This is a genomic window from Bacillus sp. FSL K6-3176, assembly GCF_038003325.1.
GTDB lineage: Bacteria > Bacillota > Bacilli > Bacillales > Bacillaceae > Bacillus > Bacillus altitudinis.
Genome location: NZ_JBBOOX010000001.1, coordinates 2,585,622 through 2,816,307 on the forward strand (window position 1 = coordinate 2,585,622; position 230,686 = coordinate 2,816,307).

Annotated in this window: 231 protein-coding genes, 22 tRNA genes, 3 rRNA genes, 1 pseudogene, 2 riboswitches and 4 other annotated features (1 of these 263 running past the window's edge); of the genes and pseudogenes, 71 read left to right on the forward strand and 186 right to left on the reverse strand. The window is 41.6% G+C overall.

The annotated features are described in order from the left end of the window. Positions 1–5, reverse strand: partial view of a phenylalanine--tRNA ligase subunit alpha gene (gene pheS / locus MHB38_RS13450; protein ID WP_008346004.1) — the 5' end (the start) only. It extends 1,030 nt beyond the left edge of the window; only the first 5 of its 1,035 coding nucleotides appear in the window; its start codon is at positions 3–5; its stop codon lies beyond the left edge, outside the window. Between the two features lie 376 nt (positions 6–381). Continuing rightward, entirely contained in the window at positions 382–1,125 is a 744-nt protein-coding gene (locus MHB38_RS13455; protein WP_025207761.1) for a TrmH family RNA methyltransferase, read from the reverse strand. Positions 1,126–1,238: 113 nt separating this feature from the next. On the opposite strand from MHB38_RS13455, the gene sspI reads away from it, so the two are divergent. Next, complete coding sequence (sspI, locus tag MHB38_RS13460; RefSeq protein WP_008346010.1) at positions 1,239–1,460, forward strand: small acid-soluble spore protein SspI; 222 nt, start codon at positions 1,239–1,241, stop codon at positions 1,458–1,460. Between the two features lie 45 nt (positions 1,461–1,505). On the opposite strand, the gene cstA is transcribed toward sspI, so the two are convergent. Together cstA and MHB38_RS13470 are read right to left on the reverse strand one after the other, a co-directional pair. Continuing rightward, positions 1,506–3,302, reverse strand: a complete 1,797-nt coding sequence (gene cstA, locus MHB38_RS13465) for a carbon starvation protein CstA (RefSeq protein WP_039168858.1) — start codon at positions 3,300–3,302, stop codon at positions 1,506–1,508. 349 nt (positions 3,303–3,651) lie between these two features. After that, positions 3,652–4,740, reverse strand: a complete 1,089-nt coding sequence (locus tag MHB38_RS13470) for a M42 family metallopeptidase (RefSeq protein WP_017358255.1) — start codon at positions 4,738–4,740, stop codon at positions 3,652–3,654. Positions 4,741–4,919: 179 nt separating this feature from the next. Here MHB38_RS13470 and MHB38_RS13475 point away from each other — a divergent pair, with 179 nt between their 5' ends. After that, positions 4,920–5,324, forward strand: coding sequence for a hypothetical protein (locus MHB38_RS13475; protein WP_046527305.1), 405 nt, complete (start codon positions 4,920–4,922; stop codon positions 5,322–5,324). A gap of 17 nt (positions 5,325–5,341) precedes the next feature. Here the strand turns inward: MHB38_RS13475 and MHB38_RS13480 are convergent, their stop codons facing one another. The 4 genes from MHB38_RS13480 to infC all read right to left on the reverse strand — a co-directional run bounded on the left by MHB38_RS13480 (position 5,342) and on the right by infC (position 6,804). Further along, positions 5,342–5,608 carry a DUF1294 domain-containing protein gene (locus tag MHB38_RS13480; RefSeq protein WP_008346019.1) on the reverse strand — a complete coding sequence of 89 codons (267 nt, stop codon included), beginning with the start codon at positions 5,606–5,608 and terminating at the stop codon, positions 5,342–5,344. Between the two features lie 63 nt (positions 5,609–5,671). Then, a complete protein-coding gene (gene rplT, locus MHB38_RS13485; protein ID WP_007501659.1) occupies positions 5,672–6,031 on the reverse strand; it encodes a 50S ribosomal protein L20 in 360 nt (119 codons plus the stop codon). A 31-nt stretch (positions 6,032–6,062) separates the two neighbouring features. After that, positions 6,063–6,263: a 50S ribosomal protein L35 gene (gene rpmI, locus MHB38_RS13490; RefSeq protein WP_003216324.1), complete on the reverse strand. Its 201-nt coding sequence runs from the start codon at positions 6,261–6,263 to the stop codon at positions 6,063–6,065. Positions 6,264–6,288: 25 nt separating this feature from the next. Next, positions 6,289–6,804, reverse strand: a complete 516-nt coding sequence (gene infC, locus MHB38_RS13495; protein WP_024718649.1) for a translation initiation factor IF-3 — start codon at positions 6,802–6,804, stop codon at positions 6,289–6,291. A 71-nt stretch (positions 6,805–6,875) separates the two neighbouring features. Next, positions 6,876–7,007 (reverse strand) — a sequence feature (ribosomal protein L20 leader region). A gap of 336 nt (positions 7,008–7,343) precedes the next feature. Here infC and MHB38_RS13500 point away from each other — a divergent pair. Next, positions 7,344–7,919, forward strand: a complete 576-nt coding sequence (locus tag MHB38_RS13500; protein WP_035701957.1) for a DUF4352 domain-containing protein — start codon at positions 7,344–7,346, stop codon at positions 7,917–7,919. Between the two features lie 136 nt (positions 7,920–8,055). Beyond that, positions 8,056–8,835 carry an HAD family hydrolase gene (locus MHB38_RS13505; protein ID WP_035701960.1) on the forward strand — a complete coding sequence of 260 codons (780 nt, stop codon included), beginning with the start codon at positions 8,056–8,058 and terminating at the stop codon, positions 8,833–8,835. Positions 8,836–8,890: 55 nt separating this feature from the next. Here MHB38_RS13505 and MHB38_RS13510 read toward each other — a convergent pair whose 3' ends face one another. The 20 genes from MHB38_RS13510 to MHB38_RS13605 form a co-directional block, all read right to left on the reverse strand. Next, positions 8,891–9,811: a methyl-accepting chemotaxis protein gene (locus MHB38_RS13510; protein WP_019743725.1), complete on the reverse strand. Its 921-nt coding sequence runs from the start codon at positions 9,809–9,811 to the stop codon at positions 8,891–8,893. 171 nt (positions 9,812–9,982) lie between these two features. After that, the gene (gene thrS / locus MHB38_RS13515; protein WP_046527303.1) at positions 9,983–11,923 is read right to left on the reverse strand and encodes a threonine--tRNA ligase; all 1,941 of its coding nucleotides are present in this window, start codon (positions 11,921–11,923) and stop codon (positions 9,983–9,985) included. 45 nt (positions 11,924–11,968) lie between these two features. Then, positions 11,969–12,216: a binding site (T-box leader), on the reverse strand. Between the two features lie 43 nt (positions 12,217–12,259). Next, positions 12,260–13,129, reverse strand: coding sequence for a putative sporulation protein YtxC (gene ytxC, locus MHB38_RS13520; RefSeq protein ID WP_008346029.1), 870 nt, complete (start codon positions 13,127–13,129; stop codon positions 12,260–12,262). Positions 13,130–13,189: 60 nt separating this feature from the next. Then, positions 13,190–13,828, reverse strand: a complete 639-nt coding sequence (locus MHB38_RS13525) for a TVP38/TMEM64 family protein (RefSeq protein ID WP_007501676.1) — start codon at positions 13,826–13,828, stop codon at positions 13,190–13,192. Between the two features lie 32 nt (positions 13,829–13,860). Then, a complete protein-coding gene (gene dnaI, locus MHB38_RS13530; protein ID WP_008346034.1) occupies positions 13,861–14,790 on the reverse strand; it encodes a primosomal protein DnaI in 930 nt (309 codons plus the stop codon). 17 nt (positions 14,791–14,807) lie between these two features. Further along, entirely contained in the window at positions 14,808–16,229 is a 1,422-nt protein-coding gene (locus MHB38_RS13535) for a replication initiation and membrane attachment family protein (RefSeq protein ID WP_017367826.1), read from the reverse strand. 99 nt (positions 16,230–16,328) lie between these two features. Then, on the reverse strand, positions 16,329–16,787 hold the full coding sequence (gene nrdR, locus MHB38_RS13540; protein ID WP_003216720.1) for a transcriptional regulator NrdR: 459 nt from the start codon (positions 16,785–16,787) through the stop codon (positions 16,329–16,331). Between the two features lie 4 nt (positions 16,788–16,791). Further along, complete coding sequence (locus MHB38_RS13545; RefSeq protein ID WP_017358264.1) at positions 16,792–17,178, reverse strand: hypothetical protein; 387 nt, start codon at positions 17,176–17,178, stop codon at positions 16,792–16,794. Positions 17,179–17,363: 185 nt separating this feature from the next. Then, positions 17,364–17,744 carry an adenosylmethionine decarboxylase gene (gene speD / locus MHB38_RS13550; protein ID WP_003216492.1) on the reverse strand — a complete coding sequence of 127 codons (381 nt, stop codon included), beginning with the start codon at positions 17,742–17,744 and terminating at the stop codon, positions 17,364–17,366. Between the two features lie 235 nt (positions 17,745–17,979). After that, entirely contained in the window at positions 17,980–19,002 is a 1,023-nt protein-coding gene (locus tag MHB38_RS13555; RefSeq protein ID WP_008346043.1) for a glyceraldehyde-3-phosphate dehydrogenase, read from the reverse strand. 172 nt (positions 19,003–19,174) lie between these two features. Further along, entirely contained in the window at positions 19,175–19,780 is a 606-nt protein-coding gene (gene coaE / locus MHB38_RS13560) for a dephospho-CoA kinase (RefSeq protein WP_024718656.1), read from the reverse strand. A gap of 13 nt (positions 19,781–19,793) precedes the next feature. Beyond that, positions 19,794–20,426: a sporulation membrane protein YtaF gene (gene ytaF, locus MHB38_RS13565; RefSeq protein WP_007501684.1), complete on the reverse strand. Its 633-nt coding sequence runs from the start codon at positions 20,424–20,426 to the stop codon at positions 19,794–19,796. Between the two features lie 174 nt (positions 20,427–20,600). Next, complete coding sequence (gene mutM, locus MHB38_RS13570) at positions 20,601–21,434, reverse strand: DNA-formamidopyrimidine glycosylase (protein ID WP_007501686.1); 834 nt, start codon at positions 21,432–21,434, stop codon at positions 20,601–20,603. 25 nt (positions 21,435–21,459) lie between these two features. Next, positions 21,460–24,099, reverse strand: a complete 2,640-nt coding sequence (polA, locus tag MHB38_RS13575) for a DNA polymerase I (RefSeq protein ID WP_341003678.1) — start codon at positions 24,097–24,099, stop codon at positions 21,460–21,462. A gap of 254 nt (positions 24,100–24,353) precedes the next feature. Continuing rightward, on the reverse strand, positions 24,354–26,096 hold the full coding sequence (pnpS, locus tag MHB38_RS13580) for a two-component system histidine kinase PnpS (protein ID WP_017358268.1): 1,743 nt from the start codon (positions 26,094–26,096) through the stop codon (positions 24,354–24,356). After that, the gene (locus MHB38_RS13585) at positions 26,089–26,817 is read right to left on the reverse strand and encodes a response regulator transcription factor (RefSeq protein WP_035391157.1); all 729 of its coding nucleotides are present in this window, start codon (positions 26,815–26,817) and stop codon (positions 26,089–26,091) included. The genes pnpS and MHB38_RS13585 overlap by 8 nt, the downstream gene beginning before the upstream one ends. A gap of 187 nt (positions 26,818–27,004) precedes the next feature. Then, positions 27,005–27,943 carry a malate dehydrogenase gene (mdh, locus tag MHB38_RS13590; RefSeq protein ID WP_007501693.1) on the reverse strand — a complete coding sequence of 313 codons (939 nt, stop codon included), beginning with the start codon at positions 27,941–27,943 and terminating at the stop codon, positions 27,005–27,007. A 34-nt stretch (positions 27,944–27,977) separates the two neighbouring features. Next, on the reverse strand, positions 27,978–29,249 hold the full coding sequence (gene icd, locus MHB38_RS13595) for an NADP-dependent isocitrate dehydrogenase (protein WP_008346060.1): 1,272 nt from the start codon (positions 29,247–29,249) through the stop codon (positions 27,978–27,980). Positions 29,250–29,395: 146 nt separating this feature from the next. After that, positions 29,396–30,514, reverse strand: a complete 1,119-nt coding sequence (citZ, locus tag MHB38_RS13600; protein ID WP_008346063.1) for a citrate synthase — start codon at positions 30,512–30,514, stop codon at positions 29,396–29,398. Between the two features lie 375 nt (positions 30,515–30,889). Then, positions 30,890–31,354, reverse strand: a complete 465-nt coding sequence (locus MHB38_RS13605) for a DUF441 domain-containing protein (RefSeq protein WP_017367832.1) — start codon at positions 31,352–31,354, stop codon at positions 30,890–30,892. Between the two features lie 100 nt (positions 31,355–31,454). Here MHB38_RS13605 and ytvI point away from each other — a divergent pair, with 100 nt between their 5' ends. Further along, positions 31,455–32,573 (forward strand): sporulation integral membrane protein YtvI, encoded by a 1,119-nt coding sequence (gene ytvI / locus MHB38_RS13610; protein ID WP_008346068.1) that lies wholly within the window; start codon positions 31,455–31,457, stop codon positions 32,571–32,573. Positions 32,574–32,597: 24 nt separating this feature from the next. Here the strand turns inward: ytvI and MHB38_RS13615 are convergent, their stop codons facing one another. From MHB38_RS13615 to dnaE, 7 genes are all read right to left on the reverse strand, one after another. Continuing rightward, entirely contained in the window at positions 32,598–32,987 is a 390-nt protein-coding gene (locus tag MHB38_RS13615; protein ID WP_007501703.1) for an FxsA family protein, read from the reverse strand. A 100-nt stretch (positions 32,988–33,087) separates the two neighbouring features. Next, entirely contained in the window at positions 33,088–34,848 is a 1,761-nt protein-coding gene (pyk, locus tag MHB38_RS13620) for a pyruvate kinase (protein WP_008346071.1), read from the reverse strand. A gap of 27 nt (positions 34,849–34,875) precedes the next feature. Next, positions 34,876–35,835 carry a 6-phosphofructokinase gene (gene pfkA / locus MHB38_RS13625; protein ID WP_017358271.1) on the reverse strand — a complete coding sequence of 320 codons (960 nt, stop codon included), beginning with the start codon at positions 35,833–35,835 and terminating at the stop codon, positions 34,876–34,878. A 339-nt stretch (positions 35,836–36,174) separates the two neighbouring features. Beyond that, positions 36,175–37,152 carry an acetyl-CoA carboxylase carboxyl transferase subunit alpha gene (gene accA, locus MHB38_RS13630; RefSeq protein ID WP_017358272.1) on the reverse strand — a complete coding sequence of 326 codons (978 nt, stop codon included), beginning with the start codon at positions 37,150–37,152 and terminating at the stop codon, positions 36,175–36,177. Then, positions 37,137–38,012 (reverse strand): acetyl-CoA carboxylase, carboxyltransferase subunit beta, encoded by an 876-nt coding sequence (gene accD / locus MHB38_RS13635; protein ID WP_008346077.1) that lies wholly within the window; start codon positions 38,010–38,012, stop codon positions 37,137–37,139. Before accD ends, accA begins: the two co-directional genes overlap by 16 nt. A gap of 305 nt (positions 38,013–38,317) precedes the next feature. Then, positions 38,318–39,550: an NAD(P)-dependent malic enzyme gene (locus MHB38_RS13640; RefSeq protein WP_007501712.1), complete on the reverse strand. Its 1,233-nt coding sequence runs from the start codon at positions 39,548–39,550 to the stop codon at positions 38,318–38,320. A 141-nt stretch (positions 39,551–39,691) separates the two neighbouring features. After that, positions 39,692–43,027: a DNA polymerase III subunit alpha gene (dnaE, locus tag MHB38_RS13645; RefSeq protein ID WP_341003684.1), complete on the reverse strand. Its 3,336-nt coding sequence runs from the start codon at positions 43,025–43,027 to the stop codon at positions 39,692–39,694. Positions 43,028–43,164: 137 nt separating this feature from the next. Between dnaE and MHB38_RS13650 the strand changes: the two genes are divergently transcribed. The 3 genes from MHB38_RS13650 (at position 43,165) to MHB38_RS13660 (ending at position 44,301) form a co-directional block, all read left to right on the forward strand. Then, entirely contained in the window at positions 43,165–43,506 is a 342-nt protein-coding gene (locus MHB38_RS13650; RefSeq protein ID WP_007501717.1) for a YtrH family sporulation protein, read from the forward strand. After that, a complete protein-coding gene (gene ytrI / locus MHB38_RS13655) occupies positions 43,503–44,006 on the forward strand; it encodes a sporulation membrane protein YtrI (protein WP_007501718.1) in 504 nt (167 codons plus the stop codon). Before MHB38_RS13650 ends, ytrI begins: the two co-directional genes overlap by 4 nt. Before the next feature lie 109 nt (positions 44,007–44,115). Continuing rightward, positions 44,116–44,301, forward strand: a complete 186-nt coding sequence (locus MHB38_RS13660; protein ID WP_008346082.1) for a hypothetical protein — start codon at positions 44,116–44,118, stop codon at positions 44,299–44,301. Between the two features lie 49 nt (positions 44,302–44,350). Here the strand turns inward: MHB38_RS13660 and MHB38_RS13665 are convergent, their stop codons facing one another. Continuing rightward, the gene (locus MHB38_RS13665; RefSeq protein ID WP_007501719.1) at positions 44,351–45,292 is read right to left on the reverse strand and encodes a DHH family phosphoesterase; all 942 of its coding nucleotides are present in this window, start codon (positions 45,290–45,292) and stop codon (positions 44,351–44,353) included. Between the two features lie 147 nt (positions 45,293–45,439). Between MHB38_RS13665 and MHB38_RS13670 the strand changes: the two genes are divergently transcribed. Then, positions 45,440–45,742, forward strand: coding sequence for a YtpI family protein (locus tag MHB38_RS13670; RefSeq protein WP_008343164.1), 303 nt, complete (start codon positions 45,440–45,442; stop codon positions 45,740–45,742). 202 nt (positions 45,743–45,944) lie between these two features. Here the strand turns inward: MHB38_RS13670 and MHB38_RS13675 are convergent, their stop codons facing one another. The 14 genes from MHB38_RS13675 to sppA form a co-directional block, all read right to left on the reverse strand. Further along, the gene (locus tag MHB38_RS13675; RefSeq protein WP_017358275.1) at positions 45,945–47,267 is read right to left on the reverse strand and encodes a CBS domain-containing protein; all 1,323 of its coding nucleotides are present in this window, start codon (positions 47,265–47,267) and stop codon (positions 45,945–45,947) included. Between the two features lie 144 nt (positions 47,268–47,411). After that, the gene (locus tag MHB38_RS13680; RefSeq protein WP_035391153.1) at positions 47,412–48,095 is read right to left on the reverse strand and encodes a metal-dependent hydrolase; all 684 of its coding nucleotides are present in this window, start codon (positions 48,093–48,095) and stop codon (positions 47,412–47,414) included. 66 nt (positions 48,096–48,161) lie between these two features. Beyond that, positions 48,162–48,917 carry an SDR family oxidoreductase gene (locus MHB38_RS13685; protein ID WP_341003689.1) on the reverse strand — a complete coding sequence of 252 codons (756 nt, stop codon included), beginning with the start codon at positions 48,915–48,917 and terminating at the stop codon, positions 48,162–48,164. A gap of 95 nt (positions 48,918–49,012) precedes the next feature. Further along, the gene (locus MHB38_RS13690; protein ID WP_236810008.1) at positions 49,013–49,918 is read right to left on the reverse strand and encodes a phosphotransferase; all 906 of its coding nucleotides are present in this window, start codon (positions 49,916–49,918) and stop codon (positions 49,013–49,015) included. Between the two features lie 119 nt (positions 49,919–50,037). After that, a complete protein-coding gene (gene argH, locus MHB38_RS13695) occupies positions 50,038–51,411 on the reverse strand; it encodes an argininosuccinate lyase (protein WP_025207780.1) in 1,374 nt (457 codons plus the stop codon). Further along, on the reverse strand, positions 51,408–52,619 hold the full coding sequence (locus tag MHB38_RS13700; protein ID WP_008343148.1) for an argininosuccinate synthase: 1,212 nt from the start codon (positions 52,617–52,619) through the stop codon (positions 51,408–51,410). Before MHB38_RS13700 ends, argH begins: the two co-directional genes overlap by 4 nt. Positions 52,620–52,792: 173 nt before the next feature. Beyond that, positions 52,793–53,308, reverse strand: coding sequence for a MogA/MoaB family molybdenum cofactor biosynthesis protein (locus MHB38_RS13705; RefSeq protein ID WP_144625048.1), 516 nt, complete (start codon positions 53,306–53,308; stop codon positions 52,793–52,795). 99 nt (positions 53,309–53,407) lie between these two features. Then, complete coding sequence (locus tag MHB38_RS13710; protein WP_144625045.1) at positions 53,408–54,592, reverse strand: acetate kinase; 1,185 nt, start codon at positions 54,590–54,592, stop codon at positions 53,408–53,410. Between the two features lie 229 nt (positions 54,593–54,821). Further along, positions 54,822–55,796, reverse strand: a complete 975-nt coding sequence (locus MHB38_RS13715; RefSeq protein ID WP_008343142.1) for a class I SAM-dependent methyltransferase — start codon at positions 55,794–55,796, stop codon at positions 54,822–54,824. A gap of 88 nt (positions 55,797–55,884) precedes the next feature. Then, positions 55,885–56,385: a thiol peroxidase gene (tpx, locus tag MHB38_RS13720; protein ID WP_007501731.1), complete on the reverse strand. Its 501-nt coding sequence runs from the start codon at positions 56,383–56,385 to the stop codon at positions 55,885–55,887. Between the two features lie 112 nt (positions 56,386–56,497). Then, the gene (gene ytfJ / locus MHB38_RS13725) at positions 56,498–56,950 is read right to left on the reverse strand and encodes a GerW family sporulation protein (protein ID WP_007501733.1); all 453 of its coding nucleotides are present in this window, start codon (positions 56,948–56,950) and stop codon (positions 56,498–56,500) included. Between the two features lie 14 nt (positions 56,951–56,964). Next, positions 56,965–57,672, reverse strand: coding sequence for a DUF2953 domain-containing protein (locus MHB38_RS13730; RefSeq protein WP_341003695.1), 708 nt, complete (start codon positions 57,670–57,672; stop codon positions 56,965–56,967). A 100-nt stretch (positions 57,673–57,772) separates the two neighbouring features. Continuing rightward, complete coding sequence (locus MHB38_RS13735; RefSeq protein WP_008343136.1) at positions 57,773–58,297, reverse strand: RDD family protein; 525 nt, start codon at positions 58,295–58,297, stop codon at positions 57,773–57,775. 14 nt (positions 58,298–58,311) lie between these two features. Next, the gene (sppA, locus tag MHB38_RS13740; RefSeq protein WP_341003696.1) at positions 58,312–59,313 is read right to left on the reverse strand and encodes a signal peptide peptidase SppA; all 1,002 of its coding nucleotides are present in this window, start codon (positions 59,311–59,313) and stop codon (positions 58,312–58,314) included. Between the two features lie 447 nt (positions 59,314–59,760). Between sppA and MHB38_RS13745 the strand changes: the two genes are divergently transcribed. The 10 genes from MHB38_RS13745 to MHB38_RS13790 all read left to right on the forward strand — a co-directional run bounded on the left by MHB38_RS13745 (position 59,761) and on the right by MHB38_RS13790 (position 70,920). Then, positions 59,761–60,564: an NAD kinase gene (locus MHB38_RS13745; RefSeq protein WP_008343132.1), complete on the forward strand. Its 804-nt coding sequence runs from the start codon at positions 59,761–59,763 to the stop codon at positions 60,562–60,564. Positions 60,565–60,680: 116 nt separating this feature from the next. Beyond that, positions 60,681–62,123, forward strand: a complete 1,443-nt coding sequence (locus tag MHB38_RS13750; RefSeq protein WP_017367842.1) for a DEAD/DEAH box helicase — start codon at positions 60,681–60,683, stop codon at positions 62,121–62,123. 189 nt (positions 62,124–62,312) lie between these two features. Then, positions 62,313–63,362, forward strand: coding sequence for a fatty acid desaturase (locus tag MHB38_RS13755; protein WP_008343127.1), 1,050 nt, complete (start codon positions 62,313–62,315; stop codon positions 63,360–63,362). Positions 63,363–63,479: 117 nt separating this feature from the next. Further along, a complete protein-coding gene (locus MHB38_RS13760) occupies positions 63,480–64,616 on the forward strand; it encodes a sensor histidine kinase (RefSeq protein WP_048002751.1) in 1,137 nt (378 codons plus the stop codon). Continuing rightward, positions 64,613–65,212 (forward strand): response regulator transcription factor, encoded by a 600-nt coding sequence (locus MHB38_RS13765; protein ID WP_035391139.1) that lies wholly within the window; start codon positions 64,613–64,615, stop codon positions 65,210–65,212. The genes MHB38_RS13760 and MHB38_RS13765 overlap by 4 nt, the downstream gene beginning before the upstream one ends. Before the next feature lie 190 nt (positions 65,213–65,402). Next, a complete protein-coding gene (locus tag MHB38_RS13770; protein ID WP_202734291.1) occupies positions 65,403–66,323 on the forward strand; it encodes an iron-hydroxamate ABC transporter substrate-binding protein in 921 nt (306 codons plus the stop codon). 109 nt (positions 66,324–66,432) lie between these two features. Further along, complete coding sequence (locus MHB38_RS13775) at positions 66,433–67,122, forward strand: response regulator transcription factor (RefSeq protein ID WP_025207787.1); 690 nt, start codon at positions 66,433–66,435, stop codon at positions 67,120–67,122. Next, on the forward strand, positions 67,122–68,126 hold the full coding sequence (locus MHB38_RS13780) for a sensor histidine kinase (RefSeq protein ID WP_341003703.1): 1,005 nt from the start codon (positions 67,122–67,124) through the stop codon (positions 68,124–68,126). The genes MHB38_RS13775 and MHB38_RS13780 overlap by 1 nt, the downstream gene beginning before the upstream one ends. Positions 68,127–68,231: 105 nt before the next feature. Next, a complete protein-coding gene (locus MHB38_RS13785) occupies positions 68,232–68,993 on the forward strand; it encodes an ABC transporter ATP-binding protein (RefSeq protein WP_272511781.1) in 762 nt (253 codons plus the stop codon). Next, the gene (locus tag MHB38_RS13790) at positions 68,983–70,920 is read left to right on the forward strand and encodes an ABC transporter permease (protein WP_341003707.1); all 1,938 of its coding nucleotides are present in this window, start codon (positions 68,983–68,985) and stop codon (positions 70,918–70,920) included. The genes MHB38_RS13785 and MHB38_RS13790 overlap by 11 nt, the downstream gene beginning before the upstream one ends. Before the next feature lie 39 nt (positions 70,921–70,959). Here the strand turns inward: MHB38_RS13790 and MHB38_RS13795 are convergent, their stop codons facing one another. Both MHB38_RS13795 and MHB38_RS13800 read right to left on the reverse strand, forming a co-directional pair. Then, positions 70,960–72,312: an amidohydrolase family protein gene (locus MHB38_RS13795; protein WP_341003709.1), complete on the reverse strand. Its 1,353-nt coding sequence runs from the start codon at positions 72,310–72,312 to the stop codon at positions 70,960–70,962. Between the two features lie 105 nt (positions 72,313–72,417). Continuing rightward, the gene (locus tag MHB38_RS13800; RefSeq protein ID WP_008343104.1) at positions 72,418–73,005 is read right to left on the reverse strand and encodes an NAD(P)H-dependent oxidoreductase; all 588 of its coding nucleotides are present in this window, start codon (positions 73,003–73,005) and stop codon (positions 72,418–72,420) included. A 119-nt stretch (positions 73,006–73,124) separates the two neighbouring features. Between MHB38_RS13800 and MHB38_RS13805 the strand changes: the two genes are divergently transcribed. Next, complete coding sequence (locus MHB38_RS13805) at positions 73,125–73,556, forward strand: MarR family winged helix-turn-helix transcriptional regulator (protein ID WP_008343103.1); 432 nt, start codon at positions 73,125–73,127, stop codon at positions 73,554–73,556. Between the two features lie 42 nt (positions 73,557–73,598). On the opposite strand, the gene MHB38_RS13810 is transcribed toward MHB38_RS13805, so the two are convergent. From MHB38_RS13810 to MHB38_RS13835, 6 genes are all read right to left on the reverse strand, one after another. Further along, entirely contained in the window at positions 73,599–73,775 is a 177-nt protein-coding gene (locus tag MHB38_RS13810; RefSeq protein WP_202734288.1) for a hypothetical protein, read from the reverse strand. A gap of 244 nt (positions 73,776–74,019) precedes the next feature. Continuing rightward, on the reverse strand, positions 74,020–74,634 hold the full coding sequence (locus MHB38_RS13815; RefSeq protein ID WP_341003714.1) for a LysE/ArgO family amino acid transporter: 615 nt from the start codon (positions 74,632–74,634) through the stop codon (positions 74,020–74,022). A gap of 136 nt (positions 74,635–74,770) precedes the next feature. Beyond that, a complete protein-coding gene (gene mbcS, locus MHB38_RS13820; protein ID WP_341003716.1) occupies positions 74,771–76,351 on the reverse strand; it encodes an acyl-CoA synthetase MbcS in 1,581 nt (526 codons plus the stop codon). 220 nt (positions 76,352–76,571) lie between these two features. Continuing rightward, positions 76,572–76,784, reverse strand: coding sequence for an alpha/beta-type small acid-soluble spore protein (locus MHB38_RS13825; protein WP_003216385.1), 213 nt, complete (start codon positions 76,782–76,784; stop codon positions 76,572–76,574). 89 nt (positions 76,785–76,873) lie between these two features. Continuing rightward, positions 76,874–78,079, reverse strand: coding sequence for a tRNA uracil 4-sulfurtransferase ThiI (gene thiI / locus MHB38_RS13830; protein ID WP_341003718.1), 1,206 nt, complete (start codon positions 78,077–78,079; stop codon positions 76,874–76,876). 4 nt (positions 78,080–78,083) lie between these two features. Then, positions 78,084–79,226: a cysteine desulfurase family protein gene (locus tag MHB38_RS13835; protein ID WP_116307267.1), complete on the reverse strand. Its 1,143-nt coding sequence runs from the start codon at positions 79,224–79,226 to the stop codon at positions 78,084–78,086. A gap of 202 nt (positions 79,227–79,428) precedes the next feature. On the opposite strand from MHB38_RS13835, the gene brnQ (MHB38_RS13840) reads away from it, so the two are divergent. Both brnQ (MHB38_RS13840) and brnQ (MHB38_RS13845) read left to right on the forward strand, forming a co-directional pair. Continuing rightward, on the forward strand, positions 79,429–80,772 hold the full coding sequence (gene brnQ, locus MHB38_RS13840; protein WP_050827560.1) for a branched-chain amino acid transport system II carrier protein: 1,344 nt from the start codon (positions 79,429–79,431) through the stop codon (positions 80,770–80,772). Between the two features lie 214 nt (positions 80,773–80,986). Further along, on the forward strand, positions 80,987–82,330 hold the full coding sequence (gene brnQ / locus MHB38_RS13845) for a branched-chain amino acid transport system II carrier protein (protein ID WP_341003721.1): 1,344 nt from the start codon (positions 80,987–80,989) through the stop codon (positions 82,328–82,330). Between the two features lie 40 nt (positions 82,331–82,370). On the opposite strand, the gene ezrA is transcribed toward brnQ (MHB38_RS13845), so the two are convergent. After that, positions 82,371–84,074 carry a septation ring formation regulator EzrA gene (gene ezrA, locus MHB38_RS13850; protein ID WP_341003722.1) on the reverse strand — a complete coding sequence of 568 codons (1,704 nt, stop codon included), beginning with the start codon at positions 84,072–84,074 and terminating at the stop codon, positions 82,371–82,373. Positions 84,075–84,410: 336 nt separating this feature from the next. Between ezrA and hisJ the strand changes: the two genes are divergently transcribed. Then, positions 84,411–85,226, forward strand: a complete 816-nt coding sequence (gene hisJ / locus MHB38_RS13855; protein WP_017367861.1) for a histidinol-phosphatase HisJ — start codon at positions 84,411–84,413, stop codon at positions 85,224–85,226. Here hisJ and refZ read toward each other — a convergent pair. Continuing rightward, complete coding sequence (gene refZ, locus MHB38_RS13860; RefSeq protein WP_008343081.1) at positions 85,196–85,861, reverse strand: forespore capture DNA-binding protein RefZ; 666 nt, start codon at positions 85,859–85,861, stop codon at positions 85,196–85,198. The two genes, hisJ and refZ, sit on opposite strands and share 31 nt — an antisense overlap. A 126-nt stretch (positions 85,862–85,987) precedes the next feature. Between refZ and MHB38_RS13865 the strand changes: the two genes are divergently transcribed. From MHB38_RS13865 to MHB38_RS13875, 3 genes are all read left to right on the forward strand, one after another. After that, complete coding sequence (locus MHB38_RS13865) at positions 85,988–86,488, forward strand: GAF domain-containing protein (protein ID WP_008343079.1); 501 nt, start codon at positions 85,988–85,990, stop codon at positions 86,486–86,488. A gap of 310 nt (positions 86,489–86,798) precedes the next feature. Continuing rightward, positions 86,799–87,401 carry a 30S ribosomal protein S4 gene (gene rpsD / locus MHB38_RS13870; RefSeq protein WP_007501777.1) on the forward strand — a complete coding sequence of 201 codons (603 nt, stop codon included), beginning with the start codon at positions 86,799–86,801 and terminating at the stop codon, positions 87,399–87,401. Positions 87,402–87,637: 236 nt separating this feature from the next. Beyond that, positions 87,638–88,198: a hypothetical protein gene (locus MHB38_RS13875; protein ID WP_008343075.1), complete on the forward strand. Its 561-nt coding sequence runs from the start codon at positions 87,638–87,640 to the stop codon at positions 88,196–88,198. A gap of 8 nt (positions 88,199–88,206) precedes the next feature. Here MHB38_RS13875 and MHB38_RS13880 read toward each other — a convergent pair. The 3 genes and pseudogenes from MHB38_RS13880 to MHB38_RS13890 form a co-directional block, all read right to left on the reverse strand. Further along, a pseudogene (locus MHB38_RS13880) lies at positions 88,207–88,805 on the reverse strand (cysteine hydrolase family protein). A 49-nt stretch (positions 88,806–88,854) separates the two neighbouring features. Next, a complete protein-coding gene (locus MHB38_RS13885) occupies positions 88,855–89,067 on the reverse strand; it encodes a hypothetical protein (protein WP_035702043.1) in 213 nt (70 codons plus the stop codon). Positions 89,068–89,162: 95 nt separating this feature from the next. Next, a complete protein-coding gene (locus MHB38_RS13890; protein ID WP_410551929.1) occupies positions 89,163–89,741 on the reverse strand; it encodes an esterase/lipase family protein in 579 nt (192 codons plus the stop codon). Between the two features lie 272 nt (positions 89,742–90,013). Here MHB38_RS13890 and MHB38_RS13895 point away from each other — a divergent pair, with 272 nt between their 5' ends. After that, positions 90,014–90,355 (forward strand): antibiotic biosynthesis monooxygenase family protein, encoded by a 342-nt coding sequence (locus MHB38_RS13895; protein ID WP_165379044.1) that lies wholly within the window; start codon positions 90,014–90,016, stop codon positions 90,353–90,355. Positions 90,356–90,483: 128 nt separating this feature from the next. Here the strand turns inward: MHB38_RS13895 and tyrS are convergent, their stop codons facing one another. Both tyrS and acsA read right to left on the reverse strand, forming a co-directional pair. Beyond that, on the reverse strand, positions 90,484–91,752 hold the full coding sequence (tyrS, locus tag MHB38_RS13900; protein WP_165379045.1) for a tyrosine--tRNA ligase: 1,269 nt from the start codon (positions 91,750–91,752) through the stop codon (positions 90,484–90,486). Between the two features lie 53 nt (positions 91,753–91,805). After that, positions 91,806–92,041: a binding site (T-box leader), on the reverse strand. Positions 92,042–92,100: 59 nt separating this feature from the next. Next, the gene (acsA, locus tag MHB38_RS13905; RefSeq protein WP_272511798.1) at positions 92,101–93,825 is read right to left on the reverse strand and encodes an acetate--CoA ligase; all 1,725 of its coding nucleotides are present in this window, start codon (positions 93,823–93,825) and stop codon (positions 92,101–92,103) included. Positions 93,826–93,980: 155 nt separating this feature from the next. Between acsA and MHB38_RS13910 the strand changes: the two genes are divergently transcribed. From MHB38_RS13910 to MHB38_RS13920, 3 genes are read left to right on the forward strand one after another with little or no spacing between them, the layout of a single operon-like run. Next, positions 93,981–94,613 (forward strand): GNAT family N-acetyltransferase, encoded by a 633-nt coding sequence (locus MHB38_RS13910; protein WP_050827570.1) that lies wholly within the window; start codon positions 93,981–93,983, stop codon positions 94,611–94,613. 38 nt (positions 94,614–94,651) lie between these two features. Next, complete coding sequence (locus MHB38_RS13915) at positions 94,652–95,293, forward strand: CBS and ACT domain-containing protein (RefSeq protein ID WP_041092583.1); 642 nt, start codon at positions 94,652–94,654, stop codon at positions 95,291–95,293. Then, on the forward strand, positions 95,290–96,450 hold the full coding sequence (locus MHB38_RS13920) for an acetoin utilization protein AcuC (protein ID WP_341003729.1): 1,161 nt from the start codon (positions 95,290–95,292) through the stop codon (positions 96,448–96,450). The genes MHB38_RS13915 and MHB38_RS13920 overlap by 4 nt, the downstream gene beginning before the upstream one ends. Before the next feature lie 43 nt (positions 96,451–96,493). Here the strand turns inward: MHB38_RS13920 and ccpA are convergent, their stop codons facing one another. From ccpA to MHB38_RS13975, 11 genes are all read right to left on the reverse strand, one after another. Continuing rightward, positions 96,494–97,495, reverse strand: coding sequence for a catabolite control protein A (gene ccpA / locus MHB38_RS13925; RefSeq protein ID WP_035702055.1), 1,002 nt, complete (start codon positions 97,493–97,495; stop codon positions 96,494–96,496). 449 nt (positions 97,496–97,944) lie between these two features. Beyond that, positions 97,945–99,021 (reverse strand): bifunctional 3-deoxy-7-phosphoheptulonate synthase/chorismate mutase, encoded by a 1,077-nt coding sequence (locus MHB38_RS13930; RefSeq protein ID WP_017358315.1) that lies wholly within the window; start codon positions 99,019–99,021, stop codon positions 97,945–97,947. A 413-nt stretch (positions 99,022–99,434) separates the two neighbouring features. Next, positions 99,435–99,758 (reverse strand): bacillithiol system redox-active protein YtxJ, encoded by a 324-nt coding sequence (gene ytxJ / locus MHB38_RS13935; protein WP_007501805.1) that lies wholly within the window; start codon positions 99,756–99,758, stop codon positions 99,435–99,437. 30 nt (positions 99,759–99,788) lie between these two features. Then, positions 99,789–100,259, reverse strand: a complete 471-nt coding sequence (locus tag MHB38_RS13940) for a YtxH domain-containing protein (RefSeq protein WP_007501807.1) — start codon at positions 100,257–100,259, stop codon at positions 99,789–99,791. A gap of 29 nt (positions 100,260–100,288) precedes the next feature. Further along, positions 100,289–100,705: a DUF948 domain-containing protein gene (locus tag MHB38_RS13945; protein WP_017367864.1), complete on the reverse strand. Its 417-nt coding sequence runs from the start codon at positions 100,703–100,705 to the stop codon at positions 100,289–100,291. A gap of 223 nt (positions 100,706–100,928) precedes the next feature. Next, positions 100,929–102,227 (reverse strand): UDP-N-acetylmuramate--L-alanine ligase, encoded by a 1,299-nt coding sequence (murC, locus tag MHB38_RS13950; RefSeq protein WP_008343047.1) that lies wholly within the window; start codon positions 102,225–102,227, stop codon positions 100,929–100,931. 302 nt (positions 102,228–102,529) lie between these two features. Continuing rightward, positions 102,530–105,283 (reverse strand): DNA translocase FtsK, encoded by a 2,754-nt coding sequence (locus MHB38_RS13955; protein WP_051632378.1) that lies wholly within the window; start codon positions 105,281–105,283, stop codon positions 102,530–102,532. 196 nt (positions 105,284–105,479) lie between these two features. Continuing rightward, complete coding sequence (gene ytpR, locus MHB38_RS13960) at positions 105,480–106,085, reverse strand: YtpR family tRNA-binding protein (protein ID WP_035391100.1); 606 nt, start codon at positions 106,083–106,085, stop codon at positions 105,480–105,482. 19 nt (positions 106,086–106,104) lie between these two features. Next, positions 106,105–106,914 (reverse strand): DUF1444 domain-containing protein, encoded by an 810-nt coding sequence (locus tag MHB38_RS13965; protein ID WP_035391098.1) that lies wholly within the window; start codon positions 106,912–106,914, stop codon positions 106,105–106,107. An 18-nt stretch (positions 106,915–106,932) separates the two neighbouring features. Then, positions 106,933–107,253 (reverse strand): thioredoxin family protein, encoded by a 321-nt coding sequence (locus tag MHB38_RS13970; RefSeq protein ID WP_003217665.1) that lies wholly within the window; start codon positions 107,251–107,253, stop codon positions 106,933–106,935. Beyond that, entirely contained in the window at positions 107,240–108,268 is a 1,029-nt protein-coding gene (locus MHB38_RS13975) for a PTS transporter subunit IIC (RefSeq protein ID WP_017367866.1), read from the reverse strand. The genes MHB38_RS13970 and MHB38_RS13975 overlap by 14 nt, the downstream gene beginning before the upstream one ends. Positions 108,269–108,468: 200 nt before the next feature. Here MHB38_RS13975 and MHB38_RS13980 point away from each other — a divergent pair, with 200 nt between their 5' ends. Next, positions 108,469–108,915: a YtoQ family protein gene (locus tag MHB38_RS13980; RefSeq protein ID WP_182489248.1), complete on the forward strand. Its 447-nt coding sequence runs from the start codon at positions 108,469–108,471 to the stop codon at positions 108,913–108,915. Positions 108,916–108,958: 43 nt separating this feature from the next. On the opposite strand, the gene MHB38_RS13985 is transcribed toward MHB38_RS13980, so the two are convergent. Beyond that, positions 108,959–110,032 carry a M42 family metallopeptidase gene (locus MHB38_RS13985; RefSeq protein WP_035391095.1) on the reverse strand — a complete coding sequence of 358 codons (1,074 nt, stop codon included), beginning with the start codon at positions 110,030–110,032 and terminating at the stop codon, positions 108,959–108,961. A gap of 199 nt (positions 110,033–110,231) precedes the next feature. Here MHB38_RS13985 and MHB38_RS13990 point away from each other — a divergent pair, with 199 nt between their 5' ends. Next, positions 110,232–110,546 (forward strand): PepSY domain-containing protein, encoded by a 315-nt coding sequence (locus MHB38_RS13990; protein ID WP_003217759.1) that lies wholly within the window; start codon positions 110,232–110,234, stop codon positions 110,544–110,546. Positions 110,547–110,586: 40 nt separating this feature from the next. Here the strand turns inward: MHB38_RS13990 and MHB38_RS13995 are convergent, their stop codons facing one another. The 3 genes from MHB38_RS13995 to trmB form a co-directional block, all read right to left on the reverse strand. Then, a complete protein-coding gene (locus MHB38_RS13995) occupies positions 110,587–112,284 on the reverse strand; it encodes an NAD-dependent malic enzyme (protein ID WP_035391093.1) in 1,698 nt (565 codons plus the stop codon). Between the two features lie 73 nt (positions 112,285–112,357). Continuing rightward, complete coding sequence (locus MHB38_RS14000; RefSeq protein WP_035391091.1) at positions 112,358–113,206, reverse strand: YtnP family quorum-quenching lactonase; 849 nt, start codon at positions 113,204–113,206, stop codon at positions 112,358–112,360. 115 nt (positions 113,207–113,321) lie between these two features. Continuing rightward, positions 113,322–113,963: a tRNA (guanosine(46)-N7)-methyltransferase TrmB gene (gene trmB, locus MHB38_RS14005; RefSeq protein WP_025207815.1), complete on the reverse strand. Its 642-nt coding sequence runs from the start codon at positions 113,961–113,963 to the stop codon at positions 113,322–113,324. Between the two features lie 188 nt (positions 113,964–114,151). Here trmB and MHB38_RS14010 point away from each other — a divergent pair, with 188 nt between their 5' ends. Continuing rightward, on the forward strand, positions 114,152–114,427 hold the full coding sequence (locus MHB38_RS14010) for a YtzH-like family protein (protein ID WP_024719286.1): 276 nt from the start codon (positions 114,152–114,154) through the stop codon (positions 114,425–114,427). Here MHB38_RS14010 and MHB38_RS14015 read toward each other — a convergent pair. From MHB38_RS14015 to thpR, 4 genes are all read right to left on the reverse strand, one after another. Continuing rightward, positions 114,424–115,224 (reverse strand): phosphotransferase family protein, encoded by an 801-nt coding sequence (locus tag MHB38_RS14015; RefSeq protein ID WP_205627782.1) that lies wholly within the window; start codon positions 115,222–115,224, stop codon positions 114,424–114,426. The two genes, MHB38_RS14010 and MHB38_RS14015, sit on opposite strands and share 4 nt — an antisense overlap. Positions 115,225–115,508: 284 nt before the next feature. Continuing rightward, complete coding sequence (locus MHB38_RS14020; protein WP_046344241.1) at positions 115,509–116,438, reverse strand: YegS/Rv2252/BmrU family lipid kinase; 930 nt, start codon at positions 116,436–116,438, stop codon at positions 115,509–115,511. Positions 116,439–116,485: 47 nt separating this feature from the next. Continuing rightward, entirely contained in the window at positions 116,486–117,421 is a 936-nt protein-coding gene (locus MHB38_RS14025; protein ID WP_017367870.1) for a hypothetical protein, read from the reverse strand. Positions 117,422–117,446: 25 nt separating this feature from the next. Continuing rightward, complete coding sequence (gene thpR, locus MHB38_RS14030) at positions 117,447–117,998, reverse strand: RNA 2',3'-cyclic phosphodiesterase (protein WP_025207818.1); 552 nt, start codon at positions 117,996–117,998, stop codon at positions 117,447–117,449. 93 nt (positions 117,999–118,091) lie between these two features. On the opposite strand from thpR, the gene cysK reads away from it, so the two are divergent. Further along, a complete protein-coding gene (cysK, locus tag MHB38_RS14035; protein ID WP_076822452.1) occupies positions 118,092–119,021 on the forward strand; it encodes a cysteine synthase A in 930 nt (309 codons plus the stop codon). A 56-nt stretch (positions 119,022–119,077) separates the two neighbouring features. Here the strand turns inward: cysK and MHB38_RS14040 are convergent, their stop codons facing one another. Both MHB38_RS14040 and pepV read right to left on the reverse strand, forming a co-directional pair. Then, positions 119,078–119,698 carry a Type 1 glutamine amidotransferase-like domain-containing protein gene (locus MHB38_RS14040; RefSeq protein ID WP_341003742.1) on the reverse strand — a complete coding sequence of 207 codons (621 nt, stop codon included), beginning with the start codon at positions 119,696–119,698 and terminating at the stop codon, positions 119,078–119,080. A 27-nt stretch (positions 119,699–119,725) separates the two neighbouring features. Beyond that, the gene (gene pepV, locus MHB38_RS14045; RefSeq protein WP_017358328.1) at positions 119,726–121,126 is read right to left on the reverse strand and encodes a dipeptidase PepV; all 1,401 of its coding nucleotides are present in this window, start codon (positions 121,124–121,126) and stop codon (positions 119,726–119,728) included. A 94-nt stretch (positions 121,127–121,220) separates the two neighbouring features. Between pepV and MHB38_RS14050 the strand changes: the two genes are divergently transcribed. Then, a complete protein-coding gene (locus tag MHB38_RS14050) occupies positions 121,221–122,519 on the forward strand; it encodes an NCS2 family permease (protein ID WP_025207822.1) in 1,299 nt (432 codons plus the stop codon). A 369-nt stretch (positions 122,520–122,888) separates the two neighbouring features. Beyond that, positions 122,889–123,110, forward strand: coding sequence for a DeoR family transcriptional regulator (locus tag MHB38_RS14055; protein ID WP_008356419.1), 222 nt, complete (start codon positions 122,889–122,891; stop codon positions 123,108–123,110). Positions 123,111–123,176: 66 nt separating this feature from the next. Here the strand turns inward: MHB38_RS14055 and MHB38_RS14060 are convergent, their stop codons facing one another. Together MHB38_RS14060 and MHB38_RS14065 are read right to left on the reverse strand one after the other, a co-directional pair. Then, the gene (locus tag MHB38_RS14060; protein WP_025207823.1) at positions 123,177–123,893 is read right to left on the reverse strand and encodes a pseudouridine synthase; all 717 of its coding nucleotides are present in this window, start codon (positions 123,891–123,893) and stop codon (positions 123,177–123,179) included. Positions 123,894–123,909: 16 nt separating this feature from the next. Then, a complete protein-coding gene (locus MHB38_RS14065; RefSeq protein ID WP_017358331.1) occupies positions 123,910–125,532 on the reverse strand; it encodes a putative polysaccharide biosynthesis protein in 1,623 nt (540 codons plus the stop codon). Between the two features lie 175 nt (positions 125,533–125,707). On the opposite strand from MHB38_RS14065, the gene MHB38_RS14070 reads away from it, so the two are divergent. From MHB38_RS14070 to MHB38_RS14085, 4 genes are all read left to right on the forward strand, one after another. Beyond that, positions 125,708–126,979, forward strand: a complete 1,272-nt coding sequence (locus MHB38_RS14070) for a BaiN/RdsA family NAD(P)/FAD-dependent oxidoreductase (protein ID WP_019743706.1) — start codon at positions 125,708–125,710, stop codon at positions 126,977–126,979. Beyond that, on the forward strand, positions 126,976–127,173 hold the full coding sequence (locus tag MHB38_RS14075; protein WP_019743705.1) for a hypothetical protein: 198 nt from the start codon (positions 126,976–126,978) through the stop codon (positions 127,171–127,173). The genes MHB38_RS14070 and MHB38_RS14075 overlap by 4 nt, the downstream gene beginning before the upstream one ends. A gap of 140 nt (positions 127,174–127,313) precedes the next feature. After that, positions 127,314–128,846 carry a glycine betaine transporter OpuD gene (opuD, locus tag MHB38_RS14080; protein WP_341003746.1) on the forward strand — a complete coding sequence of 511 codons (1,533 nt, stop codon included), beginning with the start codon at positions 127,314–127,316 and terminating at the stop codon, positions 128,844–128,846. Positions 128,847–128,980: 134 nt separating this feature from the next. Then, positions 128,981–129,505, forward strand: coding sequence for a CbrC family protein (locus tag MHB38_RS14085; RefSeq protein ID WP_224558588.1), 525 nt, complete (start codon positions 128,981–128,983; stop codon positions 129,503–129,505). A 31-nt stretch (positions 129,506–129,536) separates the two neighbouring features. Here MHB38_RS14085 and MHB38_RS14090 read toward each other — a convergent pair whose 3' ends face one another. The 7 genes from MHB38_RS14090 to MHB38_RS14120 form a co-directional block, all read right to left on the reverse strand. After that, positions 129,537–129,719 (reverse strand): sporulation protein Cse60, encoded by a 183-nt coding sequence (locus tag MHB38_RS14090; protein ID WP_003217582.1) that lies wholly within the window; start codon positions 129,717–129,719, stop codon positions 129,537–129,539. A gap of 101 nt (positions 129,720–129,820) precedes the next feature. Next, positions 129,821–130,132, reverse strand: coding sequence for a rhodanese-like domain-containing protein (locus tag MHB38_RS14095; RefSeq protein ID WP_017358336.1), 312 nt, complete (start codon positions 130,130–130,132; stop codon positions 129,821–129,823). A gap of 54 nt (positions 130,133–130,186) precedes the next feature. Next, positions 130,187–130,870: a YesL family protein gene (locus MHB38_RS14100; protein WP_138826285.1), complete on the reverse strand. Its 684-nt coding sequence runs from the start codon at positions 130,868–130,870 to the stop codon at positions 130,187–130,189. 24 nt (positions 130,871–130,894) lie between these two features. Continuing rightward, positions 130,895–132,184, reverse strand: a complete 1,290-nt coding sequence (locus MHB38_RS14105) for a Gfo/Idh/MocA family protein (RefSeq protein ID WP_138826287.1) — start codon at positions 132,182–132,184, stop codon at positions 130,895–130,897. Positions 132,185–132,201: 17 nt separating this feature from the next. Beyond that, positions 132,202–132,726, reverse strand: coding sequence for a lipoprotein YteS (locus MHB38_RS14110; protein ID WP_341003750.1), 525 nt, complete (start codon positions 132,724–132,726; stop codon positions 132,202–132,204). Beyond that, positions 132,723–133,835: a glycoside hydrolase family 88/105 protein gene (locus tag MHB38_RS14115; RefSeq protein ID WP_341003753.1), complete on the reverse strand. Its 1,113-nt coding sequence runs from the start codon at positions 133,833–133,835 to the stop codon at positions 132,723–132,725. The genes MHB38_RS14110 and MHB38_RS14115 overlap by 4 nt, the downstream gene beginning before the upstream one ends. An 18-nt stretch (positions 133,836–133,853) precedes the next feature. Beyond that, positions 133,854–134,819, reverse strand: coding sequence for an ABC transporter permease (locus tag MHB38_RS14120; protein ID WP_008343019.1), 966 nt, complete (start codon positions 134,817–134,819; stop codon positions 133,854–133,856). Between the two features lie 231 nt (positions 134,820–135,050). Here MHB38_RS14120 and MHB38_RS14125 point away from each other — a divergent pair, with 231 nt between their 5' ends. After that, positions 135,051–137,351 carry a helix-turn-helix domain-containing protein gene (locus MHB38_RS14125; protein ID WP_019743703.1) on the forward strand — a complete coding sequence of 767 codons (2,301 nt, stop codon included), beginning with the start codon at positions 135,051–135,053 and terminating at the stop codon, positions 137,349–137,351. Positions 137,352–137,386: 35 nt separating this feature from the next. On the opposite strand, the gene MHB38_RS14130 is transcribed toward MHB38_RS14125, so the two are convergent. Then, positions 137,387–137,758 (reverse strand): winged helix-turn-helix transcriptional regulator, encoded by a 372-nt coding sequence (locus tag MHB38_RS14130; RefSeq protein WP_008343017.1) that lies wholly within the window; start codon positions 137,756–137,758, stop codon positions 137,387–137,389. 154 nt (positions 137,759–137,912) lie between these two features. Here MHB38_RS14130 and MHB38_RS14135 point away from each other — a divergent pair, with 154 nt between their 5' ends. Both MHB38_RS14135 and MHB38_RS14140 read left to right on the forward strand, forming a co-directional pair. After that, positions 137,913–139,100, forward strand: coding sequence for an MFS transporter (locus MHB38_RS14135; RefSeq protein WP_341003755.1), 1,188 nt, complete (start codon positions 137,913–137,915; stop codon positions 139,098–139,100). A 13-nt stretch (positions 139,101–139,113) separates the two neighbouring features. Beyond that, on the forward strand, positions 139,114–139,953 hold the full coding sequence (locus MHB38_RS14140) for an aldo/keto reductase (protein WP_007501869.1): 840 nt from the start codon (positions 139,114–139,116) through the stop codon (positions 139,951–139,953). A 44-nt stretch (positions 139,954–139,997) separates the two neighbouring features. On the opposite strand, the gene MHB38_RS14145 is transcribed toward MHB38_RS14140, so the two are convergent. From MHB38_RS14145 to MHB38_RS14170, 6 genes are all read right to left on the reverse strand, one after another. Next, entirely contained in the window at positions 139,998–141,497 is a 1,500-nt protein-coding gene (locus MHB38_RS14145) for an extracellular solute-binding protein (RefSeq protein WP_052320997.1), read from the reverse strand. 25 nt (positions 141,498–141,522) lie between these two features. Beyond that, a complete protein-coding gene (locus MHB38_RS14150; protein WP_113767071.1) occupies positions 141,523–142,383 on the reverse strand; it encodes a carbohydrate ABC transporter permease in 861 nt (286 codons plus the stop codon). A 218-nt stretch (positions 142,384–142,601) separates the two neighbouring features. Further along, positions 142,602–143,354, reverse strand: a complete 753-nt coding sequence (locus MHB38_RS14155; protein ID WP_341003759.1) for an NAD-dependent epimerase/dehydratase family protein — start codon at positions 143,352–143,354, stop codon at positions 142,602–142,604. A 52-nt stretch (positions 143,355–143,406) separates the two neighbouring features. After that, on the reverse strand, positions 143,407–144,309 hold the full coding sequence (locus tag MHB38_RS14160; RefSeq protein WP_052320995.1) for a dienelactone hydrolase family protein: 903 nt from the start codon (positions 144,307–144,309) through the stop codon (positions 143,407–143,409). 130 nt (positions 144,310–144,439) lie between these two features. Further along, the gene (leuS, locus tag MHB38_RS14165; RefSeq protein ID WP_048001444.1) at positions 144,440–146,854 is read right to left on the reverse strand and encodes a leucine--tRNA ligase; all 2,415 of its coding nucleotides are present in this window, start codon (positions 146,852–146,854) and stop codon (positions 144,440–144,442) included. 97 nt (positions 146,855–146,951) lie between these two features. Continuing rightward, positions 146,952–147,173 (reverse strand) — a binding site (T-box leader). Positions 147,174–147,275: 102 nt separating this feature from the next. After that, the gene (locus tag MHB38_RS14170; RefSeq protein ID WP_008343006.1) at positions 147,276–147,605 is read right to left on the reverse strand and encodes a DUF4257 domain-containing protein; all 330 of its coding nucleotides are present in this window, start codon (positions 147,603–147,605) and stop codon (positions 147,276–147,278) included. A 425-nt stretch (positions 147,606–148,030) separates the two neighbouring features. Between MHB38_RS14170 and MHB38_RS14175 the strand changes: the two genes are divergently transcribed. Both MHB38_RS14175 and MHB38_RS14180 read left to right on the forward strand, forming a co-directional pair. Next, positions 148,031–148,834: a PAS domain-containing protein gene (locus tag MHB38_RS14175; RefSeq protein WP_050827596.1), complete on the forward strand. Its 804-nt coding sequence runs from the start codon at positions 148,031–148,033 to the stop codon at positions 148,832–148,834. 282 nt (positions 148,835–149,116) lie between these two features. Beyond that, complete coding sequence (locus MHB38_RS14180) at positions 149,117–149,815, forward strand: sunset domain-containing protein (RefSeq protein ID WP_025207835.1); 699 nt, start codon at positions 149,117–149,119, stop codon at positions 149,813–149,815. 60 nt (positions 149,816–149,875) lie between these two features. Here MHB38_RS14180 and MHB38_RS14185 read toward each other — a convergent pair whose 3' ends face one another. The 8 genes from MHB38_RS14185 to MHB38_RS14220 all read right to left on the reverse strand — a co-directional run bounded on the left by MHB38_RS14185 (position 149,876) and on the right by MHB38_RS14220 (position 155,358). Next, positions 149,876–151,186: an ABC transporter permease gene (locus MHB38_RS14185; RefSeq protein ID WP_331832451.1), complete on the reverse strand. Its 1,311-nt coding sequence runs from the start codon at positions 151,184–151,186 to the stop codon at positions 149,876–149,878. Then, positions 151,176–151,874: an ABC transporter ATP-binding protein gene (locus tag MHB38_RS14190; RefSeq protein WP_007501890.1), complete on the reverse strand. Its 699-nt coding sequence runs from the start codon at positions 151,872–151,874 to the stop codon at positions 151,176–151,178. Before MHB38_RS14190 ends, MHB38_RS14185 begins: the two co-directional genes overlap by 11 nt. Positions 151,875–151,895: 21 nt before the next feature. Continuing rightward, on the reverse strand, positions 151,896–152,879 hold the full coding sequence (locus MHB38_RS14195) for an ABC transporter ATP-binding protein (protein ID WP_341003768.1): 984 nt from the start codon (positions 152,877–152,879) through the stop codon (positions 151,896–151,898). After that, the gene (locus MHB38_RS14200) at positions 152,873–153,751 is read right to left on the reverse strand and encodes an ATP-binding cassette domain-containing protein (protein WP_007501894.1); all 879 of its coding nucleotides are present in this window, start codon (positions 153,749–153,751) and stop codon (positions 152,873–152,875) included. Before MHB38_RS14200 ends, MHB38_RS14195 begins: the two co-directional genes overlap by 7 nt. Beyond that, on the reverse strand, positions 153,744–154,136 hold the full coding sequence (locus tag MHB38_RS14205) for a GntR family transcriptional regulator (protein ID WP_017358353.1): 393 nt from the start codon (positions 154,134–154,136) through the stop codon (positions 153,744–153,746). Before MHB38_RS14205 ends, MHB38_RS14200 begins: the two co-directional genes overlap by 8 nt. Before the next feature lie 17 nt (positions 154,137–154,153). Continuing rightward, positions 154,154–154,333, reverse strand: coding sequence for a hypothetical protein (locus MHB38_RS14210; protein ID WP_008342991.1), 180 nt, complete (start codon positions 154,331–154,333; stop codon positions 154,154–154,156). Positions 154,334–154,600: 267 nt separating this feature from the next. Continuing rightward, positions 154,601–154,933 carry a hypothetical protein gene (locus MHB38_RS14215; protein ID WP_046344268.1) on the reverse strand — a complete coding sequence of 111 codons (333 nt, stop codon included), beginning with the start codon at positions 154,931–154,933 and terminating at the stop codon, positions 154,601–154,603. 149 nt (positions 154,934–155,082) lie between these two features. After that, entirely contained in the window at positions 155,083–155,358 is a 276-nt protein-coding gene (locus MHB38_RS14220; protein ID WP_008361717.1) for a YtzC family protein, read from the reverse strand. A gap of 152 nt (positions 155,359–155,510) precedes the next feature. Here MHB38_RS14220 and MHB38_RS14225 point away from each other — a divergent pair, with 152 nt between their 5' ends. Both MHB38_RS14225 and MHB38_RS14230 read left to right on the forward strand, forming a co-directional pair. Next, on the forward strand, positions 155,511–156,476 hold the full coding sequence (locus MHB38_RS14225; protein ID WP_017358356.1) for a TIGR01212 family radical SAM protein: 966 nt from the start codon (positions 155,511–155,513) through the stop codon (positions 156,474–156,476). Continuing rightward, positions 156,473–157,051 carry a tRNA (mnm(5)s(2)U34)-methyltransferase gene (locus MHB38_RS14230; RefSeq protein ID WP_035391055.1) on the forward strand — a complete coding sequence of 193 codons (579 nt, stop codon included), beginning with the start codon at positions 156,473–156,475 and terminating at the stop codon, positions 157,049–157,051. The genes MHB38_RS14225 and MHB38_RS14230 overlap by 4 nt, the downstream gene beginning before the upstream one ends. Before the next feature lie 20 nt (positions 157,052–157,071). Here the strand turns inward: MHB38_RS14230 and MHB38_RS14235 are convergent, their stop codons facing one another. The 3 genes from MHB38_RS14235 to MHB38_RS14245 form a co-directional block, all read right to left on the reverse strand. Continuing rightward, positions 157,072–157,848, reverse strand: coding sequence for a sporulation protein (locus tag MHB38_RS14235; RefSeq protein ID WP_341003770.1), 777 nt, complete (start codon positions 157,846–157,848; stop codon positions 157,072–157,074). Positions 157,849–158,112: 264 nt separating this feature from the next. Continuing rightward, the gene (locus MHB38_RS14240) at positions 158,113–159,192 is read right to left on the reverse strand and encodes a tetraprenyl-beta-curcumene synthase family protein (protein WP_341003771.1); all 1,080 of its coding nucleotides are present in this window, start codon (positions 159,190–159,192) and stop codon (positions 158,113–158,115) included. Positions 159,193–159,221: 29 nt separating this feature from the next. Beyond that, a complete protein-coding gene (locus tag MHB38_RS14245; protein ID WP_019743683.1) occupies positions 159,222–160,001 on the reverse strand; it encodes an alpha/beta hydrolase in 780 nt (259 codons plus the stop codon). A 45-nt stretch (positions 160,002–160,046) separates the two neighbouring features. Between MHB38_RS14245 and MHB38_RS14250 the strand changes: the two genes are divergently transcribed. Further along, complete coding sequence (locus tag MHB38_RS14250; protein WP_008342977.1) at positions 160,047–160,562, forward strand: gamma carbonic anhydrase; 516 nt, start codon at positions 160,047–160,049, stop codon at positions 160,560–160,562. A 141-nt stretch (positions 160,563–160,703) separates the two neighbouring features. On the opposite strand, the gene asnB is transcribed toward MHB38_RS14250, so the two are convergent. Together asnB and metK are read right to left on the reverse strand one after the other, a co-directional pair. Beyond that, positions 160,704–162,602 (reverse strand): asparagine synthase (glutamine-hydrolyzing), encoded by a 1,899-nt coding sequence (asnB, locus tag MHB38_RS14255; protein ID WP_282833721.1) that lies wholly within the window; start codon positions 162,600–162,602, stop codon positions 160,704–160,706. 148 nt (positions 162,603–162,750) lie between these two features. Further along, on the reverse strand, positions 162,751–163,953 hold the full coding sequence (gene metK, locus MHB38_RS14260) for a methionine adenosyltransferase (protein ID WP_007501907.1): 1,203 nt from the start codon (positions 163,951–163,953) through the stop codon (positions 162,751–162,753). Positions 163,954–164,148: 195 nt separating this feature from the next. Beyond that, positions 164,149–164,283, reverse strand: a riboswitch (SAM riboswitch). A gap of 226 nt (positions 164,284–164,509) precedes the next feature. On the opposite strand from metK, the gene pckA reads away from it, so the two are divergent. Then, the gene (pckA, locus tag MHB38_RS14265; RefSeq protein ID WP_007501908.1) at positions 164,510–166,096 is read left to right on the forward strand and encodes a phosphoenolpyruvate carboxykinase (ATP); all 1,587 of its coding nucleotides are present in this window, start codon (positions 164,510–164,512) and stop codon (positions 166,094–166,096) included. Between the two features lie 40 nt (positions 166,097–166,136). On the opposite strand, the gene MHB38_RS14270 is transcribed toward pckA, so the two are convergent. The 6 genes from MHB38_RS14270 to MHB38_RS14295 are packed head-to-tail and all read right to left on the reverse strand — an operon-like array spanning position 166,137 to position 171,273. Beyond that, positions 166,137–166,379, reverse strand: coding sequence for a DUF2584 domain-containing protein (locus MHB38_RS14270; protein WP_017358362.1), 243 nt, complete (start codon positions 166,377–166,379; stop codon positions 166,137–166,139). Positions 166,380–166,418: 39 nt separating this feature from the next. Next, positions 166,419–167,213: an alpha/beta hydrolase family protein gene (locus MHB38_RS14275; RefSeq protein ID WP_341003774.1), complete on the reverse strand. Its 795-nt coding sequence runs from the start codon at positions 167,211–167,213 to the stop codon at positions 166,419–166,421. 26 nt (positions 167,214–167,239) lie between these two features. Then, positions 167,240–168,721, reverse strand: a complete 1,482-nt coding sequence (locus MHB38_RS14280) for a phytoene desaturase family protein (RefSeq protein WP_341003775.1) — start codon at positions 168,719–168,721, stop codon at positions 167,240–167,242. After that, positions 168,718–169,845 carry a glycosyltransferase gene (locus MHB38_RS14285; protein WP_341003776.1) on the reverse strand — a complete coding sequence of 376 codons (1,128 nt, stop codon included), beginning with the start codon at positions 169,843–169,845 and terminating at the stop codon, positions 168,718–168,720. Before MHB38_RS14285 ends, MHB38_RS14280 begins: the two co-directional genes overlap by 4 nt. Beyond that, positions 169,830–170,576, reverse strand: a complete 747-nt coding sequence (locus tag MHB38_RS14290; protein ID WP_017367904.1) for a lysophospholipid acyltransferase family protein — start codon at positions 170,574–170,576, stop codon at positions 169,830–169,832. Before MHB38_RS14290 ends, MHB38_RS14285 begins: the two co-directional genes overlap by 16 nt. Then, positions 170,545–171,273 carry a carotenoid biosynthesis protein gene (locus tag MHB38_RS14295; RefSeq protein ID WP_341003778.1) on the reverse strand — a complete coding sequence of 243 codons (729 nt, stop codon included), beginning with the start codon at positions 171,271–171,273 and terminating at the stop codon, positions 170,545–170,547. The genes MHB38_RS14290 and MHB38_RS14295 overlap by 32 nt, the downstream gene beginning before the upstream one ends. A 173-nt stretch (positions 171,274–171,446) precedes the next feature. Here MHB38_RS14295 and MHB38_RS14300 point away from each other — a divergent pair, with 173 nt between their 5' ends. Genes MHB38_RS14300 through MHB38_RS14310 form a run of 3 tightly spaced genes read left to right on the forward strand, consistent with a single transcriptional unit; the run spans position 171,447 to position 174,015 of the window. Continuing rightward, positions 171,447–172,448, forward strand: a complete 1,002-nt coding sequence (locus MHB38_RS14300; RefSeq protein ID WP_144610514.1) for an ABC transporter substrate-binding protein — start codon at positions 171,447–171,449, stop codon at positions 172,446–172,448. 15 nt (positions 172,449–172,463) lie between these two features. Continuing rightward, positions 172,464–173,234 (forward strand): ABC transporter ATP-binding protein, encoded by a 771-nt coding sequence (locus MHB38_RS14305; RefSeq protein WP_008342956.1) that lies wholly within the window; start codon positions 172,464–172,466, stop codon positions 173,232–173,234. A 34-nt stretch (positions 173,235–173,268) separates the two neighbouring features. Continuing rightward, the gene (locus MHB38_RS14310; RefSeq protein WP_370529235.1) at positions 173,269–174,015 is read left to right on the forward strand and encodes an ABC transporter permease; all 747 of its coding nucleotides are present in this window, start codon (positions 173,269–173,271) and stop codon (positions 174,013–174,015) included. Between the two features lie 30 nt (positions 174,016–174,045). Here MHB38_RS14310 and ytkD read toward each other — a convergent pair whose 3' ends face one another. Then, positions 174,046–174,522 (reverse strand): RNA deprotection pyrophosphohydrolase, encoded by a 477-nt coding sequence (ytkD, locus tag MHB38_RS14315; protein ID WP_025207842.1) that lies wholly within the window; start codon positions 174,520–174,522, stop codon positions 174,046–174,048. 246 nt (positions 174,523–174,768) lie between these two features. Between ytkD and MHB38_RS14320 the strand changes: the two genes are divergently transcribed. Both MHB38_RS14320 and MHB38_RS14325 read left to right on the forward strand, forming a co-directional pair. After that, positions 174,769–175,422: a TerD family protein gene (locus MHB38_RS14320; RefSeq protein WP_025207843.1), complete on the forward strand. Its 654-nt coding sequence runs from the start codon at positions 174,769–174,771 to the stop codon at positions 175,420–175,422. Positions 175,423–175,444: 22 nt separating this feature from the next. Continuing rightward, positions 175,445–176,227, forward strand: coding sequence for an AIM24 family protein (locus MHB38_RS14325; RefSeq protein WP_008342947.1), 783 nt, complete (start codon positions 175,445–175,447; stop codon positions 176,225–176,227). 205 nt (positions 176,228–176,432) lie between these two features. Here MHB38_RS14325 and MHB38_RS14330 read toward each other — a convergent pair whose 3' ends face one another. The 4 genes from MHB38_RS14330 to MHB38_RS14345 form a co-directional block, all read right to left on the reverse strand. Continuing rightward, positions 176,433–176,741: a hypothetical protein gene (locus MHB38_RS14330; protein ID WP_008342945.1), complete on the reverse strand. Its 309-nt coding sequence runs from the start codon at positions 176,739–176,741 to the stop codon at positions 176,433–176,435. Between the two features lie 43 nt (positions 176,742–176,784). Next, entirely contained in the window at positions 176,785–177,189 is a 405-nt protein-coding gene (locus tag MHB38_RS14335; RefSeq protein WP_008342944.1) for a phage holin family protein, read from the reverse strand. Positions 177,190–177,346: 157 nt separating this feature from the next. Then, positions 177,347–177,538, reverse strand: coding sequence for a hypothetical protein (locus MHB38_RS14340; protein WP_008342942.1), 192 nt, complete (start codon positions 177,536–177,538; stop codon positions 177,347–177,349). A gap of 124 nt (positions 177,539–177,662) precedes the next feature. After that, a complete protein-coding gene (locus MHB38_RS14345; protein ID WP_025207844.1) occupies positions 177,663–178,100 on the reverse strand; it encodes a Dps family protein in 438 nt (145 codons plus the stop codon). A 131-nt stretch (positions 178,101–178,231) separates the two neighbouring features. Here MHB38_RS14345 and ytzI point away from each other — a divergent pair, with 131 nt between their 5' ends. After that, the gene (ytzI, locus tag MHB38_RS14350; RefSeq protein ID WP_017358370.1) at positions 178,232–178,378 is read left to right on the forward strand and encodes a YtzI protein; all 147 of its coding nucleotides are present in this window, start codon (positions 178,232–178,234) and stop codon (positions 178,376–178,378) included. 8 nt (positions 178,379–178,386) lie between these two features. Here the strand turns inward: ytzI and MHB38_RS14355 are convergent, their stop codons facing one another. Together MHB38_RS14355 and MHB38_RS14360 are read right to left on the reverse strand one after the other, a co-directional pair. Next, positions 178,387–178,824, reverse strand: coding sequence for a FixH family protein (locus MHB38_RS14355; protein ID WP_008342936.1), 438 nt, complete (start codon positions 178,822–178,824; stop codon positions 178,387–178,389). 125 nt (positions 178,825–178,949) lie between these two features. Further along, positions 178,950–179,423: an S-ribosylhomocysteine lyase gene (locus tag MHB38_RS14360; RefSeq protein ID WP_008342935.1), complete on the reverse strand. Its 474-nt coding sequence runs from the start codon at positions 179,421–179,423 to the stop codon at positions 178,950–178,952. 128 nt (positions 179,424–179,551) lie between these two features. On the opposite strand from MHB38_RS14360, the gene yidD reads away from it, so the two are divergent. Next, on the forward strand, positions 179,552–179,776 hold the full coding sequence (gene yidD, locus MHB38_RS14365) for a membrane protein insertion efficiency factor YidD (protein WP_008342933.1): 225 nt from the start codon (positions 179,552–179,554) through the stop codon (positions 179,774–179,776). Position 179,777: 1 nt separating this feature from the next. Here the strand turns inward: yidD and MHB38_RS14370 are convergent, their stop codons facing one another. After that, complete coding sequence (locus MHB38_RS14370; RefSeq protein WP_019743673.1) at positions 179,778–180,344, reverse strand: beta-class carbonic anhydrase; 567 nt, start codon at positions 180,342–180,344, stop codon at positions 179,778–179,780. Between the two features lie 213 nt (positions 180,345–180,557). Here MHB38_RS14370 and MHB38_RS14375 point away from each other — a divergent pair, with 213 nt between their 5' ends. Then, positions 180,558–181,550, forward strand: coding sequence for a metal ABC transporter solute-binding protein, Zn/Mn family (locus MHB38_RS14375; protein ID WP_025207846.1), 993 nt, complete (start codon positions 180,558–180,560; stop codon positions 181,548–181,550). 77 nt (positions 181,551–181,627) lie between these two features. Here the strand turns inward: MHB38_RS14375 and MHB38_RS14380 are convergent, their stop codons facing one another. Next, positions 181,628–181,870, reverse strand: a complete 243-nt coding sequence (locus MHB38_RS14380; protein ID WP_212339517.1) for a type B 50S ribosomal protein L31 — start codon at positions 181,868–181,870, stop codon at positions 181,628–181,630. A 175-nt stretch (positions 181,871–182,045) separates the two neighbouring features. Here MHB38_RS14380 and MHB38_RS14385 point away from each other — a divergent pair, with 175 nt between their 5' ends. From MHB38_RS14385 to MHB38_RS14400, 4 genes are all read left to right on the forward strand, one after another. Beyond that, positions 182,046–183,377, forward strand: a complete 1,332-nt coding sequence (locus MHB38_RS14385) for a cytochrome ubiquinol oxidase subunit I (protein ID WP_341003784.1) — start codon at positions 182,046–182,048, stop codon at positions 183,375–183,377. Positions 183,378–183,399: 22 nt separating this feature from the next. After that, a complete protein-coding gene (locus MHB38_RS14390; RefSeq protein WP_169476099.1) occupies positions 183,400–184,446 on the forward strand; it encodes a cytochrome d ubiquinol oxidase subunit II in 1,047 nt (348 codons plus the stop codon). A 68-nt stretch (positions 184,447–184,514) separates the two neighbouring features. Next, on the forward strand, positions 184,515–184,673 hold the full coding sequence (locus MHB38_RS14395) for a DUF1540 domain-containing protein (protein WP_008342921.1): 159 nt from the start codon (positions 184,515–184,517) through the stop codon (positions 184,671–184,673). A gap of 25 nt (positions 184,674–184,698) precedes the next feature. Continuing rightward, a complete protein-coding gene (locus MHB38_RS14400) occupies positions 184,699–184,890 on the forward strand; it encodes a hypothetical protein (protein ID WP_008342920.1) in 192 nt (63 codons plus the stop codon). 105 nt (positions 184,891–184,995) lie between these two features. Here MHB38_RS14400 and menC read toward each other — a convergent pair whose 3' ends face one another. The 6 genes from menC to MHB38_RS14430 form a co-directional block, all read right to left on the reverse strand. Beyond that, positions 184,996–186,120 (reverse strand): o-succinylbenzoate synthase, encoded by a 1,125-nt coding sequence (gene menC, locus MHB38_RS14405; protein WP_341003786.1) that lies wholly within the window; start codon positions 186,118–186,120, stop codon positions 184,996–184,998. Next, a complete protein-coding gene (locus MHB38_RS14410; protein WP_341003788.1) occupies positions 186,107–187,567 on the reverse strand; it encodes an o-succinylbenzoate--CoA ligase in 1,461 nt (486 codons plus the stop codon). Before MHB38_RS14410 ends, menC begins: the two co-directional genes overlap by 14 nt. Before the next feature lie 70 nt (positions 187,568–187,637). After that, positions 187,638–188,456 (reverse strand): 1,4-dihydroxy-2-naphthoyl-CoA synthase, encoded by an 819-nt coding sequence (gene menB, locus MHB38_RS14415; RefSeq protein ID WP_039168312.1) that lies wholly within the window; start codon positions 188,454–188,456, stop codon positions 187,638–187,640. 14 nt (positions 188,457–188,470) lie between these two features. Then, a complete protein-coding gene (gene menH / locus MHB38_RS14420) occupies positions 188,471–189,301 on the reverse strand; it encodes a 2-succinyl-6-hydroxy-2,4-cyclohexadiene-1-carboxylate synthase (RefSeq protein ID WP_212047014.1) in 831 nt (276 codons plus the stop codon). After that, a complete protein-coding gene (gene menD, locus MHB38_RS14425; RefSeq protein WP_203085309.1) occupies positions 189,286–191,028 on the reverse strand; it encodes a 2-succinyl-5-enolpyruvyl-6-hydroxy-3-cyclohexene-1-carboxylic-acid synthase in 1,743 nt (580 codons plus the stop codon). Before menD ends, menH begins: the two co-directional genes overlap by 16 nt. Then, positions 191,021–192,439 carry an isochorismate synthase gene (locus MHB38_RS14430; RefSeq protein ID WP_039168306.1) on the reverse strand — a complete coding sequence of 473 codons (1,419 nt, stop codon included), beginning with the start codon at positions 192,437–192,439 and terminating at the stop codon, positions 191,021–191,023. The genes menD and MHB38_RS14430 overlap by 8 nt, the downstream gene beginning before the upstream one ends. Positions 192,440–192,822: 383 nt before the next feature. Between MHB38_RS14430 and MHB38_RS14435 the strand changes: the two genes are divergently transcribed. From MHB38_RS14435 to MHB38_RS14445, 3 genes are all read left to right on the forward strand, one after another. Further along, entirely contained in the window at positions 192,823–193,761 is a 939-nt protein-coding gene (locus MHB38_RS14435) for a 1,4-dihydroxy-2-naphthoate polyprenyltransferase (protein ID WP_202734267.1), read from the forward strand. Between the two features lie 117 nt (positions 193,762–193,878). Further along, complete coding sequence (locus MHB38_RS14440) at positions 193,879–194,613, forward strand: TraR/DksA C4-type zinc finger protein (RefSeq protein ID WP_060832581.1); 735 nt, start codon at positions 193,879–193,881, stop codon at positions 194,611–194,613. 87 nt (positions 194,614–194,700) lie between these two features. Beyond that, entirely contained in the window at positions 194,701–195,177 is a 477-nt protein-coding gene (locus MHB38_RS14445) for a TspO/MBR family protein (RefSeq protein WP_041506519.1), read from the forward strand. 72 nt (positions 195,178–195,249) lie between these two features. Here MHB38_RS14445 and MHB38_RS14450 read toward each other — a convergent pair. From MHB38_RS14450 to MHB38_RS14565, 24 genes are all read right to left on the reverse strand, one after another. Continuing rightward, positions 195,250–195,321, reverse strand: a tRNA-Glu gene (locus MHB38_RS14450). Positions 195,322–195,328: 7 nt separating this feature from the next. Beyond that, positions 195,329–195,419, reverse strand: a tRNA-Ser gene (locus MHB38_RS14455). Between the two features lie 3 nt (positions 195,420–195,422). Beyond that, positions 195,423–195,497 (reverse strand) — tRNA-Asn (locus MHB38_RS14460). A 6-nt stretch (positions 195,498–195,503) separates the two neighbouring features. Continuing rightward, positions 195,504–195,580: transfer RNA gene (locus MHB38_RS14465), tRNA-Ile, on the reverse strand. 16 nt (positions 195,581–195,596) lie between these two features. Further along, positions 195,597–195,670, reverse strand: a tRNA-Gly gene (locus MHB38_RS14470). Positions 195,671–195,681: 11 nt separating this feature from the next. Then, positions 195,682–195,757: transfer RNA gene (locus tag MHB38_RS14475), tRNA-His, on the reverse strand. A 24-nt stretch (positions 195,758–195,781) separates the two neighbouring features. Continuing rightward, positions 195,782–195,854 (reverse strand) — tRNA-Phe (locus tag MHB38_RS14480). A 17-nt stretch (positions 195,855–195,871) separates the two neighbouring features. After that, positions 195,872–195,948 (reverse strand) — tRNA-Asp (locus tag MHB38_RS14485). 15 nt (positions 195,949–195,963) lie between these two features. Next, positions 195,964–196,040 (reverse strand) — tRNA-Met (locus MHB38_RS14490). Positions 196,041–196,062: 22 nt separating this feature from the next. Beyond that, a tRNA-Ser gene (locus MHB38_RS14495) sits at positions 196,063–196,155 on the reverse strand. 7 nt (positions 196,156–196,162) lie between these two features. After that, a tRNA-Ile gene (locus MHB38_RS14500) sits at positions 196,163–196,239 on the reverse strand. 4 nt (positions 196,240–196,243) lie between these two features. Then, positions 196,244–196,317 (reverse strand) — tRNA-Met (locus MHB38_RS14505). Positions 196,318–196,343: 26 nt separating this feature from the next. Further along, a tRNA-Ala gene (locus MHB38_RS14510) sits at positions 196,344–196,416 on the reverse strand. A gap of 8 nt (positions 196,417–196,424) precedes the next feature. After that, positions 196,425–196,501 (reverse strand) — tRNA-Pro (locus MHB38_RS14515). A gap of 7 nt (positions 196,502–196,508) precedes the next feature. Next, positions 196,509–196,585 (reverse strand) — tRNA-Arg (locus MHB38_RS14520). An 11-nt stretch (positions 196,586–196,596) separates the two neighbouring features. Next, positions 196,597–196,682 (reverse strand) — tRNA-Leu (locus tag MHB38_RS14525). A 12-nt stretch (positions 196,683–196,694) separates the two neighbouring features. Further along, positions 196,695–196,766 (reverse strand) — tRNA-Gly (locus tag MHB38_RS14530). Positions 196,767–196,796: 30 nt separating this feature from the next. Then, positions 196,797–196,879: transfer RNA gene (locus MHB38_RS14535), tRNA-Leu, on the reverse strand. Positions 196,880–196,886: 7 nt separating this feature from the next. Then, positions 196,887–196,962: transfer RNA gene (locus MHB38_RS14540), tRNA-Lys, on the reverse strand. Between the two features lie 37 nt (positions 196,963–196,999). Then, positions 197,000–197,075, reverse strand: a tRNA-Thr gene (locus tag MHB38_RS14545). A gap of 33 nt (positions 197,076–197,108) precedes the next feature. Further along, positions 197,109–197,184, reverse strand: a tRNA-Val gene (locus tag MHB38_RS14550). 558 nt (positions 197,185–197,742) lie between these two features. Then, positions 197,743–197,858, reverse strand: a 5S ribosomal RNA gene (rrf, locus tag MHB38_RS14555). A gap of 61 nt (positions 197,859–197,919) precedes the next feature. Beyond that, positions 197,920–200,850 (reverse strand): 23S ribosomal RNA (locus MHB38_RS14560). A 182-nt stretch (positions 200,851–201,032) separates the two neighbouring features. After that, positions 201,033–202,581: ribosomal RNA gene (locus MHB38_RS14565) — 16S ribosomal RNA — on the reverse strand. The 16S, 23S and 5S rRNA genes sit together here, the layout of an rRNA operon. A gap of 438 nt (positions 202,582–203,019) precedes the next feature. After that, positions 203,020–203,122, forward strand: a riboswitch (TPP riboswitch). Positions 203,123–203,219: 97 nt separating this feature from the next. On the opposite strand from MHB38_RS14565, the gene thiT reads away from it, so the two are divergent. After that, positions 203,220–203,795: an energy-coupled thiamine transporter ThiT gene (gene thiT / locus MHB38_RS14570; RefSeq protein WP_060781330.1), complete on the forward strand. Its 576-nt coding sequence runs from the start codon at positions 203,220–203,222 to the stop codon at positions 203,793–203,795. Between the two features lie 240 nt (positions 203,796–204,035). On the opposite strand, the gene MHB38_RS14575 is transcribed toward thiT, so the two are convergent. Then, positions 204,036–204,590, reverse strand: a complete 555-nt coding sequence (locus tag MHB38_RS14575; RefSeq protein ID WP_060781331.1) for a GNAT family N-acetyltransferase — start codon at positions 204,588–204,590, stop codon at positions 204,036–204,038. A 149-nt stretch (positions 204,591–204,739) separates the two neighbouring features. On the opposite strand from MHB38_RS14575, the gene MHB38_RS14580 reads away from it, so the two are divergent. From MHB38_RS14580 to ftsW, 3 genes are read left to right on the forward strand one after another with little or no spacing between them, the layout of a single operon-like run. Further along, positions 204,740–205,399 carry a DUF1232 domain-containing protein gene (locus MHB38_RS14580; protein WP_065460943.1) on the forward strand — a complete coding sequence of 220 codons (660 nt, stop codon included), beginning with the start codon at positions 204,740–204,742 and terminating at the stop codon, positions 205,397–205,399. A 14-nt stretch (positions 205,400–205,413) separates the two neighbouring features. Beyond that, positions 205,414–206,568, forward strand: a complete 1,155-nt coding sequence (gene rodA / locus MHB38_RS14585) for a rod shape-determining protein RodA (protein WP_341003791.1) — start codon at positions 205,414–205,416, stop codon at positions 206,566–206,568. Between the two features lie 5 nt (positions 206,569–206,573). Then, on the forward strand, positions 206,574–207,707 hold the full coding sequence (gene ftsW / locus MHB38_RS14590) for a putative lipid II flippase FtsW (RefSeq protein ID WP_445661577.1): 1,134 nt from the start codon (positions 206,574–206,576) through the stop codon (positions 207,705–207,707). Positions 207,708–207,738: 31 nt separating this feature from the next. Here the strand turns inward: ftsW and MHB38_RS14595 are convergent, their stop codons facing one another. Next, positions 207,739–209,286 carry a flotillin family protein gene (locus MHB38_RS14595; protein ID WP_008344044.1) on the reverse strand — a complete coding sequence of 516 codons (1,548 nt, stop codon included), beginning with the start codon at positions 209,284–209,286 and terminating at the stop codon, positions 207,739–207,741. Between the two features lie 11 nt (positions 209,287–209,297). Then, entirely contained in the window at positions 209,298–209,828 is a 531-nt protein-coding gene (locus MHB38_RS14600; protein ID WP_056702380.1) for a hypothetical protein, read from the reverse strand. 205 nt (positions 209,829–210,033) lie between these two features. On the opposite strand from MHB38_RS14600, the gene MHB38_RS14605 reads away from it, so the two are divergent. Continuing rightward, the gene (locus MHB38_RS14605) at positions 210,034–210,513 is read left to right on the forward strand and encodes a DinB family protein (RefSeq protein WP_048002154.1); all 480 of its coding nucleotides are present in this window, start codon (positions 210,034–210,036) and stop codon (positions 210,511–210,513) included. Between the two features lie 40 nt (positions 210,514–210,553). On the opposite strand, the gene MHB38_RS14610 is transcribed toward MHB38_RS14605, so the two are convergent. Together MHB38_RS14610 and betB are read right to left on the reverse strand one after the other, a co-directional pair. Then, entirely contained in the window at positions 210,554–211,762 is a 1,209-nt protein-coding gene (locus MHB38_RS14610) for an iron-containing alcohol dehydrogenase (protein WP_008344050.1), read from the reverse strand. Positions 211,763–211,789: 27 nt separating this feature from the next. Continuing rightward, positions 211,790–213,259: a betaine-aldehyde dehydrogenase gene (gene betB / locus MHB38_RS14615; protein ID WP_008344052.1), complete on the reverse strand. Its 1,470-nt coding sequence runs from the start codon at positions 213,257–213,259 to the stop codon at positions 211,790–211,792. A 206-nt stretch (positions 213,260–213,465) separates the two neighbouring features. On the opposite strand from betB, the gene cudC reads away from it, so the two are divergent. Next, positions 213,466–214,023, forward strand: a complete 558-nt coding sequence (gene cudC / locus MHB38_RS14620) for a choline uptake/conversion transcriptional regulator CudC (RefSeq protein ID WP_060832585.1) — start codon at positions 213,466–213,468, stop codon at positions 214,021–214,023. 72 nt (positions 214,024–214,095) lie between these two features. Continuing rightward, positions 214,096–214,168, forward strand: a tRNA-Ala gene (locus MHB38_RS14625). A gap of 59 nt (positions 214,169–214,227) precedes the next feature. Here MHB38_RS14625 and MHB38_RS14630 read toward each other — a convergent pair. The 21 genes from MHB38_RS14630 to MHB38_RS14730 form a co-directional block, all read right to left on the reverse strand. Further along, on the reverse strand, positions 214,228–214,674 hold the full coding sequence (locus MHB38_RS14630; RefSeq protein ID WP_017359003.1) for a hypothetical protein: 447 nt from the start codon (positions 214,672–214,674) through the stop codon (positions 214,228–214,230). A 102-nt stretch (positions 214,675–214,776) separates the two neighbouring features. Then, positions 214,777–215,595, reverse strand: a complete 819-nt coding sequence (locus MHB38_RS14635; RefSeq protein ID WP_341003798.1) for a peptidoglycan recognition protein family protein — start codon at positions 215,593–215,595, stop codon at positions 214,777–214,779. Between the two features lie 19 nt (positions 215,596–215,614). Further along, on the reverse strand, positions 215,615–215,878 hold the full coding sequence (locus MHB38_RS14640) for a phage holin (RefSeq protein ID WP_019743388.1): 264 nt from the start codon (positions 215,876–215,878) through the stop codon (positions 215,615–215,617). Positions 215,879–215,890: 12 nt separating this feature from the next. Beyond that, the gene (locus MHB38_RS14645) at positions 215,891–216,103 is read right to left on the reverse strand and encodes a BhlA/UviB family holin-like peptide (RefSeq protein WP_017367922.1); all 213 of its coding nucleotides are present in this window, start codon (positions 216,101–216,103) and stop codon (positions 215,891–215,893) included. 36 nt (positions 216,104–216,139) lie between these two features. Next, a complete protein-coding gene (locus tag MHB38_RS14650; protein WP_079920608.1) occupies positions 216,140–216,280 on the reverse strand; it encodes an XkdX family protein in 141 nt (46 codons plus the stop codon). Next, positions 216,280–216,600, reverse strand: coding sequence for a hypothetical protein (locus MHB38_RS14655; protein WP_041507667.1), 321 nt, complete (start codon positions 216,598–216,600; stop codon positions 216,280–216,282). Before MHB38_RS14655 ends, MHB38_RS14650 begins: the two co-directional genes overlap by 1 nt. A gap of 13 nt (positions 216,601–216,613) precedes the next feature. Continuing rightward, positions 216,614–217,930, reverse strand: coding sequence for a hypothetical protein (locus MHB38_RS14660; protein WP_341003803.1), 1,317 nt, complete (start codon positions 217,928–217,930; stop codon positions 216,614–216,616). Positions 217,931–218,418: 488 nt separating this feature from the next. After that, positions 218,419–219,624 carry a hypothetical protein gene (locus tag MHB38_RS14665; RefSeq protein ID WP_057079160.1) on the reverse strand — a complete coding sequence of 402 codons (1,206 nt, stop codon included), beginning with the start codon at positions 219,622–219,624 and terminating at the stop codon, positions 218,419–218,421. Between the two features lie 209 nt (positions 219,625–219,833). Continuing rightward, a complete protein-coding gene (locus MHB38_RS14670) occupies positions 219,834–220,010 on the reverse strand; it encodes an XkdX family protein (RefSeq protein ID WP_135226203.1) in 177 nt (58 codons plus the stop codon). Beyond that, the gene (locus tag MHB38_RS14675) at positions 220,007–220,336 is read right to left on the reverse strand and encodes an XkdW family protein (RefSeq protein ID WP_047946741.1); all 330 of its coding nucleotides are present in this window, start codon (positions 220,334–220,336) and stop codon (positions 220,007–220,009) included. The genes MHB38_RS14670 and MHB38_RS14675 overlap by 4 nt, the downstream gene beginning before the upstream one ends. A 10-nt stretch (positions 220,337–220,346) precedes the next feature. Next, positions 220,347–221,219 (reverse strand): hypothetical protein, encoded by an 873-nt coding sequence (locus MHB38_RS14680; protein WP_135226204.1) that lies wholly within the window; start codon positions 221,217–221,219, stop codon positions 220,347–220,349. A 15-nt stretch (positions 221,220–221,234) separates the two neighbouring features. Next, positions 221,235–221,618: a phage tail-collar fiber domain-containing protein gene (locus tag MHB38_RS14685; protein WP_017359000.1), complete on the reverse strand. Its 384-nt coding sequence runs from the start codon at positions 221,616–221,618 to the stop codon at positions 221,235–221,237. Between the two features lie 11 nt (positions 221,619–221,629). After that, positions 221,630–222,553, reverse strand: coding sequence for a YmfQ family protein (locus MHB38_RS14690; protein ID WP_202734265.1), 924 nt, complete (start codon positions 222,551–222,553; stop codon positions 221,630–221,632). Continuing rightward, positions 222,540–223,586 (reverse strand): baseplate J/gp47 family protein, encoded by a 1,047-nt coding sequence (locus tag MHB38_RS14695; protein ID WP_057079155.1) that lies wholly within the window; start codon positions 223,584–223,586, stop codon positions 222,540–222,542. The genes MHB38_RS14690 and MHB38_RS14695 overlap by 14 nt, the downstream gene beginning before the upstream one ends. After that, positions 223,579–224,001 carry a DUF2634 domain-containing protein gene (locus MHB38_RS14700; RefSeq protein WP_008344087.1) on the reverse strand — a complete coding sequence of 141 codons (423 nt, stop codon included), beginning with the start codon at positions 223,999–224,001 and terminating at the stop codon, positions 223,579–223,581. The genes MHB38_RS14695 and MHB38_RS14700 overlap by 8 nt, the downstream gene beginning before the upstream one ends. Positions 224,002–224,015: 14 nt before the next feature. Then, positions 224,016–224,282 (reverse strand): DUF2577 family protein, encoded by a 267-nt coding sequence (locus MHB38_RS14705; RefSeq protein ID WP_017358996.1) that lies wholly within the window; start codon positions 224,280–224,282, stop codon positions 224,016–224,018. After that, positions 224,279–225,289 (reverse strand): XkdQ/YqbQ family protein, encoded by a 1,011-nt coding sequence (locus tag MHB38_RS14710; protein WP_135226206.1) that lies wholly within the window; start codon positions 225,287–225,289, stop codon positions 224,279–224,281. The genes MHB38_RS14705 and MHB38_RS14710 overlap by 4 nt, the downstream gene beginning before the upstream one ends. Positions 225,290–225,300: 11 nt before the next feature. Continuing rightward, positions 225,301–225,969, reverse strand: a complete 669-nt coding sequence (locus tag MHB38_RS14715; protein ID WP_008344093.1) for a LysM peptidoglycan-binding domain-containing protein — start codon at positions 225,967–225,969, stop codon at positions 225,301–225,303. Next, a complete protein-coding gene (locus tag MHB38_RS14720; RefSeq protein ID WP_445661581.1) occupies positions 225,962–230,008 on the reverse strand; it encodes a transglycosylase SLT domain-containing protein in 4,047 nt (1,348 codons plus the stop codon). Before MHB38_RS14720 ends, MHB38_RS14715 begins: the two co-directional genes overlap by 8 nt. 1 nt (position 230,009) lies before the next feature. After that, on the reverse strand, positions 230,010–230,147 hold the full coding sequence (locus tag MHB38_RS14725; RefSeq protein ID WP_008344097.1) for a hypothetical protein: 138 nt from the start codon (positions 230,145–230,147) through the stop codon (positions 230,010–230,012). A gap of 41 nt (positions 230,148–230,188) precedes the next feature. Continuing rightward, on the reverse strand, positions 230,189–230,629 hold the full coding sequence (locus MHB38_RS14730) for a phage tail assembly chaperone (protein WP_008344099.1): 441 nt from the start codon (positions 230,627–230,629) through the stop codon (positions 230,189–230,191). Positions 230,630–230,686 lie beyond the last annotated feature (57 nt).

Below are 230,686 nucleotides of genomic sequence, written 5' to 3' on the forward strand. Positions count from 1 at the left end.
TGCATGAGTGTGATCCTCCTTTTGATATACAAAACCGCTCGGATAAACGGCTGTTTGATCGTTTGAAGACAATAAAAAAACTCGTTCCTCCATAAAAGAAGGGACGAGTTGTGGTCGCGGTACCACCCTTGTTAAGCACAAATATATGTGCGAATAAGCTTCATTGACATAACGGAATCAAACGAATCCGGTTCACCTTTACGCAAAACCTGCGGTCCCGGTGACAACTCCAGAGGTGAATTCCTGTTTCAGCATTCCTTAAATGCACTTTCAGTCTACGATGCATTCTCCCTATTAGGACGCTCCGTGAAACAATCTTCCTCTATCATGGTTTTTAAAATATTAGTTTCATTATAGTGAAAAATAGGACGTGTTGCAACACTATCCGCGCAAATGATAGACAAGAACCGCTGCTGCCACAGCCACATTTAATGATTCCGCTTGTCCGTACATTGGAACATATAAATTTTGATCTGTCATTTGAAGAATCTCTGGATCAATACCTGCTCCCTCGTTGCCTACAATTAACGCAAATGGACCTTCTGATGCTATGTGTCTATACTCTTTCGCATTTTTTAAAGCAGTGCCATATACAGGTATACCTTGCGCCTTTAATGCTGGAATTATCTGTTGAAGTGTTTGTTTTAAGATAGGCATGTGAAAATGAGACCCTTGTGCTGAACGGAGCGTTTTTCCGTTAAACGCATCAACGGTTCCGTCTCCTAGGATCACAGCATCAAGACCCGCTGCATCTGCTGTCCGAATAAGTGTGCCTAAATTCCCCGGATCCTGCACTGCATCTAACAGAAGCATTCGTTCATATTTTTTCTCCTCAAATACAGGAATTGTACAAACCGCTGCGATTTGCTGAGGTGTTTCCGTTTCCGTCATCGCAGTAAAAGCCTCTTCACTTAATTCATACAACTCAATGTCAGGCTCGATGTCAGCAGGGAGCATGTCAGGTGTTGTGATCATTAACTCTTTCACAACCCCGCTTTTTAATGCTTCTTCTACTAAGTGTTTTCCTTCAACAAGGAATAGCCCTGTTTTCGTTCGTTCTTTTTTTGTATGGAGCTTTTTCCATTGTTTAATGTGTGCGTTTTTAGCTGATTCTATATATTTCAAGCGACTTTAACTCCTTTAAATATCATGAATTTATTATATCTCAAGCACACTACATAATAAACCTGTCTTTGAGACAGAATAGGGCTATCACCATCAAAAAAGGAGTGTGGGCAATGGATTTTAATTTAAGAGGCGCAGTGATTCAAAACATTACTGGCCATAATCAAGAGCAGCTTGAGCATACGATTTTAGATGCGATTCAAAGTGGCGAGGAAAAAATGCTGCCAGGTCTTGGCGTTTTGTTTGAGGTGTTATGGCAAGAGGCATCAGAAGATGAAAAAAATGAAATTCTTGAAACATTAGAGCAGGGCTTAAAGCCTGAACATCAGCAATAACAGGAAGCCGGTTTGCTTATTTATGAGCAAGCCGGCTTTGTTCATTTAGCCAGTGATTGGCGTCTCCATTCGAAGAGCTGGATCGCGCCAAATCTCGATCCATTTTTTAATAGCGAACACGATAATGACAAAACCTAAAATCAGCATAATCATCGAAAGCACGGCGTTCAGTACACTGTAGCCAGATGCTTCAGGATTGAGATAGACATTCGCAACCATCCAATAACCCGCATAATTCACCGTCACATATAAGTAAGCAAGTGGAATTAAACAAGTCAACATATACCGTCTTTTATCCGCAATTTTTAACACAACCGTCGCCCCAATGATTAATCCGACCGAGGCCATTAGCTGGTTTGACACGCCAAAGAGTGCCCAAATGGACCCAATGTCTCCAGAGTAAAGCAAGTATCCCCACATAAAACAAGCAAGTGCACTTGCAAAGACTGACCCTGGTACCCAGTCATTTCGTTTCAGCGGTTTATATGCTTCTCCAAAGAAGTCTTGGATCAAATATCGCGCGACACGGGTTCCTGCGTCAATCGCCGTTAAAATAAAGACGGCTTCAAACATAATCACGAATTGGAAGAAATAAGAGGCCAAATGACTAAAGAACGGAATACCCGTAAAGATGTACGCCATCCCTACAGCTAATGTAACAGCTCCACCTGTTCTTCCTTCTAAGTCAAGACCGATTTCTTTGCTTAGTTGAGGAAGATTCTCGACACTCATACCAAGCGTACGGAACACTTCAGGTGTACTATTAATTGCAAAATAATCTCCCGGATGAAGCGCAGTAGCGGCAATTAACGCCATGATTCCCACTAAACATTCTACGAGCATCGCGCCAAACGCCACCGGCTTCATATCACTCCAACGATCTAGCATTTTTGGCGTTGTGCCAGAGCCAACAAATGCATGAAAACCAGAAATCGCACCACAAGCAATGGTAATCGAAATAAAAGGCCATACAGGTCCAGCTAAGACAGGCCCTCCTCCATTTACAAACTCCGTAAACGCCGGAAATTGGATGGTTGGATTAACCACAAAGATTCCCGCAATCAGCGCGATGAAAACACCAATTTTCATAAAACTGCTTAAATAGTCTCTTGGTGCCAAAAGCAACCAAACCGGCAGGGCCGCAGCAAAGAACGCATAGATTGGCAGGGCAAGAGCAAGCGTTTTTGTATCAAGTGTTAACAAATCTCCAAGTGCTGTTCCTTGAATATTCGGTCCAAGGAATACCCCCAACATCAGTAATATGAATCCCGCAGATGTCGCCAGCTTTAAATTGCCTGTCTTTTTATAATAAAGGCCGACTCCCATCGCTATTGGAATGGTAATACCAACTGCAAAGGTTCCCCAAGGATTTCGTTCTAAAGCATGAAGCACAACCATGGACAGTCCTGCCATTGTAATTGTAATAATAAATAACATGGCGAGCCCTGTGCAAAATCCTGCAACAGGACCAAGCTCCTCTTTCGCTACCTCGGATAGTGATTTCCCCTTTTTTCGCATCGAAGCAAACAAGACCACAAGATCATGAACAGCTCCGCCAATCACCGCTCCAATTAAGAGCCAAAGGAGACCAGGTAAATACCCAAATTGTGCGGCTAAAATCGGACCAACTAATGGACCAGCAGCGGCAATTGCAGCAAAGTGATGCCCAAATGTGACCCATTTGTTTGTTGGCACATAATCTTTCCCATCCTCGAGTGCATGAGCCGGTGTAGGATGATCATCTGTGACCTTTAGTACCTTCACCATCATAAACGTGCCATAGAGGCGATAGGCAATCGCTAAAATACACATCGATCCTATCACAATTGAAACCGCATTCATTTAACCATCCCCTTTGTATAAACAATTTGTTACAAATATAACATAAATTGAGTGATTTTTCTTTCTTTTAAAACCTAGTTGACAAATAGGAATAATTGATTTAATCTAAAATAAGCTTCACCTACTTCCATAAACTCTCTTTTGACAGAGCCTCAATTGGCTCTGTCCTTTTTATTGATTTCATCTTACATAAATACAAGATAGATCACATGTGCCTTCCTCACTAGAAAAATATCACTTCATTTACTGAAAACAGTTCTTTTGACACAACTTACATTCCAAAGTTCATTTCCTGGGAAATTCAACGCAATTAAAAAACCTTTCCCCATACTGAGGAAAGGTTTTATCATTAAGAACCGTACGTAATTTGTTCGACCGTTTTTTGATCAAGTCTTTTGATGACTTCTGTTAAAAGCTTCACCGCATTTTCATAATCATCTCGATGAATCATGGCTGCATGGGTATGAATATATCTGCTTGGAATCCCGATGGATAGTGATGGAACGCCATGACCTGTTAAGTGAATACCTCCAGCATCTGTTCCTCCACCTGGCATGGAATCATATTGATAAGGAATGTTTAATTCATCTGCAGTTTGGACAACAAAATCGCGAAGCCCTTTATGAGAAACCATGGAAGCGTCGAACACAACAATCGTTGGTCCTTTGCCAAGTTTGCTTGTTGCTTCTTTTTCAGTAATACCTGGTGTATCACCTGCTACTCCAACATCAATAGCAAATCCAATATCAGGCTGGATGGTAGCTGCAGCTGTTTTAGCTCCACGTAAGCCAACTTCCTCTTGGACAGTTGCTACACTGTATGCAATATTTTCATGCTGAGTATCCTTTAAATTCTTCATGACATCAATCGCTACTGCACAGCCGATACGGTTGTCCCAGGCTTTTGCAAGAAGCATTTTTTCGTCATTCATTACCGTAAACTCAAAGTAAGGTACGATTTGATCTCCAGGGAGGACGCCCCATTCCATTGCCTGTTCTTTGCTCGAAGCCCCAATATCAATGAACATATCTGTGATTTCGATTGATTTCTTTCGTGCTTCTGGTGATAAAACATGTGGCGGTTTAGAACCAATCACACCTGTAATGTCTCCTTTTTTCGTCACAATGGTGACACGCTGCGCCAGCATCACTTGAGACCACCAGCCACCGACCGTTTGAAAACGAATATAGCCTTTGTCATCGATTTTTGTCACCATGAATCCTACTTCATCTAAGTGACCAGCAAGCATCACTTTAGGCCCATTTGCATTTCCTTCCTTCTTAGCAATTAAGCTGCCAAGGCGGTCTGTAGAGACTTCATCCGCATATGTTTCTATGTATGACTGCATGACTTTTTTTACATCACGTTCATTTCCTGGAATCCCTTTTGCATCCGTTAGGTCTTTCAGCATAGTTAATGTTTGATCTAGTTTTGTCATTCTGTGTATCCTCCTTTTTCTTCATGGTGCATTCTTATTATACAAAACCTCTTTCGTTCAATACGATCTTTTTATGAATATTTTTTCGTTAATCGAAATATTTTTTTTAAAAAAGTTGAAACCTTTTGTCTTTCTCATTCGTAGTACATCAGATAACGGTATTGGAGGTGCATCCTGTCATGTTTGTCATCCTCATTAGACTTGCTCTTGTTGCATTGCTTGTCTATATATTCTACATGGCGGTAAAATTCTTCTCAAACCCGAGAAGAAAGCTGAAACAAGCACAATTAAAAGAAGGCTTTTATTTTATGGACGAACAGCAAAATGCCCGTAAAAATTTTAATTTCGTCTATAAAGGTGTCTTGTTTGAAGGGGAGAAGCATGTTCCTTCTAAGGATCATCCTCTGTTTGTCCACTCCATTTACGTTTGGACGGAGTCACCTGAGAAGCTAAATGAATTCACATTAGAAGACTTTGAAAAACTTGAGGACAACATCATTGAACGGTATCCTCAAACAAAAATTGATTGGGATCAGCCCATCAAAAAAATCAAACAAAAAAAGGGAGCAGATACGCCGACTTAACGGCGTCTGCTCCCTTTTCAGATGAGATTGAGATAGACCAATATCACCAATTGGACAACAATTAAAGCAGGCATACCCATTTGAAAGGCAGGATGCTTCGTTTTATGACGGAAATACTGCATGCCAAGAAATGACCCAGCAGCACCAAAAAGTACTGCGGCACTCCATAAGTGCGCTTCTGATATTCTCCATTTGTGTGCTTTCGCTCGGCGTTTATCCTCTCCCATGAGACAAAACCCATAGACATTGACCAAGATGAGCAGCACGATCAGAGCGATATTCATTGATTTCACCTCACATGATGAGAAAAAAAGATCACTCCTTGGCGGAATGATCTTTTATATGACTTACTTGTCTAGTTGTGCTTTTGCAGCATCAGCAAGCTGGTTGAATGCGTTTAGGTCATTCACAGCAAGATCAGCAAGCATTTTGCGGTTTACTTCGATACCAGAAAGCTTTAAGCCATGCATTAAACGGCTGTAAGAAAGACCGTTCATACGAGCTGCAGCATTGATACGAGTGATCCATAGTTTACGGAAGTCACGTTTTTTCTGACGACGGTCACGGAAAGCGTAGTTTCCAGATTTCATCACCTGTTGGTTTGCTACTTTATATAATCTATGTTTTGAACCGAAATAACCTTTTGCTAATTTAAGAACCTTTTTACGACGCTGACGCGACACAGTTCCGCCTTTTACTCTTGGCATTGTAATTCCCTCCTATGTTTCCTATTCCAGATTACTTGATGTTTGCAAGTTGTTGTTTGATACGTTTGAAATCTCCAGCACTTACGATTGCGCTCTTACGCAATTTACGTTTTTGCTTTGTAGATTTGTTAGCGAACAAGTGACTTGTGTACGCATGAGAACGTTTAAGTTTACCAGAACCTGTTTTTTTGAAACGTTTAGCAGATCCGCGGTGAGTTTTCATTTTTGGCATTGGATGTTTCCTCCCTCTGTTACTTTTACTTTTCGACTTTTGGTGCAAGCATGAGGAACATGCTGCGTCCGTCCATCTTAGGTTTTGTTTCTACTGTTGCTACTTCAGCGCAAGCTTCAGAGAAACGGTCTAACACGCGCTGTCCGATTTCTTTATGCGTAATCGCACGGCCTTTAAAGCGGATAGAAGCTTTCACTTTATCTCCCTTTTCAAGGAATTTGATTGCATTACGGAGCTTCGTGTTAAAATCATGTTCATCGATTGTCGGGCTCAACCGAACTTCTTTTAAGCTAATGATTTTTTGATTCTTACGTGCCTCTTTTTCCTTCTTCTGTTGTTCGAATCGGAACTTACCATAGTCCATGATTCGGCAAACAGGTGGTTTTGCATTTGCAGCAACTAACACAAGGTCAAGATTGGCTTTCGTAGCAATTTCCAGAGCTTCCTGGCGGGTTTTAATCCCAAGCTGATCGCCATTTTGTCCGATCAAACGAACTTCACGCGCACGAATACCTTCATTAACTAATTGATCTTTGCTAATAGTGAGCCACCTCCATGAGATTTTGAATTGAGTTCACAATTCATTTTGACCATTTCGTTGTATGTTTTACAGGCAAACAAAAAGTGTGGGCATATAAAACACCCACACTGCGAACATTTGCATGAAAAAATAAATGTACGGTCAACCTGTCAACTACAAACATGTGTCAATCAGGTGAGAAGCGGGTGCTTCTGCTTGTGATATCTATTCAATTCGTTAACTATTCTACACAATTTTCATTTGTCCGTCAAGTAACCGAACTCTTGAAACAACTTTTTCATTTTAGCATGACGAAACGATTTGGGCAAGCCTTATTTAAAAAGAAATAAAGTCTCTTCAAATCCTTCAATTTTTCATTATCACACCGATATAAATCAAGTTGTATACATAAATAAACCAAAATATAAATCATATTCCATATAAAAAAGGGTATTATATCTATTTTTTCAAAAAAATGATTGATTTTATAATTCTTTAGTCTTATCATTGGTGAGGTATTCAAATTCATTTAATAAAATAAGGAAAAGTAGGGGATTTATTTGAAAAAGTTTTTTAAGATTGGGTGTCTTAGTATCATTATTCTCATTTTGATTATTATCTTTGTATCTTGTATGGCTGGGGGCGGCAGCAAAAAAGATAATACATCAAATACTGGTTCTAAAAATGCAGTAACGAGTAGCGAAAAGAAAAATGATAAAGAAAAAACGCATAAAATTGGAGATAAAGTAGCAGTCGAAGACTTTACTTATCAAGTAAACAGCGTAACAGAAGCGAAATCTTTACAAAAACAGTATATGAGCGATGTAACGACAGACGGCAAATTCGTGATTGTTGAAGTAACGGTCATAAATACAGGTAAAAAAGATAGAACGGTAGATACTGAGATGTTTAGGTTAATTGGCAAAGACGGTACAGAATACAAATCACTCGCAACAAATAACATGTATGTCAACGATATCGATTCAAGTTTCTTCTTAAAACAAATAAATCCTAAATTATCTAAAAAAGGTAAAATTGCTTTTGAAGTTCCAAACGAAAAGAAATTCTCGCTTCAAGTCTCATCAGGACTAGGATGGACTGGCGGTAAGTATAAGACCATTGATTTATCAAAATAATGTAAGAGTGCACATTTTTGTGCACTTTTTTTATTACTAAATAATCTATTTAAACTCTAAAACTTCTATTGTAAAATGAACATGAGCCTGTCACATGCAATTGAGGGTAACTACATACATAACAAGGGAGAAGATCATGAAAGCCGTATTTTTCGATTTAGATGATACTTTGCTTTGGGATGAAAAAAGCATTCATACCACTTTTCAGGAAACATGCAGGGAAGCGGAAAAGAAATATGGACTTGATCCAGAATCGTTTGAACAGATTGTGCGTGAAGAAGCAAGAAAGCTGTACTCTTCTTATGAAACATATGATTATACTGTCATGATTGGCATTAATCCTTTTGAAGGACTGTGGTCCAATTTTAGTGAGCCGATTAGCGAAGGCTTTCAAAAGCTGAACGCCCTTGCACCAGAGTATCGCAAAAACGCTTGGACGAACGGCTTAAAAGAGGCAGGAATTGACGATGAAGTATTTGGTCAATACTTAGCAGATTTCTTTGCAGCAGAGCGCAGAAAACGCCCGTATGTCTATGAAGAAACTTATCCTGTTTTAGAGCGCCTGAAGGGCAGCTATGAATTACTCCTTTTAACAAATGGAGATCCTAGTCTGCAAAAAGAAAAACTTGCAGGTGTCCCGGAACTTGCCCCTTACTTTAATGAAATTGTGATTTCAGGAGATTATGGGAAAGGAAAGCCTGATCCTGGCATCTTTGAGCACTGCCTTCAGCTGTTAAATCTCACAAAAGATGACGTCATCATGGTAGGAGATAATCCAAAAACAGATATTCTCGGCGCTTCTCGCGTAGGCATTCAAACCGTTTGGATCAATCGTCATGGCAAGAAAAATGAAACAGATGTGACACCAGATTATGAAATTAAAGACTTACACGAATTGTTTGATATTTTAAAATAAACCATAGGAAAAACACCCTTCTCCTGATCGAGATTGGGTGTTTTTTCGTTTTCGGCTATACAATTGCTGCTAAACTTTGTGCTTGTCGATCTAAGCCGCGTGCTGCTTTTCCTACATTCATGAATTCCTCGCTTGCCTGCTTGACAAGATCCCGGTTTGTAAACACGCTTGTCTTTGCACGGCTTGTTCCGTTGCTGACCTTTTCAACTTCTAAATGGATCGCCTTCACATAACGATCCACCTTTACGATCGCTTCCTTTGAATCTGTCGCAAGCTTACGGATTTCTGCCGCTACGACACTAAAGCCATTTCCATAGGAACCCGCATGCGCAGCTTCTATGGCCGCGTTCAATGCGAGCAGCTGCGTTTGGGAAGCGATACTGTTAATCGTTGTAGCAATTGAGCTGATCGACTCCACCTGCTCTGTTAGCCCTTCTAGCAAACTCATGTTTTGATCCGTTTCACTCGCAATATGTTCAAAAGAAGCATTTACACTTTGACTATGCTGGATGCCGATTTCCGCTCGCTCCATTAATTTTGCAGACATATCCTTTAGGTCTTCTACTACCTGCTTCATTGTGTTTTCTCTCTCCGTAATATCTGTTGCCACTTTCACGACGGCCACTACGTTCCCCTCTTCATTGAGCACTGGTGTATACGTCGCTTCAAGCCATAAGGTGTCACCGTACTTCGTGATCCGCTGCACCTTTTCCTGAAACACTTGACCATTCTTCAAACGCTTCCAAAACATTTGATAACTTGCGTCTTCTGCAATATGCGGAGGACAAAACTGTCTATGCTTTAAACCAATCATTTCTTCCTTTGTATATCTCATGGCTTTTGCAAAAATATCATTGACCCATAGTACCTTACCTGTGACATCAAATTCAATCATCGCCAGTGAGTGCTCTAGCGCACGAAGCACAGCTGATTGCTCCAATACTTGTGTTGATGAAGTGTTTGTTGTTTGAATCATCGCTTTCATTCCCCCAATTTGCCTCTATCTAATAGTACATACTTACCCATACTTTCGTACTATCTAAACGTATCATTTGCGCACTTGGATCACCAGTGGAGAATTTTTTTCCATAAGAAAAAAGCCAGCAACCTCAAGAGATGAGATCACTGACTGTTTCGTTTGCCTTCATTATTTTTTTGCTTCTGCGACTGCATGTTTCACAAAAGCTTCGAGGTCCATTGTTTCTGAATCTTGTTCCCCATATTTTCTTACATTGACCGCGCCATTTTCTGCTTCTTGATCACCGACAACCAGCATGTACGGAATCTTTTGCATTTGCGCTTCTCTAATTTTGTACCCTATTTTTTCATCACGACTGTCTAGTTCTACACGCAGTCCTTCAAGCTGCAAACGTTCTTGCACTTTTTTCGCGTAATCTAGATGGACAGATGGTGAAACCGGGATGACTTGGAATTGTACAGGTGCCAGCCATGTTGGAAGAGCTCCTTTGTATTCTTCAATTAAGAAGGCAACGAAGCGTTCCATTGTGGACACAACTCCTCTATGAATGACAACCGGACGATGATGTTTTCCATCTTCTCCGATATATGTGAGATCGAAACGCTCTGGAAGTAAGAAGTCTAGCTGTACAGTAGACAAAGTCTCTTCTTTTCCAAGGGCTGTCTTTACTTGGACGTCAAGCTTCGGACCATAAAATGCCGCTTCGCCTTCTGCTTCATAGTAGTCATGTCCAAGCTCGTCCATTGCATCTTTCAGCATAGACTGTGCTTTATTCCACATCGCATCATCGTCAAAATACTTCTCTGTATCCTCTGGATCACGGTAAGATAAGCGGAACGTATAATCATTTAAGCCGAAGTCTTGATACACTTCTTCAATTAAACGAACTGTACGGATGAACTCATCTTTGATTTGATCTGGACGAACAAAGATATGGGCATCGTTTAATGTCATCCCGCGAACACGTTGAAGGCCGGATAAAGCGCCTGACATTTCATAGCGGTGCATTGTTCCAAGCTCTGCAATCCGAATTGGCAGTTCACGATAGCTATGAGGTTCATTTTTATAAATCATCATATGGTGCGGGCAGTTCATTGGACGAAGGACAAGATCTTCGTTGTCCATTTCCATGACCGGGAACATATCTTCTTGATAATGCGCCCAGTGGCCTGATGTTTTATACAATTCCACACTCGCAAGAACGGGTGTATACACATGCTCATAACCAAGGCGTACTTCTTTATCAACAATATAACGCTCAATGACGCGGCGGATTGTTGCCCCTTTTGGCAGCCAGAGCGGAAGACCTTGGCCCACCTTTTGAGAGTTCGCAAACAGTTTCAATTCTTTTCCTAGTTTACGGTGATCGCGCTCTTTTGCTTCTTCAAGCAGACGTAAATGCTCGTTTAATTCTTCTTTGCTGAAGAAAGCTGTTCCGTAAATACGCTGAAGCATTTGGTTGTTACTGTCGCCTCTCCAGTAAGCACCTGCAAGGCTTAACAGCTTGAATTCTTTGATTTTCCCTGTAGACGGCAAGTGAATGCCGCGGCATAGATCGAAGAATTCACCCTGCTCATAAATTGTGACAGCTTCGCCTTCCGGGATTGCCTCTAACAACTCGAGCTTCAATTCATCGCCAATTGCTTCAAAGCGTGCTTTCGCTTCTTCTCTTGAAACTTCAACGCGCTCAATCGGCAAATTGCTGTTAATGATTTTTTTCATTTCTTTTTCAATCTTTGGTAAATCTTCAGGTGTAATCGCTACATCGATGTCGACATCATAGTAAAAGCCATTTTCGATGACAGGGCCTACGCCAAACTGGACGTGATGCTCTTTTCCATAAATGCGTTTGATTGCCTGTGCTAGTAAATGCGCTGTGCTGTGGCGCATAATATCGAGCGCTTCTTCACTCTTATCTGTGATGATCTCAATTGTTCCACTTTCTAACAGCGGCGTACGCAGATCTATTTCTTTGCCGTTCAATTTACCGGCAAGCGCTTTTTTCTTTAGGCCTGGGCTGATTGATGCCGCGATGTCTTCTGTTGTAGCTGTTTTGTCAAACTCCTTGACTGCTCCATCGGGAAATGTAAGTTGAATTTGTTCTGACATCTCTAGTCACTCCTTTTTTTGGCAATATAAAAACCCCGCCCCCTGGAAAGGGACGAGGTTGAATAAACGGAATCGTGGTTCCACCCTTTTTCCCGTATTTGCAGCTTGCTTTGTCAAAAGCAAATACGGCTTGTGGTTCAATAACGGGAATTCCCGTCAGCTATTACTAAACAGTTCACAGCTGATGTTCAAAGGTGGTAAAGCAAATGGTCCTCTGCTAGGAAGCTTTCAGCCGCGGCTTCCCTCTCTTTAAGCGGGTGTTCATTTGTTCATGTCCTTATCAATACGGTCTCTGTATGAAGTTACACCGTATTATAAAACGTTTTTTCGTGAAAATCAAGAAAGCTTTTCACTTTTCTTTTCCAAATGGCTAGGAACAAATTGTACATGCTGTTCTTGAAACGAATGAGGCGGGAATACCTCGACTCTTTCTTGAAAAATATTTTGAATGGTTTGCACCATCGAGTGACCTGTATCATCTGTAAATAGGTCAATTTTTTGTGGCGCAATGGATACAAGCGGTGCAATCAACTGCGAATCAATATACATTGGATGCTCTCTTACAAACTGTCTGTCTATGTATTGTTTTTGATCACGCTCAGAAGCGTACCGAAATTCCCAAATCATCAGGCGGTCCTGATGCACAACATGTACTTTTTCAAGCTTAGGTTCTCTTGACATCACATAGTCTCGAAGGGATTGAATAAAGTTTTGATATTCTTGTTCCATTTTATATTCTTCGATGGATACTTCAACATAGTTCTTCAGCCTTCTGTCATACGCTGAGAGCCTAAATGTCATAAATGAACCAATGGAAAAAACACCTTTCTGTAAAGAAATCGTCTCAAGCTCTTTTTTTAACAGATCCTCCCTCGGTGGGTCTTGATGAATTCCAGGGATATCATCTAGATCCCCTTTCATGATGCTATGTGCGATTGAAAGAATTTGGTGCTGCTCTTCTGGATCTTTAAATAAGTATGTGTTTTCAAGGATGCTGCGCATGCGTTCATTTTCTTTGCATTCCAAAAAAAAGTGAATCAGCAATGTCCGCACAATGTGCTCTATGGCTTCTCCTGATTTCTTCGCTTCTATGAGAAGCCGGTCTTTCCCTTGTTGAATCGAAATGTGATGCCGACTGTCCAAGTGTTCAGCAAGATGTAAAAAAGCGGCGGTATCATATTCATCTTCAAAGATTATTTCAAGCATGTTTGTCCCCCCTAACGACATCTGTTACATATATATGGGGGGAACATAAAAAATAGACGCCTAAAATAAATCAGGCATCTTTCTTTTTAAAATCAGTGGCACTGAGATAAAGATCAAATAAATCAAACAAACAATCGCTAAGGCGGCATAATTTCCGCTCACAAAGCTTGATCCAAGGACATTTAACGCCACAGTACCAGGTATTAATCCTAAAAAAGTAGCTGCCGCAAATGCACGATAATTCGCACGTGAAGCTGCTGCGGCATAACTGACAAAATCAAAGTGAATGGGCGCAATGCGTAATAAGAGGATATAAAGAAATCCATGCTCTTGAATACGGGACGTCACCGCTTTTAGCTTCCGATTGCTTGATTCAGTTTCTTGCTTGTTTGAACGGAAGGTTGAGGCAAGCAGGAAAGATCCTGTTGCACCTGCTGTCGCACCAGCTAAGGCATAAATGGTCCCAAGGACACTGCCGAATGCCAAACCTGCTGCTAATGAAAAGACGGTGAGAGGGACAAGCACAAATGGACGAAAAAGTGATAAGAAAAGAAAGACAAAGGGAGCTAGCATCCCAAATTGAAGAATCCAATTCTTCACATCTTTCGGCGACAGTTGAAGATGCTGTTTGTTGAGCCACCATAACACAGCAGCTAGAACGCCAATCACGAGGAAAAGCAGCCATTTTCTTTTATTCATTTCATCCGCTCCCCTTCACGTGACCTATCTTTTTATAAATGACGGCGATTTTCCCCTTCAAGCAGAACTGGTTCAGCTAGGTAGAGAATACGTTCCATTAATCGAGCTGCCTTCACCTCTTCTTTTTCCCCGCGCTGCGAGTACGTAAAGTGATGCTTTAACTCATTCGGTGAGAAATTAGAAGAGAAAAAAGTCGGCAGCTGCTCTGCCATGCGGTATTGCAAGATTGTTCCTAAAAGTTCATCTCGTACCCAGCTTGTCATCGACTCTGCTCCAATATCATCAAGCATTAAAATCGGTGTAGACTTGACCATATTCAGCTTCTCTTCGAGTGTATGATCGGCTAACGAATTTTTTAACTCTCTCACAAATTCAGGCACGTATACAAGGAGAGATGGATACTCTTTTACCGCTAGCTGCTGCGCAATCGCTGCCAGAATAAATGTTTTTCCGACCCCAAACTTTCCATGTAAATAGAGGCCTTTCCCCTTACCTGTTTCATCATAACTTTGCAGGAATTGACCTACTTTTTGAATGACTTCTTGTCTTCCAACCACATTTAAATCAGCAAACGTCGCTTGAAGAACATTCTGCGGAATGTACATGCTTTTCATGAGTTCTTGCTGTTTTTTCTGTCTATCAAGCCGCAGTTTGACAGGACAAGGGGAATATTCAATATCAATGCTTTGACCTTTGATCACAAGCTTCGGGTGATACCCGTCTAAAATGACATTTACATTCTCTTCCTCTAAGCAGTAAGAACAACCCTTTGATTGTTGTACATATTCAAAGAGCCTGTTCAAGCTGCGATTGATCATGTCTTCTTGGATGTCCTCTTGATGCTCCTTTAAAAAAGCTTTTACATCTTCATCAGCTAGGACACTTTCTTTAATCTGATTGTATCTCACGCGAAAATCTACCCGCCCTTTTAGCTGATCAAATGAACGACCGATCGGTTTCATCTCCATCTCACCTCACATTAATGTGCATTGTACTTTTTCATATTATTAAACTGATCTAACAATTTTTCTTTTTCTCGTTCGAGGTCCTCTGTAGACAAGTTATCTGTCTGTTCTTTTGGCTGTTCTTTCGTTTCAGCTTCTTTCATCCAGTCAGGCAGCTTCTCCTCGCGGATCACTTTTCCTGACCCATATGATTGACGCTTATTTTTTTGCTGCGCCCATTCTGTCATTTGCCTATTCTCTTCTTTGGCAATTTTCATAGCAGCTGCCACGGTTTTGATTTTCTTTCGCACCCAGTGGGCGGCGATTTTCTGCATATATGTTTTAGACAGTTTCATATCGGTTTTTAGCAGTGTATAGTAGATCAGGACATTCATGACCCCAGGCTCTAGCTGCTGCTCAAGCATAATATCTTCAACAATTCTTAAGTCTGCATACGTCGGCTCAATGCCATCTGCCATATCTTTTAGAAGCTCTCTAGGCGAAATATGATCAAGCTTTTCAATCAATTTCGCATCAGGTGCATCTGCACCTGAATTCTGCGTGACATTGTGACGTAAATGTCTTGGCTGTTTTTGATCAATCAGCTTCGGCTGTTCGCCTCTGTATTCAATTTGATACCAGTCTCTCGCTGCTTTTCGCAGATCCTCAGTTGATATCATCTGATCTGAGCCACAGGCACCTGCGACAATATTTTGCATTTGCAGCGGGGTGATGCCATAGACGACCGCTAACTTCTTAATTGTCTCTTTCACTTGCTTTGTCAAAGCCTTTCTCGGAATCATCATATCCGACATGCCTGCTAACAATAGATCAAAATCAAAAGATTCATCTGAAAGCGGTGCAGGCTGACTTGAGCCAACTGTCACATATTCGTAGCCCTCGTCAAGCGATGACGCCTGATTGATTTCCTCTGTCATCTTGCGCTCTCCTGGCTGCAAGACGTGAAACACTTCTTCAAACGATCGGGAGATGTTCTTTGCATCAGCAGGAACTCCTGGATAAGAAAAATAATCACGAAGCTGCATATATTTTGCTTTCTCTACCCGATGATACAAAAGGACATTCAGCATACCGTCTTGGAAAAATTCATCCGGTCTCAGCGGCGGCACGAGCTCATATGTAAACAGTCTGCCTTCTTCCGTTTCCTGTTCATATGTGCGGAGTAATCCGATCGCTTCAAGCTTTAAGCGCTCCTCAAAAATATCATTTAAGTTCGTTTGCAGCATCACCATCAGCTGACGGTGAGGTGCGGGTTTCCCCCACATTCGATTTTGTTCCAGCTCTCCCCACAGCGTCATGTATAAACTGAAAGCGGACATGCCAATAAGCGGCTGATATAAAAGAGTAATAAGCTGTCTATCGATGTCACCGAGCAATGAAGCGCTTTTGACGACATACGGATCGACGGCTAGCACTTCCTTCCAATGCTCTGTCATATGCTGATCCTCCCTTAATACGGTTGTCTTCATTGTACACTCTTTTTGCGTTTTACGCTTTACGCAGGAAAAAGAGCATGAAGAATCTTCAGCTCTTTTTTAGCGTTCTTTCTTTAATAAATCTTTTAATTCATCAATAAATACATTGATATCTTTAAATTGACGGTAAACCGAGGCAAACCTGACGTAAGACACTTCATCAATTTTCGCCAGCTCGTCCATCACCATTTCCCCTACAAGCTCGCTTTTCACCTCTGACATGCCTTGGTTACGCAATTCCTTCTCGATGTTAAAGCAGACATCCTCGAGCTGTTTTAAAGCGACAGGACGTTTTTCACACGCTTTGATGAGGCCTCTCAGCATCTTTTCCCGGCTGAATTCTTCTCGAATTCCTTCTTTTTTCACCACAATCAATGGCAATTCTTCTAATTTTTCAAACGTCGTGAAGCGATATTGACAGCTTTCACACTCTCTTCTGCGACGGATGGACTTCCCTTCATCTACTGGTCTTGAATCAAGCACCCTTGTGCCAAGGTGCTGACATGTGGGACATTTCATTTCATCAGCTCCGATCTCTTCTTGGAAGTTGTTTGTCTAGTTCTTTATAGAGGGACAAAACAGCCTTTTGACTGTAGCCAAAGTCTGTGGGCAGCGCTGTTTCTGTTGTCACATTAAAATCGACAGCTGTTTCAAAAGGACGAATTGAAATGACAGTCGCCACGAGAAAAGCTTTTTTCGGCGTTCGTATGTTTGCGCTGATTTCACCTCGTTCTGCTGAAACAGATGTCACTTGATAGGAATCGTTTCTTGAAAGAACGGCTTCTACCGCTTGGAAAACTTGAGTTTGTGTCGATTTGTAGTAATGGCTTTTCAGCTCTGACACTGGATGATGGTCAGATGTTTCTGTATGATTTGAAATGAATCGTTTGAGCTTTTGTCCTAAAGTCATACACGTATCCCCTTTGTCATAAACCCTCTTCTTTATTTTATAAAAAAAACCTTTGTTTTCCTAGAACAAAAGTATAGACAGGTTGGATCATGCTGGATGCCCGTGTATGGAACAAATATAAAAAGGAGCATAACACAAAGGCATTTAATGCTTTTGGCCAGCTCCCATTGCAATCTTTTTTATGTTTACAGTGCTTTGGCTTGCGCCTGTTTCACTTGTACAGGTCCCATGCCTCGAGGAATTTCGATGTTTTCTCTTGTTTCAGCACCTAGTTCATCTCCGATATGATCTGCTGCAATATTCGGATCTAGATCGCCGCAAGTATAAACATCTATGCTCGCATAACCATGTTCAGGAAAGCTGTGAATTGTCAGATGAGATTCAGAAATAATGACAACTCCACTTACTCCTTGAGGTGCAAATTTGTGAAAAGCAACCTCTCTTACTTCAGCTCCTGATTTCAAAGCTGCATTTACAAACGTTTTTTCAATAAAATCCATGTCGTTCAGTTTATCACAGTCGCATCCCCATAACTCGGAGATAACGTGACGTCCGATTGTTTCCATCATGGACCCCCCTTAAACAAGAATGAAAGAGTGAAGTTCTAAGCAGCCGGACCGGACATATACCACGGGGGAAAGTTAGTCCAAAGAGGTCCTAACCCTTTAAGTATACCCGAATGAGTCTGCGAACAAGAAGTTCACGAAAAATAGTATACTTTGTTTAGACCCATTTTGCAAGCTGTGTTTTTAGTGGGATTTTCTCTCATTTCTTGAAAAGGGACGTTCAGTCTTCTTCATTTCAAACAGCTGAAAGCTCTTTCATCTGGGAACCAACAAACTTTACAAGATCAACCACTCTGCAAGAATAGCCCCATTCATTGTCATACCATGCAAGAACTTTTACTTTTCTGCCTTCCATCACCATCGTTGTAAGTCCATCAACGACAGCAGAATAAGGGTTTGTGTTAAAGTCTGTGGAGACAAGTGGTTCATCTGTGTAATCTAATATGCCAGCAAGAGATGTTTTTGAAGCCGTTGCAAAGGCAGCATTTACCTCTTCTGCTGTGACATCTTTTTTCAAGTCGACCACAAGATCAACCATCGACACATTTGAAACCGGTACGCGAAGTGCAAGTCCATGTAATTTCCCTTTCATGTGCGGCAGCACTAAAGAAAGCGCTTTAGCGGCACCCGTCGTCGTTGGAATGATGGACTGGGCACATGCTCTTGCCCGGCGCAAATCCTTGTGGGGGTTGTCGATATTTTTTTGATCATTTGTATAAGCATGAACCGTTGTCATTAAGCCGTTGTCGATGCCAAATTCATCATCTAACAGCTTGACAACTGGTGCTAAGCAGTTTGTTGTACAAGATGCGTTTGAAATAACTACGTGCTTTTCAGGATCAAGATCATCCTCATTGACACCCATCACAATTGTAACGTCTTCATTTTTACCTGGAGCTGTAAGTACGACCTTTTTCGCTCCAGCATCTATATGGCCCATCGCTTGATCTTTTGAATTAAATTTCCCTGTTGCTTCGATCACGATATCAATCCCAAGCTCTCCCCATGGAAGCTGCTTTGGGTCTCTATTATTGAGCAAAAGCACTCTTTTGCCATTGACAATCAACGCGTCATCTTCTGCTGTCACATCGCATTCGTAACGTCCATGATTTGTGTCATATTTAATTAAATGTGCTAGCGTTTCGGCAGGATAGCTTGCGTTCACCGCTACAATTTGAATTTGATCATCAAGCATTGCTTTTCTGAAGACCATGCGTCCAATTCTGCCAAACCCATTGATCGCTGCTTTTACCTTCATGAACAGGTCACTCCTCTATTATGTGTTATACTCAATAAATTTATTTATGAAATTAGTATATCACATTAGAATGTAATTGCCAGTATATAAACGTATATTTTCAAAAAAGGGCTGTTCTTTGCAATGAAATTGACGAAAAAAGCATAAAAAAAGAAGAGTACTGTATGTACTCTTACTTATCTGTATGTTCCCATTCGTTTAATATGTTCTCTAATTGCTTTCTAATAAAAGCAAGATCTTTTGTGTTTTCTATCACACGGTCTGCTTTTTGGCATTTTTCCTCAAGAGGCTGCTGGGAGTGAATGCGATTCAGTGCTTCTTCCTCGCTCAGGTCGTTTCGATTCATGAGCCGCGACAGCTGCAATTCAGGCGTCGTGTACACAACGATGATGCGGTCGACTAGCCCTTCTAGCTTGCTCTCGAATAGGAGCGGGATATCAAGCACAACAAATGTTTCATTGTTGCTCACCCCTTCATCACGCTGCTCGAGCATTTCCTTTCTGACTTCAGGATGAACGATGGCATTGAGCTTTTTTCTTTTCTCTTCATCAGAAAAAATGATCGCTCCAAGCTGCTGCCGGTTCAGTTCACCATTTGGCAAAAGAACCTCTTCACCAAAAGTTTGAACGATTTGATGAAGGGCAGCCGATCCTTTAGAAACCGCTTCTTTTGCAATGATATCAGCATCCACCACCCGAATGCCTTTCTCTTTTATCATCTGCGAGACTGTGCTTTTTCCGCTAGCAATCCCGCCTGTTAATCCAATGACGAGCGTCAATTCGTTTCCTCCTTTACAGCTTCCACACCCCAATTAAAATGAGCAACAGCCCTGGTAAGCATGCGAGTTTATCGATCCAGCGCCAATTGGCCAAATAATGACCTGCACGCAGTCCGATGCATACAAAAAGAGAACTCATCACAGCGACCGTGATGCTCATGACAATTGGAGAAAAACCAAGAATCGCTGCACCAATCCCTGCACCAAATGCATCGATGGATAAAGCAATTCCAAGAAGCACCGCTTCCATTCCATTAATGGTGCCAGAGCGGTCAATATCTGCACTTGTAGGCTTTCGCAAAATGTGAATGACAAGCCCAAGAGACTGCACTTCTACATTGAGAAGTGTTTTTTCATGAAGGAGCAAATCACGCTCTTTCGCTGGTTTATAAAATTGATACAGAACCCAAAGTCCGATGGCAATTAAGATGCCTCCACCCAGTTTATCTGTCACTGAGACAGGGAGGAATGTCGTGAGCAGGCTGCCAATCAGCATGGAAATGAGCAACACAATTCCTGAACAGCAAGCAATAATAACGATGGCTTTAAATGGAATCCTCATCTTGCGAAGACCATACGTAAAACCTACAGAAAAGCTGTCAATGCTGACGGCAATAGCTAAAAACAGAAGCGAAAACGAAATCATACCTGTACTCTTCCTTTCTGTTCATGCAACGATGATCAAGAGTCTCTAGGCGTCCTTAGACTCTTCTTCACTATATGAAGAGCAGGTGGGCTGTGTGTCAGTCTACACCTTGCTGAAAAAAGAATGTTTTTTATCGTATGCATGGCAAAAAGGAAGCATGCTGACGGCTTACTTTTATGAAGGGCGTTTTTGGCAGGTCACACAAAAATGAGTGCCGCGCCCTCCAACCACTGTTTTTTCTATGATACTTCCGCACGTCTGGCAAGGTTCTCCCCGCCGGTCATATACAAGAAGCTGTAACTGAAAAGTCCCAATATCACCTTGTGAATTGATGTAGGAACGAATGGTGCTACCTCCTGCATCAACAGCCACTTGAAGTGTGTCAATAATATGTTTGTGGAGCACCTTGCAAGATGCAAGACTTAGCTGATTCGCTTTTGTTTCTGGATGAATGCCTGATTTAAACAGCACTTCATCTACATAAATATTACCGAGGCCTACCACGATTTTTTGATCAAGTAAAGCCGTTTTGACCACGCGGGAGGTTTTCTTTAATTGCTCCCATAAATAGTCTGGTGTAAATGAGTCTGAAAAAGGTTCATACCCCAGCTGTGATAGCGGAAGTTCTTTTTCTTCTTCGCCTGGCTGAAATAGATGCATCGTCCCAAATTTACGGACATCATGATACCGAAGTTCGGTACCATCTGTGAACGTAAAGACGACGTGTACATGTTTATCATAAGGCTCACCCGTTTCATGTACACGGTATTTCCCTTCCATTCTTAAATGGGAGACCATCACATAGTGGTCTAAATGAAAGAGTAGAAACTTCCCTCTTCTTTCAATGGTTTGAATGGTTTCTCCTACCATCCTTCTAGCGAACTCTTCCGGTTCCCCAGGACGTTTGATGATATTTGGCCATTTGATATCGACCGTTTCAATCGTTTTTCCTTTTACTAACCGCTGAAGAGTGCGCCGGACGGTCTCAACCTCTGGTAATTCCGGCATGCTCCTCGCTCCTTTTTCTCTCTCTTTATTTTGCGTCGTACCAAGATGGGCCTGAAGCGAAATCGACTTTTAGCGGCACATCGAGCTGAAGTGCGCTTTCCATGACTTCTGGGACGATTTTTTCTAATATGGCGATTTCTTCTTTTGGCGCTTCAAAGATCAGTTCATCGTGCACTTGCAATAACAGATTTGCCTGCAGATTCTCTTCTTTTAACTTTCGTGCCATATCAATCATCGCTTTTTTGATGATATCGGCGGCACTGCCTTGGATCGGTGTGTTCATTGCCGTTCTTTCCGCAAAGCTTTTCACATTAAAATTACGGCTTGTGATATCTGGGATATATCGTCTACGTTTAAGAAGCGTGGTCACATACCCTTTTTGTTTTGCTTCCTGCACGATGTCTTCCATATAAGTTTTCACGCCTTTAAAGCTTGTTAAATAACGTTCAATGAAGGCCGCTGCTTCTTTTCTTGTAATCCCAAGGTTTTGAGACAGTCCATAATCACTAATTCCATACACGATTCCGAAGTTGACAGCTTTGGCCTGTCTTCTCATAGAGGAAGTCACTTCTTCTTCTGAGACATGGAACACATCCATTGCTGTTTTCGTGTGAATATCCATATCTTGCGTAAAGGCTTCAATCAAGTTCTCATCTTGAGAAATGTGCGCGAGTACACGCAGCTCAATTTGAGAATAGTCAGCTGCAAACATGAGCCAGCCTTCTTTTGACGGAACGAACGCTTGACGAATTTTTCGGCCTTCTTCTAAACGAATCGGGATGTTTTGAAGGTTTGGGTCTGTTGAGCTTAGTCTTCCTGTTTGTGTAAGTGCCTGATTAAATCTTGTGTGCACTTTATGCGTATCTTTGCGCGTCACTTTCATTAAGCCTTCCACATAAGTGGATTGCAGCTTTCCTATTTGACGGTAATGCAGAATGGACCGGATAATTTCGTGCTTGTCTTCAAGCTTTTCAAGGACATCCGCAGACGTAGAGTAGCCTGTTTTGGTCTTTTTGATAATTGGTAGTCCTAATTTTTCAAATAAAATCACACCAAGTTGCTTCGGTGAATTGATGTTAAATGTTTCTCCTGCTAACCGATGAATGGTTTCTTCATATTCCTTCAGCTTCTTCGTGAGTTCTTCACCCATTTTCTGAAGGCGTTCAACATCTACTTTTACCCCAAGAGATTCCATTTCACCTAAGATGAGGGCAAGTGGCAACTCTAAATCTTCATACAGCTCATGCTGATCATTCTTTTCTAACGCTTCAAGGGTCAAATCATGCAGCGCAGAGATCGCTGCTGCTTTTCTTCCAAGATGGTCTTTTAGCTCTTCTTCAGGTGGAATCGCCTGTTTCGCTCCTTTTCCGTAAACTTTTTCATCGGAAAGGGCAATATTTAGGCCATATTCCTTCGCCACACTTGCAACGTCCTCATAGGATTTCTGCGGATTGACCACATAAGAAGCGAGCAGGACATCGTTATCGACACCTTTAAGATCAACATCATGCCATCTGAGTGCAACAACCGCTCTTTTGGAATCAAAGACCCATTTCTTCTTCGTTTCATCCTGTACCCATTGTTTAAACGCTTCAGATTGCAGAGCATCTTCTTTTGTCATAAAAAATGCACCGTTCTCATTATGGATCGCAAACCCTATCAAATCGGCTTCGTGATAATTGTCCCCTAGCTGTTCTACCACAAGTGCAGCGTGATCTGTCAGCATGTCCTCCGTGACATCTGTCATTTTCTTCACATCTATTTCGTCTATTTCAACTGGTTCATCTGATTCTGGCGCTTCTCCTAAACGCTCTAGCAGTGTTTGAAAGCCCAGTTCTTTATAAAGCGAGATGACCTGCTCCATGTGAGGACCTTCATAGGCGAGCTCTTTGCTTGATACATCTATTGGTGCTTCTACGAGAATCGTCGCCAGCTTTTTACTCATCACCGCTTGTTCTTTATATTCTTCAAGCTTTTCTTTTAGCTTTTTCCCGCTGACTTCGTCAATATGATCAAGCAGATTTTCAACCGTTTCAAACTGCTTTAGTAATTTGATCGCTGTTTTTTCACCGACACCAGGCACGCCAGGGATATTGTCTGATGAGTCTCCCATCAGCCCTTTCATGTCGATGATTTGATCTGGCCTGAGTCCGTATTTCTCTTCAATATGTGCCGGTGTGTAATATTCTACTTCTGTGATCCCTTTTTTCGTAATGGCTACTGTTGTATGGTCTGTTGAAAGCTGCGTTAAGTCTTTATCTCCTGAGAAGATCTTGACCTCAAAGCCGTCCTTTTCTGCCTCTACAGCCAGTGTGCCGATAATGTCATCTGCCTCGTATTGCGGAAGCTCGTACCTTTTCACTTGATAAGCATCTAATAGCTCACGGATGAACGGCATTTGTTCTGATAGTTCTGGCGGAGTTTTTTGTCTTCCGCCTTTATATTCCTTAAAGGTCTCGTGACGGAAGGTGGTTTTACCCGCATCAAATGCTACGAGCATATGAGTCGGCTTCTCGTCTTCCAGCATCTTCATTAAGATCATCGCAAAGCCATAAATGGCATTTGTATGTACGCCTTTATCATTTGATAATAGCGGTAAAGCAAAAAAAGCTCGATAAGCGAGACTGTTTCCATCCACAAGTACTAATTTCTTTTGATCTGTCATCTTTTAATCCTCCATCGACTGAGCCGGCTCAGCCGTCTCTTTCGCACATTGTATGTTCATTTTATCAAAGTTTATTTTGAAAAGAAAATAGACGAGCCTGCATAAAAAAGGGACGAAAACAACAAGTGTTTTCGTCCTTCCAAAATTGGCTCCTTGGATGAAGGGGTTCCTATTCATCCTACCAATGATTGATTAACAAAACATGAATTCATTGTAAAGATCATGTAAATTTTAACGCCACTTTCCATTCTTCTCTATTTTGACTTTAAACTCACGGTAAACGTCGTCCCTTTGCCTTGTTTGCTATGAACAGAAATCGTTCCTTCATGTGCTTCGACAAGGTGTTTGACAATGGCAAGACCAAGCCCTGTACCGCCTGAGTTTCTACTTCGATCTTTATCAATTCGATAAAATCTCTCGAATATTCTTGGAATCTCACTCTTTTTCATACCGATCCCTGTATCTGCTACATCAAATTCATAGCTATCTTTCCTCTGTCTTGCTGTGATCGTGACACTTCCTCCCTCTGGTGTATAGGTGAGAGCATTATTGATCAGATTGAGGAAAATTTGTTTTAATCTCAGCGGATCTGCCATGACATAGACCGGCTCTTTCGGGACACGCACTTGTAGGTCAATGCCTTTTTCAGCAGCCTTTTGTTTTAGCAGCACTTCAATCTCTTGAATGATTTCTGTCGCATTGGCTTCTTGAATATTCAGCTTAAAATGCTGTTGTTCAATTTTCGAGAGATCAAGTAAGTCTTGGATGAGTGTTTCTAAACGAATACTCTCTTTTAGGATGATGGACAAAAATTGTGTGAGCGCTTCTTTATCGTCAATAGCACCATCCAGAAGTGTTTCAGAAAAGCCTTTGATGGACGTGATCGGTGTCTTTAATTCATGTGACACGTTAGCGACAAAGTCTTTTCGCATCTGTTCTAGCTGCTTTGTTTCTGTCACATCATGAAAGACAAGAACAATTCCTTTCCATTCATCGTCCGTACTTAAGATCGGAACACCATCGACTTGGAAATAACGCCGCTCGATGTCAACAGCGAGACGTAAGAACTTTCGGACCTTGGTTTCTGTCATGAAAATTTCGTCTATTAATTCAATAATCTCTTCATGGGTAAAGGCTTCATGATACAGCTTGTGCATGTAAATGTGTTTTTGCACTTTGAATTGCTTGCGGAATGTTCGATTGACTAAGTGGATATAGCCCATTTTATCAATCAAAATAATCCCCGCTCCAATGTTTTCAATGACTGTTTGCAGACGATCTCGCTGCATTTCGCCAGCGCTTGTCATGTCTTGAAGACTTTCTGCCAGACGCTTCATTGATGTATTGAGTTCACTTGTTTCAATGATCAGCTCTTCATAGTTATTTGTATCATAGTTCCCTCGTTCAAGCTGTTTGGCCACCTTTGTGGCATAATCAATCGGCTTTACATACTTCATCGACATGCGATAGCCAAAAAAGACGATGATAATGATGGCTGAACCAAGACAAAAGGCTAATGCAAGCCAGAGCTGACCATCAATCTCATTCAAAGGCTGGAATGAAGCATGAAGAAATAAATATCCCGCCGGTTCGTTTTGTTTCATCATTGGAACTGCATAATGAAACAGCGCATCCTTCTCATCCTCAATGAACGTTCCTTTTGTTTGGAGCTGCTCACTTTTCAGTGTGTTTAAAATGACAGCCCTTTGTTCTGCTTGACCCGTTGTATGTATGATATTCCCCTTCACGTCCACAATCGACGCATTCATATCGAGATGCTGCTTTGCTTGATTGAGAATCTTCTTGTTTTGCTCCGCATTCAAATCTTCCACATTCATTGAAGAAAGGAGAAAACTCGATTCCTTTTCCATTCGTTCGGTTAATTTTGTTTCATAGAAAATATGAAACATATGATCCAAGAAAAGACCAAGCGCAACAAACACAATAAACAAGAGAAAAATGAGCCCAGAAAAAAGGCGGGTTCTCACTTTACTCATTTGGCTTTGGCTCCTCCAATTTGTAGCCTAAGCCTCGAATGGTTTTAATATATGTTGGTTTTTTCGTGTTCTTTTCAATTTTGTCCCGCAAGTGGCTGATATGCACATCCACAATACGAGTATCACCTGCAAAGTCATAATTCCAAACCGCACTTAACAATAGATCACGCGTAAGGACACGGCCTTTATGCTTAGCCAAATAAAGAAGCAGTTCAAATTCCTTTGGCGTAAGCTCTAGACGTTCTTCTTGGAAATAGACTTCGTAATGTTCAGGTAAAATGCGCAGGTCTCCAATTTTGATTTGGTCTGCAATGATCTCTTCCTTCTCTTCTTGCACTGGAGTCGGCTGAGATTGCTGTGCTCTTCTCAAAATGGCTTTTACCCGAGCACCCACTTCTCTAGGACTGAAAGGTTTTGTCATGTAATCATCGGCCCCAAGTTCAAGACCGAGCACCTTATCAAATTCATCGTCCTTTGCTGTCAGCATTAAAATAGGGAACATCATTTTTTGAATTCTCAGTTGTTTGCACACTTCAATGCCGTCCATTTTCGGAAGCATTAAATCAAGCACAATCAGATCAGGCTGTTCACTTGCTGCTTTTTCAAGCGCTTCTTCTCCGTCTCTTGCTGTGACGACATCGTAGCCCGCCCTTTCAAGGTTATAGCTTAGAAGTGTTACAATTGATTCTTCATCATCCACAACTAATATTTTTTTATTCATGTTGTGCCTCCAATTAGTGATTTCCCCTGCATCCGGTTTTTTGTATCTTATGTGAAAAGCGAGAAGTCATGCTTTCTCTTTCATTTTAACGAAAGCTTAACAAGAGAACAATTTAAAATTTCGACAAGATTGGCTTTGTAAACAAAAAGAAGACTCCTCATACGAGAAGCCTTCTTTTTTATTCATATTAAGACAATACTTTCATGACGTTCTTTACAGATTCAACAGAACGGTCAAGCTGACTTCTTTCTTCTTCTGTCAGCTCAAGCTCGATGATCTGCTCAAGGCCGTTTCCACCTACGATTGTTGGAACGCCAAGGTAAATGCCTTCGTAGCCATATTCACCTTCAAGGTATGCAATCGTCGGCATGACGCGGCGTTGATCTTTTAAGATCGCCTCAACCATTTCAACGAGTGAAGCAGCAGGTGCATAATACGCACTACCGTTACCTAATAGGTTGACGATTTCACCGCCGCCTTTTCTTGTTCTTTCAACAATTGCATCAATTCGCTCTTTAGGAATTAATGTTTCCAGCGGGATACCGCCTGCATAAGAGTAACGTACAAGAGGAACCATGTCGTCCCCATGTCCGCCAAGAACAAAGCCCGTCACATCTTTCACAGATAGGTTTAATTCTTGAGCAACGAACGTACGGAAACGTGCTGTATCAAGAATTCCTGATTGTCCGATGACTTTTTCTTTTGGTAATCCTGATTCTTTATAAACTGCATATGTCATTGCATCAACAGGGTTTGTTAACACAACAATGATCGCTTCTGGAGAATATTTAACGATTTCACGTGTCACACTGCGCATGATTTTTTCATTTGTTGACACGAGGTCGTCACGGCTCATTCCCGGCTTTCTTGCAATTCCTGCCGTAATGACCACGACATCAGAACCGGCTGTATCTTCGTAGTTAGAAGTTCCTGTAATATTCGCATCGAAGCCTTGAACAGGGCTTGCTTCCAGCATGTCAAGTGCTTTCCCTTTTGTCGGGTTCTCAAGCTGAGGGATATCCACTAATACGACATCCGCTAATTCTTTTTGAGCTGTTAGAAATGCTGTAGTTGCTCCAGTAAAGCCTGCTCCGATGACAGATACTTTTTTACGCTTGTTTGCCATTTCCTTTTTCCCCTTTAACTTTAAAGTTTAAGAATCAAGACAAGTTTTTGATGAGCTCGTCAGCAAACTCAGAACATTTCACTTCTGTTGCACCATCCATTAATCTAGCAAAATCGTACGTGACGACTTTAGATGCAATTGTTTTTTCAACAGATTGAATCACTAGATCAGCAGCTTCTTGCCATCCAAGGTGCTCAAGTAAAAGCACGCCTGATAGAAGAACAGAAGATGGATTCACTTTATCAAGACCAGCATATTTCGGTGCTGTTCCGTGAGTCGCTTCAAAAATAGCGTGTCCTGTTTCGTAGTTGATGTTTGCACCAGGTGCGATACCAATTCCACCAACTTGTGCTGCAAGTGCATCAGAGATGTAGTCTCCGTTTAAGTTCATTGTTGCGACAACATCGAACTCAGCTGGACGAGTTAAAATTTGTTGAAGGAAAATATCTGCAATGCTGTCTTTGACAATGATTTTGCCAGCAGCTTCTGCTTCACTTTGCGCTTTGTTTGCCGCATCTTTTCCATCTTGTTCTACAATACGATCATATTGTGCCCATGTAAAGACTTTGTCGCCAAACTCTTTTTCAGCCACTTCGTAGCCCCAGTTTTTGAAGGCTCCTTCTGTAAATTTCATGATGTTTCCTTTGTGAACAAGTGTCACAGATTTACGGCCTTGGTCAATCGCATATTGGATCGCTGCTCTGACAAGACGAGATGTTCCTTCTTCAGAAACTGGTTTGATTCCGATACCTGATGTTTCTGGGAAACGGATTTTATTCACACCTAATTCGTTTTTCAAGAAGTCGATTAACTTCTTCACTTCGTCTGATCCTTTTGCATACTCGATTCCTGCATAGATATCTTCAGTGTTTTCACGGAAGATGACCATGTCTGTGTCTTCTGGACGTTTCACAGGAGATGGTACGCCTTGGAACCAGCGAACTGGACGTAAGCATGTGAATAAATCAAGCTCTTGTCTTAGTGCCACGTTCAATGAACGAATTCCTCCGCCAATTGGTGTTGTCAGTGGTCCTTTGATCGCGATTAAATATTCACGAATGTCTTCAAGTGTTTGCTCTGGAAGCCACTCGCCCGTTTTATTATAAGCTTTTTCACCTGCATATACTTCTTTCCAAGTGATTTGCTTTTCACCTTTATATGCTTTTTCTACAGCTGCTTCAAGAACTCTTGATGCTGCTTTCCAAATGTCAGGACCGATTCCGTCCCCTTCGATAAACGGGATAATTGGATTATTTGGTACATTCAATACGCCGCCAGTAACTGTAATTTTTTCGCCTTGTGACAATGATATTACCTCCCAGGTTATGTAGTGAATATTTGAAACTTCCAAGCTTGATGTCTGCAAGCCAAGAAGTTTTTCACGTGATTCGTTTTTTGTTGATATGGAGGCTGATTGGTTTAGATGGATCAGCCTCCGCTATTCTATAAACATTAGTCTCTTTCACTGATCGGAACAAACGTTTGAAGATCAGGTCCAATATAGTCAGCTCTTGGACGGATCAGACGGTTGTTGTCATATTGCTCTAAAATGTGAGCAATCCATCCAGAGAATCGGCTGATCACGAAAATTGGTGTAAACAAGTCATGATCAATCCCAAGACTGTGATAGACAGAAGCAGAATAAAAATCAACATTTGGTGGAAGATTTTTCTCTGATGTCACGATTTCCTCTGCGCGTACAGACATTTCATACCATTTTGGCTCGCCTGTGAGATTTGTTAAGCGCTGGCTCATTTCTTTTAAATGTTTTGCACGCGGGTCACCCTGGCGGTAAACGCGGTGGCCAAAGCCCATAATTTTCTCTTTCTTCTCTAGCTTACCATGAATATAGGAATCTACGTTTTCAACTTCGCCAATTTCTGAGAGCATCTTCATTACGCCTTCATTCGCGCCGCCATGAAGTGGTCCTTTCAATGCGCCGATAGCTGCTGTTACACCAGAGTAGATATCTGATAGTGTAGCAACACATACACGTGCTGTAAATGTCGATGCGTTTAATTCGTGATCCGCATGTAGAATGAGCGCTTTATCAATCGCTTCAATTTCTACTGGTGAAGGCTCTTCGCCGTTTAGCATATATAAGAAGTTTGCAGCATAGCTGTATTCTTCTTTTGGCTGTACAGGCTCAAGTCCCTTTCGAATACGTGAGAATGCAGCTACAAGTCCAGAAATTTTCGCTTGTAAGCGAATGGCTTTTCTGTAATTTGCTTCTTTGTCCATAATCTCTGATTCGTCATCAAGTAAACCTAATAAGGATACCGCTGTACGAATCGCAGACATTGGATGAACCCCATCCAGCGAATAAGATTTAAAGTGCTCAATGATCTCTTGCGGAATATGAGCATTTTCATTGAGCTGCTGCTTTAACTCGCTTAGCTCCTGCTCATTCGGCAGCTTTAAGTGCCATAACAGGTAGACAATTTCTTCGAAAGTCGCTTTTTCAGTTAAATCATCGATATTGTACCCTACATAAGTAAGAGTATCATCAATAATTGAGCTTACGGATGAAGTTGTTGCCACGATACCTTCAAGACCTCTTGTTGCTGTCATGTTCAATCTCCCCTTTTTAAAAAGATTCCCCTTCGTTGCAAAATTCTCGCTTTTTGAAAGCGCTATCCAACCAAAATAGGCTGGCAGGTTTAGAAAAGAAAATGCTTACATTTACCTATACGGTTAGAGCGCTTTTAGCCTCATATCTCGTGTTTGATCAATGAGTTCAAAATTAAGCCTATTCCCATTATAAACAATAATCAGACATTTGTTAAATGTTTAACTATAATTTTTTTTGATATTTTTTTTTCCAGCCTTCCGGTTCGGGCATGGAATAAAGGGATTTTGCTTCTTTTAATATATTTAATTATGTTTTTTTGCAAAAGCTCACGTCAGAAAAAATATCAAAAGAAAGTGGCATGAGCCACTCTCTTTTTAACCGCTGAAAAATTTCACTGCTTGCATCGCTAAATAGGCAATTCCAGCACCAATCAGCGGGCCAACAGCCACACCTTTGAATAAGCTGACTGCCAAAATCGTACCGAATACAAGTGCTGCGGTGATATGCGGATCGTTTTCGAGTAGCACAATGCCGTTTTTTGCAATTAATGCTACTAATATACCCGCTCCGAGTGCAATCCAAGCATAAGAGGATTTCATTGCTTCTCCAAGCTGTTTAAATCCAATGTCCCCTGTTGCGATCGGTACAAGCACTGCGATCGTGATGACCGTCACACCCCAATTGATACCTTTTGATTGCAGAACCGGGAAAATTTTTTGATCTAATCCAATGAGTTTAATCGCAATCAGCACAGAAACCGCTAAAATTAACGAATTGTTCTTCGCTATGAGTGCAATGACGAGTAAAAGAATTAAAAATAAATTGGCTTGAGTGAACATATGCCGCCCCTTCCTTTCTTTTTATTGCGACCTTTTCATATTACTAATCTTTTTGAATAAAATGAAGTATCGGACATGCTTGTTTTTTGGAGGGGATTGTGTGAATCACACGTATGTGGCCATTTTTTTGCGAAGTTTGATGATTTTCAGCATCGCCGTTTGTGCGGTTGTTTTTTTATATCAGTCTTTTCCGTTTTTATATCCATTTTGGATTGCATTTGCCGTGTCGTGTTTGATTCATCCAGCCGTATGTAAAATCGAAAACATGACCGGGATGCCAAGAGGTTTTGTTGTCATCATTGTGCTATTACTCTTTTTAGTGGTAGCAGCCGGATTCATGACACTTTTAGTAGCGGAAATCATTTCAGGAAGTGCTTATTTAGCAAAGGTACTTCCAGGTCATCTTGACCAAATGATTGGGATCGTGGAACGTTTTTTCACAGATCAGATTTTGCCTTTATATCATGATTTGACTGCTCAATTTAATACTCTTCAAGCAGGTCAAAAGGAATCGATTTTAGGACAAATCCAAGCACTTGGTGACGAAGCAGCGGCAAAAATCGGGACTTTCCTTTCAAAAACTCTTGAATTCATTCCAGCTTTTTTAGGTCTTTTGCCTGATGCAGCAGCGACGCTTTTATTTTCCGCACTAGCGACTTTTTTTATCACAAAAGATTGGTTTACGTTAAAAAAATATGGTTCTCGTATCTTTCCCGCCAAATGGATGCTTCATACACGTGCCATTTTATCTGAAATCAAAAAAGCCATTTCTGGCTTTATGAAAGCCCAGCTTCTCCTTGTTGCCATGACCATTGGTATCGTGCTGATTGGACTTTTCATCTTAAAGGTCGAGCATGCGATTGTGATCGCTCTATGTATTGGTCTAGTTGATTTACTTCCTTACATCGGCAGTGGCACGGTTTTTCTTCCGTGGATCATTTACTCCGCCATGACAGGAAATCTTTCACTCGCCATTGGACTGGGCATTTTGTATATTGTGGTGCTCATTCAAAGACAAATATCAGAGCCAAAAGTCTTAAGTAAATCAATCGGTCTTAATCCTTTAGCAACACTCGTGGCACTGTTTGTCGGATTAAAATGCTTTGGTTTTCTTGGACTTGCACTCGGTCCCGCTTCTCTTGTCGTTTGGCAGGCGTTTCGTAATGCAGGGGTTTTCAGAGACCTTTATCAGTACATTCGGTATGGTGCGCAAAAGTAAAAGAGACCTGATGCGAAGGTCTCTTTAGCGTATAATCGTATAGCGTTTGCGATTGGACATGTTTCTAAGCCAGCGCTCAAAGAGCGGTTTGATCCGTTTTCTTGTCATGGGAATGAGCAGAACAGCCCCAATCAGATCAGAAAGGAATCCAGGTATGAGCAGCAGCAAACCACCGATCAGAATGCAGAAGCCATCGACAATGGTGGCCCCTGGCATTTTGCCATATTGTAAATCTCGCTGCACTTTCTGAAATGCTTCTATTCCTTGTTTTCTTGCAAAGTAAGCACCTAGTGCACTTGTCAGCACAATGACTAGCATCGTTGGTAAAATACCAATGATGTTACTTGAGATTAAAAATAAACTAATTTCAACTGCTGGGAACAGAATCAATAATAGTAGAAAATATTTTTTCAAGCCATATCACCTCATGGGGTCTCTTTCATCGAAAGCTGTTTACTTTTTTTAGTGTAACATAAAAAAAGAGAGGAGTCAGACAACTCCCCTCGTGTGTGATTTAAAGGACGCTTGCACGGCCTTTGTAGATCGCTCCGCGTGCTGGATCTACTGTAATCTCTTCGCCTTCTTTTAGAAGTGTTGTGGCACTGTCGAGACCAACAATGACTGGAATGCCAAGACTAAGCCCAACGACTGCTGCATGGCTTGTTAAACCGCCTTCTTCCGTGATAAGGGCAGACGCTTTTTCTAAAGCACCCATCATGTCACGATCTGTGCAGTTTGCGACAAGAATCGCACCATCGTACATTTTTTCCTCTGCTTCTTTTCCGCTTTGTGCAATAACAACCGGTCCAAATGCAGATTTGCGGCCAATTCCTTGACCCTTCGCAATGATGTCACCGACAACATACACTTTCATTAAGTTGGTTGTACCTGTTTCACCAACTGGCACACCAGCTGTAATCACGATTAAATCACCATGTCTTACATAGCCTGTTTCAATTGACTTTTCTACTGCATTCTCAAGCATTTCATCAGTAGATGTCGTTTTTGAACCGCTCTTTGCAAATACACCGAATACGAGTGAAAGTTTTCTTGCCACTGATTCGTTTGCTGTGACTGCTACGATTGGTGCTTTTGGTCTATATTTTGAAATCATTCTCGCTGTATGACCGCTCTCAGTAGGTGTCACAATTGCCGCCACATCAAGCTTCATAGCTGTGTGCGCAACAGATTGACCGATCGCATCTGTAATGCTGACTTCTACTTCTTCGCTTCTGCGAGAAAGGATCGCTTTATAGTTAAGTGCTTCCTCTGAACGTGAGGCAATGTTGTGCATCGTTTGCACAGCTTCAACTGGATATGTTCCTGCTGCTGTTTCACCAGATAGCATGATCGCATCTGTACCATCAAAAATAGCATTTGCCACATCACTTGCTTCTGCACGAGTTGGACGCGGGTTACGCTGCATGCTATCCAGCATTTGAGTTGCTGTGATGACAGGCTTGCCTAAACGGTTGCATTTTTTGATTAGCATTTTTTGAACAAGCGGTACTTCTTCTGCCGGAATCTCTACACCAAGATCTCCACGCGCGACCATCAGTCCATCTGATACCTCAAGGATTTCATCGATGTTATCAACGCCCTCTTGGTTTTCAATCTTCGGAATGATTTGAATGTCAGCTGCGTTGTTCTTTTCAAGTAGCTCCCGAATTTCAAGAACATCAGAAGCTCGTCTTACAAAAGAAGCTGCGATGAAATCGACACCTTGTTCAATTCCAAACAGAATATCATTGGCATCCTTTTCTGTAATACCCGGCAAGTTCACACTCACACCCGGTACGTTGACACCTTTTTTATTTTTCAGTGTGCCTGTATTCATTACTTTTGTGACGATTTCTTTTCGGTCCTTATTTAATTCTTTTACTTCTAGACCAATCAGACCATCATCTAATAAGATGGTTGAGCCCACTTCTACATCATGAATTAAATCTTCGTACGTCACACTGATTTTTTCAGTGTTTCCCACAATGTCTTCCATACTCACGATAAGATCAGCACCAGCAACTAACTCAATTGAGCCGTTTTCAACTGTGCGTGTACGGATCTCTGGACCTTTTGTATCAAGAAGGATCGCAATGTCCTTGCCTAAAGTTTTACCTGCTTTGCGAATGTTTTCAATACGTGCACCATGCTCTTCAAAATCTCCATGAGAGAAGTTTAGTCTGGCTACATTCATTCCTGCTTCAATCAATTCAGTCAGCTTTTCAATGCTTTCACTTGCTGGACCGATTGTACAAACGATTTTTGTCTTTCTCATTACTGTTCCTCCTAAGGTCTTCTCGTTTTATATAGAGAGCTCTTGTGAAAGTCGGTACATATTTTGATCGACTGTATGCTTTTTATCTAAGATGTCTAAAATATCGTGATGAACGAGTTCGTTGCTTTGAATGCCTACACAGCGTCCGCCTCTTCCTTCAAGAAGAAGTTCTACTGCATACGCTCCTAAGCGACTTGCGAGCACTCGGTCAAACGCACTTGGAGAACCTCCACGCTGAATATGTCCTAAGACAGATACACGCGTTTCAAGGCTTGTCTCCTCTTCAATTCTCTTACCAAATTCGACACCGCTGCCTACGCCTTCTGCGACGATGATGATACTGTGCTTCTTGCCGCGCTCATGTCCTCTTCTCAATCTGGCAATAATTTCGTCCATGTCATAGTCTGCTTCAGGAATCAAAATCGATTCAGCTCCGCCTGCAAGACCTGACCAAAGGGCAATATCCCCTGCATGTCTTCCCATTACTTCCACTACGTATGTACGTTCATGAGATGTGGCTGTATCACGAATTTTATCAATGGCATCAATGACTGTATTTAGTGCTGTATCAAAGCCAATAGTGAAATCAGTACCAGGAATGTCATTGTCAATCGTGCCAGGGACACCTACACATGGAAAACCGAGCTCTGTTAATTTCTTCGCTCCCATGAATGAGCCATCTCCACCGATGACAACAAGTCCTTCAATACCGAATTTTTTTAAGTTCTCAATCCCTTTTTCACGACCTTCAACTGTCTTGAATTCAGGACATCTTGCCGTGTAAAGTTTTGTTCCTCCACGATGAATGATATCGCCTACTGAACCTATTTCGAGTTTCTCAATTTTACCGTTAATTAGACCTGAATATCCATTATAAATACCGTAAACTTCTACATTATGGTAAATTGCTTTCCTTACAACTGCGCGCACAGCTGCATTCATTCCTGGGGAATCCCCACCGCTCGTTAAAACTCCTATACGCTTCATCTTTTTCACCTCAGAGACCATATATGAATTAAACATACCATTTCCACTGCTTGAAAACAATCATGAGCAAAACCGGATGTTTTCAATACGAATTTCTAAAACCGTACTTATTATACAATTAAATAAAATGTTTTTAAACAAAAGTTAAGAAAGTCTTGAAAGCACTTTGTTCAAAAAACAGTTGTTTCAAGTCCTCTAAACCTTGTCAAATCAACGTTTTCAGACGTTTCAAATTTTATGAAAACAAAAGAAAATTATTTTCAAATAGCGCTTACATCAGATCGTTTTGATGAAAAAAGACGAAAAAAATAAACGCCAGCCAAAAGGCTGTACGTTTATTTAGTTTACCCCAATATATTGATTTTCAATCGATACTTTGCCGATTGCTTTGTATTTTTGATATCTTTGTTCGACTAATTCTTCAGGCGATTGTTTGAGCAAAGATGTAAGTGACTGTTTTAATGTTTTTTCAATGTAGGCTGCTTGTTGTTTCACGTCTCGGTGTGCTCCACCTTGCACTTCTTTAATAACATCATCTATAATATCTAATTCTTTTAGGTCTGGAGCGGTAATTTTCATTGATTCTGCAGCTTTTTTTGCAAGTGATGAGTCCTTCCAGAGCAGTGCTGCTGCACCTTCAGGTGAAATCACTGAATATGTTGAGTTCTCTAGCATAAATAGGTGGTTTCCTACGCCTAAGCCTAGTGCTCCGCCACTTCCGCCTTCTCCAATGACAATACAGACAACCGGTACACGAAGTCCTGCCATTTCGAAAAGGTTTTTCGCAATTGCTTCACTTTGCCCGCGTTCTTCAGCTGCTTTACCAGGATAAGCTCCTTTTGTATCAATAAAGCAAATGATTGGACGATTAAATTTATCTGCTTGTTTCATCAAGCGCAATGCTTTACGGTAACCTTCTGGATGCGGCATCCCGAAATTACGGCGCAAGTTTTCTTTTGTGTCTTTTCCGCGCTGATGACCAATGACTGTGACAGGAAGTCCTTTAAACGTGGCAATTCCTCCAACGATGGCTTCATCGTCGCCATAAAAACGATCACCGTGACATTCGAAAAAGTGATCAAACAGCTCTTGAATGTAATCGAGAGTTGTTGGGCGCATCGCATGACGAGCAATTTGCACTCTGTCCCACGGCTTTAAATTTGTATAAATGTCTGTTTCAAGCTTACTCAGACGCGTTTCAAGGCGCTCAATTTCCGCACTTAAATCCATCTCTGAGTTTTGTGTGAACTTTTTCAATTCATCAATTTTCGCTCGAAGTTCAATGACAGGTTTTTCAAATTCTAGTTCTCCAGCCACTCTCGTTCACCTCCTGTGCTGTGTAATGCTAAGATTTGGCCTAATGTTTCTTTCATTTCTGCACGGTGAATCACAGCATCTAGCTGACCATGCTTCATTAAAAATTCAGCCGTTTGGAAGTCCTCTGGTAGGTCTTCACGAATGGTTTGTTCAATGATTCTGCGACCAGCAAAACCAATTAATGCACCAGGCTCTGCAAAGTTGTAATCACCGAGAGACGCAAAACTAGCTGATACACCGCCAGTTGTCGGATTGGTCATCACAGAGATAATCAGACCTTGATCCTCGCTGAACAGCTTTAATGCTGAACTTGTTTTTGCCATCTGCATTAGACTAAGAATCCCCTCTTGCATTCTTGCTCCTCCAGATGCAGTGAAGATGATAAATGGCACCTTGTCCGCTTTTGCTTTCTCAATAGCTAATGTAATCTTTTCACCAACAACTGAGCCCATGCTGCCCATACGGAACGTGGCATCCATGACAGCAATGACAGCACTTTGACCTTTAATTTCACCTTTTCCTGTTACGATGGCTTCATTCAAAGATGTTTTTTCTCTGTCTTTCTGAAGCTTTTCTTCGTAGCCTGGGAAACCGAGCGGGTTCTCAGAAATGAGGTGACCATTAAATTCTTCAAATGTGCCTTCGTCTACAAGGCTTTCAATACGTTGTTTTGCATTCATTTGCAAATGTCTGCCGCAATTCATGCAAACACGTAAATTTTTATCTAGTTCTTTGGTGAGCATTATTTTTTTACATTGCGGACATTTGGTCATGATGCCTTCAGGCACATCTTGACTTGCCTGTTCAGAGGGTACAGATGCATATTTTTTCTTTTTACTGAAAATATTCTTGATTGACAAATGACTACCTCCCTTTTTGAAGGGTTTTTTCTTTACACGCACATCCACTATTATAGGACATGTCATAACTGTACCGAAACTATTGTACTTTTTTTGTCAAACGCTGTCATCCTTCATTCAATTTTTTCAGTGGGGAATTGATGAGAAATGAGTATAGGTTTGGGGCGCTGAGTAGTTGGTATATGTGAATTGTGAACGTCTACAAAAAAATCTCATTTAGGATGAAAAAAATTTCGTATAAGAGAGGAAATGGTGCACGTTTTTCCTCCAATTTCAGAAAAAACGTGCACACTTTCCCATTTCGATTACTCGCCGATAATCGTTAATTTTCTTGTTTTTTCTGCAACAGCTTCTGGGTCTACTTTGATTCTTGAAACGCCCGTTTCCATTGCTGCTTTTGCCACTGCTTTGGCTACCGCTGGCGCTACTCGTGCATCAAATGGTGCAGGGATAACGTATTCCGCTGACAATTCTTCATCTGATACAAGGGAAGCAATCGCTTCAACAGCTGCAATTTTCATTTCTTCGTTAATGTGTGTCGCACGTACATCAAGCGCCCCGCGGAAAATACCAGGGAATGCAAGGACGTTGTTCACTTGGTTCGGGAAGTCAGAACGGCCAGTTCCTACAACACTTGCACCTGCTGCATGTGCATCTTCTGGCATGATCTCTGGGTTTGGATTAGCCATTGCGAAGATGACAGGATCTTTTGCCATTTTCCCAACCATTTCTTTAGTTAAAGCACCTGCTACTGAAACGCCGATAAAGACATCTGCGCCTTCAATCACTTCTTCTAAAGAACCTTCTTTACGATCTTGGTTCGTGAATTTAGCTACTTCATTTTTCACTGCATTCATACCATTCGGACGGCCTTCATAAATAGCGCCTTTTGTATCACACATGATGATATCACGTACACCGAAATGATAAAGAAGTTTGATAATCGCAATTCCTGCTGCTCCAGCGCCGTTAGCAACCACTTTAATTGAAGACATTGATTTTCCAGACAGCTTCAGTGCATTCACAAGTCCTGCCACTGTTACAATCGCTGTCCCGTGCTGATCATCGTGGAAAACAGGAATGTTTGTCTCTTTTTTCAAACGCTCTTCAATGATAAAGCAGTTTGGTGCTGCAATATCTTCAAGGTTCACGCCGCCAAACGTTGGCTCAAGAAGCTTCACTGTTTCAACGATTTTGTCTACATCGTTTGTTGCAAGTGCGATTGGGAATGCATCAACACCTGCAAAGCTTTTGAATAAGACAGCTTTTCCTTCCATTACTGGAAGAGATGCTTCAGCCCCAATGTTTCCAAGCCCTAACACAGCACTTCCATCTGTGACAACAGCGACCATATTGCCTTTCATTGTATAATCATACACTTTGCTTGTGTCGTCATAAATATCTTTACATGGCTCTGCCACACCTGGTGAGTAAGCCAAGCTCAAGTCTTTCGCATTTTTCACTTGTACCTTTGATTTTGATTCGAGTTTGCCTTGATTCTCTTTGTGCATATGTAATGCTTCTTCTCTTAATGACATGTGATGAACACTCCTTCAAGTGGAAAATGATTTAATGAATTGCTAAGTTGATAAGCACATACTTGGCAGTTTAAATACACAGAATCTTTAAAATGATAACACAATAGGTGAAATTGTAAAACATATTCAGACGATTTGTCATCATTTAATCACAACGTTTTGTTCACCTAGCAGCTCTTTTAACTGGAAAATGACCGCATGATCTGCATGAACTTTGTATGCATCTGGAAGTCTCATCGTCTTTTTTTGCTTTTCATAATACAAATAGACATCTGCTTCTCCGCTGTGCATGGAGATCACTCGCTTCACTTGTTCTAGCAGCTCCTGCGTATGGTTCTCTTCTTTGACTCGAATGTAGACAGATTCTTTTCTTTTAGAGCCCATCTCTTCCAGTAGAACAGCTTCTTGCACGATGATTTGACTGCTCTCATTTCTGACGTCTATTCTACCTTCAACATAAAGCATTGCGCCCTCCTCAAGTAAGGGGGACAGCTTTCTAAATTGCTCTGGAAAGACGACACCTTCCATTTCTCCCGTTTCATCCCCGAATGTGACAAATGCCATCGATTGTCCATTTTTTGTCCGAATCGATTTCACCTTTGTCAAAAGACCACCCATTGAGATCTTTCGCTTTATATAGGAAGAAAGTCTGATGATTTCCACTGCACCATTCTCTCTCAAACGATCTCGATACGCTTGTACTGGGTGATTTGATAAATATAACCCAAGTGCTTCTTTTTCAAATTGCAGGAGATCAACAAGCGGCAGTTCGTCTATCTCCGCATATTTTGGCTTAATGGAGAACGTTGTATCCCCAAGAAAGTCTAGTTGATCCTCAGGTGTTAAAAATGACACATGGTCTAACGCAATATCTATCGATGCTAATAACGAAGCACGATTTGGATGAAGCTCATCCATTGCCCCTGAGAAAATGAGGGCTTCAATCGTTTTTCGGTTGACACTCTTTGTTGATACCCTTGCGCAAAAATCAAATAAATCTTCAAATGGCTTTTCCTGTCTTGCTCTGTATATATCCTTTACAGCTGACACTCCGACATTTTTGATCGCTCTTAAGCTGTAGCGGATCTCCCCTTTTTCAACCGTGAATGGAAATTCGCTCTTATTAATAGAAGGCTTCAACACAGATATCCCTTTTTCCTTTGCCTCATAGAAATATTGAGCCACTTTGTCTTCATTTCCAATCACACTCGTTAAAAGACCGCACATAAAATATAACGGATAATGCGCTTTTAAATAAGCAAGCTGAAAGCCGATCATGCTATATGCAACAGCATGGCTTCTATTAAAACCATAGTTTGCAAATTTGACGATTAGGTCATAAACGTCATTTGCAATGTTAACAGGATACTCCTTTTTTAGGCATCCTTCAACAAAATGGCTTCGCTCTTCATCAAGCACCTTTTTATCTTTCTTTGAAACGGCTCTTCTTAGTAGATCGGCCTCGCCCAGCTGAAAGCCTGCCATCTTTGCTGCAATCAACATGATTTGCTCCTGATAGACGATGACCCCATATGTATCCTTTAAGATGTCATACAAATCTGGATGCGGGTAGGAGACTTTCACTCTGCCATGCTTTCGGTCGATAAAGAGCGGGATATTCTCCATCGGCCCCGGGCGGTATAAGGCATTGACAGCCACGATATCTTCTAGACTAGAAGGTTTCAGTCGTCTCAGCACCTGACGCATACCTTGTGATTCGAGCTGGAAAATCCCCGTTGTATCTCCCGCTGATAACAAATCAAACGTTTTCTGATCTTCATATGAAATGTCACTAAAGTTAATGTGGACGTTTTCCTGTCTTTCAATCTGGTTTTTAATGGATTCAATTAATGTTAAGTTTCTCAAACCTAAAAAATCCATTTTCAAAAGACCGAGATCTTCTAAATAATTCATCGCATATTGCGTCAAATACACTCCATCATGGCCTTCTTGAATAGGCACGACTTGTGTGAGCGGCTCCTCACTTAGGACAACGCCGGCTGCATGTGTTGACGTATGTCTTGGTAATCCTTCTACTTTTAAAGCGGTTTGAAACACTCTTTGCAGCTCTTCAGATTGCTGGAGCAGTGTTTTTAATTCTGAGGAGACTGTCACCGCTTCTTTCAGTGTCGTCCCTGGCTTTGATGGGATGAGCTTTGCAAGGCGGTCTGCTGCTTTTGAATCAATTCCCATCACACGTCCGACATCTCTTAAAGCTGCCTTTGCGGCAAGTGTTCCAAACGTGACAATTTGCGCCACATGCATATCCCCATATTTGTCTTTTACATATGAAATGATTTCATCTCTTCTCGTGTCAGGAAAATCGATATCTATATCTGGCATGCTGATGCGTTCAGGATTTAAAAAACGCTCAAATAAAAGCCCGTGACGGATCGGATCGACATCTGTAATAAACAGAACATACGCAACTAAAGAGCCTGCTGCTGATCCCCGGCCAGGACCTGTTACAATGCCATGATCATGAGCATACTTCATAAAATCCCACACAATGAGGAAATAATCACTGAAATTCATTTTTTGAATGATGCTCAGCTCATACTCAAGCCTTTTGATATATGTGTCATTTGAAGCAATCTGTCTTCGTTTCATGCCTTCTTGGCACACTCTTCGTAAAAATTGATCAGCTGTTGATTGATCAGGCGTCGGATAGGTTGGCAGTTTCGTCTGGCCAAGATTTAAATCGACCTCGCAGCGGTTTGCAATCTCAACCGTTCTTGCCAGCAATTCTGGTTCATCACCATACCACTTCATCATTTCTTCGATCGATCTGAAATGCTTGTCTCCTTGGTCTTCCTCAATTTCTGATAGCTGCTGGCCTGCTTTAATGGCTTTTAAACATGTATATGCGGTTTTGTCCTCTTGATGGATATAGTGGACATCACCTGTTGCCACAAGCGGGATGTTCGCTCTTTTTGAGAGTTCCCTTAGCTTACGAGACAGCTCTTCGCCCTGCTGAAACGGCTGAACGGCTAAATACACATGTTCCTCACCAAAAAGATCTTTTAAATGGCTGGCTGCATCCCTTGCTTCATCTAGCTGATCATGTTGCAGCAGCGTTTCAATATAGCCGGATACGCCTGGTGTGATGGCAATAAGGCCATGATGATAGGCTTTCAGCCATTTCTCTTTCAGGCCGGTTTTTGACTTTGATTTCAAGACACTGCTAATTTTGATCAAGTTTTGATAGCCTTCATTGTTTTTGGCAAGGAGGATCAAAGGATAAGCCTCTGTCTCTTGTTCATCTATGAAGACAGAAGCTGTTAAACCGATAATCGGTTTGATGCCATGTGTTTTACATTCCTTATAAAATTCAACCGTTCCATACATCACATGGTCATCGGTAAGAGCGAGCGCTTGATAGCCAAGTTCTTTCGCCTTTAATACGAGCTCCTTGACCTTCGCTGCACTGCTCAACAAGCTGTATCCACTGTGGACCTGAAGATGAACATAGGACATGCTTAATCCACTCCTTTCGTCTAAATTCATTCTTTCATTATAAAACGCGATGCGGTGAGAAACAAATGTTCTTTCTTTTCCGCTCGTTCATACTTGTCCAGCATTCGCCATATATTGAATAGAGTGAGGTGGGAAAAATGGATGTGAAGGAAGCCTTTATTCCAAACTTTATTAGCTGTTATTTTATCGCACTAGGGGTTATTTTGGGCGGTGCCATTATAGGCGGGGTAGGTGCATATTTATCTGGTCAGCCGCCGCTATCAATTATTTCAAGTCTTGCCAACCGCTTAAAAATTTGGGCACTTGTTGCGGCAATCGGTGGAACTTTTGATGCGGTCTATAGTTTTGAAAGAGGGATTTTCGAAGGGAACACACGTGATATTTTCAAGCAGATCTTGCTCATTATCTCTGCTATGGGCGGTGCGCAAACGGGGTATCTCCTGATTACGTGGCTCACTCAGGAGCATGTATCATCATGAGGGTGCCTGAGCTGTATAAACGTCCAGGCTGGCAGCGTTTTTTTGCTGGGATGATGTTCGGCGCAATTATCAGCTGGCTGATTTTTCTCTTTACGTATGGCACCTTTCAGGAGAAGCAAGTGACACTGCTCAGAAGCCAGCAACACCATATGGACAGTCTGAAAGAACAAATCACACTCTATCGGGAAGATTTGCATAAATTAAATGAAGACAATAAGCAGCGTCTGCTTATTCAGAGCGTAGACGTTCACCTCGTCAACCGTGAGCAGTACAAAATCCCGGAGCCAGATACCTTGAAATTTGAAGATCAGGTGAAAGAAGATATCTCTGAGGTGATCACAAAGGATATTGAAAGTGTCTATAAAACAAAAGAGCTCTTAAAACGGACCGTGGAAAATAAAGAATATACGATTAGAGAAAAGGCATACCGCGCCAAAGTCACCGAACTGACCATCTATACTAAGCTTTCGCTTGAAGTGCGTATTTCCTTTGCTGAATAATAGATGATGTGGAATTTTTATGAATTTCTGCACTCAATGATCGCTTTTCACTTGTTATTTTTATACACTAAAAGAAGAACGAGATGATCATAAGAAAGAGGTGAGAACAATGGAGGTTTACAGCTATCGTCAAATGGCACGAGACAAAGCAAGCCGGATTAAAGACGGCATGTGTGCTTATGCCGAGACAGAAATGATGGCCCATTTAATTAAAAAAGAATTAAAGCATCAAAATCTCCAAGCCTATGAAGATTCAACTGACATCGGCTGCTGGTTTATCCCTGTATCCAAGTAACCCTTTTCTCAAGCACAAAAAAAGAGAGGGGGGACTTGAAGCCCCTCTCTCACGATGATGATTTACATACTTCTTCTAAATCACGCAAAATCTCATCTGCAACTGCCCAATCATATATGGACGCACCGGCTGCAAGCGGGTGACCTCCGCCATGATATTTTTTAGCAATGGTGTTAATGACGACGCCTTTTGAGCGGAATCTCACACGAATCTGATCGTTCTCTTCCACAAAAAAGACCCATGCCTTAATCCCTGCAATATTTCCAAGTGTTCCAACAAGCTGTGAGGCTTGCTGCGCTGTTGTTTGGAACGACTCCAAAATGTCACGTTTAATAAAAACAGAAGCTACGCCATTCTCTGATAAGGAGATATGTTGAAAAATATAGCCATTTAATTTCACGACATTCAAATCTGTCTCATACAATTGATTGAAAAGGTCTGATGATGAAAACGGATATTCGATGAGTTCACCTGCATATTTGAGTGTCTTTTTCGTTGTGTTTGGGAAAAGGAAACGGCCTGTGTCTCCTACAATGCCGGCATAAATGAGTTCTGCCGCCTTTGTATTCAGCTGATATCCTTCTTCTTTCCCCTCTAAATACAGCTCATAAATCATTTCACTAACAGAGCTTGCTTCTGTATCAACCCAAAGCAAATCACCATACGGATCTTCATTCGGATGATGATCAATTTTCATCAGCTTATCGCCCATTGAATAACGCTGATCATCAATTCTTGCTTGATTCGCAGTGTCACAGACAATGACAAGGGCACCTTTGTACACTTCATCTGGCACCTCATCTAATTCATATAAAAATGAAAGGGATGGCTCAGGGGTTCCTGTCGCATAAATATTTTTTTCTGGATAGGTGGCACGCAAGATTTCCGTAAGGCCGCACTGCGATCCATATGCGTCTGGATCAGGTCTTACATGTCTATGAATGATGATGGTGTCATATAATGATATGGTTCTAATCAGTTCTTTTTTCATAAATACTCCTTCTTATGCGATACTCTTTTTATTATTAAATCATAATCTACCCAGACAGAAAAGTGAGGAATAGACAATTTATTCTAGTAAGCAAGCCTATTTACGTTTAAAATAGGGTTGTAACCACTTACAATGGAGGCTTGGCACATGCTTGTTTTGATTGTGTTTATTATTTGTTCTGCCATGTTTTATTTATATTACAAAGCAAAGAATGTCCGTACGAACCGGCCGGTCGAAAAGAAATTCTGGTCTGCCAAATCAAGTATGGCACTTGGCTGCTTTGTCCTGCTCTTCGGTGTGAATCAATTATTTTTAAACCGCTCGTCACTCGCATTTGTCATTGGGTTTGTTTTTGTTGCAGTTGGTATCGGCAGTACATGGGCCGGATATAAAGCCTATAAGCACTATCTTCCGCTCTTTTTAAAGGAAGGCGAAAAAGACCACGCATAATAGAGAAAGGGCTAAAATGAACTTTATTTTAGCCCTTTCTCTTCTTTTCAGCGTGATAGAAAACCTTTGCAGCCCTAGGAAGGAGGAGTACTGGCGCGGAGCGAATGTCACATTCGTGAGCACCAGCACGCAGGACTGATAAAGAATACGAGGGTTTGTTTACACGCTGAAAGGGCGCATTCATGCCGCCCTTTTTTGCCTATTATCCTCTCTCCATCAGCTGCACCATCAACATCGCTTTGCCTACAATATTTGACTGATGGTAAACTTCCACTTCCAGCTTTCCAAACTTGCGCCCAACTTCTAAAATATTCGGTTTGATCTGTATCGTGGATTCCATTTGAACCGGTTTTAAGAAATAGACAGAAAGACTCTCTACAATTAGCTCGCCTTTTTTATGAGACTTTAAGAAGCGGTTGGCTGATTCGATTAAAATTTGTGTAAACACACCATACGAAATATTGCCGAGCTGATTTGTCATTTGTGGTGAGACTTCATATTGGTACACCGCATCTGTTTTTGGTTTTTCTGTCTCAGTCTCCTTAAATCCTCGTGACACGACATCATCCAGCTTTTCACCGACCTGCGGCTGCTTTTGAATCATTTGCAGCGCCTTCAGCACGTCCTGACGGCTAATCATCCCAATCAGCTTCGCATGATCATTTACAACTGGCAGCACCTCAATACCTTCCCACACCATCATTTGTGCAGCTGAAGCGACAGATGTTTTGCCAATAACGGTCAGCGGATTTTTTGTCATCACCTTTTCAATCGGTGTAGAACGGTCATGGCCTGCAATATCTTTTGAGGTCAAAATGCCGTGTATTTTCATTTGATCGTCTGCTACCGGGAACCGGCCGTGCCCGGTTTCATAATTCTTTTCATACCATTTCTCAAGTTTGTCTTCTGGCGATAAATAGACGGTCCGTTCTATCGGCGTTAAAATATCCTCCACAAGCACAATTTCTTTTTTAATCAACTGGTCATAAATGGCCCGGTTAATGAGAGCCGCTACGGTAAATGTATCGTAGCTTGTTGATAAAATGGGTAGCTCAAGCTCATCTGCGAGCTGAATAATTTCATCATCTGTTGAGAATCCCCCCGTGACCAGCACAGCCGCTCCCGCCTCTAATGCTTGCCGGTGAGCATTGATTCGGTTTCCTACGATCAACAGGTTGCCTGCTGCTGTGTAACGCATCATTGCATCCAGTTCCATTGCACCGATGACAAATTTATTTAACGTTTTATGTAAGCCAGCTCGTCCACCAAGCACCTGGCCATCAATGACATTGACCACTTCCGCATATGTCAGCTTTTCAATATTTTCTTTTTTCTTCTGTTCAATTCGAATGGTACCGACTCGTTCAATGGTGCTCACGAACCCTTTATTTTCAGCATCCTTAATAGCCCGGTAAGCCGTGCCTTCACTGACTTTCATTTCTTTCGCTATACGCCGGACAGAAATTTTCTCTCCGACATCTAATGAATCAATATACGATAAAATTTGCTCATGCTTTGTCGCCAATCCCGTTCACCCTTTTTGTTTTCAGCGTTTTCATCTATATTTCATTATAAAGGCAGGAGGCTTTTAATAGCAATTTGTCTTTTACACGAGCACGATACAGGCAAATAAAAAAAGCCGGTTGGATGCCGGCTTTTCTTCCTATTATTAAATATCGATGGATTCTCCGCTGTTTAATACGTGACCCACGCCGCCATGCAAGCTGTCTGCAAAGGCATGAGGATCTTGCTCAATCGGCGGGAATGTACTGTAATGAATCGGTACGACTTGTTTCGCACGAAGCCACTCTGCTGCGATTCTCGCATCGTCTGGTCCCATCGTGAAGTTATCACCTATTGGCAGGAAGGCGAGCTCAATATGATTCAGCTCCCCAATGAGTTTCATATCCGAGAAGAGAGCCGTGTCTCCAGCATGATAAATTGTTTTGCCTTCAGCAGTAAATAAAATACCGGATGGCATACCTGTATACGTAATCGTTTTGGATTCTTCATCAATGACCGCTGAGCCATGGAACGCTTGCGTCAGTTTGACTTTACCAAATTCAAATTCACGTCCGCCGCCTATAGAAAGCGGGTGCGTTTTCACCCCTTGCCAGCCTAAATAAGTGGCAAGTTCGAATGGCGCAATCACGAGTGCGTCATTGTTTTTAGCGATTTCAATCGTGTCTCCGACGTGATCTCCATGCCCGTGCGTGAGCAAAATCACATCTGCTTTCACATCTTGCGGTTTGATATCCGTGTGCTTATTTCCATTTAAAAATGGATCAATCCAAATATGGTATCCGTTTGTTTCAATGTGTACGACTGAATGTCCATGATATGTAGCTTTCATGTAAATATATCCACCTTTCGAATTTGATCTCATTTTGTCTATTCCCTCTATAAAAAGCTGAAAAACTTAGTGCCTGTGAATCACATTAAGACCACCTGTTGCTTCAATGACGGTTCCTGTAATGAGGTCTGAACGGTCATCACATAGAAATGAAATGATACGACCGATATCCTCACCTGTCCCAGACCGACCAATCGGTGTTTCATCGTCTTTTATCTGACGTGCTTCCTCTATCGTTGATTCTTTCATGTCTCCAACGATTTTGCCTGGACACACCATATTAGCGGTGATGCCGTTTTCGGCTTCTTCAATCGCAATGGTTTTCGTTAATGACGCAAGGCCCACTTTTGCCGCTCCAAAGGCTGATCTGTGCATCCAGCCTGGCGCATGGTCTGCTCCTTGGAAGCCATATGTGATAATCCGGCCAAAGCCTTGTTTTCTCATCATAGGGATCACCATTCGGAACAAATGGAACACTGCGGATAGGTTGCCTTCCATCATTTGATACCATTCGTCTTCAGAGTAATCCGCAAGTTTTTTTCGTTCAAAAATATAAGGTCCAGCATTATTGATCAAGGCATCAATCCGCCCAAATCGCTCTGCTGCCAGCTCGACCATGTTTTTTAAATCTTCTTTGTTTGTCACATCGCCTTGGACAAATTGAATCTTTTCTTCGTATTCTTGCAGTTCTTCTTTCATCTGCCGGACAGCTTCATCATCACTTCGATAATTGACTGTCACAGAATACCCCATATTCAGTAAAGACTCGGTGACTTTCCTGCCAAGTCCTTTAGAACCCGCTGTTATTAATGCGTGTCGCACACAATCTCCTCCTAAAGCAAAGGTTGCAAGTTCATGTGTTTCTTTTGTTATCTTTACTTTACTATAAACCGGCTCCCTTCGCACTTTTGAACCCTTTAACAGTGAGGGGAAAAACGTATAGGGTGATTCATCCACTTTTTCATATCCCATGAACCATGGATATCGAGAAGCAGTGAAACAAACCGATAGCATTCTCTTACCTCATGAAGCTGACGAGGAAGCGGGCAAATCTCTTCATACCCTAATTGAACCGCTTGTGCAGCTTCTTTCGTCAAAAGGTATTCGAGTGCAATCAAATCAAACGCAGCTGGTCCAAATACGACATATTCCGTATCAACTAGACTCGTCACTTGATCATCTTCTTCAATATATTGTGATGGGTCTAAATCAATTAAAATGAGACTGGCTGCATCAGGAGGACTTAGCTTTTCAAGCTTTTGCTGCACCTTTTCTGCATAATCCTGATATTCAGGCTGATCAGCGTAATAGCGGCTGATAAGTTTGGAAACTGCCTTTTTTAACAGCGCATGGAATTCTCTCAAATGTCTCTTTTCTCCCCCGTATACTGCACCGAAAAAGTTAGTTTGATATGAATGAAGATGCGCTAGTTTCCTCCCGTAATCCCTATAGAATTGTGCTGAACGGCCCTCAAAAGATGTTAAAGGGATTCCTTCTACTTTTTCCATGACATAAAAGTGTTTCCCCGCCTTCTTCACTTTACGAACAACTTTCGGAATATGAAAGGAATTCGTATGAGCCAGCTTTTCATTGATTTCATCAAGATGCTCCTGTACATTACGGGCATCTACTCCATAAATCAAGTTGATCCCATACACAAATTCACTTTCTTCTCTTGCAGTTTTTGGAGATTTCACTACATATTCCGTTTGGTCTTGTAAGGAAATCAGCCACACATCATTAGCCCGGCCATCGTATGGTTCTCCTAACGTTTTCACTGATACGATAGGCTGATCAAACAAAGCCTGAAGCGTTTTCTTCATGAACTGTTGTCACTCCTTATTCAGCTTGACACTGGTATGCTTTCCTTTTCTCCAGTGAAGATCAATCTCCTTTTTCCCATGACAAAAAACCATCCGTATAAACGAATGGTTTTGGCGAATTATGCTAGGCAGGCTTTTGCTTTTTCTAAAGCGAGCTGAATTTGTTTGAATCCAGTTCCACCTGCACTTGTTCTTTTTTCAACAGCAACATACGGATCAAGAACAGTGTAAATGTCTTGTTCAAAGAGGCCGCTTGCTTCTGTAAATGTTTCAAATGGAAGGTCACTTAAATAGATGCCTTTTTGAATGCATGTATACACAAGCTTTCCAACGATTTCGTGTGCTTCACGGAATGGCATGCCTTTTTTCGCAAGGTAGTCTGCCACTTCGGTCGCATTTGAGAAATCTTCTTTTGTTGCTTTTTTCATGACATCTTCGTTCACTGTCATTGTTTGAATCATGCCTGTGAAGATTTGCAGGCTGCCAGCGATCGTTTTCACCGTATCAAACATGCCTTCTTTATCTTCTTGCAAATCTTTGTTATACGTAAGCGGCAAGCCTTTCATAATGGTGAGCAGCCCCATCAGGTTGCCATATACCCGCCCTGTTTTTCCGCGGATCAATTCAGCCATATCCGGGTTTTTCTTTTGCGGCATCATGCTGCTGCCTGTTGCGTACGTGTCATCGAGCTCAATGAATTTGAATTCTTGAGAACACCATAAAATGATTTCCTCACAAAGACGTGAGAGATGCATCATCACAAGGCTGCTATTGGACAAGAACTCTAAAATGAAATCACGATCACTCACGCCATCAAGGCTGTTCTCGTAAATATGGTCAAAGCCAAGAAGCTCTGCTGTATATTCACGATCAATTGGGAATGTCGTTCCTGCTAACGCCCCGCATCCAAGTGGTGACACATTAATCCGCTTCAATGAATCTTGAAAACGCGCTTTGTCCCGCTCAAGCATCCAAAAGTAGGCAAGCATATGATGGGCAAAGGAAATAGGCTGTGCACGCTGTAAGTGCGTATATCCTGGAAAAATTGTTTCAACGTGCTGTTCAGCTTTTTCTACAAGCACTGTTTGAAAAGAAGAGATCAGCTCAATGATATGCTCTACTTGGTTATTCAAATATAAATGCATATCGGTTGCGACCTGATCATTCCGGCTTCTCGCTGTGTGCAATTTGCCGCCAAGCGGACCAATCTCATCAATGAGCATTTTTTCAAGGTTTAAATGAATGTCCTCATAATCCACTGAGAATTCAAGTTCATCCGCCTCTGCCTTTTTCATGAGCGTATTCAGTCCGTCTTTGATTGCAGCGGCCTCCTCATCGCCGATGATACCGCATTTATTCAGCATACTTGCATGGGCAAGGGAGCCGGTCAGATCTTCTTTGACTAATTGTTTGTCGAAATGAATGGATGCACCAAACTCATCGACCCATTTTTCTGGTGTTTTTTGAAATCGGCCTCCCCAAAGCTTTTTCATGCTTTAACCTGCTCCTTTTTATTCACGATGCTGTTTACTTTTGTTGGTAAACCCCAAAGGTTAATAAATCCTACAGCTGCATCATGATCGAATTCATCTGCTTTTGTGTAAGTTGCTAGATTTTCATCATAAAGTGAATATGGTGATTTACGTCCTTCTACAATGGCATGGCCTTTAAATAGTTTCACACGTACAACACCTGTTACGTTCTTTTGCGTTTCTTGTAAGAATGCATCTAGCGCTGATTTAAGTGGTGAGAACCATAAGCCGTTGTATATTAATTCAGCCATTTTTTGTTCAACGATTGGCTTAAAGTGTGCTACTTCTTTAACAAGCGTTAAGTCTTCAAGTTCTTTGTGTGCTTTTAATAGGGTAACTGCACCTGGGCACTCATACACTTCACGAGATTTGATTCCAACAAGACGGTTTTCAACATGATCGATTCTGCCTACACCATGCTGGCCAGCAACTTCATTTAAATGAAGGATCAGATCAGATAATGAATACTGGATTCCGTCAATCGCTGTTGGTTTTCCTTTTTCAAACGTGATTTCAATGATTTCAGGTGTGTCAGGTGTTTTTTCAAGTGGATTTGTCAGATCATAAGCACCTTCTGGCGGCGCTGCCCAAGGATCTTCTAAAATACCACATTCGTTACTTCTGCCCCAAAGGTTTTGGTCGATTGAATATGGGCTATCTAAGTTAATCGGAATTGGAATACCGTGCTTTTGTGCATAGTCGATTTCTTCATCACGAGACCATTTCCATTCACGCACTGGTGCAAGAACTTCTAGGTCTGGATTCAATGCTTTGATTGATACTTCAAAACGAACTTGGTCGTTTCCTTTCCCTGTACATCCGTGTGCAACGGCTACGGCATTTTCTTTCTCTGCGACTTCCACTAATTTTTTGGCAATGAGCGGACGAGATAGTGCAGATACTAACGGGTATTTCCCTTCATACATCGTGTGTGCTTGCAGTGCAGCAAGTGCAAATTCTTCAGCAAACTCTTCTTTTGCGTCGATCATGTAAGATTGAACAGCTCCGACTTGAAGTGCTTTTTGTTGAACGAATGCTAAATCTTTTCCTTCACCTACGTCCAGGCAGCAAGCAACAACTTCGTAACCTTGCTCCTGTAACCATTTAACTGCAACAGAGGTATCAAGACCTCCGGAATATGCTAATACGACTTTTTTATTTTGTGACATGTTTGAAAAGCTCCTCTCGCTTGTTTTGATTCTGTGAATGTTTTTTGCATAAAAATAAGTTTTAATTTATAAACATGCATTTAGTATGTATACACTGTAACAAGGAAAAATTGTTTTTTCAACCCCTTTATGAAAAAAACTCTGCCAAATTTTCTTGGCAGAGTCATTTTGGGCTATTTTTGATCTTTTTCAAGCTCTCGCAAGACATGAGGAAGCTCTGGAATAATGAGTTTGGTCATGGCTAACCGAACTGCTCCGGTAGAGCCTGGTGTGGCAAAAACGGCTTTTTGGTTAATCACCCCTGCCGTCGCTCTAGATAAGATAGCGGCTGATCCAATATCTTCTGAATAGCTCAGCATGCGAAAAATTTCTCCAAAGCCCGGCAGCTCTTTTGAGAAAAGAGGTGTAATGGATTCAATCGTGACGTCCCTTGCTGCAATACCAGTTCCCCCGTTTAACAAGACGGCATCAATCTTCGCTTCGCTTGTTCCTTCTAAAACGGCGTCTTGAATCGCCCCAATATGATCTTTCACAATATCGTATGCAAGAATAAGATGCCCTTGTTCCTTGAGCAAATCAATCATCAGACGGCCGCTTTTATCTGTTTCTTTTGTCCTTGTATCACTGACGGTAATGACTTTTACATGAAGCCTCGTTTTCGCTTCACGTTTATGTTCTTGGGCGCTCATCTCTTCACACCGCTCCTTTCATATTGCCTCACATTATAGCATGCTGATTTCAATAGAAAAAAGCCCTTTTCCGCTGAGGAAAAGAGCTTCAAAAGGATGTTACGCTAAACGCATAACGTCTCTTGCAATCATAACTTCTTCGTTCGTTGGAATCACGATGACTTTTACAGGAGAGTGAGGGTAGCTGATGAATGCTTCTTCGCCTCTCATGTTGTTAAGAGATGGATCCCAATATACGCCCATGAATTCTAGACCACGAAGTACACGTGCTCTCACTTCTGAGCTGTTTTCACCGATTCCAGCTGTGAAGATGATGGCATCTACACCATTCATTCTCGCTGCATAAGAACCGATGTATTTGTGAATACGGCTTGCAAAAATATCTAGTGCTACTTCAGCACGGTCGTTTCCTTCTTCTGTCGCTTCTTCGATATCACGAAGATCACTTGAAAGACCAGACACACCTAAAAGACCACTCTTCTTATTCAAAGTAGAAAGTACTTCTTCAGCTGTATGTCCTGTTTTCTCCATAATAAATGGAATAAGGGCAGGGTCAATGTTACCTGAACGTGTTCCCATTGCAACACCCGCAAGTGGTGTGAAGCCCATTGACGTATCGATTGATTTTCCGCCTTCAACTGCTGCGATACTTGCACCATTTCCAAGGTGGCAAGAAATCAAACGAAGCTCTTCAAGAGGACGGCCTAATAGCTCTGCTGCACGCTCTGTTACGAACTTATGGCTTGTCCCGTGGAATCCGTATTTACGAATACCAAAGTTTTTATAGTAGTCGTACGGAAGGCTGTATAGGTAAGACTGCTCTGGCATTGTTTGGTGGAACGCTGTATCGAACACAGCAATCGCTGGTACGTCAGGCAGAATTTGTTTGAATGCTTTGATTCCTACAACGTTTGCAGGGTTGTGAAGTGGTGCAAGCTCTGAAAGCTGATCAATGTCATTGATGACTTCATCTGTTAAAACAACAGAATCGCTGAATTTTTCTCCGCCGTGAACGACGCGGTGTCCTACGCCATCAATTTCATTAAAGTCTTTGATGATGTTAAATTCAATTAGTTTTTCAAGCAGCATTTTAACCGCTACTGCATGATCTGGAATATCTTTGACTTCTGTTTTCTTTTCTCCATCTACAGAAATCGTGAAGATACTGTTGTCCATTCCGATTCTTTCAACAAGACCTTTTGTTAAAACGGTTTCTTCTGGCATGTCAAACAATTGGAATTTAAGAGATGAGCTTCCTGCGTTGATTGCAATAATTTTGGACATTACTGTCGCTCCTTTTACTCAGTTGTTATATAAGGTTTCACGTTTTTTCGGTGCTATATTCAACCTGTTTGAACGGGTCTTTTATAGTTTAACGATAAGTCCGAAAAATATCTGACTTTTTCATTTAAACATTGAAAACTTTGCATTTCAAGTACACCTTCGAACTGTTACCGCTTACATCAATAAGTCGTTATTTTCTGAATAATAAAATAGCCAGACATCACTCTGGCTATTCTTTCGTTTCTTTTTCTTCTATAAACCATTGGTCTAATTTTCTCATGACGCCAACCATTGCTTCCTTCTGTGAGAAAGATGGCAGATTGGCAAATAGCATACGTTTCGGTGCTTCGAGCCCCTCTTTTTTCTTTTGCATCACAAATAAGCTTTTTGCATGCTTTTTGTCTTTGAACATAGAGACTGGCAGCTGAATTAACGCATTCATATATGCATGTTCTTTGATGAAATCCTTTAATTGTACGCTTTCTTTTCCTTCAAACAAATCGTTTGGAATAATGAAGAATAAGAAGCCGCCTTCTTTCGTGTAACGAAGACTTTGCTCAATGAATAAATAATGCGCAAAGGAATGACCTTCTTTTGCCTTTAATTCATAGTCTTTAGCGCGCTCATCATTTGGATAATACCCGACAGGAAGACTGCATACAGCAACATCTGCTGGTGAGATAAGAAGCGGCTCAAGGCTGTCCTGGTGGAAAAGCTCTACTTCTTTTTCTTCTAAGTTCGCTTGTGCCCACGCAATTTTAATGAGCACGTCATCAATTTCAGAGGCAAAACCACGTTTTGTTTCTGCTGTTACATTGTTGAGGACCGCAAGCAGTAAATTCCCTGTTCCTGCTGCTGGATCAAAGACAACCAGCTCTTTTTGTCCTTCTAAAAATTTATTGACCAAATAGCTGACAAACAGACCAATTGTATCAGGTGTCATCTGCCGGTTTGGATGTGAAATATCTTTTTGTCCTTTCAGTACGGCGAGCTGAAACGCTTTACGAATCTGCTCATGATCATAAGAGGCGAAATCTGCTTTCTCTATTAAATCTTTTAGTAAACCGTTTCGATCATTTGACTGGAAAAAGGCTTCTCCTGCTTCTGCCAATGCTTCAATATAGGAAATGTTCTGTTCCTTTTTTAAACGAATTGAAGCTGTATCGAGCAGCTCAAAAATCGTACTCACTTGATCTTTCTGCAATGCTTTTCTCTCCTCGCTTTGTTAAAAGCTATATGTTCTCATTGAAAAGAGCCCCAGTATGAAGCCGGAGCTCTTGTCGATGCTGCTTTTATAACAGTGATTTCGCAGCCTCAATGGCTTTTTCATAATTTGGATGATTGGTTGCTTCGCTTACATACTCAGTGTAAACGACTTTTCCGCTTGGGTCTAATACGAAGACCGCACGCGCCAATAAACGCAATTCTTTCATATATAAACCAAACGCTTCACCAAATGACATATCTCTATGATCAGATAATGTTTCGACATTTTCAATTCCGTTTGCTCCGCACCAGCGTGCTTGTGCAAATGGTAGGTCTGCACTAATGGTATAAATATTGACCGGACCTAAGCCGGCTGCCTCTTCATTGAAACGTCTTGTTTGTGCGTCACACACACCTGTATCAATAGAAGGAATCACTGAGATAATCGTCACTTTTCCTGTTAAATCAGAAAGTGAAACTTCCCCTAGTGAGTTCGTTAATACCGTGAAATCTGGAGCCTGCTCGCCTACTTTCACTTCATTTCCTACAAGCGTTACTGGGCTCCCTTTAAATGTGATCGATGCCAAAACAATTCCTCCCTTATCAAATGTATGGTTCTATCATAGTAGAGAAAGCAAAAAACTGCAAAGCCTAATCGTCCATTTTGAAAAAAAAGTTAACTGCAGGGCAGCTAACTTTTTAAAGGTCTATGTCATCTAGTTTTCGTTCTTTGTGACGATGCTCCCGTTCATCCTTCTTAAACATGTGCTGAAGACGTTCAATTGCTTGAGGAGCAGAATCCAATATTTTATCGAGCAGATGTGTGTGTTCATCCAAATGAAGCATTCGTACGCCATTTGTTCCCACAATTAAAAAGGCGATTGGTGTAATCGATACTCCCCCACCGCTTCCGCCTCCAAATGGGAGTCTCGGTTCTTTTCGTTCTTGTTCATCAGACCGTTTTTCTTTCTTTTGGTTACCGTTGAATTCACTGCCGCCGGCTGCAAATCCAAAACCAACCTTTGACACAGTGAGAATGACACTGCCGTCAGGGGTTTCGACTGGATCGCCGATGATCGTGTTCACATCAATCATTTCTTTTAAGTTTTCCATCGCTGTCTTCATCAGACCTTGGATTGGATGATCTGCCATTTTCGGGTTCCTCCTTAAACAGATGATTCATTCTTCGTTGCTTGAAGAGAGGCATTCTTTCTCGCCTTTCTCCCTTTTAACCAATGGACAAGTAATCGAATGGCTGCAAGCATAGCATGTCCAATCCGAAAATAAGCTATACATGCAAAGTGTGTCTGTGATACTTTGTGCTGAAAAGCGGGAATCACTTCATAGACGGGTTTGTGCTTAAAGGTGAGGTGCTCCTGCATAAAGGCAAGAAGTGCTCCTTTGACTGACCACACACCACCGGCTGCTACACCTGTTAAAGCTGCGTCATGAAAACCAATCCATGTGGACCAGTGAAATGAGACGATTTTTATATGAATGAAGAACTTTCGCATGATCCGATTTAGATCGACAATCTCTTTTGTAATACGCTCCATTTGATGAAGGATTTCCTTCACATCACGTTTTCCCACTTTTTTATGCATGGTTTCTTTTTCGTGACTCGGCGTTTTGGTGCTGGCCATTTTCTTTTCACGAATATCAATCGTTTGATCTTCCGTATTCACTTTCACCATCGGAATGTCTTTCTTCAGTCTGACGATTCCATATAACGTGATGATCTTCACCGCAATATGGTCATTGTCATTTGCATGTGAATAGTCCAGTGAAATGGTCACTTTCATAAAGATCAATAAGATCACAAGGAACAAAAAAGCTGCGATCCAAACGTACAGCACTGTGCTCACTTCCTCCATAACAAATGATGCTTCCTCTACGATTATGGCTCTCCTTCTGGATTTTATACCCAATCACCAAAAAAAGAGTTTGACCGGTACCCGGCCAAACTCTCTTTGATTATGCGTTTGATTCTGTTTTTTCATATAAATGTTCATGAACAACCACCGTATCTGCAAAGTAGTCATGAACCCCTTGCTTTTTCGGCGTGAACCCAACCACAGCATAGAGAACAAAAAGCGTATTAATATATCGCCCCACAATTTCTCTAAAGAAAATGACATCCCATGGCAGCTTCTTCTCCGGCTGAAGTGAGACGACTTTGATTCCAAACACCATCTTTCCAAGTGTTTGTTGGAAAATCTTCGTCATGATCGCAAAATAAAGCAGAAAGACAATTGTCGTTGTGACGGAAAATGGGGAAAACCAACCTCCACCTTTTGACCAGCCAAAGAGACTAAAGATTGGAGAAACCGTCAAATGGTTAACACCCCATACGACGAGCCAATCTAGGATAAATGCCCAAAATCTAATCCAGAAACCTGCAAAAGCCTGCGCTTCAATTGAAGTGCGCTTCGCAAGAGTCGGCCTTGATTCTCCCTCTTGGCTGCGACTTTCCGTTACTTCATCGAATGTAGAATCCATCTATGATCCCTCCTTTATTTTGAATAGAGATACATCGGTTTAGACCCATTTGAGCCAGCCAGTGTTTCTTTTAAGTTCAGAAAATCAATTTCGCTTTTAAAGAGCTTGCTTGCACTCATATTGAAGAGAGAGTTCCAGCCGAAGCTTTGTGAATAGCTGATAACCTTTGCTCCTTTTAGGCCTTTTTCATTTTTCTTCATTGCTTTTAGTGCATCTTCATAGTAACCAAGCTCATCCACTAATCCGTTCGATTTCGCCTGTGTTCCGTCATATACCCGGCCGTCAGCAATTTTCTTGACGTCCTGCTTAGACATGCCGCGTCCTTCTGAGATGACTTTCACAAAACCTTCATAAGAGTTGTCAACCATGCTTTGCATGATGTCGCGCTCATCTTTTGTCATATCACGATTTGGTGACATGATGTCTTTGAATTTTCCACTTTTAATGGTTTCATATTTAATGCCTAAATTATCTGCCAGCTTTGCATAATTCAAACTTTGCATGATGACCCCGAGAGAGCCTGTTAACGTTTCAGGTGAAGCAAAGATTTTTTTCGCTGGAGTGGATACATAATAGCCACCAGAAGCCGCCATTGAACCCATAGAAACATAAATTAGCTTCTTCGCTTTCTTTACTTCTTCTAATTTTTTATGTATTTCAGCACTTTCATAGACACCGCCGCCAGGAGAGTTAACGCGCAGCAAGACACCTTTCACAGACGCATCGTCTTTTGCTTTATCTAATTCTTTTAAGAACGCACGATGATCATATGCTTCCCCGCCTAAAAGGCTGGATGCACCACCGTTATCTTGAATCGTACCATTAATCTCAAGTACAGCAATTTTACTCGCTCCGCTGCCATCCTCTAGTACCTTTTCTTCGATTTCGTCCCCGAATTGATAGCTCATCTTATTATCATTGAAGCTTTCATACAAGGCCGTCGTGATACTAATCACAATCGAAAAGCCGAAAACACCAAGTGCAATGATTAAGGCTACCCATCTTTTCGCATTCATTTCTTTCTCCTCCTTTTTGTCTCACTTCGTTCATACGAACACACACATGAAATGTTTCACAGGAACTGTGGTTTTTTTACATTTCATTTCAACATATGATAGCACCGATGTGAAATGACGATCAACTTTACATCTTCTATCATTTGCTCATCATGACGAAAAATTGGTTATTTTATCCTCTTCCTACATCTAATAGCTCAGATCATCTCCACAACGAAACGCCCAGACCTCTCTAGCCTCCAAAATGAGCTATTAAATTATGCTCAAAGTCAGCGTTGTCTAATCACTTACAATGACTCATTTCTCAAATGGAAGCCTCTATCATGATGAAGCGTCTTTCTAATATTTTTACTTTCATATGAAAAAAGTGTAAAATGTGAGCAAGGGTTTTTATGTAAGCCCTTTACTACTCGAAATCTATTTTTGACAACAAAGGGGAGAACGTCAATGACAGACAATCGTCGCAATGTATTTTTCTTTTACAAAAAAGATCATGAATTGGATGGACACATTTCTTCTCTGGAGAAGCTCGCTACCGATCAAGGCTTTCACGTCGTAAAGCGTGCAGAAGATGCCCATATCATTGCTTCAATTGGTGGAGATGGTACATTTCTTCAAGCGGTCCGCAAAACGAACTTCCGGGATGACTGCTTGTATGTAGGGGTATCAAAAACAGAGAATTCGCACCTATACTGCGATTTTTCGTTAGAACATTTTGATAAAATGATTGATGCCATGAACACTGAACAAATTGAAGTGAGAAAATATCCGATCATCGATGTAAGCGTTGACAGTACAAACCAGTTCCATTGTTTAAACGAACTGTCGATCCGCTCTAGCATCATTAAAACATTTGTCATCGATGTGTATATAGATGATTTCCATTTTGAAACCTTTAGAGGCGACGGGATGATTATTTCCACTCCGACCGGTTCAACGGCCTACAATAAATCTGTCAACGGCGCCGTGGTGGATCCGATGCTTCCGTGTATGCAAGTAACCGAGCTGGCATCACTGAATAACAACTCATACCGTACACTTGGAGCTCCTTTCATTTTAAGCAGTGATCGCAAGCTGACACTAAAGGTTGTTCAGGACGGTAACGACCATCCGATTATCGGTCTTGATAACGAAGCGCTAGGTACAAAACATGTCAAACAAATTGATATTGGCCTTTCTGGTAAAGTGATCAAAACGGTCAAATTAAAAGATAACTCCTATTGGGAAAAAGTAAAACGCAGATTCCTTTAATCATTGACAAGCTCCTTTACGGGGCTTTTTTTCATGCCTTTTCATTCAAGGTCATGGTGTCTTTGAAAAGATATGGTATGATGTCACAAGTATACATGTACGAAAAGGAGAACACGATGCCATTACAACATTTTGATCAATATCCATTAAGCGATGAATTGAAACAAGCGCTAGAAGCGCTTCATTTCCATACACCTACACCTGTTCAGCACGAGACATTATCCGTTGCTTTTTCAAAGCAGGACCTCATTGTCAAATCTCAGACAGGCAGTGGCAAAACAGCAGCCTACGGTCTGCCAATTTGTGAAATGGTGGATTGGGCTGAGAATAAACCTCAAGCCCTCATCCTCGTCCCAACAAGAGAACTTGCCATGCAGGTCAAACAGGATCTGACCAGTCTCGGACGATTTAAACGAATCAAAGCGGCCGCCATTTACGGTAAAGCTCCATTTCAAGCACAAAAAATAGAGCTTGCACAAAAGAACCACATTGTGTGCGGAACGCCAGGACGAATATTGGATCACCTTGAAAAAGGGACACTTTCTTTAGACAATCTGTCATTTTTCGTGTTAGATGAAGCAGACGAAATGCTGAACATGGGATTTATTGATCAAGTCTCTTCTATTATTCAGCATCTGCCGCCAAAGCGGATGTCGATGTTATTTTCAGCGACGATGTCTGATGAAATGAAGGATTTGAGTGAGCAGTTTTTACAATCGCCAAAAGTGATAGAGATTGCTCGGGAGGAAACGACGAAGCAGCAAATCACCCACACGTTGATTGAAACCGAGGAAGAAGGCAAGTTTTCATTACTTCAACGAACGATTGTCATTGAAAATCCAGATAGCTGTATCATTTTTTGCAATACGCAGGAGCGAGTGAATGAGCTGACGATGAAGCTAGATGAGTGGGATGTTCCTTGCGATAAGATTCATGGCGGGATGAGGCAGGAAGACCGCTTTGCCGTCATGGATGAATTTAAAAACGGGGAATTCCGTTATTTGATCGCAACAGATATTGCAGCCCGAGGAATTGATGTCAGTGATATGACACATGTCATTCATTACGACTTGCCATATGAAAAAGAACGCTACATTCACCGGACTGGAAGAACTGGCAGAGCGGGTAAAAGCGGAAAAACGATTGCGTTTATGACAAGGCACGGGCAGCCGCTCATTGAAGAATTAAAAGAGGAAGCTGGCATTCATTTTCAAATTCAGCCTTATCCTACAAAAGAAGAAGCAGAACAGCATGTGGCAAGCTTTGAAGAAAAAATTGAAACACCGATTCAAAAGGAAAATAAGCAGGCCGGCATAGAAAAAGATATTATGAAGCTGTATTTTAATGGCGGGAAGAAAAAGAAACTCCGGGCAGTTGATTTCGTTGGAACGATCGCCAAAATAGACGGAGTTGCGTTTGATGACATTGGGATTATTACCATTCAGGAAACGAAAACATATGTAGATATTTTAAATGGCAAAGGCCCTCTTGTGCTAAAAGCCATGCGGCACACAACGATTAAAGGCAAGCAGTTAAAAGTACATGAAGCACGTGCATAAAAAGTGAAGGCTAAGCGCCTTTACTTTTTTTATTTAAAATAAAATAAGCTTACAACCCTTGAACCATCAGCCTTTCCCGCGTCCAACATGACAAATGTCATATTGAATACATGATGGGTGCTACTATGAGCATGACACCTTTCCTTCTATACTTTGAAGTAGAAAGAAACGGAAAGGACTTGAACGTTCATGACGACTTCAACAAACACACAGCAGCAAGCCACTTTAAGAAAACAAGTTGGCCAATTCTCTGGTGCTAATTCGAAAAAAAGTATCATTCAACTCTTTAATACATTCATTCCATTTTTGGGGCTTTGGTTTCTTGCCTATTATAGCCTGAACATCTCCTACCTTTTAACCCTCTTCTTTGCGGTTATTGCAGCTGGTTTTTTAGTACGTGTCTTTATTATTTTTCACGACTGCTGCCATCAATCCTTTTTTAAACAGAAGCCGCTGAATCACCTGTTCGGTTTTGTAACGGGCGTACTCACCCTTTTCCCTTATCTTCAATGGCAAAGAGATCATTCAATTCACCATGCCACAAGCAGTAATCTAGACAAACGAGGTACTGGCGACATTTGGCTCCTGACAGTCAAAGAATATCAAGAAGCATCAGCTTGGACGAAATTTCGCTACAGATTTTACCGTAATCCTTTTGTGATGTTTATTTTAGGACCGATCTTTGTTTTTCTCTTAAAAAACCGTTTCAACGTCAAAAATGCTCGTAAAAAAGAGCGCTGGAACACGTATTTCACAAACGTGAGCATCATTGCGCTAGCAACTGCAACGTGTCTTCTTTTTGGCTGGCAGGAGTTCCTGCTTGTCCAAGGTCCAATCTTCCTGATCTCAGGATCAATCGGTGTATGGTTGTTTTATGTGCAGCATACATTTGAAGATTCTTACTTTGAAGCAGATGAACATTGGAATTATGTGCAGGCAGCTGTAGAAGGCAGTTCTTTTTACAAATTGCCAAAACTTCTTCAATGGTTAACAGGCAATATTGGTTACCACCATGTCCATCATTTAAGCCCGAGGGTACCGAATTATCATTTAGAACATGCCCATGAACACAGTGAACCACTTAAAAATGTGCCAACCATCACGTTAAAGACTAGTATTGAGTCGATGAAATTCAGACTATGGGATGAAGAGACGAAAGCATTTGTGACCTTTAAAGAAGCACGTCAGACTAGAATCACCCCTGTCATAAAAGGAGACATTCTGAAGAAGAATGCATAATTGGCGCAAGCTCTTTCTTACAATAGAAGGAGCTTGTTGTATTTGCAGGATGCGCTCATCTGTTCAATTTGATAAAGTAGTGAAAAAGACTGAAAAAATGAAAAAGGTGAATCACGGATGAAAAAACAACTTAAAATTCAAAAACTGCATGGGATTTCCCCATATATTTGGGCGATTTTTTTCATCCTGCCCTTTTATTTTATCTTTAAGACCCCTTCGACTTTAGGCATTGTGATCGGCATTATTTTAAACGTCGTCTTTTTTGCGGTCTACCGTTTTGCCTTTGTCTCAAAGGGCTGGTCGTTATATGTATTCGGCCTTCTATTAATCGCCATTTCGACTGGTTATGTGATGCTCTACAGCTACATTTATTTTGCTTTTTGTATCGCCTATTTCAACGGGCATATCAAAAGAAAAGTCCCTTTCTATATCTTATACTATATCCATCTAGCGAGCGCTGCCGTAGCGGTGAACTTTAGCCTGATCTTAAAAAAGGGCTGGTTTCTCACGCAAATTCCGTTTGTCGTGATTACACTGATCAGCGCCATCCTCCTCCCTCTTAGCATTAGAAGCAGGAAGGAACGTGAACGGCTAGAAGAGAAATTAGAATATGCCAATGAACGGATCGCCGATCTTGTCAAACTTGAAGAAAGACAGCGAATTGCTCGCGATCTGCATGACACACTTGGACAAAAACTCTCTCTCATTGGATTAAAAAGTGACCTTGCCCGTAAGCTCGTGTATAAAGACCCTGAACAGGCTCGTGCCGAACTAAAAAGCGTCCAGCAGACAGCTAGAACGTCTCTAAATGAAGTGCGAAAAATTGTTTCTTCCATGAAAGGCATTCGGATCAAAGATGAAATATTGAACATCAAGCAAATACTTGAAGCCGCGGATATTGACATGATTTATGATGAAAAGGAAGCGCCGAAACACATCTCTCTTCTTAACGAAAACATTGTGAGCATGTGCATCAAAGAGGCCGTGACGAATGTCGTCAAGCATAGCGACGCCACTGTCTGTCAAATCACGATTCATCAAAAGTCAAAGGAAGCTGTCATTACAGTTGAGGATAACGGCACATTTAAAGGCAGTCATCCATCCTCTCAAACGAAGGGACATGGCCTTGCAGGGATTAGAGAAAGATTGGAATTTGCAAATGGACGCCTGCACATTGAGACAAAAAACGGGACGAAGCTGATCATGAGCATTCCAAATGATTCAGCAGCGAAAGATAAGGAGGAAATAAAATGATTAACATCTTTATCGCAGAGGATCAGCAAATGCTACTCGGTGCTCTTGGATCGCTTCTCGATTTAGAAGACGATATGACGGTTGTTGGAAAAGGCACAAACGGTCAGGACGCCATAGATTTTGCTAAAAAACACCCGGTCGACATTTGTTTAATGGATATTGAGATGCCAGGAAAATCTGGGCTCGATGCCGCTGAAGAACTCAAAAAGTCTGATGTGAAGATCATCATTTTAACAACCTTTGCCCGTTCTGGCTATTTTCAAAGAGCGCTGAAAGCTGGCGTTAGCGGCTACATGCTGAAAGACAGCCCAAGCGAGGATTTGGCAAGTGCCATCCGCAGCGTGATGAAAGGGAAAAAGGTGTACGCCCCTGAATTAATGGAAGACTTGTATAGCGACGAAAATCCTTTAACTGAACGAGAAAAGTCGGTTCTAGAACTCGTCGCAGACGGAAAAAACACAAAAGAAATCGCCAAGGAACTCAGCATAAAAAGCGGCACTGTCCGAAACTATATATCCGTTATTTTAGATAAACTAGAAGTCAAAAACCGAATTGAAGCCATCACTCGTTCCAAAGAAAAAGGCTGGTTTAAATAAGAAAAAAGATCAGGTCATACACTGCCTTGATCTTTTTTTCTTTCTATCAGAATTCCTCTATCCACAGCTAAAATATCATTGACAACAAACCTCACATCTATGGTATGATATCTGAGTGATAATAATTATCATTATCACTCATACAACCAAATACACGGCTTATGTGCCGATTTCAAAGGAGTCTACATTCATGAAGAAAATATTGTTCCCTCTGATGCTCATCTTCGTACTTGCGTTGAGCGCATGTGGCAATAGCAACAACTCTCCCTCAAATAAAGGAAAAAATCAATCAACGTCAGACACGATTACATATCAATCTGAAAATGGACCTGTGAAGCTGCCAGCAAATCCAAAACGTGTTGTTGTTCTCGCCTCTTATACAGGAAATGTCTTGTCACTTGGTGTGAACCTTGTGGGTGTTGACTCTTGGTCAAAAAAGAATCCACGTTTCAAAAAGAAATTAAAAAATGTGGAAGAAGTATCAGATGAAAATGTAGAAAAAATCATGAAGCTAAAGCCTGATGTCATCATTGGTTTAAGCGGTGCAAAAAATGTAGAAAAACTAAAAAAAATCGCCCCAACTGTTTTATTCACGTATAACAAAGTCGATTACCTTCAGCAGCATATTGAAATTGGAAAAGTCTTAAACAAAGAAAAAGAAGCAGAAGCATGGGTGAAGGATTTCAAAAAACGCGCAGCTGAAGCTGGCAAAGAAATCAAAGCAAAAATTGGTGAAGATGCAACCGTATCTGTCTTTGAAAGCGGCACAAAAGATCTTTACGTCTTTGGAGATGCATGGGGACGCGGAACAGAAATCCTCTACCAAGCAATGAAACTAAAAATGCCGGAAAAAGTAAAAGAAAAAGCATTAAAAGCTGGCTATTATGCGGTGTCACAAGAGGTCATCCCTGAATTTGCCGGAGACTATATGATCATTAGCAAAAACAGCGAGATGGACAATTCCTATCAAAACAGTGAAATCTATAAGTCCATTCCTGCTGTGAAAAAACATCGTGTGTATGAAGCAAATGCGGAAGAGTTTTACTTTAATGACCCGCTCACACTTGAATATCAATTATCATTCTTTAAAAAGCACTTTTTAGGTAAATAAACCGAAGCAAGGGATCTCTCCCCTTGCTTTTTTACTGTCTGCTTCTAGCGGGAGTGCCTGTTTTCCGCTACAATGATGTACAAGTAATTCAAAAAGTGTGGTGCTCGTTTTGTTTAAAATTTTGCTGATTGAGGATGATACAACCCTCTTCCAAGAAATCAAAGAACGTTTAGTAAACTGGTCTTATGATGTGTATGGGATCAACAATTTTCAACAGGTCATGCAGGAGTTCACTTCCATCCAGCCTGATCTAGTCATTATTGATATTCAGCTGCCAAAGTACGATGGCTTTCATTGGTGCCGGATGATTCGGCATCATTCTAATGTGCCCATCATCTTTCTTTCCTCTCGTGATCACCCTGCTGATATGGTCATGTCGATGCAGCTTGGAGCTGATGATTTTGTACAAAAGCCCTTTCACTTTGACGTTCTCATCGCCAAAGTAAGTGCTGTTCTTCGCCGAGTCCATGATTATAATGCGGAACCAGCCAACTTAAAAGTCTGGTGCGGCGCTACCCTTGACCTTGAAAATAATACAGTGACAAATGAAAACGGTGAGATTGAATTAACAAAAAATGAGTTTTTTATTCTCAAAGAATTGATTCAGCATAAAAACCATATCGTCAAAAGGGAATCTCTCATCCAAGCTTTATGGGACGATGAACGATTCGTGAGTGACAATACACTCACTGTAAACGTCAACCGCCTTAGAAAAAAACTAGACGAAATCTCCCTTGGCGCCTTCATTGAAACAAAGGTGGGTCAAGGTTATCTTGCAAAAGAAAAGGATGATCAATGATGCTGCAAGCATTTCTAAAAGAACGAAGAAGCTGGATCTTGTTCTTTCTTAGTTTGCAGCTTCTCATTCTCTTTGTTGCATATTTGGATACAACGATTCCACTCGCTTCTCTTTTTTATATCGTGCTTTTGTCTACATTACTCTTCATTGTTTTTCTTTTTTTTCGTTACCGGAAAGAAACTGCTTATTATGAACAACTGAAAGAATGGGACGAAAACATAGACCATCAAATGCGTCTCAAACCCTCTTCCCCTTTTGAACAAATTGTACAGGAGGCAGCGTCAGAGCAAATCGACCGATACCGCCAGATGATGGCTAAACAAAAGACTGCACTGGAAGAAGAAAAAGATGAACTGCTCTCATGGATACATGAGGTGAAAACGCCGCTCACGGCGATGCACTTAATGATTGACCGTATAACAGAACAGCCGCTCAAATCAAATATGACATATGAATGGCTTAGAATACATTTACTCCTTGATGCACAGCTGCATCAAAGCAGGATCCAACATATTGAAAATGATTTATTTATTGAAAAACTGGATCTCCAAAACATGCTAACGAAAGAAATCAAAGCGCTCCAATCGTGGTGTATACAAAAAGGAATTGGCTTTGACCTTTTATTAGAAGAGCGAGACGTATTAAGTGATACAAAATGGTTATCCTTTATGATCAGACAAGTGCTGACAAACGCAGTCAAGTACAGCCATTCATCTGACATTATCATCGAAAGCAAACAAATGAACGAACAAGTGGTGCTCACCATCACAGATCAAGGTAGAGGAATTGACCCAAGAGACGTGTCCCGTATTTTTGAAAAAGGCTTTACCTCCACAAGACATCACAATGACACGGCCTCCACAGGCATGGGGCTCTATTTAACAAAAAAGGGAGCTGACGCTCTTCATATCACGATCGAGGTCAACTCCACATTAGATCAAGGGACCACTTTTACCTTTATCTTTCCGAAAAAGAATGATTTTGTGCATATTGCGAGCATGTGACAACAATGTCACATGCTCGTCTATTTTGTTCGCCAAATCGCAGGAAGTCTGATCGGCTTCTTTTTATACTAGAGATATCAATTAAATAAAAAAGGGGTTCGACAGATGAACATTTTAGAAGCTCGCAAGTTATATAAAAACTATGGAAACAAATTCAATAAACAAGAGGTGCTGAAAGGCATTGATTTGACGATAGAAGCTGGAGAATTTGTCAGCATCATGGGGCCATCAGGCTCGGGGAAAACGACCCTTTTGAACGTATTGTCATCGATTGATCATGTGTCCAGCGGATCGATTCGGATTGCAGATGCAGAAATGACGCAAATGAAAGATCAGCAGCTCGCTGAATTTAGAAAGAAACAGCTTGGCTTTGTTTTTCAGGATTACAACTTACTTGATACACTCACGGTTAAAGAGAACATCCTCTTGCCATTATCCATCTCCAAAACGCCTAAAAAAGAAGCTTTTGAACGCTTTCAACAGCTTGCAGAGGATATGGGGATTTATGAACTAAGAGACAAATATCCAAATGAACTATCTGGTGGACAAAAGCAACGGACATCTGCGGTGCGTGCCTTTATTCATGAACCAAGCCTTATTTTTGCTGATGAACCAACTGGAGCACTTGATTCCAAATCTGCTTCTGACTTACTGAACAAGCTGCAAGAATTCAATCACAAGCGCAAAGCAACCATTGTCATGGTGACGCATGACCCTGTTGCAGCCAGTTATTCAAGACGAGTGATTTTTATCAAAGATGGACAGATCTATACACAATTGAATAAAGGCGCTCTAGAGAGAAAGATGTTTTTCGAGGATATTATGAAAACGCAAGGTGTTTTAGGCGGTGTGAAGCATGAACATTAATCAGCTCGTCTTCCGCAATCTGAAGAAAAACTTAAAAAATTACTATTTATACGTGTTTGCACTCGTATTTAGTGTGGCGCTCTACTTTTCTTTTGTCACCTTGCAGTACTCACCAGCACTTGATGATGTAAAGGGGTCCATTAAGGGCGGTGCGTCGATTAAAGCCGCTTCAGTACTACTCATTGCCATTGTTGGAATCTTCCTGTTATATGCGAACAGCATTTTTATTAAACGAAGAGGGAGAGAAATAGGTCTCCTGCAGCTCATTGGCATGACGAAACAAAAAATTGCCAAACTACTCAATGCAGAAAACTTTATCCTATACGTGGTCTCCATGGCTGTTGGTATCATAGCTGGATTTATCGGTTCAAAACTCATGCTGATGGTGCTATTTAAAGTAACCGGCGTGAACGCCATCGCCAACCTGCATTTTTCAGGCATGGCCCTTTTGCAGACACTGATCGTCTTTTTCGTCATCTATGGATTAATTATGTTAAGAAATCGATGGTTTATTAATAGACAGACGATTTTATCTTTATTTAGAACCACGTCTTCTACAGAACAGCGTGTGAAAAAAATCTCTGTGTTTGAAATCATCATTGGGGTTCTAGGCATTGCATTCATCAGCTCAGGCTATTATATTTCTTCTCAGCTTTTTACCGGCACATATACGTCCATGCTTGCGTTACTTTTAGCGATGATTTATATTCTAGCCTCTGTCATTATCGGTACCTTTCTTTTCTATAAAGGCTCTGTTTCGTTCATTGCCAATATCGTACGCAAACGAAAAAATGGCTATCTCGCCATTCATGAAGTCCTGTCTCTGTCATCTATTATGTTCCGGTTAAAATCAAACGCACTGCTTTTAACGATTATTACAACGGTATCTGCGCTTGCCATCGGGTTGTTATCTTTAAGCTACATTTCCTATTACTCAGCAGAAAAAACCGCTGAACAACAGATCCCTTCACATTTCGTCATGGGATCTGAGAAAGAAGCCAACACCTTTACTCGTGCACTTTCTGACAAACATATTGCGTATGAAACAAAGCAGTTCAAGGTCATTCAAGCGAAGTTTGACGCAAAAAAGATCATGGATTCAGAGATTAAAAATATGAATAATGATCCAGGTGTCTTAACTCTACCTGTGATCAGTGAGAAAAACGCACCAAATATTCATGTGAAAAGCAACGAAGTCATCTTAAGCGGCTACAGTGATTTATTGAAGAAATTCATGCCGATTCAAAGTTCAGGTGATGTGAAACTACTTATTAAGAAACCCCTTGATTTAAAGGTCATTGATATGAAGAAAGATTACCTCATTTCTTACAACTTTACGTTTGGTGGTCTACCTGTTGCTGTCGTCAGTCAAAGTGTCTTTGAGCAGCTTGACCAGCAGAAAGACCCTAAACTTCAGATTGAGAATAATCAATATCACGCAGTCAATATAAAAGATGATCAAAACCTTGAACAAGCGAGTGATGTGTTTACCTCTTTAAAACTAGGTGACAACAGCATGTCTCAATTGGCTACCACTCAGCAACAAAAACAAACCATCGGACTGATGATGTTTATAGTCGGATTTTTAGGTCTCAGCTTCCTTGTCACATCAGGCTGTATTTTATACTTTAAGCAGATGAATGAAAGTGAAGAAGAACAAAGCTCTTACACGATCTTGCGTAAGCTTGGTTTTACTGAGAAGGATCTATTAAAAGGTATTCGGCTCAAGCAGCTATTTAACTTTGGGATTCCGCTCGTTGTCGGGTTGCTTCACAGCTACTTTGCAGTACAGTCAGGCTGGTTTTTCTTCGGCGGTGAACTGTGGACACCAATGCTCATCGTCATGTCGATTTATACGGTGCTATATTCTATCTTCGGATTCCTATCTGTCCAGTATTACAAAAAAGTCATTAAAGAATCCTTGTAATCTCATCCCCATAGGCAGCTGCCTATGGGGATTGTTTGTTTATGATGGCGTTGATTCAAACTTGTGCGATAGAATATGATCTCTTGCCGCATAAGCTTTTTGTTTGACCTCTTCTAAGTTCACTCCAACTAGCTTCCCATTTTGTTTCACTGCTTTTCCAGCCACATAGACAGAATCAACATTTGAAGGGTGTGCCGTTTGCACAACTGCCCCAGCTGGATCTGTCATCGGAAGAAGATTCATGCTTGTCCGATCGATCAAGATAAAATCAGCTTCTTTTCCAGGTGTGAGCGAGCCGATTTTGTCATCAAGCTTCAAGGCATGAGCCCCGTTTATAGTGGCTGCTTCAAGCATTTGCTGTGCAGACAATCCAAGTTCAGGCCCTGGCATCGTCCCTTCCATCAATAAAGATTGATTTTGAATCGCTCGTTCCGCCTGTAGTCCGAATTTCATTTGAGCAAACAAATCTCCGCCTGTCGCTGTCACCACATCTACACCAAGCGTTGGCAGAACGCCATTTTCAATGGCGAGCCCTGTGACAGGATATCCGTGTCCCATCATCATTTCAATCTCAGGTGTAATCGAGATGGAGCTTCCGCTGTCAGCTAACATCTTCATTTGATCTGCATCAATTGCATTGATATGCACCATATTCAAATCAGGCCCGAGCAGCCCTGCTTGATGGAGTCGCTCAATCGATCGATCCGCCGCTCCCCAATTTCCAAAGCCAATGTGCATACTGCATAATGCATCTAGTGATCTCGCTGTTTCAATTTCAAAGACGGTCGTCTCCCATGAAGAAAATTCAGGTCCACGAATGGCAAGTCCCATCGTCAACAGCTGATCCGATGATTGAAAATGTTTTTGTTTCACGCGGGCTGCGTCTTCCATATTCGTGAGCGTACTCTCTCTGTCCCAATACGCTGCATCTCCAGAGGTACCAAAACCAAAGACCGCTCGAATACCCACATCTTTTAAACCTCCAATGAGTTCTTCTGTATGATCCATAGAATTGATCATCGTCCAGTCGAAAAACGTGGTCACTCCTGCATCTAATGCCTCTAATGCGCCTAAATAATTAGCAATTCGATCATCTGATGGACGTCTCATCGCCCCATAGTTGCCATAATAAATTTTGCTCAAATACGTTTGCAAAGACCAATCTGTTCCGATCCCCCGTATGACAGACTGCCACACATGACGATGGGTATCCACAAGCCCTGGCATGATGACCATGTCAGACGCATCCACAACATCAGCACCGCTTGCTTCAATCGAAGGTCCGACTTCTACAATATGTGCCCCTTCAATTAATAGATCTCCCTTCTCCAGAAAACCTAAAGATGGATCAAGTGTGATAAGAGCCGCATCTTTAAACAATGTTTTCTTCATCCATATCCCCCTTTTCAAATAAAGAGAATGAGTCACTCACTCTCTCTGTCATTTTAAGACATAACAGGTTCAAATTAGAAGAAAAATGACTCAAGGAATGTGGTTTTATGAGCTGATATTCCGAAAATAGTTGTATATCCGTTTTAATTTCACGTCATGCTTCCCTTTCGGACTTTCCATCATGCCAAATTCAAAGAACTTCACCGGTTTAATCCCGACATATTGCAAAAGAGCACGTTTCATTAAGATTTTGTGGGCATTTTGCAAAAAGAAGAAAGGATAGTGGGTCGGTCCTTGCATTGTCGAAACACATACAGCCCTCTTTCCTTTTAACAAGCCTTCTGGAAGCAGCCCGCCTGTTTGACGATAAGCAAAATTCGCTGCAAACATGCGATCAATAAAACCAAGCAACATGGCTGGCGGCCGCCCCCACCAAATCGGATAAACAAACACGATGTTGTCTGCCCATTTGATTTTCTCTTGATATTCTTGAATCTCAGGGTCCTTATGCATATCACGTCTTTTTTTCTCTTCATTAAAAATAAGTACAGGATCAAATTTGTCTTGGTATAAATCGATGATTCTCACTTCTTGAACGTTTGGATTTTCTTCACTGCCCTTTAGGATTTCTTTAAAAAAAGCACCATTTAAACTATTGTGATGGGGGTGGGTATAAATAATGAGTACATTCATGGCTTGGCTCCTTTAGTTATCATTTGATAACCAAAAGCATACACCCCTCTTTTTTAGTTGTAAAATGATAATTGTTTTTTGATAATAAATTTGGTATGGTACGTAGGAGGTGAAACAGGATGAAAAACCCACATTTTTTCAAAGAGTTTGTCACATTTGCTTCTACTTTTTCTGAGCTGAAACATGCTATGATGAGCAAGATCAAACCCTCTGATCTAACCACTCTACAATATTTGATTCTGGAGCAGTTAGCCGTCAGTGAGCCGCTAACACCTAGCGAAATCGCCGATTGTCAGCACATGTCTCTTCCGAATGTCAGCAGAGAATTGAAAAAGCTTCACGAAAAACAATTCATTGATAGACAAGAAGATAAAGATGACAAGCGAAAACATGTCATTATGCTGTCTAAAAAAGGCCGTGCGTGTATGGACAAAGCATTTCAACAAATTGAATCCATGCTCATGGACAGCCTTTCTTCCTCTGACCGAAATCAAATGGATGATATCGTACAAGCTCTCCGTCTATTAAATCAAACCATTTTCAAAAAATGATCTGCATGAGCGTATCGCTCATGCAAATGATTTTTGAACACATTAGTAAAGAGATGCTAAAAGATACGTGATGAAACCTACTATTGGAATAATCGGGATCATCAGCTTCAATGTTTTATTCGTATTCTTATATAAATTCCACAGCAAAACTGGTACACCAAACATCAATGTATCAAAGACAGCAAGCACTGCCCCTTTACGCTGTTCTCTATGAGCCATTTTGAAAACCTCCACATCCAATAAAATACATTTATTATAGTGTAGCATAGATCCTATTTTGATCATTTCCTCCAGGTAATTGAATCGTCAGCATGTGTGATAAAAATGAACAGGATGTAACTGAAGCTTCGCCCGAGATAGTAGAAATAAAAAAGCGCCAGATGTTTTCCATCCAACGCTTTTTTCCCATGACATGTTCAGCACTCATTTTCATGCATCACGTCTCTTTTGCTCTATGTATCCTTTATGCAATAAGCTGATAGGCGATATATAATGCAACCAGCCAGATCATGACGGCTGAGGCTTTATTGATACGGTTCATCCACTTGCCGTTTGTATCTAGCTTCCCTAACATTTTCCCAATAAGGGCAAGACCAATAAACCATAACCACGAGACAATCATACAGGCTGCGGTAAATGCCATTTTTTCCGCCCCATGATATTGAAGAGAGTTCGTTCCAATCACGCCAATCGTATCGAGAATCGCGTGAGGGTTTAATAGTGAAACGGAACAGGCAAATACGATTTGTTTTCTCACAGGCATCAAGTCCACCTTTTCTTGATTACCTGATGCAGAGCTCGTGTTCCAAACTGACCACCCCATATAAAGTAAAAAGAAAAATCCAATGATAAAAAGACCTATTTGCAAGATAGGAATGGTGAGTACAACAACTGAGACCCCAATGACAGCTAAAGTAATTAAAAGTGTGTCGCAGAGAGCAGCTGTAATGACCACAGGCAGTACGCGATATAATCGAGGCTGAAGGGCTCCTTGCTGAAATACAAATACATTTTGCGCGCCCAAAGGTAAAATAAGACCAAAGGCAAGCACAATCCCATGAATTATCGCAATCGACATTTTCAGAACATTCTCCTTTTCAAATCATCCTTACACATTTTAACATAAAACATCATGAACGAATTTTACATATTTGATTTGTCCAATAAAAAAAGCGCTGGATGGTTTTCCATCCAGACGCTTATTGTTTCTACTGTTATGATGATTTTCGTGCAAGCTCTCTTTCTCTCAGCTCGACACGTCGAATTTTCGCTGACGGAGTTTTTGGTAGCTCGTCAATGAATTCGATTTCTCTTGGATATTTGTACGGTGCTGTTGTATTTTTCACGTGTGTTTGCAGTTCTTTAATCAGCTCATCGCTTTGTGCAGATGCATCACGCAAGACGACGTATGCTTTCACGATTGATCCTCTGATTTCATCTGGACTTGCCACAACCGCACATTCTTTCACTGCTGGGTGTTTAATCAGTGCATCTTCGACTTCAAATGGACCAATTGTATAACCTGAGCTGACGATGATGTCATCCCTGCGGCTTTCAAACCAAAAATACCCGTCTTCATCTTTTTTCGCACGGTCACCGGTAATAAAGTAATCCCCTCGGCGCTGCGCCTTTGTACGCTCTGCATCTTTGTAGTATTCCTTGAATAAAGCCGGCGTTTCAAGATGAACGGCAATGTCACCTATTTCTCCTGGAGCACAGATCTGGCCATTCTCATCAATGATCTCTACTTCATTGCCAGGTGTTGGTTTGCCCATGCTGCCTGGCTTGATGTCCATTCCTTTCAGCACCCCGACTAGCAGCGTGCTTTCTGTTTGCCCGTAACCATCTCGCACTTCGATATTGAACTGTTTTTTGAACGTATCGATGACTTCACGGTTGAGCGGCTCTCCCGCAGAAACAGCACTATGCAATTTGGGTAGCTCGTACTGACTGAGGTCATCCACTTTTGCCATAAATCGATATTCTGTTGGTGTACAGCATAGAACATTGATTTCATTTTTTTGAAGCAGCTCTAAGTACGTATTCGGATTAAATTTCCCTCCATAAACAAAACCTTCTGCTCCACTTCCTAAAACAGATAAGAGAGGACTCCACACCCATTTTTGCCAGCCTGGTCCTGCTGTTGCCCATACTTTATCCCCTTCATTAATGGAGAGCCATGCTTTGGCCGCAGTACGTAAATGTGCATACGCCCAGCCGTGTGTATGAACAACCCCTTTTGGGTTACCTGTTGTGCCTGATGTATAAGAGAGAAACGCCATGTCCGTACGTGTTGTGTCTGCCAATTTCAACTCGCTTGACTGCTCTTCCTTTTGCGCAACAATGTTTGTCCAGCCATGATCATTCTCACCAATCGAGAATGTTTTGAAATCTTTTGGCTGGTTGGTTCCTTCAAACGATTGAATGAATGATGCGTAAACAATCGCTCCTTTTGCTTCTGCATGTTCAATTCGGTAATCTATGTCTTTAGCGCGAAGCATTTCTGAACAAGGAATTACAACCATTCCTGTTTTTAAAATGGCTAAATAAATGCTGTATGCCTCTAGCATACGCGGCACCATCACAATGATTTTATCGCCTTTTTTAAAGCCTGCATTTAATAGAACATGACCAATTTTATTTGCCTCTTCCACTAATGCTGCATATGTCACATGCGCTTCATGGCCATTTCCGTCCTGCCAGTGCAGGGCGATTTTCTCCTGGTCATGACTGAACGCTTCAATCTCACTGACTAAGTTATATTGTTCTGGTGCAATTAAGTCTTCTCTTTTCATGGTACAGCTCCTTTTAGCCTCTTTCTATGAAACGAATCATGTTTCAATTTACCTATTCTAACACTCATAACTGAAAAATGCTTGAATTAGGACCTACTCCTAGTATTATGCCATAATTTTTTCATTTCGTCTTCTTTTTTAAAAATATTCTAACAATTTATGTACAAAAAAAGAGCGGGAATAAACCCGCTCATAAGCCATAGCTTTTTAATTGTGTGTCTTAGAAAGATCCGCCACCCATATGTTGTTGAGCGTAAGATACAAGACGCTTAGTGATTTCTCCACCAACTGATCCGTTAGCGCGAGCTGTTGTTTCTGGTCCAAGGTTTACGCCAAATTCTGAAGCGATTTCGTACTTCATTTGGTCGATCGCTTGTGCAGCGCCTGGAACGACTAATTGATTAGAACTGCTTTGTCTGTTTTGTTGAGCCATGTGTTCTCACCTCCTTGTGAATATAGAATGTGTAGAAACACATGACTTCATGCGATTGATTTTATGGTAATTATTATGAAATTTTTTATTTAGAATAAATCAGCGAATTTGTCAGCTGCTTTCTTTTCATTTGTGACAACGATTGTTTCGATCTGCTCCACTGCCTCATCAAGCATTGGCTCGAATTCAGCAAAGCTTTCGTAGCGTTCTACTTTTTCAAGCTTTGGTTTTGTTTTTGGAGATGGCGGCGTAAAGATCGTGCAGCAATCCTCAAATGGCTGAATGCTTGTCTCATATGTGCCAATTCGTCTCGCTTCTTCGATAATGTCATTCTTATCCACGGCAATCAACGGGCGAATGATCGGTGTGTTTGTGACATGATTAATGGCATACATGCTTTCAAGTGTCTGACTTGCCACTTGACCAAGGCTTTCACCTGTAATAATGGCAAGCGCATCACGCTTGGCTCTTATTTTATCTGCAATTTTGAGCATCATTCTTCTCGTTGATGTCATCGTATAGTTTTCTGGTACTTGTTTGTGAATGAGCTCTTGAATTTTTGTAAAAGGAACGATGTGAAGCTTGACTTCGCCTCCATAGGCAGCTAAGCATTCCGCTAGATCAATGACCTTTTGCTTAGCACGTTCACTTGTATAAGGTGGGCTAAAGAAATGAACAGCTTCAATTTGAATGCCTCGTTTCATTGCCTGATAGCCGGCCACTGGGCTGTCAAATCCGCCAGAGAGCATCAACATCGCTCTTCCGCTTGAACCAACTGGCAGTCCGCCTGCACCTTTTACATCTTTAAATGTAATGTACGTCGCATGTTCTCTTATTTCAGTTCGCAAGTGAACATCTGGCTGTTTCACATTAACTGTTAAGTTGTCTGTATTCCTTAAAACATGTCCACCAATTTCTCGGTTCATTTCATTTGAATCAAGCTCAAATTGTTTATAAGAGCGTTTCGTTGAGACCTTAAATGTATTTCCTTGTTCATACACTTCCTGAACCGCTGAGAGTGCCGCTTCTTTGATGGCATCAAGATTTGTCTCACATTTTACAGCCAGGCTAAAGCTTTGAATGCCAAATACACCTTTAAGCTGTTCTGAAATCGGTTCAGGGTCTTCTCCGTTTAGCATGATCGTAATGCGGTCTCTATCAGATGCATACTTTAATGCTTCAAAGTCTTTTAATACAAACCGGATATGCTGTCTTAGTTTTTCGATAAATTTCTTTCTATTTTTCCCTTTTGTTGAAATCTCACCAAAACGGACTAAAATATGGTCATACTTCATGTTGTTATCTCATTCCTTTTAATTTTTTCACACTTTGTGCGATCGATGTGATGATTTGCGGCGCTAGCTCTGGTCCTTGTCCATATGTCAAACTGATTCTCATGCTGCTTTTGGCTGCTTCTTCTGATTTCCCCATCGCCAGCAGGACACGGCTTGGTTCCTTTTTCTTAGCAGAACAAGCAGACGTTGTCGAAACGTAAATACCTTCCTTTTCGAGCATATGCAGAAGGACTTCGATTTGAATACCTGGCACTGAAAAATTCACAATGTGCGGTGCGCTATGCGTCAGCGGTGTGTTTATGACGACGCCTTCTATCTTTCCAAGCTGCTGCTCTAGCTCCGTTTTTAAGGCGATCATCTCATCATGATGCTTGTTTAAATATTCAAATGATTGCTTTATGGCTTTTGCTAAGCTGACAGCTCCAGCAGGGTTCTCAGTCCCTGAGCGAAGGCCAAGTTCTTGCTCTCCTCCTGTGATAAAAGGGGCAAGTATGATCTCTTTCTTTAAAAAGAGGGCACCTGTTCCCTTCAGGCCGTGAATCTTGTGGCCTGACATCGTTAAAAGATCAATATCCATCTCTTTAGGCAGCGGAACCTTGCCAATTCCTTGTACGCCGTCGACATGAAAAATCGCCTCTTTGGCATACTTCCGAATGATGCTGGACGCTTCCTCTATCGGCTGAATCACGCCTGTTTCATTGTTTACATGCATGAGACTGACAAGCACTGTATCAGGGCGAAGCACTTCTTTTAAATGCGTCATATCTGCACGACCATGCTCATTTACTTGAATATAGGAAATATCAAAGCCAAATAATGTTTTCAGCTGTTCAAACGATTCGATGACAGATGGATGCTCAATCGCTGTTGTGACAATATGTCTGCCTCGGTTCATCTTGGCAAGAGCAGCCCCTTTGATGGCAATGTTATTTGCTTCTGTTGCACCTGAAGTAAAAATAATCTCATATTGTGTAAAGCCTGTATAGTGAAGGATTTGTTTTCGCGTTTCACTTAATAGACGGCTTGCATCAATTCCAAGTTGATGCAGCGAAGACGGATTCCCAAAAAAACGCTCACTCACTTGCTGATGCACTTGTAAAACCTCTGGATAAGGCTTTGTTGTGGCACTATTATCAAGATAAATCATATCTTAAACTCCTTACAAAAAAACTTAAAAAATAAATGCATTTATATGTTACCATAATGAAGTCAGACAGAGAATTTTCTGAAAATGGCAGTTGACAACTTTTCATTTTCACTATATCATCCATAGTGCAATTGTCATATAAACACCTAAATTGTCAGAATATTTAAATTTGACACAATACACTGATTGAGGAGGGACTATTTTGAAAAATAGTTTAAGTATAAAAGAAACATTGGCTATTGGACTAATGCTTTTTGCATTATTCTTTGGCGCAGGAAATATGATTTTCCCGCCTGTTCTTGGACAATATGCTGGTGAAAACGTATGGCTTGCCATCGGCGGATTCCTACTTACAGGCGTAGGTCTTCCACTATTAGGGGTTATTGCTGTCGCCCTTACAGGTACCGGAGCCAAAGGCCTTGCCGATAAAGCACACCCTAAATTCGGGACTATCTTCACCGTGATTCTGTATTTATCCATTGGACCATTTTTCGCCATTCCGCGAACAGGTACGGTTTCTTATGAAATTGGATTAGCTCCATTTCTTTCTGAAGGACAGGCTGAATCATGGATTCCATTATTCATCTTTACTCTGGTGTTTTTCACCATTACGTATCTTCTTGCTTTAAACCCTTCAAAGCTGGTTGATCGAATTGGTAAAGTGCTGACACCAATCTTATTAGCGGTTATTGCCATTATTGTGTTTAAAGCCATTGCTACACCGATGGGAATGATCGGTGCGCCTGATGCGACATATAAAGCAAACCCTCTCTTTACTGGGTTTTTAGAAGGTTATAAAACAATGGATGCTCTTGCTTCTATCGTTTTTGGAATCGTGGTCGTAACAGCTGTGAAAGATAGAGGGATCACAGAACGAAAATCACTTGCATCGGCTTGTATAAAAGCTGGTCTTGTTGCAGCAGTGGGACTAGCACTCGTGTATATTTCACTTGCTTATGTTGGTGCTTCAAGCCCTGATGCAACTGGAATGGTCGGAGCAAATGAAGGAGGAAAACTACTTTCACTTTCTGCAAACTTTTTATTCGGTTCTGCTGGTAACATTGTTCTTGGCGCAGCCATTTTATTCGCTTGTCTCACAACAAGTGTTGGACTTGTCTCGTCATGCGGGGAATATTTTTCAAAGCTTTTCCCAGCACTTTCTTATCGTACCGTCGTTCTAATTGTTTCTTTATTTAGCACATTCGTTGCAAACCTCGGACTGGCACAAATCATTTCTCTGTCGGTGCCTGTACTCGTAGCGATCTATCCACTGGCCATTGTCATTATTTTATTATCGTTCCTTGACCGCTGGATTAACGGCAGAAGAATCATTTATATTACTTCTCTCATCTTTACTGGTTTCTTTGCCATTATTGATGGATTATTAGCTGCCGAAGTGAATCTAGGCGGATTGCCTGGCATCTTGAAATCAATTGTTCCGTTTTACGATTTAGGCATTGGCTGGATCATACCAGCTATTATCGGTGCTGTGATTGGTGTACTTATTTCCATGTTTACCAGCCCACCAAAGCAACTTGCCTCATAATCATCGCAAATCAAAACATCCCCTTCCAAAGAAGAAGGGGATGTTTTTTTATTGTTCTTCATATACTAAAATAGAAAAATTCATGACTTTTGTACGAAAACACATGTTGACATCAGGCGTACATCCTTTATAATTAATGATTGTTAATGATGAACGGTTACCTAGCAACTAATTAACAGAATATTTCAACATAATAATGGAGGCTTTAAATGCAATGAAGGCAACTTTGTCGACGAAAGATACGGTTATCATAGGTTTTATGCTGTTTGCTCTATTCTTCGGCGCCGGTAATATGATTTATCCACCAGAGCTTGGGCAATATGCTGGGCAAAATGTGTGGAAAGCAATGGGCGGATTTTTATTAACAGGTGTCGGTTTACCTCTTCTAGGGATTATTGCAATCGCTTTGACAGGTCGAGATGCGAAAGGATTAGCTGATAAAGCTCACCCAGCTTTTGGAACAGCGTTTACCGTCATTTTATATTTATCTATCGGGCCACTTTTCGCTATTCCTCGTACAGGAACGGTTTCATATGAAATTGGTGCACTACCCTTTTTAGCTGGTGTACCAGCTTGGCTCTCACTTTTTTTATTTACACTGGCCTTTTTTGGTATTACGTATTATCTTGCGCTAAATCCAACGAAAATTGTGGATCGTGTAGGGAAAGTGTTAACACCGATTAAATTTACGATCATTTTGATTATTATCGTCAAAGCCATTTTGACACCGATGGGCGTCATTGGCACACCTGATGTGTCCTATAGCAATGGATCATTTTTCAAAGGGTTTTTAGAAGGCTATAAAACCATGGACGCTCTTGCATCTATTGTGTTTGGGGTTGTTGTCATCAACGCCATTAAAGGACGTGGTGTAACAAGTAAAAAGGCACTCACTTCTGCTTGTATCAAAGCAGGTCTAATTGCAGCTTGCGGATTAACATTTGTTTATCTATCACTTGCTTATTTAGGTGCTTCAAGTACACACGCCATTGGTTTTGTTGGAGATGGTAGTAAAATCTTGGCTCAGTCCTCGCAATTTCTTTTTGGCAGTTTAGGTAATATTGTGTTAGGCGCGGCGATTACGGTTGCCTGTTTAACCACAAGTATCGGTCTCGTGACATCGTGCGGAGAGTATTTCTCAAATTTATTACCTAAACTTTCTTATAAAATGGTCGTTACACTCGTCACATTATTCAGTTTTATCATTTCAAATTTTGGACTTGCTCATATTATCGCTTTTTCAGTACCTGTGTTAACTGCGATTTACCCGTTAGCAATTGTGATTATCGTTTTATCACTTGCTGACAAATGGCTTGGTCATAGAAGACCTGTGTATGTCCTTACTTTGATTTTAACTGGCTGCGTCAGTCTGTTTGACGGTTTAGCAGCGGCGAAACTGCCGATTGGTCCTGTGAAAGATCTCTTTCAAACGATCTTGCCGCTATATGACCTTGGTATAGGCTGGATTATGCCTGCCATACTCGGAATCGTGATTGGATTTGTTATCTCTCTATTCACTTCTTCTGCTTCAGAAGAACGCCAAAAGCAAGCTTCATAACATGGAAAAAGCTGAAGTCCTAAAATGGACTTCAGCTTTTTTATTGATGCTGATATTCTTTTTCTTGCTGAGTTAAAAGCTTCTGAACGGCTCCAGGTGATGCTTTTTCGACAGCTGCTGCTGCCACATCAAATGAATCGTTATAATCATAGGCATAAAATCTTCGTTCTGCCTCTTTTAATTGCTCTGAAAGAATGTGGTTTTGACTTCTAAACCGGTTGCCGTATTGTATAATCCGTTCAATTTGATCCACTTTACGAAGCATGTCATGTGTTACATCAACCACATGTCTGACTGTTTCAGAGGCTTCTTTTAATTGCTGATTCACTGCTGGCATATTCAGCGGCAAATTCTCTAGCTGCTCCTGCACTTGCTGAATCATCTCCTGCGCTTTTTCAGCACGGTCTTTGATGTCAGCAGGTACACCTGGAATGTTGCTTTTGTGCAGCTGGCGCACTGTATCTGTCAGCATGGTTTTAAGTTCAGCCAATGTTTCTCTTGCTTGTAATTCTTCTTTTCGTAACGATTGAAGGTGATCTTTAAACGCTTCATGAAGCGTTTTGGCATCCTCAATAAAGGTCTCAAGCTGATTGATTTCATCCATTAATAATGTGTATGCGACATGGTCACGATCAAGCTTCTCTCGTATTTGCTTCATGAGCTTTTCAATTTCTTCTAATCGTTTTTCGAAGGCTTTCTGCTGATCCAGCTCTCCTGCTGTCAGCTTGTAGCTTTCTTTCACAAGAGCCGTTTCTGCCTTTGTCTGCGTGTGGTCTTGTTCAAGTTTTTCAAATGCTTCGGTCAGCTCAGGCATTTTGCTCTTGATTTCCTGACCTGCTTCTACTTCTGCTTCTAACTGATCATACAGCGTCTGAATCGCATCATCAATCATTTGCAGAATGCTTGATGCTTCATCTAAGTTGAGTTCATCAATCAGCAGCTTCTCCGCACGGGTCAGCTGTTTATTCAAGTTCTCCAGCTCTTTTGTGATCTGGATGTGCTCTAGCTTGTAGCCTTTGTCTGTCATTTCTTTATAACCGTCTTTCAGCTTCGTCAGCTGACCTGGCACAGTTTGTTTACAGTCTGCGATGAGCTTCGGTACATCATTGATATATAATTGCAGCTGATCGAGTCTGCGGTCTTGCTCAAGCAAAATTTTCCTTGCTGTCATGTAGTTTCCGTTTTCTGTCTCTTCTTCATACTGCTTGATCCCTTCCCAGGCCTCGTCCAAGTCCTGCTCCATTTTGTCATAAAGGGTGCCATATAAATGGCTGTAAGCAAGTAGATTTTTTCGTACCGTTTGATATTGCTCTTTGACCTTCTCGATGTCTTTTCGGTTTTGCTCTTCACTTGTGACAAGGTCTGCAATCTCTTTTAAAATGTCTTCGATGTTTGAATCAGCAGCGGTGAGCAGATCTCCTATATGTGCAAGAACTTGCTTTGCTTTGGAGAATCGATATTTATCAGAATACTCCTCTGCATCATATAATAGCTCCTCTACCTTTGGAAGATGGGCTGTGACGATATCGTCCCACTCTGCACGCCATCTTTCAAAAAACTGCTCTGTTTCTCCGGTCATTTTTAAATGTTTGATTTTTGAAATTTCTTCTACAATTGATCTGTTTAAAATTTCAATTTTCCATGCTTCCAATCGGTCAATCTCTTTATATATATTTTTTCTGAGGAAATAACCGACTGAAAACAAAGCAAGCAAAATGACAATTAAACCGATGATAAACTCCATAATGAGCCCCCTTGTTGTGATCTAAGTGATGTCAGGGTAGTGTCCCGAGTAGACCTGAGAACCCTTTCGTGTCCGCTTTGCATTTGTTTTTTATAAGCAGGATTGTATTTTTGCCAATACGATCCATTCACGGTTTTATGTATGTTTTTTCAAGAAAGTCATTCAGGCTTTCTATCATTTGATCACATGTATTGATGTGACCTGTTTTTATGTATGCGGAAGCTGTCGTTTTCATTGTTATTATGATACCATGTAACCAGCATTTTTGGTCATGATTTTTCATTATTTTCGCTGATAAACATGACGTTTTTCAAAATATCGACAAGAGGTGACGACATGTTGAAACAAGATGCACATTTACATACGCTATTTTGCCCGCACGGTACGCTTGATCCTTTTCATTCTTATATTGAAAAAGCAATGAAAAAGGGATTTGATTCCATCACCTTTACCGAGCATGCCCCGCTGCCTCCTTCGTTTCGAGATCCAACGCCTGAGCAGGATAGTGCCATGAAGCTTCAAGACCTTGAAGCCTATTTGACGAAGCTGGATCAGCTGAAACAGGAATACAAAGGACAGTTAATAGTAAAAACTGGGCTTGAGGTCGACTATATCAAAGAGTATGAAGAGGAAACAAGTGCCTTTTTAGACTGCTACGGCCCTGAACTAGACGATAGCATTTTATCTGTTCACTTTCTTCCTGCTGGCAATGATTATATTTGTCTTGATTTTGATGAGCATGCCTTCAAGCAGCTGATCAGTATCTATGGCAGCACCGAACACGTCTATCAAAGCTACTATGACCAAATTCATTCTTCTATTCTATCATCTTTAGGTCCATATAAGCCAAAGAGAATCGGTCATATCACCCTTGTCCAGAAATTCAAACAACTTTTTCCATACGAAATGTCGCCAGAACTATGTCAAAGGGTCACCCTTTGTCTTGAAGAAACGGCAAAAAAAGGCATGTCCTTAGATTTTAATACATCAGGTCTTCGTAAAACATATGCCAGAAGTATCTATTTAGATCAATGGATGATTGATCTTGCAAAACAGAAAAAAATTCCGCTCATATTCGGGTCTGATGCCCACCAAGCGGAAGATCTCGGGTATGCGTATGATCAATTTGAAGACATCATGAGTTTCAGGTGAGGATCAAGTGCGGGTTCATTTGGTTCTAACAGATGATGAAGCGACCGGCTCAGTTCCTTATAGTACGTTTGATAAAAGTAAGGCTCATTTGGGTTGATATAAAGCACCTCTGTTAAATATTGCGGCTGCAGATAAGGCATCATCAGAAGTGATTTTAGCTGGATCATAAATGATGAGAGTGACAGCTGCTTACAAATCACATGGGTGCTTTTTCCTTTTTCAATGATAAGCTGAAACAAGTATTTTTCCTTTGTTAAATAGGTGGACATGATTTCCCTGATCAGCGTTGAATCAATGGTCACTTCTCGATAAACGAAACGGGTTAATTGACGATTTTCATGCTGATAAGATAAAATATCAAAAACCACATGAAGTAAACATTCTTTTGCATGACGGGTTTCCATGTGCTGGATGTGCGATTCAATCATCTGAATATAGCCTTCATAAAAATCGGATACGAGCTGCTCAAGCAGCCCTCCTTTTCCTTGAAAGTAATAAGATATATGGGCAACGTTGACGTTTGCTTCCTTCGCAATCTCACGGACAGAGGTTCCAGAAAATCCTTTTTGGTTAAAAAGTCTGATGGCAGCTTCAATAATACGGTCTTTTGTTTGCACGGTTGTTGATGTTTTCATCCGCTCACCCCTCTTCATGTGTACATACTTCAAGGTGAAGGCGGAAGTTCCTTTAATCATTGCTCGACAAATCCCACATGCGAAGCGCAAGTTATGTATTTTTGAGATAGAAAGTAGGAGATTTTCATGTTTCATGTCGAAAAACAGTCTGGCGATCCATCGAAAGACTATCAATTACTCATCAAGCAAGTAGAAGCGATTACGGATGGTGAACCTGATCTCATTGCCAACCTAGCCAATGCTGCGGCGCTGCTTTATCACTCGCTTCCTGAAGTCAATTGGGCTGGATTTTATTTAGCAAAAGACGGAGAGCTTGTGCTTGGTCCATTCAACGGACTGCCCGCATGTGTACGCATTCCTTCTGGAAAAGGGGTTTGCGGTACAGCATTTGCGACAGGTGATGTACAGCGTATCGCTGATGTGCATGCATTCCCTGGTCATATTGCATGTGATGCAGCATCGCAATCTGAAATTGTGATCCCACTTAAAGTAAATGGACAAATCATTGGGGTACTCGATATTGACAGTCCAGTGAAAGATCGTTTCAATGCAATAGATGAAACGTACTTAGTTCAATTTACAGAGGTTGTCCAAAATGCGTTATCAGCATCTACTGATGTGTCATGATACTTGAAAAGCAGACAATGCGTCTGCTTTTTTGTTTTGCTTTCTTCCCGAATGAATGCCGACCACGTTTGACCTTCTCCTCTTTAAATAGGTTGACTTCTCCTATCTGGCGTCATATAATAGAGTTTGTGTGAAATATGGCAGCCTTTTTGTTCGGCTTTTTTGTATCATTTTGTTCCTTCTATATGGAGGTGCATCTTGTAACTCCCTGCTGCTGGAGCGAGGATGCATGAAAACATAATGACGGAAAAGACAAAGAACAGACGGTTTTTATTTTTCACAAATAAAAACAATAAGGAGGAGTCACATTATGGCTCGCTATACAGGTCCAAGTTGGAAGATTTCCCGCCGTTTAGGCATTTCATTAAGCGGAACAGGTAAGGAACTTGAAAAACGCCCTTACGCTCCAGGCCCACATGGTCCAGGACAACGCAAAAAACTATCTGAATACGGTTTACAATTACAAGAGAAGCAAAAGCTTCGTCACATGTACGGTGTCAACGAACGTCAATTCCGTACTCTTTTTGACAGAGCTGCTAAACTTCCTGGTAAACAAGGTGAAAACTTCATGATCCTTCTTGAAACTCGCCTTGACAACCTAGTATACCGTCTTGGCCTTGCTCGTACGCGCCGCCAAGCTCGTCAGCTAGTAAACCATGGTCACATCCTTGTTGATGGAAGCCGTGTAGACATCCCATCTTTCTCTGTGAAACCAGGTCAAACGATTGCTCTTCGTGAGAAATCTCAAAACCTTGCAGTTGTGAAAGAATCAGTTGAAGTGAACAACTTCGTACCTGAATACCTTACTTTCGATGCTGAAAAGCTTGAAGGAACTTTCACTCGTCTTCCAGAGCGTTCTGAATTAGCGCCTGAAATCAGCGAACAACTAATCGTTGAGTTCTACTCTCGTTAATTTCATGACTCTCTCAGAGAGTGATCAAACAAACCCTAGAGACCTTGATTGTTCAAGGATTTCTAGGGTTTTTTGTTTGGTCTTTTGTACGATACTCTCTAGCTACAAATTTACACACAAGAAAATTAGAACACCGATTACTCTTTACTCTTTTTCGTTTTCCTCTTACAATTACATTTACTGGATAACTCACAACTTAAAACAATAATGTAAAGAACGTTAAGGAGGAAAGCAATTTGTCGATTATTTCATTTATGTTAGCACTTATGCTCTTTTCAATTATTATCTATGCGATTTTGAGAAAGACAAAAGTTGTCGATGAAGCGCCTGGAGCTATCGCTGAAATTCTCCTCATTTTACTCATCTTTTTTGCGATTAGTTTTGTCATCATCATTCCAAGTTCTGTACTTTATGTTGTTTCATTAGGAGTGAATTTTCTTTTTGGAGAATATATTACATATGCATCATTTCTTTCATTATTGACCTTCTGTCTATTCGTCAGTGGGATTGTTCTTTTTTGGTCGATCTTTTTAGTATTCATTGGTAAAGGAATTTCCTCTTTGCTAAGATTTCCTCAATGGTTCACGTTTATCTTTGAATTTCTACTCTCATGGATCGTTGTGCATTTCTCAATTAAGTTTGTCCTTAATATGAACATAGTCAATGTCTCCATTTTGGAGCACGGCACACTCATTTTATCTTTCTTTGTCAGCTTCTTATTTATTGGAATAGATCTCATCTACTCAAGTATTGAACAACGAAAACAGCCGCTGGATGAACAAGCAAAAAGCTCCTAGAGATGATTCTAGGAGCTTTTGCTTGCCCAATTTGTGATGAGCTGCTCTGTTGTCAGGACAGTCGCAAATTCGTCATGCAGTGTTGCAAGAGAAAGGCGATGGATCGTTTCTGCGTCATAATATGTACCGGTTTGATCTGCGAGTCCAAAGGCGGCTGTTGCATCCGACATGAGGTATGTCTCAAAGCCTAGGTTTCCACTCATTCTTGTTGTGGTAGATACGCAGTGCGGTGTTGTAAGTCCAGCAATCACAACAGTGTCGATCTCGTTTGATCTTAGTTGTTCCTCTAAGTTTGTACCTATAAAGCTACTGTTGACTTTCTTTTGTATGACCGTTCTTCATCTAGCGGTTTGGCGATCTCTTTGAAGGAGTGCCCTTCATTTGCTGGATGAAATAAGGAGTGCGGCTGATCCGATGTATGCTGAATATGAATGACTGTCCAGCCTTTTTCTCTCCAAAACGTCAATAGACGACTGATGTTCTTCTCTGCATCTAGATTATTCCGTTCTCCCCATTGTTCGTGCTCGAATGCTTTCTGTACATCGACCATAATCAAAGCCTTTTGATGATGTTGCACAAATCCCCACCTCCAAAGAATCTCGTTCATTATATGTAGTGTAAGGAATGGTGGTTGATTTGTACATGTTTTTATTTGGCTATGTACGATGTTTTGTCTGTTTTTGCAGTAAAAAGACAAACCACACACTGGCTATTAAGTAATAGATACCAATGATGGATGTACAATTAGATATGACTTCTGCCCATTGCACTGATTTGACGATTGCCATCCAGATCATATAGATAATCAGAAATGAACATGGGAAATAGAGAAAGTAGCCTAAGAAATATTGTTTGAGTTTTTGCGTCATCTTTTATCCTCCTAAAAACCTTCTGCAACACCTAGTAGACCCTATATAACCATGACATCAAAAAAGACAGCACAAATCGCTGTCTTTTTCATTTTTTAATTCGTATTCTGTCCTCCGCCATTCAATCCTTCTTTCACATAGCCTTTGACTTGGCTTGAGGTTAATAGACCGATATGTCCAACGCCGTGGATGAGGACGTTTCTCGCGCCAATTAAACGTGAGAGGCTGTTGACGACAATGAGATCGGCTGAACTATAGACAGATGTGTAAAGAATTTTTTGATTTGGATCGGTGCCTGGTAATGCTCTGAGTGATACGAGTCCATTCGCTCCACCAAGTGTGACGACGTTTTCAATTTTATCTCCGCCGTCTAGGTTTTTAATATAGTATAACGTGTTCGCACCACCCATACTATGAGCCACAATATCTACTTTTTTGGCGCCCGTTTTGGCTAGTACATCTTTGACGAATCTAGAGAGCCTCGGGCCATTGTTCAGGTTATTACCTGTTTTGTCTATGAAATCGATTGCAAAAAGTTGGTTTTGATCCCAGCCCTGTGTCACTAAGTATCGTTTGATCGAAGCAAAGTTATAAGACGCACCGCCCATGCCGTGTACCATTACAACCGGATTATGCGCAGCCGCTTTGACTTCTTTCGGCTGGATGAAGACCATTGAACCTAGCACTAAGGCTAGCGCAACAAGAATTTGCAAACTCTTTTTCTTAAATCGAATCACTTTCATTCCCCCTTATTCATCTTATTCGACTCTATTTTATACAAGAAAAATATGTCAGAAAAGTGAACAAGGTAATGTTTTATGAGATGATTTTACAGAAATATAAATAATCATAAAGCACCTTGGACTTTTTTAAATTAAAACAAAAAGACTACGGGCCTCTCTATCTTTCATATATAATGTGAATAGACAAAAGGAGGTTCTACTAGATGCTATTTACTCAAACACCTGCATCACCTTACTATGCAGTCATTTTCACATCAAAACGAACAAATGTTGAGCAGAAAGAATACGCTGCTGCTGCTCAAAAAATGGAACAATTAGCGAAAGAACTAGACGGGTTTCTTGGAATAGAAAGTGCACGAGATGAACATGGTGTTGGAATCACTGTCTCTTACTGGGATTCATTAGCAGCCATCAAAGAATGGAAAGCACATACAGCACATCAGCGTGTTCAAAAAAAAGGAAAAAAAGATTGGTATGAATCCTATACAACCCGAATTTGTAAGGTAGAACATGCTTATACAAACGAAGATTCACTTCTTGAATAAGAAACAGACAAATGAGAGAAAGCCGCTCTGTAAAAGCTTAATTCCTACTTCTGAATAAAAAAGAAAAACACCTCAATGTATATGAACATTTGAGGTGCTTTTCATGATACTTACTGTTTCATAAGGATTTATTTATACGTTACAAGGAAGTATTTCTTTTTCCCTCTTCTTAAGACGGTAAATTGGTTTTCAATTCGGTCTTCAGCTGAAAGGACATGGTCTTTGTCGGTTTGTCTCTCTCCGTTGATGTAGACGGCACCGTTTGTGATATCTTCACGTGCTTGACGTTTTGATGGAGACAGTTTTGATTCGACAAGAACATCAACAAGTGTTAATTCTTCTCCACTGTCTTTCTCCATTGATGGCACATCTTTAAAGCCTACTTTCACTTCTTCTGCTGTAAGAGATTTGATCTCGCCTTTAAATAGCGCATTTGAGATGTTGACAGCCTGTTCTAGTGATTCACGGCCATGCACAAGTGTTGTGACTTCTTCTGCCAAACGGCGCTGTGCTTCACGTTTTTCAGGGGCTGTTTGCACTTTTTCTTCGTACGATGCGATCTCTTCTTTTGATAAGAACGTAAAGTATTTTAAGTATTTCACGACATCACGGTCATCTGTGTTAATCCAGAATTGGTAGAATTCATATGGTGATGTTTTTTCTTTATCTAACCAGATGGCACCACCTTCTGTTTTCCCAAACTTCGTGCCGTCTGCTTTTGTCACAAGCGGCATGGTGAGACCGAATGCTTTTGCGCCTTCTGCTTCAGACTTACGGATCAACTCAAGTCCAGATGTGATATTTCCCCACTGGTCACTTCCGCCGATTTGCAGCTTACAGTTTTCATTTCTGTAAAGGTTCAAGAAGTCTAACGATTGCAGAATCACGTAGCTGAATTCTGTGTACGAAATCCCTGTTTCAATACGGGAGCTGACGATATCTTTTGCGAGCATGAAGTTGACACCGAAGTTCTTTCCAATATCACGAAGGAACGTGATGACATTCATTTGACTGATCCAGTCATAGTTATTGACGATAACAGCTGGGTTGTCACCTGCTTCAAAATCAAGGAATTGAGAGAGCTGGCCTTTGATTTTCTCTGACCACTGTTCGACGATTTCTGCTGGGTTTAGTGAACGTTCTGCTTTTTTGAAACTTGGGTCACCAATCAGTCCAGTTGCGCCGCCAACAAGTGCAATCGGATGATGACCTGCTTCTTGGAATCTGCGCAATGTTAAAATTGGGAGTAAGTGACCAATGTGCAAGCTGTCAGCTGTTGGATCAAAGCCGGAGTATAGCTTGATTTTTTCTTCTGCTAATAATTTTGTTAAACCTTCTTCATCTGTTTGCTGCTGAATTAATCCTCTGAACGATAAATCTTCCATCAATTGACTCATATCCAAATCTCCTTTTTTTACAATTCAACATAAAAAACGCCCCTTCGAATGAACGAAGGGACGATATATATCGCGGTACCACCCTGCTTAAAAGACAAAACAACACGTCTTTTCACTTACACTGATAACGGACAGATCCGTTCTTTCACTAATCAGATAGCATATGCTCCTTTTCGTAAAAGCGGTTCGTGAGGGTAATTCGAATATCTCTTTGTACTGACTCGCACCAGCCGTCAGCTCTCTTGGACAGGGAAAGATGATTCTACTGAATCTCAGTCAAAACCTTTTCATATTCAACTAAAGTCATTTTTAACATACTTTTGATATCAAGTCAACTGACGGAAGTGATTAATCTTCCATTGTCGAGAGATCGCCAGCAGGTAAATTCAGTTCCCACGCTTTTAGCACACGTCTCATAATTTTACCGCTGCGTGTTTTTGGCAGTTTGTCTTTAAACTCAATTTCTCTCGGTGCTGCATGTGCAGCGAGTCCTTTTTTCACAAACGTACGAATCTCTTCTTTCAGCTCATCTGTCGGTTCATATCCGCTTCTAAGCGCTATAAATGCTTTAATAATTTCACCGCGCACAGGATCTGGTTTTCCGATGACACCAGCCTCTGCAATGGCCGGATGTTCCACCAGTTTACTTTCTACCTCAAATGGACCGACCCGCTCTCCTGACGTCATGATGACATCGTCGACACGTCCCTGGAACCAGAAGTATCCGTCTTCATCCATATAAGCTGAATCTCCTGAAACATACCAATCTCCCGGCATAAAGTAAGATTCATATTTTTCAGGATTGTTCCAGATCGTATGCATCATAGACGGCCAGCCTTTTTTGATGGCAAGGTTCCCCATCCGGTATGGCGGAAGTTCATTTCCGGCATTATCTACAATCGCAGCTTCAACGCCTGGAATTGGTTTCCCCATTGACCCTGGTTTGATATCCATGCATGGATAGTTACAAATCAGCTGTGCACCTGTTTCTGTCATCCACCAAGTATCATGAATTCGTTTACCGAATACAGCGTCTCCCCAGCGGATCACTTCTGGATTAAGTGGCTCTCCTACACTTAACACATGACGGAGTGAGCGGAGATCATATTTTTGAATGAGATCGTCTCCTGCTCCCATCAGCATTCTGAAGGCTGTCGGTGCACTGTACCAAACGGTCACACCAAGCGATTCAATGGTTTCGTACCACGTATCAGGGTTGAACCGACCGCCTAAAATCACATTCGTCGCTCCATTCAGCCACGGAGAAAAAATACCGTACACCGTCCCTGTTACCCAGCCTGGATCAGCTGTACACCAGTAGACATCTTCTTCTTTCAAATCAAGTACCCATTTACCCGTCTGGCCTTGCTGCACCATTGCCCCATGAACATGGAGCACACCTTTTGGCGTACCAGTGGACCCTGACGTGTAATGAAGCAGGTATCCATCTTTTTCATCCATCCACTCGATTTCAAGTTCCTTCGCTGCCTGCTCAAATGCTTCTTCAAAGTGAATCGTCCGCACACCACCTGCATCCTCTTTTTCACCACCGACAATGATGACGGATTCAAGCTTTGGAAGTTCTGCAAACGGAATCCGCTCAAGCAGATCAGGCGTTGTCACAATCACTTTTGCCTCACTATTTTCTAAACGATCTTTGACGGCACCTTCCATAAATGCCTCAAATAACGGACCGACGATCGCACCAATTTTGACAGCACCAAGCAGTAGAAAATAGAGCTCAGGTGATCTTGGCATAAAGATAAACACGCGATCCCCTTTTTGCACATGTGCCTGTTCTCTTAATAGATTTCCTGCTTTGTTTGTCTTGATTTTCATATCCCTGAACGTATACTTTTCATCCCGCTGTGAATCTTTGTAGTGAAGCGCCACCTTGTTTTTACGAAACGAGTCCGCATGTCTGTCAATCGCTTCATAAGCTGCATTTACTTTTCCTGTTTCATACCAAGAGAAATTTTTTCTCGCTTCCTCCCATGAAAATTCTTTGTATGCTTGCTCATAATCATTTAAATGATAGTCCCCTTTTACTGATGGTAGCGTTTCCACTTTCATCAAACAGTCCCCCTTTGCATACGTTTACAATGACCATTATAGTATAGATGACTTTTTTTCTCAATTTTTAAAAAACTTCTGATGAAACCGTTTTAATTATTGCAAGATTTAAGATAGAATAGAGACGACTCACTAGAATTTGAGGCGGTGGATACGTGGAGCATCCTAAAACTTATTATTCAAAAACAATTGAGAGAGAAACAGGCACCATCCTGATTGAAGGCCCGGTACCTGCATCAGAGCTGGCGAACTATACGTTTCATGAAGGACTAACAGCATTTCGCACGCCTGAGGAACAGAAACAAGCACTTGTTGAAATAGCAGATCTTCCTGAAGGACGTATTATCATTGCTAGGGTGGATGAGCTTGTCGTAGGCTATGTCACGTATTTGTACCCTGATCCGCTTGAACGCTGGTCAGAAGGCAACATGGACAATTTAATTGAGCTCGGTGCCATTGAAGTCGCTCCTCCATTCAGAGGCTGCTCACTTGGCAAGCATTTACTGGATGTGAGCATGATGGATGAGCAAATGGAGAATTACATTATCATTACAACCGAATATTACTGGCATTGGGATTTAAAAGGGACGAAGAAAAACGTGTGGGAGTACCGCAAAATGATGGAGAAAATGATGAACGCCGGCGGTCTGGTTTGGTTTGCAACAGATGAGCCAGAGATCAGCTCACATCCAGCCAATTGTTTAATGGCACGGATCGGAAAACATGTGAGTCCAGATTCAATCGAGCGTTTTGATCGTCTTCGCTTCCATCAGCGCTTTATGTATTAACGTTCAATTCGTTTTTTTGGCAAAGGGGATTGGTAAACATGATGATTGAACAAATTATGGAGCGTGATGTGATCACGCTGCGAAAAACCGATACGATTGAAGAAGCCATTCAAAAAATGAGTGCACATCACATTCGGCATATTCCCATCGTATCTGAGCAGGGATCTGTCATTGGGATGGTGACAGATCGGGATATTAAAAATGCCAGTCCAAGTATTTTTGAAACAGAGAAAAGACAGCTTTTTATTCAGCGGCCGGTTGAAGACATCATGGTGCTAGAGACGATTACCGCTCATCCGCTTGATTTCGTTGAGGAGATTTCAAGTGTCTTTTTTGAACACGGAATTGGCTGTCTTCCCGTTGTGAGACGTGGCAAGCTTGTAGGGATCATCACAAAAACAGATTTACTTCGTACGTTTGTAAGACTAACAGGTGCAGATCAGCCTGGATCACATTTAGAGGTTGAAGTAGCGCAAGTGACAGAGGGTCTTGCAGACATTACAGCCATTTTAAAAGAGCAGCATATTCAAATGCTGAGTGTACTCGTGTACCCACATGCCAATGAAGCCTCTAAAGTGCTCGTCTTCCGCCTTCAAACGATGCATGCAGATCATGTGATGAAGCTGATTCGTGCAAAAGGCTATAAAGTGCTCTGGCCTATGGAGCAGACGATCAAATGAAGGAAGCGACCTTTGTTTTTTCACCATCTTTTCAAACGTATCAGTTTCACCAAGATCATCCCTTCAATCAGCTTCGCGTCTACTTAACTTATGATCTTCTTCAAAAAATGAAGGCGTTAACGGATGATGAGATTGTCGCACCTCGTATGGCGACGCTGGAGGAATTAAAGCTTGTCCATACAGCAGATTACATTCAAGCAGTACAGCGGGCAAGTGAAGGAAAACTGTCCACCGCAGAGGGGGAACGTTATGGTCTTGGCACTGAGGACACCCCGATGTTTGCAGGGATGCACGAGGCAGCTTCTCTCCTAGTTGGCGGGACATTAACAGCGGTTGATCAAGTGATGCTTGGACATTCGCAGCATGCGCTCAATGTTGGCGGCGGGCTTCATCATGGATTTAAAGGACGTGCCTCTGGCTTTTGTATTTATAATGACAGCTCGGTGGCCATTCAGTATATTCAAAAGACATATGGCGCTAGAATTTTATATATTGATACAGATGCTCATCATGGCGATGGTGTCCAGTTTAGCTTCTATGATGATCCAGAGGTATGTACTGTTTCTATTCATGAAACAGGGCGCTATTTGTTCCCTGGAACTGGACAAGTACAGGAAAGGGGTCATGATAAAGGCTATGGCTATGCATATAATATCCCGCTTGACGCATTTACAGAAGACGAATCATTTTTAGAAGCCTATCGAACAGCAGTGACAGAGATTGCTGCTTTTTTTAAACCAGATGTCATTTTGACGCAAAATGGAGCAGATGCCCACTATTATGACCCTTTGACGCATTTATCTGCTACCATGAAAATATATGAGGAAATTCCTAGAATTGCCCATGAGCTGGCGCATCAATATTGTGATGGAAAATGGATCGCTGTGGGCGGAGGCGGCTATGATATTTGGCGTGTCGTCCCAAGAGCATGGAGCCGCATTTGGCTTGAGATGAAAGGCATCACACCACCAGATGCACTTCCTCAGGAATGGATTCGGGCATGGGAAAAACAATCGCCTGTTCCGCTTCCATCCACATGGCTAGATCCTGACGATCTATATCCACCGATTCCAAGAAGAGCAGAAATTACAGAAAAAAATGCACAAACGGTAGAAAAAGCACTCATGCCTGTTCGACGAGAAAAGAAAAAGGCATAAAAAAAAGCAGGCGTCCACTGATCAAGTGAGCCTGCTTTCTTTTTTATTTCGTCGATTGTCTTTCTTCGATTCTATGTGGCAATTCAACAATTTGATCTTCTACTTGTTCTTTGTTCATGAGCTTTGTCAAAAGTCTCATCGCAACAGCGCCAATATCGTAAGTCGGCTGAACAACTGTTGTCAATTGAGGGCGCACCATGAGGGATAGTCTTGTGTTATCAAAGCCAATCACTTCTAAATCTTCAGGAATTGATACGCCTCTGTCCTGCGCTCCATGAATGACACCTAGCGCCATTTCGTCAGTCGCTGCAATCACAGCCGTCGGCTTGTCAGATTGATCAAGCAGATTAGCCAGCGCTTCAATACCAGAGTCATATGAGTAGTCTCCTTCAGCAACAAGCGCTTCGTCAAATACGATACCAGCTTCTTCAAGCGCACGCTTATAACCAGCAAGCTTTCTCATAGAGTTAATTGGTTCTGACATTGGTCCAGATACAAACGCAATTCGTTTATGTCCTTTTTCAACTAATAGCTGAACTGAATCATAAATGGCTTGTTCATAGTTAATGTTGACTGATGGTGTTTGTGCCTGCTCTTCAACAGATGCTGCAAGTACAATTGGTACAGGAGAGCGCTTAAATTCTTCCACATGCACATCTGTAATGTTTCCACCCATAAAAACGATTCCATCTACTTGTTTGCCAAGCATTGTGTTTAACAAATGAAGTTCTTTATCAGTATTTTGGTCTGAGTTGCTCAAAATAATGTTGTACTTGTACATCGTGGCAATATCTTCAATTCCTCGTGCAAGCTCTGAATAGAAGATACTTGAAATATCAGGGATGATGACCCCAACTGTTGTGGTCTTTTTACTTGCAAGGCCTCGTGCGACTGCGTTCGGACGGTAGCCGAGACGATCAATTGCTTCAAGCACCTTTTTTCTTGTTGTTGGTTTTACGTTTGGATTACCATTAACAACACGTGATACCGTTGCCATACTTACGTTTGCTTCTCTTGCTACATCATATATTGTAACATTATTCACATAAATCACTCCTTCAAATACACTTCATATCTATAGCATTCACCAATTGGATAGAGACATGTCAGATACGAGGAAAATAATATCCTATTTGTCATTAAAACGATGAAAAGAGACACATAATTTTTCAATCTACATCAAAATGACCTTCTTTTATGAAATTATACACGTTTTTTCTTCATATGAAAACGTTCCCTTTCTTTTTATAACTAAATTAAACAAACTTTAATGAGCTTGTTACCTGTAAATTGAATCATATTTCACCAAAAATCGTCGTGAACATCAGCTATGACAATGATCTTAGCAGATTCTATCGAATTTTAAAAATGAAAACATTGTGAACAAGCGTGTTTTAAGCTTGCAATGTGTTTTCTTCCTTTCATTGCCAGTCTTATCGTATTTTTTCATGCAAAAACCGCCGGGCTGTCATCCGGCGGCTTTTCTATTTATGATTATGCGTGAATGTTGACAAGTGGTCTTAACGCATCTAACCATTTTTCGAATTGTGGAATGTCCATTTGCTGCGCTGAATCAGATAGGGCAACAGATGGATCTGGATGCACTTCTGCCATCACACCGTCTGCTCCAATCGCAAGAGCTGCTTTAGCTGTTGGAAGAAGTAGATCTCTGCGTCCTGTTGAGTGTGTCACGTCAACAAAGACTGGTAAATGTGTCTCTTGTTTCAAGATTGGCACAGCCGAGATATCTAGTGTATTTCTTGTGGCTGTTTCGTATGTGCGGATGCCTCGCTCGCAAAGGATGATTTGGTCATTTCCTTGTGCGATGATGTATTCAGCTGCATTGATGAATTCTGAAATCGTTGCTGCAAGACCGCGTTTTAAAAGAACTGGTTTGTTCACAGAACCGGCTTCTTTTAATAGCTCGAAGTTTTGCATGTTACGTGCTCCAATTTGGATGACATCGATATGCTCAATCGCTTCTTCAATATGAGCAGGATTCACGATTTCACTAATAACTGCAAGACCGTATTCATCTGCTACACGTTTTAGAATTTTTAGACCGTCTACGCCAAGTCCTTGGAAGTCGTATGGACTTGTGCGAGGCTTAAATGCGCCGCCACGAAGAAGTTTTAGTCCCTGCTGTTTCGCTGCTGCCGCTACTTCTGCAACTTGCTCGTAGCTTTCAACGGCACATGGTCCAACGATGAAACGTTGTTTTCCGTCACCGATCGCTTCTCCATTGATATTTACAATTGTATTTTCAGGTTTTTTCTTACGAGAAACAAGAAGTGCTTTGCTGTGGTCATCTTCTTGAAGCTCTAAACCTGCTTTGAAAATTTCTTTGAAAATATGTTGAATCGTTGAATTTTCAAATGGGCCATCATTTTCTTCAAGAATTTGATTAAGCATTGTGCGCTCTCTGACAGGGTCATAACGGTTGACACCTTGCGCTTCTTTTGCCTTTCCAATTTCTTTTACAATGTTTCCTCTTTCATTGATCAGTTTTAAGATTTGAAGATTTAGTTCATCTGCTTGCTGTCTCAATTGTTCCAATTCATTGTTGCTCATTTTTGTCATCCTTTCCTCTGCCCGCTCTCGCTTTTTATTTTTGATCTCTTATAATAGGGTTTATTATAAACAAAGATTTCGGAATTGTCACGAAAAAATTCTTTATTACCCAAACGCTTTTAAGCGATAAAGTATTATGTGTAAGATTATAGCATACTTTTGATGCAAGTAAACCTTTTTTATAAAAAAAACGTCAGCAATCGCTGACGTTTCAGCGGGTAGACAAACCCTCGCATTCTTTGTCAGTCCTGCGCGCTGGTACTCACGAATGACAAATTCGCTCCGTGCCAGTGCTCGTCCTTCCTAGACTGCAAAGGTTTTCTATCACGCTGAAAAGAAGACAAAGGGCTAAAATAAAGTTCATTTTAGCCCTTTGTCAACAATCTTGAACGTCAGCAATCGCTGACGTTTTTCTACATGTTATGTTCAAGCGCTTCTTTTGTAATGCTTGAGTGAGAAGCATGCCACTTTACTTTGCCACCGCTAAAGATGAGTGCCTGCGGGCTTTCATGCTTGATCCCTGACTTTTCAGTCACATAGGATGAAAGCTCTCTTGTGTTTTGAATTTGCAAGAAATAAGCAGGAACATCCTCATGTTCTGACGCAAACGCTTCAAACTCTTGAAAAGCAGCTTGGCTGATTGGACATGTCAAACTGTGCTTAAAAAAGACAAAGGTTCCGTCTTGATTCGTTAGTTGATCAAACTGTTCTTCTGTTTCTATGAGTTGTTTAGACATGATGTGCTCCTTTCTAACTTAAGCAGCGAGTTAGCCTTTCGTAGATTGTTCTACTTTTTCTTTGACATCTTTGATGCCGTCTTCAATGTCTGCTTTTGCTTCTTGTGCTCTTACTTTTGCTTCATCTGCTACATCTGAAGCTTCATTTGCAATATTTGCTGCAGCATCTTCTGCTTCGCTTTTTACTTGTTTAGCTTTTCCAGCTGTACGATCTTTTATGTCTTTTACTTTGTCTAAAATCTGGTTTGACTGCTCTGCTACGAGCTGAGACAATTCAGATGTTTTGTCTTTCGCAATCGTCACATATTCAGTGCCTTTTTCCTTTGCATCTGTTGTGAGACGATCTGTTTTTTCTTTTAGGGCATTCGCTTGGGTGTTCAAATCATCGCGAAGCTCTTTCCCTGACTTTGGTGCTAAAAATAATGCCGTTGTTGCACCGATAATGCCACCGATAAGTGTTCCGATCAAAAAGTCTTTGCTATTGATTCCGTCTTTGCTCATGATTATTCCTCCTATGCGAAAATGGTTGATTATTGTTGTTTACGTTGTTTCCATTTTTTATAGATTTCAAGTGCTGCGTTACTCCAGCTTACCACATCCGTGACTTTCTCCTGATTTCGTTCAACGGATGAAGAAACCGCACCAGCTGCCTGCTTTATGCTTGTATTAAATTGGTTGATCGAGCCGCCAATTCCCTGCACCGCATCCACAACTGTGTTAAGTTTTGCCGATTTGTCTTGAATATCTTCAGCAAGCTGATTGGTCTTATGTAGCAACTGTGCTGTCTCTGTGGTGATGCCTTGCATCTGTCCTTCAAGACCTTCTAAAGTTGATGCGACATTCTTTAATGTCAGCTGTAAGGATTTCAATGTTTTGGACAAGTAGATGACAAGAATGAGGAAAGCGATTGCGATGAGTGCAACGCTTAAATAGAGAATAATAATCATCTGATACCTCCTTTGCTGCGGGCATATTCAATTCAATACCCTCTCGTTGTATCATTCAAACATCGCCTAGAATGACCGATTGAATAATAATTCTACACTTATTCGCCAATTCCTGTCCACAGCGAACGAAAAAAAGCGGCACATCTTGTCACATTTAGCCCCTTTGTCACATTTTATTCAAAATAAAAAAGTGCCGATTGAATCGGCACTTTTTGACAGGCAATTATACTGCGACTTTCTCATAAGCACGAAGATACTTTTGAATATCTCCTGCTCCCATAAAGACCAAGATCGCATTTTCATGTGCTTTCAGCACAGATGTCTCTTCTTCTTCAATCAATTGGGCTTGCGGAATTTTTTCCCGCAAATCTTCAATGCTTAGTTTCCCAATGTTTTCACGAGCTGAACCGAAAATATCACAAAGGTACACATAGTCCGCTTTTTTCAGACTGTCTGCAAATTCACTTAAAAATTGCTGTGTACGAGTGAAAGTGTGCGGCTGGAAGACTGCTACAATATCACGGTCTGGATACTTCTGGCGAGCTGCTTCGATCGTGACTTCAATTTCAGTCGGATGGTGCGCATAATCGTCAATTAAGACTTGTTCACCGACTACTTTTTCATTAAAGCGTCGTTTCACACCGCCAAATGTCGTTAAAGCACCTTTGATGAGCTCTACATCAATGGCCTCATAGTGGCATAATGCAATGACCGCTAATGAGTTAAGGACATTGTGGTTTCCGTAAGCAGGAATGTAGAAGGTATCATAAAACGTATTACGTACAAATACATCAAATGTGGTGCCTTCTGTGTTTTTCACAACATTTCGTGCTTGGAAATCATTTTCTTCATTGAATCCGTAGTACACAACAGGTACTTTTGCTTGGATCTTGAGAAGATGCTCGTCATCACCGCAAGCGATGATGGCTTTTTTCACTTGAAGTGCCATGTTTTGAAACGCATCAAACACGTCATCAATATCCGTGAAATAATCAGGGTGATCAAAATCAATATTGGTCATGATCGCATAATCTGGATGGTAGCTGAGGAAATGTCTGCGGTATTCGCACGCTTCAAATACAAAATACTCGCTGTTTTCTTTCCCCATTCCAGATCCATCACCGATTAAGTAGGAAGTTGGTTTTGCCGCTTGCATCACATGTGCAAGTAGACCTGTTGTCGATGTTTTACCATGGGCACCAGTAATTGCAACGTTTGTGAATGAATCCATGTATTCTCCAAGAAATTTATGATAACGAATGACAGGAATCCCTTCAGAAAGAGCACGCTCAATCTCAGGGTGTGTATCTGGGAATGCATTTCCTGCAATCACCGTCATCCCTGGCTGAATATTATCTGGGTCAAATGGAAGAATTTTAATATTTCGTTCTTCTAATGCTTTTTGTGTAAAGATATGTTTTTCGATATCCGATCCTTGGACAGTATACCCAGTATCATGAAGAATTTGGGCCAGTGGACTCATACCTGTCCCTTTTATTCCAACAAAATGATAAACAGTCATAATTGTACCTCCAACAAACGTCTATCTGACTTACAGTATATGACGCTCATTTCAATTTGCAACTTGTGATTTTTGTCTCTAGCTGATCACAAATCGCAGCTCCAAATAAAGATTTTTTTCCGATCTTCCTATTCTAATCAATATTAACTATGATTAGTATCCGACAACTTTCCCATTTCTAACACCTGCTTTCGCTCATTTTCATTAAAAAGCGTTCAGACAGGCATGCGAAAAGCGTCCAATTCAAAAATTGCACCTATGTGCTATCATACCATGTTTATCAAAAAAATGAAGTGGTTTGTTTAGATCAATTGTTCTAAGTCACTCAGTGTCATGAGGACCTCTCTTGGCTTACTGCCTTTTGCACCAGAGATCATCCCTTCACGTTCCATCATATCAATCAATCTTGCTGCTCGATTGTAGCCAATTCTAAATCTTCTTTGCAAACTGGATGTACTTGCACTATTTTGCTCGATGGCGAACCTGCATGCGTCCATAAACAATTCATCTTCGTCTGTAATGGCAGAGCCTTGGAGCATCAATTCTTCCTGTTCAAAAAGGAACACAGGTTTGCGCTGTTTTCTCACATGCGCTACCACTTCATCAATCTCTCGATCTGATACAAAGTTCCCTTGTAGTCTTGTCGGTTTGCCAGAGCCATTTTCTAAGAACAGCATGTCTCCTTTTCCGAGAAGCTTTTCAGCACCTGCCATATCAATGATCGTTCTTGAATCCACTTGGCTTGAAACAGAGAAAGCAATTCTTGTTGGGATGTTTGCTTTAATGAGGCCTGTAATGACATCAACAGAAGGTCTTTGCGTCGCAATGAGTAAGTGAATCCCGCATGCTCTTGCTTTTTGGGCAATTCGGCAAATGCTTTCTTCGACTTCATTTGGTGCGACCATCATTAAATCAGCCAGCTCATCAATGACAACGACGAGATATGGCAGTTTTTCACCCATTTGTTTTTCTTTCACCAGTTCGTTAAATCGTTTGATTTCTCTCACACCAGAGTGTGCAAACAGTTCATAGCGTCTTTCCATTTCATCTACTACCCATTTCAGGGCAGCTGTGGCTGTCTTGGCATCAGTAATAACCGGGCTCACAAGATGCGGAATGTGATTATACGGCGCGAGTTCGACCATTTTAGGGTCGATTAACAGCATTTTCACTTCATCAGGTGAGGCTTTAAACATCAGGCTCACGAGAATGGTATTAATACAGACACTTTTCCCTGAACCTGTTGCTCCGGCAATTAAGCCGTGCGGCATTTTTTGTAAATCAACCACAACGGGCTGACCGGAAATATCCAATCCGAGCGCCGCCGTTAATGGAGATGGATTGTCTCTGAAGGCACTGCTTCTGATCATTTCTCTTAAGAAAACCATTTTACTGTGAAGGTTCGGCACTTCGATTCCAATCGTGTTCTTCCCAGGAATCGGTGCTTCGATCCGAATATCTTTTGCAGACAAACTGAGTTTGATATCATCTGACAGGTTTGTAATTTTGTTCACTTTCACGCCTGGTTCAGGATGCACTTCAAATCTTGTAACAGAAGGACCTTGCGTCACATGAACAACACTTGCTCTGACATTGAAATTTTTCAGTGTGGCATTGAGCAGTTCTGCCCGTTCTTTCACCCATGTTCCGTCCTCTTCTTTTTGTGCTGGCGGAACGTCTAGAAGAGCTAAACTCGGAAATACATATCCTTGTGCATCTGCCGTTTTCTTCTGTCCTTGCACGCGCTGATCACTTTTTAACATCATGACGTTAAAAGGAACGGTGGAGGTTTGACCGCTTGAGCGCTTTGGCTGTGGAGAAGACGGTTTTGGTTCTTCACGTTTTATTTCAGGCGTTTCTTCAGGTGTTTCCTCAAGCTCTTCTGCCATATCCCCGGCGATCTCTGCTTGTCCAGAGTCAGCAAATTCATCTGATGCTTCTTCAACTGGCATGACTTCATCATCTGTTAATTTTTCTTCCGGCAGGGAATCATCATCTTGCGAATCTTGTATGATCACCGGTTCTTCTTGTTCAAATGCTACCGCTGACACGTCTACTTGACTTTCTTCTATCCGTGCAGCCTCTGCTCTTTCCTCCATAGCCTCTATGTTCTTCTCTTCCAGCATCGCAGTTTCTTCTACTGGGCTTTCTATCTCCATGTCGAGTGCTGGTGATGGGCTTTCAGCTGTTTCAAATGTAAAGCTCTCTTTTTTCTGAGCATCATCTTCAAGCGGAATCATCGGCTCTTCTTGTTCAATGGTGACTGTCTGTTCTTGCTCCATCTCTAGAGGCTCGTTAGATGCTTCAGCTTGCTCCATATGTAAGAATGCTTCCCGATCGTCTTTGGTCTGTGACAAAGCTTGATCTTGATCCTCTGTCTCACTGAAAGGCTCGTCATATAAACGTTCCATCGTTGATTGAACGTGATCTTGATAAGCGAGTTCCTCTTGCAAAGTAAGCGGCGTCGTGACAGGTTGCTTCTCTACTTGTTCTTCTGTTTGGGCTGACATCATGTCTTCCATACGTTGTTCTTTTCGTATAGACGGGATGTTCATTTGCTGTCTTACATTCCGTTCACGCTCTGCTTCTTCTGATAACAGTGTGACACGCTGTGACGTTTCTTCTGCCGATTTCATTTTGACAGAAGATGTGTCTTCTTTGGCTGCTGCATGTTTTGGACGCATATCCTGATGGTAGCCATAGATGGGTGAAGGGATTTGCTCTGGTTTAAAAGGCTTTTTATTGAGATCAGGCTGCACCGTTTGTTTTGGCTGATAGGTCGTCTGCTTGGCCTTTGGCTGACTTGGCCGCGTGCGCCTTCTTTCTTGTTGCTTTGCTGCCTCACGTGCAGGTTCATCTGGAACGAGAGGAAAGCGGAAATTGCCTTTTGGATATTCATAATACACTTTCGTATCTTCAACTTTTTTATATTCTTTATGCTGTTCAACAGCTGGCTGCTTTGGTGCAATCGGACCTGTTTCAGGCCTCTCAGCTTTTTCTTCTTTTTTTTCTTCTCCTAAAAATACACTAAAAAATTTATCTAACCAACTCATCATTTATCACTCACTTTAACTCCCCTTACGTTTTCTTGGGCGATTTTTAGTATACCATTGCTTTTTCATGCAGAAAAGCGAGAAAAGTGCTACGCTTTGCTGTTCAAGCTGTCTGTAGATGAAAAAAAGTCACTAAGTACGTACTTAGTGACTTTTGGTATAACACATTCTTCGCTCATTTGTACCCGTTTATGGGAGGTTACGCTTCAAATGGTTCGCCAGCTTGGCGACTTCCTTCTAGAACAAGGATTCCTTTTTCAGCAGGCGCATTCGGAAGATCTAATTCTTTTGCAGAACAAATCATTCCGCTTGAAGGAACACCTCTTAGTTCAGCATCTTTGATCACCAAACCGCTCGGCATCACAGCACCGACCTTTGCAACCACAACATATTGACCTTGATCAACGTTTGGTGCACCGCACACGATTTGTAAGGTTTCACCGCCAACATCTACTTGGCAAATGTTAAGTTTATCTGCATTCGGATGTTTTTCTTTTTCCTTCACATAGCCGACCACAAACTTAGGTGATAGATCAACTGTTAATGTTTCACTGACACCGTTGCGGTTCAAAATTTCATTGATATCTTGAACAAGCGTTTCAGAAAGCGGTACAGATCCGTTTTCTTCAATTTTCATGTAAGTAGATGCATTGAAAATATTAAAACCTGTTGTTTCTTTTGTGTCTTGATTGAAGATTCTTACGACATCTCCAAACGTTTCATGACCTACTTCTTCTCTTGTTACATCTTTCAATGAAATAAGGAGTGTGTCGCCGACACCTTCTGCATTATAAAAAACGTTCATTCTTCAAAATTCCCTTCTACTACTGTTTTGGTCTGCTTTTTGCAAGAATAAAGATCGGTTCAAGCTTGCCTTCGTCATATAAAAATGACAAGGCCGTAATCGGAACCGTGCCGCTGGCGAAGAAGCTCATCGACATTTGCCCTAAAATATCATAGCCTGATTCATTGCGTACATCTGCAATGATGAACACATCTTGATGGGGAACGGAAATAGCCATTTGCCCCTCTACTTTTTGCGCGTATTCTTGTAAAATCGATTCATTTAAAATTCTGCTTGCATCGTACCCGTCATTTGCACGGAAGAAATAAAAACGGTTGCCCGCCACTTCATCCATTTTCACGACAGTCTTTAGTGAACGGACGTTAAAACTTGCGGTTTCTCTGATTCGTTCTTTTGTCCAGTTCTCCTTTTGCAGCATCTTCTCGTCAATTAATCTGTAGGTGCTTCCAAGGTCAAGTGCATAGTAGATTCTTGTCTCTGCTGTATGCTCATCAAAAACGAGCGGAATCTCATCACTCGATGTTTCTGGAAAGGACGTTGAACGAATGACCGGATAAATGTGCTTCTCTTTACCTGAGATGTGCTGCGCTTCACCTTTCATAGCACTGAGCGCTTCTTTCACATAATAAACGATCTCATCCAGTGTTTCATCAGGCTTTACTTCCCACTTTGCAATAATCGGCGGGAGCTCAAGCGTGATGCCCTTTCCTGTATGTTTATCTTCCACACGAAGCGTATCTTTTTCCCTGTCAAACTGGTGGGTCCAGCTGTCGTTCGTCAGACGGCTTTTCAATTGATTGGCAAGCTGTCTTGATGTCATTTTCGCCATGATAAGACTCTCCTTTCGTTATTTAGAAAGAGAATCTGTTAAAAATGCTTCAATCTCTTCCTTTGTCTTACGATCTTTGCTGACAAAACGGTTGATCTCTTGTCCGTTTTTAAAGACTAAAAAGCTTGGAATTCCGTAAATTTCCCACTCTGCACAAGTGTCGATGAACTGATCTCTATCCACATAGAAGTATTCAAATTCTGGATAGTTTGCTTCAAGCTCTGGCAAAAACGGCTCAATAAATGTGCAGTCCGGGCACCAGTCAGCTGAAAATAGTAATACTGTTAAGTCTTCTTGAATCACTTTTTGTAATTCTTCGTTTGATTCAATTTTTTTCATGTTTGATTCCTCCAGTTTGTATACTTAAATCTCCGAATTGTATATAGCCTTTCTTTCTCATCCATTCTGATACTACCAAACTAATCACTGCCGGGCCAACGATATGCAAGAGAGCAATAGCGAGGAAAACGGAAGGATGAAATCCCATGACTGTGAGAGTCATGAGCTGGCCGACAAGTCCGCTCGTTCCCATACCCGCTCCTGCCGCATTATTGACCATCCCAAAGCCAATGATACCAATTGGCGCAAGAATCAGTCCTGCAATCGTCGGCGGAATGAGAATGAGTGGATTTTTCACAATGTTCGGCAGCTGTAGTTTTGATGTTCCAATGCCTACCGCAGCAAGACCGCCAAAACGATTTTCTCTAAATCCTGCAGCAGCAAAGCCGACCATCTGCGCACAGCAGCCAATCGTTGCCGCACCAGCAGCAAGACCGCTTAAATCAAGCATCAGCGCAAGCGCAGCGCTTGAAATCGGTGAGCTAAGAGAAAGTCCAACAATGGTTGCAACCAGCATGCCCATGATGAGTGGACTTTGATCAGTCCCCCATACGATCAGCCTGCCGAGCCCTGTCATCACCGCCTGAATCCCAGGGCCGATGAAAGCAGCGGTGAGAAAACCTGTGATAATGGTCACAAGCGGCGTTAAAATAATATCAATTCTTGTCTCACCACTGATCAGTTTGCCTAATTCCACACCAATGAGAGCAGCCACGAAGCTTCCAGCAGGTCCCCCAAGCTCTGCTCCAGCGGCACCTGACACAACACTTGCGAAAATAATTAAAGGAGAAGCGTTTAAGCGATAAGCAACCGCTACGCCAATTGCTGGTCCCATCAGCCCCATAGCGAGCGTTCCCATTTCCACGATGAGAGGAAATGATAACAGGCCGCCTGCTGTTTTTAAAATCAGCCCTACCACTAATGTAGCAAATAGACCTAAAGCCATATAAGAGAGTGCATCAATAAAATACACCTTTGGCGAAAGGGAAATACCCTTTCTTTTTAAATAAGTCATCAACGTCGTCTTCCTGCTTTCTCATAGGAAAGACGAAGAGGCCTGTCCTTCCCATTATATGTAGTCTTCTTACGATGAAAAATAGTCTCTACCATGAATATCATAATCATATTTTTTTTGCTTTATCAAGCACTTCTTGTGTAACATGAAAAGAAACAGGGCAAACCTTTACTAAGTTTGTGCACAAGGAGGAGATTGTTATGCAATTAACGGTTTATTTAGCTGGAGAAATTCATAGCCAGTGGCGCGATGAAATTAAGGAAAAAAGCCAGTCGTTGAAACTACCAGTAACGTTTGTTGGTCCAATGGAGAATCATGACCGATCAGATAACATCGGAGAAGATATTTTAGGCGGGCAGCCAAATGCCATCTTGAAAGACGATGCGGCTTCTGATTTGAACAATTTCCGCACCGAACTATTATTAAATAAGGCAGACGTTGTCATCGCCCGCTTTGGTGAGAAATATAAACAGTGGAACACGGCAATGGATGCTTCTTCTGCCATCGCCAAAGGGAAACCCCTTATTTTGATTCGTCCTAAAGAATTACATCATCCCCTAAAGGAATTATCAAACAAAGCAAATATCACTGTCGAAACAATGAATCAAGCGATTAAGGCGTTGTCATACGTGTTTGAACAGGAATAAGAAAAAGGCTGTGCTCTTAATGAGGCAGCCTTTTTCTTATCGTTTACACTTGTTGATAAATCGAATCCACTGTGCTTTGATCACAATTTTTCACAAGACGAACAATTAATTCTTTTGCCGCTGCATAATCATCCACATGCAAGACAGAGTGACTTGTATGAATATAACGCGCGCATACACCAATAACAGCAGATGGTACACCTTGATTTGAGATATGAACACGTCCAGCATCCGTACCGCCTGGCGATACGAAATATTGATATGGAATATTGTTTGTTTCGGCTGTATCGAGGACAAATTCTCTCATGCCTCGGTGCGTAATCATCGTGCGATCATAAATACGAAGAAGTGCACCTTTTCCAAGCTGGCCAAATTGTGATTTGTCTCCCGTCACATCATTTGCAGGACTCGCATCTAGAGCAAAGAACAGATCCGGTTTAATCATATTCGCAGCTACCTCAGCCCCTCTGAGCCCTACTTCCTCTTGGACGGTTGCGCCTGAATATAGCTGACATGAAAGAGCTTCGTCTTTTAATTCTTTCAATAATTCAATGGCAAGTCCGCACCCATAGCGGTTATCCCAAGCTTTGGCTAAAATCTTTTTCGGATTGGCCATTGGGGTAAAGACCGTTGCAGGAACGATTTGCTGCCCTGGGCGAACGCCAAGCTCTTTCGCTTCTTCTTCACTGTCTGCACCAATATCAATCAGCATATCTGACGGTTTTACTGGTTTGCTTTTTTGTTCTGGTGTCAGAAGATGAGGAGGTGTGCTCGATACAACGCCCGGAATTGGCCCGTGATCCGTATGAACATCCACACGCTGCGCAAGCATCACTTGACTCCACCAGCCGCCAAGTGTTTGAAAACGAATCATTCCATTTTTCGTAATGGATGACACCATAAAGCCGACTTCATCCATATGACCAGCCACCATAATCTTCGGCGCGTTCTCTGGGCCTTTGCGGACACCAAACACTCCGCCAAGACGATCCTGTATGAGTTCATCGGAATATTTCTCAAGTTCCTTTTTCATAAAAGCACGCACATGGTGCTCATTACCTGGAGTCCCTTGTAATTCTGTTAAATTTCGGAAAAGCGACATTGTTTCTTCGTTCATTTGACAGTTACCCTCATTTCTATGTAATGACCATATAAATTCCTATAAAAATAACACTCACTTTATACTATAAGAATTCTTTCGGTTTTCCAAGTATCTCTCCAGAAATTTTGAATATGCTTTCAAGTATTCGGATTTCTTAACATCGCTGGACAAGTTTTGTATAATGGAAAAAACAGCAATACGGAGGTGCAGCACGTTGAAGTTAAAACATGTTCTGATTGGTGCGAGTATTGGCGTAGCCGCTGCAATTGTTGCAAAGAAAGTCTTTTTCCCGACGTATATCTCGTCTGAAAAAGCGTTAAAAATTGTGAAATCCGCTTTTAAACAGCGCGGCCCGATTGATGGCTCTTGGATTTATACTGTACCAGAACCGTATACCGTAAATGGTGAAACGATTGATGTGTACAAATCTGGCATTACACGCTCCGCCTTTGGCGAGCTGGAACAGTATGAAGTCATGATTGATGCAAAAACAGGCATGATCGTTGATGTCATTGATTCTGTTGCTTAATAAGAAAGCTTCGCAAAGACAAGTCCTTGCGAAGCTTTTTTTAGATGGCTTTGATTTTTTTGTATACAGGGTGCCACATAGCGTCTTGCACAGCCTGAATGAGATCATCAGGGGTTTCTTCCGCAATTCCTTCGTCAATCGCTGCTTGTGCCACACGGACAGCCACTGTCGCTGAAACTGTTCTGAGCTGATCAACACTTGGAAGCATCGCAGCACCCGGTTTTCCGACATTGACCATGCTCGCAATCGCTTCAGCACTCGCAACAAACATGCTGTCTGTCATGAGGCGGGCTTTACACACAATCGTTCCAAGACCAAGCCCTGGAAACACAAGAGCATTATTTGCCTGCCCAATTTCATATGTCACACCACCATATTCAACCGGATCAAACGGGCTTCCCGTTGTGACAAGCGCACGTCCTTCTGTCCATTCAATGAGATCTTCCGGCTTTGCCTCTGAAAGAGGTGTCGGGTTTGACATCGGTAAAATCGCTGGCCGCTCTACATGTGACGCCATTTCTTTCACAATTTCCTCTGTAAATGCCCCACCTACAGTTGAGGTACCAATTAAGATCGTAGGTTTCGCCTGCTTCACGACCTCTAACAAATCAATTGAATGCTTTGGACCATTACGTGCATAATCCTTCACTTCATCAGAACGTCTTGCATACGGCTTTTGAAATGGCTGAATGTCGGGTGAATCATCTGTGAGCAATCCCGTTTTATCAATACACCAGAAATGATCATATGATTCCTCTTCTTTGACACCGTCTCGCACGATCGCATCACGAATTTGCTCGGCTATACCAATCCCTGCTGTACCTGCTCCAAAGATCACGATTCGGTGATCTTTCAGCGGAACCTTCGATGCTTTTGCACAAGCCAGAACGGCAGCAAGTGAGACGGCTCCAGTTCCTTGAATATCATCATTAAATGTACAAATACGGTCCTTATATTTTTCCAAAATGGCGCGCGCATTTTTTGTACCGAAGTCTTCCCAGTGAAGAAGTGCATTTGGAAAAGTCGCACGGGCAAGCTCAACATATTGATCAATAAACTGATCATAGCGCTCTCCTCGAACGCGGGAGTGCTGATTTCCCACATAAAGCGGATCATTTAAAAGGCTTTCCTGGTTGGTCCCAGCATCAAGCACCACTGCCAGCACACGGCTAGGATCAATACCTGCTGCGGCTGTATATACAGCCAGCTTCCCGACTGAAATGGCGATTCCGCCAACACCCCAGTCACCGATGCCTAAAATTCCTTCTGCATCTGTTGCGACAATGAGATCAATTGATTCATCCACTCCGTAAGATGCAAAAATTTCTTCCATTCCTTCTAGGTCATCAATGGATAAATAAATTCCTCTTGGCTTTCTATACTCGTGGCTGTAGCGCTGAATCGCTGTTCCTACGGTCGGTGTGTAAACAATCGGCAGCATTTCTGCCAAATGCTCATTTAATAATTTATAAAAGAGCACTTCATTTCTGTCATGAAGCGCAGTTAAATAGACATTTTTCCCAAGTGCGTCTGGCTGTGCTTTGAACTGTTCATATGCACGCTTTGCTTGATCTTCTAGGGTTAACACCTTCGGCGGCAGAAATCCCTTTAACCCAAGCTCTTCCCGCTCTTCCTTTGTAAATGCGACCCCTTTGTTTAAATAAGGGACAGACATGACTTCGATCCCTCTTAACGGTGTCTCGATGACATCACCATGTACACGATAAAATTGATTCACCTGCACTCTTCCTTTCACAAGTTCATTTTGTCGTTATTTTGTGTGAAAGGCGAAAAAACATACAGATGATCTTTTATCTTCCGGTTTCTCTTTTGACCTCATGGGTCATTGCCCCGTCTTCATCCCACTTTACAGCACGGTAGATGGCATCATGATAAAACAAGTACCATGCATTGTTTTCTTCGGCAAATGCCTGCCATTTTTGCTTCGCTGGGATCGAGGTCATTGGATAATCATCGTATGCCAAGACCCAAAGCGGGTTTTTATGAGCGTGTGTCGGCATGATATCCGCTAAATGAATAGCTGTTTCTCCCTGACTTGTGAGCGTTAAGATGCTATGCCCATTGCTATGTCCACCTGTATGATGCAGGCGAATGCCTTCTGTTACTTCGATGCTATCTTCAAATGTCATGACTTGATCGGCAACAGGCTCCCAGTTTTCTTTCCAATATGTATTTCTTGAGCGGATGTTCGGTGCTCTCATTTCGTCCCATTCAATTTTGGACGTGATGATTTTTGCCTGCTGAAAAACAGACACAAGCTCATCGCCTTCACGTTTTGTCAGCCCGCTTGCATGATCAAAATGCAAATGAGTCATTAAGACGTAATCTATATCAGATGGGCGCAAACCGAGAGCCGCAAGTGATTCTTCTATTTTCGTTTCCTCTGTGACGCCATAATTGCGTTTTTGTTTCTCTGTCAGCTTCCCTGACCCGATGCCGGAATCTACTAACAGATGAAGACCGTTCCACCGTATGAGCATTGGATCACACCGTAATTCAATTTGGTTTCGATCATTCACAGGGTATTTTTTTGACCATAATGGCTTTGGCACCACGCCAAACATGGCACCGCCATCCATGTGTGTATCTCCCCCATTTAACCAGAACAGTTCCATTTCGCCTATTTTCATTGTCTCCATTGCTGTCATCCCTCCTTTTTCTATCGTAGCAAATACAAAGGAAAATCGCATGTGCTAATCTTTTCATCAAAAAAGCTGACCGCAATCGTTCGTTGCAGCCAGCTTTGTTCGCTTTTTATTCAGGGAATTTTACTTCTGATCGATAGATCGGTTGTCCCATGGAAGAGAATTTCTCTTCATATTCTGTCATGACATTTCCTTCGAGACCATCCTCATGTAAATCAAGGCTCACATACGTTAAAAGGAGTCCGTAAGACGAAAAGCTTTTCAAGGAATATTCAAATAGTCCGCGGTTATCGGTTTTGAAATGTAATTCACCGCCTGGACGGAGGATCTGTTCATATCGCTTTAAAAAAGCTTTAAATGTCAATCTCCGTTTTTCATGCCTTGATTTTGGCCACGGATCAGAGAAGTTCAAATACACCCGATCAATCTCATTTTCCGCAAAGACATCTGTCAGTGTCTCTGCGTTGATGTTTAGAAGCTTTACGTTTTCTACATCTGTTTCTTTGATTTTATCGACTGCCGTCACAATGACACTTTTAAATAATTCAATGCCGATATAGTTTATCTCAGGATGAAGCTTGCCCATTCCGGCAATAAAACTCCCTTTTCCTGTACCGACTTCGATATGGATTGGATGATCATTTCCAAACAGCTCATGCCATTTCCCTTTGTATTGTTCAGGGTTGGCTAAAGCAATATGAGCATTTTCAGCTAAGTAATCATCCGCCCACGGTTTATGTCGCATTCTCAATTTGATACACCTCTATTTTCTTTACATTTTATCAAGATACCATGAAACATAAAGAGCCGCAAGACAGCAACTTATCCGCACATATGAAAAAGACCAGCTGCTATTTGGGCTGGTCTGCTTCATGTATAAAATCAAAGCTGAATGCACAGTTTAACCACATAAATGACACGCTTGAAAGGAGCATACGTATGGGATTAAACCGCCAACATCAGCTTCAATTAATCAAAGATATTTTAACTGATCACCAGCTGGATTGCTGCGGGACTGTTGCAGAATATGAACAGGTGGGACGCGTGATTCAATTAATGCTGGCAAAAGAAGATTTGGATGCTGACGTTCGTCAGCTACTAACCGATATTTATGATTACAGCCAAAAAGGCACTTCTGTCAGTTCAATTGATGCACATATCGAAGCGCATCAATCGCATCTATCTGACTGGGTCGAGAACATTCCACTGTCTTAATGGATGTTTAACCGTTTTAAGAGTGCATGTAGCTCGGCTTGCACTTCTTTTTGCGCCTTTTCATTTCCTTTTCTTTTATGCCAAACGACAAACGATACGGTTTCAGCCAGCACATACCATGCCATGCGTTTTCGCAAGTTGTCAGTCAGCGGAGCACCATACATAGAGAGCCAGCTTTCCCAGTTCTCTTCTTCAACATAATGGTATAAGAGCGGTCCAAGATCAATCGCTGGATCTGCAATCATTGCCCCATCCCAATCAATTAAAAAGAGCTGATTTTCATCTGTCAGCAGCCAATTATTATGGTTGAGGTCACAATGGCATACGACCTTATCCTCGAAATGAACTGCCTCCACATGTTTCTCTAAATACTGGATAGCACGCGTGATATCATGTGAGTCAATCTGCTCTTTTAAGATCGATGCCTTGAGATGCATCAAGATCGATGCCGGGTCAAGCGAGTGCTTTTCTAATCGTTTCAGCATATCGAGCAGCTCTTTTGATGTATGAATTTTTCTTAGCTGCTCCGCTACAGGACGGTCATTCATGTCCTTTGGCTTCAGCTCTCTGCCGCTCAGCCAGTGCTGCGCAGTAATGACATCCCCATTTTCCATCCGTTTTGTCCAGACAAGCTTCGGCACAATGCCTTCAGCTGACAAAACCGCAAGAAACGGTGACGTATTGCGTTTTAAAAATAGCTTTTGGTCATTGTGTGTTGCGAAGTACGCATCTCCCGTAGCGCCTCCAGCAGGAGAGATGTGCCATTCGCTACCTAATATTTGTCCCAACCAGTTCATATCAATTTTCAACCCATCATTTCTTAAAATATTTTAAATCATGCTTTTTTAGTCGACAAAATTCAGCCGATTGAGATCAATTGGCTGTTTATTTTTTATTTATATGATCATAAAAACAAAAAGGACAGCTATTGAGAATGAGATGCTAAACAATAGCCGTCCTATAGATTTTATCGCTACCTTCTTATACTCGTCAAGCAAAACTAGAAAATCAGGACAAGAACCTTATGAAAAAGGAAGTCTTTTTTCATGTTTCTTTTGCTCGTGCGCACACTGGCTGCTTCTTAGCCACGTAATTTTAACGATCGCTCACTAGCCTTAACAAACACTGGAGTGGCGCCAATCACTTCTCCATCGGCATGAAATAGGATTTTTTCATCTGCCTCCAAGTAGGCTTCTTCATGCTGAAAAAGGGTGACTCCCTCCATTACAAGGTGCTTTTTAAAAACCATTGCACTTAAAAATAAGAGGACTTTCAATGGATTCAAATCAGTGACAACGATTGTTTGAAATCCTGATTGCCTCGCACTTGCTTCCGGCGCTGCTTCCAGCCCGCCTCCATAATATGGGTGATTACATACGATCACAAACCACACTTGGCGAAAAACTTTTCTCTCATTTTCAATAAAAAGAGCAAGGTCAAACGGTTTGAATGACCATAACGAATGTAGAAAAGACAGCGGGTAGATGATAAACCCGAGTTTGAGTCGATTGAGCCACTTTTTCCCTCTAAAATGGACCGTTCTCTTCAAGACATGTGCATCAAACCCTACACCAATATGATTGAGAAAAAGAACAGATTGCGGACTTTCTGCATGATCTTGAAAGGAGCCGAGAGAAAATGTTTTCGTCAACATCCTCTTTTGTTTTTTCACTTCTTTGATCACATCATGACGCTGGATGCCCAGCCCCTTCGCTGCATCATTCCAATGACCTGCTGGGACAAAGCTTAGCTGCACATGATCGATTTCTTTTAAACCATTTAGCACTTCATGAAATGTGCCGTCACCGCCAATGACGATCAGCCGTTTCAATCTGTCGTCTTGCATAGCGCTAATCTGTCTCGCCAAAACTTCGGCATGTCCTTCATGCTGGGTAAGAAACGATCTGTAGGAGATCTCTACCTTTTGTAATTCTTTCTCTATGCTTCTCCAAGTGCGGAGTCCTTTTCCTTGTCCTGCTGCTGGATTGACGATAAAGTACCATTCATTCATATATTAGCTCCACTCAGGTCTCATTTTTTGGTGACCTTGATATGCCTTTAATCGAGCCATTCCTGCCTTCTTTTGCTGTCTGATTCACCATAAGCAAGCAATGCCTTTGTCGCTTTGAATTGCTGGTGCTTTGTCGGCGCGGTGTTTTTCCGTTGCTTGTCAAACCAATCCTCCGCTTTCTTCTTATCGACAACCTCCATCCCGAATGGAACTTCGGGCAAATCAATATACGAGGTGCGGCTGATGAGGATTTTTTTCACAGGAAGTTCTACACCACTTTGCTGTAAAATTTTTGACACAACAGTTCCAGAGCGCAGAAGGCTTGCACAAGGGTTTAAAACGGATTGAACAGCTTTTCCCGTCGCCCGCTTTTCCCAAAAACGTTCCTTCGATCCAATATATACGCTGTCTGGCTCTGCTTCTAAGAAAGATAAACAGATGACTTCAAGCGGCGTAATGAGCACTGGACACAATTCCATCTCAGCTTTTTGAATGAGCAGCACCGGCTTGTACATCACAAAATAAGAATCTGGCAGCTGCCTTGCAAGCATCCGCAGCTTTTCATCATATCGAATGTGATGGGAGACAGTTGAAATATGAGAGATCGTCGAGCTGGCCCATTTTAATTGAACATCGTAAAGATGATCCTTAAAAAAGTGAATCAGCTTCGTTTCATCGGTAGGAACGTTTGTAAAGACACCTTGTTCTATATCTGTTGGCTCGTTAAAAAGACTCAGGTCCCGTTCCTTTTTCATATCGGCTTCTTTTTGCTTTCTTTTTAAGGAGAATTTCTTTCTCTTTTCTTCCTCTTGTTCAGGTGCTTGCTCGGTGGCTTGGTCAGCCTGCTTTTGCACCTGCTCTTTGGAAGCCTTTTTTAACTCGTCCCATCTTTGTTTTTTCAACCGAATAAACTGATTGATGTAATGATGCGGGTCTTGTTCATATCGTGATATATAATCTTGGATTTTAATAATTTGCGCCATCTGCTGCTCACTCCAACCTCTAGAATCATTTATGTAATGTAAATTGTTTGATCGCGTGATAACGTGGGGTTTCTTTTAGACGAATTTCAAATAAAGCGATACTAGAAACCTCCATCGAATATGGTTCTTTCCGTAAGGGCGCTTGTTCTATATAGGACTGTTCTCTATTCCATTTGCGCGCAATCGTCATGTGTGGATGAAAGGGTCTCTTTTCGACAGGATGACCTGCTGTCAAAACGGTTGCTTTCACCTTTTCTCTTAGATCCATCAAAGGCTTACTTTCACTAGGCTTTGCAAAAAAGACTCTCGGGCGCTCCTTTTGACCAAATATTCCTACTTCATTCAGCTTGAGCGGGAAAGCAGACACCTCATGAGACAGCTGTGCAAGTAGCTCAGAAATCTTATTTAAACGGTCCTCTGGAATCGCACCTAAAAACACAAGGGTGACATGATAATCAATGGGTGCTGTCCATTTTTGAAAGGACAGTTCGCTCCTCTTGTCTATATCCGCTTTCATTTGATACGCGAGTTGTTCAGGGATTGGAATCCCGATAAAATAATGACGGCTTTCGGCCATATTTTCACCTGTCCTTTTTAACAAACTTTACGAATCCCCATTGATGATAGTATAACTAAAGTAATGCGGAATGAGAAGAAAGGGTGTCACATGATGAAGGTTGCACAAAATATAGCTGAATTAATAGGTCATACACCACTTGTAAAATTACAGCGCCTTCAGCCAGAACATGGCGCTGCTGTTTATTTAAAACTGGAATCATTTAATCCTAGCGGAAGTGTAAAAGATCGGGCTGCTTACAATATGATCCTTGAGGCAGAAAAACAAGGAAAGCTCACAAAAGGGGCAACGATTATTGAACCAACGAGCGGGAATACAGGAATTGGCTTAGCGATGAACGCTGCAGCAAGAGGATACAAAGCCATTCTGATCATGCCTGATACAATGACCCAAGAAAGAATCAATATTTTAAAGGCATACGGCGCACAGGTCGTTTTAACCCCGGGGGAGGAAAAAATGCCAGGCTGTATTCGCAAGGCAGAAGAATTAGCTGCTCAAATTCCTAATAGCTTTATTCCCATGCAATTTGACAACGGTGCGAACCCTGATGCTCATAGAGGGACAACGGCTGTAGAAATTATGGATGCAGTGCAACAGATTGGACAGCCGCTTGCCGCTTTTGTCGCCACTGCTGGAACGGGCGGAACCATTACAGGCACTGGAGAGGAACTCAAGAAAGCATTCCCGGAATTGACGATACGTGTGGCAGAGCCAAAGGGGTCTCCTGTTTTATCAGGCGGGAAACCTGGCAAACATAAGCTTGTTGGCACAAGTCCAGGATTTATCCCACAAATTTTAAACGAACAGGTGTATGATGAGATTGTGCAAGTGAGTGATGAAGATGCTTACGACATCACACGAAAGCTCGCCCGTCTTGAAGGTATTTTAGTCGGTCCATCATCTGGCGCGGCATGCTATGCAGCGATTGAAGCAGCCAAGCAAATGCCAAAGGATCACATTGTCATTTGTATGACAGCAGACACGGGTGAACGTTATTTATCAAGTGATGTGTTTCAAGATTAAAAAAGGAACAGGGCGTATGCTCCTGTTCCTTTTTCTTCGTTTCATATGAACAACTCCTACAAGACCATCTTGACCTCAGTCTGTTCGCCTGTCACAAGTAAAACTTGTTCATCAGTGAGCGGGCATAAAGAGAGCGTATTTTGATCTTTCTCTATGATGTGCTGCGCGGCTTCACCTAAATAAGGATTGTTTATATGCGGTACCGGATAGCTGTTGATCTCATCGAATCCTTCAAAGGAGGATAACTCTAGTGCTTTCTCCTGATCATCCATCAGTGAGATGTATTCAATGCTTGGCGCCATGATAATACTCCCCGCGGATTCTCCGATATACAGCTTGCCTTTGCCGATCTCTTCTTTCAATACACGATCGAGTCCGTGCTTTCTTAATTCTTGCAGCAAATAAAAAGTATTGCCGCCAGATACATAAATGACATCATTCTTTCCAATGATCTGTGTGATCTCCTGAACCGTTTGCCCGGTCAGCTGAACAGTCTCTACACGCATTTCTAATTGATGAAAGGCTTCTTTTGCTGCATCGACATAGTGCGTGACTTCTTCCACTTCACTGGCTACCGGAATGAATGTCACACTTTTTCCTTTTAAGGTGTCGCCTGCAAAGTCAGACAAGAGAGAATAGCTGTCTTTGAATGAAGAGCATAAGAACATTTTTTTCACGGTGAATCCCCTCTTCTCTTTCCTTTTTTATTTCGCCAATTCATACATGGCTTGTGCATATAGCGCAGTTGCTCGTAGTAAATCATCGATTTCGATATATTCATCCTTTTGGTGTGCGCAATCAGGTCTTCCAGGGAATAGAGGGCCAAAGGCAACGCCTGCTTCTAATGACCTTGCATACGTTCCTCCCCCAATCGCAATAAGATGAGCAGGATCTCCTGTTTGTTCTTCGTAGACACGCTGTAATGTTTTCACAAGTGGATGGTCTTTTGAGACGTGATGAGGAGGACTGTTATCAAATTTCTCAATCGTTGCCCCTTTTATTCGTTCAATCCCTTTTTTGACTTCCTCACCGTCCGCGGTTACGGGATAGCGGACATTCAGTCCAAGCTTCGCTTCTTCGTTTTGCGAATAGCGGATTGTGCCAACATTCAAGGTCAAGTCACCACTAATATCATCTTTACAAGCGATGCCGAGTTTTTGTCCTCTTGTGTCTTGATCAAATAAGGCATTAATTTGTGATGTAAAAGCGAGCCCTCTTTCATCTAATTCATGCGCACATAAGAAATTCGCCATATGAATGCCCGCATTTGTGCCATTCGCCGGCTCCATTGCATGAACTGATACACCTTTTAATGTGAATGTCAGTCCATCTGCTGTATGGTTTGTCTCACCGGTTAACTGATTTTCCGCAAGATAGGCTGCAAAAGCCGTTTTTAAGGCTTCAGCATCGTGATCGTTTGCTGCTGCCACAATCGCGCGAGCCTCATCTGGGACCATATTGAGACGCATGCCTGATGTGAATTGCTTGAGGATGTAACGCTTGTTTTCTTCTGATTGTTCGTATGTAAAGGATACGATGGCATCTATGATCCCTTTTTCAGCATGAATAATTGGAAAATCAGCATCTGGTGCAAAGCCAATTTGCGGCATCGCCTCATGCTTGAAATAGTGATCGACGCAGCGCCAATCGCTTTCTTCATCTGTGCCAATGATGATTCGAATCTTTTTCGACAGCGGCAGACCGGCATCTTTTAACATTTTCAATGCGTAAAACGCCGCCATGGTCGGCCCTTTATCATCAATGGCTCCTCTTGCAAAGATTTTATTTTCTCTTATGTCCGCTGAAAATGGCGGGGTTGTCCAGTCGTCTCCCGCAGGCACGACATCCACATGGCATAGCACACCGACGATATCTTCGCCTTCTCCATATTCAATATGACCAGCATAACCATCAACATTTTTCACTTTGAAGCCCTCGTCCTGCCCTTTTTTGAGCATATACTGAAGAGCCTCATCCACTTTTTCACCGAACGGTTTTCCTGCTGTGCCGCCTTCTTCATCCAAGACACTTTCAATTTGTAAAAAAGATTGTGTATCCTGAATCAAATTGTCTTTTTTTCGTATGACTTCTGCTTCCCAATTCATTTTTCCATTCCTCCTTGAAAAAAGGTTGCAATCCACCCTTAAAACGAATATTATATTAAGTGTTTTGTAATAATGTTCGTAAATGGAGGATTTTATGTTTCAGTTAAAAGAGAACCAAACCAACATAAAGAAAGAATTACTCGCTGGTATGACGACATTCTTTACGATGGTATATATTGTAGCCGTCAATCCAGGAATCCTTTCAGATGCAGGCATTCCTTTTGACCAAGTTTTTACTGCAACCATTATCGCTGCTGTTGTCGGTACCCTTTGGATGGCACTCTTTGCAAACTATCCGATTGCCATTGCACCAGGTATGGGGCTGAATGTCTATTTCACCGTCACTGTTGTCGGTGGTGGGGGTCTCAGCTATCAAACAGCATTTAGTGCGGTATTTGTTGCTGGAATACTCTTTATCATTTTATCGTTAACATCCCTTAGAAAACAACTCATTGAGGCGATTCCAGATAATTTAAAGTACGGGATTACAGCAGGTATCGGATTATTTATTGCATTCATTGGGCTAAGACAGTCTGGAATCATCACTGCTGATCCACAAAATCTTGTGAAGCTTGGCAATTTAAGCTCACCTGTTGTCATTTTGACACTCGTTGGTTTAATGATTTCTGTCATATTAATGGTTCTTCAAGTGAATGGAGCGCTGTTTATCGGCATGTTAGCAACCACGTTAATTGCACTTGCAACAGGCCAGCTTCATTTTCCTAAAGTGCTAGTGGATACCCCAGCACTGCCTGAAGGAATGCTGATTACAAATCCATTCGCTGCGTTTGGCGATGTATTTTCCCATCACTTGTATGCTGTTGTCTTCTCCTTTTTACTTGTGACGATTTTTGATACAACAGGAACAATGATCGGGGTTGCGGAACAAGCAGGTTTAATGAAAAATGGTCAGCTCCCAAAAGTACGCAGAGCCTTACTTGCTGACTCTGCTGCGACGACAATTGGCTCAATGTTTGGAACAAGCCCAACCACAGCTTACATTGAATCTTCATCAGGAGTGGCTGCTGGCGGAAGAACTGGACTGACCTCTTTAACCGTTGCTGCATTGTTTATTGTGGCTTTGTTTTTTGGTCCGCTCGTTCAAGCCATTTCGTCTTTGCCGTCCATCACTTCACCTGTCTTAATCATTGTCGGCTGTTTGATGATGAATTCAGTGTCACGTATTCGCTGGAATGAGCTTGACGAAGCATTTCCTGCTTTTCTTGTGATTCTTTCCATGCCGCTGACATCTAGCATCTCTACAGGAATTTCACTAGGATTTATTTCATATCCACTTGTGAAGCTGGCAAAAGGAAAATGGAAAGAAGTGCATATTCTTGTGCTCATTTTTGCCGTCTTATTTTTCTTGCAGCTCTTTTTCTTAGAAGGATAGCCAAAATAAAAAGACACATTTCTCATTTGAATGTGTCTTTTTTGTATGAATGATTTTTTATTTTGTAAATTTTCTGTGTTTATTTTTTGATCTTTCTTAAGTGGTAATTTTCTTTATACGCCTTGTGTTTATTGGGTTGTAACCGGATTCAAATCATGATATATAACATATTTCAATTCATGAAGACAAGTTTAAAAACACGTAAAGTTGACTTTTTGGTGGAACTAGATGCATAATAACGTGTATAATAGAATAAAACATTAAGAAACACGAACATTTACCATTGTTGCATGTCCTTATTTCGCAGTTTTAGTGTAGTAAGTTGTGGTTAGTCAAGTCCATCCGATCTTATTGATAGGGAGTGGTTTTTTGAAACCTTCAACAAACCGTATGATGACTCGAATAAAATCAGTTTATATGTTCATTCAAGAGAAAGGTCTTGTGACGACACAAGAGCTGGTTGATGAATTCGGGATCACACCTAGAACCATCCAAAGAGACTTAAACGTGCTTGCCTATAACGATCTTGTTCATAGTCCAAGCAGAGGCAAATGGGAAACAACGAGAAAAAAAGTAAAAATATCATCATAAGCGAATAATGAACTTCCATATAACAAAAAGAACCGGCGGATGCCGGTTCTTTTCTTTTTCTCTATATTAATCACGATTGATTAAGCTGTCTAACTCTTCTTCCGTCAATTCACGGTATTCTCCAGGCGCCAAATCTTCGTCTAATGAAACAGCCCCCATTGAGAGCCGTTTTAAAAAGATCACTTCATTGCCCACTGCTTGTGCCATCAGCTTCACTTGATGGTACTTCCCTTCAGTAATCGTTAAACGGATTCGTGTATCTGCCTCTTGGTTGGCATCTACTTCAACCTTCGCCGGCTTCGTTCGGTAGTCGTCTAAAATCACAACTCCCTCTTCAAGACGAGTGATGTCTTGATCTCCAAGCGGGTATTTTAGATGAACTTCATACGTTTTCGGAACATGCTTTTTCGGAGATAACAATTGATGAGCAAGCTGGCCGTCATTTGTAAGGAGGAGGAGACCAACTGTATCCTTATCCAGTCTCCCCACAGGGAATGGCTCCCTTGCCATATCCTCTGGCTCTAGTAAATCAACAACCGTCTCATCTCGCAGATCCTCCGTTGCTGAAATGACGCCATCTGGCTTGTTCATCATGAGATAAATGAATTCTTTATACTCTACACGCTCTCCATGCACGAGCACTTCATCATTTGTTGGATCGACATGATCTTTCACCTGCTTCGCCACTTCTCCATTCACTGTGACAGCCCGGGCCTTGACCAGCTTCTTTACATCTTTCCTTGAACCAAAGCCGGTATTTGCCAGCAATTTATCAAGCCTCATGCTTCTCCACCTCTTCTTAACTCTTTTTTCTTAAAAATGACGGCATCCGGCTGCCAAGTACACGCTCTAACAATCCAACTTTATAAGATAAGAACATATACACACCGCCGCCAGTGATCATTGAAATCAAAATAACAATACCAGCTTGTATGATTCCGCCTTCATATGAAATGACTTGACTCACAAGCTGACATGTCACATAAGCCACTACAGCCATGATTGCCGTTAAAATACCAATTAAAATAAACCGTTTGAAAATCCTGCGGAACGAATAGCCTGCATGGCGCTTGATCATGATGAACATATATAAAATCGAGGCACTGTAGCCTAATGCCGTTGCAAGCACAGAACCGTTTCCTTGCAGCCAGCTAATCAGCGGGATATTGAGAACCGTTTTAATGATAATCCCTAACAAAAGACTGACGATCGCAAATTTTTGTTTGTTAATCCCTTGTAAAATCGCTGCGTTAATGGTGAATAAAGAAAACAGTAACGCAACAGGTGCATACCAAAACAAAATAGAAGTCCCAATCTCAGGGTGCACAGACGGATAGAAAAACCAATAAACTGGTCCAGCCAATGCCGAAATGCCAAATGAAGCAGGCAGAACGAAGAATAAAATGACCTGCATCGTTTGATCAATTTGCCGATTCAGCAGCTTGTAATTTCGCGCTGTAAAGGATTCCGTTATGGTTGGAATCAATGTTAAACCAAATGCAGTTGCAAGTGACACAGGAATCATGACAAGCTTCGGTAAATATAACGTCACAATAGACAGAACCGCTGTACTAATATCCTGATGTCCTGATGCAATCATCGCTCTGTTAATTGTATTTGTATCAATATAAGAATAAATCGGAATGGCAAGTCCAACAAACACATAGGGTGCTGCATAACTGAAAAGCTCTGTAAACATTTGCTTATAAGATAATCCAGAATAGTCCCCTGTATTCGGCTGCATTGCCAAAAGCCGATCTTTCCGCTTCAGCCAATATAAATAAAGCGTAAATAGACCGCCAAACGCACCAATGAGTGCGGCAAATGTGGCATAACCAACCGCAATAACAAGACCGCCGTCAAGCACTTTTAAAATGATAAACGTCGCTGTTAATAGGAAGATGATTCTGACAAGTTGTTCGATGACTTGGGAAACAGCTGTCGGGCCCATCATCGAGTGGCCTTGGAAAAACCCTCGCACAAGACTCATAATGGGTACAACCAATAGACCCAAACTGACCATCCGAATCACATAAACCACTTGATCAACCGTCAAACCGCCAGTTTCATTCGATCCTCCAAGCTGAATCTTGGCAAAGATCGGTGCGGTCAAATATAAAATAGAAAAGGCGATAATACCGGTGACAAGCATGACCGACATACCCGCCCTGAACATTTTTCTTGTTGTCTCATAATCGCCGATTGCATTATATTTAGAGACGAATTTCGATACCGCTGTTGGAAAACCGAGCGTAGCAATACTTAAAAAGATCGTATACTGATTGTATCCATATTGGAATAGCGCACCACCAGTCGCTCCGACCATTGCGCTAAATGGAATTAAGTAAATCATACCAAGAATACGAGAGAGATAAGTCCCTATCGTTAAAACCAACGTACCACGAAGCAGTTTATTAGACATGCGCTTAACCACCATTTTTCTAATGAATATTCAACTTAACTATTTTAACACATCATTTCATCGCACAGGTAACAAATCCAATACAGAAGTCACAAAACCAATCAATTCATATTTCAGCCTTCCCCAATCTTCGTTATAATAGAGAAATGACTGAAAGTAGAAAGAGGAATGTAACATGAAACATTATGATGTCATTGTCATTGGCGGTGGACCTTCTGGACTGATGGCCGCGATTGCATCGGCAGAACACGGTGCATCGGTTCTGTTAATTGACAAAGGAAACAAACTTGGCAGAAAGCTCGCCATTTCTGGCGGTGGACGCTGCAATGTGACCAATCGCCTTCCAGTAGAAGAAATCATCAAGCATATTCCCGGAAACGGCCGTTTTCTATATAGTGCATTTTCTGAGTTCAATAACGAGGATATTATTTCGTTCTTTGAAAATCTAGGTATTGAACTAAAAGAAGAAGACCATGGACGTATGTTCCCTGTCTCAAACAAAGCACAATCTGTTGTGGATGCCCTATTAGATAGGCTCCGCGTGCTCAATGTGACCATTCGAACGAATGAAAAGATTAAAACCGTTCTGTATCAAGACGGACAAGCAGCTGGAATTGTTACAAATAATGATGAAAAAATTTCAAGTCATGCCGTTGTCATTGCTGTTGGCGGGAAAAGTGTGCCGCATACAGGCTCTACTGGCGATGGCTATGCATGGGCAGAAGCCGCTGGTCATACCATTACAGAGCTCTTCCCAACAGAAGTACCCGTCACGTCAGACGAGCGTTTTATTAAGGACAAAGTGCTTCAAGGTCTTTCATTAAGAAGTGTGGCCGTGAGTGTTTTAAATAAAAAAGGAAAACCCGTCGTCACTCATGTCATGGATATGATCTTTACACACTTTGGCTTATCAGGTCCTGCCGTTCTGAGATGCAGCGGATTTGTTGTGAAGGAACTGAAAAAGCAACCGGCCGTCCGTCTTCAAATTGACTTATACCCAAAGCTCAATGACGAGGAGCTATTCCAAAAGCTTCATCGCGATCTAAAAGATGAACCAAAAAAAGCCATTAAAAATGTCCTGAAATCTTGGATGCAAGAGCGCTATTTATTGTTCCTTTTAGAACGAAATGGCATTGATCCGCAGGAGACATTTTCTGGTCTCGCTAAAGATAAACTGCGCGCTTTTGCTCATGATTGTAAACATTTCATCGTCCATGCAAATGGGACGCTTTCTTTAGATAAAGCCTTTGTCACAGGAGGCGGCGTTTCTGTCAAAGAAATTGAACCGAAGAAAATGGCATCCAAAAAAATGAACGGTCTTTATTTCTGCGGAGAAATTTTAGATATTCACGGTTACACAGGCGGTTACAATATTACGTCAGCACTTGTGACAGGCAGGTTAGCTGGCATGAATGCCGCACTAGAAGTAAAGGAGAGATTCCAATGATTAGACGCGCACTTCCGATTGTCCTTGCAGTTGTCATTAGTTTGACAGCCGCTTTCTTTATGAAGCTGTCCATTACCCCGTTAAAAGTCGCCATTGTTTTAGCGTTTACGATTTTCGCTGTTTGTTTAAAAGAATATGTCTACCGTCTGCGCAAACGAATTGAAGAAAAGTCATCTTCACATATCGATGGTTGATAAATGGAAGGAAAACATGTTACGGTAAAATAGAGGTCGAGTGAGAAACTCGCCTCTTTTTGTTTGAAAATAGTTGAGACAGGGGATATTAAATTAAATCCTCTGCTTAAACGTGTAGAACAACAGGAGAGTGAGATGGTGTGAAAAACGTATCAAGTGTATTTTGGATTGTGATTGCTATCACATTTATTGCCGTTCTATGGGGAGCCCTTTCTCCAGATACGCTGCAAAATGTGACAGATCAAATTCAAACATACATTACAAATGACTTTGGCTGGTATTATTTATTAGTCGTATCGCTGCTAGTCGGCTTTTGTCTATTCTTTATCTTTAGCCCTATCGGAAAAATTACGTTAGGAAAGCCAGGTGAAGAGCCTGAATTTGGTCTTTTTTCTTGGTTCGCCATGCTGTTTAGTGCTGGAATGGGCATTGGGCTTGTTTTTTACGGAGCCGCTGAACCGATCAGCCACTTTGCCATTCAATCCCCAACAGGCGAGACGGAAAATGCACAAGCCTTCCGTGATTCCCTTCGTTATACCTTTTTCCACTGGGGACTTCATGCATGGGCCATTTATGCAATTGTCGCCCTTTGCATTGCATACTTTAAATTTAGAAAAGATGCACCTGGATTAATCAGTTCCACCTTATACCCAGTATTCGGAAACAGAATTCATGGATGGATTGGAAAAACCATTGATTGCATCGCAGTATTTGCAACGGTGGTCGGTGTAGCTACTAGTTTAGGACTAGGTGCCGCACAAATTAATGGCGGATTAAACTATTTATTTGGAATTCCAAATAACTTCCTAACTCAGCTCATTATTATTGCAATCGTCACGGTCCTGTTCCTCCTCTCTGCTTGGAGCGGTATTGGTAAAGGGATTAAATATTTAAGTAACACAAACATGATTCTTGCTGCATTACTCATGATCTTTTTACTCATTGTTGGACCAACTGTGTATATTTTAAATTCATTTACTGATTCAATCGGACAATACTTATCAAATATTGTACAAATGAGCTTTAGATTATCACCAAATGATCCTGAAAAGAGAGAATGGATTAATGGATGGACCATCTTCTATTGGGCATGGTGGATCTCTTGGTCGCCATTTGTCGGTATTTTTATTGCAAGGGTTTCACGCGGGAGAACCATTCGAGAATTTTTAATTGGTGTCTTAGTGGCTCCTTCCATCCTCGTGTTCCTTTGGTTCTCGATCTTTGGTGTATCTGCAATGGACTTACAACAGAACAATATCGTCGATGTTGCAAACATGTCTACTGAAACGATGCTGTTTGGTGTTTTAAATGAATACCCACTCGCCATGATTACATCCATTCTGGCACTGATTTTAATTGCGGTATTCTTTATCACATCAGCAGACTCAGCTACATTCGTTCTCGGAATGCAGACAACCTATGGATCATTAAATCCATCCAATAGTGTAAAGATCAGCTGGGGTATTATCCAGTCAGCAGTAGCGGCAGTGCTCTTATTTTCAGGCGGTCTTGAAGCCTTGCAAAACACAGCCAAACTTGCTGCTTTACCGTTCTCTGTTGTCATCATTTTAATGATTGTATCCCTGTACAAATCATTAAATGAAGAACGAAGAGCGATTAAACAAGCAAATAAGTACAATAAACCAAGAAGTCCAAGAGTAAAAAAAGCATAATCATCACAAGAGAAAAGTCGTTCCTCATCCGAACGGCTTTTTTTTCTCGTTGAAATAATTGAAGATTGTCATGACATCGCGTATTCCGATAAAATAGTGTTGAATCATCACTTTTCTACATAATGGAGGTTTATATGACGTTACCTACGTTCAAGTACAACCCAGACCCAGTTTCATTACATGTAATTAAAAAAGAGCAGACGATATGCCCCGTTTGTGAGAGAGAACGAGATTATGTATATCATGGTCCCTTTTATTCTGTTGAAGACGTTTCTGGCATTTGTCCTTGGTGCATTAAAGATGGATCAGCTGCTCAAACATATAATGGAATGTTTCAAGACGATGTGAGTTGTGATGACGTCGATCATGAAGAATATATAGATGAACTGATCTACAGAACGCCGGGTTACCGCGGATGGCAGCAGGAATATTGGTTAAGCCATTGCGGGGATTTTTGCGCGATTGTGCAGTATGTTGGATGGAAAGAGATTGAGCATTTAGAGGAAGAACTCTCAGAGGATATTGAAGAGATTTGCAGTGGTGGACATTTCACAAAAGAGAACCTGAAACAATGGCTCGTGAACGGAGGAGACTTGCAAGGCTACCTCTTTCAATGCGTTCACTGCAAAAAGCATCGTTTACATATTGACGCTAGTTGATCATGTCAAAAGGACCCTTCAGCAGGTCCTTTTATTTTTTATATAAAATGAGCGCTGAAAAACAGTAGAGCTGCTCTCCTCCTTGCTCACAGATCACCGCCACATTGTATTTGATGTCAATAATTTGGTCGTCGTCCATTCCTTTTAAAAAAAGATTGATTTCGCTTTGCAAATCTTTCTCGTGTTCTTCATCAAATACAGCTACCTTCAGCACATATGCCACTCTCCCTTCTCTTGCTACTCTATTTTTATGCAAATAGAGACGGACATATGAACAAAAAAAGCCTTCCATCTTGTCGATGAAAGGACTTCTTTTTACAGCTTCGGTTTTGTTTCTCCTGTCCATGCAAGCATGCCGCCAACGACATTGGTTGCTTGATAGCCTTGGTCTTCTAAGAAATAGCAGACATTCTCACTGCGTTTACCAGAACGGCAAATAATATAATACTCTTGCGTCTTATCAAACGCATCTAGCTTCTCAGGAATATCGCCCATTCGAATATGGACTGCCTCTGGAATCATGCCTTCTGCTACCTCTTCATCCTCACGCACATCGACGAGCTGAATGGCTTCTTCTTGCTCTAGCTTTTGCTTTAATTCTTCTATTGAAATTTCTTTTACAGACACGACTCTCATCTCTCCTTTTAATCACGGTGACACCATTATAGCAAATCATACACGTCACTGCGTATTCACCCGCTTGGATTGAAGGAAAGACGGGAATCGTTTCTTCACATCAACTGCCGGCTGTTCGCTTTCAAACTCTATCTTTTTAAACACTTGATAGGCTAGCCACATGTGGCCATATGCGAGAATGCTGATGCTAAAAAACGGCACGATCCCTGGCAAATAAGCAAATAGGATAAAGAGAATAGCCGAGAAAACGAGCATAGAGAGCGTATATTGCAAATACGAGATGCCAAGCAGAAGGGAAAATTTCAAATAAAGACGCTTTTTCCAATCATAATGAGCCAGCAGCGGAAAGATATAAAACAAGCTGACAATAAACAGGAAACCAAAGATATAGATCGCAAAGCGAAGCACGTGTAAAAACCAGCTCGTTGGATAAATATAAGCAAGGTCTACATAAATAATTGTCCCGATGATGACCAGCACCACTCCAATGACATTAGAGCGTACAAATTCTTCGCGGTATACTTTCCAAAAGGTTTGAAAGACGCTGACTTGCTCATGCCCTTGTATCCACTTTCTCATCACAGAAAATAACGCTGTTGTTGCAGGCATGAAGCCAAAGATTCCAAGCCCAAGTAAAGTGAACAAAAGCCATAACAAATTCGTATAACCAAGTCTCATCACCCACTCACACATGCGCAGCATTCTGCTCATTGATCCATCATGATCCATCTCTCGTCCCTCCTCTCTTTCTCGTTACACCGTCTCTTTTTGAAACAATTCTTCTATTTCAATCGGGCGTTTTTCTGCAACTGAGCGCCACATGCCTTCGCCAAGCGCAATGGAATAAGCACCCGCCTCTGCTCCTGCCGAAATGTCATAAGGAATGAGCGGATCTTTTCCTAAAAATAAATCTGCTAATAATAGCGGATCTCCGCCTCCATGACCACCTGATTGCTTCACAACTTCAATCGTTTCTTTTCCACCAAACATCGGGTAGTATGCAATTGTCTGTTCAGGGAATTGAAATGGGATTCTCGATGGCACATGAAACTCATTTGTTTCAATCCGTCCCTTCGTCCCGTTAATTGCAAGCCGGTAGCCTTCATATGGCGCTGAAAATTGAATCGAGTAACTTAACAAAGCCCCCTGATCATAAGCCACTGACGCCACGTATGTATCCTCAATATCAATTTCTTGATCAAAAATACAGGCATCCGGGCGATAATTCGAGTATTGCTTTGACTGCTGCTCACCTGATTCAATATGGTCATCCTCCACCTTTGTGCGCTCTACCCGCGGATTCCACCTTGCTTCATAATGACAGGTATCTCTTACATGACACGTTCCACAATATCGATTCTCTTCACCCTGCAAAGGATTCCAAGGACTTTCATCCCCATAATAATTCAGTGCGCCATAGGCAAATACTTGCTTCGGCTTTTGATCAATCCACCAGTTGACCAAGTCAAAGTGATGGGTCGATTTATGAATAGACAGACCACCTGAATATTGACGCGAGCGGTTCCACCTTTTAAAATAACTGGCTCCGTGATACGTATCAATGAGCCAGCTTAACTCAACAGACGTGACCCTGCCAATCTTTCCATCTAAAATAAGCTCTTTTATCTTTCGGTGGAATGGACTGTAGCGATAATTAAAGGTGACGGTGACCTTCCCTTTGCTTTCTGCCTCTTTTTCCATCACCTCTTTGGCGTCTTTTGCTGTTGTGACCATCGGCTTTTCCGTTATGACATCCAGATCATGATCCAGTGCCTGCAGGATATATGTGACATGTGTATCATCTCGCCCCGCCACAATGACGATATCTGGTCTTGCTTCCTTCACCATCTGACCAAATGCATCCTCATGAAAAAATGAGACGCCCCTTAGTGATGGAAAACGCTCCTGACAAAGTGTATACCGCTTCTCATCTACATCTAGGAGCCCTGTAATCCTGTAATGCTCATTGAAATCCTCGGTGAGCGGTTTGATAAACATATTGAAAGCACGGTGACTGAGCCCGCAAACGGCGACCCTTTTCACATTCCCCACCCCTTTTTCTATTGGTTTTCACGAAGCTGCTTCATGAGAGACAGTGCCTCTTTAGATTTCTCCGCATACACAGGTATGAAGGCGACCATATCTCGGTGTAATCGAAAGGTATAGCCATTTAGCTGCTTTGTTCCTTTCTTGATTTGGACCGCATAATCGACTGTATTTCCCGTCTTTGCATCTTCTACCGTATATGGTCCTGCCCCTTCGCCATCTACCCGCATCTCTTCAAGCAGCTGAAAGCTTTCAGGGTCATCATATGTTCTAAACATTTCTTCCGGGACAAACATCACGTCCCCCTCTTTTGCAGTAATTTCAACAAGAAGTTTTTCAGGAATTGCAGGGAAGATGTGAACGTCGTATGTCTCCTGATTTGGTTGAAAAGCTTTCTCCACTAATTGATCTTTCATTGCTTTTGACATGTCAGAAAAAATAAGGACATCAATCCCCTCTGTTTTCCCCTGACAGGCGGACAAATAAAAGGCAGCGATGAAGCTTAAGAGCCATGCCACAGCCCTTTGATGCCGCCTCATACCTTTTGAAACACAGACAGCTTTTCTAGTTCAGTTAACGCCATAATAAAAGCGCCTGCTCCATGCAAATCATTCGTGCTCCGCTCTCTGCCAACGTAATAGTCATAAAATCCCGCAGATGTTCCAATACAAATATCGTTCACCGTAAAATCGCCGTTGTCTTTTTCCTCCGTTTTATATTCAATCAACCCTTGATACGCTTTGACCACGTGATCAACATATCGAAGACTGACATATCCTTCATTCATGGCTTTTGCCATCGCATATATGAATAGACATGACCCTGAGCTTTCAAGCCAGTTGTCGCTATGACTTCCTTTATCAAGGATCTGATGCCATAGACCCGTTTCGTCGTCCTGATATTTTGCCACACTTTCCAGCATATCTGTCAGTGTGTCCTTCCACACTTTTCGTCCTTCATGTCCTTCTGGTAAATCTTCGATCATATCGGCTAACGCAAGGACATACCAGCCAAAGGACCTTGCCCAAAATTCTGGGGAACAGCCCGTCTGTTGATCAGCCCATGGCATCACTTTCCGTTCATCCCATGCGTGATAGTAAAGGCCCGTTTTTTCATCTTTGGTATGCTTTCTCATGAGATGCTCTTGATGGATGACCATGTCCACCAGCTCCGATTCTCCTGTCAACTGGGCATACTTTAAAGCAAAAGGTCCACCCATATAAAGACCATCTAGCCACATTTGATAGGCATAATTGTCTTTATGCCAGAAACCACCCTCAGACGTCCGATTCAGCGTCCGGTAAAGCCCCCGAAGCTTTTCTGCTGCCTTCACATACCGCTTCTCTCCCGTTCTTTCAATCAGCGGGAATAAAATGAGCCCTGCTTGAATGGCATCAAGCTCGTCTCTTCGGAATAACAGATTCCCATGGTCATCAATGAGTGAGTCTGCATAATTTTTCACATAATCAAAGTACGCCTCGTTTTCTGTTGCTTCGTAAAGCTTCATCACTCCGCAAAGGAAAACCCCTTGATGATAGTGCCACCTTCCAGCTGGCGGAAGTTCAATCGGTGTATACGCTTTCATTATTGTTTGTGCTAATTTCTCTGCATGCTCAAGCGGTGATCCCTTTTCAATCGATAATGTCATTGGTCTTCATCTCCCCTTTTAATAAATCCCTTCTTCTCCAAACTTCTTCGCTAAACGGTTCGCCATCATGACCAAAATAAGTCCAACGGCTGCTTTAAATAAACCAACAGCGGTACTATAGCTGAATTGTCCTTGCTTCAGACCAGCTGTATACACATACGTATCAAAAATCTCTGCGACTTCCCTGTTGGTCGCATTGAGTAATAAATAGACATGTTCAAATCCAAGCTCTAACGTATCACCGATTTTTAAAATGAGCAGTACAACAATGACACTTTTAATCGCAGGAAGGGTGATGTGCCACATTTGTCTAAGTCTGCCGGCTCCATCCATTTTTGCTGCTTCATATAGCTGCGGATCTACTGCTGTAATCGCTGCAAGATAAATAATGGTTGACCAACCCGCTTCTCTCCAGATTACCTGCAAAATGTACATGGGTCTAAACCATTCTTGGCTAAGAAGGAAGTTAATCTTTTCTCCTCCAAAGAAAGCAATCAATTCATTGATTAACCCGCCATCTACCGTTAACAAAACAAAAGATAAGGACACGACAATCACCCATGACATGAAGTGAGGAATATAAATCATCGTCTGAACAAATTTCTTAAACAGTGCCAATCTGACCTCGTTTAAAAGAAGAGCTAATAAGATCGGAATCGGAAAGAAAATCACGACATTCATGGCAAATAAAATGAGCGTATTTTTTAATAAGATGAAAAATGTTGGTTCTGTAAATAAGCGAATAAAGTGTTTGAAGCCAACCCACTCACTGCCAAGAATTCCGAGAAATGGCTGGTAATCTTGAAAGGCAATGATCAGCCCCCACATAGGTACATATTTAAAGACAAGAAAATAAAGGAGCCCTGGCAAAATCATTAAATACAGAAATTTTTGACTAAGTAATTGGTTAAGTAAGCGCTTTCTCTTTTCTTTTTTCAAAGCTGCCGCAGGCACACCCTTGGCAGTGACATCCTGTGTTTTCACAGATAAAGCCTCCCCTCATGCTGATGCATGTGTTAACTGTATCTTAAGGATGAAAAATCCGTCTACAATCATATCATCAGATCATATTTACTCAGGGGAAGCTACTCAAAACGTTACATAAAACATAAGAAAATGATCCTAATCTCAGAAAATGATTATTGACAAACCTACCAGATTTTTGGATTAATAAACTAAGGGGAAAAGATTGTTTCGTTTGAAATGGGGGGTTTTATGAAAAGAAAGCAGTATAAATTTTATTACAAGCTGGTGACGTTTTTTTTCGTGCTTAGTACGATTCCTGTTATTATTGTCGGTATTTTTTCTTATCAGCATTCGCAAAAAACTGCACTCGAAAATATTTCAAATGAAAAGCTGGACAGCGTCAAACAAACGCAATCCAATATTGAGCATATTCTAAAGACAGTAGATCATTCTCTCACTCACTATGTCAGTTCGCCGCCTCTCCTTCAAACACTGGCAGAACCTTTAAATCCAGATCAATTCCAACTTTATAATCAAGTCCAACAAGAACTGAATTACCTGCAAACCTTCGACACCGATCTCTCCAATATTACACTTGTTAGTAAAATGGAAGATTGGTATATGAACAATTCTGGTCTTTATCATGTCTCAAACGGAGATCAAGAGAAAGCGTTAACCTCTTACCTCAATATTCCGAGTCATTCCAGCTGGGCACTTGAAGAAAATAATCCACTTGTCTCAACAAAAGAAGGAAAGACATCCTTTTGCAAATACAATGTGAATTTAATCAAGCAGCTTCCGATGAATAGTGTCCAAAAAAAGGGGATCGCCGTAGCCAGCATTCCAAGCTGCGTGATTGCTGACAACATGCCTGATTTCTCTCAATCTGATAGTATGTTTGTCATTGATACAAACGGAAAAGTGCTGCTACATAATCGAAAAGAACAAATTGGTGACTCGTTAAAAAATCAAGATTTCGTCAAACATGTCCTGTCACTTGAAGAACGATCCGGACAATTTGATATGAAAATCGATGAACTAAACTATCAAATTACGTTTCAAAAATCAGATTATAACGAATGGACATACTTATCCTTTGTCTCCATTCCAGAACTAAAGCAGCAAACGAAATCAATTGGGTGGATCACCTTTATTATTTGCTTTATTTTGTTAGCGCTTTCATTATTATTTTCATGGTTTGGCTCTAGACACTTTTATAAACCGATTCGCTTATTATACGAATCCTTTGCACGTAATGAGTCGTTTTTGCATAAACAGCCTTTCCAAAATGAATTTGAGCTCATCGAATCGAGCATTAAACAAATGAAAGATCAAAACAATGATCTAGAGGAACGAATTGAACAGCAAGTGACACACTTACAGCAATACTTTATGGTGCGGCTGCTGCTTGGCAAGCTGACGGAAGAAGAGATTCACAACCGATTTCAAAGTCTAGGCTTTCCTCGTGACTGGTCCCATTTGTCCATGCTTGTGACCCAAATCGATACACTAAAAGGAACGCCGTATGAAAAAAAGGATGCAGACTTGCTTTTATTTGCGATAAATGGACTGATTGAGCAGATTATTCCGCTAGAGGAGCACCTTCAGCCGACCGTTGTCAATCAGCATCAAACGACGATTGTTCTCAATCAATCGAAGTCAGAAGAGGAATTTACTGAATATTTAAATCAATTAGCCGAAACAATTCAGCAGCGGATTGAGGAAGAGCTGGGCTTGTCGATCAGCATTGGGATCAGTCGCTCATTTAAAGAGCTCTCTATGGCCAAACATGCTTATATTGAGGGAAAAGAAGCCTTGAAATACAGGCTCAAGGCAGAGAAAAAATCCATTCTTTTATACGAGCATATTCAGCAAGGAAAGACGTTTAAGACTCACTTCCCAAAACAGCTGCAGCATGATTTATTTGATGCCATTAAAGCAGGCGATCAAGGCAAGGCAGATCACTATTTACATGTGCTTCTGCAATCCATTTTTTCTAAAAATGCTGGACCACATGAGTACCAGATTGCTCTCGCTCGTTTTTTAAACAATCTCATCGAGCTGATGCATTTGCTAGGCATTGAATTGTTTGAAGTCGAAGATAATAAAATGCTCTATGATACGATCTTTGAGTTTAAAACGTTTGAAGATACAGAAGCGTGGCTGAAACATGAGATCATTCGACCCATCATTGATCAGCTCGGCGCGCGTGAAGACTCTCAATATAAAAATATCTCAGAGAAAATCATTCATATCATTCATCAAGAATTTGACTCAGATCTGACATTGGACGAAATCGCTACACGCCTGCACTACAATCCAAATTATTTAAGTAGTATTTTTAGAAAAGAAATGGATATCTCCTTTAGTGAATATCTCTCGTCTTACAGACATCATGTCGCCAAAAACTGGTTGGTGGAGACGGATATGTCGGTGAAAGAAATTTCGGAAAAGCTAAAATACAAAAATCCGCAAAATTTCATCCGCTCCTTTAAAAAGCTGGAAGGCACGACGCCTGGAAAATACCGTGATCAGAAAAAAGGCACATAAAGCAAAGTCCCGCTCTCACAAGAAGCGGGACTTTTTTATTTAAACTGTTCATTTAGAATACTGTCTTCCAGCACTGAAAGCGGCTCGCCATACACTCGTTCAATATGGGCTGCCCCCCAATCACATAGCGCATTCAAAATTCGCTCAAGTGACTGTCCGTATTCACTTAATTCATACTCCACTTTAGGCGGCACTTGTTCATATACAATGCGGTTAATCACGCCGTCATTTTCAAGCTCTCGCAGCTGCTGTGTGAGCATTTTTTGCGTGATATTTGGCATGAGGCGCTTCAGTTCACTCGTCCGCTTTTTCCCATGTGTTAAATGACATAAAATGACACACTTCCATTTCCCGCCGATCACTTCAAGCGTTGCCTCCACAGAGATATTATATTTCTTCTTTTCCAACGTCGCTTCACTCCTTTTGATGCTGTACAGGCACTTTTTAGTACCTATATTACAAAAAAGTACGTACTTTTTTTTCTGTCATCTATGTTAGATAATAACTCTTGCCGATCGGCTTCGTCTATTAAAATGTCATGAAAGAAGGATGTGAATCAAGATGCAAAACAAACAAAATCACTTTGCCCTTCTCGCACTAGCGATTAGTGCATTTGCTATAGGTACAACTGAATTTATCTCTGTAGGTCTTCTGCCGATGATCTCAGAAGACTTTGGCGTGAGTGTCAGCCAGGCCGGCTGGACCGTTTCTTTATATGCGCTCGGTGTTACCTTTGGCGCGCCAATTCTAACCTCACTTACGTCAACGATGAAAAAAAAGACATTGCTTTTGCTCATTATGCTCGTCTTTTTGATCGGAAATACACTCGCCACGATTGCCCCAACTTTTTCTGTGCTCTTAATCGGACGAGTGATTTCAGCCCTATCACATGGCGTATTTATGTCGATTGGCTCGACCATTGCCGCAAGCCTTGTGGTGAAAGAAAAGCGGGCAAGCGCTATTGCCTTTATGTTCACTGGTTTAACAGTCGCTACTGTGACCGGTGTGCCATTCGGTACGTTTCTTGGTCATGAGCTCGGCTGGCGTACGTCATTTGGTGTGATTGTCATGATTGGCCTAATCGCACTGATTTCTAACTATTTCCTTGTTCCGTCTCAATTGAAACAGGGCGTGAAAACAACGTTTAAGGATCAAGCGGCCTTATTAAAGACGAAAAGAATTTTGCTTTTATTTGTCATTACTGCTACAGGGTATGGAGGAACTTTTGTCGTCTTCACCTATTTATCCCCTCTCTTGCAGCATGTGACAGGTCTTGCGCCTGAAACAGTTGCCTTGATCCTGCTGTTATACGGGATGACCATCGCCGCTGGGAATGTCATTGGCGGAAAAGCAGCGAATAAACAGCCAATGAAGGCACTGATTTATATGTTTATCATTCAAAGTCTCATCTTGTTTATCCTTAGCTTTACTGCTGGATTTATGACACTCGGGATTGGAACTGTGATGCTGATGGGACTGTTTGCTTTCATGAATGTACCCGGCCTTCAAGTTGCCGTCGTTGATTTTGCAGAAAGGTATACACCTGGAGCTGTCGATGTTGCTTCCGCTCTGAATATCGCTGCCTTTAATGCAGGTATCGCCATTGGTTCATTTTTAGGCGGCATCGTGACAGATACCCTTGGGCTTGTGCATACCGGCTGGGTTGGCGGCATCATGGTGCTCATGGCGGCCATACTCACGATGGTGAGTCATCAAATCGAACAAAAAGAATACAAACAAACCATGTAAAGGAGTCTTTCAAATGAACGATTTACAAAGTACAAAAACATTAAACAACGGCGTCCGCATGCCAGGATTTGGTCTTGGGGTCTTTCAGGTTGAAGAGGGAACGGAATTAATTGAAGCTGTTAAAACAGCCATTCAATTAGGATATCGCAGTATTGATACAGCTTCTATTTACGGCAATGAAGAAGGTGTTGGACGAGGCATACAACTTGGTCTAGCAGAAACAGGCCTTCGCCGCGAAGACATCTTTGTGACATCCAAAGTGTGGAATGCCGATTTAGGATATGAAGCGACACTAAAAGCATATGAAGACAGCCTGAAAAAACTTCAACTTGATTACCTTGATCTGTATTTAATTCACTGGCCAGTTGAAGGAAAATACAAAGAAGCATGGCGCGCGCTTGAAACGCTATACCGTGAAGGAAAAGTCAGAGCCATCGGTGTGAGTAACTTTCAGCCGCATCATCTAGACGAATTATTGAAAGATGCGGACATCATTCCAGCAATTAATCAAGTCGAGTTTCATCCAAAACTCACGCAGGAAACGCTGTTTACGTATTTGAAAACACATGGTATCCAAATGGAAGCCTGGTCACCACTTATGCAGGGAGAGCTGCTGCACCACCCGCTGATCACGGAGCTTGCGGGCACATACAGCAAAACACCTGCTCAAATTATTTTGCGCTGGGATGTGCAAAAAGGCGTCATTACGATTCCTAAATCAACGAAAGCCCATCGTTTAAAAGAAAATGCCGATATTTTTGATTTTGTCCTATCTGATGAGGATATGAAGCGCCTGTCTGACTTAAATGAAAATAAACGAATTGGTCCTGATCCAGACAACTTCGATTTTTAATGAAAACACCCCCGCTTTTTACTAAGCGGGGGTCTTCATGTTCATCATTTTGATTTTTTAAAGGAAGCTTCATATTCTTCTATGATTTTATTTCCACCATTTGATTTCCACTTCTCTACATCTTTCTTAAATTGTTCTTCGTTGATATCACCAAGAATGAACTTATAGGTCGCATCATCGATGATTTTCTTCAATTCATTTCCTCGCTCTGATGCTGTTTCTGAATACAGGCTTTCAGCAGGGTTAGCGACAATGATGTTTTTATTGTCTTCTTCTAGCTCTTCATATTTTGTACGAACTGCATCGCCTTTATTTTTCAAGTAACGTTTGTCAATTCCTACGAGGCTGACAAGCGGCTGTACATCTGTCTGCCAGCTTTTCACTTGGCTTTCTTCCCTCACAAATGTATTTCCATCTTGTTTGTTATAATGCTTTCCATCAATCCCATACGTCATGAGACCATACACGTCTTCTTCTGCAATGCGGTCAAAGAAAGCCAAAATTCTCTTTAACTCTGCTTCTGATTTGACGCTTGTTTTAGGGAAGGCGAAGATGCCATTATGGCCGCCTGATGCCCATACACGTTCTTTGCCATCTGGGCCTTTGATTCGGTTGATAATATCCACTTCCATGTTCTTATCTGTTGCATCATCTCTTAAGTTCACTGCATCTACCATATTTCCAACATAGATACCCGCTTTTCCTTGTGAGAACAATTCTTGCTGCTGCGTTTTGCTTGTGACTGGGAAGTCTTTGTTTATATAGCCATTGTCACGCAACTTTTTCATATATTTCATTGTATTCATATACTCATCTGTCATAAAGTCTGGCGTAAATTTGCCGTTTTCTTCTTTCCAATCTGTTGGCATTCCTTCATAAGAACCAAGCGTTTTAAATGCACCGTAAATCAAATCGTTACGGTCTGTAAAACCAATCGTATCGTCCTTGCCATTTTTGTTCGGATCTTTTTCAGTAAATGCCTTGGCTACTTCATAAAGGTCTTCTAGCGTTTTTGGTGTATCCAAATTTAAATTTTCAAGCCAATCCTTTCGAATGACAATCCCTTGTCTTGAAAGTGGTCTCTCTCTATAAATGCCATAAAGCTTCCCATCGATAGAGGCATTTTTATTAATCAGTTCGTTCATCTTACTTAAATTTGGATAATCCTTTAAGTATGGACCGATTTCCCAGAACATGCCTGATCTGAACGCATTGATAGCAGATGAATTCTTAATGTCTTGAATCGTCACAATTTGCGGGAGGTTCCCTGCGGCAAGTGCTGAATTTAAACGGTCTTCTTTCACCGCATCAGGCACCCACGTAATATCAAGCTCTGTATTTGTAAGCTTCTCAATCTCTTCTAACACTGAATCTTTTGGCGGCTGCTGATGATACAAAATCGCCATCCATGACAGCTTCACCTTTTTGTCTAAATCAACCTTTTCATCTGATGAGCTTGCCCCTTTACTTGAACAAGCTGACAGAATACCGCTTGCGGCAAATAACAAAACAAAGGCAATCAGCCATAATTTCTTTCTCCCCATAAGATCCCTCCGTTATTCCATCTTTTTAACCCTTTACAGAACCTAGTAATGCCCCTTTGTTGAAATGCTTTTGAATAAATGGATAGACAAGCAGAACGGGAATGGTCGCCACGACGATGACCGCCATTTTAATGGTTTGGTCTGGCGGCGGTGTTGATGAGCCCATATCTGACATATCTCCCTGCATACCGCTTGATACAATGACGATTTGTCTTAACAGGACCTGAATTGGCCATTTCACCGAATCGTTTAAATATAAAATGGCTGTCATGTACGTATTCCAATACGTCACGGCATAAAAAAGTGAAATCGTCGCAATAGCTGGCAAAGAAAGTGGCAGGACGATTTTAAAGAAGATCCCTAAATCGTTACAGCCGTCCATCTTCGCTGATTCTTCAAGGCTTGCTGGTATGTTTTGAAAGAAGTTTTTCAAAATGATCAAATTGAATGCATTGATGGCCACTGGTAGAATGAGTGACCAGTAAGTATCAAGTAGCCCAAGTGTTTTCACGACGATAAACGTCGGAATCATCCCTCCGCTAAATAGCATCGTGAAGACAACGAGAAACATGAGGGTTCTTCGGCCCTTTAGCTCCTGACGAGACAGCCCATACGCCATGAGTGAGGATAAAAACATGCTGACCGCTGTTCCAACGAATGTCACAAGAATGGATACAATCAGGCTGCGATACACAATATCTGTAGAAAAGATATAGCGATAGGCCTCTAGAGAAAACGTCGTTGGAAACAAAATAAACTTCTTTGAGATGACCTCTTCTACTGTCGCAAAAGAGGCGGCAATGACATGGATGAACGGGAGCACACATATTAATGCGAACATGAGTAGAAAAGAGTAATTAAATACATTGAACAATCGGCCTTTAATAGAACGATCTATGTTCATCACGCCCTTTCTTTGTAAGCGTTATCATTTCGTCTGAACATAAGCTGCAGCCTTTGACGATATCGTGATTAAAATGTAACAAACGGGGGAAGAAAGCGTCTATAATCATCATGACAGACCACAGAGATGATCATGCCATTCGTGCTTTTAGCCTCATCAATGAAAAGAAAAAGATCATGAGCTAATGTCATGATTATGCCCTATGCCTGATCGTTTTCTTTCAGAATTTCTGCCGTATTGACATCTGGCCTGTAGCCTAACTCCAGCTTCGTTTTCTCAGTAGACCAAGGTTTTCCTTCGTTTTCTGATACGGCATAATAAGTCCCGAATGGAACGTCCGTTTCGATGGCAGCCTTGATCATGCCGAAAAGGTCTTCATGTGAAAGAAGCGTTCGTTTCGTTCTTTTTTTGGTGTGCAATCCTTCCATCTCATCTGTCACGACGGTTCCAATTCTCAAATTGATGACAGACATACCTGTTTGATCGTGAAACAAACGCCCAAGCTGTTCGGAAGCAAATTTTAAAATGCCATACACATTTTTCGTTGCTGGTACATCATCAGTCGTAATTTCTCGCCCTAGTAAGGAGTGACCATCTTTTTCATAGCGATCTGTCACATGATTACTGCTTGCAAAAATGACTTTTGGAATGCTTAACCTGGCCGCTGAACGAAACATATTATACGTGCTTATCCAAAAAACCTCATTCATTTTTGCAAACTCCTTTTCATTCATCACATCATGCGTCATGTCTATGTTTAAAAGATGAATGATCACATTTGTATCTCTTGGAATGGCTTGAAACAACTCCTCTTCAATTGTCGCATTTGCAAAAATGACTTCTTCTACACATCTTGTTTGATCAATGATGGTCACGTCATACTCCGAAGAGATCTCTTTAGTTAATAAACGTCCGATGACACCACATCCGCCAATCATGGTGATTTTTTTCATCTGTTTCCTCCTTCATCTTCTATCGGAGTAGTATGTCCATGCCGTCTATTGATTACAGCCACTTTTTCAAAAAACGTGTAGCCTCGTGGCGCATAGCAGCCGTTTCAAAATGACCTGCATGTAAACCTACAAGCTGATAACGTTCCTTTAAGGAAGCAGCTTGATAGGCTTGACTTAATGTCTGTTGAATTCGTCCAACACCTTCAGCAGGTGTAAGCTGATCATGTTTTCCAACTAAGCTTAAATGCGGTCTTGGGAAAATCATTTCTTGGATGTCAGCTGCTGTAAAGTGCTTAGCTAAGCTCGGTACATAATAGTAAAAACCGTGTCTATCTAAATGATTTGTTTCAATCAATGTGTGATGATCAACCTGTGCGCAAAGATCCACACACACACTGACCCTCTCATCAAGTGCTGCCGTCCACCAGGAAAGAAGGCCGCCCATTGACATCCCAAAAACAGCTAAACGCTCTGGAAGCACATCAGAGCGGGACAGCAAATAATCAATTGCACACATGCTCTCATACAGCATCATGCCCCACATCACTTTTCCTGTTAACAGCATTTCTTTGAAAATTTCACTTTCTGTTCTCCCCCTTCTTTCACCAAATCCCGCATGATCAATCGCCAACACACTATAGCCTTTTGAAGTGAATTCTTTTGCGTATGAAGGCGCTTGCAAATAATGAGCCCCCTTCAATAACTCTTCTTTCCCATCCACATAATTCCCACCATGAGAATGCTGGAACAAGACAACAGGCCTTTTTTTCACTGTATCTTTCGGCTTCACAAAATAAGCCGGAACTTCCTCCACCCCATGAATAGAGAGAATGAGTGTTTCTACTAAGTACGATTCACGTTCCTCAATCTTTAACGTATACGCCTCTACACGATGGCGCTCCGGCATTTCCCCTAATAAACTGAGCAGTTGTTCACGTTTGCTTTTCTTTTCCATCGACGTCACTCCTCATTTTCTTGATCAACTTGTTAAATACGAGATTGATGGGGGAATCACCTTGTTTTCGACAAAATTATGTCCCGGGAAATAAACAACACCCACCGGTATCAACCGATGGGTGCGTTCATTAGTTCGCGACAATATTGACAAGTTTTCCAGGAACCGCAATCACTTTACGGATTGTTTTCCCTTCAAGCTGTTCTTTTATCCGTGCATCATTTTTCGCAAGCTCTTCTAGCTGCTCTTTTGTTGCATCAGCAGGAACCGTTAATTTTGCTTTCACTTTTCCATTTAGCTGTACGACAATTTCCACTTCATCATCGACAAGTTTTGACTCATCATATTGCGGCCATGCTTCATAAGAAATAGACCCTTCATGACCAAGTTTGTTCCAAAGCTCTTCCGCTACATGCGGTGCAATTGGAGAAAGAAGTTTCACAAAGCCTTCTGCATATTCTTTCGGCAGTGTGTCAGCCTTGTATGCATCGTTGATGAACACCATTAATTGTGAAATCCCAGTATTGAAACGTAAGCCTTCATAATGATCCGTTACCTTCATGACGGTTTCATGGTAGCTTCGCTCTAATGGCCCGCCAGATTGCTCTGTCACTTTATCACTGATGGAGCCATCTTCATTTGTAAACAGACGCCATACACGATCTAGGAAACGACGAGCACCATCAAGACCTGTTTCAGACCAAGCAATTGACGCATCTAAAGGCCCCATGAACATTTCATACAGTCTTAATGTATCTGCACCATGAGATTCTACAATATCATCTGGATTGACAACGTTCCCTTTGGATTTACTCATCTTTTCATTGTTTTCTCCAAGGATCATTCCTTGGTTGAACAATTTCATGAAAGGTTCTTTTGTTGGGACAACACCGATATCATACAAGAACTTATGCCAGAAGCGCGCATATAGAAGATGCAGTACAGCATGTTCTGCTCCGCCGATATACACATCAACCGGAAGCCATTTCTTCAGCTTTTCAGGCGATGCAAGTTCTTCTGTGTTATGTGGATCAATATAACGTAAGAAGTACCAGCAGCTACCTGCCCATTGTGGCATCGTATTGGTTTCACGGCGTCCTTTTTTACCTGTCACTGGATCGACGACCTCTACCCAATCTTTAATATTCGCTAAAGGTGATTCACCTGTTCCGCTTGGCTTAATCTCCGTCGTCTTAGGCAAAATCAGTGGAAGCTCTTCCTCTGAAACAGCTGAAGATGTTCCATCCTCCCAATGAATAATTGGAATTGGCTCTCCCCAGTAACGCTGACGGCTGAATAGCCAGTCTCTTAAACGATAAGTGACTTTCTTTTCACCTTTTTGATGTTCTTCCAGCCATGCAATCGCTTTTTCAATTGCTTCTTCTTTCCCTAAGCCGTTTAAGAAATCAGAATTGATGTGCTTTCCATCACCTGTGTAGGCTTCTTTGTCAATGTCTCCACCTTCGACAACCTCTTTGATTGGAAGATCGAATGTTTTGGCGAATTCATAATCACGCTCATCATGAGCAGGAACTGCCATAATCGCTCCAGTGCCATATGTGGCTAACACATAATCTGCAATCCAGATCGGCATCTTTTCCCCATTCAATGGATTGATGGCATAAGCACCTGTGAAAATGCCCGTTTTCGTTTTAGCAAGATCTGTTCGCTCTAAGTCACTCTTAGATTGAATTTCTTTGATATATGCTTCAACTGCTTCTTTTTGAGCAGCTGTTGTAATTTTTTCAACTAGTGTATGCTCTGGTGCAAGAACGGCATATGTTGCACCAAATAGTGTATCAGGACGTGTTGTAAACACAGTAAACTGTTCGTCATGTCCTTCTACTTCGAAGTGAACATGTGCACCTTCAGAACGTCCAATCCAGTTGCGCTGCATGTCTTTGATGCTTTCAGGCCAATCAATGTCTTCTAAATCTTCTAATAGCCTGTCCGCATATGCTGTAATTTTTAGCATCCATTGCTTCATTGGACGTCTTTCAACAGGATGCCCTCCGCGCTCACTTTTCCCATCAATGACTTCTTCATTTGCAAGGACTGTACCAAGTGCTGGGCACCAGTTTACAGGTACTTCATCAATATACGCCAATCCTTTTTCGTACAATTTCAAGAAAATCCACTGCGTCCATTTATAATAATTCGGATCTGTCGTGTTAATTTCTCGATCCCAATCATACGAGAAGCCCAATGATTGAATTTGGCGGCGGAAATTATTAATGTTCTCTTCTGTAAATGCAGCTGGATCATTTCCTGTATCCAGCGCATATTGTTCCGCTGGAAGACCAAATGCGTCCCATCCCATTGGATGAAGAACATCGTATCCCTGCATACGTTTCATACGTGATAAAATATCCGTTGCTGTGTATCCTTCAGGATGCCCTACATGAAGCCCTGCTCCTGATGGATAAGGAAACATATCTAGCGCATAAAACTTTGGCTTATCTTCCGAGTCAGATGTGGCGAATGTTTTATGTGTCAGCCAATAATCCTGCCACTTCTTTTCAATTTCCCGATGCTGAAAACTCAATGTGAAAACCTCCTTTAATGTGTACGGCTTTATCTGCACAGATGACCACTGCAAGAATTCAGATTTTTCTAAAATCAACAAAAAACCCTCATCCCTAGAAAGGGACGAGAGATTTTTTGGTTCCCGCGGTACCACCCTTGTTAGCGTCATGAACTGTTCATACGCTCACTTAATATCTTTAACGCAGACATGCGACAGAAGCTTTAACGCAACTGCAACTCTGAGGCGAGTTCAGAAGCAGATTTGATTGACTTTCACCAGCCGTCAATTCTCTAAAGACAAATACTGCTTTCCTACTACTCCTCTTCACTGTTCTTATCGTAACCGTCATCTAAGTAGTATTTTATAGAATTATGATCATAAGTGCAAGCAGGTTTGTATACAATGGGAATGTACCCTAGACTAGGGTAAAGTGAGGATATTATTCGTGTGGAGATCGGTTATGACGGTTGGAGCCTGCATCCTGTGAACGTTCTTCTCTCACAAAATCGAAGCTTCGCAGAACTGCTTCTCCTCCGTAACCTGAAATAATGGATAAGATGATCAAGTGCAGACTAGATTCGGGATTTGAGGATAAGACAAGCAGTGTAGCAGCAATCATCCCAACGAGCCAATCTTCAATAAACCCTAGATAAATAAACTTCTTTGTCATTCTGGGCTTCTCTAGCCTGCCTTTTTTCTTTACGTGACCGAGAATGCCCATGACCCCTCCAATGGCGCAAGCAATAATGACTTGTTGCAGCATTTTCATCACCTTCCTAAAGCCCTTAGAATAGTAAAGCGACTTCAGGCTGTCCAGCCCCCTGTAATGCCATTCTGCTGTTCCGTCATAATCCATGTAAAAGGTCTATTCTCTCTAACGAAGAAAAAAAGCTTGTTTCTTCCATTATATGTGAATGACCCAAAAACAATCTTGATGCATTGGAATCATTTTTACCTAATCCATATTAACTATTTTTGTCATTTTATGAATTTTCCTCAAATGATCCCTTCTTTTTCTAATGAAAAGTCTCCTTACTTACTCTATTCTAATGGAGGACAAACTATGATGACAAATTTAACAAAACGATTGCAATCATTGAAACAGAACATATGTTATGTTACGTTTAAAAAGAATTCATTTGGTTTTAAAAAAACCATCTTAAATGTCTGATAGTAGCAGCAAAGGAGGGTAATATGGTCAGCTCGAACATCTTCGGCTTGCAAAAACAGCTTGAACTCATAAAAAAAGCGCTGGATCATGCGCGGATTGGTGTTGTCATTACAGACCCTTCTTTAGAGGATAACCCTATTGTTTATGTGAATCATGGCTTTACACAAATGACTGGATACAAACCAGATGAGATTCTTGGACGTAATTGTCGATTCCTCCAAGGAAAAGACACAAATCAAGAGCAACTTGACTTAATACGTCACGGAATTCAACACAAAACACCTATTACCACACAGCTCAAAAATTATAAAAAAGACGGTACTTTTTTTTGGAATGAACTCAATATAGATCCTCTATACATTGAACAAGATGACAAAACATTTTTTATTGGCTTTCAAAAGGACATTACAAAGCAGAAAGAATATGAACAACTCCTAGAAGATTCCTTACAGGAAGTCACCTCTCTGTCGACGCCAATTGTCCCAATCAAAAATGGTGTTTCCGCTCTTCCACTCATCGGAAAATTATCAGAAGAACGCTTTGATGCCATCGTCGCGAAGTTAACTTGTATATTAGAAGATTCAAAGGATGATTATTTAATTGTAGATCTTTCTGGTTTAATCGATGTCGATGATTCCGTTGCAGCGCGAATTTTCAAACTGCATCACCTGCTGAACTTAACTGGAACTGAACTCATCATCACTGGGATCAAACCACAGCTTGCGATGAAAATGAAAGACTTAGATACAGACTTCCAGAATACGATCACTTATTTAACGGTAAAAGAAGCAATCAAAGGATTGCCATTAGCTGAAAACCCTGTATAAATAGGGTTTCAGATTGTTGACAAAGGGCTAAAATGATCTTTATTTTAGCCCTTTGTCTTCTTTTCAGCGTGATAGAAAACCTTTGCAGTCTAGGAAGGACGAGTACCGGAGCGGAGCGAATTTCACATTCGTGAGCACCGGCACACAGGACTGACACCGAATGCGAGGGTTTGTCTACACGCTGAAAACCCTGTTTAAACAGGGTTTTTTTAATTGAACCGCTCCCCAAAATGGAAAAATGAGGTATGATAGGTGTAAATAGCGATATAGGGGGGCTGCAAGATGATGATGTTACTCATCATAGGTCTTTTATGTATTTGTTTCGCCATAGGATATGCCGTCAATTTCTTATTACTTAAACACCAAAATCAACCAATCTTTTCAAAAAAACTCTTCTATCCTTTTTTGACCATTGGTCTTGTTTTTTCTATTATGTCATTACCGTTTGCCGGCACAGGTGCTCCGAAAGCACAAGCAGATCCATCTTCTGAACAGCTGCTGAAAGAGCAAAAACAATTAGCATCTGATATTTCTCGTCTAAAGGAAGACAAAGAAACGCTGACGGCCTCTTTAGAAGACGTGACCAAAGAAAAAGAAAAGCTATCCAAGAAATTAGAAAACATCACCTCCGAAAAGAAGACAGTCAAACAGCAAGAAAAAACCATCCATGAGCTTGAAGAGAAAATAGACAAGCTCACCTCTACAAACGAAACACTCAAAAAAGAACACCAGAAAGTAAACAAAGACACCACGTCATCGGCCCAGCGATCTGCTCCTAAAGATGATGGGGCCAATACTGGCGGTCATGAGTCACAAAAAGAAACAAAAAAAGAATCTGCCGCCTGTAATATTAAAGGAAGTGTCAACGGCATCTATCACACACCAAGTAGCAGATACTACTCACGGACAAAAAACGTGACCAAAATGTTCTGCTCCGTAGAAGAAGCTGAGCGTGCAGGGTACCGGGCACCAAAGCAATAGACATCTTTTGACGATAAAAAAACCTCCTGTCAGCCCACTATAGGTACAGGAGGTTCTTCTTTAAATTTCTCTTCTTAATGCTGTTAATACATTCGTTTTTGTCGCCTTACGTGCTGGATTGAGTCCAGAAATAATGGCGACTCCTGCACTAATCACTGTTGCTGTGACCACAAGGCTTAGCGGAATATAGGAGAAGGTGATCGAGAATTGATCACTGGATCCCCCTTCAGACATGGAAGACAAAATCGCTGGAATGATTAAATTCACTGCGAAACTAATGATGTACGAGATGATGATCCCGATGATCGATCCAATCACTCCAATATAAGCACTTTCCATGAGGAACATTCGCTTAATAATGGAAGGATTCGCACCAATGGCTTTCATGATCCCAATCTCTTGTGTCCGCTCTGTTACGGCCATTGTCATCGTATTGAAAATGCCGATCGCCGAAATAATGACCGCAATACATCCAACAAAGATGAGTCCAATTTTAAAGACTGTAAAGAACATATCCATTCCTTCAAGCTGATTCGTCACAGAGATGACTTGATAGCCGTCATCTGTCAGCTTATCTGTGAGCGCACCGACATTGTCGAACTTATCAGCATAGACAGACGTCATTTTTTCGACATTTCCTGCATCAGGAGACAGATCGAGCACTTGACTAAATTCTTTTTCATAAGCATTCGGAATAAGAATTTTATGATCCTGCTGCCACTCCAAATTCGGTTTCTTCAATACACCGACGACACGGAAATCGAACGTCTTTTCTTTCACCACTTCATTTTCTTCATTCAGTTTTGGTACCTTGATTTGAATGACTTTGTTTAAAATTTCCTTCGTATAGCCTTTTGGCTCTTCCGGTGTCTCTTCACCATTTGATGTCTGATTCATTTCTTTTTCATAGTCTTTTCGTTCTTTTTCCGTCCAAAGTTGTTCTGCCATTTGATACCCAACTACAATTTCATTCGCCGATGTTGGGACTTTTCCACGGTCTAGTTCAAGACCTGCCTCTTTTTCTTCTTTCATATCTGTCATTACAGCCTGCGTATCACTTGAGCGATTATCGAGCTCGACGTGAACCGATGGAATGATTGACGTTCTTGCAACGACAGATTTCGCATGATCATATTTCTTTAAATCGTCAACCTTGACGTCACCTTTTTCTTTGCCTAACACTTTAATTTCTGTGATAATTTGTTGTTTCATGATTTCATCTTGAGCCGATTTTTGCAGACCAAAACCAACTGACGCTAGAACGATTAAGAAAGAGCATGCCATTGTCGTTGCAAGTATGGTCATAAACACACGCAATCTATTTTTCTTCATATTTCTTCTGATGAATTTGACCTGATCTCTAAATTTCAATGGACTGATCCCCTTTCTTTAATACACCATCATGAAGCTGGAACGTTGTGTCTGCGATTGAAGCGACTTCATCGTCATGTGTAATGATGACAAATGTAATTCCTTTTTCACGATTAAGCTGCTGGATAAAGGCTAGAATTTCGCCTTCAGTTTCTGAATCCAGACTGCCTGTTGGTTCATCTGCTAAAATAATAGACGGATTAAGGATCAAGGCTCTTGCAATACTCACACGCTGCTGCTGTCCACCTGACAGTTCATTAGGATAATGTCCTGCGTGATGTTCAAGACCAACTCGTTTCAGCATTTCCTTTACTTTCACTTTTCGCTCAGACGGCTTCACACCTTTTAAAGTGAGCGGAAGTTCAACGTTCTCATATGTTGTTAAACTCCCGATCAATTGAAAGCTTTGAAAGATAAAGCCAAAATGATCTAACCGAAAGTCTGCCCATTCTTTCTCATTAAAGCCGGTCACATTGGTGCCATCAACCATAATTTGTCCGCTTGTTGGCGTAATATATCCCGATATTAAATTCAGTAAAGTTGATTTCCCCGAACCGCTTCGTCCGACGATACATGCAATTTCGCCTCTTTTAATAGACAAGTCAATGTCTTTGAGTACAGGAATCTCGTTCTCCCTGCCCTTTTTCCCAATTTTAAACACATGATCTAACGATTGAATTTGAATCATCTCTACTCCCCTGCTCTCTGTTTATCTTTTTCGATAGATTAAGAAATAACTCGTCAGTGCGCCTACAGCTCCACCGATGCACATGCCAACAAAATATCCAATTAATGAATCTGAGGAGAAACCAACCCAGCCAAACCCTAAGACGCCAAACACGATCACCATAATTTGAATTGGGCGATCCATTATTGAATAAAGGAAGAATCGGCCATTTCGTTCAATTGGATGTTTAATAAAGCTAAACAAGCCAATAAGGTAAAATAGCAACATCATGACAATTGGAACGATGTATTCTTCACCATTGAACCAAAGCGGATATTCCTGATAAAAACTGTTAGCTGTAATATAAGTAATGGGGGAAATGGGCGTGATCAAGAAATTAAAGATTTTATCCAGCCACATCCCGCTTGTTTTAAAGATAAAATCTAAATGAAGGATTGGTAAACCAATCACTAAGTAAGGTAAAATAGCTGTACTAAATCCAACGATTGCTTGAGAAATAGCACTCCCTGTTAAAGCACCTGCTGCAAAAAACAAACTATAGATCATCAAGGCTGACAACAGTGCAGAAACATAAAGACTGTTAAATCCAGGTGTCTCTATTGGCCCAAGACCTAATTTTAATAAATAAATGAGAAGGTATGAAACAGCATGAACACTTGTAATGATTCCTGCACCTAAGAAAAACTTTGTATGAAAGATGGAACTTCTACTAAACGGCAAGGATACGGTAAAGTCCATCTGCCCTTTATTTCTTTCAAATCCTAGCTGAATCACAGCAAAAAATATGCCCATGACCCATGAAAGTGAGAGAAATGCGTCCGTCTTAAAAATATAAGTGAATGTTGTTGTATCCATTAGACAGTCTCGGTTTTCCAAACAATCTTGAAAGGTTGAGTAATCCATTAAGAGGGATAATGGCGTCGCAAAGACCGCAACAAGCATCACTAAAATGAATGTCAGCTCAGACTGCTTCCATTCCTTATATAACAATTGCCGCTTTACCATCTGCGTTTCCCTCCAAACTTTGCAATGAATACTTCTTCTAAATTTACAGGCAGTTCATGCCAGACTTTTGGTTCAAGCGATTTCAAATACTCTTTTGCTTCTTCATCTGTTTTGAGTACAAGTGCTGTATAGAACACACCCGCTTGATCTAAGATGGCAACGCCTTTTTTTCTAATACTTAAGTTCATATCCTCTTCAAATGCCATCTGGATTTTGACGTAGTCATTCTTTAATTCATCTAAATCCATAACACTTGTGAGCTGATTTCCTTCCAAAAACCCGATTCGGTTACACATACGCTCAATATCCTCTAAACGGTGAGATGTAATTAAAATCGTTGTTTGTCGTTCTGCCACCTCGTCAATCATCAGCTGAAGAACGTCATTTCTTGTGACTGCATCAATCCCGTCTGTCGGCTCATCTAACAAAATGACTGCTGGTTTGATGGCAAAACTTAAAATGAGGGACAGCTGTTTCTTTAAACCTGTCGACAATTCACGGTATTTCACTTTTTCCGGAATCTCATACCGGTTCACAAGCTCATTGGCATATGTCACGTCAAACTTTGGATACAGTTGTTTTAACAGCTTCACTAGCTGTCCATAATTGTACCGGTCAAAGTAGGGATTTACGACTGGCATATACACAATATTTTGCTTCACTAACGGGTGGTCTTTTACGAGTACATCTTTAAAATAAATCTCTCCTTCATCTGGCAGAAGGATTTGCTGAATCAAGCGAAGAAGTGTTGTTTTACCAGAGCCATTCCGGCCAAGCAGGCCAAAGATCTCTCCTTCGCCTATCTTGAAGGAAACGTTGCTGAGTACTTCACGTCCATTTAATTTCTTTGATACATTTCTGACCTCAATCAACTTGGTTTCCTCCTTTTAGACTTGAGCCGATCTCCTCCAGCCACTCTTTGAGTTGATGAATATCAATACCGGCATAATGAGCTTCAATAATGAGTTGCCTTAATTGCTCCTTCATCTCTAACACCTTCCCTTCATTCAGCTTTAACTGTGCACCTTCTGTCACATACGTTCCACGGCCTCTTAATGTTTCAATAATTCCTTCCCGTTCAAGCTCTTTATACGCTTTGCTGACGGTGTTTGGATTCGCAATAATAATGGTGGCAAGCTCTCTCACAGAGGGCAGTTTGTCACCTGGTTTCATCACGCCTTTTAAGCACAAAATTTTTAACTGCTCAATGATTTGTTCATATATTGGTGCAGCGCTTCTTGGATCTATTTGAATCATGATGGCTCCCTCTTTTCTCATTCATGCTTTTGCAGTCCTATCGCTTGATCATGTCCTTGCATTAAAGGGACCGAATTTGGAATGAAATCTTTTTGAACTTCAAAACCAATGAAAACGAGAACGAAAAAAAATGTACATGCTAACGCAACAGCCAGCACCATCCACTTTAAATTGATTGGTTTTTTTTCTTTTTTCATGGTTAAACACCTTTCTTCACGTTTAAGTGTCTATAGTGTATTAGTTGATATAGTACACTTAATACAATATAGACACTTGATTGAAAAGTCAAGGGACTCTAGAAAAAAATAGGCAGACGAACCAGATAAAATTTACGAAACTACTCAAAAGCATTCTTGAAGTCAGGTTTGCTTCTGGTTTAGGGTGTTCAACACGTTCATCACTTTCATAATCGCCTGAAAAAGTGCATAATAAAAGACCCCGAATATTGAGGTCTCTACAATGTTTTAATTAGATACTATTCCTTTGTTTTTGGACTTGCTTTTGAACAGGATTAGCACCCACCATACTAATAAAAATATATAGCCTATAACTGTAAAGATAGACCAAACTGCCCCCTGTCGCAATTGACTAAATAAGTGTTCAAATTCATTCATTCCTTCTACTCTACCAATGCTATTTATCAGGCTAATCATCGGAATTGTAACAGTAAATACAATGGTTAGAATGGACAATCCCCTTTGTTTATTTTTCACAACACTGAATATTGCGTTTCCTAATGTTGCTAAGAAAAACAAGTAATATAATGCCCAAAACCAATCAGGAAGAGTCTCCCACATTTCTTCTACCCCCTTGAAGATATTTGCAATTTCTATATATAACATACTTTAACAGAATAAAAACCTATGACAAATATATATCCAAAAACAACAATCTTTGCGAAAACAGCCAAAAAATAAAACAGACCCTTAAAAGAAGGATCTGTTCATCATTCGTTATCGTATGAAATACCCAAAATCATTTGGTTTTGCAGACTTTGAATTTGTACACGCGTTCTGTCTAAACGTTCTCTTTGCTGATCATTGGCGACATCTTTTAACTTTTCTAATTCATTCACTGCATCCTCTAGCATGAGCTGCGCTTTTGAAAATTCTTCCTCGTTATAATGTTCTTGGCGAGAGCTCAAATCAAACTGTTCGCTTGCAAACTCAAGAGTCTCAGTGCTTTTTTGGACAAATTCATCGATTGATTTTCTAGTTGCCATCTAGCCATCCCTCCATTTCATCATTACTCTCGCCTATTTTGCCCACGTAAAGCTTTTTCACTAAAGAAAATGTTGGACAGATTCAATTGTCCTCTTTCGTGATTTTTGTTAAACTTTAAGGATGCCTATTATTATGCAAGGAGGTTACTGACTTGGATCAGCATAACCCTTTTTTATATTCAAACAGCGAAAAACGTTATCACACATGGAATTATCATTTGCGTGAGCACTTTGGTCATAAAGTATTTAAAGTCGCACTAGACGGCGGCTTTGATTGTCCAAACCGTGATGGTACTGTCGCACATGGAGGCTGCACATTTTGCAGCGCAGCAGGATCTGGTGATTTTGCAGGGAACCGGGCGGATGATCTCATTACTCAATTTAATGAAATCAAGGACCGGATGCATACAAAATGGAAAGACGGAAAATACATGGCGTATTTCCAAGCTTACACAAATACACATGCGCCGCTGCCTGTTTTAAAAGAAAAATACGAAACCGTTATGAATCTGGATGGAGTGGTTGGTTTATCGATTGCCACAAGACCTGATTGTCTGCCAGATGACGTCGTGGAATATTTAGCTGAGTTAAATGAGCGGACGTATCTATGGGTTGAACTTGGTCTACAAACTGTACATGAGCGGACAGCGATGCTCATCAACCGTGCTCATGATTATGAATGCTACGTAGAAGGTGTAGAAAAACTGCGAAAACATGGCATTCGAGTCTGTTCACATATCATCAACGGTCTTCCTCTTGAAAACCGAGATATGATGATGGAAACAGCAAAAGCTGTCGCTGATTTAGATGTACAAGGAATTAAAATTCATCTACTTCACCTGTTAAAAGGAACACCGATGGTGAAGCAATATGAGAAAGGTAAACTAGAATTTCTCAGCCAAGAGGAATATGTTCAGCTTGTCTGTGACCAGCTGGAGATCCTGCCGCCAGAAATGATTATTCATCGTATTACAGGCGATGGTCCCATTGAATTAATGGTAGGTCCAATGTGGAGTGTGAATAAATGGGAAGTGCTCAATGCCATAAATGCTGAGCTTGAAAGACGTAACAGCTACCAAGGCAAACGCTTCGTCAGATTGGAAGAAGCGGCAAAATGATTTTAAAACGGATGCTCCCTTTTAGTAAAGAGCTGTTAGAACGTGCTTGCCAAAAAGGCGATATTGTCATTGATGCAACGATGGGAAATGGCCATGATACACGCTATTTAGCTGACCTTGTCGGGAAGGATGGACAAGTTTTCGCATTCGATGTACAGAAGGAAGCCATCGAGCAAACAAGCAAAAGACTTGGTGAGCACTACCCTTACGTTCACCTTATCCATGACGGACATGAACAACTTGCTGAGCATCTGCCAGCCGAAGCTTATGGTCACATATCTGGTGCAGTGTTCAATCTTGGGTACTTACCAGGAGGCGATAAAACCGTCACGACTCAGGCTCATACGACCATTGAAGCGATCAAACAGCTCATGGATTGGCTTAAGCCTGGTGGTCTGATCGTTCTTGTGATTTACCACGGTCATCCCGAAGGAAAAAAAGAGAAGGACATCCTTCTTGATTATTGCAAAACACTCCATCACGAAGAAGTACAGGTGATCTCTTATCAATACATGAATATTCAAAACGATCCGCCCTTTGTGGTAGCCATCGAAAAAAAACTCAAATCCTCTTAATGGATTTGAGTTTTTTTTATTTAATAAGCGTATTGATCAATGATTTCTTCAAGCACTACTTCCAGCTCTTCTGCATCTGCAAGCTCTGATTGAGTAAAGCGGACACGTACAAGCTGTTCTCCGTCATTATACATTTCTTCCAGCCAACCACGCAGCCCTCTTGCTCTGCGATCGACTTCAAAAATGAGATCTAGCCCCTCTTCATCAATGAAGAAAATCACCTCTAACTCATCAAGCATTTGACGATAATAGTCGGAAGTCGGTATGAACTCAAACTCTTGAACAAAGGGAAGGCGGCGCCTGAAATAAGGTGCTTCTTCACAGTCTGCTTCATGAAGGTGAAAGCCTAAGTTTCCAACAGCATCAAGCACACGTTTCACCCAAGGGTGCGCGCTTACGAAAATGCGGTCATGATCAAATTTATCAATACCACCTTGAATATCAAGGTCTGTCACAACAGCCACCTCTACTTTACCTACAGTCATTGGTGTATCAAGAGGAAGGTGAAATGAGAATGTAAACCGCTGAGCTTCCCCAGGCTGAATCGTGAATGATTCAGTCACTCGGACAGAATGGATGGTTGTGTGTTTTCGTTGCTCTTCATCATCTTTTACAATGGTGTACCATGTTTTCAACTTTAAATCAATATAGCGGATATCTTGAGGCACTTTTCCGCCCTTCACATGGACTGTTCCCTTTACTTCTTCTCCCGGTTCATACGCATCTTTCTCCAAAATTGTATCCACTTTTGCTGCACCGATTCCTACACTTGCTGCAAACTTTTTAAAAAATGACATATTCGGCCTTCCCCTTTTTAAGTTTTTCAACAAATATACGTCATAAGGAGTAGATACGATTCATTCGATCCATACTTTTCTCCTATTTTTCGTACACTAAGAATATTATCGGCAGCAAATAAGGGGATTGTAATGAAAAAAGAGGATACGTCTGATCATGGTTCGCCTTAAAAAGTGTACATCGCCCAAGCAAAACCGTTCAAAACAAAAAAGCTTGTAGAAAACCATTTTGTTTTCTACAAGCTGATGAGCTTACTTTATCCTTTATGAAGATTTCATCCAAGGCATTTTCTGATAGGTGCGATAGGCTCTGCCATTGATATAGAAAAAGAACGATGTTTTCCCGCTTGATTTGATCAACCGCTTTGCCAGCTTGTTCATCTCTTTTTGGGCTGTCACTTTTTCATCAGACAAATAGACCGCAAGTAACCCTCTATTGATTAGTTTGTGAAAATTCTCGTGTGGAATGCCTTTCAGCTGTTCATCCGCTTTTTCAATAAAATGCTGTAGTCTATCCATCATCTCATGATGAGAGTTGTAGTACGAGCAAAAATTCAAATCGCCTTCCAGCCTGTCCTCTTCTTGGTCGATTAAATAGTCCAGTAAGATGTGCAGACCTTGAATATAAGGGAAATAGCTTTCGTAAATTTGCTTCGCCTGCTTCTCTGTAAAATCAGGCTGCAGTGCATAAGCAACAAGACAGAAAATGCCCAGCGTTGATCCTGCACATGCGGAAAACTCATACCACTCCATCTTCGGTAAATCCTTTTCATACTGGCGGAACCATGACTCTAATCGAGGTTCACGCTCATGAGGAACCACATGCTTATGTACTTGTAAATCACTATAATAATCACACAGCGTATGTAGATAGGGCTGAATGATCGGATAATGCGCTAGGCGTGATAACACATTTTGGCATGTCCTAACAAGCGCATGCAGATATCCATGATCCTCTTGATCATCACGGAATTGATAGTACGGCTTAAGCTCCGCATGAATATCGAGTGCATCTCTCATCGCTTGATGTAGCATATGAAAATCCTTTGGATCAAGTGATGTACTGCGGTCACACAAGTTATCTAAGTAATCGCTAATCGTTTGGTACGCCACAATGAATTCAATACACGTTTCCTTCCCTTCACCTGCAAGAAGAGATAAAATTCCCCCGCCTTCACAGTGAAAGGTTTTACTGGATATGCTCGCTAGTGCCTGCGTTCTCAGTTCTTCATTTTCAATCATTTCTGCATGAGCCCGCCACTTTTTTAGCTCCTGATGAACTAGCGGAAAAATATCTTTATACACCTTCGTCATCAGTGCAAAAGGACGTTCTGGTACTGACAAATCAATCCACCCCCAACTTAAGCTCACAATCAAATATATTGATCAGTAAAGGCTCTTGCCGCCTTAAACACATCTTCTCGCTCGGGCTCATTAAAAATTTCATGATAAAGCCCTTCCCATTCACGGTATGATTTATTGGTTGATTCAATGCCATTGAACCATTTCATCACTCTTGTTTTATCTACAATCTTGTCATCACCTGCCTGCATGAGCAGGAGTGGAATCGACCGAAAAACATTCGTAGGCTGCATCGCCGCATCGATATTTTTGACCAGTTCTCGATACCAGCGAACCGACACCTTCGTCACATAAAGCGAATCATTCGAATCTGCCTCAATCACATCTTGATTCCGTGTGGCAAGTTCGATCGACAGCCCAGATTCGACTTTAAAAGACGGCGCCAGCACATTTAGCCCTTTTGACGCAAAATCCATCAGCTTCTTCGGTTTAAATTGCAGACCTAAACAAGGTGATGATAAAATAAGGCCATCAATCTTCGTATGGGTATACTGCTTGAACCATTCAATCGAAATCAGTCCCCCCATACTATGTCCAAGTAAAAATGTCGGAAGTCTGAACGACTTCGCATGTTCAATCCATTCATCGACTGTATCAATGTATTCTTGAAAAGAACGAATGTGGCCTCTCGCACGTGTCGATGTCCCTTGCCCAGGCAGGTCACCCATGACGACGTGATAGCCTGCATTTCGCCACATTTCGATCAGCCATTTATATCGGCCATGATATTCACTAGCACCATGTACAATGACAATTGTACCAACCGGTCTTTCAGCATGCCAAGTCCACAAAGTAAACACCTCACAAATGTTGTATTAAGAAAGGAAGTCGAAAAAGTGATTTATCCATATCATCAGTTTACACCTGAGATTCATGAATCGGTCTTTGTTGCAGAAAACGCCACCATTACAGGTGATGTGACAATTGGAGAATATTCAAGCGTTTGGTTCCAAACGGTCATTAGAGGCGATGTAGCTCCTGTGAGAATTGGAAAAAACGTCAACATTCAAGACTTATCCTGTCTGCATCAAAGTCCTGGAAAAACACTTCTGATTGAAGATGGTGCTACCATTGGACACCAAGTCACATTACATAGCTCTATCATTCGAAAAAATGCCCTCATTGGCATGGGATCCATCATTCTCGATGGTGCGGAAATTGGCGAAGGAGCCTTTATTGGTGCAGGTAGCCTTGTCCCGCAAGGAAAAGTCATCCCAAAAGGTTCACTCGCTTTTGGCCGTCCAGCCAAAGTCGTTCGCCAGTTAACAGATGAAGATATCCAAGACATGGATCGTATCCGCAGAGAATATGTAGAAAAAGGACAATACTATCGTTCCCTTTTATCGCGTTAACATCATACGTGTATCTTCACTTTATCATGTTTTTTTCAGGATATTAAGCAATAACTGTGTACCGCTTGTTATTTTACCCTTTTCCACCACTTTCTATCATGACAAAAAAGGTTTTCAGCACAAAGCTGAAAACCTTTTTCATTAGCTAAAAATAACTTCTTTCGGCTGGTGATTCAACTGCTCTGGATCAATGCTGCGCTCTACATAGATGCTATGCCAGATCATAAAGATCAGGACAGTCCAAATCTTACGGCTATGATCTGCTTTTCCAGCACAATGATCATTTAATAAATCAAGAACATATGCCTTGTTAATGTATTCATCTGTTTGACTGCTTTTAATGATATCTTTCGCCCAAGCGTTCATCTCATTTTTCAGCCAATGACGAATTGGAACAGGGAAACCTAGTTTTTTACGGTTTAACACATGGTCCGGCACAATGCCTTCTGCTGCTTTACGCAATAAATATTTCGTTGTGCCGTCTTTCGTTTTCAGCTCTTCTGGAATTTTAGAGGCTGCTTCAAATACGACCTTATCAAGGAATGGAACACGAAGCTCAAGAGAATTCGCCATTGTCATCTTATCTGCTTTCAGCAGGATATCCCCGCGCATCCACGTATGGATATCAACATATTGCATTTTGTTAATATCACTGTAGCCTGCACTTTCCTCGAAGTATGTTTTCGTCACGTCACGATACGTGATGTTCGGATCATACTGCTTTAAGAGGTTTTTCTTCACTGGCTCTTCAAAGATTTTCGCATTGCCGATATAACGTTCCTCTAATGGCGTACATCCGCGAACGATAAAGCTCTTCCCTTTCATTCCTTCTGGCATTAAACGAGCCAGACGAAGAAGAAGCTTTTTCAGCATAGATGGTACAGATTCAAAAGGCTTTAGAGACAGCGGCTCACGGTAAATATTATATCCACCGAACAGCTCGTCTGCTCCCTCACCTGAAAGAACAACTGTGACTTGTTTTTTCGCTTCTTTTGCCACGAAATACAATGGAATCGCCGCTGGATCAGCCAAAGGATCATCTAAATGCCAGACGATCTTCGGAAGCTCATTCATATATTCCTCAGGAGAAATTACAGCACTAAAGTTTTGCAATCCCAGCTTATCAGCTGTTTCTTTTGCTACATCCACCTCACTGAATCCATCCTGCTGGAAACCAACAGAGAATGTCTTCAGTTCAGGGTGAAATTCCTTTGCGACCGACACGATGAAAGAAGAATCGATCCCGCCTGATAGGAATGAACCAACAGGCACATCACTTCTCATGTGGACTTTTACAGAATCATAGATAGCATCACGTACTTCTTCTACTAATTTCTGCTCTTGTGTTTGCTCAGGTTTGAATTGAACTTTCCAGTAAGTCTTAAATGCAATGTCTTGGCCTGGACGCAGTGTAAACTGATGACCTGGCTCAACTTTGTGCACTTTTTGATCAAGTGTATTTGGCTCAGGAACGAACTGAAAAGACATGTACTGCTGCAAAGCAGTCTCATCAAATAAAATATTCTCATTCACAGCCATTAAGCTTTTGCGTTCAGAAGCAAAGTACACTTGGTCATCCATTTGTGTAAAATAGAGCGGTTTAATGCCGAAAGGATCTCTTGCGCCATATAATAACTGCGCTTCTTTATCCCAAATTAAAAAGGCAAACATGCCGCGAAGCTTCGATGCCGCTTCTTCTTTATAGTGGCGATATGTGGCAAGAAGGACTTCCGTATCAGAATCTGTGCTGAACGTATAGCCTTTTTTCACAAGCTCTTCTTTCAGCTCCACATAGTTATAAATTTCTCCGTTGAAAATAATCCAATATTTTTCATCTTCATAAGAAAGCGGCTGCTTTCCGTGTTCAACATCTATAATACTTAAACGTCTAAATCCAAATCCTACATGCTCATCATGAAAGTACCCCTCATCATCCGGACCTCGATGAACGATGAGACGATTCATTTGCTTAATTAACTCTTCCTGCTCAGTAGTTTCGGACAATGGACGGTGATTAAATACACCAACAAACCCACACATATTATTGCCTCCACGTTATGTTATTTCTTAAAAGTAGACCTATAATTAGACAGTATTTTGTCCAATTTTGTTTCACATTTTTACGCTTTTTGTAGAATTTTTTTTAATCAAAAGGAAAACCGCTTAAAATAAGCGGTTTTGTATGTTGTTATTGTCCTAATGCTTCCTTGCGAAGCGTGTCGGCTTTATCCGTTTTTTCCCATGGAAGATCCAAGTCATGACGGCCAAAGTGTCCGTATGCAGCGGTTTGTTTATAGATCGGACGACGTAAGTCAAGCATTTTAATAATGCCGGCTGGACGAAGATCAAAGTTTGCACGTACCACTTCAATTAATTTCTCTTCAGAGGCTTTTCCTGTTCCAAATGTATCAATTGAAATGGAGACAGGCTGTGCAACACCAATTGCATAAGCAAGCTGTACTTCACATGAATCTGCAAGACCAGCTGCTACGATGTTTTTCGCTACATAGCGAGCCGCATATGCTGCAGAACGGTCAACCTTCGTTGCATCCTTACCAGAGAAAGCACCGCCACCGTGACGAGCATACCCGCCATAAGTGTCAACGATGATTTTACGTCCAGTTAAACCAGCATCCCCTTGAGGTCCACCGATAACAAAGCGGCCTGTTGGGTTGATGAAGTATTTTGTTTCTTCATCGATCAGTTCACTTGGAACGACAGGGCGGATGACATGCTCTTTTAAGTCGCTTTGAATTTGTTCAAGCGTCACTTCTGGTGCATGCTGTGTAGAAATAACCACCGTATCAATACGAACTGGTTTGTTTTGTTCATCATATTCAACTGTTACTTGAGTTTTTCCGTCTGGACGAAGGTATGCAAGTGTTTCATTCTTGCGTACTTCTGTTAAACGGCGAGATAATTTATGTGCAAGAGAAATCGGCAGTGGCATAAGCTCTTCAGTTTCGTTGTTTGCAAAACCAAACATAAGACCTTGGTCACCTGCACCGATCGCATCAATTTCTTCTTCAGTCATTGTTCCTTCACGTGCTTCAAGCGCTTTGTCTACACCTTGCGCAATATCAGCAGACTGTTCATCAATTGATGTAAGAACCGCACATGTTTCCGCATCAAAACCATATTTCGCACGTGTGTAGCCAATTTCCTTAATCGTGTCACGCACCGTCTTTGGAATGTCGACATAAGTAGACGTTGTAATCTCACCGCTTACTAATACGAGACCGGTTGTTACAGAAGTTTCACAGGCAACACGTGCATTTGGATCTTTCTTTAAAATTTCATCCAAGATGCTGTCTGAAATTTGATCACAGATTTTATCTGGATGTCCTTCGGTCACTGATTCTGAAGTAAATAAACGACGATTTTGACTCATAATGGCTATTTCCTCCTGTACAAGACCACATCATCCCAAGATGAGGCCTCCAATATGATACGGAACTCGTTCCCTCTTATATTTCAACATGTTTATATTAGAGATGTTATTGGCAATTTGTTCATATGATATCCCAAAAATAAAAAAACCATTTCCTTCATTGCGAGGAAAGGGTCTGAGATCGCATGCCTTTCACTCTTATCGCTCAAGGTGTTCTTGTACCTTGCATCAGGTTAGCACCTTGGTTTCTCAGCATGTTCATGCCTTTTTCATAAGAAACCGGTTGCTGGGCTTCATCGGGCCTGTCCCTCCACCAACTCGGGATAAGAGTATCCGTTCAATAAGATATCTTATCTTAAACCCTTGCGTCATGTCAATGGTGCATAGGAATTATCTCCCCTTTTTTTCACCTCATCATTAGCATCACCAAAAAGCATATTTTCATAGCAGAAATGAAAAAACACACACAAAAATGTTTAAATAGTATAGACTATTATTATCAATGTGTTATACTAATCAAAACAAACAAATTCAACGGTAAAGGAAGGGTTTTTTTATGAACTCAGTGGATTTAAAAGAAGATTTGCAGTCATTGCTCTCATTAGAAAATACGCACCAAAATTTATCTGTTCCGAAACTTGTTGAAAAGATTTTGGCACGTAATGAAGGCGTTTTAACTTCAACTGGTGCTGTCCGCGCCACAACGGGTGCCTACACTGGACGTTCGCCTAAAGATAAATTCATCGTAAAAGAAGAAAACTCTGAACATAAAATTGATTGGGGTCAAGTCAATCAGCCGATCTCGAAAGAGGCATTTGATCGTTTATATACAAAGGTTGTGTCATACTTAAAAGAACGTGATGAACTATTTGTCTTTGATGGTTTTGCAGGTGCTGACGAAAAATACCGTATGCCCATTACAGTTGTAAATGAATTCGCTTGGCACAATCTCTTTGCAAAGCAGCTATTCATCAGACCTGATGGATCAACACCATCATCAAACGAAAAACCTTTCACCATCTTATCTGCACCACACTTTAAAGCAGATCCTGAAACAGATGGCACAAACTCTGAAACGTTTATTATCGTTTCTTTTGAAAAACGTACGATTCTGATCGGTGGAACAGAATATGCAGGAGAGATGAAAAAATCCATCTTCTCTGTCATGAACTACCTGCTTCCTGAACAAGATATTTTATCAATGCACTGCTCTGCTAACGTCGGTCAAGAAGGCGATGTTGCTTTATTTTTCGGCCTTTCAGGTACTGGAAAAACGACGCTTTCTGCAAGTGCAAGCCGCAAGCTGATTGGAGACGATGAGCACGGCTGGTCTAACACAGGTGTGTTCAATATTGAAGGCGGATGCTATGCAAAATGCGTAAACTTAAGTGAAGAAAAAGAACCACAAATTTACAAAGCCATCAGCTTCGGATCAGTGCTTGAAAATGTAGTACTTGATGAAGAAACACGTGAAGCAGATTATGATGACACATTCTTTACTGAAAATACACGTGCGGCTTACCCAATCGAAATGATTGATAACATCGTGAAACCAAGTATTGCAGGTCACCCATCTGCTATCGTCTTTTTAACAGCTGATGCATTCGGTGTTTTACCTCCAATCAGCCGTTTAACGAAAGAACAGGCGATGTACCACTTCTTGAGCGGTTACACAAGTAAATTAGCGGGAACTGAGCGTGGCGTGACGTCACCAGAAACAACGTTCTCTACTTGCTTTGGTTCACCATTCTTGCCACTTCCTGCTCATGTCTATGCTGAAATGCTTGGTAAAAAAATCGATGAGCACGGCGCAAAAGTATTCCTTGTGAATACAGGCTGGACTGGCGGCGGCTACGGTACGGGCAAACGAATGAATCTTGCTCATACAAGAGCAATGGTGCAGGCAGCGATCGAAGGCGATCTTGACAACGCTGAAATGATCACTGACGACATCTTCGGATTACACATCCCGCTTCATATTCCGGGAGTGCCAGATGAAGTGCTTCAGCCTGCTAAAACATGGGACGATCAAGAGGCTTACAAAGAAAAAGCAAACTTCCTTGCAAATGAATTTAAAAAGAACTTTAAAAAATTCAGCCATGCAGCAAGTGATATTGAAGCAAAAGGCGGACCACTCGTCTAATCAAAAGGAAAAAGCTGAGGGAATGAATCCCTCAGCTTTTTTAGTTCGTTGAATGCAATGACACAAGACGGTACGTTACCTTCGTGATATTGTCTGTGAGCTCCAGCTTTTCAACATGTGCTGTTCCTGTTTTTTCTCCGTCTTTCGTTTTACGCACCTCAAGCGGAATATTTAATGGATAAATGCGGTACCCTTCCTTCATGAGCTCAAACACATTTTCTTCAATTCTTGTCTCTTTTCCTTTTGTGACAATCATTGTATTAAATTCAACAGGCATTCCCATAATGAAAATCCCCCTACTTTCTATATTTCTTTCTACCGTTTATTTTACCACATTTCCGCCTTTTCGGCTGTGCATCCATGTCGTCAGCCGTCTGACAATCTCCCGGTTATGCTGTGGCGGGAAATAATGATGATATCCGTGAAAATACCATGTTTCCACAGACTTGCCATGCTGACGCAGGGCATCTTCTAATAAATACGCATGCTCAATGGATACATTCTCATCCAGCTCCCCATGAATGATTAAGACAGGTGCTTCAATTTGGTGCACATGATTCAAAGGCGTTCTAGCCTCATATGCTTCTGGTACCTTATGCGGAGGACCTCCTATTACACGCTTCATCATTCTTCTCATATCCACACGTTCTTCATAGGTGAGCTTCATATCACTTACGCCTCCCCATGTTACAAAAGAAGCGGCCTCATGCTTCATTTCAACAGCGGTCCATATGCCCATAATTCCGCCGCGGGAAAAACCAAAGATATGAATGCGCTCCTGATTCACCTTTTGATGATGTTTCAACAGCTGAAATGCAGCAAATGCATCTTTCCGGTCTTCTCCGGCAAAATCCTCGTTCCCTTCGCCACCTTGATTCCCTCGGTAGAAGGGCGCAAAGACGACAAACCCTTGCGCAGCAAATTGCACAATTCGGCCAGGTCTAACCATTCCCACATTTTTAATGCCGCCCCGTAAATATAAAAAACCGTCATAGAGACCTTCTCCGGCCGGTTCAGCGAGCAGCCCCTTCATTCGAAGTCCATCGGCCTCATATGTCACTGTATATAAGTGAATATGCGGATGTGGCGACGGGAACCTTCTCTTTTCCACAATCACTTGAATTCTCTCCTTTTCATTCGGTGTTACGTCAAATGCTTGATGATGGCTTCTGCGACGAGCTGTCCTGATTTTGTCACCATCGGAGTGCCACCGCCTGGATGACTTGTGCCCCCAACAAACCAAAGTCCTTCAATATCCTTTGATTGATTATTGATGCGAAAAAATGCCTGCTTGAATGAGTTTGACGACATGCCATAAATGGCCCCATGATACGCTCCCGTTTTTTGCTGCAAATCAAGCGGGGTTTGTACCGCTTCAAATTCTACAAGCTGGTCAAGATCAAAGAGACCCTTTTCCTTTAGTTTTGTTTTCATATGCTGGCCATATGTCTCCTTTAGCATGTCCCAATTTTGCTCTTTTGTCACATATGGCGCATTGGCCAATACAAACAAGTTACTTCTTCCTGGCCCTCCGCTTAAAGCTGGCTCTGAATGACCTGAATAACAGATGTAAAGCGTCGGATCATGAGGAAGCTGTTTTTTCTGAAAAATATCCTTGAATTCTTGTTCATAATTCTCTGGAAAAAACACGTTGTGATGAGACAATTGTTCATAGACTTTAGGGACGCCCAACAAAAGAACAAAACCTGATAACGATGGCTCAATGTTTGCCAGTTTTTGATTTCCAAAGCTCGGGCGGTCTTCTTCATCAATTAATTGGCGATAAACAGTCAGTGCATCTGCCCCCGCAATGACTTGATCTGCCTCATATAACTGCTGATCCGTTTCAACTCCTTGGATTCGCTTATTCTTTACATGAATCTTTTTGGCTGATTCATTGAGATGAATTTGGACACCCAATTCCTTTGCCAGTGTCTCAAATGCCTCAACTAAACGATACGTACCGCCCTTAATACCATAAATGCCTTTTTCTCCTTCTAAATAAGCCATCATATTAAAAATAGCAGGTGCCTCGTATGGAGAAGAGCCAATGTAAGTCGCATACCGGCCAAACATCGCCAATGTATGAGGATGACGAAAATATTGACGCAGCAAGCGCTGAACGGATGTAAAAGGTTTGACTGCAAGAAGGGCTTTCATTAACTTGATATCCGCTTTATCCTTCCAGCTCAATAATAAACGATTTAAAAACTGATCCTCTGCCATTTGAAAAAGCTTCTTCGATTCCTGTAAAAATGCCCGGTATCGCTTTGCATCCTCTGGACTAAAAACTGCAATTTGTGATTCCATTTGCTCAATATCTGGCGTAAACTCGACCGTATGTCCATCTGAAAAAACGTTTTTAGTAAGGGGGAAAATCGGATAAAACGTCACATAATCCTCCATTCGTCTATGACAGGAGGTAAATACTTCTTCAAAATACGCCTTCATTGTAATGGTACTCGGTCCTAAATCAAAAGAGTAGCCAGACGCTTGATGGCGTTGTAATTTCCCGCCTAATGCAGCTTCTTTTTCTAAAATGGTGACCTGGAAACCACGTGACTGTAAGCGAATCGCAGCCGATAACCCGCCAAGTCCGCCGCCAATAATGATCACTTTTTTCATTCGTACCTTCTTCCTTTCCATTCATAGCCTTCTTTTTTCAGCCCAATTTTCATAGAAGCAAAACCAATGGCCATCAGGCTCATGATACTGACAGGCAATAAAAAGGCCATCGTAGACGTTCTTCCATTTTCGATATCAATGACCGCTTTAATGGATACACCCAGCCCGTAGCAAAGAAGGGCTAAACAGAGATTGACCACATCAAAATGAATCAGTGCGATCATAAAGCAAAGAACAGGAACTACATAAAGGACGGAGTATAAACAAAAGACACTGCTTAACAAAGCAATGTTTCGATTCACTCCCGGGAACAAATTTTTCCGATATCCTTCCCATACTTCCTGTCCACTCTCATACATTCTCATGTAGACAAAAGAATGAATACTTGCCAGTGTGAACGGAAAGCCCTTCGCTTTCACTCGTTTAGCCAAAGCCATATCATCCACAAGAGAATCCTTGATCGCTTCATGACCACCTATTTCGTGATAACAGTTCTTTTCAATGGCAATAAAGCCGCCATGTGCTGCGGCAAAAGCAGGATGTTGAGATGTTCTGACCCACTTCACTGGCAGATGACAGCCAATCGTAAACATCATCATAGGAACGACAAGATGCTCAAAAGGCGTTCCCGTTTTTTGCTCTGGGAAACCTGAAAGCATGCCCGTTTTTTGTATGCATAACTGCTTGTACACCGCTTCAATAGCACCTTGTTTTAAGCGGACATCTGCATCTAAAAATAACAGCCAATCAGAAGATGCTGCCTCAGCAAGCTGGGAACAAGCATATGATTTTCCAAGCCAGCCGCGCTTCAATACTTGACCTGACTGCACGTGAATCCATGGATATGTCTCTGCGAAGCCCTCTGCAATCATTCTCGTCTGATCTGTCGAGTGATCATCCAGCACGATCAGCTCTTTCGGATGGAGACGCTGATCAACAATCGACTGAAGGCAGGCTTCCAGCCGTTTTTCTTCATTTCTCGCTGGAATGAGGATCGATAATGAAATGGGTTCATCAGGTGAAAGAGATGCCGGCTTGAGTACAGGAAATTGCTTCATATTCCAAATCGTAAACATCAATTGGCAGAGCAGCAAAACACTGATGACAATTAAGAAGACCGCCATGTTTTCACCCACTTTTTAAAGGAATCAAACGCATCACTAGTTGACCGGCTTGTCCTTGTCACCTGCCTAAATTGTTCGTTTGTTGAAAAATCTGGATCAGCAATAACCTGTGCTTGATGTGCGTTTAACTGTGTTTCAAGCAGGTCTCCGAGTAAACTTGTTACTTCCTTACTGCGAAGTGATCCGCCAGCTACTAGGACATCTTCTCCAAACTCAACCGATACCGTCGGTTTTTGAAATTGATTAAATGTATAATGCAGCGTCACAGGTTTGATGACGACCTGCTCAAATTGCCTGACTAAAAAAGAAGCTCCGCCTTCCAGTTCAAGCGGCCGTATGTCTTGGTGCATAATTTTCCCCTGTGGGAAGAGCCACACAGCCCCGCCAGCCTCCATCTTCTCCTTTGCGGTCATTAATGCCTGCTTGACACTTTTCAGCTTCTCTTTATGAACTGGAAATGCACCAAGTTTTTGAAAAAAAGCATATTGCTTCAACTGCTTCTCTTCCATCATCATGGCATGATCCAGCTCAGACATTTGTTCTATTAAAAGAAAAATGATCAGTCCATCCCACCATGAACTGTGATTGGCAAGATAAAGAACAGGATGCTTCTCCTTTGGGTCAACCGTACCTTTCATCATGACACAGCGAAAATGTTTGTTCAGTAAATATCGTTTAAGATAAAAATAAAAGAGTCGTCTAAACGATCGGTTTTTGTCGCTTTCTTTCAAATCGAACCCTTCCTTCACACAAGATGACAATGATCAGTGCTAAATAAAAAATGACATCCAGCCCGCCCTTTAATGCTAAAAGACCAAAGAAGAACACCATGGCCTGATAAAAACGTCCATTCCAGCGCAATGCCTGCTGATCAATGGAAACGAGCGGGAACAGAAATGAAAGTCCTGCTCCAATGATACCCCAGCTGACAAAATTCTCAAAAGGGATACCAAAGAAACCTCCACCGTCATACCACACCCAAAACTTTCGTTCAGCCGCTACCGGATCTAATATGAGATCAAGCAGCACAATCCATATACCCGTTTCGACGGCTCGCTTCCACTTCGATTGTTGTCTTGATAAAAAAAGACTATTTAAAAACACACCAACCCATGCAAAAGCGATCGTCAAAGGCACTCCCGCCACAAGAAATCCTAGCGTCGGATAATAATCATAGGCCCCAAAAGGAAAATCAGTTGTGATTCCCACCCATTCAACCGTAAACGTCAACACACCCACAATGGCTGCTCTTACGATCACAAAGCTCCATGCCCCGTAGATATTTCGTCCAATCTCAATGACGCAGCAGGCGTAAAGCACAAGAAAGATACCATTCGCAAACTGAAGCCATGCCGGCACTTCAAAAAAGACCATTAAAATAAGACCTACTACATACCAACCAACAAATACCCAACTCAATCTATACACGAAACCGCTCCTTTATTTCTTCCAAATACAAGAAAGCATTCATGCTTCTAGTATAGAAAAAAAGACACGTTCTATAAATAAACAATGCGCTTCTTATTTCATCTAGGCACTCACCAAAAATCCCTTTTGACATACTTTAATTAGTGACCTAGAACAAAGGAGGCGAATTACTCTTGAATCGTTCCATTAAAGTCAGACTGGCATTCATATTCGTTGTCCTGCTCTTTATTCCATTTGTCGCCTGTAAAAAAGACCAAGAGCAGACCGTACAAGTAGCCGAGGTGACCCATTCGGTCTTTTATGCACCGCTTTATGTCGCCCTATCCGAAGGATTTTTCAAAGATGAAGGCTTAGAGGTTGAATTAAAAACCACTTGGGGCGGCGATAAAACAATGACAGCTCTCTTATCCGGCGGCGCTGATATCGCTCTGACCGGATCTGAATCTTCTATTTATGTGGAAGCACAAGACACGAAAGACTCTGTCATGAACTTTGCACAGCTGACACAAACAGACGGTACATTTCTTGTTTCAAGGGAGAAAATCAATCAATTCTCTTGGGATCAATTGAAAGGAAAGGACTTTCTCGGACAACGGAAAGGCGGCATGCCGCAAATGGTCGGTGAATATGTCCTGAAAAAAGAAGGCATTGATTTGAAACAGGATCTTCGCATGATTCAAAATATTGATTTTGCCAACATTTCAGGTGCTTTTTCCTCTGGAACTGGCGATTTTGTGCAGTTATTCGAACCGACAGCTTCCTTAATCGAAAAAGAAGGCAAAGGGTACATTACCGCCTCCTTTGGTGAGGCTTCCGGCAAGGTGCCTTATACCACCTTTATGGCAAAGAAGAGTTACTTAGAAGAAAACAAAGAGACAGCTGAAGCCTTTACTCGTGCCATTTACAAAGCGCAAAAATGGGTCAAAGCAAAGAGCCCAGAGGAGATTGCCGAGACAATCCAATCTCAATTTCCTGATACAGACCTTGATGTCTTATCAACAGCTATCAAACGCTACAAACAGCAGAACTCCTATGCAACAGATCCCCTTCTAAATGAAGAGGAATGGAACAAATTACAGGAAATCATGAAGGCAAGTGGTGAACTACCGGAATTTATCCCGTACAAACAACTTGTCGATTCATCCATTGCCAAGAAGGTCACAGATCACAAATAGAACAGGAGGTAGCACATGTCTTTCCTTCAAATTGACCATGTGACCCACACATACTTCTCTTTAAAAGAAAAAACAACGGCCATACAGCACATCAATATGGAGATCACTCAAGGTGAATTTATCTCATTTATTGGTCCCAGCGGCTGCGGGAAAACAACCTTGCTTTCCATCATCGCAGGCATTACGCCACCGTCTGAAGGTCGAATTTTAATCGAAGGAAAAGAACCAAATCAACAGGAGCATCAAATCGGTTATATGCTCCAGCAAGATTATTTGTTCCCATGGAAAACGATCAAGGAAAATGTCATTCTCGGGTTAAAAATTGCAAAACAAGATTCACATGAAGCCACCTCAGCTGCCCTTAGCTTACTGCCAAAGCTTGGACTCAATGATGTCGAAGAAAAATACCCGAAGGAGCTATCAGGTGGGATGAGGCAGCGTGCGGCTCTCGCCCGAACGCTTGCAGTTGATCCCGGCCTGCTTCTGCTAGATGAGCCATTTTCAGCACTAGATTACCAGACGAAACTGACATTAGAAGACCTCGTCTTTCACACATTAAAAAACTACCAAAAAACGGCTGTTCTTGTCACACATGACATCGGCGAAGCCATTGCGATGAGTGATCGCATTTTCTTATTCTCAAAGCATCCAGGCTCTATCCAGCGAATGTTTACCGTTCCAGATGATCTGAGGACGCTCTCTCCTTTTGAAGCGAGACAGACAGCAAGTTTCCAAGAGCTCTTTCAAACGATTTGGAAGGAGCTGAAGACAGTTGAAACACAGTGACCTTTTACATGAAGCTTATCGAAAAAAAGTTCGAATGGAAAAACGCATGACGCGAGTCTACCAGTTGATCATTTTCGCCAGTTTCTTTTCGCTTTGGGAGCTTGCGAGCCATTTCAGACTGATTGACCCGCTCATTTTCAGTTCACCATCTGCCGTCTGCCAATTGTTTGTACAAAAATTATCAGATGGTTCATTAATTAATCATATGAGCATTACGCTATTTGAAACAGTGCTCGGCTTTCTACTTGGTACTTTTTGCGGCATTTTATTAGCCGCCGCCTTATGGTGGTCCACCCGTCTTGCAAATGTCCTTGATCCTTATTTGGTTATTTTAAATGCGATGCCGAAAGTCGCTCTCGCCCCCATTTTAATTGTTGCCCTTGGACCAGGCATGATCAGCATTGTCGCGATGGGTGCCATTATCAGTGTGATCATTACCACCATCGTCATTTATACAGCCTTTCAAGAAGTCGATGAGAATTATTTAAAAGTCATGAAAACCTTTGGCGCAAAAAAAAGAACGGTCTTCCGTGAGGTCATTTTGCCAGCAAGTATTCCAACGATGATCTCTGCCATTAAGGTCAATGTTGGTCTTTCTTGGGTTGGGGTCATTGTGGGAGAATTCCTTGTTTCCTCAAAAGGACTCGGCTATATGATCATCTATGGCTTTCAAGTCTTCAACTTTACACTCGTGTTCTTAAGTCTTTTCATTATCGCCGTCTTCGCCACCATCATGTATCAGCTTGTTGAATGGCTGGAACGCCGTTTTCTGCAAAAATAAAAAGCACAGGGTCATGTCCCTGCGCTTTTTTTAACGAATCAAACCGTTCTTTTCTAAATAAGCCAGACTTTGTCTTAAAACATCATCTTTCATAATAAAACTGAAATTTTTATTTTTTGCGATGGATCTTGGTAAGTCTGCGAAAAGAACGGGTCCTTTCGTTTCAAAATACGTGTCCTGCTTGACGAGCCTTTCAATATCAGCGAAATAAATATTTTTGACAATGACTTTCTCTCTGCCAAGCACCTGATATTGACCAATATACGTTAATTCACGAACAACAGCACCCGTCTCTTCGTGAATCTCTCGTATAGCGGCTTGATCTGCTTCTTCATTTGGCTCTACTTTCCCTCCTGGAAATTCGTAGCCACGATCCTCATGTTCAGTAAGCAGCCATTTTCCTTGATAGCGGCAAATGGCCCAAACATGCTTAGGATGTCTTGAAAAAGGCTGCTCTTCAAAAGAGAGCTTGACCGTATTATGATAATAGTCTTTAAATACATGCATGTGAAATCCCTCATATCCTGTCCTTGCTTCTTGTAAAACATCATACCACAGATCACATTTCTCTGAAGAATTTTTATAAAAAGTGAAACAAAAGAGTGCTTCTATCTCGTCTGTATGTAAAATAAGTATTCTTGCTAAAACCTTTTTATCATCTCCATCCTCATCCCATTTTAATCATGAAACCTTTTGCCCATGATGACGTAAATCATTAAGTGTTTGTCCTACACAGACGAGGAGGAAACCAGCATGAGCATCACAAATGGATCAAAACAAGAAAATAACAAAGCATGGCCAATGAGGCAACATGAGAAAGAAGACGCTTCTCTTGAGGCAGTGAAGAAACACCTCATGAAAGGACAAAAGTTAGATTTAACAAAAGACAATCCAAATGTAGATCAAATTCATATCGGACTTGGCTGGGACTTATCTGGTCAGCCAATTGATTTAGATACGCAAGTGTTTCTCTTAAATGAAGAGGACAAGCTTCTGTCTCCAAAACACCTGATCTATTATCATCAGCAGCAAAGCTTAGATGGAGCTGTTCGCCATCTAGGTGATCATCAGGTCGGCGGAGGCCATCGGGACAATGAGATCATCATTATGCAGCTAAGCAGAGTCTCACCCGATATTCATAAAATCGTCGTAACTGCCACCATACATGATGCACACGAGCGGGCACATCATTTCGGACAGGTGACCAATGCCTACTTGCGCCTTTCAGATCAAATCACACAACAGGAGATTTGTACCTTTCAGTTAACAGAGGATTATTCATTTTGTACCTCCATCATTTGTGCTGAACTAACGAGAGTTGAGAACGAATGGAAAATCACCGCTACCGGACAAGGTACGACCCTTGATTTAAACGACCTATGCCGCATCTACGGATTCACATCTTGACAAAGGAAAGGAGCTGGCACAAATGGGATTTCATTTCAACACGATCGAAGAACTGACCTTACAAGCAGAAGGCAACGGGATCTTTTTTGCCAAAAAAGGCGCTATGATTGCCGATCAAGGTACATTTCAATACCGTAAACGATTACTTGGGACGAATAAAGGAAATATGGTCAGCCAAGTATTTAATCATATTAGCAGAAAGTTAACAGGTGAAAACCTTGAGATGATGGAAGTGAGTGGACAAGGCACTTGCTACTTGGCTGATTCTAGCGAGCATGTGACTGTCATCAATCTTGAGCCGAACGGTCCTTGGCAACATGTTAGCGTGGAAAGTGAAGATTTACTTGCCTTTACTGAAGAATGTCACTATGGCGTGACACCAGTAGGCGTTGGGATCTTATCACAAAAAGGGCTGTTTACTTCAAAGCTCTCCTATCAAGGGCACGGGGCGCAGGTTGCGATTAAAACAAATGGAAACCCGCTGATTTTAAAAGCACCTTGCCGTGTAGATCCTGACGCCATTGTCGCTTGGACGGGCAAAGCACCGAAAGTCAAATTAGATGTGAACTGGAAAACGTTCATTGGACAAACATCAGGCGAATCCTACTTGTTTGAATTTCATGAACAGGACCAAATTGTGATTATCCAGCCATCTGAACGAACATCTGGAATGCGGGTCGGGATAGATGATAACCGGTACAAACCCCAGAGTCAGAGTACCTCACACGAAATCACCAACTCACAGCAGGAAAATAGAGGCGGAATCAGTGATCTGATCGGAGGCATCTTACAGCCTCGAAAATAAAAGCATGTAGAATGTCTCTACATGCTTTCAGATCGTTGACAAAAGGCTAAAATGAACTTTCTTTTAGCCTTTTGTCTTCTTTTCAGCGTGATAGAAAACCTTTGCAGTCTAGGAAAAACGAGTACTAGCGTAGAGCGAATTTCACATTCGTGAGCACTAGCACGCAGGACTGACAAAGAATGCGAGGATTTGTCTACATGCTTTTTCAATTCATCAGTCCATTGGTCTCAATAAAGTTCTTTGTCTCTTCGTTACCGAGATCATGAATCATCGAGTAAATCTCTTTTCTTTTCCTATCCATTTCGTCATTTGGACTATCATAATGATATTCAAGAAATGGAACATGCGCCCGAAAGAAACCTTTCCAATCTGTCATATACTGTTCATCAAAATACTCTCTTAACTGCAAGATTTGGTCATCATCTGCTTCTATCTGAAATTGCCAAGCAGCCGCATCTCTGTGCTGTGAGATCGATCCGTCTTGAACGGATACATAGTATGTGTGTCTCGCCATCTGATTCATCCTTTTTCCTTTAGTATGACCAGATATGAAGAAATTACGGCTTTTTGCGCAATTTATTTTTAATCATGTCTAACACATCAATAAACAACTGTGGAATAGGAATTCCGAGAGCTCTGGCTGTTGAGACAATCTGGTACGATTCATAAATAATATAAAAGATGAGCGCTAAATCCTTAATTGTCCCCCCAGTCTTCAGCATGACATCGAAGAAGTGTGCCATGGATATTAAAGAAATCGTCACAACCTTTCGAACAAGCCTGGTCAAAAAACGCTTCATCGTAAGTTGTCCAGTCACAGATTCTCTTAGGCTTGAACAAATTAATTCTATAGCCATGAGTGTCACTAATATCATGAGTAAATATCCTGCTCCACCAAACAGAAAGCCCATTGCCGACAAACTGACTGTAAACAACGAAAAGATGCCTAAATCCTTGCTCACTTGGCATCAACATCCTTTCATAGTGGAACTTCTTACCTCAATAGTATATGCCGCATTTGATGAATAGCTTGGACGACAAAAAATAAAGGCATGGTTAGCTGTTCAAAAAATTCGTGAAGCGCATAAAAAGAGCCGCCTGTGACGGCGGCTTTCTTGGTTAAACTCTGACATCAATAAACGTAGCGTCTGAATCTTTGGGCTGAACAGCTTGAGGCTGCTGCTGCACTTGATCGAGCATCACCATAGCTTGGGCTGTGTTCGTGGCAAGCTGTGAATTCAATAAACTGATATTAAGTGTTTTTTGAATACTCGCCACTTGCTGGCTCATCATTCCTGCAATTGAGGACATCTTCTCCCCTCCCTTCCCTTTTCTCTTCGGCTGAAAGCCCCATCAATTCAATGGGCTGTCTGTCACAAATCCACAAAAAAAGAATGCCGATCTGTTTAATGATCGACATTCCTTTCACATTCGCTTATCCTAAGTATGCTTTTAGCATCCAGTTGTGTTTTTCAATGGATTGATGAATCGCAAGCAGCATATCACCTGTTGTTTCATCGCCAACTTCTGCAGCCAGCTCCATGCCTTGCTTAAGTTCTTCTGCAATATTAGAGAAATCATCATACAGATTTTTCACCATTTGCTCGGCTGATTCATTGCCTTCCGCTTCTTGAATGCTAGAAATTTCTAAGCACTCTTTCATTGTCGCAACAGGTTGTCCATTTAATGCGAGCATACGTTCAGCCAAATCATCGATATAAGTGGCTGTTTCTGTATATAATTCCTCGAATTTTTCATGGAGTGTAAAGAAGTCTTTTCCCTTTACATACCAGTGATAGTTATGTAATTTTACGTAAAGCACAGTCCAATCTGCTACTTGTTTATTGACGACGTTTAATAATTTTTCAGACATGTTGATTCCTCCTTATGTAGTTGCGTTTAGTATGGGATTACCCTTTTTTTATTATACTGAAACCTGCCATCATTTTCTTCTATTTTGACCGCATGAAATATATGTTAATATGGAAATAAGGAGGGAGTTAGATGCTGTTACTTGGGATTATCAGCTTTATCATTATCTCAATCGTTGTCTTTTTATCACTGTGGACGACATCAAAGGCTTATGATTACAAGCATAAAGTCGATTCACCACAGGATGCTGAACCAAACCAACGTCCTAACCCAAAATAAAACCGTTTTCAATGATGTGAGGTATCTTCTTCTTCAGTAGATGAACTCTCTTTTTTCACATCACCTACATGGATGTTTGTCTTCGGCATATTATGCTGCTGTTTAGCTGTCACATGGACTTGTATGATATAAAGGCCATCTTGTTTGAAAGCTGTATGCAATTCATATACACCTTTCTCCTTTTTCTTTGGCTGAATCATCTTGCTGTTATCCTTGTCGCCATCTTTCCACACTTCAAATTCAACATCATCTGCATCATCAACAGGCGTATCACCATATGTGACAGCTGCTTTTACGATAACGTTTTCATTTTTCTCCACTTGCTCCGGCCCTGTTAATTTGACTTCTAATAACTCAGGCACTTCTCCCTTGTCATTGCTCGCTGCCGAGTTTCCACATGCACTAAGTAATGCGAGCATCAAAATGATTCCTACCATTTTCCGCATTCGTGTATCCCCCTTTTTTACTGACATGTTCATTTTAACAAATATCCCCTATTTTAACAGCTCCCGTTTCATTTCATGTAAAAAACCGGACATTCAATATGTCCGGTTCATCATCATCTTGCTGATTATCCAAATACTTTTAATAGCTCTTCTTGGTCCTGAGACAGCCAGAAACGCATTAAACGTTTTGCTCCTTCAAGATCATGAAGCTTCGCTTGACCGCACTGCTCTTCATTTGCAGCAGGAATTTCTGTTACCTCCACTGCATCTTTGAATGTTGCATCAAGCAGTTCAACGATCTCTCTTGGTGTCGGTGCACCGCTGACAACTAAATAGTAGCCAGTCTGGCAACCCATTGGAGAAATATCAATGATATCAAAATGATCGTATTTCTCTGAGTGTGTTCTAATATTAAACGCAAGTAAATGCTCTAATGTATGAATCGTATCAGGTTTCATTGCCTGCTTGTTTGGCTGACAAAAACGGATATCAAATTTGTTCACTTCCCCATCTGATCCCACTTTATGAACGCCGCAATGACGAACGTAAGGTGCTTTTACAGCATTATGGTCAAGTTCAAAGCTTTCAACTGAAGGCATTAATCACCACTCCTATAATTGCAATTTCCTATATTATAACATATTGTTCCGACCAGTTTAGTTTATAAAACTTCCCTTCCTTGTCCTTTTTTCTTATACTGTGAAAAGACAGACAAGGAGGAACCTCTATGAAACAAATTTTTATCGGCATCATTCGCTTTTATCAAAAATGCATTTCCCCTCTAACACCGCCGAGCTGCAGGTTTTACCCCACTTGCTCAAACTACGGGCTAGAGGCGATCAAAACGCACGGCGCTTTAAAAGGCGGATGGCTCACGATTAAGCGAATTTTAAAATGTCACCCGCTGCATCCTGGAGGCATGGATCCAGTCCCACCTAAAAAGGAAAAATAACTTACTTTTCTTCATAACCGTTGACAACTAAGTCAAGCTTACCTGTCCCAGGATCAATCACTAGACCATGTACAGGCACATCAGATGGAAGAAGCGGATGATTTTTAACGACAGACACACTGTCCTTCACGCTATCTTCAACTGAGCTAAAGCTTTTGAGCCACTGTTGAAAATCGATCCCTGAGTATTCCAGTACTTCAATTCGTTTTTCGGGAATACCGCGCTCAACGGCTTTATTTAAGAGGGTTTGGCTGTCTATTTTACTCATACCACAATCGTGATGCCCAATGACGTACACCTCGTCAGCATTCAATTCATAAACAGCCACTAAAATGCTTCGCATAATACTTCCAAATGGGTGAGAAACAAGAGCACCAGCACTTTTGACAATTTTAATATCGCCATTTTTCATGTTCATGGCGCGCGGAAGCAGTTCAACAAGTCTTGTATCCATACATGATAGAATGACAGCTTTTTTCTGTGGAAACTTCGTTGTTGTAAACTCTTCATATCGCTTCTCTTCGCAAAATTGTTGATTGTACTCGATGATTTCGTCTAAAAGTTTCATAAGTTTGTCCATTCCTTTTTCTTTTTTTAAAAATAAATATAGCACAATGTTTTAAATTTCGTCACGTTTTGACGTCTATTTTTTTAGAGGAAACATCTTCTGATGAAAATTTTTTAATTTCCTCTTTTCAAATCGTAATTATTACGATACAATAACTCAGGACATTAAATCGTAATCATTTCTATCTAATAGGTTGAGAGGAGACATTCTTAGATGAAAAAAATCTTTTTTATTTTAACAGCTGCTTTATTAGCGGTCGGTCTTGCCGCTTGCTCAAGCAGTGCGGGGACAAATGCTTCAAAAGGAAAAGCAGACGGGAAATTAACCATTTACACGACGATCTTCCCTATTCAAGATTTCACTGAAAAAATTGGCGGCTCTCACGTGAACGCTCAAAGTGTGTACCCTGCCAATGCAGATGCACACAGCTTTGAACCAAGTTCAAAAACGATGGTTGAAATGGCTGAAGGAGATGCCTTTATTTACAGCGGAACAGGTGCTGAAGCATTTGCTGATAAAACGGCTTCTACGTTAAAAGACCAAGGCGTGAAAACAGTGAAAGCAGCCGAAGGCATCAAGCTATTATCAACACAAGAAGAACATGCTCATGAAGAAGGTGAGGACCATGATCACGATCATGAAGGTGAAGATCATGACCATGATGGACACGACCACGGAGATAAAGATCCCCATGCATGGCTAGACCCTGTTTATGCACAACAAATGGCAAAAAACATTAAAGACACACTCGTTTCACTAGATCCAGATCATAAAGACGAATACACAAAAAACTATGAATCACTAAAAAAAGAATTACAATCGTTAGATCAGGAATTCAAAACAACGTTATCTAAAGCAAAACATAAAGAAATTCTTGTTTCTCACGCAGCATACGGCTACTGGGAAAAGCGCTATGGCATTGAGCAAATCAGTGTACTAGGACTCTCTGCTTCTGAAGAGCCTTCCCAAAAACAGCTTGAAAATATCGTACAACAGGCAGAAAAGCATCACATCAAGTATGTCATTTTTGAAAATAACGTCAGCAGTAAAGTATCAGATACGATTCGCAGTGAAATTGGAGCAAAAAGCCTTACACTGAAAAATCTAGAATCCATTACAGAAGATGATGCTAAAAATGGCGAAAGCTATGTCAGCTTAATGAAACAAAATTTAAACACATTAAAAACAGCTTTAAATGTTGAATGAATTCATGAACCCTGTGCGATCAGCCGGGGTTTTTTACTGCACAAAAAAACACACCATGATCAGGTGTGTTTCTTTGTTTACATTTGATATTTTTTCTTAAACTGCTCCGCTCTGCCGCCTTTTTCTCCGAATTTCTGGCGTCCTGTATAAAATGGATGCGTATCTGAGCTTGTCTCTACTTTAATGACAGGATAAGCCTTCCCATCTTCCCACTCTACGGTCTCATGTGATGTCTTTGTTGATCTACTTAAGAAGCGGTAACCGCTGTTTACGTCCATAAATACAACTTCATGTGAGGTTGGATGAATATCTCTTTTCAATGTCAAAACTCCCTTCATCATTAAAACGTAACGATTACGTTTTATAATTATATTCTACTCCCTCTTTTACAACTTGTCAAAAAACAAGCTTTCTTAATCAGGAAGAATAATCTAAAAATGGTGGAGAATAATAAACACCATCAAAAGAGATGCGATAAGAAAGGCGGAGAAAAAATTGACTGATCTCGTTTTAGCTAGAAGTCTGTTCGGCACAACAATGGGCTTCCATATTATTTATGCCTCGCTTGGCGTAGGCATCCCGCTAATGATTTTGTTAGCTGAACTCATCTTTCAAAAAACGAAGGACCCGCATTATGCCATCATGGCCAAACGATGGACAAAAGCGCAGGCTGTTCTGTTAGGGGTCGCCATTCCAACCGGTACCATTGCTGGTACGCAGCTTGCCCTTCTATGGCCTGGTTTTATGGAGGTCATCGGAAAAGTCATGTCACTGCCATTTCAAATAGAAATTTATGCTTTCTTTATTGAAGCATTATTTATGTCTATTTATGTGTACGCAGCAGATCGTCTATCACCAGTCATGCGCATCATTACCGTTATTTTCGTTGTCATTGGTGCAGCAGCTTCAGCGATTCTCATTACAAACGTACATGCTTTTGAAGGAACACCCGCTGGCTTTCAAATGGTCAATGGAGAAATAACGAATATCGAACCTTGGAAGGCATTTTTCAATCCTAGTTTTGTTGTCACTGCTACACATGTAGTACTGTCTGCTTTTACAACAGGCGCTTTTGTCATTGCTTCTGTCGCTGCATTTAAAATGTTGAAAACAAGAAAAAACGAAAAGCTCTATACCTTTCATCGAAAAGCCCTTTTTCTTGGACTGATTGTTGGTGGACTTTTCTCTTTTCTCACAGCCTTAAACGGTCACGAATCAGCTCAGCTTCTGTATGAATATCAGCCTGAAAAATTAGCGGGTGCTGAAGGTTTATTTGAAACGCAATCACATGCGCCTCTGGCTATTGGCGGTTTTACTGATGCCAATACGCAAGAAATCAAAGGAGCAATCGAAATCCCTTGGGCGCTTAGTTTTCTTGCAGGAAATAGCTTTGATACTGTGGTTAAAGGGTTAAATGATTTTCCTAGAGACGAGTGGCCGCCTTTATTTATTCACACATTATTTAACGGAATGGTCATTATCGGCTCATTGCTCATTTTCTTTGCTGTGTTAGCACTGTTTTACCGCAAAATTTTAAAACGCGACCATTATCCAAAATGGCTGCTTGTCCTTTATTTATTTGGCGGGCCCCTTAGTCTCTTGGCGATTGAATTTGGCTGGATCTTTGCCTGTACAGGCCGTCAGCCATGGGTGATTTATCGAATGCTCAAAACCTCTGAAGTCGTTACATCATCAGGATCTATCGGTACACTTTTCATCCTTTTTGCCATTGTCTATCTCATTTTAGGCATCGCAACTGTGATTGTACTGACGTACTACTTTAAAAAACATTCAATTGAAGAAGACTTACGTTTAACAGAATCTTAAAAAGGGAGCGATCTTGATGCAAATGGATGTAACAACTGATGCACTCATTGCAATCACCATATTATGGGGATTCGTGTTTATCTATGCAGTGATGGCATCAATGGATTTCGGTGCAGGATTTTGGTCAATGATTTACATGAATAAAGAGCAGACAAAGGCCGCAAATATCGCAAATAAGTATCTTTCTCCCACTTGGGAAGTAACAAACGTCTTCATTGTGGCCATCGTCGTTGCCTTGTTTAGCCTGTTTCCAGGTGCAACATTTGTGCTAGGCACTGTTCTATTAATACCCGGCAGCATTATTTTGTTGCTTCTTGCACTGCGAAGCGGATTTCTCGTCTTCTCTCATTCACTGCCTAAAAAATATAGAAAAGCCGTGACATATATTTCAGGAATTAGCGGCTTTATTATTCCGTCCATCCTCATCATGGTTCTCCCCATTACACATGGTGGATTCATCTTTCAGGAGAATAATGTCTACTCATTAGATTTAGGATTGGTCTTTACAAGCGCAAATGTCTATTCTTTCGTAGGTTTTGCGATTTTCAGTACCCTTTTCCTCTCATCTTTGCTTTTAGCTGATTTTTCTAATGTTGCAAACGAAGATGAGGCTTATAACATTTATAGAAGAGGAGCACTGATTACAGGTCCGCTTTCTCTCATGATGGCTTTCTTTATCATGCTCACACTGAGAAGTGAGGCCAATTGGCTGTTCACTAAAATGATGCAGAACATCCCGATCCTGCTTGTTTCTCTACTCATGTTTTTGCTTGCAGGTTTGGCTCTATTTTTACCAAACAGCCGCTTTAAACATCGGAAAGGGAGACCACGTTTAGCGGTTATCGCCATTACAATTCAATATTTCTTAGCAAGCTATGTGTATGGACATGCGCATTTGCCCTATATGGCTTATCCTGATATTACCATTATGTCTGGATTTACAGATCCCGTCACATTTAGGGCATTATTTATTACGTATATTGTAGGGTTTATCATCCTATTCCCTGGGTTCTACTTCTTCTGGAAATTGTTTATGAAAGATAAGCGTTATATTCGTCAGGAAGATTAACATGAATGAACGACCCGTGCTTCGGTTACATTATAGATGAAAGACATACTCAAAAGGAGGTCATCTGTATGAGTCAAAAAATCCTTTGTGAAGTAAACAACTGTTCCTACTGGAATACTGGAAATCGTTGTGGTGCAGATGCAATTTATGTCGTCAGCCATACAGGAAATACGGCTGAGAAAAGTGAAGAAACTGACTGTAAAACGTTTAAACCTCAAGACCTTTAAGTCTCATTAAAGGAGGCGCTTCGCTTTGAAAAACGATCGGCTTGCTCAAACGTTTCTTGAAGAAATTCAGGACGCGGACGAGGCTGCATTTTATCAAGCAGCTCACTCCTTTTTAAATCTTTGGGATTATGAATACGGACATGTTTCCGACATGCCCAATGACATGTATCAGTATATTGGACAGCTTGCTTACGACAGCGGGCTTGTAGAAGAGTAAGAAAGAGCGGATGACCGCTCTTTCTTTTTGTTCAGACAGGAAGGAAAAACTTTCCTCAACTATACAGTGGTTCTATGGATGGTGCAAATGGCGATTCATTTGTTTTCATTTCACAAAATCATGTTTTGTAAACACATCAATTTTATCTGAGAAAGAACGAAGCGCTTGATAATCAACTTCTACGCCCATACCTGGAGAACGAGGCACCTCAATAAACCCATTTTCAACTTTGATTTCAGGAAAAATGATATCCTGCTCCCAATATTTCGACGATGCTGAAATATCCCCAGGAATCGTAAATTGCGGAAGTGATGCAAGTGCCACGTTTTGCGCGCGAGAAATGCCTGTTTCAATCATTCCCCCGCACCATAACGGAATCTGCTGCTCCTTGCAGAACGCATGAATCTTAAGAGCTTCAGTCAGCCCTCCAACTCGTGAAGGCTTCACATTAATAATCTGACAGCTTCCAAGTTCTACAGCTTTTCTCGCATCATCTAAAGAACAAATACTTTCATCCAAACAGATTGGTGTTTTTAAATGCTTTTGCAAATGCCGATGATCGACAATGTCATCTGCAGTTAAAGGCTGTTCAATCATTAATAAACGAATATCGTCGAGCTGCTTCAGTTTGCTAATATCCTTTAATTCATACGCAGAGTTTGCATCCGCCATTAACGGAAGGTGAGGGAAAGACTCTCTTATCTTTTGTAGAAGTCCAATATCTTGTCCAGGCTTAATCTTCACTTTCACACGCTGATAGCCTTGATCAACAAACTGCTCTATTTGCTGAATCATATCATCTATTGGTCCTAACCCCGCAACGACACCAGATGGAATTCTATCTCTAGTACCGCCTAAGACGTCACGTAAGGACTTATTTTCTCGCTTCGCATAAATATCCCACACAGCTGCCTCAATTCCCGCTTTGGCCATTCTATTGCCTTTAAAATGGTACAAGCTGTCTGGTATGTCCGAAGGATGTGTAAAAGATCGGGTCAGCACGTTCGGGATAAAGAAAGCCCTCAGCATGTGATAGCAGGTCTCGATGGTTTCTTCTGTATACCACGGAGAAGAGAAGGCAGATACCTCTCCCCATCCAGTTAATCCTGTTTGATCTTTGACCTCGACAATAATAAACTCACGCTCTGAAATGGTCCCAAGGCTCGTTGTAAACGGCTGTTTGAGTTTCATCGTGACATGATATAAGATAACACGTTCAATTTGAATCATCTAAAAACCCCTTTGATTTGAGTCTGTGCCTCTGCAATTTATTCGACGCATTCCTTGGCAGCTCATCCACAAAGTGAAAAGCGGCGGGCCATTTATACTTGGCTAATTGCGACTGACATAAAGCATAGAGCTCATTCTCCGGAATCTGCTCATGTGTCACAAGGAAGGCAGCAGGTACCTCTCCCCATTTTTTATCATACATACCCGTCACTCCGGCTTCCTTTACATTTGGATGTGTTAAAAGAACTGCTTCAATTTCTGCTGGATAAATATTTTCTCCGCCAGAAATAATTAAGTCTGACCGCCGATCAAGCACAAATAAGAATCCGTCCTCATCTACATAGCCAATATCACCCGTTTTCAGCCAGCCCTGCTCAAATGCAGCAGCTGTTGCCTCTTGACGATGAAGGTAGCCTTTCATGACATTTGCACCTTTTACCATGATTTCACCATGCTCAAAAGGACGACACGGACGGTCCTCATCTTGAATCTTTAATTCACACCCAAAAAGGGGTTTTCCCGCTGATCCAAGCTTTTCCACACTAAATTCTGGCGCAAGTGTCACAATTTGCGAGCAGGTCTCCGTCATACCGTACGATTGAAACACAGGAAATCCTTTCTCCTTACTCTCTTGAAGCATCGCATAAGGCGCAGGGCCTCCGCCTAACAGCAGGCAGCGCAAAGAAGACGGACATTCTTCAAGTCCACTTAATAAACGGGACAGCATGGTTTGAACAACTGACAACATCGTCACTCGATGCTGTTCAATAGCATTCTTGACTTCATCGACATCAAACTTTTGATGAAGCACGACAGTCATACCGTATATGACAGATTTAAATATAGCGGATAAACCGCTTATATGAAAAAGAGGCAAGGCAATGAGCCAGCGGTCGTCCTCCCTGATTCCTAAATTCAATGCCGAGGAAACAGCACTATGAAAATGATTACCAAACGTTTGCTCCACCCCTTTAGGGCGTCCTGTCGTTCCAGATGTATACATAATCGTCGCCGTCTCATTTAAATCAATATCATGTACGACCTTCTTTTCCATATCATGATCTGCATCAGGTAAAGTCTCTATTGTATAAACAGGTAAATCACCATGATGCTCATTTGCATATGCAGACTCTGTTAATAAAGCCATGACTTTCGCATCTTCCAGCTGAAAACGTCTCTCTGCTTTTGTTAACTTATTGTTCAATAACACAATCTTGAAGCCTAATAAAAAACAAGCGTGAACAAGCATGACCATATGAGGATGGTTGTTCATTAAAATCGCAACCGTATCCCCTTTTTTAAAAGAGACACGTGTCAGTCGATTCGCAAGTTGGTCTACATCATTCGCTAAATCACGAAATGTCCACTCTTTGTCTTGATAAATGAGTGCGACCCGGTCTGGCGTTAAATACGCACGGTGCAGCAGCCAATTCGGTTGCTTCATCATGACACCTCCTTTTCATAAAAGAAAACAGCTCAGTCTGATGCACTAAGCTGTTTTCATCCATATCATTGAATCAAGGGAAACGAGGGAACTGACCGAAGTCTGGCTTCCGTTTTTCCTTAAAGGAATCGCGTCCTTCTTTTGCTTCATCTGTTGTGTAATAAAGAAGGGTCGCATCTCCTGCAAATTGCTGAATACCAGCTAATCCATCTGTGTCCGCATTAAATGCAGCTTTCAAGAATCGTAAAGCAGTCGGGCTCTTTTCTAGCATGTCCTCACACCACTTCACTGTTTCTTCTTCCAGCTGCTCTAATGGTACAACTGTGTTGACAAGTCCCATATCAAGCGCTTCTTGTGCATTGTATTGACGGCATAAGTACCAGATTTCTCTTGCTTTCTTATGACCCACAATACGTGCAAGATAGCCAGATCCATAACCAGCATCAAAGCTGCCCACTTTTGGTCCTGTTTGTCCAAAAATCGCATTGTCTGCTGCAATGGTAAGGTCACACACGACATGAAGCACATGCCCGCCGCCAATCGCATAGCCCGCAACCATCGCAATAACTGGTTTTGGAATGACACGAATTAAACGCTGTAAGTCTAGGACGTTTAGACGTGGAATTTGATCGTCTCCTACATAGCCGCCATGCCCGCGTACTTTTTGGTCTCCACCAGAACAGAATGCTTTACCTCCAGCACCTGCAAGGACAATGACACCAACTTCTGAATTATCACGAGCACGTGAGAATGCATCAATTAATTCACTTACGGTCTTTGGTGTAAAAGCATTATGTACGTGCGGACGGTTAATGGTGATTTTTGCAATCCCATTATATGTTTCATATAAAATTTCGTCATACTGACGCTCAGTTTGCCATTCAATAGCCATCAATATTTCCTCCTCTAATCTTGCGATAAAATAAACTCACTTACTATTTTACCAAAAAAATGTGGTTGTTCCACATGAACTGTATGCCCGGCATGCTCTGCTACTGTGAATTGACTGTATTCAAGCGCCTGCTGCATACGTTTGGCGATGTGACAAAACTTTTTATCAAGTGTTCCGCAAATGAGTAAAACAGGCTGTTTTATCTGCTTTAATGCTTGCCACATAGACGGCTGTGAACCGGTTCCTATACCTTCTAAGCTCCGAGCCAGCCCGTTAGGATCGGCTTTTAGCCTTCCCTCTCTCAGTTGCGTTAGCCTGTCCGCTGGCAAGGATTTCTGCGAAGCAAACAGCGGAATGTTCTCCCAAAAATCCACAAACTGCGCTAATCCTTCATGTCTGATCTTTTGAGCTAGCTGATGATCATGATTCAGCCTCTCCATCCGCTCTTTAAAAGAGTTCAGCCCTGGAGATGTACTCTCAAGAATCAGTTTGTTTACACGTTCTGGATAACGGGAGGCAAATGATAAAGCAATACGCCCTCCCATAGAATATCCGAGAATGTTCACTTTGTGAAGCTTTAATTGATCTAAAATCTCAGCAAGATCTGCCAGCTGTTGGGACATTGCATATCTTCTTATACTCTTTGGTGAGTCTGTGCGGCCATGTCCAAGCAAGCTGACCTGAATCAATCTCGTATGTTTTTCTGTATAAGTATTCAAAAAAGCCCAAGAAGCTGCACTCCCTGTAAAGCCATGTAAACATAACGTGGCATTTTCAGCAGATGGATTATAGTCTATCACCTCATACGCCACTCCATCGTGCATTCGTATTATGAGTGAAGGCATTCTTTTTTCACTTCCCTCAATATCTCGTCCATCATTTGGCGATGTTTGCCCACGCGAGAATGCCGGTCAGTTTCAATCTCAATTAAATGAAGCCCTGGTTCTTGGATATGCGCCAAGTACACATCTTTTAACTCTTCTTTCGTTGTTGGCTTCGAATAGGTTCCCCCATATAGCTTTGATGCATACTCAAAATTCAACCCAGTCGGCGTACCAAAGAGCTTTTCATAATACGGTTCATCGGATGCCTGCGGAAGGAAAGAAAAGATTCCTCCACCATCATTGTTTAACAACACAACCGTGAGCGGAATGTCCATTAGCTTAGCTGCAAGAAGACCGTTCATATCATGGTAAAAAGATAAATCGCCGATGACTAAAGTGATGGGTTGTTTCAAGGCTGCATATGTTCCAAGAGCTGTGGACACAACACCATCAATACCATTTGTTCCGCGATTCGCCATCATCCGAAACGGTTTTGACTGCGTTTCAAAAAAGGTATCGACATCTCGAATAGGCATACTATTTCCGATAAAGAGCACACTCTCTTTTGGCAAAAGGTGCTGCAGCTGACGATAGACATTTCCCTCAAATGTCAGGTCCTCATCATTGTATTGATTTACATGCATTCTAAATGAAGAATTGACACTCTGCCAGCGTCGTAAATAAGATGTATCCTGACGCTTTTCCGCTCTCATCAAGACTTCTTCTACAAAAGAGGCTACATGACTTTCAATCATGTATGATGCGCTTAAACCAGGATCTCGATAACCACCCGCAGCATCGACGACAATCTGCTTCACTTCCGCATGCTTTTCTAGCCACTTAAATAATGGCTTAGACACAGGCATCGGTCCAAAACGAATGACCATTTCAGGCAAGAGATGCTGCTGCAATGCCTCATCTTTTAACAAAGAATCGTATGCATCTATGATGTATTCTTCACTTTCATGTCCATTTCGCAAAAGAGAAAGCGGGTCAGCTAAAATAGGCAGATGCAAAGCTTTTGCAAGACGTAACACTGACGCCTGCTCTTCCGGCGAGTGAAGTTCACCAGCAACAATGATTCCTTTTGCCGCTTTGTTCATGATAGACACTAATTCTGACATAACCCGATCATCCGGACGAGCTTGACCTGCTGCTAAAACTTTGTTCGCAACTCCTTCTTCTCTATCAAAAGGATCAATAGACAAGTCAGGTAGCAATGGTTCTCTCAGCGGCACATTCACCTGAACTGGTCCCTTTGGCTCCTGCATAGACACATGACTTGCCCTAGCAGCAGTAGTTTGGACATACCGCAGCATCGTTTGGCTTTCTTCTGGCAAGGCTAAGTCTGTGAACCATTTAACAAACTTACCGAATAAGAATTGCTGATCAATCGCTTGAGGTGCCCCAACCTCCCTCAATTCGTGCGGCCGATCAGCAGTTAAAACAATCAATGGTACCCGAGAATAATGTGCCTCGACAACAGCTGGGTAAAAGTTAGCTGCTGCCGTACCTGATGTACAAATGAGTAGCACTGGTGTTTGGCTCGCTTTCGCAAGACCCAGTGCATAAAAAGCAGCAGACCGTTCATCCACTAACACATGGACATTGATTTCTTGATGAGCAAGAGCGAGCATCGCAAGCGGTGTTGAACGGGAGCCAGGACAAACAACTGCCTCCTTCACACCACTTTGCACAAATTCATCCATTAATCTGCCAATATATCTTGTCATGATTTGATTATTCAATAGGACGACCTCCAAGAGCAGACAGCATTGGTCTTAATTTCACTTGCGTTTCTTCATACTCTTGTTTTGCAAGGGAATCCTCTACAATTCCACATCCAGCAAACAAACGAACTTGGTCTTCCTCAATAAGACCTGATCGAATGGCGACAGCAAATTCTCCATTGTCCTTAGAATCAATCCATCCCACTGGCGCCGCATACCAACCGCGTTTCAACGGTTCGATTTCACGAATCACCTCTACCGCTTTTTCCTTAGGATATCCTCCAAGCGCTGGTGTTGGATGAAGCTGTTCAATTAATGAAAAGAGTGAACAGCTGCTTTTAATTTCTCCCACAATGGGTGTAAATAAATGCTGAATGTTTTTCGTTTTATAAAGACTTGGTTGATTTGGCTTATGCACATGATGGCAGTTTGCTTCAAATGCCTGCTCAATCATATTCACGACAATTTGATGTTCAATCAAATTTTTCTCATCATGAAGCAGTTCCTCACCTAGTGCCTGATCTTCTACTTCATTTTGACCACGTACAATGGAACCTGCCAAACACGATGAAAAGACTTCACCACCGCTTTTTTTCACTAAACGTTCAGGCGTCGCCCCGACAAATGCTTGTCTTCCCTGCTCTATAGCAAATACATAACTCGTTGTTTGATGTTTTAGTAATTCTGCTAATAGTGGAGCGAGTTCTATTTGATTTTTATAGTGAAGCAAGACTTCTCTTGCTAAAACAACCTTTTCATATTCGTTCACACGAATGTGTTCTGTCGCTTCATGGATTGCTTTCATCCATTCCTGGACATCTAACTCTTCCATATGAACAAGCTCAGCTTGTCCATGATTTCTGACAGGCAATGCATCAAAATTAGAAGCTTTCTGTTCTAACTCTTGAATGAGCTGATGAACATTCCCGTCCACCTCGTTCCATTCATTGATCGTTAGAAACGTGCCTTCTTTTGAAACAGTCAGCATCATCGATGGCACAAAAAAATGAGCCTCGCCAAATGCTTCCCAGTGACGCGCCTTCTCTTCATATGGATCAAATGAAAATCCTCCAAATAAAAGCGGACCAACTGCCGCTTGCTTTAACTCCTTCTCATCATGAAAATGGAACATATGCTGTTTCAGCTGCTCCCATTCTTGATGGACGATATTGAATCGTTCTTTGCCTTGCTCTGATGATTTAATCACGGCCGCTCTGCCAAGTCCAGAAAATATCATTTGGCTTTCTGGATCAGACCAAAAAAACCGCTCGCCTAAAAAATCCGCTTCGCCGCTTTGGAAAAAGGCAAGAGGATCCAGATCGTCAACTCTTCTGGAGTAGCTTATCAAAACAGCATGGTTGACGTTATTCGCTTCTTCTAATGTCGCAAGCGCTTCCTGCCGGAAAGTACTTTGCACTGTTGTCACCATGATACATTCCTCCAAAATCCATGAAATAACATATAAAAATAAAACCATCATGTAAAAAAATACATGAACATTCGAGTATGTCGAATGACCTGCTTTTCTATTATAAACCTTAACAGATGAACTTAGTAAAGAAAACAGCTTTTAAAACCTCGAATCCTTATTATATCACGCTTTCAAGATTTTTTCGCTCCCGGTTATTGAAATGAGAACATCCCTTAAAAAATGGTAAGACCTGTTCGAAGATCAAGCTTTCTCTCTAGATGGGAACGATTAGCAAACATCTTTTTCTTGTTTCATCGCATCAATATATTGACACCTTTTTGAACTTTGCTAAACTGGAATTTGGACGTGTACGTATTTTTTTATTTAAAGGAGTATATTCTATGCAGCATCAATCGATATCAGATCAGCTTTCACCAATTAAGCCTGATAAAAACTGGCGGATTTGGTGGAATTTACTACGACCGCATACATTAACAGCGGCATTTATTCCCGTTACTTTAGGAACTGTCCTAGCACTTCCGAGTGGTCAAATACATGTTGGGCTATTTTTAGCTATGCTATTTGCATCGATGTTTATCCAAATTGCAACGAACATGTTTAATGAGTACTTTGATTATGTCCGCGGATTGGACAATGAGAAATCTGTCGGTATCGGCGGAGCGATCGTGAGAAACGGTGTAAAACCAAAAACAGTTTTAGGCCTCGCTTATGCCTTATTCGCGCTTTCTTTATTACTTGGGATCTATATTTGCATGATGTCTAGCTGGTGGATTGCACTCATAGGACTAATTTGTATGGCGGCAGGCTATTTTTATACCGGTGGCCCTGTACCAATTGCTTATACACCATTTGGAGAACTTGTATCAGGTGCTTTTATGGGACTAGGCATCATTTTAATTAGTTTCTATATCCAAACAGGAACATTGACATCAAAAGCTGTGCTCATTTCAATACCCATCTCTATTTTAGTTGGTGCCATCTTACTGTCGAACAATATCCGTGATTTAGACGGTGATAAAGAGAATGGACGAAAGACACTTGCTATCCTAGCTGGACGTAAAGCGGCAGTCAACATCCTACTTTCCATGTTTGTGATCTCATATGTACTCATTTTTGTTTATATCTTTATGGATATCGTGGGTCTTTGGAGTCTTCTTGTCTTACTCAGTGTGCCAAAAGCTTTTACAGCCATTAAAGAATTTAAGCAAAAAGAAAAACCAATTGAATTAATGAATGCCATGAAGTCGACAGCACAAACCAATACGTTTTTTGGTTTCCTGTTAACGATCGCATTGATCTTACAATATTATCTCCCATAACACGAAACGCCTGCAGCCGCAGGCGTTTTTTATTGAAGAATTGCTTCAAATTGGCACAAGTCTTACATAAAAATTTGCTCATACTAACAATATGTTTGATATGAAAGGGTGATCGCTTTGTTGTCTAAAAACGAATTACATCAGTTGAAGCAGCGACTTCTCGATGAAAAACAAGAAATTGAAGCCAAAAGCCATGATGATGAACAGAAAGTATCATTTCCTTATGATTCAGTGGGCGAACTGTCAGCCTATGATAACCACCCTGGCGACCAAGGGACAGAACTATTCGAACGCGGAAAAGACATTGCCTTAAACAGTTTGGAACATGAGCATCTTTCCGATATCAATGAAGCACTCCAAGCAATGGCAGACGGCTCTTATGGTTTGTGTAAAGTGTGTAAAGCCCCTATTCCTAAAGAACGCTTAGAAGCCCTTCCCACCGCCGTCACATGCACAGAGCATTCAAAAGAACAGACCGTTTCACAAAACCGTCCCATTGAAGAGGACTTATTAAGTCCGCCCTCAGGGCAATTTGAAAATGAAGAAAGTGCTGCATATGATGGAGAAGATGCCTACCAAGATGTAGAACGCTATGGAAACTCTGATACCCCATCCGATATGGAATTTCCTCCATTGACATACGATGATGTGTATACACAATCAGAAGATGAAGATTATGTGGAAGACTATGAAGGGTTTGCAGCTGCTGATATTGAAGGAAAAGCAAGCAAGGTCTATCCAAATAAAGCACACGAAGCTTATGAAGAAGCATTAGATGAAGAAGGCGTCATGACAGTGTTTGGTGACTTGAAGCCTTACGAAGAAGATCCTTATACTAAAAAAAATCATTAGTCCCCACATATTGGGGGCTTGATGTTTATATCATGTAATAATTGGGAAATAAGTTGAAGAGTGAATTGATTGGGAGGAGATTTCTGGATGGCTAAAAAAAGTATCATTTGGGCGGTTATCGTCTTCTTTATTACATACGCATTATTTTCTATTGCAGGGTTCCTGTTCCCTATCGACAGAGAATGGTATGACGCACTAAATAAACCTGAATGGACACCTAGTGGTGGTGTCATCGGTGCGGTCTGGGCTGTCTTATTCGCCCTCATTTCGTTATCTGCCGCCATCATTTATGCAAAGTATGGTTTTCAAAAAATCACATTACCATTTTGGATTCTGTTTCTTTTAAATTATGTATTCAATCAAGCCTTTAGCTTTTTTCAATTTACACAAAAAGATCTATTTGCAGCTACGATCGACTGCCTGCTTGTAGCACTGACAGCACTCGCACTTGTCATCGTCTCGCGTAAACTAAGCAAAGTTGTCCCAATTTTATTAATTCCTTATGTTTTATGGGGATTCTTTGCGACATACTTGTCTTATACGATCTATTCCATGAATATGTAAAAAAGACCGCTGTGATGGCGGTCTTTCGTTTTGTGGAAAATAAAAAAGAGGTCTTTATTAGACCTCTAAAAATGACCCGTACGGGATTCGAACCCGTGTTACCGCCGTGAAAGGGCGGTGTCTTAACCGCTTGACCAACGGGCCAGAAAAATGGCGGAGAAGGAGGGATTTGAACCCTCGCGCCGCTTGCGCGACCTACACCCTTAGCAGGGGCGCCTCTTCAGCCACTTGAGTACTTCTCCATTTGGCTCCGCAGGTAGGATTCGAACCTACGACCGATCGGTTAACAGCCGATAGCTCTACCACTGAGCTACTGCGGAAAGTCATGGTGGGCCTGAGTGGACTCGAACCACCGACCTCACGCTTATCAGGCGTGCGCTCTAACCAGCTGAGCTACAGGCCCATGAACGATATGCAAATGGAGCGGGTGATGGGAATCGAACCCACGACATCAGCTTGGAAGGCTGAGGTTTTACCACTAAACTACACCCGCAAAAATATGTATGGGGCGATTGATGGGAATCGAACCCACGAGTGCCAGAGCCACAATCTGGTGCGTTAACCACTTCGCCACAACCGCCATACTGATATTTATTTGTAAAAGTGGCTCGGGACGGAATCGAACCGCCGACACACGGATTTTCAGTCCGTTGCTCTACCAACTGAGCTACCGAGCCATGTATTCATTTGAAAATGGCGGTCCGGACGGGACTCGAACCCGCGACCTCCTGCGTGACAGGCAGGCATTCTAACCAACTGAACTACCGGACCAATAGAGAAAAAATTTGGTTGCGGGGGCAGGATTTGAACCTGCGACCTTCGGGTTATGAGCCCGACGAGCTACCGAACTGCTCCACCCCGCGATGATATCATTTTTTAAAAATATGGCGGAGGAAGAGGGATTCGAACCCCCGCGGGCTTTGACACCCCTGTCGGTTTTCAAGACCGATCCCTTCAGCCGGACTTGGGTATTCCTCCGTATAGATGGTGGACCTTGTAGGACTCGAACCTACGACCGGACGGTTATGAGCCGTCTGCTCTAACCAACTGAGCTAAAGGTCCTTTATAGCGGCGGAGGGGATCGAACCCCCGACCTCACGGGTATGAACCGTACGCTCTAGCCAGCTGAGCTACACCGCCATGATATAAAATAATCTTTTAAAAAGTGGAGCCTAGCGGGATCGAACCGCTGACCTCCTGCGTGCAAGGCAGGCGCTCTCCCAGCTGAGCTAAGGCCCCATAAAAGATGGTCGGGAAGACAGGATTCGAACCTGCGACCCCTTGGTCCCAAACCAAGTGCTCTACCAAGCTGAGCTACTTCCCGATCTTAATGGCGCGCCCGAGAGGAGTCGAACCCCTAACCTTTTGATCCGTAGTCAAACGCTCTATCCAATTGAGCTACGGGCGCTTATTTTATAATGCCGAGGGCCGGACTTGAACCGGCACGGTAGTCACCTACCGCAGGATTTTAAGTCCTGTGTGTCTGCCAATTCCACCACCCCGGCGTGGATGGTATAAGCGGAAGACGGGATTCGAACCCGCGACCCCCACCTTGGCAAGGTGGTGTTCTACCACTGAACTACTTCCGCATTACAGGATTTCTTTATGTTGTTTGGCAATGCGGGTGAAGGGACTTGAACCCCCACGTCATAAAGACACTAGATCCTAAGTCTAGCGCGTCTGCCAATTCCGCCACACCCGCATGAAAATGGTGAGCCATGAAGGACTCGAACCTTCGACCCTCTGATTAAAAGTCAGATGCTCTACCAACTGAGCTAATGGCTCGCTTTTAAAGCGACTTGTCTATCTTACCATATGAAAGTGGTGCCGGCAAGAGGACTTGAACCCCCAACCTACTGATTACAAGTCAGTTGCTCTACCAGTTGAGCTACACCGGCTTTATCTATCCTAACATTATGTAAGAATAAATATGGTGGAGGATGACGGGCTCGAACCGCCGACCCTCTGCTTGTAAGGCAGATGCTCTCCCAGCTGAGCTAATCCTCCACTATGTAGGAATCTCTCGATCCGACAAAGATTATTATATACAGGTTTCACTCATTTGTAAAGGCTATATTAAAAAAATTTTATTTCATTTTTCATGACGTATTTCTTTTAACAGATGATGTTGATGTTACCAGTCAAAACAGCTTCAATTCAACGATTAACAGCTGTATTTCTCTTCTCTATATTCTCTTTAAAAACGAGTAAATCCTTTAAAAATATCAGCAGCCTTTCAATTTTTATACTTTAATGATATAGATATTTCTTTATTTCAACTGTTAAACGCAATGAATGTTTTGAATTCAATAAAATAGCCTGATACAACTCCATTTATATGAATGAATTTGTATCAGGCATCTATACACCTGCTATTCTTTCTCTCTATTACTTTTCTCCATACTTAAAAGTGAACATGCTTCACAGACTTTCACGTTGATTTAGAGCATCTCCACGCTTATAGTGAATTAAAACAACCTGATTTATACCACATATGTATCAAGGTGATCTTCTTTCAAACAGCACAAAAAAGACCAGTTCCGATTGGAACTGATCCTTTGATAAGCTTGGCGGCGTCCTACTCTCACAGGGGGAAACCCCCAACTACCATCGGCGCTGAAGAGCTTAACTTCCGTGTTCGGTATGGGAACGGGTGTGACCTCTTCGCTATCGCCACCAAACCTGATGGAGAGAATGTTCTCTCAAAACTAGATAACAATGTTCATTTTTCACATTAGAATATAGGTTAAGTCCTCGATCTATTAGTATCTGTCAGCTCCACGTGTCACCACGCTTCCACCTCAGACCTATCAACCTGATCATCTTTCAGGGATCTTACTTCCTTGCGGAATGGGAAATCTCATCTTGAGGGGGGCTTCATGCTTAGATGCTTTCAGCACTTATCCCGTCCGCACATAGCTACCCAGCGATGCCCTTGGCAGAACAACTGGTACACCAGCGGTGCGTCCATCCCGGTCCTCTCGTACTAAGGACAGCTCCTCTCAAATTTCCTGCGCCCGCGACGGATAGGGACCGAACTGTCTCACGACGTTCTGAACCCAGCTCGCGTACCGCTTTAATGGGCGAACAGCCCAACCCTTGGGACCGACTACAGCCCCAGGATGCGATGAGCCGACATCGAGGTGCCAAACCTCCCCGTCGATGTGGACTCTTGGGGGAGATAAGCCTGTTATCCCCGGGGTAGCTTTTATCCGTTGAGCGATGGCCCTTCCATGCGGAACCACCGGATCACTAAGCCCGACTTTCGTCCCTGCTCGACTTGTAGGTCTCGCAGTCAAGCTCCCTTGTGCCTTTACACTCTGCGAATGATTTCCAACCATTCTGAGGGAACCTTTGGGCGCCTCCGTTACATTTTAGGAGGCGACCGCCCCAGTCAAACTGCCCACCTGACACTGTCTCCCTGCCCGATAAGGGCAGCGGGTTAGAAGGTCAATACAGCCAGGGTAGTATCCCACCGATGCCTCCACCGAAGCTAGCGCTCCGGTTTCCAAGGCTCCTACCTATCCTGTACAAGCTGTACCAACATTCAATATCAGGCTGCAGTAAAGCTCCACGGGGTCTTTCCGTCCTGTCGCGGGTAACCTGCATCTTCACAGGTACTATAATTTCACCGAGTCTCTCGTTGAGACAGTGCCCAGATCGTTGCGCCTTTCGTGCGGGTCGGAACTTACCCGACAAGGAATTTCGCTACCTTAGGACCGTTATAGTTACGGCCGCCGTTTACTGGGGCTTCAATTCGCACCTTCGCTTACGCTAAGCGCTCCTCTTAACCTTCCAGCACCGGGCAGGCGTCAGCCCCTATACTTCGCCTTACGGCTTCGCAGAGACCTGTGTTTTTGCTAAACAGTCGCCTGGGCCTATTCACTGCGGCTTCTCGGGGCTTTAACACCCTAAGAAGCACCCCTTCTCCCGAAGTTACGGGGTCATTTTGCCGAGTTCCTTAACGAGAGTTCTCTCGATCACCTTAGGATTCTCTCCTCGCCTACCTGTGTCGGTTTGCGGTACGGGCACCTCTCACCTCGCTAGAGGCTTTTCTTGGCAGTGTGGAATCAGGAACTTCGCTACTAAATTTCGCTCGCCATCACAGCTCAGCCTTCACGGGAAACGGATTTGCCTATTTCCCAGCCTAACTGCTTGGACGCGGATATCCAATACCGCGCTTACCCTATCCTCCTGCGTCCCCCCATTGCTCAAATGGTGAGGAGGTGGTACAGGAATATCAACCTGTTGTCCATCGCCTACGCCTTTCGGCCTCGGCTTAGGTCCCGACTAACCCTGAGCGGACGAGCCTTCCTCAGGAAACCTTAGGCATTCGGTGGACGGGATTCTCACCCGTCTTTCGCTACTCATACCGGCATTCTCACTTCTAAGCGCTCCACCAGTCCTTCCGGTCTGACTTCACTGCACTTAGAACGCTCTCCTACCACTGTTCGTAAGAACAGTCCGCAGCTTCGGTGATACGTTTAGCCCCGGTACATTTTCGGCGCAGAGTCACTCGACCAGTGAGCTATTACGCACTCTTTAAATGGTGGCTGCTTCTAAGCCAACATCCTGGTTGTCTAAGCAACTCCACATCCTTTTCCACTTAACGTATACTTTGGGACCTTAGCTGGCGGTCTGGGCTGTTTCCCTTTCGACTACGGATCTTATCACTCGCAGTCTGACTCCCAAGGATAAGTCATCGGCATTCGGAGTTTGACTGAATTCGGTAACCCGGTAGGGGCCCCTAGTCCAATCAGTGCTCTACCTCCGAGACTCTTACCTTGAGGCTAGCCCTAAAGCTATTTCGGAGAGAACCAGCTATCTCCAGGTTCGATTGGCATTTCACCCCTACCCACACCTCATCCCCGCACTTTTCAACGTGCGTGGGTTCGGGCCTCCATTCAGTGTTACCTGAACTTCACCCTGGACATGGGTAGATCACCTGGTTTCGGGTCTACGACCACGTACTCATGCGCCCTATTCAGACTCGCTTTCGCTGCGGCTCCGCATCTTCTGCTTAACCTTGCACGGGATCGTAACTCGCCGGTTCATTCTACAAAAGGCACGCCATCACCCGTTAACGGGCTCTGACTACTTGTAGGCACACGGTTTCAGGATCTATTTCACTCCCCTTCCGGGGTGCTTTTCACCTTTCCCTCACGGTACTGGTTCACTATCGGTCACTAGGGAGTATTTAGCCTTGGGAGATGGTCCTCCCGGATTCCGACGGAATTTCACGTGTTCCGCCGTACTCAGGATCCACTCTGGAGAGAACAACATTTCAGTTACAGGGCTGTTACCTTCTTTGGCGGGCCTTTCCAGACCTCTTCGCTTATATCGTTCCTTTGTAACTCCGTATAGAGTGTCCTACAACCCCAAGAGGCAAGCCTCTTGGTTTGGGCTGTTCCCGTTTCGCTCGCCGCTACTCAGGGAATCGCATTTGCTTTCTCTTCCTCCGGGTACTTAGATGTTTCAGTTCCCCGGGTATGCCTTCTCATACTCTATGTATTCAAGTATGGATACTACTCCATTACGAGCAGTGGGTTTCCCCATTCGGAAATCTCCGGATCAAAGCTTGCTTACAGCTCCCCGAAGCATATCGGTGTTCGTCCCGTCCTTCATCGGCTCCTAGTGCCAAGGCATCCACCGTGCGCCCTTTCTAACTTAACCATTTCTTACTTTAGAAAGAATCACTATGTGTGATGAACTTTGCATTGCATTCAATGTGAATGTATTACTTATTGTTATCTAGTTTTCAAAGAACAATCCTGTCTCGCTAGAGACATGTTTGAAGGAATGATCCTTCAAAACTAAACAAGACGAAAAACGTACGCTGCTCCATATATCCTTAGAAAGGAGGTGATCCAGCCGCACCTTCCGATACGGCTACCTTGTTACGACTTCACCCCAATCATCTGCCCCACCTTCGGCGGCTGGCTCCATAAAGGTTACCTCACCGACTTCGGGTGTTGCAAACTCTCGTGGTGTGACGGGCGGTGTGTACAAGGCCCGGGAACGTATTCACCGCGGCATGCTGATCCGCGATTACTAGCGATTCCAGCTTCACGCAGTCGAGTTGCAGACTGCGATCCGAACTGAGAACAGATTTGTGGGATTGGCTAAACCTTGCGGTCTCGCAGCCCTTTGTTCTGTCCATTGTAGCACGTGTGTAGCCCAGGTCATAAGGGGCATGATGATTTGACGTCATCCCCACCTTCCTCCGGTTTGTCACCGGCAGTCACCTTAGAGTGCCCAACTGAATGCTGGCAACTAAGATCAAGGGTTGCGCTCGTTGCGGGACTTAACCCAACATCTCACGACACGAGCTGACGACAACCATGCACCACCTGTCACTCTGTCCCCGAAGGGAAAGCCCTATCTCTAGGGTTGTCAGAGGATGTCAAGACCTGGTAAGGTTCTTCGCGTTGCTTCGAATTAAACCACATGCTCCACCGCTTGTGCGGGCCCCCGTCAATTCCTTTGAGTTTCAGTCTTGCGACCGTACTCCCCAGGCGGAGTGCTTAATGCGTTAGCTGCAGCACTAAGGGGCGGAAACCCCCTAACACTTAGCACTCATCGTTTACGGCGTGGACTACCAGGGTATCTAATCCTGTTCGCTCCCCACGCTTTCGCTCCTCAGCGTCAGTTACAGACCAGAGAGTCGCCTTCGCCACTGGTGTTCCTCCACATCTCTACGCATTTCACCGCTACACGTGGAATTCCACTCTCCTCTTCTGCACTCAAGTTTCCCAGTTTCCAATGACCCTCCCCGGTTGAGCCGGGGGCTTTCACATCAGACTTAAGAAACCGCCTGCGAGCCCTTTACGCCCAATAATTCCGGACAACGCTTGCCACCTACGTATTACCGCGGCTGCTGGCACGTAGTTAGCCGTGGCTTTCTGGTTAGGTACCGTCAAGGTGCAAGCAGTTACTCTTGCACTTGTTCTTCCCTAACAACAGAGCTTTACGATCCGAAAACCTTCATCACTCACGCGGCGTTGCTCCGTCAGACTTTCGTCCATTGCGGAAGATTCCCTACTGCTGCCTCCCGTAGGAGTCTGGGCCGTGTCTCAGTCCCAGTGTGGCCGATCACCCTCTCAGGTCGGCTACGCATCGTCGCCTTGGTGAGCCGTTACCTCACCAACTAGCTAATGCGCCGCGGGTCCATCTGTAAGTGACAGCCGAAACCGTCTTTCATCCTTGAACCATGCGGTTCAAGGAACTATCCGGTATTAGCTCCGGTTTCCCGGAGTTATCCCAGTCTTACAGGCAGGTTACCCACGTGTTACTCACCCGTCCGCCGCTAACATCCGGGAGCAAGCTCCCTTCTGTCCGCTCGACTTGCATGTATTAGGCACGCCGCCAGCGTTCGTCCTGAGCCAGGATCAAACTCTCCGAGGTATGCAGGATGCATATCACACATGCGTTGCTACACGATGTAGCGAACTTAGCATGTGATCATTTCCTGCCTCGTCAGCGTTTGACTGACTACCTATGATGTATCATAGGATTTTTTTATAAAAACTCGAATTAACAGGTACGTTTTGTCTTGTTTAGTTTTCAAAGATCATCTTCGTTATCGCTCAGAAGCGACTTTATTAATATAACATTCTATCAAAATGAAGTCAACAACTTTTTTCTCGAATGTTATTTCTCAACCGCGCTGTTTCAGCGGCGAATACAAATATAACACCTTTTAAAAGAAGAAACAAGTATTTTTTCTAAATAATTTATTTTTCCTTATCTCTTTCTATATATTCGTACAAAAAGGGCTTCTCTCAGTAATTCACTATTGTTGATCCTGTAGGTCTTTAGTATATTTATAATAGATTGAAATTAAATAACCGCAGGGGGAGCTTCGTGCTGAGAGTGAACAATTCGTTGTTCTGACCCTTTGAACCTGTCAGTTAATACTGAAGTAGGAATGTGGAATCACTTGCATACATGCATTGTATTCAAGCCGATATGTTTTTCTATGAATCACATACTCATCCTGACATGGTCTCTCCTTGCACAATTCGTGAAAAGGGGATTTTTTTATGCAGCAATCAAATCAATTAGTACGACTGATGGAGATCGCCATCATGACTTCTCTTGCACTTGTTTTAGATTATTTATCAGGTCTCTTTTTAAGAATGCCAAACGGCGGGTCAATTGCACTGATCATGATTCCTGTCATCCTCATGTCCATTAGATGGGGCGTGTCTGCTGGATTTATCATCGGTGTGTTAATCGCAGGACTGCAGCTGATGAACAATCCTATTATTGCTACACCTGTACAAGGATTTCTCGATTACTTTGTCGCATCTGTTGTGATTTGTTTAAGCGGGCTATTCTCAGGATCAATTAAAAAAGCCATTCAGGATAAAAAGCGAAAGAAACAATTCTTCTATATTATCCTAGCTGTATTTGTCGCCAGTTTTTTCAGGCTGCTGACGTTCTTTATTTCAGGCGTAGTTTTCTTTTCTCAATATGCACCAAAAGGAACACCAGGATGGGTGTATTCATTAGTTTATAACAGCACATATATGGTTCCTTCATTTATCATTTGTAGTATTGTTCTTTGTTTACTCATCCCTAGTGCGTCTCGTTTGGTTTTCCCTCAACAAAAATAACCCAGCTGCTTCAGCGGGTTATTTTTTTATGCATAATTTGCTGCTCTATTGAATCTATTAATAGTAGAAGATTTCATGCTGGAGGTACGACAATGAATCCTTACTCCATTATGCTGTGCTGTTACATCCTCAGTCTCGCCTACTTTTTGGCAAGTTTCTATGAGGCATTAAAAATAGCAGGTGTGAAAGGGAAAGTAGAGGCTTCTCCTTTTATATCTTATATTTTACTCGCCACCCTTTTTACTTTTTTCTCTCATTATTATTGGAAGCTGACGATATAATTTGTTGAACATGATCACTTAGTACAGACAGTTCCCATCCATACCCTATTTCCTCATGTTTCTCACCAGCCATCTCGAACTGGCTGGTGACGGCAAAACTGGGTTGAAGCTTTTGATAAAATTGCTTTGCTGAATTTTGCTCAAATACCCAGAGCAGCATATTCTGATAGCCTTTCTCTATTAAATAATCCACACCTTTTGCAATCAAAGCCATACCCGCTCCTGATTTCTGTTTTCTCTGCAACAAATAGATGGCATAAAGCTCACCATCATATATTGAATATCTCTCATCACGCTGTTTTCCGAAGGAAGCAAAACCAAATACTCCGTCAGCATCCTCTGCGACAAACGTGCCTTCAAGCGACCTGCTTCTCCAGCTCTCTTCCCGCTCCTCTACATTCAAAGCATCTAAATACTCTTGTGAAATAATGCCGTGATAAGTCGTTTGCCAGCTCTTCACATGAATTTCGGCAATTTTAGGAATATCATTATGTACTGCATGTCTAACCTTCATCTGTACACCCCTTTTAGCCATTTCTTACTCTATGTTTCATATGATAAGTTGCTATTTTATAAAATGCAATCCTTAATGGATATTCGTTGACATTTTGTCAACACCCCTATATATTGGGTACGACTTCTTCTATTAAAGAGTTGAACTTTATGAAAAGGGTGAAGAAAGAGATGGAATTTAAAACAACTGAGCTTCGGCAGTTTTTAAAAGAACAACTGCAAATACGTTCTCTTTCATTAAGAGAACTGAGTACACAAACAGAAATTGATAAAGCCACACTGTCTAGAATCATGAACGGAAAAAGAAAACCGACTTTGAACCATTTACAGCGGCTATCAGATGCTCTACACATTTCTTTAGATCATCTATTGGCCACGGCTGGATTTTCAATTAAAAACGAAAGAATTCACGGTGATACGTTCATTCAAGCGGTAGGAGAGATTGAGCGAACGCTGAAAGATCATGATGTCTATGACGGAACGTTCAGCGAGAATGAATTGAAACAGAAGTTAAATGAATATGAGACCTATAGTCAATCAGACGAGGGAAAAGAAACGATCTCAGCAAAGTTTGAAAAAAAGATAGACACGATAAGCGGTGTTGGGCCATTTCTTGATCAATTGAAAAGCATGTACAGCTCGTTCATGAGCGCACGGGGTACTTCTCGAGAATTGATGTTGATGGGAGGCGCATTACTTTACTTCATTATGCCCGTTGATTTAATACCAGATTATATTTTTCCGATCGGCTATATTGATGACGCTGCAGCGGTGCAGGTCGTATTAAACCAGCTGACAAATAGGTCATAGCAGGTGACGGAGACATGAAAAAACAGAACAGCATTGACTTCGCATTATTATTCACTGTCATTTGCTTCTTTGTGATCAGCCTGCTGGCTGTGTATAGCGGATCGGGACAGTATGAAACGCAAGATATGTTTTATTTCGTCAAAAGACAAGTTCTCTGGTATATCGTCGGTTTTGGCCTTATGGCGGCAGTTGCTTACTTTGATTATGAACTGCTTGAGCGTTTATCTTTTCGATTATTTGCAGGTGGTCTTTTCCTCATCATTCTCGTTCATTTTTTTGGCACGAATCAAAATGGCTCCCAAAGATGGATCAGCTTTGGGCCCATGAAAGTGCAACCATCAGAATTTATGAAAATTTTTGTCATTCTTCTGTTAGCGACTATTTTAAATCGATACAAACATCAGCGCTTTGCGTTTAAAGAAAGCATGATTCCCACAATGAAAATCATATGCTGGACCGCTGTTCCTTTTTTCCTGATTTTAATTCAGCCAGATTTGGGAACTGCACTTGTGATCTTGTCTATAGCTTTTACACTGATGCTTGTGTCAGGAATTTCAAGTAAGATGATCGCTGCATTAATCGCTTCTTTTCTCGGGCTTCTTGCATTTTTGACCTACTTGCACAATGAACATTTTGAGCACTTTACAAAAGTGATTAAACCTCATCAGCTTGATCGCATTTATGGGTGGCTTTCCCCAGATGAATTTGATTCGACATATGGGTATCAACTGAAACAAGCAATGCTTGGCATTGGGTCAGGACAATTATCAGGAAGCGGTTATACAAATGGAAATCAAGTACAAGGGGGAAATATCCCTGAAGCCCATACAGATTTTATATTTGCAGTTATTGGTGAGGAGTTTGGTTTTATCGGCGCCTCCCTATTGATCTGTTTATATCTTATGATGGTCTATCGAATGATTCATGTGGCTATGCATGCGAATACCCTTTATGGGCTGTATATATGTGCTGGGGTGGTTGGGCTGATCGTCTTTCAAGTCTTCCAAAACGTAGGGATGACAGTAGGGCTAATGCCTGTGACTGGCCTTGCCCTTCCTTTTATCAGCTATGGGGGCAGTGCGCTTTTAACCAATATGATCGCCATTGGCCTTGTGTTTAGTGTCAATCTGAGGTCCTCATCCTACATGTTTGGACGTAACTGGGATTGAAGGTGATGTCATTAATTCTTTCTCACCTAAAAAAAATCGACCACATTCTTGCTGGGACAATTGTTTGTCTTTGTTTCTTTGGATTACTGATGGTGTACAGTGCGAGTTATCCTTTAGGCGAAATAAAATATGGACAGGGCAGCTACTTCTTCATGAAACAGTGGCAATGGCTTTTGATTGGGTTCTTCTTTTTCATCGCTGCGGCCCTGGTTCCATATCAAGCTTACCGTAAATGGATTCGGTGGCTTGTGATGCTGTCACTGCTATGTCTTCTCCTTGTCCTGCTTCCTGGAATCGGTGTTGTCAAAAACAATTCACAACGATGGATTCAATTGGGCTCTCTGATCATCCAGCCCTCTGAGGCTGTGAAATTAGTGATGATCATCTATTTTGCCTATGTATATGCAAGGAAACAAGCGTACATTACATCCTTTAAAAAAGGAGTACTGCCTCCACTTCTTCTTTTGAGTCTAGCTTTTTTATTGATTTTAAAACAGCCAGACTTAGGTACAGCAGTTTCTATTTTATTGAGCTGCGGTATCGTCTTATTATGTGCTGGACTTAAAACACGCCACCTCATTCTACTAGGTTCGACGGCTGCGGCAGGGATCACTTTTTTTGCTGTGACCGCTCCTTATCGTTTGAAACGGATCACTTCTTTTCGTGATCCTTTCATGTATGAAGATGGAGATGGTTATCAGCTGATCCATTCTTATCTCGCCATGGATTCAGGAGGACTGACCGGGAATGGTTTAGGCGGAAGCATACAAAAACTAGGATTTCTTCCTGAAGCCCATACAGATTTTATTATGGCCATCATTAGTGAAGAGCTGGGAATCATGGGGCTGTTGTTTGTGATGGGTGCCTACCTACTCATCATGTATCGCGCCTATCGAATCGTTCAAGGTTTACAAGATCCATTTGGAAAGCTATTAACGATCGGGCTTACTTTTCAAATTATGATTCAAGCAGCCTTTAATCTAGGAGCTGTCTTTGGGCTTCTCCCCATTACAGGCATTCCTCTTCCCTTTATTAGCTACGGCGGATCTTCATTGGTGTTCATGATGATATCTGCAGGCATTCTTGTGAATCTCTCTTCATCTATCAAAAGACACCGGCATGTGCCCCAAGTAAAATAGACACCCTCTATCAGAAGGTGTCTTTTGATTTTTATTCTTCTATTTGACGATCAGCGATTTCTTTTTTTCTTGGCTGTTTGATTTCATTCGTCAGTTCTTGGATGCTTTGTTTCACATTGCCTTTGCCAGAGAAATTCTCAATAATTTCTTTGACATCAATTCCAGAGGAAGCTTTCAGACTTTCTTGAAGACTGGACATAAGGTTTGTCGCATAGCCGGTCACTTTGTTGGCGCCGCTGCCTTCCCCGTTTCCACCTGTATCAACAACTGTAATTTTATCAATGTTAGAAAGTGGAGCAGATACTTGTTTCGCATATTCAGGTAGCATTTTCACAATCATATCAAGAATCGCCGCTTGGCCATACTGTTCGAATGCTTCTGCAATTTTCTCTTTCGCTTCTGCTTCCGCAAGTCCTTTCAACCTAATGACTTCTGCTTCTGTTTCCCCTTTTGCACGATCGGCTTCCGCTTTGGCAAGCCCGTCAATCCGAACTTTCTCTGCTTCTGCTTTTGCCATTGCTTCAATGCTGTATTTCTTCGCATCTGCTTCTGCAAGACGCTTCGCTTTTTCCGCCGCAGCCGACTGCTCAACAGCATAACGGTCCGCATCTGCTTTCTTTTTCACTTCAGAATCGTATTGACGCTCACGACGCTGGATCTCTTTTTCTTCTAATTCAATTTGCTTCTGACGTTCAATGATTTTGACTTGCATTTCTTGTTCAGTTACGTGCTGACGATTACGAGCTGTTTCAAGATCGTACGCTTGGTCAGCGCTTGCTTTTGCTGTATCTTGTTCACGTCTGAATTCTGCTCTTTTCAGCTCATTGATTTTTTCTGCTTCAGCGATTTCAGTGGCACGCTCAAGCTCAGATTTCTTCGCATCTTTATCTGCTTCTGCACGTTTGATACGTGTTTCTTTATCTGCTTCTGCTGTCGCAATATCTGCATCGCGTTTCACTTGAGCAATTCTAGGTTTACCTAGTGATTCTAAATAGCCATTTTTATCACGGACATCTTTGATTGTAAACGATACAATGACAAGACCCATTTTCGCTAGATCTTGAGAAGCGACACGCTGTACTTCTTGAGAAAATTTCTCTCTGTTTTTATAAATCTCTTCGACTGTCATTGACCCTAAAATGGAGCGAAGGTGTCCTTCTAGTACTTCTCTTGCTTCATTTTCACGATCTTCTTTTGTTTTCCCTAAAAACTGCTCTGCCGCAGTGGCGATTTCTTCAATTGATCCGCCAATTTTAATGATGGCCGTTCCATCCGCCATGACCGGTACACCCTGTTCAGTATAGACTTCAGGCGTTGAAACATCTAGCTTGCTAGATAGTAAGCTGAGCGGCTCTGCTTGTTGAAAAACAGGGAGTACAAAGGTACCTCCACCTCTTACAATCTTAATCTTGTTTCCACCTTCATCCACGTGGACATTTTTACTTCCGAGGTAACTTCCTGTGACGATTAATGCTTCATCTGGACCAGCAGTCCGGTATTTCGAAACAAATACACCAATAAGTGCAATGAGAATCACAAGCACAATTCCAATAATAATTAATATGGTTGTTCCTGGCATAGCATTCCCTCCTAGATTTCTTCATTTGGTATAACAGATAACACGCCTTTGTTCACTTCGACGACCAGCACCCGGGTTCCATATGGAATCTCCTCTTCGTCGAAACTGACGGCAGGCTTTGAGATTTTCCCGCTGTTACTAATTAACAGCACTTCTCCAAACCCATCTTTTGGTACAGATACAATGATCTCCCCAGTTCTTCCTTTTAGGTCGGCCTCCGTATATGAAAGAGATTCTTCAGCAGAGGAAAGCGGGACTAAGACAAATACATTTAAACAAGTAACGAGAACCACTGCGAGAATGGTAGATAATACTGCGCCAAGTCCACTTCCTACAATTGCTGTTTTTTCAGAGATAAATCCTCCAGCCGAGAAAAAGGTAAGAAATGCGAGGATCAATGTTGGTTGAAGGAACGGGACAGGAATCGCTTCAAACAATCCATCAAATACATCGCCAAAAAAGACGAAAACAAGCGTCAGGATTCCTGATACCATCAATATGTATAAGTACAGCGTCTGAAGAGGCAGCCCAAACACATCCATCTTCCTCACCCTTTCTTTATGAAATGAGCAGCCTTTCATTCATTTAGACCATGCTCACATCCAAGTGTATTCCTTCTAACAGGTAATACGAACCACTTTTGTAAAGGTTTCAAATTTCCTCACAATTCTTCAAAGGAATTCAACGATAGCTCAAGAATGATTGTCATGTACCAGTATGTTAAAATTTGATCTTGAGGTGATGAAAATGAGTTTATTACATGATGCAAGACAAGAATTGTGGCAAGAGCTGCAAGGTTTGAACGAAGAACAATTGAATCAAAAATTATCTGATGATACTTGGAGTATTCAAGAGGTGGCAGATCATTTAAAGAAAATGGACCTAATTTCAGCAAAACATCTAGCTGCCGAGGGGAAAAAAGCACCGATTAAAGAATATGAGCCAAAGCCGGTGGAAATGGCAGAGGATCGTTCAAAAAAAGCCACTGCGCCTAGTATTGTTGAGCCAGAGCGCAAGCATGTGACACCTACACATTTAAAAGATGAGCTTGATACAGCTCGTGAGAAATTAAATCAAATTTTATCAACGTTTACAGAGGAAGATTTCAAACGCGTGATTGCACATCCTGTGTTTGAAGAACTTTCATTAAAGCAATACCTTGATTTTATCGGCGCACATGAAAAGCGCCATATTCATCAAATTAAAGAAATTAAAGAACAGCTATAAGATGTAAAAAAGACTCCCTTTTGGGAGCCTTTTTTCATTGTTACACTGTTTTAGGTGTTAAATCAAAGCAGCGAGCGTAAATCCAGTTGTATGCTTTTTCGTTGAGGTCTCTTGGGTTTCCAACTGTTTGCGGATCTTTCATTGCTTCTTTAGATAAACGGTCGATCATATCTTTTGGTACACCTTGTTCTTCTAATGAAGGAACTTCTAGGTCTTCCACTAAATCATACATCCAATTCACTGCTGCTTTTGCAGCTTCCTCTGTTGTCATTCTGCTTGTATCAATTCCGAATGCTTGCGCAATTCGAGCGAACTTCTCTGGGTACCCTTTCCAGTTATATTCCATGACAGGTCCCATCATTGCCGCTACACATTGGCCATGTGCGACAGGAATAATACCCCCAAGCGTTTGACTCATCGCATGGGCTGCACCAGCTGATTCACTTCCATAGGAAAGTCCTGCAAGCATCGCAGCTTGTGCCATTCCATATCTTGCTTCTAAATCCTCTCCATCAGCAAAGGCACGGCGAATATAATGAGCAGCATATTCAATGGCCATGAGCGCTACCGCATCTGTAATTGGCTGAGCAAACTTCATCGTATAGCATTCGATCGCGTGCGCAAGCGCATCGATACCCGTCATAGCCGTCACATGCGGCGGCATAGATACATGAAGCTCAGGGTCAATCACTGTTAGGTGAGCTGCAATGAGTGGGCCACCTGTGTTGAATTTGAATTCCCTTTCTTCGTCAGTAATCACTGCCCACTGCGTGACCTCTGAACCTGTACCAGCCGTTGTCGGAATTGTGGTTAACGGAGGGATTCTATTTTCAAGCGGTTTTTTCCCCTCAGCCGCTTCGTAATCAAGAACTGATCCTTCATGAGTCGCTTCCACACCAATAGCCTTCGCTGTATCCATTGAGCTTCCGCCGCCTACTGCGACTAAACCATTACAGCCTTCTTTTTCATATAACGCAGATCCTTCATTCACTAAACGGACTGGCGGGTTTGGTTCTACTTTATTAAATAGAACCACATCAACTTGCGCTTCTTTTAATGAAGCAATCACTGGATCCACAACACCCGCTTGATAAATACCAGGATCTGTGACAAGCAATACCTTTGAAACGCCGTATGCTTTCACTTCTTCCCCAACATGTTTCACTGCCCCAATGCCATGCTTGATGACAGTCGGAATTTCAAACGTATGGAATTTTTGCATGCTTTCAATTTTCATATTTAAAGTCATATAGAATCTCCTCCAGATAAGTGATATTTATTTAAACCAATGAACCGCTTCTGGTTTTGTATTTCGATATAAATGTTTTAGTTCCGTATATTCTTCAAGGCCCGTACGTCCTAATTCACGTCCAAGACCTGATTGTTTATACCCGCCCCACGGTGCTTGGGCAAAATAAGGATGGAAGTCGTTGATCCATACCGTGCCTAATCTTAATTGACGAGCCACTCGTTCGGCTTTGCCGATATCAGAAGACCACACCGCTCCTGCTAAACCATAAATCGTGTCATTTGCCAGCTCGATGACTTCTTCCTCTGATCGGAAGGATTCGACAGTGAGGACTGGTCCAAACACTTCTTCCTGTACAATTCGCATGTCTGATGTACAGCCTGAGAAAATCGTCGGCAAGTAGAAGAACCCTTTTTGAAGCTCCTCTGCTTCAGGTCGTTTCCCACCTGTTTCTAATGTTGCGCCTTCGTCTAAACCGATGCTGACGTATTTTTCTACTTTTTCTCGATGCTCAGCTGAGATGAGCGGTCCGCTCTGGGTTCCTTCATCAAAGCCGTTGCCTAGCTTGATTTTTTTCGTACGCTTCACCAGTTCTTCTAAAAATTCATCATGAATAGATTCTTCCACTAACAAGCGTGAACCTGCTGAACACACTTGCCCTGCATGGAAAAACACAGCATTCATTGCCTGGTCAACCGCTACGTCTAAATCAGCATCTTGAAAGACGATATTCGGGTTTTTCCCGCCGAGCTCAAGGGCGATTTTCTTCACATTCCCGCTGGCTCCCTGCATGATTTTCTTACCTGTTTCAATACCGCCTGTGAATGAAATTAAATCGACTTGGTCATTGACAGCCAGCTCATCTCCAACAGTTGCTCCAGGTCCAAGTACTAAGTTGGCAACGCCTGCTGGAACACCCGCTTCTTCCATAAGTTTGAAAACTTTGATCGTGGTTAATGGTGTAATTTCACTTGGCTTTAGTACGATTGTATTTCCAGCTGCAAGTGCAGGAGCGATTTTCCAGCTCGCTTGAAGCAATGGATAGTTCCAAGGAGTGATTTGACCGCATACACCGACAGGTTCTCGGACTAATTCACTTTTTGAGTTTGGAATAGGCGATGCAATGATTTCCCCGCCATCCTTATCAGCAAGCCCCGCATAATATTGGAACACGTTCGCAATATCGTCCATATCCGCTTTGCTTTCTTCTAATGTTTTGCCGGTATCAAGTGATTCTAATTTGGCTAATTCATCTAGGTCTCGCCTAATCAATTCAGCAATTTTAAACACAATATTTCCTCTTTCAAGTCCAGGCATGTTTGCCCAATCACCTTGATCGAAGGTTTTTCTCGCTGCCTTAATGGCTAACTGCGCGTCATTTCTTGATCCTTCACTGACTGTCGCGATCACTTCTTGATTAAATGGATTGATGATATCTCTTGTGTCGCCACTCTTAGCGCCAACCCATTGTCCATCGATAAATAGTGTTTGACTCATAGAAGGAACCTCCTCTGATTCTCTTTGGTAAGTTTGTTAAATAAAAATTTAACGTTCTGAACATAATTAACTTAACATGTTCAAATTTTTCTGTCAAAGGGGGATATGCTTCTTTTATTTTGACATTTTGCATTCTTTCGTTAACATATAGTCCATAAAGATTTTTTTGAACGTATTGAATTCACTTAATAGAAAGCAGGGACAAGATGAAAAAGCAGGAACAGCCACAAGCAGAAGAACGCATTTTAGCTGCTAAAGATCTCGTCATTGATTCCATCGCTGAAACAATGGATCTCTATGGCATTACTAGAAGTGCGGGTATTCTATATGGGACGATGTATTTAAATGAGGAAATGACGCTGGATGAAATGCGTGAAGAGCTGCAAATGAGTAAGCCTAGTATGAGTACGGGTGTGAAAAAACTGCAAGACATGAATATTGTCAAAAAGACCTTTCACCGTGGCCGAAGAAAACACAGCTTTGTTGCTGAGAAAGACTTTTTTAAGTTTTTCATGAACTTCTTCCCGCAAAAATGGGAACGAGAGGTCGAGGTTAATCTAGCAGCGATTGAAGAAGCGCAAGAACGCCTTCAAGGTGTAGCTCGTGATGATCAGGCGGAGGAACATGAAAGAGAGGAAGCGAAACAGCTCATTGAACAGCTTGAAAGCTCAAAAGCCTACTACGACTGGCTTAGACGATTAGCCCACTCGGTTCATTCGGGAGACATCTTTGACTATATTCCGATTGATCAGAAAGAAAAATAGCCGGGGTGTTTGTGTTTTACAGCTTGAATTTTACAGGAGGATTGATTATAATAAGTTATGTCGTAACACATCGGGGCATTAGCTCAGCTGGGAGAGCGCTACGCTGGCAGCGTAGAGGTCAGCGGTTCGATCCCGCTATGCTCCATTATCAAAAGCCTATCCAATGATGGATAGGCTTTTTCATTTGATTTTACTCATAAAAGCTTATTTGTCTGGTTCTTGAATTTGATAACCAAAGACTCCTTTTATCTCAACATCCCCACAGCCTTCTTTTTTGGTCAGTTTAATACCATGGGGTCTATAAATGTAGCGCCCACTTGATAAAATTCGGTCTGTTGCACTTAGATCATATTGGTTACCTGTATACTCTTTGACTGATGACGGAAAATCCGTTCCTGATAAGGATGTTCTGTAGAGTGTCACCTCTAAAGTACAACCCTCTGCATTTAGTATAGAAAATTGGTAGCCATAAGTAGATGGATATTGTTCAGGATTATTTTGACCTCCTGGTACCCACAGATCTTTTTCCTGTTCCGTCATGATGAAATCAACTTCTACTTCTCGATAAATGGTCTTAGCTGCAACCTTTTCCATATTAAAATGGAACATGACAATGAAACAAAGAGACATCATTACACATATCCGCTTCATACAACCCCTCCATTCATTTTTACCATTATACAACAAATAACGCCAAAAATGGTTTTATTTTACTTTATTATAATAGATAAGGGTTGATTCATTCCATATGTGTTAACTTTCTATGACCTTACTTAATGTTTTTTTGGTCTTTGGACCATAAATGCCATCTGGGGTTAACCCATGCATCATTTGAAATCGAGACACTGCATTCGCAGTCTTGGGTCCGTAGTACCCATCGATTCCATTATTGATCGCTCCCTTATCAGGATAAAAATAAATCGATGCTAAGGCTTGTTGTACAGCTTTTACAGCTGACCCTTTTGTAAGAGGCTTCGTCACTTTTAAAATACCTGCAGGCAAACTGTATGTTTTTTTGACCTTGTTGGTTTTAGATGTTGATCTCGTTGATATGGTTTTGATAGATGTTTCTTTCACAGGTTTAGCTGTTGTCATTTGACTTGATGCTGATGCAATACCCGCCTTGAAGCCATCCCAACGATTTAACAGCTTACGCGGACACTCTTTCCCGCTCCAATGCTTATGCGGCACCACGTTTGATAAAGGAATTCCTAAATCCCCCATCAGTTTTCGAATGAGCCATTGGGCGTTTTTAACGGCTTGTTCAAAGTTACCGCCTGCATTTTCACAAATTTCAATTCCAATTGATTTCATATTGCCGGTTCCCCTGCCATCTCCTGCGTGCCAGCCATTTTCGTTTAAAGGTAAATGCTGATAAATGACCTGATCATCGACCGTGTAGTGCCAGCTAACCCCGGTACTTGCCCGAGCAACAAATGCTGCATGATTTGCCGCATCAGCCCCCCGTCCAGTGTTCGATGTATTATGCACCGTAATATAGAGCGGCTTCATCCTGTTTTCTGGTCTGTTGCGATTCTGTTTTGGGATGAGTGCTTGAATGATCTTCACCATATTGTTTCTCCTTTAAGAATTATTTTGTTAACCCTCTTTGTTTCAGGGCATCTTTTTGCAATTGACCTTTATAGGTCACATAATTATTTTTAAACCAAGCGATCACGGCAGTGACCATAGTGAAAATTGTGGAACCTGCCACATATAGTGCCTCTCCTGCGGTTTGCACTTGCTCCTCGCTAATCGGCAGCACCGTTTGTCCAAACATGACAAGCGTTTGGTTGATAAGCGCAATAAAAAGAAGCACTGTGCGAATCACAGTGCCTTTGTCGAATGTTTTCATGATGTTTTCCTCCTATTTTAAATTCCGTTCAATTTTATCGAGCTTGTCGATCACGACGTCATACTTCTCACTAAACTTTGCTAACACATCATTTTGCGCCTCGATTTGCTCATTGAGTTTGTTTTCCCGTTCTTTTGTAGTGTTGAGAACATAAAACAGAATCCAGCAAAAAAGAACGGCGAATGGGCCTTGTGTCATTAAGTTTTGAACGACATCTACTTCCATTTGAATCACCTTCTTTCCGGCAAAAAAATAAAGCCATTAGGCTTTGTACATTTCTCCAGTTATATTTTGATAGTCTTCTGCCGAGATCCAGCCAATGCTTACATAAAATGCAATGTCCTCTGGGCCGTAACACTGCCAGTCCCAGAATTGTTTGATATCCGCTACAGTTGGAAACATCAATCTGAAGCACCTACTTTTTGCATAGCTAATAGCTGCGTTAATTGTTTTGATAACAAAGCATTTTGTTTCTTTAAAAGTTCTATATCACTTGGCGGGAGAGGGGCTGGTTTTAAGCTGTCTATATACTCTTGGGTCGCTGATTCATACCATTGTTGTTTTTTTACATCAAATGCAGCCTTATAAAAAGAAGGATTATTGGGTGGTGCAATTGTTGTGCATTGCTCTGGAATAATATAATTTCCTTCATCATCCCTTTCGAACACTTCGATAGGTCTGATCAATTCATTTTGCTGATTGTATTCATAAGCTTGTATCATTTGTATCACTTCCTTAATTTAATGGAACAACCATGTCTAAATAGTAGCCAGTTACTGCACTGTTATTCACTGCATGTAAACCAGTTAGTTTTAGCTCTCCTGTATTATAGATATATAATTTACTATGACCCGTTGTACCTGATACCGGAACTGATACTACTATTCCTTTATCTGGTAAACGATCAGCTGGAATCCATCCAAAAATAACTTCTCTATTTGCTTTTAGGTGGCCTCTCAGCAATAATAAATTTCCCCATTTCACATATTCAACTGGTCTATCCCCTATAGAAGAGCTTTTGTCTAAGGTTACATTTAGCCACTTAACATTTTCAAAATCAGCATCAGTCACTAGTTTTTTCCACCCTTTAAAAACACCATCAGTATGGACTGTTCCGAACCAATGAGTGTTGTCGTAACTTCTGCAGACATGAATGGTCTTTCTACCATTTACAGTTTCTAAGATATCGATATTAAACCAAGAAGAATCATTATCGACAGGCATATTTACAATATTAGATCCTACAGCAAAGTAAAAGCCCGATGGCAGCGTTAAAATATCAGTTCCTATTGACATTGAAAGTCTTAATCCCTTTGAATTTAATAGGTTATGGTCATTGAGACGTTTCCAACCGCTCCACTCTTGTTGTGTACCCGTTACATCAGTTGTTGAACGGTTAATATAGACATCTCCTGTATTGTTTGCACCGATGACCCATCCATAGGTATTTTCACTAAAAACAGACAAAGCCCTCATTGAACTTCTTGTCGGAAGATCTGGATGTGCTTCATGAATGTACCATGAATGAACTCCCGGCAATTTTATCAGCTTATCTAAAATACTAGGATCATCTGCATTAATTCTTTCAAAAGCTTTTCCATCGTCAGCAGTAATTTTAGACAATTGTCCTGCATTCCATTTGTTTTTTTCATTTTGAGTCGGCATTTGCATCCAGTTGATTCCGATGTCATTCACATGATAGGAAAAACAAAATGAGTTGCCTGATGTATCAATTGCAATTCCTACGCCAATATTATTTTGACCTACAAACTGAAAGCCTCTTAGTGCAGCATTGCCTATAGCTGGGGAATCGACTACTCCAGAACCACCTGGCGCATAAAATGAGCAAGCCCCTAGCGCTTTAATTCCCTCATAGATACTGCCACCAGCAGGAATATTGATCAATTGGGACCCGTTATCATTTGTCAGTTTATATAGCTGAGATTCGTTCCATTTTTTCTTTTCTGAACCAGATACGTGAGGAATTGGATCTCTCGTATGAAGGTTGAATTGTTCTAGTAGTTCCTGATCATTTTCAATTAAAATTTTCACTAAATCGTTAAAGAGATCTGCATGAGCTTTATCGCTCGTCTTAAAAGGTTGAGGTGTTTTTATGATCTTATTCTCCTTCCAAAAAACATTACGAATTAGGTGATGTTATGATAAAAATCAGTTATTTCACTTCGTTCTTAGATTTGGAACCAAACGTGATGAATTCATTAGGATTCAAGTCATTAGAACAATATTAAGTACATATTTTTTAAATATCCTGATTTTTATAATATTAATTTGTCACGTCTGCCCTTACCTATGATTAACGCCACTCCAATAAAGTGGATCGATTGCATGGGTCTATTCCCTTCCTTTATTCCTGCAATTTGACCCAATAATTTTAACAACATGTATTGTGCATTGAGTTTCTGTTCTCGTTCCTTTGTTGTATTGAACACATAAAATAGAATCTAGTAAAAGTGAACGTCATTAAGTTTTGAACGACAGCTTCCACCGATTTGCACACACACTTTATTTTTCAAATAATCCTACCTTAGCTGTGACAAAGTAACATAAGCCCTATTTACTGTAATAGTTCTTCCAGTGTTTTTGGGTGTAATATAAAATGTTAACTTATCCCCCGCTTTAAACTTTTGTTGAAGGTACAATACACATATACTTGATGAGATAACAGGATTCCAATTACCTAATCGTTGAAATTCTGTACCATTCACATAACATGACAAAATGCTATCTGATCCAACAGGAATGTTATTGCTATTAAGATAAAGCCTAATTAAATACAGACCATTATTTTTCAGTGTAATTTCAGCTCGCGAACGATTATACTCTCCTAAATCGTCTGATCTTGTATCACCAAAATTCAGTTTTGTTGGAACATTTTCAACGGCTGATACAGAAGAATTATCGAGATCATACGTATCAACAAAAGAAGTATTATCCATATCCTCCTTTGTTAAAACACGTTTCCAGCCTTGCCACCCCAAATTTAAATCAAGATAATTTGTATACATGTAATTGTTATAATCTATTGCTATGACCCATCCAAATGTACCTTTTCCATTACTATCTTGAGAAGTAAAATGATACATACCACGACATGATCTTGTAGTTGGGCTGTTTAATGCTTTACCTGTGGCATAAAATGTACCATGCTTCGGGCCTAAAGAAACAACCTTTTCAAGTAAATCTTCACCATCTGAAACAGATAGAATCACCCCTCCATTATCTGAAGTAATCTTAGACAATTGCCCATCATTCCATTTATTTCTTTCAGCATTTGACGGGAGCTTTGTCCAGTTAATAGTAGTATCTGCAGCATTATAGTAAAAACTATAAGCATTACCAGCAATATCTACAGCAAAGCCAGTACCAATGTTATCTTGGCCTACTGTCTGTAATCCTCTCAATGAAAGATTTGATGGGGAATCTTCGACTCCAGAAGCTGCATAAAAAGTACACGTTCCTTTTCCTTTTATCATATCAAAAATCCTAGCATCAGCTCGCACATTAATTAAATGACTTCCATTATCCGCTGTAATTTTATAGCCCTGAGAATCGTTCCATTTTTTCTTTTCTGCTTCAGATGCATGTGGATTTATATCTATCATATGTTGATTGATTGACTCTAATAGACCCACATCATTGTCAAGAAAAGCCTCAACCATGTCATTAAATAGATCAGCATGGGCTTTATCAGTTGTTTTAAAAGTGCGTGGTGTCTTAATCTCCATGATCATTCTCCTTTCAAATCTATTATCACTATACGCTTCCTTCCACTATATAATGTTATCTAATCACTCTGTGAATCATCACATTTCTGCTTTTTTGTATTAGCTGCTGTATTCTCGCATCATTTGTATGTTTTAAGAACTGCTCTAATATCGTTCTCAAGTAGTGCTTTGAACATGTCATTGAAAAATCAGGTATGGTCCTTTTATTTCTATTCAGTTTTCACTCTTAATGCTTGTTTTATTTCTTGCAACTGCTCTAAAGTGAGCATCCTTTGCTCATATCCTGCATTTAGATCTTCCATCGAACAATCACCTAATTCAACTGCTTCTTTAACTAATTCAGGTGTCACCCATTGGAAATATAATGCCATAACCCAATAATTCATGTTTCACTCTCTCCTTTAATGAAAAGGATCTCATTTTTTAGCACCTTTAGTTCATTTGTTAGAAGATCACATTGGTGTTCAAGCTGTTTTCTCACTAGCTTTTCTTTGGCTACTTCTTGTGCTAGATAATCTAGTGGAAGAGGTGGTTCATACCTCGGGTTGGCTTGGGATTCCTCCCACCATTTTTTCAACTCTTCTACCGTTGGCTTTGGCACATCTAGATGCCACTCGTTTAAATACGAACCATCGCCATCATTTCTTAGTTCAAAATCTTTTTGCGGGTCCGCATCGGGGTATTTATACTTAATGGCTTCATATAAAATCATCTGAATCCTCCTACACTCTCGGGAAATTGCGGCCGCCTAATTCCGTAATATCGAAATAGTTGTACCAACCTGAATTATCAGATATATAACGATCAGAATTTCCCGCATAGCCTATATACATGTAAATTTCAACGTAATCTCCTTTATTAGCTGGAACATTCGCAGCCCCATATAAACCTATATCAAGTTTTGCCGTTTCAGAGGGTGTGGCAGGGAGATGTCTATAATGAGATATATTTTTATAATTTTTACCATTTAAAAAAATAGACAGCTCAAAATTTGCATACATTTGAACCGTCTCAATATAGACTCCAGCGTTTACTAGATACATTCCGTTTTCCGGACAAATAAAACGACTATTTTTTATATCAAAATTATTGTGACTATCTTTGATTTTTCGATTAAAAAGGATTTTTTGTCGCTCAGCATTATTAAGCAACTGCTTACCAGTTGTACCAATGTTCGTATGAAGAAAACCAGAGATTTTGTGCCACTCTGTCCACCCTGAGGCTATATACCATTGTCTAAACCAAATACCAGTACTAGTAAAATAACTAGTTGTTTCATTACCGTTGCCATAATAATATTGTATAAAACGATACTCATTCATTTTTTCGTTCTTCACAAAACCTAATTTTGTAGGATATCCGGTATCATTCGCTATAGCCATCAACGTAATCCCATTTGGATATTGCTCACCGCTGACTGATGCATCTTGAATGGCTTGATCGCCTTTTAAAATGAACAAGCTTTCATTTGTGATTCCTTCTATTTGTCTACTGAGCGCATTGTCATTCTCCACAAGTGTATCGACCATCCGGTTAAATAAGTTGGCATGGGCTTTGTCAGAGGTTTCAAACGGTAAAGGTGATTTTATGTCCACTTCTTTTCCCCTCCATTAATAAATATCATCAATCTCAAAAACAAATTCGATGTCGCCGTCTTTTTGTTTGTCTGTCATGGTGCGGATGGCGGTGAATTTGCCGGCTTCGTCGACAAGGGCTAGTTCATTGATGACTTCGCCTGCTAGTTCTCCTTCAGCGATGGTGCAGGTGTAGCGGATTTTTGCCGGTTCCATGAAGGTAAACGAGTCAATATTTTTTTGAATCAGTTCTTTTTTGAGTGCTTGTTCGGTTCCGTCAAGAGAGATCGGTTTTCCATCCTTTGTTCCTCCATTTCCGAACGCCATTTTGACGACTTTTGTGAGTTTTGTTCCTTCTGCTCGTGCCTTTGCCATTTGTTGACGTGCATATAGTGTGGTTACGGTTAATTGATCAGCCATTGTGATCCTCCTTATAGATCTATTTTTTTAGAAGTTGCTGCCAGCATTTTTGATCCATCAAGTGGAACGGATCCATCGAGAATCCAGTAATGCTCCTTGATCAGTAAACTGCCGCCTTGTTCATTTTGAACATGTACTGGTAAGCGGAACGTCATCCTCTTTTTCGCGTGATGTGAAAGCTGGTTCTTTGCGCGCAAAGTCAGCGTAGCTGCTTGCTTCGTTTCATACGATGCTCCAGTCATGACATAATTCAGACGATATGCTGTTTCTTTCTCTTGTTGAAGCGGCATTCTCATCTTTAATGAATGCCGAAAACGAGCTGGGACCTCCGTAGTACCTCGTATCCCGCTAAGATAGAACGTTCCATTTAATACGAATTCACCATTGAGTAAAATTGGAATATGATCGAAAAAGCCCACTCTGCTTCGCAGTGTGAGCCGCTGGTGATGATCATTTGTTTCATGAACATCTGTATGATGAATGGCGGTGAACGTATACGCCAAATGTGCTGGCTTTAACGTTTCGAGTATTTCGACGATATATCTTGTGTTTTGCAGGTCATCTAGGTTGACACGCAATGCAAAATGATAACGGTTGACTGTAAGACGGATGATCGCACTTGGATTTTTAAGAAATCGATTCACAGATTTCTCTAATGAAAGATACGTAATTGGTGGAATGTTCGACATCATATTGAGTAATCGTGCCCTGCGCAGCTCAATCGAATCATCTGACTCTCGCTGCACCTTGAGCATTCTCTCCCACCAATTCAATCCCCACGTCGCTGTTAAAGGGAAGAACTGATCCGTTACATCAAAAATGGATTCATCCAATTGTTCAAACTCTGGCGCCTCCGTTTTTAGTAAATGATCCACATCATAAATCTCTGTGAAATAAGGCGGCAAGTAGTTTTTCATTTCATCAAGTTTGCTCAATAACCTTCACCTGCCTCAGACGTGGTATCTCAATGTCCTGTAATACTAAGTTTTTTGACTCCCCATTCAATAAGACGTTTGCATAATCGGACACACTCTCTGAATGGTACAAAATATCATTTAAAGCGGACATTCGAATCGTACTTTTTTCAAATGCGATTGATTTTAACAGTGCTTTGACCTTTTCTTCTATTTCTTTTTGCGCACCCTCAAGTGTCCAGTCCATCTGAAGTTCGACGGACACTTCTACGTCAATATCCAGCCACTTGGCGCTTTCCACAGTTGCTTTTGAGCCAATAGGAGCTTGCCCTTCTCCTTCTCCCGGTACAGGATCGATATACTCCTGGACCCTTTTGACAAGAAGCTCAGATGCTACATCTAGATTGCCATCTGTGATGACAATTTTGACCGTTCCCTCTCCATTCCATAGCGGGAACACTTTCGCTCTGCCGACACCAACCACTTCCTCGGCCCACTTTTTGTAATGTGCTCTGTTGGCACTGACAGCCTCTCGCCTTGCGCGTATTAAATACCGATCGTATAATGACGCATCATCTTCTTCCTCTTGCCCTGGTATCACCAATTCCTTCATGATCATCGACTCTAGACCTGGAATGGTATCAAGCGATAGCAGCGGCTGACCTGTTAATTGCCCATTGCCGGCTGTACCTGTTGTCTCGCATTCTAGTGTACCGTCCTTTGAAAATTGAAAATAAACATCTTCAATAAAGAATCTTGATCCTGCTGGAATGTTTACGTTCTCTGGTTGAATGGTTACGGACCACACCGCTGTGGTGGCTGGCTTTCGCTCAATCCCCACTTCTGCTGCTCGTCGATCTAAAAATTCCCCCTGTGCTGTATCAGCAAAGACAAGCTCAAATACTTGATCAAGCCAAATATACGACTGAGCGAGTTCAGCAGCAGCAGGTGCCAAGGCATTCCAAATGACGCTATTTTCTCTTTTGTCTATATCATCTGGTAGCCTGTCCAGCATTCTTTCCATCAACGCCTCATACGTTTGCTCCTCAAACATCTCCCTCCATCACCTCCTCTATTTCTAATGTGCCTTCATCTGTGACAATGGTTAGTTTGACTTGAAAGGCATCATTTTGCTTCGTGACCTCTATCTCTTCAATATGATCAATCCGCTCATCAACGACCAATGCTTCTTCAAGCAATCTTGGAATCTCCATTTCTTTGTATTCATCAGTTGCTTCAGTATCAGTCAATAGCTCCTGAATTTCAGTGCCAATATCGTGACTGTAAATGGGATGTGCATAGCGCTCTGTTCGCAATGTCATATAAATAAATTGACGGATCGATTCAATGCCTGTAATGGCTTCATTTGTCAGCCTGCCATTTTCAAAATCTATGCGATACGTCGTCGAGGTTTCTACCTCTTCATCTTCCTCTGTTTCCTCGATTTCTTCCTCTGGTGAAAGTGCCACGTTCATCACCTCCCTTACAATTTGTCGATGATGTAAAAGGACTGCCCTCCTGCCATTGCAAGTACCATAATGCTGTCTCCCCTTTTCAACTCATCATCCTCACCCTTATTTAAGCGTTTAGGCCAAATAAGCAGTTCTTCCGGAATGATCAGCTTACTGTTTTCATTTAATCGGATGTGAAGAGGCGAAGCCATTGTGACCTCTCCAATCACCAGATCAATTGGAGAAGCTGCATCTACTGCATTGACAGCGAGTCGTTTAATTGCTTCACTTAATCTCATGCTTGATCACCCTTTGGCATGGAATTTTTCTCAACGACGTCAATTGTCATGGTGTGCTTCACTCCATTGAATTCATGCTTGTCTTGATCGATCCAGTAGGTTTTTTTGATGTTGATTTCAGGGATTTTCAAATAGATTGGCAGACCGCTTTGCAGTTCAGGGATTCCGAGTGCTTGTATGCTTTTCACTTCTTGTTTGACGCCTTTTTTCTCAGCTAGGCGTACTTTCGCTCTTTTTTGAAGCTGCGGCTGGTTGATTTGACCTGTGACCGTCTCCACATGCTGTAAAATGCCGTACTGACTCTGACCCGCTTTATCCTGTTCGATCACCACAATATCTGATTTGCTACCTTTTTTCTTATTCTTCCCCTGTTCGTCTACAGACGTGCGCATCTTCACACGTGTTGCTGTCTCTTCAATGGAGGTGCTGTACTGATAACCGATGAGGTTGACGCCTGATTCAATGACCCACACGTCCTCTGGATCGGGCCAAGCTCTCAGCCCCATCTTGCCTTTAGCAGAATAAATTTGATAATTTCTACCGGTTTGCCGCTTCGTTTCCTTCAATGCTTTTAAAATGATGTCATATAAACTCGTGTCATTTTTAAAAACGAGAGACTTCATGATATGTCCTGTATTTGCGATGGATGTCATAGGAATTTGAAAGTCTGCCCCGATCCGCCTCAAAATTTGATCTGCCCGTTGATTTGAAAAAACATATACATCTTGGTTTTTCACTAAATATTGGAGCATATCGTATGCGGTAAAGGTCAGCTTTCCTTCAACAGGCGTCCTAGAAAACACGATGCCTCTGAACAGCTCTTTTCCTTTCCATTTAAAAAGAACCGTGTCTCCTTCTGAGACACGGTAATATGTTTGACTGCCTTGCTTTGTGATAATATTCGCCTGAATAGAGCGAGGGGCCTGATACCTTTGCCCCTGAAGTGTCACACTCTCTGTGACAAGCTCATACATCGTGCCGCTTCTGATGGCAAAAAGCTCAATCAATGTCAGCCCCCCTATTGTGGTATTTTCAATTTTTGCCCTGGAAAAATCCAATATCCCGGCTGTTTAATATTGAGTTTACTTCGTTTGATCATCGCTGCTTTATTGGCATTCCAAATACGCCGCCATTTTGTACTATCGCCATAAAAACGGCCTGAAATGGCCCACAGAGTATCTCCCTTTTTGACAGTGTACAATTTTGGTGGTGTTTTTGAGGGTCTTTTCTTTTTGGTTTGTTTTGCTTTTTTCTTTCGTTTGATTTTCCTAGGCGATGCGGTTTTATATTCCTTTAACTCGATCGTAAATTCACGATCCCCTATGTCATAAGACCCTTCCTTGTGTGTGAAGCTCTCAATGCTGCACGTCATATTGATTTTAGTCCCTGTCACAATCAGTCGCACAGACTTCTTTGAACGCATCATTCGTTCAATTTTCGCTATTGCATTCTCTGGTGATGGAATGCTTTTATATTCAGCAATTGGCGAATATTTCTTAGGAAATAATGAGGTGAATGATACTTGTTTAGCCGATGGTACATCAATAAAAGTCAGTTCCCCAAAGGAGGAGACCTTCACTGTTTCATTTTGTACATTATTTGTGATCTCAAGTTCGGATGGAAGCACAGGGAATCGCAACTTCTCCTTGCCTTGGGAAATCCACAATTGATACACTGATTTACCCATCGATCACGACCCCTTTCGTTCCTGTCTGAAGCTCTACTTCCAATTCGTCTACAAGCATTTGTCTAATTTTTTCGACAAGCGATTGCTGATCCTGTCCATTATGGAAATGCTGATCACCATTGAACTGGATGGTGATTTGTTTATTGCCTGACGTTGTTGCATTCCCAGCTGGCTGTGCTGAGGTGACTTGCTGCATCTGTGATTCTGGTAAAGGAGCAGATGCATTTGATGGATCATAGACTTGCATCCCAAGTGCCTTTGCTGCCTGCGTCAATAAATATCTCCCGCGAATGCCTCTTTCTTCTGGAATAATCCACTCGCGTTTGTTTCCTTCACCGACTCTAGCTACCTGCTCCTGAGTAATCAATCCGCCATTGGCGTAGCCTTTATAAGGACCGCCTCTTCTCATACTCCGTAATCCAGGTGTATTGAAGACTGTTCCATATCTGCCCTTAATGTAGTTAATAGCTGCTACGGCATTATGAATTGGGTTCCAAATATCATTCATGCCCTTGCCTTTATTAGAATGAAAGGTCGGCCCAATGGTTTGCATTAACCCTTTAGAAGGCGTTCCCTTCTTGGCGTTGGAATCCCACAAGTTGATGGCTTTCGGGTTACCATTTGATTCGTGCTGAGCGATTGTCATAAGACCTGGAAGCCAGCTCATCGATGTGCCAGTCGCCATCAGAGCTGCCATGAGCCATTGCTGAACACTAAGACCTGAAGCACCCATACCGCTGAACGCTCCGATTAATGAACCCGCTTGATTTTCAGCAAACTTTTTCACATCAACTGAATCGAGCCCTTTGACGACACCAATCGATGCGAATTTCCCTAGACTCATCATGACACGCGAAGGAGAATGAATGTCTAGTTCTTCTCTAAACGCCTGTTCCACTTTCTTCGCCATTTCTTTGGCAGCTTGTGTGACTTCACTTGCTTTTGAACGCATGCCGCTATTGAAGGCATCGATCATTCCTGAACCCCATCCTGGTGATTCTTGTTTGGCTTGCAGGAATGGTTGTTTGACGTGTTGGTCTACGTATTGGCTTGTGCCAATTGATGTGGCATTTTGACCTGTTGCAAAGCCACTAACAGTTCCAGAACCCCAAGTTGGTGATGCTGTCATCACTTGTTGGTATTGTGCTTTTACACGACTTTGCAAAAAGCTATCAGTTCCTGTTGGTGTCATTTGCTGGCCAGTAGCAAATGCCGATACCGTTTGTTGTCCGTACTTTCCTGAATCTGATGTCATTTGATTAAATGGCTGCTGAATGTTTTTTTGCTTCCATTGATCAATTGAAACCACCTTTTGATTCAGCCCTTGTTCAAAATCATGATTAAATTGCTCACCTATGCTGGCAGATTGGATGTTTCCATTCATTGAAACCGTTCCACCAATTGAACCGGCAGAAGCAGTTGGAGCTGCTGGAGCATTTGGCGTAATTGGAGCTGGAGAGCTAGAAACTGGACTTGCTGCTCCGCTGCTGCTTGGCACAACAGACATTCCAAGATGAGAAGCAGCTTGTGCAAGCAACATCTTCCCACGGCCCCGGTTATTTTGAGTTGGAATGACAAATTCGTTACCCGCTTCACCAATCCATGATAAGGTAGGCTGGGTGATATAGCCGCCTGTGGCTTTTTTATCAGGATCTCCAAATAAATGTTTTACTACAAAATTAATGCCATCGCCCGCTTTGTCAAAAATCTTTTTAACCCAGTTAAATGCTTTAGAAAAACCATCACTTATGGCACCTGCCACTTTTACGATCGGTGTCTGAATATTATCTTTAAACCATTTAGATAATCCATCCCATATATCTGTCACCACTTTATACGCTTCTTCAAACTTCTTCCCAATGCTATCTTTGATGGTTCCAACCGTTTCTACAAGCGGATTCCATACATTGTTCATAAACCAAGAGGATACTGCTCCAAAAATTGATTGAATGGTTTTCCACGCATTTGATAATGCTGTCCAAATCCCCGTAGCGACTGTGACAACTGTGCTACTTAGCGGTGTCCACACATTCTCAATAAACCAGCCTGCTACTGCACTGAATGTTTCTTGTATCCACGTCCAGGCATTGACTAGACTTGACCAGATCGTGGTTGCTACCGTAACGACTGTGTCGCTTAGCGGTGTCCAAACGTTTTCAATAAACCAGCCCGCAACTGCACTGAATGTTTCTTGTATCCATGTCCAGGCATTGACTAGATTTGACCAGATCGTGGTTGCTACCGTAATAACTGTATCGCTTAACGGTGTCCACACATTTTCGATAAACCAGCCCGCAACTGCACTGAATGTTTCTTGTATCCATGTCCATGCATTGACTAGACTTGACCAGATTGTGGTTGCTACTGTGCCAACCGTGCTGCTTAATGGTGTCCACACATTTTCGATAAACCAGTCCGCAACTGTAGACCACACTTCAACAATTTGATCTTTGATTTCAATGGCTTTTTGGCCAATCTTCTCAAATCCACCGCCATCAAACCATTTTCCAATTGTTTCACCGATAGATTCTCCACCCATACTTCCAGCGATGCCGCCTACTAGGCCGCCGATGGCTGTACCTACCCCTGGAACTACACTGCCAATAGCAGCACCTGCTGCAGCACCTGCCATTCCACCGGCGATTCCTCCTCCAGTCGCACCGATCTTTTCACCAGCATTCTCTTTTTTCATACCAATTAGATTTGTTGCACTAAGTACACTGCCTAGAATAGGTACTTTCTTTAATAATTTACCGCTCCCTTTACCGATATTTTTCAACGCATCCCCTAATTTACTTGGAGGTCTTCTATTCATTTCGGTTCTTGTTGTGGCATTTGGATTTCTAGGTTGTCTTGGTGATTGACCATTTCTATTTTTAGTTTTAGTAGATCCTCCCCTGCTTAAACCTCTTGCACAACAGGGACAACAACTATTGCGAAACAAACCTTTACCACCTCGCGGCTTAGATTTCTTATTGGGAGCTGAATTTGATGGTGTGGATGTTGGCGCTGTTGTTGGTGCCGTTGTTGGCGCTGTTGTTGGCGCTGTTGTTGGCGCTGTTGTTGGCGCTGTTGTTGGCGCTGTTGTTGGCGCTGGAGTGCTACTTCCATTCGATTGATCACCTGCACCAAAGAGACGATCTAATACATTGGTCACCAATTCATCTAGTTTTTTTTCAGGATTAAATTTAATCTTCTCTTTTATTCTTCCGATCACATCTTGCTTGTACTCTTCCATTTTATTTTCAACCCAAGGAAGTGCCTTTTCGTCCCAAAACTTTCTAGGACTTAATTTTTCTTTCACCTTGTCTGCAACATCACCTGCATATTTTTGAATTTCATTTAACCCTTTATTAGCAAGGCTCTGGAGCCAATCCTGTTTAGGTTCATCCGTTTTAACTGGCGGACTAACAGCCTCAGGTTCTTTTTTTATGTTTTGTTCTTTCACAACTGACTCTGCCTGATCTCGTTTTTTCAACTTACTCTTTGCATTGTCTTGAACAGATACTCTGATTTCGTGTTTAGCCATTGTCAAGCTTTTGAGTGTCTTTTTGATTCGTTGAATGGCAGTGGTGGCTTGGTCAACCATGTTTAATCTCATATAGTACGTTCTGTTCATGAGCTGAAGGATTGATTTTTTGATTGATGACATTTTTCCTGACAACTGATCATTCAGTTTGAACGTCAACAGGATTGGACTTGTTCCGGATTGTTTCAATCGATCTATACTGGATTTAATGACATCTAGTCCTTTTGCTTGAATCGATATGACCATCTGTTTCGGTATCATGTTCAGCTGGTTTGCTAATGATCTGAGATCACGATAGATCCCCTGATCTAGCTTCATGGACAATACAGAAAACCTTCTCATCGATAAATTGAATTTCCTTAGCTTCTTTTCATCCATTTCCAGGCTTATTTTCATCGGTTTTCTAAATGGTTTGAGCTGCTTCTCAAACGTTTGAAATCGTTTTTGAATGCGCAACAGCTTCTTTGATACTTTGTCTTCTAATTCAAATCGTGCAGTGAGCTTCGCCAGTTTATTTCCCTCCTTTCTTTGCTTCTTTTTCTAGCATATCGAGCTTGTAGCTGATGAGTCCGAATAAGAATGCCTTAAATTGTCTTGGTGCTTCGTATAAATCGAGAAGTTCTGATGGGGAATAGTGAAGCTCATGCATGGCGTAATATAAAAACACTGCTTCCTTATCCCCATCTTTTATTAGTTTTTTGCTGCGTCTTCTAAATCTTCAATTTCGTCTTCAAATCCGTTGATTTCAATGGCTTTGTTTAACCAGTTTGCGTATTCACCACCGACAGATAAAACACGTTTTGCAACTTCAACTGGATCTTGTGTGCTGTAGGCTTCTCTTAATTCCTTTGAGCGGAAATCTGGATAAATCGTCGATTCAATGGCAATCCGTGCGTAGAAGCGCTGGCTGTCTAAGTCTTTCACACGGCCTCTGCCTTTGACATTTTTGAACGTGGTGTTTTCTTTTTCCAGTTCATCAATACGTTCCGTGGTAATCGCTTTGAAGACAAAAGGAATGACATTCCCTTTTTTATCAACAAAACGCTTAGAAATTGGCACTTTGACCTCTTCCGCTTCTACTGTTTGTCCTGGCATAAAAAATGAAAGATCAAATGTTTGTTTTTCGCTCATGTTTAAAAACTCCCTTTTGTTTGTTTTTTGAATACAAAAAAGCACATCCATTTTTGA

What these genes read in the sequence shown, in the direction of transcription:
- sspI (WP_008346010.1), top strand. Translation starts at nt 1,239, where the DNA reads ATGGATTTTAATTTAAGAGGCGCAGTGATTCAAAACATTACTGGCCAT.
- cstA (WP_039168858.1), bottom strand. Translation starts at nt 3,302, where the DNA reads ATGAATGCGGTTTCAATTGTGATAGGATCGATGTGTATTTTAGCGATT.
- MHB38_RS13470 (WP_017358255.1), bottom strand. Translation starts at nt 4,740, where the DNA reads ATGACAAAACTAGATCAAACATTAACTATGCTGAAAGACCTAACGGAT.
- MHB38_RS13475 (WP_046527305.1), top strand. Translation starts at nt 4,920, where the DNA reads ATGTTTGTCATCCTCATTAGACTTGCTCTTGTTGCATTGCTTGTCTAT.
- MHB38_RS13480 (WP_008346019.1), bottom strand. Translation starts at nt 5,608, where the DNA reads ATGAATATCGCTCTGATCGTGCTGCTCATCTTGGTCAATGTCTATGGG.
- rplT (WP_007501659.1), bottom strand. Translation starts at nt 6,031, where the DNA reads ATGCCAAGAGTAAAAGGCGGAACTGTGTCGCGTCAGCGTCGTAAAAAG.
- rpmI (WP_003216324.1), bottom strand. Translation starts at nt 6,263, where the DNA reads ATGCCAAAAATGAAAACTCACCGCGGATCTGCTAAACGTTTCAAAAAA.
- MHB38_RS13505 (WP_035701960.1), top strand. Translation starts at nt 8,056, where the DNA reads ATGAAAGCCGTATTTTTCGATTTAGATGATACTTTGCTTTGGGATGAA.
- MHB38_RS13510 (WP_019743725.1), bottom strand. Translation starts at nt 9,811, where the DNA reads ATGATTCAAACAACAAACACTTCATCAACACAAGTATTGGAGCAATCA.
- thrS (WP_046527303.1), bottom strand. Translation starts at nt 11,923, where the DNA reads ATGTCAGAACAAATTCAACTTACATTTCCCGATGGAGCAGTCAAGGAG.
- ytxC (WP_008346029.1), bottom strand. Translation starts at nt 13,129, where the DNA reads ATGCTTGAAATAATCTTTGAAGATGAATATGATACCGCCGCTTTTTTA.
- MHB38_RS13525 (WP_007501676.1), bottom strand. Translation starts at nt 13,828, where the DNA reads ATGAATAAAAGAAAATGGCTGCTTTTCCTCGTGATTGGCGTTCTAGCT.
- dnaI (WP_008346034.1), bottom strand. Translation starts at nt 14,790, where the DNA reads ATGAAACCGATCGGTCGTTCATTTGATCAGCTAAAAGGGCGGGTAGAT.
- MHB38_RS13535 (WP_017367826.1), bottom strand. Translation starts at nt 16,229, where the DNA reads ATGACAGAGCATTGGAAGGAAGTGCTAGCCGTCGATCCGTATGTCGTC.
- nrdR (WP_003216720.1), bottom strand. Translation starts at nt 16,787, where the DNA reads ATGAAATGTCCCACATGTCAGCACCTTGGCACAAGGGTGCTTGATTCA.
- MHB38_RS13545 (WP_017358264.1), bottom strand. Translation starts at nt 17,178, where the DNA reads ATGACTTTAGGACAAAAGCTCAAACGATTCATTTCAAATCATACAGAA.
- speD (WP_003216492.1), bottom strand. Translation starts at nt 17,744, where the DNA reads ATGGAAACAATCGGACGTCACGTTATCTCCGAGTTATGGGGATGCGAC.
- MHB38_RS13555 (WP_008346043.1), bottom strand. Translation starts at nt 19,002, where the DNA reads ATGAAGGTAAAAGCAGCGATCAATGGGTTTGGCAGAATTGGACGCATG.
- ytaF (WP_007501684.1), bottom strand. Translation starts at nt 20,426, where the DNA reads ATGATTTCGTTTTCGCTTCTGTTTTTAGCTATTGCCGTCAGCATTGAC.
- mutM (WP_007501686.1), bottom strand. Translation starts at nt 21,434, where the DNA reads ATGCCGGAATTACCAGAGGTTGAGACCGTCCGGCGCACTCTTCAGCGG.
- polA (WP_341003678.1), bottom strand. Translation starts at nt 24,099, where the DNA reads ATGACAGATCAAAAGAAATTAGTACTTGTGGATGGAAACAGTCTCGCT.
- pnpS (WP_017358268.1), bottom strand. Translation starts at nt 26,096, where the DNA reads ATGAGTAAAGTGAGAACCCGCCTTTTTTCTGGGCTCATTTTTCTCTTG.
- MHB38_RS13585 (WP_035391157.1), bottom strand. Translation starts at nt 26,817, where the DNA reads ATGAATAAAAAAATATTAGTTGTGGATGATGAAGAATCAATTGTAACA.
- mdh (WP_007501693.1), bottom strand. Translation starts at nt 27,943, where the DNA reads ATGGCAAACAAGCGTAAAAAAGTATCTGTCATCGGAGCAGGCTTTACT.
- citZ (WP_008346063.1), bottom strand. Translation starts at nt 30,514, where the DNA reads ATGACAGCAACAAGAGGTCTTGAAGGTATCGTGGCAACAACTTCATCC.
- MHB38_RS13605 (WP_017367832.1), bottom strand. Translation starts at nt 31,354, where the DNA reads ATGTTCACTCAAGCCAATTTATTTTTAATTCTTTTACTCGTCATTGCA.
- pyk (WP_008346071.1), bottom strand. Translation starts at nt 34,848, where the DNA reads ATGAGAAAGACAAAAATCGTTTGTACAATCGGTCCAGCAAGTGAAAGC.
- pfkA (WP_017358271.1), bottom strand. Translation starts at nt 35,835, where the DNA reads ATGAAGCGTATAGGAGTTTTAACGAGCGGTGGGGATTCCCCAGGAATG.
- MHB38_RS13640 (WP_007501712.1), bottom strand. Translation starts at nt 39,550, where the DNA reads ATGTCATTAAGAGAAGAAGCATTACATATGCACAAAGAGAATCAAGGC.
- dnaE (WP_341003684.1), bottom strand. Translation starts at nt 43,027, where the DNA reads ATGTCCTATGTTCATCTTCAGGTCCACAGTGGATACAGCTTGTTGAGC.
- MHB38_RS13650 (WP_007501717.1), top strand. Translation starts at nt 43,165, where the DNA reads ATGGATGTGAAGGAAGCCTTTATTCCAAACTTTATTAGCTGTTATTTT.
- ytrI (WP_007501718.1), top strand. Translation starts at nt 43,503, where the DNA reads ATGAGGGTGCCTGAGCTGTATAAACGTCCAGGCTGGCAGCGTTTTTTT.
- MHB38_RS13660 (WP_008346082.1), top strand. Translation starts at nt 44,116, where the DNA reads ATGGAGGTTTACAGCTATCGTCAAATGGCACGAGACAAAGCAAGCCGG.
- MHB38_RS13665 (WP_007501719.1), bottom strand. Translation starts at nt 45,292, where the DNA reads ATGAAAAAAGAACTGATTAGAACCATATCATTATATGACACCATCATC.
- MHB38_RS13670 (WP_008343164.1), top strand. Translation starts at nt 45,440, where the DNA reads ATGCTTGTTTTGATTGTGTTTATTATTTGTTCTGCCATGTTTTATTTA.
- MHB38_RS13680 (WP_035391153.1), bottom strand. Translation starts at nt 48,095, where the DNA reads ATGAAAGCTACATATCATGGACATTCAGTCGTACACATTGAAACAAAC.
- MHB38_RS13690 (WP_236810008.1), bottom strand. Translation starts at nt 49,918, where the DNA reads ATGAAGAAAACGCTTCAGGCTTTGTTTGATCAGCCTATCGTATCAGTG.
- argH (WP_025207780.1), bottom strand. Translation starts at nt 51,411, where the DNA reads ATGAAAAAGCTTTGGGGAGGCCGATTTCAAAAAACACCAGAAAAATGG.
- MHB38_RS13700 (WP_008343148.1), bottom strand. Translation starts at nt 52,619, where the DNA reads ATGTCACAAAATAAAAAAGTCGTATTAGCATATTCCGGAGGTCTTGAT.
- MHB38_RS13705 (WP_144625048.1), bottom strand. Translation starts at nt 53,308, where the DNA reads ATGAGCGCCCAAGAACATAAACGTGAAGCGAAAACGAGGCTTCATGTA.
- MHB38_RS13710 (WP_144625045.1), bottom strand. Translation starts at nt 54,592, where the DNA reads ATGTCCAAAATTATTGCAATCAACGCAGGAAGCTCATCTCTTAAATTC.
- ytfJ (WP_007501733.1), bottom strand. Translation starts at nt 56,950, where the DNA reads ATGGCAGATCATCCAATCCAAGGTCTGATGAAGACAGCGATGGAAAAC.
- MHB38_RS13730 (WP_341003695.1), bottom strand. Translation starts at nt 57,672, where the DNA reads ATGGAGGAAGTGAGCACAGTGCTGTACGTTTGGATCGCAGCTTTTTTG.
- MHB38_RS13735 (WP_008343136.1), bottom strand. Translation starts at nt 58,297, where the DNA reads ATGGATTCTACATTCGATGAAGTAACGGAAAGTCGCAGCCAAGAGGGA.
- sppA (WP_341003696.1), bottom strand. Translation starts at nt 59,313, where the DNA reads ATGAATGCGAAAAGATGGGTAGCCTTAATCATTGCACTTGGTGTTTTC.
- MHB38_RS13745 (WP_008343132.1), top strand. Translation starts at nt 59,761, where the DNA reads ATGACAGACAATCGTCGCAATGTATTTTTCTTTTACAAAAAAGATCAT.
- MHB38_RS13750 (WP_017367842.1), top strand. Translation starts at nt 60,681, where the DNA reads ATGCCATTACAACATTTTGATCAATATCCATTAAGCGATGAATTGAAA.
- MHB38_RS13755 (WP_008343127.1), top strand. Translation starts at nt 62,313, where the DNA reads ATGACGACTTCAACAAACACACAGCAGCAAGCCACTTTAAGAAAACAA.
- MHB38_RS13760 (WP_048002751.1), top strand. Translation starts at nt 63,480, where the DNA reads ATGAAAAAACAACTTAAAATTCAAAAACTGCATGGGATTTCCCCATAT.
- MHB38_RS13765 (WP_035391139.1), top strand. Translation starts at nt 64,613, where the DNA reads ATGATTAACATCTTTATCGCAGAGGATCAGCAAATGCTACTCGGTGCT.
- MHB38_RS13770 (WP_202734291.1), top strand. Translation starts at nt 65,403, where the DNA reads ATGAAGAAAATATTGTTCCCTCTGATGCTCATCTTCGTACTTGCGTTG.
- MHB38_RS13780 (WP_341003703.1), top strand. Translation starts at nt 67,122, where the DNA reads ATGCTGCAAGCATTTCTAAAAGAACGAAGAAGCTGGATCTTGTTCTTT.
- MHB38_RS13785 (WP_272511781.1), top strand. Translation starts at nt 68,232, where the DNA reads ATGAACATTTTAGAAGCTCGCAAGTTATATAAAAACTATGGAAACAAA.
- MHB38_RS13790 (WP_341003707.1), top strand. Translation starts at nt 68,983, where the DNA reads ATGAACATTAATCAGCTCGTCTTCCGCAATCTGAAGAAAAACTTAAAA.
- MHB38_RS13795 (WP_341003709.1), bottom strand. Translation starts at nt 72,312, where the DNA reads ATGAAGAAAACATTGTTTAAAGATGCGGCTCTTATCACACTTGATCCA.
- MHB38_RS13800 (WP_008343104.1), bottom strand. Translation starts at nt 73,005, where the DNA reads ATGAATGTACTCATTATTTATACCCACCCCCATCACAATAGTTTAAAT.
- MHB38_RS13805 (WP_008343103.1), top strand. Translation starts at nt 73,125, where the DNA reads ATGAAAAACCCACATTTTTTCAAAGAGTTTGTCACATTTGCTTCTACT.
- MHB38_RS13810 (WP_202734288.1), bottom strand. Translation starts at nt 73,775, where the DNA reads ATGGCTCATAGAGAACAGCGTAAAGGGGCAGTGCTTGCTGTCTTTGAT.
- MHB38_RS13815 (WP_341003714.1), bottom strand. Translation starts at nt 74,634, where the DNA reads ATGTCGATTGCGATAATTCATGGGATTGTGCTTGCCTTTGGTCTTATT.
- mbcS (WP_341003716.1), bottom strand. Translation starts at nt 76,351, where the DNA reads ATGAAAAGAGAAGACTTAATTGCACCAGAACAATATAACTTAGTCAGT.
- MHB38_RS13825 (WP_003216385.1), bottom strand. Translation starts at nt 76,784, where the DNA reads ATGGCTCAACAAAACAGACAAAGCAGTTCTAATCAATTAGTCGTTCCA.
- thiI (WP_341003718.1), bottom strand. Translation starts at nt 78,079, where the DNA reads ATGAAGTATGACCATATTTTAGTCCGTTTTGGTGAGATTTCAACAAAA.
- MHB38_RS13835 (WP_116307267.1), bottom strand. Translation starts at nt 79,226, where the DNA reads ATGATTTATCTTGATAATAGTGCCACAACAAAGCCTTATCCAGAGGTT.
- brnQ (WP_341003721.1), top strand. Translation starts at nt 80,987, where the DNA reads ATGAAGGCAACTTTGTCGACGAAAGATACGGTTATCATAGGTTTTATG.
- ezrA (WP_341003722.1), bottom strand. Translation starts at nt 84,074, where the DNA reads ATGGAGTTTATCATCGGTTTAATTGTCATTTTGCTTGCTTTGTTTTCA.
- hisJ (WP_017367861.1), top strand. Translation starts at nt 84,411, where the DNA reads ATGTTGAAACAAGATGCACATTTACATACGCTATTTTGCCCGCACGGT.
- refZ (WP_008343081.1), bottom strand. Translation starts at nt 85,861, where the DNA reads ATGAAAACATCAACAACCGTGCAAACAAAAGACCGTATTATTGAAGCT.
- MHB38_RS13865 (WP_008343079.1), top strand. Translation starts at nt 85,988, where the DNA reads ATGTTTCATGTCGAAAAACAGTCTGGCGATCCATCGAAAGACTATCAA.
- rpsD (WP_007501777.1), top strand. Translation starts at nt 86,799, where the DNA reads ATGGCTCGCTATACAGGTCCAAGTTGGAAGATTTCCCGCCGTTTAGGC.
- MHB38_RS13885 (WP_035702043.1), bottom strand. Translation starts at nt 89,067, where the DNA reads ATGACGCAAAAACTCAAACAATATTTCTTAGGCTACTTTCTCTATTTC.
- MHB38_RS13890 (WP_410551929.1), bottom strand. Translation starts at nt 89,741, where the DNA reads ATGGTCTTCATCCAGCCGAAAGAAGTCAAAGCGGCTGCGCATAATCCG.
- MHB38_RS13895 (WP_165379044.1), top strand. Translation starts at nt 90,014, where the DNA reads ATGCTATTTACTCAAACACCTGCATCACCTTACTATGCAGTCATTTTC.
- tyrS (WP_165379045.1), bottom strand. Translation starts at nt 91,752, where the DNA reads ATGAGTCAATTGATGGAAGATTTATCGTTCAGAGGATTAATTCAGCAG.
- acsA (WP_272511798.1), bottom strand. Translation starts at nt 93,825, where the DNA reads ATGAAAGTGGAAACGCTACCATCAGTAAAAGGGGACTATCATTTAAAT.
- MHB38_RS13915 (WP_041092583.1), top strand. Translation starts at nt 94,652, where the DNA reads ATGATGATTGAACAAATTATGGAGCGTGATGTGATCACGCTGCGAAAA.
- MHB38_RS13920 (WP_341003729.1), top strand. Translation starts at nt 95,290, where the DNA reads ATGAAGGAAGCGACCTTTGTTTTTTCACCATCTTTTCAAACGTATCAG.
- MHB38_RS13930 (WP_017358315.1), bottom strand. Translation starts at nt 99,021, where the DNA reads ATGAGCAACAATGAATTGGAACAATTGAGACAGCAAGCAGATGAACTA.
- ytxJ (WP_007501805.1), bottom strand. Translation starts at nt 99,758, where the DNA reads ATGTCTAAACAACTCATAGAAACAGAAGAACAGTTTGATCAACTAACG.
- MHB38_RS13940 (WP_007501807.1), bottom strand. Translation starts at nt 100,259, where the DNA reads ATGAGCAAAGACGGAATCAATAGCAAAGACTTTTTGATCGGAACACTT.
- MHB38_RS13945 (WP_017367864.1), bottom strand. Translation starts at nt 100,705, where the DNA reads ATGATTATTATTCTCTATTTAAGCGTTGCACTCATCGCAATCGCTTTC.
- murC (WP_008343047.1), bottom strand. Translation starts at nt 102,227, where the DNA reads ATGACTGTTTATCATTTTGTTGGAATAAAAGGGACAGGTATGAGTCCA.
- MHB38_RS13955 (WP_051632378.1), bottom strand. Translation starts at nt 105,283, where the DNA reads ATGATGAGTTGGTTAGATAAATTTTTTAGTGTATTTTTAGGAGAAGAA.
- ytpR (WP_035391100.1), bottom strand. Translation starts at nt 106,085, where the DNA reads ATGAACGTTTTTTATAATGCAGAAGGTGTCGGCGACACACTCCTTATT.
- MHB38_RS13965 (WP_035391098.1), bottom strand. Translation starts at nt 106,914, where the DNA reads ATGGCGAAAATGACATCAAGACAGCTTGCCAATCAATTGAAAAGCCGT.
- MHB38_RS13970 (WP_003217665.1), bottom strand. Translation starts at nt 107,253, where the DNA reads ATGAAAAAAATTGAATCAAACGAAGAATTACAAAAAGTGATTCAAGAA.
- MHB38_RS13975 (WP_017367866.1), bottom strand. Translation starts at nt 108,268, where the DNA reads ATGACTTATTTAAAAAGAAAGGGTATTTCCCTTTCGCCAAAGGTGTAT.
- MHB38_RS13980 (WP_182489248.1), top strand. Translation starts at nt 108,469, where the DNA reads ATGCAATTAACGGTTTATTTAGCTGGAGAAATTCATAGCCAGTGGCGC.
- MHB38_RS13985 (WP_035391095.1), bottom strand. Translation starts at nt 110,032, where the DNA reads ATGAACGAAGAAACAATGTCGCTTTTCCGAAATTTAACAGAATTACAA.
- MHB38_RS14000 (WP_035391091.1), bottom strand. Translation starts at nt 113,206, where the DNA reads ATGGAGACAATGAAAATAGGCGAAATGGAACTGTTCTGGTTAAATGGG.
- MHB38_RS14010 (WP_024719286.1), top strand. Translation starts at nt 114,152, where the DNA reads ATGGGATTAAACCGCCAACATCAGCTTCAATTAATCAAAGATATTTTA.
- MHB38_RS14015 (WP_205627782.1), bottom strand. Translation starts at nt 115,224, where the DNA reads ATGAACTGGTTGGGACAAATATTAGGTAGCGAATGGCACATCTCTCCT.
- MHB38_RS14020 (WP_046344241.1), bottom strand. Translation starts at nt 116,438, where the DNA reads ATGAATGAATGGTACTTTATCGTCAATCCAGCAGCAGGACAAGGAAAA.
- MHB38_RS14025 (WP_017367870.1), bottom strand. Translation starts at nt 117,421, where the DNA reads ATGGCGCAAATTATTAAAATCCAAGATTATATATCACGATATGAACAA.
- thpR (WP_025207818.1), bottom strand. Translation starts at nt 117,998, where the DNA reads ATGGCCGAAAGCCGTCATTATTTTATCGGGATTCCAATCCCTGAACAA.
- cysK (WP_076822452.1), top strand. Translation starts at nt 118,092, where the DNA reads ATGAAGGTTGCACAAAATATAGCTGAATTAATAGGTCATACACCACTT.
- pepV (WP_017358328.1), bottom strand. Translation starts at nt 121,126, where the DNA reads ATGAATTGGGAAGCAGAAGTCATACGAAAAAAAGACAATTTGATTCAG.
- MHB38_RS14050 (WP_025207822.1), top strand. Translation starts at nt 121,221, where the DNA reads ATGTTTCAGTTAAAAGAGAACCAAACCAACATAAAGAAAGAATTACTC.
- MHB38_RS14060 (WP_025207823.1), bottom strand. Translation starts at nt 123,893, where the DNA reads ATGAGGCTTGATAAATTGCTGGCAAATACCGGCTTTGGTTCAAGGAAA.
- MHB38_RS14065 (WP_017358331.1), bottom strand. Translation starts at nt 125,532, where the DNA reads ATGTCTAATAAACTGCTTCGTGGTACGTTGGTTTTAACGATAGGGACT.
- MHB38_RS14070 (WP_019743706.1), top strand. Translation starts at nt 125,708, where the DNA reads ATGAAACATTATGATGTCATTGTCATTGGCGGTGGACCTTCTGGACTG.
- MHB38_RS14075 (WP_019743705.1), top strand. Translation starts at nt 126,976, where the DNA reads ATGATTAGACGCGCACTTCCGATTGTCCTTGCAGTTGTCATTAGTTTG.
- MHB38_RS14085 (WP_224558588.1), top strand. Translation starts at nt 128,981, where the DNA reads ATGACGTTACCTACGTTCAAGTACAACCCAGACCCAGTTTCATTACAT.
- MHB38_RS14100 (WP_138826285.1), bottom strand. Translation starts at nt 130,870, where the DNA reads ATGGATCATGATGGATCAATGAGCAGAATGCTGCGCATGTGTGAGTGG.
- MHB38_RS14110 (WP_341003750.1), bottom strand. Translation starts at nt 132,726, where the DNA reads ATGAGGCGGCATCAAAGGGCTGTGGCATGGCTCTTAAGCTTCATCGCT.
- MHB38_RS14115 (WP_341003753.1), bottom strand. Translation starts at nt 133,835, where the DNA reads ATGACATTATCGATTGAAAAGGGATCACCGCTTGAGCATGCAGAGAAA.
- MHB38_RS14125 (WP_019743703.1), top strand. Translation starts at nt 135,051, where the DNA reads ATGAAAAGAAAGCAGTATAAATTTTATTACAAGCTGGTGACGTTTTTT.
- MHB38_RS14135 (WP_341003755.1), top strand. Translation starts at nt 137,913, where the DNA reads ATGCAAAACAAACAAAATCACTTTGCCCTTCTCGCACTAGCGATTAGT.
- MHB38_RS14140 (WP_007501869.1), top strand. Translation starts at nt 139,114, where the DNA reads ATGAACGATTTACAAAGTACAAAAACATTAAACAACGGCGTCCGCATG.
- MHB38_RS14145 (WP_052320997.1), bottom strand. Translation starts at nt 141,497, where the DNA reads ATGGGGAGAAAGAAATTATGGCTGATTGCCTTTGTTTTGTTATTTGCC.
- MHB38_RS14155 (WP_341003759.1), bottom strand. Translation starts at nt 143,354, where the DNA reads ATGAAAAAAATCACCATGATTGGCGGATGTGGTGTCATCGGACGTTTA.
- MHB38_RS14160 (WP_052320995.1), bottom strand. Translation starts at nt 144,309, where the DNA reads ATGGAAAAGAAAAGCAAACGTGAACAACTGCTCAGTTTATTAGGGGAA.
- MHB38_RS14170 (WP_008343006.1), bottom strand. Translation starts at nt 147,605, where the DNA reads ATGAAAATGCTGCAACAAGTCATTATTGCTTGCGCCATTGGAGGGGTC.
- MHB38_RS14175 (WP_050827596.1), top strand. Translation starts at nt 148,031, where the DNA reads ATGGTCAGCTCGAACATCTTCGGCTTGCAAAAACAGCTTGAACTCATA.
- MHB38_RS14180 (WP_025207835.1), top strand. Translation starts at nt 149,117, where the DNA reads ATGATGATGTTACTCATCATAGGTCTTTTATGTATTTGTTTCGCCATA.
- MHB38_RS14190 (WP_007501890.1), bottom strand. Translation starts at nt 151,874, where the DNA reads ATGATTCAAATTCAATCGTTAGATCATGTGTTTAAAATTGGGAAAAAG.
- MHB38_RS14195 (WP_341003768.1), bottom strand. Translation starts at nt 152,879, where the DNA reads ATGGTAAAGCGGCAATTGTTATATAAGGAATGGAAGCAGTCTGAGCTG.
- MHB38_RS14205 (WP_017358353.1), bottom strand. Translation starts at nt 154,136, where the DNA reads ATGATTCAAATAGATCCAAGAAGCGCTGCACCAATATATGAACAAATC.
- MHB38_RS14210 (WP_008342991.1), bottom strand. Translation starts at nt 154,333, where the DNA reads ATGAAAAAAGAAAAAAAACCAATCAATTTAAAGTGGATGGTGCTGGCT.
- MHB38_RS14215 (WP_046344268.1), bottom strand. Translation starts at nt 154,933, where the DNA reads ATGTGGGAGACTCTTCCTGATTGGTTTTGGGCATTATATTACTTGTTT.
- MHB38_RS14220 (WP_008361717.1), bottom strand. Translation starts at nt 155,358, where the DNA reads ATGGCAACTAGAAAATCAATCGATGAATTTGTCCAAAAAAGCACTGAG.
- MHB38_RS14230 (WP_035391055.1), top strand. Translation starts at nt 156,473, where the DNA reads ATGATTTTAAAACGGATGCTCCCTTTTAGTAAAGAGCTGTTAGAACGT.
- MHB38_RS14235 (WP_341003770.1), bottom strand. Translation starts at nt 157,848, where the DNA reads ATGTCATTTTTTAAAAAGTTTGCAGCAAGTGTAGGAATCGGTGCAGCA.
- asnB (WP_282833721.1), bottom strand. Translation starts at nt 162,602, where the DNA reads ATGTGTGGGTTTGTTGGTGTATTTAATCACCGTCCATTGTCCGAAACT.
- metK (WP_007501907.1), bottom strand. Translation starts at nt 163,953, where the DNA reads ATGAGTCAAAATCGTCGTTTATTTACTTCAGAATCAGTGACCGAAGGA.
- pckA (WP_007501908.1), top strand. Translation starts at nt 164,510, where the DNA reads ATGAACTCAGTGGATTTAAAAGAAGATTTGCAGTCATTGCTCTCATTA.
- MHB38_RS14270 (WP_017358362.1), bottom strand. Translation starts at nt 166,379, where the DNA reads ATGGGAATGCCTGTTGAATTTAATACAATGATTGTCACAAAAGGAAAA.
- MHB38_RS14280 (WP_341003775.1), bottom strand. Translation starts at nt 168,721, where the DNA reads ATGAAAAAAGTGATCATTATTGGCGGCGGACTTGGCGGGTTATCGGCT.
- MHB38_RS14285 (WP_341003776.1), bottom strand. Translation starts at nt 169,845, where the DNA reads ATGGCGGTCTTCTTAATTGTCATCAGTGTTTTGCTGCTCTGCCAATTG.
- MHB38_RS14305 (WP_008342956.1), top strand. Translation starts at nt 172,464, where the DNA reads ATGTCTTTCCTTCAAATTGACCATGTGACCCACACATACTTCTCTTTA.
- MHB38_RS14310 (WP_370529235.1), top strand. Translation starts at nt 173,269, where the DNA reads ATGGAAAAACGCATGACGCGAGTCTACCAGTTGATCATTTTCGCCAGT.
- ytkD (WP_025207842.1), bottom strand. Translation starts at nt 174,522, where the DNA reads ATGCATGTATTTAAAGACTATTATCATAATACGGTCAAGCTCTCTTTT.
- MHB38_RS14320 (WP_025207843.1), top strand. Translation starts at nt 174,769, where the DNA reads ATGAGCATCACAAATGGATCAAAACAAGAAAATAACAAAGCATGGCCA.
- MHB38_RS14325 (WP_008342947.1), top strand. Translation starts at nt 175,445, where the DNA reads ATGGGATTTCATTTCAACACGATCGAAGAACTGACCTTACAAGCAGAA.
- MHB38_RS14330 (WP_008342945.1), bottom strand. Translation starts at nt 176,741, where the DNA reads ATGGCGAGACACACATACTATGTATCCGTTCAAGACGGATCGATCTCA.
- MHB38_RS14340 (WP_008342942.1), bottom strand. Translation starts at nt 177,538, where the DNA reads ATGTCCTCAATTGCAGGAATGATGAGCCAGCAAGTGGCGAGTATTCAA.
- MHB38_RS14345 (WP_025207844.1), bottom strand. Translation starts at nt 178,100, where the DNA reads ATGTCTGAAAAATTATTAAACGTCGTCAATAAACAAGTAGCAGATTGG.
- ytzI (WP_017358370.1), top strand. Translation starts at nt 178,232, where the DNA reads ATGCTGTTACTTGGGATTATCAGCTTTATCATTATCTCAATCGTTGTC.
- MHB38_RS14355 (WP_008342936.1), bottom strand. Translation starts at nt 178,824, where the DNA reads ATGCGGAAAATGGTAGGAATCATTTTGATGCTCGCATTACTTAGTGCA.
- MHB38_RS14360 (WP_008342935.1), bottom strand. Translation starts at nt 179,423, where the DNA reads ATGCCTTCAGTTGAAAGCTTTGAACTTGACCATAATGCTGTAAAAGCA.
- yidD (WP_008342933.1), top strand. Translation starts at nt 179,552, where the DNA reads ATGAAACAAATTTTTATCGGCATCATTCGCTTTTATCAAAAATGCATT.
- MHB38_RS14370 (WP_019743673.1), bottom strand. Translation starts at nt 180,344, where the DNA reads ATGAAACTTTTAGACGAAATCATCGAGTACAATCAACAATTTTGCGAA.
- MHB38_RS14375 (WP_025207846.1), top strand. Translation starts at nt 180,558, where the DNA reads ATGAAAAAAATCTTTTTTATTTTAACAGCTGCTTTATTAGCGGTCGGT.
- MHB38_RS14390 (WP_169476099.1), top strand. Translation starts at nt 183,400, where the DNA reads ATGGATGTAACAACTGATGCACTCATTGCAATCACCATATTATGGGGA.
- MHB38_RS14395 (WP_008342921.1), top strand. Translation starts at nt 184,515, where the DNA reads ATGAGTCAAAAAATCCTTTGTGAAGTAAACAACTGTTCCTACTGGAAT.
- menC (WP_341003786.1), bottom strand. Translation starts at nt 186,120, where the DNA reads ATGATTCAAATTGAACGTGTTATCTTATATCATGTCACGATGAAACTC.
- MHB38_RS14410 (WP_341003788.1), bottom strand. Translation starts at nt 187,567, where the DNA reads ATGATGAAGCAACCGAATTGGCTGCTGCACCGTGCGTATTTAACGCCA.
- menB (WP_039168312.1), bottom strand. Translation starts at nt 188,456, where the DNA reads ATGGCTATTGAATGGCAAACTGAGCGTCAGTATGACGAAATTTTATAT.
- menH (WP_212047014.1), bottom strand. Translation starts at nt 189,301, where the DNA reads ATGCCTTCACTCATAATACGAATGCACGATGGAGTGGCGTATGAGGTG.
- MHB38_RS14430 (WP_039168306.1), bottom strand. Translation starts at nt 192,439, where the DNA reads ATGGTGACAACAGTGCAAAGTACTTTCCGGCAGGAAGCGCTTGCGACA.
- MHB38_RS14435 (WP_202734267.1), top strand. Translation starts at nt 192,823, where the DNA reads ATGCAGCATCAATCGATATCAGATCAGCTTTCACCAATTAAGCCTGAT.
- MHB38_RS14445 (WP_041506519.1), top strand. Translation starts at nt 194,701, where the DNA reads ATGGCTAAAAAAAGTATCATTTGGGCGGTTATCGTCTTCTTTATTACA.
- thiT (WP_060781330.1), top strand. Translation starts at nt 203,220, where the DNA reads ATGCAGCAATCAAATCAATTAGTACGACTGATGGAGATCGCCATCATG.
- MHB38_RS14575 (WP_060781331.1), bottom strand. Translation starts at nt 204,590, where the DNA reads ATGAAGGTTAGACATGCAGTACATAATGATATTCCTAAAATTGCCGAA.
- MHB38_RS14580 (WP_065460943.1), top strand. Translation starts at nt 204,740, where the DNA reads ATGAAAAGGGTGAAGAAAGAGATGGAATTTAAAACAACTGAGCTTCGG.
- rodA (WP_341003791.1), top strand. Translation starts at nt 205,414, where the DNA reads ATGAAAAAACAGAACAGCATTGACTTCGCATTATTATTCACTGTCATT.
- ftsW (WP_445661577.1), top strand. Translation starts at nt 206,574, where the DNA reads ATGTCATTAATTCTTTCTCACCTAAAAAAAATCGACCACATTCTTGCT.
- MHB38_RS14595 (WP_008344044.1), bottom strand. Translation starts at nt 209,286, where the DNA reads ATGCCAGGAACAACCATATTAATTATTATTGGAATTGTGCTTGTGATT.
- MHB38_RS14600 (WP_056702380.1), bottom strand. Translation starts at nt 209,828, where the DNA reads ATGGATGTGTTTGGGCTGCCTCTTCAGACGCTGTACTTATACATATTG.
- MHB38_RS14605 (WP_048002154.1), top strand. Translation starts at nt 210,034, where the DNA reads ATGAGTTTATTACATGATGCAAGACAAGAATTGTGGCAAGAGCTGCAA.
- MHB38_RS14610 (WP_008344050.1), bottom strand. Translation starts at nt 211,762, where the DNA reads ATGACTTTAAATATGAAAATTGAAAGCATGCAAAAATTCCATACGTTT.
- betB (WP_008344052.1), bottom strand. Translation starts at nt 213,259, where the DNA reads ATGAGTCAAACACTATTTATCGATGGACAATGGGTTGGCGCTAAGAGT.
- cudC (WP_060832585.1), top strand. Translation starts at nt 213,466, where the DNA reads ATGAAAAAGCAGGAACAGCCACAAGCAGAAGAACGCATTTTAGCTGCT.
- MHB38_RS14630 (WP_017359003.1), bottom strand. Translation starts at nt 214,674, where the DNA reads ATGAAGCGGATATGTGTAATGATGTCTCTTTGTTTCATTGTCATGTTC.
- MHB38_RS14635 (WP_341003798.1), bottom strand. Translation starts at nt 215,595, where the DNA reads ATGGTGAAGATCATTCAAGCACTCATCCCAAAACAGAATCGCAACAGA.
- MHB38_RS14640 (WP_019743388.1), bottom strand. Translation starts at nt 215,878, where the DNA reads ATGAAAACATTCGACAAAGGCACTGTGATTCGCACAGTGCTTCTTTTT.
- MHB38_RS14645 (WP_017367922.1), bottom strand. Translation starts at nt 216,103, where the DNA reads ATGGAAGTAGATGTCGTTCAAAACTTAATGACACAAGGCCCATTCGCC.
- MHB38_RS14650 (WP_079920608.1), bottom strand. Translation starts at nt 216,280, where the DNA reads ATGTTTCCAACTGTAGCGGATATCAAACAATTCTGGGACTGGCAGTGT.
- MHB38_RS14655 (WP_041507667.1), bottom strand. Translation starts at nt 216,600, where the DNA reads ATGATACAAGCTTATGAATACAATCAGCAAAATGAATTGATCAGACCT.
- MHB38_RS14665 (WP_057079160.1), bottom strand. Translation starts at nt 219,624, where the DNA reads ATGGAGATTAAGACACCACGCACTTTTAAAACAACTGATAAAGCCCAT.
- MHB38_RS14670 (WP_135226203.1), bottom strand. Translation starts at nt 220,010, where the DNA reads ATGAATTATTGGGTTATGGCATTATATTTCCAATGGGTGACACCTGAA.
- MHB38_RS14675 (WP_047946741.1), bottom strand. Translation starts at nt 220,336, where the DNA reads ATGATTTTATATGAAGCCATTAAGTATAAATACCCCGATGCGGACCCG.
- MHB38_RS14685 (WP_017359000.1), bottom strand. Translation starts at nt 221,618, where the DNA reads ATGGCTGATCAATTAACCGTAACCACACTATATGCACGTCAACAAATG.
- MHB38_RS14695 (WP_057079155.1), bottom strand. Translation starts at nt 223,586, where the DNA reads ATGTTTGAGGAGCAAACGTATGAGGCGTTGATGGAAAGAATGCTGGAC.
- MHB38_RS14705 (WP_017358996.1), bottom strand. Translation starts at nt 224,282, where the DNA reads ATGAGATTAAGTGAAGCAATTAAACGACTCGCTGTCAATGCAGTAGAT.
- MHB38_RS14715 (WP_008344093.1), bottom strand. Translation starts at nt 225,969, where the DNA reads ATGGGTAAATCAGTGTATCAATTGTGGATTTCCCAAGGCAAGGAGAAG.
- MHB38_RS14725 (WP_008344097.1), bottom strand. Translation starts at nt 230,147, where the DNA reads ATGCATGAGCTTCACTATTCCCCATCAGAACTTCTCGATTTATACGAA.
- MHB38_RS14730 (WP_008344099.1), bottom strand. Translation starts at nt 230,629, where the DNA reads ATGAGCGAAAAACAAACATTTGATCTTTCATTTTTTATGCCAGGACAA.